Here is a 224,243-nt window from a genome sequence, read left to right as displayed (position 1 = left end):
GCGTTGCGGGCAACGGAATACGATCCGCGTGTTCTTGAACAGACCGAAGAGCGCTTGTTCGCGCTGCGCGCGGCTGGGCGCAAATACAATGTGCCGGTCGATGATCTCGCCAAGTTGCGCGACGGCATGGTGGCAGACCTAGCCGATCTCGATGCCGGCGCCGAACGGCTGACCGCGCTGGAAGAAGAAGCACGCGCTTCGCAGCAGGTTTATGATGCGCATGCGGCCAAGCTCACAAGTTTACGGCAGACTGCTGCGGCCGGTTTGGTGAAGGCCGTGATGGCGGAGCTGCCGGCGCTGAAGCTGGAGCGCGCAGAGTTCATTGTCGAGATGTCGACCGATCAGAGTTTGCGCAGCGCGGACGGCAACGACCTCATAGAATTCTGGGTGCGCACCAATCCCGGCACACGCGCCGGCCCGATCATGAAGGTCGCATCCGGCGGCGAGCTGTCGCGCTTCCTGCTGGCGCTGAAAGTGGCGCTTGCGGATCGCGGCTCGGCACCGACGCTGGTCTTTGACGAAATCGATACCGGCGTGGGCGGCGCGGTAGCGGATGCGATCGGCCAGCGGTTGGCGCGGTTGTCTGAAAGGGTGCAGGTGCTGTCCGTCACCCACGCTCCGCAGGTCGCGGCGCGGGCTTCCGTGCATTACCTCATTACCAAGTCCGGCGCGTCCGATCGGGTGTCGACCGGCATTGCTTCGATCGACCGGAGCGCACGCAAGGAAGAGATTGCGCGCATGTTGTCGGGCGCCACGGTGACGGAAGAAGCGCGCGCGGCCGCCGAACGTCTTCTTGGTGGGACTTCCCCAACCTCCTGACAACGCCATCTTGAGCGAAGAGCGCGGGCGATGCAAAAGTCTGCGCACCTAAGCGTAAGGCGTTTTGTTCATGGCCCATTCCGACAAACCCGTTTCCGAGTTCAGCGAAGCAGAAGCCGCTGAGACGCTGGCCGCGCTTGCCGAGGAGATCGCAGGCCATGATCGCCGCTATCATGCGGAAGATGCTCCGACGATTTCGGATGCGGAGTACGATGCACTGCGTCGCCGCAACCTGGCGATCGAGCGCGCCTTTCCGCAGCTCGTGCGAGACGATTCGCCCTCCCGCAAGGTGGGTGCTGCGCCGTCCGGCCGCTTCGCCAAGGTGCCGCATGCCGTGCCCATGCTGTCGCTCGACAATGCCTTTTATGACGAGGACGTGGAAGACTTCGCCCGCCGCGTTCGGCGCTTCCTGGGTTTGAACGACGGCGCGAAGCTGGCCATCACTGCCGAGCCCAAGATCGACGGATTGTCGCTGTCGCTGCGGTATGAACGCGGTGAGTTGGTGCGCGCGGCAACGCGCGGCGATGGTGCGATCGGTGAAGACGTTACCGCGAATGCGCTTGTGATCGAAGACATCCCGCACCGGCTGCATGGCTGGAAGCCGGACGTGTTCGAAGTGCGCGGCGAGGTTTACATGAGCCATGCCGATTTCGCTGCGTTGAACGAGCGGCTGGCGGCAGGCGCGGAGCCTGTGGCGGAAGCGGGTGAGGACGCGGACGGGGAGGCCCAGAGCGCCCAGCCGACCGCGCGCCAATTCGCAAACCCGCGCAACGCAGCTGCAGGCTCGCTGCGGCAGAAGAACCCTGAGATTACGCGGTCGCGTCCGTTGCGCTTCTTTGCCTATGCCTGGGGCGAGGCGAGCCAGTTGCCGGGCAAGACGCAAGAAGAGGTCGTGGAAGCGCTGGGCCGCGCCGGCTTCGTCACCAATCTGCAGCCGCAGGAAGGTCGTGATGCACCGCTGATGCAGCGGTTCGAGACTGTGGAGGGGCTGATCCGGCACTATCATCTTATCGAGGAACAGCGCGCCAGTCTCGGCTACGACATTGATGGTGTCGTGTATAAGGTCGACGATCTCGAACAGCAGCGCGAGCTTGGGTTCGTGTCGCGCAGTCCGCGCTGGGCGATCGCGCACAAGTTCCCGGCCGAACGCGCGACCACAACGGTTCAGGCGATCGACATCAACGTTGGGCGCACCGGCAAGCTGGCGCCGCTGGCGCGCTTGCAGCCGGTGACGGTGGGCGGCGTGGTGGTGTCGAACGTCACGCTGCACAACGAAGATTATATCGAGGGCAGAGACTCCGACGGCAATCCGATCCGCGAAGGGCGCGACATCCGCATCGGCGACACGGTGGTGATCCAGCGCGCCGGCGACGTGATCCCGCAGGTGGTGGATGTGGTGCTGGAGAAGCGTCCGGCCGATGCGGTGCCATATGACTTTCCCAAGCAGTGCCCGGTTTGCGGCTCGAAGGCCGTGCGCGAGATCAATCCGCGGACTGGACGGCTCGACTCAGTGCGACGCTGCACAGCAGGCCTGACCTGTCCGGCGCAGGGGCGTGAAGGGCTCAAGCATTTCGTGTCACGCCACGCCTTCGACATCGTCGGCTTCGGCGAAACCTATATCGAGGCGCTGTTCGATGCCGGCTTGGTGCATGAGCCGGCCGACATCTTCAAGCTCGAATTCGAGCCGCTGAAGGCCGCATTAGAGCAGCGGCGCCACGCGCTGTCGGACGCACGGCGCGGTGTGGATGCGGAAGTCAAGAAGGCTGCAAAGAAGCCCGAAACGTCCAAGGCGATCGACAATCTGCTGGCTGCGATCGACGATCGGCGCAGCATCGCGCTTGATCGCTTCATCTTCGCGCTGGGTATTCCGGAGATTGGTGAAACCACGGCGAAGGCTCTGGCGCGGCACTTCGATGATGTGCGGGGAGTGATCCAGGGAATCGATGCTGCACGCGACAGTCAGGCGAGCGAGGTGTGGGCGGAGCTGAACGCGCTGGAAGGCATCGGCGCGAAGAGTTTCGAGCGCCTGATGGAGGTGGGAGAGGACAAGCTCGGCGATCCGCTGTGGCTGCCGACAAAGGACGGCGAGCTTGGGCTGTCGGCCAAGCAGCGCGTGGCTTTGCGCGAGCGCTTCGCCGATGAGGCTGGCATCCGCGCTGGTCTTGCTGCGGCACAGGCAGGGCGGCCCGGTGAGGCCTATCTTGCTCTGTCCCGTGACAGCGACATCGGCACGGTCGCGACTTTGTCGCTGATCCACTTCTTCGAGGAGGAGCATAATCGGCGCGCGGTACAGGCGCTGCTCGATGCGGGTGTCTCGACCGTGAACAAGCGCGTGAAAGTTCCGGCGTCCTCACCAGTCGCGGGCAAGACGATCGTCTTCACTGGCTCGCTGGAGCGCATGTCGCGCGACGAAGCCAAGGCAATGGCCGAAGAACTCGGCGCCAAGGCCGCGGGCTCGGTGTCAAAGAAGACGGATCTGGTTGTGGCAGGTCCGGGTGCAGGTTCAAAGCTCACGACGGCAACCGAACTTGGCATCGAGGTCATTACCGAAGATCAGTGGTTTGAGCGCATCGGGCGCTGAAGGCTGGATCAATGGAATTCGTGTGACGCGCGGCGGCATTTCACCTAAGCGCGGAGCCAAGTCTTCCTTGTCAGGGTCCAGCCGATGTCAGCAACATCCGTGTCGAGCGATCGCGTTGACCACCTCTGGAAGGGTGTGCGAGCCGGGGTGCCGATCTTCGTGGCGTCGGCACCTTTTGCGGTTCTGTTCGGTGCGATGGCCGTTGAAAATGGCCTGACCGTTGCTCAGGCCGTCTTGATGAGTGCGGCGGTGTATGGCGGGGCCAGCCAGATGGTTGGCATCGAGCTCTTCGGTCAGCATGTCGCGCCGTGGCTGATCGTGTTTTCGATCTTTGCCGTCAACTTTCGTCATGTGCTCTATTCCGCGGCTATCGGTCAGCATGTGCCGCATTGGTCGCCACTCAGAAAAGCGGTCGCTTTCTTTTTCCTGGTCGATCCGGTTTTTGCCGAGTCCGAGCGTCGCGTCGAGAACGGCAAGCGGATCACGATCATCTGGTATGCCGGTATGGCGCTGCCGATGTATTGTTCCTGGATCTTGATGACCTGGATCGGAGCCGAGTTCGGTAGTCAGGTCATGCCGGATGCTCATGCGATCGGGCTCGACTTCCTGCTGTCGATCTATTTCCTCGGCCTCGTCATGGGCTTTCGAAAACGGCCCCGCTGGCTTCCTGTCGTGTTGGTCAGTGCTGTCGTATCGGTGATCGCCTATCGCACCATCGGTTCGCCCTGGCATGTCAGCATAGGCGCGCTTGCCGGTATCCTGCTCGCCGCAGCTTTGCCGCCAAGGGCTGCGCTTCCGCTTGAAGCGGCCGCAGTCGAGGAGGCGACATCATGAGCGTCAACCTTTGGATCATCCTGCTCGGCGGTTTGGCGACCTATTTGACGCGCATCGGTGGCCACATTGTTCTGTCGCGGTTCGACAGCATCCATCCGCGTGTTCAGGCGGGGCTTGAGGCCGTGCCGGCTGCTGTCTTGACGACGCTGGTTGCGCCTGCTGCCATGAACGGCGGGCCCGCCGAATGGTCGGCTCTGTTGGTGGCCGCCCTTGTTTGCCTGCGTGCGCCGATGTTCATCGGCTTTGTAGCCGGTGCCGCAGTGCTGATCGCCATGCGGCACTGGCTGGCCTGATCAGCCTTCGAGCGGCTGCGTTTTTTCTTCCAGCCATTTGGCCGCGTCGCCGGAAACGAGCGAACCCAATTCGCGTTGAACCCAGGCATGGTAGGTGTCGAGCCAGTTGCGCTCTTCAACAGCCAGCACGCTCGGGTCGATCAGCCGCCGTTCAAACGGGCAGAGCGTCAGCGTCTCGAAGCTGTGCATCGGAATGTCGCCGCCATCCACGTCGGCAGCTGCTTCCACCACGATCAGGTTTTCCAGCCGGATGCCGTAGGAGCCGGGTTTGTAATAGCCGGGCTCGTTGGACAGGATCATGCCGGCCAACAGCTTTTCCGTGCCGGTCTTGGCGATGCGCTGCGGCCCTTCATGCACGGCGAGATAGGAGCCGACGCCGTGGCCGGTGCCATGGGCGAAATCGAGTCCGGCCTTCCAGTGGTTCAGGCGCGCCACCGCATCGATGTCGCAACCGCGCGTGCCTGCTGGGAAGCGCAGCAGCGAAATAGCGATTAGGCCTTTCAGCACGATCGTGTAATACCTGATCATCTCCGCCGTTGGCGTGCCGATGATGGTGGTGCGGGTAATGTCGGTGGTGCCGTCCTGATACTGCGCCCCGGAATCCACAAGATACAACTCGTTCTGTTCGAGCACGCGGTTGGTCTTGCGCGTCACGCGATAATGCATGATGGCGCCATTCGGGCCGGAGCCGGAGATCGTGTCGAAGGAAATGTCGCGAAGGGGCATCTGCGCTTCATCGCCGGCCGTGCGACGAAAACCTTCTAGCTTCTCGACGGTGGTGATTTCATCGACCTTCCCGCCTTGCTGCTGTTCCACCCAATGCAGGAAGTTCACGATGGCCGCGCCATCGCGGCGATGGGCGGCGCGGCTGCCTTCGAGCTCGGCTGCGTTCTTGGTAGCACGGGGCAGGCGCGCCGGATCTGCGAGCGGCACAACCCGACCGCCGTTGTCTTCCACGATCAGGCGCAGCTTCTCGGCGGCAAGACCGAAGTCGAGGCCGATAACGGCATTCTTGGAAAGCTTGGCAAGGGCGCCTTCAAGGTCTGTAGGAGCCCGCAGATCGCAGAGCTGCGTGAGGTAGGCTTTGGTCTCAATGTCGAGCTTGCGCTCATCAATGAACAACTGCGGCAGACCTTCCGCCGGCAGAATGGCAAAGCTGAGAGAGAGCGGCGTATGGAGCACATCGCTGCCACGAATGTTGAAGGCCCATGCCACGGAGGAAGGGTCTGTGAGCACGGTAGCGTCGATGCCGGTGTCGCGGACGCGCGCTGCCAGCCTGGGCAGCTTGTTTTTGGCCAGTTCGCCCGCATAGGCTTCCGGCTGGATCGCAGCGCGGCCAAGTGGCGGTTCCGGCTGATCGTCCCAAATGAGATCAACCAAATTGTCGACGGCAACCAGGGATGCGCCACGTTGTTCGACAGCCTGTCGCAAGGTGCGAACTTCCGCCACCGTATGCAGCCAAGGGTCGAAGCCGAGACGCGTTCCGCGCTCCAGGTTTTGCTCGATCCAGATCGGCGGTGGTGAGTCCACTAGGCTTTCGAAGCCGAAGGTTTGTGGATCAGCTTGGTTGCGTACCTGCAGAGTGTAGCGGCCATCCACGAAGATCAGGGCGATGCTCTTGAGGATCAGTGCGATGCCGGCCGAACCTGTGAAGCCCGTCAGCCACTGAAGGCGTTCTGCGCGAGGCGGAACATATTCGCCCTGATGCTCGTCTGCCCGCGGAACGAGGAAGCCGTCCACGCCGGTTTCTTCCATCAGGCGGCGCAACTTGGCCACGCGCTCGCGGCCTTGGGATGGGTCGGTCAGCGATTCAAAAGACTGAAACATGATGCGCTCTGTTGATGATGCAGCGTGTTCTTAGCACGCCGGCGAGCCGGATGGTGCAAAGATGAGCAGCTCGTTTTTGTGCATTGCAAAACGACATTGCTGCCATGCACAATTCTGCATGGCAAAGTAGGTCAGTGCAGCTTACCTTTCTTCTCAGAACACAAACAGATGGAGATTGAGATGACTGCACAGACCGCTAAGCGTGGCTTCTTCCGCAACGCCCTCAACGCTCTGATGGATGCCCGCTTCCGTGAAGCACAGCGCGTCGTTGATGCTTTCGAAGCCAAGAACGGCCGCACCCGCGCCGACGTGCTTGCTCGCCGGAGCATCTCCGCGGGTTACTGAGCACTGCTCATGGAATGCAAAAGGCGGCCGAAAGGTCGCCTTTTTCGTTTCAGCGCTTCAGATGAAGCGTGACCCAGCCTTCAAGCGGCAGGGTGCGAATGTGCCGAAAGCCTTGAGCGACATAGGCGGCAATGACGGCATTGCGCTGTCGCTGCAGAATGCCCGACAGGATCACCGATCCCCCGGGCACGAGATGATTGCGCATCTCGGGTGCCAGCCGCATCAACGGCTTTGCCAGGATGTTTGCGACGATCAGGTCGAAAGGTGCCGCCGCCATGGTGGCGCGGTGTGCAAAGCCGATCGCGGTTTCGCCGCGCACGAGATCGCCCACCTGATTGAGGCGGGCGTTTTCGACTGCAACCCGCACGGCAACCGGATCGATGTCGGTCGCAAGCACGCGGCGTCGCGTCAGCTTAGCCATGGCGATGGCGAGGACCGCACTGCCGGTTCCCAGGTCCAGCATCCAGCGCGGGTTTTCCCGCCTGACGACCTCGCCGATGACCGTCAAGCAGCCAGCAGTCGTACCATGATGGCCGGTGCCGAAGGCTAGACCCGCTTCGATCTCGATGCCGATGTCACTGGGCTGCAGCCGGTCACGATCATGATGGCCATGAACGAGAAAGCGGCCGGCGCGCACCGGCTTCAGTCCCTGCAGCGAAGCCGTGACCCAATCGATCTCCGGCAATTCCTCGCGGCTGATCGTGAGGTCCGGAGCGGCTGATCGGATGCGCTCTTCCGCCGTCTCGTCTTCGGCGTCGGCATAGATGGAAATCTCGTGCCGATCGGCTGCTTCGTCCAGTTCGACCATCGCGATGGGATAGCCGTCTTCCTCGAACACTGCTTCCAGTTGCCGGTGAAGATCGCGAACGGGTTTGCCTTCGCCGACGAAAAACAACCTGACTTGATCGACCATCAGGCGCCCGCCAGCCGCTTCAGCTTGGCAATCGCTGCCTGCGAATTTTCCTCATAGGCAATCGTGCCGAAGAAGTCGCCGTCGGGCTTGAGCAGCAGAACGGACGCCGTGTGATCCATCGTGTAGTCGTCGCCTTCCAGCGGAACCTTGCGGAAGTAGATGCCGAAGGACTTCGCCATGGCTTCCACTTTGGCTGTTTCACCGGTCAGGCCGACGATACGGTCAGACACATTGCCGACATAGGACTTCATGATCTCCGGCGTATCACGCTCGGGATCAACCGAAACGAAGTAGGCGCGGATGTTCTTGCCCTCGTCGCCAAGCGTTTTCAGCCAGCCATCCATTTCGAACAGGGTGGTGGGGCAGACTTCCGGGCAGTGGGTGAAGCCGAAGAAGACCGCCGAGGGATGGCCGCGGAAGGCGGCTTCCGTCACAGGCTTGCCGTCCTGATCCACCAGCGTGAACGGGTCGCCGAAGGCGCGGGCTTCAGTGCTCGACGCGCCCTGATAGATTACGAAGGACCCGATGCCCACGACAACTGCCGCAAGCAGGGCTGCGGCAATGAGGATGACGCGCATCATCGACGAACTCCTTCGATTCGGATCAAAAGCACCAGGACATGGCCGATTGAACGAGCGCCATGAAGATGGCCGGACCCTTGTCCATCCAAAGCGCGAAGCTCAGCCCGGTCACTGTAGCTGCAACCAGCAAAGCCGCCAAACGGCGGAGCGGGGCGGCAGAGGTGGGCAGGAGCGGGCGCATGCGACTTGATAGCCATTCCCGCGTGTTGCGGAAAGGTGCATCTTGCCGCTGTACCGCTTGCACTTGTGTTTGGATGCACCATTTTCACGCCGGTCCATGTTGAACAAAGGAATCCGGATGTCGTTTCGTGCAACTGCCGCGGCCGCATTGATCGCGATCGTCGGATTCGCGCCTGTTGTTCAGGCTGACGAAGTCGGCAAGGTGGGTGTCGATTGGCTCGGCAATGACATCATTGTCGAGGCGATCACAGACCCGAAAGTATCCGGCGTGACCTGCCATGTTTCCTATTTCGAGCGCGGTTTGTTTGATCGCTTGAAGAAGGGCAATTGGTTCGAGGATCCGTCCGACTCCTCCATCGCCTGCAGGCAGACCGGGCCGATCACGGTTGGCGATATTGATCTGGGCAAGGGCGGCGAGGAAGTATTCGATCAGCGCATTAGTTTGATCTGGAAGCAGCGGATGGTGAAGCGGATTTATGATCGGCAGAACGATACGCTGATCTACCTTTCGCATTCGCGCCAGGTGCAGGATGGGTCGGCCAAGATGGCGATCTCGACTGTTCCGCTCTACGGGCAAAACGTGACGTGGAGCAAGGGCAAGCCCTGATCCTTGCCTGATTGCCATCCAGCTCTGTAAAGCAGGCGGATGGCTGATCCTGAAGACCTCCGCTTTATTCCCGATGAACCGCGCTTTCACCAGAGCGCGGAGTTGAAGGGCTGCAAGCTCGGTCGGCATGTGGTGATTGCGGAACGGGTGATCCTGAGGGACGTGACCGTTGGCGATTACAGCTATTTCGAGCGTCATGCGGAAGGGGCGCATGCGACGATCGGGAAGTTCTGTTCGATTGCTTCGAACACGCGGATCAATGCTCTTGCGCATCCGATCGAGCGGATTACGAGCCACAAGGTGAGTTATCGGCCGAACGAGTTCTTCCGCTTTCTCGGCGTGGACCAGTCGGTGCGAGATAGCCGGGCGCAGGCGCGGGTGGTGATCGGGCACGATGTCTGGATCGGGCACGGGGCGGTGATCTTGCCGGGGGTGACGATCGGCAACGGCGCGGTGATCGGGGCGAATGCGGTGGTGAGCCGGGATGTCGCGCCCTTCACGATCGTGGCTGGCGTGCCGGCGAAGGTTCTGCGGCGGCGATTCGAGCCGGCGATCGCGGAGCGGATCGAGCGGCTCGGCTGGTGGGATTGGCCGAAGGAACAGTTGTTCGAGGCCATCCCTGATATGCAGGCGCTTTCGATCGCGGACTTCCTTGAGAAGTGGGAAGCCCGCCTAGCTTAAGCGATCCTATCACGCGTCCGTAAAGAGGTGGAAGGACGTGCGCTCGGGCAGGGGCATGTGGATGATGACCTGCAGGCCGGCTGGATGGTAGTTCAGCTCGACATCGGCGGCGGCCTGCTGGCGCAGCACGCGTTCGAGGAACTGCGAGCCGAAGCCGCGGCGGCGCGGGACGGGGGTAGGCGGGCCGCCTTCTTCGCGCCATTCGATCCGCAGCATCATGCGATCAGGTGCTGCTTCCACTTCCCATGACACGGCGACGGTGCCGCCGGCTTGAGACAGGGCGCCGTATTTCAGCGCGTTGATCGTCAGCTCATGCACGGCCATGCCGAGCGGGACGGCGAGGTGGGAGGGGATCTTGATGTCCGGCCCGTCGATCCTGGCTTCGCCCTTGAAGTCGGGGCCGGCTTCCGGCTCGAGCTGGGAGGCGAACAGCGCGCGGAGCGGCGCCTCCTGCCACTTGTCTTCGGTCAGGACCTCGTGGACATGGGCCATTGCCGAAATGCGGCCGAGCAGGGCCTGGCGGAATTCTTCCACCGTGAGCGAGGAGCGGGCGGTGGAGCTCATCAGGGCCTGGACGGTGGCCAGCGTGTTCTTCACCCGATGATGCAGTTCGCGCACCAGCAGGCGCTGGCGCTCCAGCCCGGATGCGAGGTCGCGATCGACGCGGGCCATGTTTTCGAACTGGCGGCGCGCGCGATATTGGCGCTGGCGGCTGTTCAGCATGGTCTTAACATTGCCGATGAAGCAGAACGGTAGATAGGGCTGTTCCACGAAGGTGACGTTGCCGAGCTTGGCAAAGCGCTCCAGGCGCTCATCGTCGTCGGCGTCGTCGTTGCGCTCGACCATCATCAGGAACGGGAAATCCGACCAGGGCGGCTGGCCTTCCAGCATGCGCACGAGCGCGCCGGTATCCACCCCAACGAGACTGTCTTCCGACACCATGGCACCGCCCGCCATGGGTGCGAGTGCGGCGAGTTCTGCCACATCCTCGCAACGATAATGCTTCACGCCATTCTGCTGAAGCAGCTGTTCCGACCGCGCCAGGTCCATCTGCGGAGGGGCGAGAACAAGGAGCGTATCCTCAGCAATCGTCACTGCCATTCCCTGTATGCTTTTTGTTGTTGTTTTGAGGACGGGAAACAGAACTGTTGCAGTCCGGTTCCGGGCAAGCCGCGAAAGTTTTAGGACGGTAGGGAAGGGCGAGCATCGGGTTGCTTGCATTCGCCATCCTTTCCGCTGAGCACTTGTGCCGGACCTCCGTAGTGCCGCGCCGACCATTTGGTTTGCGCTTGACCACCGGACACAGGTTTCCGACTTCCCGCGCTGGTTGCTTGGGAAGCGGACGCGAAACCCCGCGCCTTTGATGATAGTTTGTACGGCGCGGGTGGTTTCGCGTCCGTCGGTGGTCTTGCCGCGGCACCGGGGGGCTGTTCGGATGGCTTTCCCCCTGGAAAGGTCCGAAACAGCGCTGAACCGGCTCGTGGCCCCGGCTTACGGAGGACTGATTACCTCCAGATCACGCTACCGTCGCGCAACCAGCCCGGACACCGCCGCCCTCCTCTGATCCCCGGTGCGCACCAGAGTTCCCAACGAGGGCGATGGGTGGAGGATAGGGGGAGTTGGGAGGGGGGTGGATAGATTTTTCTTGGCGTGAAGATCACAGCGCACCAGCATCAAAGGCTTAGCGGCACCCTTACCACTTTCGTCACCCTCGGGCTCGACCCGAGGCTCCACGCCGAAACAGTCAAAGAAAAGGGAGGAAAACCGGCATCGTCGGCGTGAGAGGAGCGTTCTGGCATGGATCCTCGGGTCAAGCCCGAGGATGACGAAAGTGTGGAGGTATGAGTGGGGTTCCTTCCTTTTACGGGAGAAGGGCGGATCGGCGCGTCAGTGGCGAAACCGGTGAGGGAGTCGCCGTGCCAAGCTAGAACACCCGTCATTTAGCTCCTCCTCAGAGCAGTCCCGATAGGTTCTCAGAGCCTGAATAATTGGCGACTTAAACAGCCCTGTCAGTCGTCTCTTACAGTCTCTATGATCCTGCGCATACCTTCGGGCTTATGACCTAAGTCAACCATCTTGCTGACTAGTAGATTTCTAAACACCTCATAGCCAATGCCAAGGTTCTCATCGTCACAGAACCTTTTCAATATCTCGCGACCCGGCAAGGTGTTCTTCCAGGTACCATTCGCAAAACTTTGCTCAATATCCTCTCGAATTCGTTGCTCTTCATCTACAAGCTTGGACTCTGAAAGGGCGGTTGTGAGTATCCCGTTGATGCGCTCGACAGATCGCGAGACTGCACTTCCTAACTCTTTACCGATGGTTAGCGTGTTGGGAGAAAATCCGAGGTTTATAGAATTTATAAGTAATTTGTTGGCGTGCGTACGCATTCTATGAATGAGAACCTCAGACACAACCTTCCTCGCCGCTAGTGACAGCGCATTTGTAATGGTATCCGGCGTATATCTATTCGAAAGCCCTAAGGAGTTGGCCACGTCACACACAATATTCTCTACTAAGAGGAAGTTCTCGATGTGGTATACGTCCCATTGGAACCGGTTAACCGCTGGACTGTCTTCGTTCCCGTCAAGGGTGTCCCGGTCGGTGACAGCATAATATTTAGTTGGAAGATCGCCTTTTTCGTAAGCGCGGCTTAGAACCTGATGTAATAATTTGACCCTCTCTTTGTTCGTTCCCGAGATGAGATTAATACCGCGGAGTTCAGTGGCGAACAGCTGTCCGACAAATGCCTTATCAAAGTCTGAGTCACCTCCGCCTTCAAAGATCAAGCCTTTCCCGCCGGGACGGTATGCTGCCAAGTCGCCGACTAGATCAGCCAGTACTACATCCAGGTCGGCGGTAACCGCGAGTGGTCGAATCTGAGATGTTTCTCTACGATCAGCTCCGCAGGGAAGCATGTGGAAGACATTGAAACCCGGTCGCCCAACTGAACTGCCCCCCATTTCGACCGGACAGTCGGCATAAGCAGAAAGGCTCAAGCACAGGCTTGAGGACAGGCTTATGTCTAACGAGTATCGACACGTTGAATTGCTGACGGGTGATGTTCGCCGCAGGCGGTGGACAACCCAGCAGAAGCTGACAATCATTGAGCAGAGTTTCGAACCAGGCGAGACGGTATCGTCCACCGCTCGCCGCCATGGCGTTGCGCCTAACCTGCTTTATCGGTGGCGCAGGCTCTTGAGCGAGGGAGGTACTGCAGCCGTGGATTCTGACGAGCCGGTGGTCGGCAATTCGGAAGTGAAGAAGCTGGAAGATCGCGTCCGCGAGTTGGAGCGCATGCTCGGCCGTAAGACGATGGAGGTCGAAATCCTCCGCGAAGCCCTTTTCAAAGCGGACTCAAAAAAACGGATATCGCGGCCGATCTTGTTGCCGAAGGACGGTTCCCGATGAAGACCGTCGCAGACACGCTGGGCGTCTCCCGTTCCAACCTCGTCGAGCGGCTGAAAGGCAAATCAAAGCCGCGCGGGCCATACCACAAGGTCGAGGATGCAGAGCTTCTGCCCGCCATTCGCAGGCTCGTGGATCAAAGGCCAACCTATGGCTATCGGCGGGTCGCCGCGCTCCTCAATCGCGAAAGGCGAGCCGCCGATAAGCCTGTCGTCAACGCCAAACGGGTTCATCGCATCATGGGCAACCACGCCATGCTACTGGAGAAGCATACGGCCGTTCGCAAGGGCCGCCTCCACGACGGCAAGGTCATGGTCATGCGCTCCAACCTGCGCTGGTGCTCGGACGGTCTGGAGTTCACCTGCTGGAATGGCGAGGTCATTCGTCACGCCTTCATCATCGACGCCTTCGACCGGGAGATCATCGCCTGGACGGCGGTCGCCAATGCAGGCATTTCCGGCTCAAACGTGCGCGACATGATGTTGGAGGCAGTCGAAAAGCGGTTCGCAGCAACCCGAGCCCCGCACGCTATCGAGCATCTCTCGGACAACGGTTCGGCTTATACAGCACGGGAAACCAGGCTCTTTGCCCAGGCGCTCAATCTGACGCCCTGCTTCACGCCGGTGGCCAGCCCACAGTCGAACGGCATGTCCGAGGCATTCGTCAAAACCCTGAAGCGGGATTACATCCGCACCTCGGCACTACCGGACGCCGAAACGGCGCTCCGGCTCATCGACGGATGGATCGAGGACTACAACGAAATCCATCCCCATTCCGCGCTCAAGATGGCTTCCCCTCGGCAATTCATCAGGGCTAAATCAACCTAGCCGACCTGTCCGGTGAAACGGGGGGCACTCCACCAACAGCCTCTCGGATCAGAGCATCCGAGTGCGTAACCAACCAAATCTGGTTTTGTAACGCTTCGCCTAAATGCTTTTTGTAGAACTCAGGTAGACCGCGAATAAGCCGTGGATTGAGGTGTAGTTCAGGCTCATCAAGCAAGATTATAGAATTCCTCGGTGCAGAACTACGGATACGGAGATATCCATATAATATTTCTTTCTCCCCCGAGCTTAATTCATCAAGATCGTGGGTGCTTCCGTTCTGAGTAGTTACAGGAAATGATAGGCTTCCGTCAGATGTCGGTTGTGGTCCTTCAAATCTCTTATCCGGAAAAAACGAATCAAAGAGCTCCTTCAAAGTATCAACAAGCGATGCCTCTTCATTGTATCGTTGGCTGTTTGCTTTTTCAGCAAGTAGCTCCTTGATGAAATTTCCAGCCATTTCGCTTTTCACATTGTTGTATTTGTTATTATAATTATATAGCGTATGCTGACTGTACGACAGGTTAGTTTGCTCAAGGCTGAGGTTGATGCCTTGAACCGCTTCACGTCCGTAATGACGCTGTGCTCCGTGAAAGTCTATAACGCCAATGTTCCGGGGTCGATAATTGCTAAAGATTACACTGAGGGCCTTTGAGTCAGTAATTATGATCTGACCGGCCGAATCTATTTTTACGCGCGCAGTAAGAAGGGGAAGAGCAAGTTCTTGCTGAAGCTGAGGCAGTTCATTGGCAACGCGCTGCAAAACGACAGGTTGTTGATCTCGGAACTGGGCTGCGAACATAGCCTTCCGGTATCCGCCCCATTGAAAAGCTTCCGGAAGGACAGTTTGCCATATTGTTTGCTCTAGAAGTTCAGCCGCATGAGCGGTTACGTAGGCTCTCTCGTCATCTCGAAGAACAAACTGCGCCTCAATCTCTATATCTTTAGTTGGATCATTGAAAAGGCCGCTTAGGTGTTTTGAGCTGCCGTGAAGTTGAATGGCAAATTCGCCGAAAAAATTTTGCCACTCATTTTGCTGATATCCTCCATATGTTGATTTCAGCAATCTTATCGCATCAAACAGACAAGACTTTCCAGAACCATTTTGGCCGGCGATGATGATCGTGTCGCCCAGGTCAGTAGCCTCGACACGCTGGATACCTCGAAAATTTGAGATTACAAGATTCCGTATCTTCATGAACTATTGTCCTCCCGTCTAAAGCACCTTAATCCTAGATGTGCCATAAAACATCGGAGCGACAAAGTCATCCAACGTGGAATCCGATCGCTGGATACATTGCGATTGACAGTGCGTCGCGGGATTGTTCGTAATAGTAGCCCTGGGACTTCAAGTAGGCTCTTTTCCTGATTGAATTAGCTGCCCCTCAAACCCCCGTCACAAACCCATCCAGCACCCGCTTCTGCCCCGCCTTGTCAAAATCGATCGTCAGCTTGTTGCCCTCGATCGCCGCGACATTCCCGTTGCCGAACTTCTGGTGAAACACCCGGTCGCCCACTGAGAACGCCGACGGGGTGTCCATTGTGGATTTGGCGATGAGTTCGCCTTCGATGGTGCGGGTTTTGACGGAGCCTCGGCCGGCGCCGCGTTGGGAATCGGTTTCGCCGTAGCCGATGCGCTCGACGCCCGCGCCTGAGCGGGTGCCCCAGTTGCGGTCGGTGGCGGCGGTTTTGTTGGCTTGGGCGCGGGCCCAGCCGGGGGTGGCGTAGGTGTTGGAGAAGGAGCCGGAGCCGGCATTGTTGCCGGACCCTACGGAATCAAAGCGGGATGCGCCGTAGGGGTTCTGGCGATTACCCCCGCGCCCCTGCGCGAAGGCCCCGCCATAGCCGCCATAGGACGAGCCGGCTTCCGCCACGTCGACATGGGCTTCGGGCAGTTCGTCGAGGAAGCGCGAGGGGATGGTGGACTGCCAGAGGCCGTGAATGCGGCGGTTCGAGACGAACCAGATATGCAGGTTCTTCTTGGCGCGGGTGACGCCGACATAGGCCAGGCGGCGCTCTTCTTCGAGGCCGGAGCGACCGCCTTCGTCAAGGGAGCGCTGGTGTGGAAACAGGCCTTCTTCCCAGCCGGGCAGGAAGACCGTTTCATATTCCAGACCCTTGGCCGAATGGAGCGTCATGATGGTGACCGCGTCCTGCTCGGCGTTCTGCTCGGTATCCATGACCAGCGCGACATGTTCGAGGAAGGAGCGCAGGCTCTCATACTCCTCCATGGAGCGGATGAGCTCCTTGAGATTTTCGAGCCGGCCCGGCGCTTCGGCCGAACGGTCGTTCTTCCACATGTCGGTGTAGCCGCTTTCCTCGAAGATGATTTCGGCAAGCTCGGTATGCGGAGTGTTGTCGAGCATCTTCTGCCAGCGGCGGAAGTTTTCGACGACATTGCGCAGCGATGCGCGTGGCTTGGCCTTCAGCTCCTCGGTTTCGACGATGTCTTCGGCGGCCGTCAGCATCGGCACGCCGCGAGCACGCGCAATGTCGTGCAGCTGGCGGATCGTGGTTTCGCCGAGGCCGCGCTTAGGGGTGTTGACGATGCGCTCGAAAGCCAAATCGTCGGCCGGCTGGGCAACGACGCGGAAATAGGCCATCGCATCGCGGATTTCCTGGCGCTCGTAAAAGCGCGGGCCGCCAATGACGCGGTAGTTCAAGCCGAGCGTGACGAAGCGGTCTTCGAACTCGCGCATCTGGAACGACGCGCGCACGAGGATCGCCATGTCGTTGAGGTTGTGGCGGCGGCCCTCGCGGTCGGGGCGTTGCAGCTGCTCGATGGTTTCGCCGACCGCGCGCGCTTCCTCCTCCGAGTCCCAGGCGGCATGAACCATGACCTTTGAAGCGTCGGGATCGCTGTGTTCGGTGAACAGCGTCTTGCCGAGCCGGCCTTCATTATGCGCGATGAGATGCGAGGCGGTGGCGAGGATGTGGGCGGTGGAGCGGTAGTTGCGCTCGAGGCGGATGACGGCCGCGCCCGGAAAGTCTTTCTCGAAGCGCAGAATGTTGTCGACCTCCGCGCCGCGCCAGCCGTAGATCGACTGGTCGTCATCGCCGACGCAGCAGAGGTTGACTCTGTTTTCGCTTGCAGCCGCATCTCCCTCCCCCTGGAGGGGAGGGGTAAGGGGTGGGGGACCCTCAGTGCCAAGACTACCCCCACCCGCGCCTTCGGCGCGACCTCCCCTCAAGGGGGAGGTTGGGCGTTCAGCCTTGGGCCGCTGAGCGAGCAGACGCAGCCACATATATTGGGCGGTGTTGGTGTCCTGATACTCGTCGACGAGGATGTATTTGAACTTGCGGTGATATTCGGCGAGCACGTCCGGATGCTCGCGGAACATGCGGATGGGCAGGCACAGGAGATCGCCGAAGTCGCAGGCGTTCAAGGTCTTCAGGCGGTCCTGATAGGCCTGGTAGAGTTCGCGGCCCTTGCCATTGGCGAAGGAGCGGGCGTCGCCTTCCGGAATGTCCTTGGGTCCGTAGCCCTTGTTCTTCCAGCCATCGATCATCATGGCGAACTGGCGCGCGGGCCAGCGCTTGTCGTCCAGACCTTCCGCCTGGATCAGCTGCTTGATGAGGCGGATCACATCGTCGGTGTCGAGGATGGTGAAGTTCGAGCGCAGGCCGGCGAGTTCGGCATGGCGGCGCAGAAGTTTCACGCCGATGGAGTGGAAGGTGCCGAGCCACGGCATGCCTTCGACCGCTTCGCCCACCAGCACGCCGATACGCGTCTTCATCTCGCGCGCGGCCTTGTTGGTGAAGGTCACGGCGAGGATCTGGCTGGGGTAAGCGCGGCCGGTGGCGAGGATGTGGGCGATGCGGGTGGTGAGCACGCGCGTCTTGCCGGTGCCCGCGCCTGCCAGAACCAGTACGGGACCTTCCGTGGTTTCGACGGCAAGGCGCTGTTCGGGGTTCAGGCCCGAGACGTAATCGGGCGTTTGCGCTTGAGGGCCGCGACGCGCCGCCATCGCACGCGCGGCAATACCGCCCCCGGCTTTACGGGCGGGAGGATTAGGTGCCGGTTCGCCGCCGGGTTCGTCGAAGAAGGGCAAATCAAAGGGATCGGACATATCCGGCAATGTAGTGATTCGAGACTAAAGTGCCAGACAATCCGTTCGCGCTTAGTTCTGGCCCGGTTCCTGAGACGCGATGCGGCGGTCGGTCATGTTCAGCCGGCCCGCGGAAATCTCGGCGGTGAGCTTGCGCAGGAAGGGGTCGGACGCCGTGCGCTCTTCCAGCTCCTGCATGCGGTTCATGGCGATCAGCGACAGGAGGTCGGTGCGGGCGTTGCCGTGATCATCGCGCGGCAGGGCGTCGACCTGCTGCACGAGATCGGCCGAAGTGCCGTGGCGGGCAAGATCATGCGGATCGAGCTCGGCGCCGGCTTCCACGAAGGCATAGATGCCGGTGCCCTTGCGCGGAAACGGGTAGGTGGCGAGCGCGACATCGGTGACGCCGGGTAGGGCACTAAGCTGGTCGCGAATGGCCGCGCCCTCATTGTCGATACGGTCGCCGGTGCCCTCGCCATCCGACCAGTTGAAGATGCCGCGCGTGACGAGGTTGTAAACGCGCTTGCCGGTCGCCATCCATATCCGTGAAGGCAGCGAACGGCGGGCGAGTAGGCGTTTGCCCGTAGGCGTCAGGAGATGCGGCGCGAAGGCGCGCTTCTGCTTCAGCAGATGGCGGAAATCTTCGTAAGCCATGGTGTGGAACAGGCTGCCGCGGCGGCGATGAAGGGAGGCCAGCTGAAAGTCGATCACGGCGGCATTGCCATCCGGCGTCATCAGCCAGTTCTGCGGCTTGGCGAGATCGTTATGCGTGATCCCTGCGCGGCGCAGCTTACGCAAAAGCACCGCGGCGTCGCGGTAGAAGCCGGCATGGCTTGGGCGCGCGAGATGCAGCGGCGTGCCTTCGCTCCAGGTGCGGAACAGGCCGTCCTTGTCGGTGGCCAGCAACTGCGGCGTGCCGGGCAGGCCGCGCACGGCCTTGAGCGCGCGAATCTCGCGGCGCGCAAGCGTCCAGGCCAGCGGCTTCGACCACCAGGGTGCGGCCGAAACGATGCGGCGGATCACCGGCGTTTCCACGTCATCTGCCAGATGGCCCTTATGCGTCTCGGAAAAGACGTCGCGCTTGAGCACGGTATCGGTAACGAAGTTCTGCATTTCACCTCAACTGGATGAACCCGTGTTTAGCGAGGGCGGGGCCGGGACACAACGACATCCAGCCTTGCGGAACCGCTTCAACCGATGTTCATTTGGCAGATGGGAGGCTTCATCAGTCCTGTGATCCGGCAAAGATCGGAAACGGACCCGGATGCGGCAGGAGAACAGATTTGAGCGAACAGGCTTTAACCCACACTTTCGCTAGGGATCGCCAGCGCGGTATTCCCAACAGCGACCTGCCTTTTCTCCTGTGGAAGAACAGGCTTCCCGAAGACGCAAGAGCCGGCGAGGCCGCGTGCCGGCTGTTCGAGCGCAATGGCTGGACGGGCACCTGGGTCTATACAGTCTTTCCGTTCTGGCACTTCCACACCAAGGGTCATGAAGTGCTGGCCTGCGTGTCCGGCCATGCCGTGATCGGCTTCGGCGGTGACAGCGGGATTACGGCCAAGATCGAGGTCGGTGATGTCTGCATCGTGCCGGCCGGCGTCGGGCACAAGCGGATCAGCGCCTCGACCGACTTCCGGATGGCAGGCGGCTATCCGCCGGGACAGGACGGCGACATCAATCATCCCGGCGATCTCGCAGATCACGTGATCGAAGACGCGCTGGCGCAGGTGGCCCTGCCGACGACGGATCCTGTGACGGGTGAGGCGTGGACTGCATGGTTACGCTGAAGCGGGTTGACAAGCTGGGTCCGCCGACTTGATGTTTAGTGCCAGAAACGGTACTTAACTTAGTATCTTTCCGGGTTGGAACATGATGATGCAGCGGGTCGAAGCGAATATCGCAGTCAGTGTCTCAGACCTGAAAAAAAGTCCCTCGTCAGTGTTGGAGTCGGCCGATGGCGAGGCCGTTGCGGTCCTAAACCATAACAGGATCATGGCCTACATGGTGCCTGCGGAGGTCTATGAGAGCATGCTCGAACAGCTTGACGATCTCTATCTGACGGAGATCATCAAAGCCCGAGCGCATGAGAAGGGCGAGCCGGTCGATATCGATGCCCTATAGGCTCGAATTCTTGCCGTCCGCGAAGAAGGAGTGGGACAAGCTTGGTTCGACCATTCGCCAACAGTTCGTCAAGAAGCTGCGTGAGCGATTGGATGTGCCTCGCATACAAGCTTCTGCTCTCCATGGCATGCCGGACCATTACAAGATCAAGCTGCGCCAACTTGGATACAGGCTTGTTTACCGCGTGGAAGATGAAACAGTCACCGTGCTGGTCATAGCTGTCGGCAAACGCGAACGCGGTGATGTCTACACTCTTGCGCGTGATCGAAGCCGGTAACACTTCTTTCCAGTCTGCAGCTAAGCATGGTAGGTCGTAATGGTAACAGGTTCGCAGCACCTCAGGACAATCGAAGCCGGCGCGCTGAGCGTCGCTTATCTGGAGACTGGGCCGGCGGATGGGCCGGTGGCGATCCTGCTGCATGGTTTTCCCTATGACGTGCATGCCTTTGACGCGGTGGCGGAGCGGCTGAGCGGGCAGGGGTGGCGCTGCATCGTGCCTTACCTCCGGGGCTATGGCGCGACGCGGTTTCTATCGTCGGAGACGATGCGGTCGGGACAACAGGCAGCGCTAGGCAATGATCTTCTGGCGCTGATGGATGCGCTCAATATAGAGCGCGCCGTGCTCGGTGGTTATGACTGGGGCGGGCGTGCTGCCTGCATCGTTTCGGCTTTGTGGCCCGAGCGGGTGTTAGGACTGGTGAGCTGCGGGACGGGCTACAACATCCAGGACATTGCAGGCGCGAAGCAGCCGGTCGATCCGGACAGCGAATTTCGCTACTGGTATCAGTATTACTTCCACACAGAACGCGGGGTCGAAGGACTATCGCGCAAGCGTTGCGAGCTGACGCAGTTCATCTGGAAGCTGTGGTCGCCTACATGGGGCTTCGATCAGGCAACCTTCGACCAGACAGCCGAAGCCTTCGACAATCCCGATTTCGTGGATGTCGTCATCCACTCCTATCGCCATCGCTACGGGGTGGTTGCCGGCGATCCGGAGCTTAAGGGGCTGGAGCGTCAGCTGGCGGATCAACCGATGATCAGCGTGCCGACGGTCGTGCTGGACGGCGGGGACGATGAAGTCAGCGTGCCTTCGGAAGAGGACAAAAGCGCGCCGCATTTTACCGGACCATACCGACGCGCAATCGTGCCGGGCGTCGGGCACAACTTCCCGCAGGAGGCACCGGAGGTGTTTGCGGATGCGGTGGTGGAGGTTGGGAGCGGGCGTTGAACGATCGGCAAACTAGGAAGTACTCGCAAGTCTTCTAAGAAAGAGCTATATTTCCGCTATGTCTCAGGCATTCCCATCAACGAAACTGACTGTGCGTGACGTAAGAAGCGGCCGGCTTTTGACCGTCAAAGGAGCCGGCGCGCTGAAATCCAGCGCCTTCACCATCCAGAAAGATGTTGATCTCACCAAGCCGATCGCTTCGCAGGCCATTCGATCTTCGACCGCTCGGAAGCCCAAGACTTAATTGGCCGGCGTTCTGCTAGATACGCATGCGCTGTTTTGGCTTGTCAGCGGGCAAGACCAGTTGTCGGACGAAGCTCTCATTGCAATTGCCGAGAGTCAGGAAGCAGGCGCTCTTTACGTTTCACCGATTACCGCTTGGGAGTTGGCGATCGCTGCTCAAAAGCCTCTGCATCGCGATCGTCCCGATCTTCGGGATGCGTCCCCCGCACAGTGGTTTCGTAGTGCGCTTGAAGAAATTACAGCCAAGCTGATCCCCATTGATGAACAGGTTGCTGCAGAAGCTGCCGAAGTCGTCGTTGAAACCGGCCATAAAGATCCCGGTGACTGCTATTTGATTGCTACCGCTCGCATAGCCCGGATGCCACTCGTCACGCGCGACATGGTTATGCAGAGGCTAGCCTCATCTTCGTATCTGCAAATTATCCTCTGCTGACGGATCAAGCCCTTAGGAGCTTCCATGATCACCGTTCACCACCTCAACAATTCCCGCTCGCAGCGTGTAATCTGGATGCTTGAGGAACTTGAACTGCCTTATGAGATCAAGCGCTACGAGCGTTTGCCGACGCTGATGGCGCCGCCGGAGTTGAGGCAGGTTCATCCGCTGGGTAAATCGCCAGTGATCGAGGATGAGGGGCGGGTGATTGCCGAGAGTGGGGCGATCGTGGAGTATCTGGTGGAGAAGGCCGGCGGGCGGTTGGGTGCTCCCGATGATGTCGAAGGCGCGCTGCGCTATCGGCACTTCCTGCATTATGCCGAAGGTTCGCTGATGCCGCCATTGCTCTTGAAGCTGGTGTTGAGCAAGGTGCCGATCATGGGCCGGTTTGCGATGAAGCGCATCCAGCCGATGATCGATGTGCATCTGGATTATGTGGAAAGCGCGCTGAAGCAGCGGCAGTGGTTTGCCGGCGACGACATGACTGCCGCCGACATCATGATGAGCTTTCCGCTTGAAGCCGCGCGGGCGCGGGCGGGATTGGACCGTGATCGTCCGAAGACGATTTCCTGGCTGACAAAGATCCAGTCGCGACCGGCCTATAAGCGCGCTCTGCAGAAGGGCGGTCCTTACGCTTACGGCTGAGGGTCCTTTCAGACCTTACGCTTGATGCTGATGGTGCGACCGGCTCGCTCGGGGCGGGGCAATTCGGCATGGGCGGCGAGCATCGCATCGATGTTGGCCTTGATGTCGGCGGGGAAGGGCGTGACCTTCGGGCCTGCCATGTCGACATGCAGCGTCAGGCTTTCAGATGTGGCGGCGAGCCAGCCGTCGACATGGTTGATTTCCTGAAAGACATGGAGCCGCTTTTCATCGGCATCGAGCACCTGCGTCGAAACGGTGACCTGCGCGCCAAGATGCAGTTCACGGATATAGCAGATGTGGATTTCGGCCGTGTAGGTGGTGAGCTTGCGGGTGGCCGCATAGGTCGCACCGATGCCCAGAAGATCCCAGGCCTGATCCAAGCCGCGATCGAACAAGACGTTGTAATAGGCCATGTTGAGGTGGCCGTTATAGTCGATCCAGTCCTTCTGTAGGTCCAGCGGTGTGGATGTGAAGGGAACGGGCAGGGGCGAGGTCAAGTTCACGGGCAATCTCCTCATATCACCTCAGGAAAAATCGGTGCGCCGTTCTCGGATAAACGATAGAAGGCGCATCATGATAGAGCCCGTCGTTACGGCGCGGGTTTGAAGACGACCGGGGAGAGTGTCATGGCGTTGAAGGATGCGGTTGCGGCGGCGCGCAACGAAGAGGGTATTGCTGTTGTCGTGGCTGCGGTGAAGGCGCGCTTTGGCGATCGCGCCCAGACCGGCCAGACTTTTCGCGAACAGCATGGCCACACCACGACCTATCTTCCCACGCAGGCGCCGGATGCGGTGGTTTGGCCTGAAACCACGGAAGAAGTCAGCGAGATCGTGAAGCTGTGCGCGGCGAACCGTGTGCCAGTTGTTCCGTTCGGCGTTGGCTCTTCCCTGGAAGGCCAGGTGAATGCGCCGGCCGGCGGCATCTGCCTGGACATGGCGCGCATGAATAAGGTGATCGTGATCGACGCGGATGATCTCGACGTGACGATCCAGCCGGGTCTGACGCGTGAGGAGCTGAACGTGCACCTGCGCGATACGGGCCTGTTCTTTCCGATCGATCCGGGCGCGAATGCGACCCTGGGCGGCATGGCGGCGACGCGGGCTTCCGGCACCAATGCCGTGCGCTATGGCACGATGCGCGACAATGTTCTGGCGCTGGAAGTCGTAATGCCGGACGGGTCGATCGTGAAGACCGCCAAGCGCGCCAAGAAAAGCAGCACGGGCTACGACCTGACGCGGCTGATGGTGGGCTCGGAAGGCACGCTTGGGGTCATCACGGCGCTCACGCTCAAGCTTTACGGCATTCCGCAGGCGATTTCCGGCGGGATCTGCACCTTCCCGTCGCTGGATGCGGCTTGTCGCGCGGTGATTATGACCGTGCAGATGGGCATTCCCGTCGCGCGCATCGAGATCGTCAATGCGCTGCAGATGCAGGCGATCAACCGCTACAACAAGACGGATTATCCCGAGCAGCCCTGTTTGTTCCTGGAGTTCCACGGCTCGGAAACGGGCGTGGCGGAGCAGGCGGAACTGTTCGGCGAGATCGCGAGCGAGCTTGAAGGCGGGCCGTTCAGCTGGACCAAGGTTGCGGAAGAACGCGCCAAGCTGTGGAAGGCCAGGCACAACGCCTATCATGCGGCCGAAGCGCTGGCGCCGGAAAAGAAGGCGCTGTCGACCGACGCCTGCGTGCCGATCTCGCGGCTGGCCGACTGCATCGCCGAAACCGAACAGGATATCGCGGACACCGGTCTGATCGCGCCGATCGTGGGTCACGCCGGCGACGGCAATTTTCATACGCTGGTGCTGATCGACATGAACGATCCCGACGAGATCGAGCGTGCGGAAGGCTTCATCGAGCGCTTGGCGCGGCGGGCGATCGCGATGGACGGGACGATCACCGGCGAGCATGGAATCGGGCAGGGCAAGATGGCTTATCTGCGCGAAGAGCTTGGCGGAGCCGTAGACGTGATGAAGGCGATCAAGACGGCACTCGATCCGCTCAACATCATGAATCCCGGCAAGATCTTACCGGCATAGCTTGAGAAAGCGATTCAGCGCGGGATAGACCGGGATTGCCTGGCTTGAGTGCTTCAAGCCGGGAGCCTAAGGCTTTAGACTGAATGAAGCAAAGCCGGTTCGTGCCGGTTCAAGCCTGGAGCAGTCATTCTGGCCCGTTTGTTCGTCATTGTTGGAAGCCTGATCGTTCTTGTGCTGACGGCAGCGCTGGTCGGTCCGTATTTCATCGACTGGACGAATTACCGGGCGCAGTTCGAGGCAGAAGCGAGCAAGATCCTCGGTCGCCAGGTGACGGTGGAAGGGGATGCCAGCGCGCGGCTGCTGCCGTTCCCGTCGGTGACCTTTTCCGACGTGCATGTGGCCGGCACGAAGCCGGGCGAAACCGCCATGACGGCGGAAACATTCTCCATGGACGCCGAACTGGCGCCGCTGATGTCGGGCGAATTCCGCATCTTCGACATGCGACTGGTGCGTCCGCATCTGCGGGTGGCGGTTGATCAGGACGGGGCGATCGACTGGGCGGTGCGTCCGTCGACGCCGTTTGATCCGCATCAGATTTCGGTTGAAGCGCTGACCATCACCGATGGCCAGGTCGATCTCGTGCATGGGCCGAGCGGGCTCACCCACAGCATGACGGGCCTGAATGCAAGCCTTTCGGCACGCACGCTGGCGGGTCCGTGGCGCATGGATGGCACCATGAAGCTCGACGGGCTGCCATCGACGCTCGGTATCAGCACCGGCGCAGTGGATGAGACGGGGGGCATGCGGCTGCGGATTTCCGGCGGGCCGGATGCGTATCCGATCGCCGGGGAACTCGACGGCACGCTGAAGTTTGCCGATCGCAAACCGGATTATGCCGGCACGCTGCGGCTGACAGCGAGCAATGCGCTGCCTCCCAAGCCGCGCCAAGGTGAGCCGACAGTACCACCGCCACCGCCGGATTACCGTGTGTCGGGCGCCTTTGTTATGTCGAGCGAGCGGTTGGCGCTGAACGAAGCGCGGTTCGAGACCGGGCCGACCGAGAACCCTTATACGGCGGATGGTACGGCGGAGATTACCTTCGGACCCGAGCCGCGTTTTGTGATCCGCGCCCATGGTGCGCAGGTGCGGTTCGATGAGACGGTGGCAGGGGCGGACGGGCCAGGCGTGACGCTGGAACAGCGGCTGAACGCGCTGGAGCGCGTTGTCAACGCGCTGCCGCGTCCGACTATTCCTGGCACGGTTGAAGTCAACCTGCCGGCGGTGGTGGCGGGCGATACGACAATCCGCGACGTCCGGCTTTCGGCGCAGCCGGCGCGCCAAGGCTGGCAACTGGATACGTTCGCGGCGAGTTTGCCGGGCCGGACGCGGCTCGAGGGCAGTGGGCTGCTGCGCGCTGGCAATGATTTCGGCTTCAGCGGCAAGCTGCTTCTGGCGGTGTCGCAGCCGTCCGGCTTTGCGGCCTGGCTTTCGCGCGATGTCGACGAGGCGATCCGGGTGCTGCCGGCGGCAGGCTTCGACGCGACGGTGGAGATGAGCCGGGAGCGGCAGGAGCTGCGAGGGCTTGAGCTGCAGCTTGGCGATGCGCGGTTCAAGGGCGAGATCACGCGTGCGCAGCCGGCCGATGCGCGGCCTTCGATGAATGTGAAGCTCGACGGCGACGCGCTGGATGTCGAGGGGCTGGCCGCCTTTGCGTCGATCTTCGTGAGCGATCAGGGTCAGACGCGGTTGGCGGATCATGATCTCGACTTCCAGATCAAGGCCGGACCGGTGCGGGCCTCGGGGCTGGTTGCTGAAACACTCGACACCGCCCTGCGGCTGCGCGGCGAGCGGCTGGAAATCGATCGTCTGGCGATCGGTGGACTGGCGGGCACCAGCATCAGCGCCACCGGCAGCGTGGACAATTTGGGCAGCGTGCCTACGGGCGACATCGACGCTTCGCTGGTTGCGACGGATCTCGCGCCGCTGATCGGTCAGCTGGCGTCGCGTTATCCTGCGATTGCCGCGTTGCAGGCGCTGAACGACCGTGCGGTGGCTTATCCCGGACTGTTTGCCGACACGCAGATCGACGTCATCGCGAGTGCCGCCAGTGCCGGCGGTGCTGAGGCGCAACCGCGTGGCTTGGCGCTGAGCGCGCGCGGGAAGAGCGGCGGCACGAGCCTTCAGTTGACGGCAAGCACGGCGGATCTTTCCAAGCCGCTGCCCGAAATGCCGATGACGATCTCGCTTGATGCTGCCAATGATGATGGCGCCGCACTGCTGGCGCTGAGCGGGATCACCTCGCTGCCGCTGGGGCTGCTCGATCGCTCAGATGCCACGTTGTCGCTTGATGGTTCGCTGCAGAACGGCATGCGCACCTCTTTTGCCTTGCGTGGCGAGGACATTGATGCCGGTTTTGATGGATCCGTTTCGTTCAACGAGAACGAGCCAAAGGCACAGGGCGAGGCGCGGCTTTCGGCTGGCGATATCGAGCCATGGCTGATGACGACTGGGCTCGGTGTGCCCGGCATGGGGCTTGGCACGCCGGTGGGACTGGCAGGGTCGCTGACGCTGGAAGCCGGGAAGCTGTCATCGAGCGTCGAAGGATCGTGGAACCACGACGATGTCGACGGCACGGTAACGGCCGAGTTGCGGGACGCGCGCCCGCATATTGCCGGCAATCTGTCGGTTGGGCGGGTCGATCTTGCGGAAGCCGCGGCGATGCTGCTTGGGGCCGACAGTATCGCTGCCACGGCGGATCGCAGCTGGCCGCAAAAGCCGTTTGCGACGACGAGCACGCTGCCGTTGACGCTCGACATGCGTCTGGCGACCGGCCGGCTGGAAGCGGGTGCGGGCGTGTTGATCAGCGATGCCGCGATGAACCTGAAGCTCGATGATGAAGGCCTGCGAATCAGCGATCTTGCCGCCACCTATGCCGATGGCCGGTTGAGCGGGCTGGCCAGTCTGGAAAACAGCGCCGGCAGCGCGCTGTTTTCGGCGCAGCTTGCCTTGAACGATGCGGATCTTACCGCACTCACCGGCCAGGCCGCACTTGGCGGGCAAGGCGACTTTGGCGTGACAGTCAGCGGCAGCGGCAAGTCGGTTGATGGTGTGGTTGCGGCCTTGTCGGGCTCCGGAACGGCCAAGCTTCGCGATGTGACGATTGACGGGCTGAACCCCGATGCTCTGCCGGCTTTGATTGCGGAAGCCGACAAGATCGGCCGCACGGTGGATGACGAGGCTGTTCGGTCGTTCGCGCCTGTAATCATGAGCCAAGGGCGCACGCAGGCCGGCAATGCCGATGTCGCGTTCAGCTTGGCTAATGGCACACTACGCATGCCTTTGACCCAGTTTGCGGCGGGAGCATCGATGCTGGCGACCGAATTGGCCTTCGATGCCGCGAGTGACGTGCTGAACGGCCGGGCCACCGTGGCCTATCAGGCGGGCGATCATGCGCTTGGCGGTTCCGAGCCAACGGTGACGCTGGGCATCGGGGGGACGCTGGATACGCCCGAGGTCAACTATGACACGACCGCCCTCGCGCAATTCCTGACGCAGCGCGCGCTGGAGATCGAGCAGGCGCGAGTGGAGGCGATGCAGGCGCAGCTCATGGAGCAACAGCGTTTGCGACGCGAAGTCCGGTATTACACGGCGCTGCAAACGGCCCGCGAAGAAGCTGCTGCGGCTGAACGCGCCCGGCAGGAAGAAGAGCGGCGGCAGGCAGCGGAAGCCGCTCGACAGGAAGCCGAGCGGGCAGCGCAAGCGGCGGCCGAAGCGGCCCGGCGCGAAGCCGAGCGCGCGGCTCAAGCAGCACGAGCGCAGGAAGAACGCCGCACGCAGCCGGCGCCCGAACCCCAGACAACGGCTCCCACACCGCGCAACGATCCCCCGGCGCCTTTCCAGATGCCAGCCGAGATCCCAGAAACTCAGGGCCTTCAGCCTCTGCAACCACCATCAGCCCCAGGCGCTGGTGGAACGTTGCCGGGCGTGTTCGAGAACCTGCCGAATTAACGCGACACGCTGATATGTGCAGTCCGGTGGGCTGTGCGTTGCCTGCTTGATTTCGGCACTGCAATCCATATCATTGTCCTGTCTGAAACAGGTTAGGTCGGTGCGGTTGGCCCGGCCCCCGCGTGAGCGGGTCCTTCTGCCTTACGAGGCGGCCCAAGACCTTGAGTGTTCGCAGCAATGGTGCGCGAGCAAGAGAAGGACTTTGGCTATGCAACAACAGATTTCCGTCATCACGTTGGGTGTCCAGTCGATGACACGTTCGCGCGGCTTCTATGTCGGCGGGTTCGGTTGGGCGCCCGTGTTCGAGAATGATGAGATCATCTTCTACCAGATGAACGGCCTTATGCTCGGTACGTGGCAGAACCCGGGGCTGGACGGTGACATGCAGCGCGCTAGCCAGGCAGCGCCCAGCGCGATCGCTCTCGCGCATAATGTTCCTGAGCGGCACGACGTCGATCTTGTGATCGAGCAACTGGTGGCTGCGGGCGGAACCCTGCTTCGTAAAGGCGATGCGCCTCCGCATGGCGGCTTTCGGGGTTATGTCAGCGATCCAGATGGTCACGCTTGGGAGATCGCGTGGAACCCAGCATGGATGATCGATGAGAGCGGGCGGGTGACATTCGGTGTTTGAGGAAGAAGCGCTTTAGGCTTTCAAGCGGCTGAGTGCTGACGCGATCTTGCTTTTACCTTCTCGCGAGTGGGACCGCGTCAGCCGTTTTCCGTCGATGGCCACCTCGTCCACCATTTGCGCGTGAACGATTAGGCCAGAGGCAAATGCGGTTGAAGCGGCGGGCGTTTCGTGGCTTGGCTGCTTGATGATCCAACGACCCGCATCACCCGCCGGTTCTTTTGAAGAAACCGAGATCACGCTGATCGACGCGGAAGCCGACAGTGCGCCCGCGCCGCTTGCTACGCCTGCGCGCTCAACCGCTGCACGCTTTTTGCTGGGCCTGAGCCTGGTTCTGATTGCCGCCAACCTGCGGCCGGTGTTTTCCAGCCTGTCTTCGATCCTGCCCGAAGTGGTGCAAGGGGCCGGGCTATCCACGACCAGCGCCAGCGTTCTGACCACGCTGCCAGTTGTTTGTCTCGGCCTCTTTGCGCCGATAGCGCCGCGACTGGCGCAGCGGCTGGGGGCAGAGCGGGTTCTATTGGCGGTTCTGCTTGTTCTGGCTTTGGGGACAGGCCTGCGGGGCTTGGGCTGGGTGCCGATCCTGTTCTTCGGCACGGTTCTGTCCGGTGCCGCGATCGCCGTTGGCAACGTGCTTTTGCCCGGCCTGGTGAAACGCGACTTTCCCGATCGCGCGGCCATGATGACGGGGCTTTATACGATGGCGCTTTGTGCCGGCGCCGCCGCTGCCGCCGGCATAACTGTTCCGGTGGAAACCGCGTTCGGAAGCTGGCAGCTCGCTTTAGCGGTATGGGCGCTGCCCGCTCTAGCGGTCGCCTGTATATGGGCACCGCAAACCCTCCGTCTCAACGCGGCGCATGCGCATAAACAGCACCGGGTAGAAGGGCTTTGGCGCGACCCACTAGCTTGGCAGGTGACCTTCTTCATGGGCCTGCAATCGGCCTTCGCCTATATCGTGTTCGGCTGGCTTTCGCCGATCCTGCGCGAGCGCGGCTTGGATGCGGCGACGGCCGGGCTGGTGGTCTCGACCGACGTGATGGTGCAGGTTGCGGCTTGTCTGGTCATCCCGTCGATCGCCGTGCGCTGCCGCGATCAGCGCCTTATCAATACCGTTCTGATCAGCTGCGCCATGCTGGCGCTGCTCGGCTTCATCTTCGCGCCCCTGTGGTCGATCTGGATCCTGGCAGTGGTGCAGGGGATCGGGCAGGGCGGACTGATCGCGGTGGCGATGACGATGATCGTGCTGCGCTCGCCCGATGCGCGTGTCGCGGCTTATCTGTCGGGCATGGCGCAGGGCGGGGGATATGTAATCGCCTCGCTCGGGCCGCTGCTTGTTGGTCTGATCCATAGCTGGACCGGCAGCTTCGTTGCCTGCGCATGGCTGCTGCTCTTGATCGGCGGCGGTGCGATTACGGCCGGGCTGGGCGCCGGGCGGGCCAAGCATGTTCAGGTCAATCAGTATGATCTTTGATGGCGTCGTACGGCAATCGGCCGGGATGCGCTAAACCTGCTCGACCTGCGCCTTAAGATCGGCCAGCACGAACAGGCGAATTGCCGAGGACAGGTTGGTGGCGGGATCGCGGGCGGCGTCGATTTCGGCAATCAAGGCGCTCATGCTGGTAGCGCGCTTGGCTGCGATGCGCTCCAGTTCGGTGTGGAAGGCGGTTTCGAGCGAAAAGCTGGTGCGATGGCCGCCGATCGTGACCGAGCGCTTGAGGACGCCGCTCATCGAAGCCGTCAGGGCTCGCGGCGGTGATTGTCGAGCTGCGTTTCAGCGCGTTCGGCAGCCTTGGCTTCCGCCTGCTTTTCGGCCTTGGTGCGGCCGAAGCGGGCGCGGTTCTCGTCAGCCTTGCGGGCATCCTCCGCACGATCGCGCTGTTTGCGGACGGTGCGGAGATTGACGATGTCGCCCATGACGGCGCTTACTTCTTGCGGAAGGCGTCGAGGGATACGACATCTGCGCCGGCCTTTGGCGCTTCGTCTTCCGACTTGTCTTCGGTCGGTTCGCTTGGCGCGGGCTCCTGGGCCTTCTTGGTCTTTTCGGCCTTGGGTGCCTTTGCCGGAAGAGGCTTCGGCTCCGCGGGCGCATTGTTGTCGACGGCCTTCAGCATCGGCGTGGGCTCAACGGGAGCGGCGGCCGGTTCAACCGGCTTGACGTCGAACTCCAGCTCGAAATTGACCGACGGATCATAGAAGCCGCGCACGGCTGCGAATGGGATTTCAAGCTTTTCTGGTACGTCGGAAAAGGACAAGCCGACCTCGAAGCCGGTATCGGTAACCTTGAGGTCCCAATATTGGAACTGCACCACGATGGTCATCTGCTCAGGGTAACGTTCCTTCAGGCGCGACGAAATCCGCACGCCGGGCGCGCCCGTCAGAAAGGTGATGAAGAAGTGGTGGTTGCCCGGCAAACCGGTGCGCGCGACCTCGATCAGCACTTTGCGCATGACGCCGCGCAGTGCTTCCTGGGCCAGGATATCGTAGCGAATGTGGTCTTCGGCCATGGAGCCAGGCAGGTCCGGTTGAATCGTTGGCGTAGCTTTAGAGAAGCTTGGCTTCCTCGTAAACTCACAACGATATGGCGCGGCCTTGAAGCTGGGGAAGGTGCGGCTTCACGAAAGATGGATAGAGACAAAAAGGGGAAGTGGAGGTTTCTGTTGCCAGGTACCTCCGAACCCCGCCTAGAAGTGCGAACCCCTAGGGCTTGATTTGAAGCTATCGCACCGCATTAAGCGGCGAGACGTGCTTCCGCATAGTTGTCGTTTGCAACTACAGTTGTAGCCCGATAACGGTGGTACAATGCCGGGAAAAAGTCCGCTCTTTACACCCTCGTCGATCCTATTTCGCCCCCAGCACCAGCCGCTCAAAGGAGCGGTTCGTGGTGGAGGCGCCGGGTACCGCCCCCGGGTCCGAATGGCTTATTTCAACGGCCGTTTATTTCCATAGTCAGTCAAGCTGACAGGGTCTGATATAGGTTAGTTATCCGGCGCTGCAAAGGTGCTTAGCGGGACGATTTTGGAAACTTGATCCGAGTGGCCAGGAGCAGGATAACGACGGCGAGCCAGATCCACCCTTCGGTGCGGATCACCTTCATCTGCCAGAGATAATGCACCACGCCGAGCAGTACGGCGGGATAGACCAGCCAGTGCAGACGTCGCCAGTTGGCGCCGAGCTTGCGGATCGACGCCTTGTTCGAAGTGACCGCGAGCGGGATCAGCAGGATGAAGGCGCTGATGCCGAAGATCAGATAGGGGCGGCGGAACAGGTCGTTGGCGGCCTGGCTCAGAAGAAGCCCCATGTCGAACACCGCCCAGGCCATGAGATGCAGCACGACATAGATGAAGGCGAGCAGGCCGATCGCGCGGCGATAGCGCAGGAAGTTGAGGCCGACGAACTTTCGCAGCGGCGTGATGACGAGGCCGCCAATAAGGAACCACAGCGCGATCTTGCCCAGACGATGCTCGATCTCCTTGACGGGGTCGACGCCGAGATCATTGCTGACGACGAGCCAGACTAGCCAGGCAAGCGGGAGAAAGCCCGCCAGCCAGACGGCCCAGTTCGGGACGCGCTTCAGCCAGGTATCGAGGCGGGCGATCAATAGTTTTTCGCCAGATCGAGACCGCTGTAAAGGCTGGCCACTTCGTCGCCATAGCCGTTGAACTTCAGCGTTTCCTTGCGGCTGGCAAAGAAGCCGCCGCCGATCGTGCGTTCGGTCGCCTGGCTCCAGCGCGGGTGGTTCACTTCGGGGTTCACATTGGCAAAGAAGCCATATTCGCTGGGCTGCAGCTGCTGCCACGTCGTTGGCGGCTGTTCGGCGACGAGGCTGATCTTGACGATGCTCTTGATCGACTTGAAGCCGTATTTCCATGGCACGACGAGGCGCAAGGGCGCGCCGTTCTGCTTGGGCAGGTTCTCGCCGTAAAGGCCGGTCGCCATGATGGTGAGCGGGTTCATCGCTTCATCCAGGCGCAGGCCTTCCACATAGGGCCAATTGATGCCGCCTGCGCGCTGGCCGGGCATTTCTTCGGGGCGATGAAGGGTCTGGAACGCGACGTATTTGGCCGAGGGCTGCACGCCGAAACGGTTGAGCAGGCCGGCGAGCTCGAAGCCGATCCAGGGGATCACCATCGACCAGGCTTCCACGCAGCGGAAGCGGTAGATGCGCTCCTCGAGTGGGCGGTCCTTCATGATGTCGGCGAGATCATAGGTGCCGGGACGATCCACCAGGCCGTCTACCTGAACGGACCAAGGATCGATCTTCAGCTGGCCGGCGTTGGCGGCGGGATCGGTCTTGTCCCAGCCGAACTCATAGAAGTTGTTGTAGTTGGTGATCTCTTCCAGCGTGTTCGGCTTGGCGTCGGTGGAAAAACGGCTCGGCTGCGCGGCGATTTTTGCGAGTGCGGGCGAGGCCAAAGCGGTTGCGCCCATGCCGGCAATCAGGGCGCGACGGTTCAGCCAAAGCGGCCTCGGCGTCACATCCGACCAGTTCATCTTGGTACGGTTCGCCATCGCAGTTCTCCTGTTGATCCGAATGGGGCTCAGCGCAATCCTGCATGCAGATGGTGCGGAACCGACGCTTTAGAAACGGTTCGCTAATGAACAAAGTTTCCCAACCCTCTTCACATAGTGCTGACGAGGCGACTTCGTTGCTGGAGTCCCTCCCGAAAGGGTTGAGAATCGTGTAAGGGCATAGGCCATGCTCAACAGATTGCCTGCGGCCTTCACCGCGCCGGAACAGCAGTATCTCGACCTGATGGCCCGTGTTTTCGAACGCGGCGACGAGCGGCTGGACCGCACTGGCGTCGGTACGCGCTCGCTGTTTGGCGAAACCTTGCGCTTCGACCTGTCGAACGGGCAGGTGCCGATCCTGACCACCAAGAAGGTGTTCTGGAAAACGGCGGTCAAGGAAATGCTGTGGTTCCTGACCGGCCGCACCGATCTGCGCTCGCTGTTGCAGGAGAATGTGCGGATCTGGAGCGATTGGCCGCTGGCGAAGTATCGTGAAGCTAGCGGCGAGGCGATCAGCCAGAAGGATTTCGAAGACCGCATCCTTTCCGACGATGACTTCTCGGCGCGCTGGGGCGAGCTTGGGCCGATCTATGGCAAGCAATGGCGGCGCTGGCAGGGGCCGGACGGCCGCGTGCATGACCAGATCGCGACGCTGGTGGAGACGCTGAAAACCAATCCGGCAAGCCGCCGCATGCTGTTTCATGCCTGGAACGTGGCGGAACTCGGTGAGATGGCGCTGCCGCCCTGCCACATGGTGTATCAGTTCTTCGTTTCGAAGGGCCGGCTGTCCTGCATGATGATGCAGCGTTCGGTCGATCTTCTGCTTGGCGCGCCGTTCAATTGGGTGGGCACGGTGGCACTGATGCTGATGCTGGCGGATCAGGCCGATCTCGAACTTGGCGACTTCGTGTGGGTCGGCGGTGACGTGCATCTCTACCTCAACCATTTCGAGGCCGCGCAGGAACAGATGTCGCGCGAGCCACGGCCGATGCCGACCATGCGGCTGGCCCGTAAGGCTGCCAGCATCGACGATTACCGCATCGAGGATTTCGTCGTGGATGGCTACGATCCGCATCCGGCGATCGCGGCCGAGGTAGCCGTTTGAAAACAAGCTGCTAAGGTGCTCGTCAAGCAGGGGGAGACGGGCATGGATGTGACGCTTGTGGTGGCAGTCGCTGAGAATGGCGTGGTGGGCCGCGACGGGCAACTGCCCTGGCGCTTGTCGAGCGATCTGAAGCGCTTCAAGGCCGACACGATGGGCAAGCCTGTCGTGATGGGCCGGCTGACGTATGAGAGCATCGGCAAGCCCTTGCCCGGACGGCTCAACATCGTCGTCACGCACAATCGCGATTATCATCCCGAAGGCGTCGAAATCGCGCACTCGCTGGCGGATGCGCTGTCTCTGGCGCGCACACGGTCCAAAGCCCTGCCGGAAGCCGATGAAATCTGCGTGATTGGCGGTGGGCAGCTTTTCGAGCAGGCCATGGGGATCGCGGACCGATTGCGGGTCACGCATGTACTGGCCGATGTGGATGGCGATGTGACCTTCCCGCCCATTGATCCGCAACGCTTTGTTGAAACCACCAGCCTCGAAGTGCCGGCTGGAGAAAAGGACCAGTATCCCACCCGTTGTGTGGTTTACGAGCGCCGCCGCGCATCGCCCTAAGGGCGGTCCAGCGCCTTCACGCGCTTAACCTTCTTCCAAGTGGTTGTTCGGTCGCGTTGAAAGCGTGGCTGTGGGTGCCTATAGAGATGGCAAGGGTGTGGTGGAGCGATAATTCCCCGCAAGCACGGCGTGTTTCGAAAGGACTTGAATGCCCTGGAATAATCAGAGCAACGGCGGCGGCGGGCCGTGGGGTGGCGGCAGCAACAATGGCGGTAGCGGCGGCGGTGACGGCGGCAACGGGCCTTGGGGGCAAAAGCCCAACCGTCCAAGCGGACCCCAGGGTACGCCGCCCGACCTCGAAGACATCATCCGGCGCGGCCAGGATCGTCTGCGTCGCGCGCTGCCGGGTGGCGGTGGCGGCAATAATGGCGGCGGGGTAGGCACCGGTCTCGGCGGCAGCCCGGCGCTTTACGGCTTGATCGCCATCGTTCTTCTTGGTTTCTGGGCCATCCAGTCCATCTACACGGTGCAGCCTGACGAGGTTGCGGTCGAGCTGCGCTTCGGCAAACCCAAGGCCGAGCTTTCCGAGCCGGGCCTGCATTTCCATTGGTGGCCGGTGGAAACGGTCGAGATCGCCAACATCGCGGAAAAGCTGGTCAATATCGGCGAAGCGCGCGGCGGGCAGAACACGTCGGGTCTGATGCTTTCGGGCGACCAGAACATCGTCGATGTCCGGTTCTCCGTGGCTTATCAGGTGTCCGATCCGATCGCTTACCTGTTCAAGGTGGCCGATCCCGAGGAAATGGTACGCCAGGTTGCCGAAAGCGCGATGCGCGAGGCCGTTGGCCGCCGTCCGGCACAAGACATTTTCCGCGACGATCGCCAAGGCATCGCCGAGGCTGTTCGTGGCATCATCCAGGGTACGCTCGACCAGTATCAGGCGGGCATCAATGTGAATGCGATTTCGATCGAGGACGCAGCACCGCCGCGCGAAGTGGCCGATGCGTTCGACGAAGTGCAGCGCGCTGAACAGGACGAAGACCGCTTCGTGGAAGAATCCAACCAGTATTCCAACCAGAAGCTCGGCCAGGCGCGTGGCCAGGCAGCGCAGCTTCGCGAAGAAGCCGCGGCCTACAAGAACCGCGTCGTGCAGGAGGCTCAGGGTGAGGCACAGCGCTTCGTGTCGGTTTACGACCAGTATGCGCTGGCGCCGGAAGTGACCCGTCAGCGCCTGTTCCTGGAAACCATGGAGCGTGTGCTGCGCAACTCCAATAAGGTGATCGTGGAGCCGAGCGCGAGCGGCAACGGATCGGGCGTTGTGCCTTATCTGCCGCTGCCTCAGCTGCAAAACCGCCCGGCCGCGGAGGATACGTCGCAACCGGTCTACAATCATAGCCAGGCAACCGGCCAGACCACGGGAGGGTCGAACTGATGACGAATCGTCTTCCCGCAGTCCTCATCATCGTCGCGGTTCTCGCCCTGCTGCTTTATTCCTCGATCTTCGTGGTGAATGAGCGTCAGCAGGCCATCGTTCTGCGCTTCGGCGAAATAGTGGACGTGAAAACCGAGCCCGGTATCTACTTCAAAGCGCCTTTCGGCTTTCTGGATGCCGACAATGTGCAGCTCGTGGACGACCGCGTCATGCGCTTCGACCTCGACAATATTCGCGTGCAGGTTTCGGGCGGCAAGTTCTACGAGGTCGATGCCTTCGTTGCCTATCGCATCGAAAATGCTCGGACCTTCCGCTCCGCCGTTTCGGGTAGCGTACAGCTGGCCGAACAGCGTCTGCGCACCCGTTTCGACGCTGCCTTGCGTCGGGTCTATGGTTTGCGTGGCTTTGAAGCCGCACTGTCCGAAGAGCGCGGTGACATGATGAAGGAAGTGGCCGATCAGCTGCGTCCCGACGCAACCTCACTCGGCCTGCAGATCACGGATGTCCGCATCCGCCGTACGGATCTGACGCAGGAAGTGTCGCAGCAGACCTATGAGCGCATGAAGGCCGAACGTCTGGCCGAGGCTGAGCGCCTGCGTGCGCGCGGTCGTGAAGCGGCTCAGCGGATCCGGGCTCGTGCCGATCGTGAGGTCGTCGAGATCACGGCCGAAGCGCAGAAGGAATCCGAGATCCTGCGCGGTGAAGGCGAGGGCGAACGCTCCAAGATCTTTGCCGACGCCTTCAGCCGCGATCCGCAGTTCTTCGAGTTCTATCGCTCGATGTCGGCTTACGACCAGGCGCTGAACGGCCAGGGCACGACCATGCTCCTGTCTCCGGATTCGGACTTCTTCCGCTTCTTCCAGAACCCGATGGGGGCCGGTTCGGCATCGCCTGCTCCTGCTCGTCCGACGGCATCCGGTCCGGCTGCGCAGGCAACTCCAGCCCCTTTGGCGCCGGCGGCTCCTGCTCCGGCAGCGCCTGCGCCCGCCGCCCAGTAATCGTTCTCGCAAGTGAACGATTTTCTGGACGCGATCGGCCTCGTTCTGGTGATCGAAGGCCTGATCTATTGCGGCTTTCCGTTTTTCGCGCGCCGCCTCGCCGAGGAGGTGCGCGGAACATCCGATGGTGTGTTGCGGATCGGCGGGTTGGTCGCCATGATCGCCGGCGTGGTGCTGATCTGGGTCATCCGGGGCTAGCGCCTTTCACACAGGATTTATGTGGTGAGCGAGAATTGAGGGTCGCAAACGCGCCTCATTTCTCGCAATCATGCACCCATTGCTTCGCTCGGGATTCTCACGATCCCTAGCGCTGGATCCAGGACCATCGGTGATCGGAGAAGTGTCATGACGTCAACCGGGGTACGGACCAGCCTCCGCCTTCTGACAGCCGTGGCGCTCGTCGCCACGAGTGGCTTGTCTCCAGCCTTTGCTCAGCTTAGCGCACCATCCGTGCCGCCCGCTTCACAGCCCGCACCGGCGCCTGCTCCCGGGACACCTCAGGGGCAGCCGGCGCAGCCGACGCCGATCCAGGGACCGGCTTCCGTCGCCGATCTCGCCGACGATCTGCTTGGCGCGGTGGTGAACATTTCGACCTCCCAGCATGTGACGGGTACGGAGGGCCAGGGGCCTGTACCGATGCCGGAACTGCCGGAGGGATCTCCGTTTCAGGACTTCTTCGACGAGTTCTTTAAGAACCGCGAAGGCCAAAATCAGGGTCCGCGCGACGTGCAGTCGCTGGGCTCAGGCTTCGTGATCGATGCGCAGGAAGGCATCGTCGTCACCAACAACCACGTGATCGCCGATGCGGACGCGATCGAAGTGATCTTTGCCGATGGCGGCAAGCTCAAGGCTGAGCTCGTTGGACGCGACACCAAGACCGATCTTGCCGTGTTGAAGGTCGACGCCAAGGCGCGCAAGCTGACATCCGTGCAGTTCGGCAATTCCGATGAAATGCGGATCGGTGACTGGGTGATGGCGGTCGGCAACCCGTTCGGGCTGGGCGGCACGGTGACGGTAGGCATTATCTCGGCGCGCAACCGCGACATCAATTCAGGTCCCTATGACGACTTCATCCAGACCGATGCCGCGATCAATCGCGGCAATTCCGGTGGGCCGCTGTTCAACATGCGCGGCGAGGTCATCGGCATCAACACGGCGATCATCTCGCCGTCGGGTGGTTCGATCGGCATCGGCTTCTCCATTCCGGCGAAGATGGCGTCGGGTGTGGTGTCGCAGATCCGCGAATTTGGCGAAACGCGGCGCGGCTGGCTCGGCGTGCGCATCCAGCCGGTCACAGACGACATCGCCGAGAGCCTGAATATGGACCGCGCTCATGGCGCGCTGGTTGCCGGCGTCATCAAGGGTGGGCCGGTCGACAATGGCAGCATTCAGCCGGGCGACGTGGTGCTGAAGTTCGACGGCAAGGATGTGCGCGAAATGCGCGACCTGCCGCGCGTTGTGGCCGACAGCCCGGTCGGCAAGGCGGTGGACGTCGTGATCGTGCGCAAGGGCGTCGAGCAGACGGTTCAGGTGACGCTTGGCCGCCTCGAAGACAGCGAGGAGGCCGAGGTTGCAGAAGGCACGGATGCGCCGGAAGCAGCTGAGCCGGATGTGGTGGAAAATGCCACGACGCTCGGCATGACCATCGGCGAGCTGACCGACGAACAGCGTGAAACCTTTTCCATCGCCAAGGAAGTTTCGGGCGTTCTGATCTCGGAAGTGGCCGAGGGATCGGCCGCTGCGGAGAAGGGCATCGAGCCTGGCGAAGTGATCACCGAGATCGCACAGGAATCGGTGGCGTCGCCGAAGGACGTGCTCGACCGCGTGCAGGCGCTGAAGGAGCAGGGCCGCAAGAACGCGTTGCTGATGCTCGCTTCCAAAACGGGCGAGCTGCGATTCGTAACGCTGCGGATCGATTAGCGGATCCTTATGGAACCTGTGGTGCTGGTGATGGTTCTTTGTACGTTCACCAGCGAGGTTCCGATATGAGCAAGCGTGAGTTGATCGATACGGGCACGGACAAGCGTTATGTCCGTCGCGATGAAAAAGGCCAGTTCAAGGAATCGGTCGATGTCGGCCGGTCCTTGTCGCAGGACGTTCGCAAACACGCGAAAACGGAAGCCAAATCCGGCGAGGGCGACAAGGGCGACCACAAGCGCAAGTAGCTCCTGCCCGGCCTGTTTGCTGCGGACCATCAAGGCTTCGCAGGCTTCTCACCTTGCTCAGGCAATGGTGCCAGCTTGACGATTTCTCGACCTTGTTTGTCGATCACGCCCCATAGGCCGCCTGCCATATAGGAGTATTCTCCATTGCCGACCGGCTTGGAGACGCAGCCGGTGCAGACATCGGCGCGGCCGTTCTCGAACGGGAAGCCGAATGTGTAGGGCGCGCTGATTTTCACGTCGAGGTCGTGGTCGATATAGACGAGATCATCGCCGATGCGCCCACGTGCCAGTCCTTCCGCAAAGGCGTCAGGGCCGTTGTCGTAGGTCAGAACCTCAACCAGGCGGCCGTTGCGATGGCGATAGAACCATTGGTGGCCGGGGAAGGTGATGGTGGCGAGGTCGTCGGTGTAGGAAAGGTCGGCGAGGATGGCAGGGGCGATGCTGTACCCGTCGGCTGTCTGAGCTGCACAGTGCTCGACCGTTTCCAGATCGCGCTCGGACCAGTAGGTGCAGGGAAGCGGGTAGGTATCGGCTAAGGGTGCCACGTTGGTGTCTCCGGCTTGCGCCAGGAGGAGGGACATCAACAAGGCGGTGAGCATCATCGCTTCCTTGTAGAGGGCTATCGCCCCATTTCAGCGGCTTGAGAAAGTGAGTCCGGAAGAGCGTCTAAGCCCCTGCTTCCCTTTTCTTCTTCCAGTCAGCGCGGCTTAGCCGGTAGAGCGCATGGCGCTTCAGATGCGGGTGGGTGTCGGGCACGTCCTCATGGTCGAAGTCGCCCTTCTGGTCGTGCCACATGCCGATGCGCTCCATGACAGCGAGCGACCATGTATTGTTGGCAACGGCGAAGGAGACGATTTCTTCCAGGCTCAAATCCTGGAAGCCGAAGCGCAGCCACTCGCGCGCGGCTTCCGTGGCATAACCCTTGCCCCAAAGGTTGCGCTTCAAGCGCCAGCCGATCTCTGTTGCGTCAGGTGATACCCTGAGAATGCGCGGGTCCTTGCGAATGCCGACGAAGCCGATGCACTCGCCGGTCTGCGCCAGTTCCACGGCCGCGAAACCGTAGCCGTCGCGTTCGATCTCGCTTTGAAGCCGATCCATCACCGCATCGGCGGCAGAGCGGTCGCGGCGCATGGGGAAGAAGCGCATGACTTCGGGGTCGGAGTTGATTTCGTGGAAGAGTTCGCGGTCGCGCTCTTCCCAGTTGCGGAGGATCAGCCGTTTGGTGCGCAGCGGTTTCAATGGACGAAATCCGATTGGCTATAACCTTGGAGATAGAGCAGGGCGGTGAGGTCGCCATGGTCGATGCGAATGGCCGCCTGTTCTGCAACCACCGGCTTGGCATGAAGGGCGACGCCACTGCCAGCCAGTTGGATCATGCCGAGATCGTTGGCGCCGTCGCCGACAGCCAGCGCATCGGCGAGCGTCACGCCGCGTTCGGCGGCAATCTCGCGAAGCGCCTGCGCCTTGGCTTCGCGGCCAAGGATCGGCTCCGCGACAAGGCCGGAAAAGCGCCCGTTCTCGGCGATCAGGGTGTTGGCGCGGTTTTCATCGAAGCCGAGTTCGGCGGCGATAGGGTTGGTAAAGTTGAGGAAGCCGCCGGAAATCAGCGCGGTGTAGGCGCCGTTAGCGCGCATCGTCGCGACGAGCGTGCGGCCGCCGGAGGCCAGGTGAATGCGGGTGTCGATCACCTTGGCGATGACGCTGGTTTCCAGGTCCTTGAGCAAGGCAACGCGCTCGCGCAAAGCGGGCTCGAAGGCAATCTCGCCATTCATGGCGCGCGCTGTGATGGCGGCGACATGCTTCTTCAAGCCGATTTCGGCCGCCAGTTCGTCGATGCATTCCTGATCGATCATCGTCGAATCCATGTCGGCGATCAGGATTTTTTTCCTGCGATTTTCCGTGGGCTGCACTATGATGTCGATGGGCTGATCGGCTAGAGCTTCACGGCCGAGGCGTTCTACGGCGGTCTTATCGAGGTCGGGACTTGGCGTGAGATCGCAGGCGATGGTTTCGGCAAGCCAAGTGGCCGTTCCGGCGCCGATCGCTTGCGCAACACGGTTGGCGATTTCAGCGGTGAGGATGGGCTGCGCGGGATGACAGACGAGTGTGACGACGAGGGACATGAGCGTTTCGGCTGACAGTTCGAGGACGGCGGCAGGCTTGATCCGCAATGCAACCCTGATAGCGGGGCCGACTGCCAGCGGCAAGTCGGCGCTGGCCGTGCGGCTGGCTCGGGCAAGTGGTGCCCTCATCGTCAACGCCGATTCCATGCAGGTCTATGATGTGCTGCGCGTCGTGACGGCGCGGCCAGGTGAGGCTGATCTCGAACAAGCGCCGCACGTCCTTTACGGCCATGTTGCGCCGACAATCGCGTTCTCGACCGGCTCCTGGCTGCGCGACGTGGCAGCGCTTGCTGCGCGGCAGGGCGACCGGCCCCTGATCTTCGTTGGCGGCACCGGGCTCTATTTTCGGGGGCTGGTGGAAGGGTTTGCCGAAATGCCGGCGATCCCGCCGCATATCCGCGACCGCTGGCGCTACAAGCTGCATGAGGAGGGGCCGGACAAGCTCCATCGCATCCTGCGCGCTGAAGATCCCAAGATGGCGGCTGTCCTGCGCCCCGGCGACGGGCAGCGGATCGTGCGGGCGTTGGAGGTGCTGGAAACGTCGGGCCGTTCAATCTCGGAATGGCAGGCCGATAGCCGCCCGGCGCTGATCGACCGTGCGAGCGCTTCGTTTCGGGTGATCGAGCCGGATCGCGCCGTGTTGGTCGAGCGGATCAATCGCCGCTTCGACCGCATGGTGGAAGACGGCGCGCTGGATGAAGTGGCGGCGCTGTTGGCGCTCGAGCCCGATCCGGCCGTGCCCGCGATGAAGGCGATCGGCGTGCGCGAGCTTGGTGAGGTGTTGGCCGACCGCATGCCGCTGGCGGACGCGATCGAACGCGCCAAGATCGCGACACGGCAATATGCGCGCCGGCAATCGACTTGGTTCCGCAACCAGTTCGGGCAGGAATGGCAGCGGATTTCTGGGTTCGAGTAGGCGCTGAGCAGGTTGCGCGCTTACAGCTTGCCGAAGGGTCCATCCGTAGAGCGTCGGAGATAGCGCGAGGGTTCGGGTTCGCGCAGCACAGGAGCCGCCATCCGCTCTGCGGCTGATGGGAAGGGTGATTGGTTTGCCGGCTGCGGCTGCGAAGTGTTGTCGGCTGGATCGGTCTGCTCCGCGCGTGGTGTTGCGCGCAAACGATCGATGATGCGGGCGAGATCGATCTCGTCGCTTTCACCAGTGCCCGTGTCTTCATCGTCCTGCCGTCCCGGCAGAAGCGTTGCCGGCTGCTGTTCGAAGGTCAGACGCATCGTGGTTGCCACGCCTTCGCCGAAGGCGATCGCTTCGCGCTGGCCCATCGAAGACAGGAAGGACAGGGTGGATGCGGATGAGTCCGAGATGGCTGAGCGGATGATCGCCTTGTCGTGCTCGTTGGCAAGCCGCATGGCAAACACTGTGGAGCATTGCGACAGGATCGTCGGGTCGAGCTCGCCCGGGCGCTGCGTGACGACGCCAAGGTAACAGCCGTATTTGCGGCCTTCCTTGGCGATGCGCGACAGCGCGTGCCGCACGGGCGCGAAGCCGAGTGCGGGGTCTGACGGCATGTAGCGATGCGCTTCCTCGCACAAAACGAGGATCTTCAGCTTGCCGTCGCTGCCTTCAGCCAGATCAAAGGCGAGGCGGGCGAGAACCGAGCAGACCGCGTTGACCACTTCCGACGGCATACCGGCCATGGAGAAACAGGTGATAGGTTTGCCTTCGTGCGGCACGCGGAACATGCTGCCGATCGAGCGATGCAGCGTGTCTTCGATCAGGCGCGAGGCGAACATGAAGCGGTAGCGGGGATCGGCCACCGCCGCATCGATGCGGGAGCGCAGCGAGCGCAGAACCGGGCGCATTTCCTTGCTGTCCAGCATGCCCAGCCGCTCGTCGAGCTGGCGCGTGATGTCGGCGAGACGATAAGGGATCGGCGTGTCGGCGGTGATGCTGCCGCTGTCGCTTGACCGGCGCATAAGGCCGACCTGGGCGTTTGCGCGATAGGCTTGCTTGGCTTGCGGGATCAATTCGCGCAGGAGGTCGACTTCGTCCGTGTCCGGAACGCGGCCGCGAAACAGGACTTCCACAAACTCTTCCAGTTGGAACATCCAGAAAGGCAGGTCGAGGCTGGCGAGATCGATGCGGTGCGCCTTGTCGGGAAAGGCAGTGGTGAACTCGTTGTGCGGATCAAACATCAGCACGCGCAGGTCCGGCCGGGCAGCAACGGCCTTACGCACGAGCAGCGATACGGCCGTCGACTTACCGACGCCGGTCGTGCCGACCACGGCGAAGTGTCGGCTCAGCGCCGCATCAATCGCGACGCTCGCGCTGATGGATGCATCCTGGCTCAGCGTGCCGACCGTTATGGCGCGGCGGCCGCCAAGATCATATACGGCCTGAAGATCGCGGCCGCGAATGCGATGAGCTATGGCGCCGAGATGTGGATAGGCCGTGATGCCGCGATCGAAGACCGGACCGGCGGCGGTATCTCGCACCTCGCCCACCAGTTCGATCTTCACCTCGATTGGGTTTTCGACGCCCGAGTCCCAATGCGGCGTGGACGTCGCGATGCCATAAACGAAGCCGACGGTACGGGTCTTGCCAAGATTGACGGAGATCATCCGCCCCACCGTCCACTGCATGGAGCCATCGGCATCATCGGCGCCGGCTGCGATGGTCGCATGGGCGCCGTCACAGGCAATGATGCGGCCAATAATCCGCGTGTCGGGCTGCTGCTCGGCGCGTCGCTCCTGCGAGATCTCTTCGCCTCGCGCCAGGGATTTGTCGGCATACATCATGAGCTTCGCGTCCGTTCGGTTGAATGGACTTAAGGGAGCAGGGTTAAAGCGGAGTTCGGCGGATTTCTCGTATGCCGATTAATAGCGCGATTTCCGCCTGAAACGGGGATTGACGCTTCGGAAAGATGACTCTACGGTCCACCACCATGAAGACAGCACTCATTCTCGTAGTAGGACGGCGCGTGGGCAAGGCGGTGTAACCGCCAGGCGAAAGCACCCCATGCGCATCACGAAGGCTCCCTAGGGGGCCTTTTTTATTGCCTCAATTTCACACGACACTCGGTAAAAAGCGGGACGACAATGACCAGCGACAATAGCGGCAAGCGCGAAATGACCGGCGCGGAGATGGTGGTTCAGGCGCTGAAGGATAACGGCGTCAAGCACCTCTTCGGCTATCCGGGTGGCGCCGTCCTGCCGATTTACGACGAGCTGTTCCAGCAGGACGAGATTCAGCACATCCTGGTGCGCCATGAGCAGGGCGCGGGGCATGCGGCGGAAGGCTATGCGCGCTCCACCGGCAGGGCCGGCGTGATGCTGGTAACCTCAGGCCCTGGCGCAACCAATGCCGTGACGCCCCTGCAGGATGCGCTTCTCGATTCGATCCCGCTGGTGTGCATTTCCGGCCAGGTTCCCACCGGGCTTATCGGTTCAGACGCGTTCCAGGAAGCCGATACGGTCGGCATCACGCGCCCCTGCACCAAGCACAACTGGCTGGTGCGCGATGTGAACGATCTGGCCGCGATCCTGCACGAAGCCTTCCAGGTTGCGACAACAGGACGTCCGGGTCCGGTTCTCGTTGACGTGCCGAAGGACGTGCAGTTTGCCACCGGCACCTATACGCCGCCGCAGACCGTGACGCGCACGTCTTATCGCCCGAAGGTTCAGGGAGATCTGGAAGCGGTGAAGCAGGCTGTTGCGCTCATGGCGACGGCCAAAAAGCCGGTGATCTATTCCGGGGGCGGCGTCATCAATTCCGGCCCGGAAGCGAGCCAGCTGCTGCGCCAGCTCGTGGAGCTGACCGGCTTCCCCATCACCTCGACGCTGATGGGCCTAGGCGCCTATCCCGCTTCAGGCGACAACTGGCTCGGCATGCTCGGCATGCACGGGTCCTATGAAGCCAATATGGTGATGCATGATTGCGATGTCATGCTGTGCATTGGCGCACGCTTTGACGACCGCATCACCGGTCGTCTCGATGCGTTTGCGCCGAATTCGCGCAAAATCCACATCGACATCGATCCGTCGTCCATCAACAAGAATGTGCATGTCGAGGTGCCGATTATTGGCGACGTCGGCCGTGTGTTGGAAGACATGGTGCGCTTGTGGCGTGCGTCAGGCCAGACCGACCGCAAGGCGCTCGCGCCATGGTGGGAGCAGATCCAGCGCTGGCGCGCGCGCGACAGTTTTGCGTATCGCGAGAACCGCGACGTGATTATGCCGCAGCATGCTGTTCGACGTTTGTATGACCTGACCAAGGGCCCAAACACCTACATCACCACGGAAGTCGGCCAGCACCAGATGTGGGCAGCACAGCATTACGGCTTCGATGAGCCGAACCGCTGGATGACCTCCGGTGGTCTGGGCACGATGGGTTATGGTCTGCCGGCGGCTCTCGGCGTGCAGATCGCGCATCCTGACGCGCTGGTGATCGACATTGCGGGCGACGCCTCCGTGCAGATGACGATGCAGGAAATGTCGACGGCCGTTCAGTATGAAGCGCCGATCAAGATCTTCATCCTGAACAACCAGTATATGGGCATGGTGCGTCAGTGGCAGCAGCTGCTCCACGGCAATCGCTTGTCGCATTCCTATACCGAAGCCATGCCGGACTTCGTGAAGCTGGCGGAAGCTTATGGCGGTCACGGCATTCGCTGCGACAAGCCGGACGAGCTCGACGATGCGATCAACGAAATGGTGTCGGTGAAGAAGCCGGTTCTGTTCGATTGCCGCGTCGCCAACCTCACCAACTGCTTCCCGATGATCCCGTCAGGCAAGGCGCATAACGAGATGCTGCTGCCGGACGAGGCGACGGATGAAGCGGTAGCGAACGCGATCGACGCCAAGGGCAAAATGCTGGTTTGAGCCGGCCTAGATCTAGGAAGAGACTGTTACCATGAATGCCCAGCTTCAGCCGACCGGATCGGCTTATTTCATCCAGAAGTCGCTCGAAAAGCCGGTGAGCCACACGCTTTCCGTGCTGGTCGACAACGAACCCGGCGTGCTTGCGCGCGTGATCGGCCTGTTTTCCGGACGCGGCTACAACATCGAGAGCCTGACCGTTTCGGAAACCGAGCATCAGAGCCACCTGTCGCGCATCACGATCGTGACGCGCGGCACGCCGCACGTCATCGATCAGATCCGCCACCAGCTCGAGCGCATCGTGCCTGTGCATCGGGTGGTGGACCTGTCGAACCGCGCTGCCGAACTTGGCCAGGAAAAGCCGCTCGAGCGCGAACTGGCGCTGGTCAAGGTTTGCGGCACGGGTGAAGAGCGCATGGAAGCGCTGCGCTTGGCAGAGGCATTTCGCGCCAGCGTGATCGACGCGAACACCGAGCATTTCATTTTCGAGATTACCGGCCGTGTCTCGAAGATCGAGCAGTTCATCGCGATCATGCAGCCACTGGGGTTGGTGGAAGTCTGCCGCACCGGTGTGGCGGCGATGAACCGCGGCCCGCAGGGGATGTAAGTCCATCCACTCCGTTTTCTTCAAGGATGTGCCGGCCGAGCGCCGGCCGTCTTCGCTTGCCTTAAATCGAGGCCGCCCATGTCGCACGACACGCTTGTTGCGCTCTTCATCTATGCTTTCGTGAGTTCGATCACGCCGGGTCCCAACAACTTCATGTTGCTGGCCTCGGGCGTAAACTTCGGCTTCATGCGAACCATCCCGCATATGCTGGGCATCGGTATCGGCTTCGTGTCGCTGCTGCTGGGTGTCGGCTTCGGCCTTGGCGCCGTGCTCAGCGCCTTTCCAGCACTGCACTTGGCGCTGAAGATCGCCGGCGGCGCATATCTGCTTTACCTCGCCTGGAAGATCGCGATGTCGCGCACACTTGGAAGCGCCAAGGATGATCGCGCCAAGCCCATGTCCTTCCTCCAGGCCGCGGCCTTTCAGTGGGTGAACCCGAAGGCTTGGGTCATGGCCGTGACCGCGATGGCGATCTATACGAGCCCGGCCGCGCCGTTCGTGTCGGTTGTGCTGATTTCGATGATATTCGGCTTGGTGAACCTGCCGTCGGTGTCATGCTGGGCAGGTTTCGGCGTGGCGCTTCGGGGCTTTCTGTCTGATCCGCAGCGGCTGAAGTGGTTCAACATCGTGATGGGACTGATGCTCGCGGCGACGTTGTGGCCGATGTTGCGTTAGCGTTCTTGTTGTGTTCACGCTGTTCGGCTGCTAGAGGAACTTGCTCCGACGGCACGAATCCGATCTGACCATCCTATGAAATTTTCTCCGCAACAGGACGAGGCGCTGCAGGCGGTTGCGCGCTGGATGAAGTCGGGCAAGCCGCAGATCTTTCGGTTGTTCGGCTATGCCGGGACCGGCAAGACGACGCTGGCGCGGCACTTTGCCGAGAATGTCGATGGCAGCGTGCAGTTTGCAGCCTTTACAGGGAAGGCCGCGCAGGTGTTGCGCTCCAAAGGTGCCAGCAATGCGCGCACGATCCATTCGCTGATTTACCGCCCTCGCGGCGAGGAGGCGGTGGAGAACGAGGATACCGGCAAGACATCGATGTCGCCGACCTTTGCGCTGAACCGGCAATCACCGGTTGCGAAGGCGAAGCTGATCATTGTCGACGAATGTTCGATGGTGGATGAGGCGCTGGGGCGCGATCTCCTGAGCTTCGGCACGCCGATCCTGGTGCTGGGTGATCCGGGTCAGTTACCGCCGATTTCGGGAGGCGGCTTCTTTACCGAGCATGAACCCGACCATCTGCTGACGGAAATCCACCGGCAGGCGCGTGACAATCCGATCATCCAGCTTGCTCTCGATGTCCGCGAGGGCAAGGAGTTCATGTATGGCGACTTCGGCGCCGCGCAGGTGATCAGCAAGGATGAGGTCACGCAGGATCTCGTGCTTGGCGCCGATCAGGTGCTGGTGGGCACGAACCGCACGCGGCGTCGCTACAATGCGCGGTTGCGCGAGCTTAAGGGATTTACGGCCGAGTTTCCGCAGGCCGGCGACAAGCTCGTTTGCTTGCGCAATGACCCTTCCAAGGGGCTGTTGAACGGTTCGCTGTGGAAGGTGATGACGTCTTCGAAGGAAACGGTGAAGCCCGGCATCAATTTGCTGGTGACCCCGGAAGAAGACGATCCCGATCGGGGCGTGGCCAAGATCAAGCTGCTGAAGGCCGCCTTCGAAACGCCGGACGAGGAAATTTCCTGGCAGCTGAAGAAGCGGTTCGACGATTTCGACTACGGCTACGCACTGACCGTGCACAAGTCGCAGGGTTCGCAGTGGAACAACGTCGTTCTGTTCGATGAAAGCTGGGCGTTCAAAGATACGCGCCAGCGCTGGCTTTATACGGCGGTGACGCGTGCGGCCGAGCGGCTGACGGTGGTGCGCTGATCACCACGCCGTGGCCTTGGCTCAGATGTCGAGAGGCTTGGGGGTGGCGCCGACCCAGGCCCAGGCTTGTTCGGCCTCGTCTTCTTCGAAGCGCTTCAATTCGACGTCGATCGAGGGCGCAAAGAAGCCGCTGAAGTGAGAGACCCAGTCCGGACCGCCGATCGAGGCGCATTTGCGGATATGGGCGTTGGCGTGCTCCTGGCCTTCCTTCTTCGTGTCGTCTGATAATTCCGACCAGTCGACGCCTTCATAGTTGGTGAAATGCACGAGCACGTCGATGCGCGGATGCAAGGCATAGGCGCCTTCCAGCAGGCCATACAGGTTCTCGAGATCGGCTGCCGAAACGTGGCCGGTAATTTCGCAGGCAAAAAGATCGGTGCGATCCGTCTCGATCCGCCTGACTGCCGGCACTGCATTTAAAGAAGAAGGCATTGTGTCTCCTGTGTTTCCCAATCTGGGACGGAATGCGGAAAACTGCAGCGCGTTCCCCTAATCACCGCCTAGAGCTTGAACCTAAATAGGTCATCTTCGTTGATGAGCCAGCGCTGAATTATCGGCAATGCTTTGTTGAGCCTGTTTCTGTTTGTGGGCACATCCAATCATCTCGATTGATCTTGCGTGAAAGCAGGCGTAAGAGCCCGCCCGCCCGAAAGGAGGGCATCATGAGCATTGACGAGACTGCAGGCTCTACTTCCAACCCCGTCGCGGGCGTGCCGCACAAGGTGGAGGGACATGGAGAGCAGAGACTGCCTATCCTGATGCTCGGTGCGCTGGGTGTCGTTTACGGTGATATCGGCACGAGCCCGATCTACGCTTTTCGCGAGGCGCTGCGCGCTTCTGCCGGGGCGGAGATCGCCACGCGCGAGGACATTCTGGGCGTGCTGTCCCTGATTGTCTGGGCGCTGACGATCATCGTCACCATCAAATATATCCTGTTCGTGCTGCGCGCCGACAACCGCGGCGAGGGCGGTACACTGTCGCTGATGGCGCTGGTGCGCTCGACCTTCTCCAACCGGCCAGCCCTCTTGTTGTTCATCGGCATGATCGGCGCCTCGCTGTTTTATGGCGACGCGGTGATTACGCCGGCGATTTCGGTTCTGTCGGCCGTGGAGGGTATGAATACCGTCACGGCCAACTTCCAGCCTTATGTCGTGCCAATCACGCTAGTGATCCTGGCAATCGTCTTTTACGTGCAACGCTTCGGCACGGCCAAGGTCGCAACCATCTTCGGGCCGGTGACGGCTGTGTGGTTCCTGGCGATCGGCGTGTCAGGCCTCGTCCATATCGCAGACGACGTGGAAATCCTTTATGCGATCAATCCCTATTACATCGTCATCTTCCTGATCGACTCACCGGCCGTGGCGTTCGTGACGATCGGTGCGGTGTTTCTTGCGGTGACCGGCGCGGAAGCGCTTTATGCCGATCTTGGCCATTTTGGGCGAAAGCCGATCGTGATGGCCTGGCTGGTGATGGTGTTTCCCTGCCTGCTGCTGAACTACTTCGGGCAGGGCGCCTTTGTGCTTTCCCACGGCGGCGCGATCGGCCATCCGTTCTTTGAGATGAACGAAGGCTGGGCGCTTGTGCCCATGGTGCTGCTGGCGACGGCTGCAACCGTGATCGCCAGCCAGGCGGTAATTTCCGGCGCGTTCTCGCTGACGCGTCAGGCGGTGCAGCTCAACATGCTGCCGCGTTTGGAAGTGCAGCATACGTCGGCGGAGCAATCCGGCCAGATCTACATGCCGCGGGTCAACACGCTGCTCGGCATCGTCGTGTTCATGCTGGTTGTGGGCTTTCAGGAATCGAGCGAACTGGCTTCCGCTTACGGCATCTCGGTCACCGGCAACATGCTGATCACCACGCTACTGCTGTTCGTGGTGATGCTGCGGATCTGGAAGTGGCCGCTGGCCGCCGCGGTGGGTGCAACGGCCGTGTTCCTCATCATCGACATCGGATTCTTCGTATCGAACATCGTCAAAGTGTTCGATGGCGGCTGGGCATCGATCCTGGTAGCTGTGTCGATCGTGACCCTAATGGCGACCTGGGTGTTCGGCAGCCGCGCCTTGTTCGACAAGACACGCAAGAACGAGGTGCCGCTCGACTTCTTTATCGAGCAGTTGGCCAAGAAGCCGCCGACGCTGGTGCCGGGTACCGCAGTGTTTCTGACGGCCGATCCGCAGCGAACGCCAACCGCGCTGCTGCACAGCCTGAAACACTACAAAGTGCTGCACGAGAAGAACGTGATCCTGTCCGTTAAAACGGCCACGACACCGCGCGTGCCGGAAAGCGAACGGGCGCAGATCGAATCGCTGAACCCGCTGTTCATGCGGGTGTCGCTGACCTTCGGCTATATGGAGAGGCCCAATATCCCGCGCGCGTTGGCGATCTGCCGCAAGCTCGGTTGGAAGTTCGATATCATGACGACCTCGTTCTTCCTATCGCGGCGCTCGCTGAAGGTTTCGGCCAATTCTGTGCTGCCGCATTGGCAGGACCGGCTGTTCATTTCGATGGCGCGCTCGGCAGCCGATGCGACCGAATACTTCCAGATCCCCACAGGCCGGGTGGTGGAAATCGGCACACAGGTGGCGGTTTAGGCTGCCACAGGCTAAGCACTCCTTCGCAGAATGCGCGAGGGAGTATTCATGAAGCAGAGTTTGAGCATCGCCATTGTGGGGGCCGGGCCGGGTGGTCTGGCGACTGCCTTGCTGCTCAAGCGACGCGGCCATGATGTCAGGGTGTTCGAGCGCTTTGAACAGGCGGCGCCTGTCGGCTCCGGGCTGATCCTGCAGCCGACGGGGCTGAGCGTGCTCGCCTATCTCGGTCTGTTGCCGGCCATGCTGGCACGTGGAGCACGGATCGACAGGCTGACAGGCGCGGATGCGCGTAGCGGCCGCACCGTGCTGGATGTGCGCTATGATGCGCTGGCCGGCGGGCGTTTCGGTTTGGGCACCCATCGAGCGGCCTTGTTCGACGTGCTGCACGATGCGGTAGTGGCCGCACGCATCCCCATCATGACCGGCACGGACGCGCAGTCCTTGCATGCGATGGGCGACGGGATTGGCTTTGATGCCAGCGGCTTGCGGCATGGACCGTTCGATTTGATTGTAGACGCAAGCGGTGCACGATCGACATTGCGCCGCCATGCGGTGCGACCGGTTGAACCACGACCGCTGACCTATGGCGCGATCTGGGCGACGCTGGATTGGGTCGGCGAGGGCTTCGATCCCAACGCGCTGCAACAGCGCTACGAGCGTGCGCATACTATGGTGGGCGTTTTGCCGGTGGGGCGGGTCGATCCGGCCGGTGGTGAGAAGGCGGCGTTCTTCTGGAGCCTTAAGCCGGCTGAGATCGACGCGGTAAAGGCTGGCGGGTTGGACGTCTGGAAGTCGCGGGTATTTGCGGTCTGGCCGGCTTGTGCGCCCTATCTCGACCAGATCACCGACTTCGATAGTTTGACCCTGGCGCGCTACGGGCATCACACCTTGCTGCCGCAGCGCGGTGAGCGGATCGTGTTCCTGGGCGATGCGGCGCATGCCACCAGCCCACAGTTGGGGCAGGGGGCGAATATGGCACTGCTCGATGCGGCAGCGCTGGACGAGGCTCTGCGGCGCAGCGATCATCTCGACCAGGCGCTGGATGTTTATGGGGCGCTGCGGCGCAACCACATCAAGCTGTTTCAGGCTTTGTCCTTGATGCTGACGCCGTTCTACCAGTCCGACGGGCGCGTATTGCCGTGGATGCGCGACACGTTGGTGGCGGTGGCCGCGCGCGTGCCGCCAGTGCCGCAGATACTTGGGGCGATGGTGGCTGGAACGCTGCTTGATCCGCTTGGGCGCATCGGTTTGGCCGAACCGGATTGGACAGCCGCAGCTGGCACGATGGGTTCAGCGGAAGCGCCCACGCAAGAAAAAGCATGAACCGCAACTCGCCTCTTGTGAGCTTAGTCTGGATGCGCTACTCAACCGAACCGTAACGTACGGTACAGTCGAAAGAGCGTGTTGCAGTCCACCGTCATCTCCAGCGAAGAAGCCCCGTCCGAGCGCCAGCAAGCCGTGCTCGACGCCGTGTTGTCGCTGCTGGTGGAGCAGGGCCATGCTCTGACAATGACTGCGGTCGCGCGGCGGGCAAGTTGTTCCAAGGAAACGCTCTACAAGTGGTATGGCGACCGCGATGGGCTGCTGACCGCAACCGTGCGGTGGCAGGCCTCGAAGGTTCGCGCAGGCAATTACGATGCGCAGCATCTCGACAGCAGCACGCTGCGTGAAAGCCTGCAAGGCTTTGCGGTGAATTGGCTGACGGTAATTTCGAGCCGCACATCGGTAGCGCTGAACCGGGTGGCGGTGGGCGGAGCAGGGTCCGGTCGGGATGCGCTCGGCGCTATCGTTCTGGCCAACGGACGCTTCGCGATCGGTGAGCGGCTGAAGCCTGTGCTGGAAGCCGGTCGTACTGCCGGGCTTCTCGCCTTTGACGATGCCGAGGAAGCGTTCCGCACCTTCTTCGGTCTAGTCGGTCGCGACGTGCAGATCCGGCTGCTGCTTGGCGACGACATGGCGCTGGATGCTGCCGAGATCGAAGCCGATGCCCGGCGCGCCACAAACCAATTCTTCGCGCTCTACGGCCGCGGGTCCTTCGAGGCTCCGCTGCGCTCCGCACCTCAGGATGAGGAGCGTGGTGGCTCCGGTGCTCAAGAGCAGAACTCGACCGATCTCGAAAGCGCGACCTCAGTCAGGGAGCGCCGACCGTCCTCATCCTGAGGTGCTTGGCCAAGGCCAAGCCTCGAAGGACGCACTTCATCAACCGCACACACGCAAATAGGGAAGGAAACACCATGCGCGTTTATTACGATCGTGATGCCGATCTCAATCTCCTCAAGGGCAAGAAGGTTGCCGTGATCGGCTATGGCAGCCAGGGCCGTGCTCATGCGCTGAACCTCAAGGATTCCGGCATCACGGACATCGCAATCGGCCTCAAGGAAGGTTCCGCGACCGCAAAGAAGGTCGAAGCCGACGGGCTGAAGGTCATGACCGTCGCTGAAGTCGCCAAGTGGGCCGACGTGATGATGATGGCGACGCCTGACGAGTTGCAGGCCGACATCTACAAGAACGATATCGCGCCGAACATTCGCGATGGTGCCGCTATTGCCTTCGCGCATGGTCTCAATGTGCATTTCGGCCTGATCGAGCCGAAGAAGACCATCGACGTCATCATGATCGCGCCGAAGGGCCCGGGTCACACCGTGCGCGGCGAATACCAGAAGGGCGGCGGCGTGCCTTGCCTGGTGGCTGTCGATCAGGACGCGTCGGGCAATGCACTGGATGTCGCGCTGGCTTATGCGTCGGGCGTCGGCGGTGGCCGTTCGGGCATCATCGAGACAAACTTCCGCGAGGAATGCGAGACCGATCTGTTCGGCGAGCAGGTCGTGCTGTGCGGCGGTCTGGTCGAGCTCATCCGCGCCGGTTTCGAAACGCTGGTTGAAGCCGGTTACGCACCGGAAATGGCTTATTTCGAGTGCCTGCATGAAGTGAAGCTGATCGTCGACCTGATCTACGAAGGCGGTATCGCCAACATGAACTACTCGATCTCGAACACCGCCGAGTGGGGCGAGTATGTTTCGGGTCCGCGCATCATCACGGAAGACACCAAGGCCGAGATGAAGCGCGTCCTCAAGGACATCCAGAGCGGCCGCTTCACCTCCGAATGGATGCAGGAATACAAGTCGGGCGGCGCGCGCTTCAAGGGCATCCGCCGCACCAACGACAAGCATCAGATCGAAGAAGTCGGCGAAAAGCTGCGCGGCATGATGCCGTGGATCGGGAAAAACAAGTTGGTGGATAAGTCCGTCAACTAATTTGGATCGCTGCGTCTGACAGCCGATCCACGATTCCTTGTTTGCGCGTCCTCGGGGGCAAGCCCCTGCGGGCGCGCGGAAGATCGGCAAGAACAAGCTTGCGCCTGGTTCTGCAATAGACCGGGCGCTAGTTGTTTGGGCGTTAGCCTACGTCGTTGATGCTAGGCTTGGCTGAAGTGTCTGCGCCTGCGACGCGGTCGAGGTTTGCGATCAAGCGGGTCAGCATGTCGACGAGCTGTGCCACTTCATCGTCGCTGAAGCCCTGCAGCACCTCGCCGTTGCCTTTCAGCAAGGCGGTGATCGCGTCGGGAAGCTGTTTCTCCGCCTGAGCCGTCAGCGTGATGCGGCTGCTTCGCCCGTCCGCGGGATCGGGTCTGCGCTCGATCAGCCCATCCCTCTCCATCCGCGCCAGCATCTGCGCCATCGGCGGCTGCTCGATTTTGGCGAAGCGGGCGAGGTCACGCTGCGTGCTGGCTTGCCCGTCCCTCAGCGCAACCAGCACCGGCAGATGACCGACGCCGAAGCCGAGCGGCTTCAACCGCGCTTCGCTCAGCCGTGTGAAGCCGCGCGCCGCAAGGCTGATGAGGTGCCCGGGGGTCGAAAGCACATCCAGATCCATCGGCCTTAACTCCTTCGCTCTTGCTGGCAAGACTATATACGTGCATATATAAATGATCTACCAGGTGGTGTAGTATCGAACCGAGGCAAGGACGAAATTGATGGATCAAGAGATCGAGCTTCTGTGCGGTATCTACCGCGCCTTTAACGCGCGGGACATCGATGGTGTGCTGGTGGCGCTGCATGACGATGTTAAATGGGCGAACGCGATGGAGGGCGGGCATGTTCGCGGCCATGACGCCGTGCGCGATTACTGGACGAGGCAGTGGTCCATCGTTAGCCCCCATGTCGAACCGGTCGGCTTCCGACAGGCCGAAGATGGCGCGATGATTGCGGAGGTTCGGCAGACCATTCGCGACCTCGAAGGCAACCCGCTGGAAGGGCAAACACATGGGTTGAAGGACAAGACCGTCGGCCATGTCTTCCACTTCAGGGATGGCAAGGTGACGCGCTTCGACGTTCAGGATGCTGTGTAAGGCAGCTTGGCGTGTCCGCCGTTCAGCCGTAATGCCAGTGCGGCTTTGGAGCGGTGCCGGTGATCTCGACGCCGGCGCGGTCACCCGTCCGCCAGCGCAACTCGCACTGATAGGCTATGTTATCGACCGACACGTAAAGCAAAAAGCTTTTCGGAACTGCGATGTCTGCCGGAACCCGCAACTCGGCGCCGTTGCTGTGCATGTTGCGGATGGTGCAGCGGATTTCGGATTGCGTGCCGTGAAGGATCGCGCCGCCCTTCAGCACGCGCTGCCGGTGCAATGCCCGTTCTTTCTGCTCGCTGGGGTCGGACATGAGTTCAGCCGAAGGTTGTTTCGCTAGCCTTAGAAGATAGGCCCTTGCTTCCTTGTGCAAGACCATTGCGTCTTGCGCCAAGAAAAAGGCCGGGCGGTTTTCACCGGCCCGGCCTTTTATCGTCAAGGATGATGGCTCACCGGAAGGGCGAGTGGCACGACCGGCGCGGGCCGTAGTTCGGCTGGAACGTGTTGTCCGACGCACGATAGGAGCGATACTGGTTGTAGCACCAGTTCACGTGGTTCGAGGCGTAGCCACGGCCGCGTGGAGCGACATAGCGCGGTGCTGCATAGCGAGGCTCGACATAGCGGTAGGTCGGTGCGACGCCGAAGTAAACGGACGGGCCGCGGCGGTGACCGTAGTAGTCGCGATGACGACGGTAGTCGCGGTAATCACGGCGATCGTGGTGGCGGTGCCAACGGCGGTCGCGATCCCATCGGCGGTCATAATGGTCACGGTGCTGGACCTGCTCGGCGCGGACGGGCTCAGCCGGACGATCGACAGTGGCGATGGGGCGAAGACCGGCGGGCGCGATCTGCGCGGATGCAGTCGACACGGTGCCGGCAACGGCGGAGATCATGAGAAGACCGGCCACAGCCAGCTTCGACAACATGCTCTTCATGGCATTCCTCCAGTTTGGGGATGTGGACTAAAACCTGTCCTTGCCGTGACAACTCGCATAGGCGCGATGAACCCGCGCTGAATGTGATGTGTGCCGGAATGTTCATGCTTGCATTCGTAGGGCCGCGCGCCACTTCTGCCCCATGACCCGCTTTGATCTTCCCGAAAACCAGATGTTTGCCGTTGACGATGTCATCTTGCGCCTCGATCCCTCGAACCTGCCCTTCGAGGATGCGCATCGCGAAGCGATTGCCGCACATTGGCTGCTCGAGAAGGCCGCGCAGCCGGCCTTGTTCAATGGCCGCTTGCTGATGTTTTCGGAACTGCGGCTGGAGGGCCGGGTCCTCGAAGGGCGCTGCCATCTGGCCGATTACGCGACGCTGCTTTACTGGCGCTCGATCCGCCCGCATCCGGATGTCGTGCACTGCTTTGCGCATCCCGCGCTCGTTTCGACCGATGGCGCATTGGTTGCGGCTCGGATGGGCGCGCATACGGCCAATGCCGGTGCTGTCTACTTCGCAGCCGGGTCGTTCGAGCAAGACGATTTGCGCGATGGCCGCATCGACCATGTCGCGAATATGGAGCGCGAGGTGATGGAAGAGACTGGCCTCGATCTCACGCGCCTCACACATGAATTAGACTACCAAGTGCTGGCGATGGTCACCGGAACGGTGATTTTTCGGCGCTACCGACTGGCTATGACTGCGGATGAGGCGGCACGGGTTATCGAAGCGCATGTCGCCGCTGATCCCGAGCCTGAAATTGAAGGGCCAGTGATCCTCGGGGATGCCAAGGCGGCACCAGACGGCCTGCTGCCGCACATGCAGGCGTTTCGGTACTGGCACTTCGCCAATCCCATGCGGCTTTGAGCCTATTCGTGGCGCAGGGCGTCGATCGGGTTCAGTCGCGCGCCGCGTAGGGCGGGGAAGAAGCCGAACACCATCCCGATGAGGGCCGAGAACACCACCGCGATCAGGATGATTGTCGCGCTTGGTGCGAAGGGGATGGCGAGGAAGCTGGCAGCGCCGCCGGCAAGGCCCAGCCCCAGCGCGATGCCGAGCAGACCGCCGAGCAGCGACAGAACCGTGGCTTCCACCAGGAACTGGATCAGGATGTCCTTTTCATGCGCCCCGATCGCCAGCCGGATGCCGATCTCGCGGGTGCGCTCGGTCACCGATACCAGCATGATGTTCATGATGCCGATACCGCCGACGAGCAAGCTGACCCCGGCGACGGCACCCAGCATGCCGGTCATGGCGGTTGTCGCGCTGGTCATGGCGTCGGCGATCTGGGTCATGTCGCGGACTTCGAAATTGTCGTCGCGCGTCGGCTGTATGCCGCGTGCTTCGCGCATTATGGCGCTGACATCAGCGACCGCCTGCGTGGTCGAGGCGCCATCGTTGACGGACACGTAGATCGTGTCGATGTAGCGATTGCCGGCGATACGACGCTGGAAGGTGGTAAGCGGCATCAGGACGAGGTTGTCCTGATCCTGGCCGAAGCCGGTATAGCCCTTGGAACCAAGCGTGCCGATGATGCGGCAGCTGGTCTTGCCAACGCGGATGATCTCGTCGAGCGGATCGCCCGAGCCGAAGAACTGGGTGCGGATCGTTTGCCCGATCAGGCACACGCCGGTGCCGCCGCGCACTTCCTGTTCGGTGAAGGCGCGGCCGAGCGAGACGGTCCAGTCGCGTGCGGTGAAATATTCGGTATCGGTGCCGGTGACCTGTGCGGCCGTGTTCTGCGCGCCATAAACGATGCGCACCTGGCTCTGCGACTCGCCAGACACGGCGCGTACGTCATCCAGATGCTTGTTGAGGACATCAAGGTCCTTTTGCTCCAGGCGGCGCACGGTGAAGTTCGAGTTGCCGGAGCGATCGGGTCTCGCTGCGCGCACCACAAGCAGGTTGCTGCCGAGCTTGGAAATGTCCTCGCGAACCTTGGCCGTCGTGCCGGATCCGATCGTTACCATGGCGATGACGGCGGCGACGCCGATCACGATGCCGAGCAGGGTGAGCACCGAGCGCATGGCATTGCGGCGCACGGAGCGAAGGGCGAGGCGGATGGTTTCCCACAGCATCAGGCGCTCTCCATCTCATAACCCTGCGAGGCGATCTTTCCGTCGAGGAAGGAGATCGTGCGGTCGGCATAAGAGGCGATGTCGCCTTCATGCGTGACCATCGCGATGGTCAACCCTTCGTCGCGGTTGAGGCCGGTGAGAAGCTCCATGATTTCGTGAGAGCGCTGCGTATCGAGATTGCCGGTCGGCTCGTCCGCGACGAGCAGCGTAGGCCGCGTGACGATGGCACGGGCGATTGCCACGCGCTGCTGCTGGCCGCCGGATAGTTCGGCCGGCGTATGATGTTCGCGACCACCCAAGCCGACCTGCGCCAAAGCCTGCATGGCCGCATTCCGGCGCTCGCCGGCCGGCATGCCGCGATAGATCAGCGGCAGTTCGACGTTCTCGGCGGCTGTGGTGCGGGGCAGGAGATTATAGCCCTGAAAAACGAAGCCGATATAGAGATTGCGCAGCACCGCGCGCTGCGTGCGATCAAGCCGCCCTGCATCGACGCTGAGAAAGCCGTGTCGGCCGGAGGTCGGCGTATCGAGGCAGCCGATGATGTTCATCGATGTGGACTTGCCTGAACCGGACGGACCCATGATCGCCACGAACTCGCCCTTGCGGATCGCAAGATCCACGCCGGCAAGCGCGTGAACCTGCGCTTCGCCTTGGCCATAGGACTTCCAGACATCGGTGAAGGTGACGAGCGCGTCGGTCATGGTCCGCCGGGTCCGCCCGGGCCGGGACCTCCGCCGCCGGGACCGCCATCCGCGCCGCCTGCCGATTCGTTCTGACTGCTGCCGCGCGATCCGCCTTCGCCGCCTTGGCGCGCCAGACCAAGGATGACCTGGTCGCCGGCTTGCAGGCCGGACTTGATCTCGGTGCGCTCGCCATCTGTGGCGCCGGTTACGAAGCGGACTTCTTGGGCTGCACCGTCACGCAGCACATAAAGCGGGCGGCCTTCCTCGCTGTTGCCGCCACTGCGTCGCGAACGGCCGCCGCGCATGCCGGGAGGCGGGCCGGGTGAGAACAGGTTGCGGAAGCTGAAGCCGGAGCGGCTGTTGGTGGCCGGCGGCGCAAAGCGGAAGGCGGCGTTCGGCACGGTCAGGACATCGGTCGCTTCGCGCGTGATGATGGACGCCGTTGCCGTCATGCCCGGGCGAAGCTGCATGTCGGCATTGTCGACATCGAGCCGCGCTTCATAGGTGACCACGCCCTCGGTCGTTGCGGAGGCATAAGCGATGTCGCGGATCGCCGCCGTGAAGCTGCGATCGGGGAAGGCATCGACGGTGAAGTTGGCCTTCTGGTTCTTGGCGATTGAGCCGATGTCGGCTTCATCGATCGTGGCCTTCAGCTCCATGCGCTTGAGATCCTCGGCCACCACGAACAGAACCGGCGCCTGCATGGAAGCGGCGACCGTCTGGCCGGGATCGACCGAGCGCGTCAGCACGATGCCGTCGATCGGCGCATAGATCTTGGTTTTTGCGAGATCGGCCTGTTGCAGCTTGAGATCGGCCTGCGAGACCGCAAGGTTGGCTTCCGCGATCTGCACCGAGCTTTGTGCGCGGTCACGCGTCGCCGTAGCGGTTTCGAGCGCCGAGGGTGTCACCTGGCCGCGTTGAGCGAGGCTCTCGGCGCGGGTGAGCGTTGCCGAAGACTCGCGTAGCGTGGTTTGCGCGTCGCTGACCTGCGCCTGCGCCGCCTTGACCGAAGCCTGCGCGCGTTCGACCTGCGCGGACAAGCGGGTCGTGTCGAGCTCGGCCAGAACCTGATCCTTGCGGACCTCCTCGTTTTCGCGAACCGTGACATTGCGGATAACGCCCGACAGTTCGGATGAAATGTCGACCTGCGTGAGCGGCTGCAGCGTTCCGGTCGCGGAGACTTTGACCGTCAAGGAGCCTTGTTCGGCAGGCACGGTGCGGTAGGCGACGGTCGGCGTTTCAGCGCCATAGACCGTGTAGCCGTACCAGCCGCCACCCAGCAGGCCGAACAGCGCAAGGCCGCCAAGCCAGCGCCCGCGCTTGGTCTTGCGACGGCTGGCACCGAGACCCAGCGCCAGTTCTGGATTGGGCGGCGTTTGTGTCGGCCGCTCGATCCGTTGGTCCATTGACGCAGCCTTTCCGATAGCTTCCAGAGTTTCTTCAACCGACAGATCATGGTTCAAGGTCGGCAAAGCAAATTAAATCTTGGCCATGTTGAGGGCATCCGGAGAGGCACAATGACCCACCCGTATCTGATCTATGACGTGTTCACGCAGACCGCTCTTGCCGGCAATCCATTGGCAATCGTGTTCGACGCCGATGATCTGGACGACCAGGCGATGCAGGCGATCGCGCGCGAGTTCAACCTGTCTGAAACGGTGTTCCTCACGAAGCCAAACAACCCAGTCGCGACAACCGGTGTACGCATCTTCACGCCCGACTATGAGATGCCGTTTGCCGGCCATCCAACCGTCGGCACAGCTGTTGCGCTGGCTGAGCAGCGGGGACTTGCGACCAGTCCGGCCCTGATGGTTCTGGAAGAGAAGATTGGGCCGGTACGCTGCGCGGTGTCCAACCAGGATGGGCACTGGTTTGCGGAGTTCGATCTGCCGCAACTGCCGGACCAGCTGCCGCTGTCGGCTGATCGTGGGATCATCGCCGCTGCACTCGGCATCGATCCACATGAGATCGGGTTCGAAAATCACGAGCCGACTTATTGGACGGCGGGCAATCCCTTCCTGTTCGTTCCCGTAGCAGGCCTCGATGTTGCCGCGCGCATTCAGCTGAACCCCGTGATCTGGAACGACATGGGCTTGAGGAAGACCAATGGCGCCGTGGTTTGTCCTTATGTGTATTGCCGCGAAACCGTGCGCCACGACCATGACTTCCATGCCCGCATGATGGAGCCGACGGCAGGGGTCTATGAGGATCCCGCAACGGGCTCGGCCGTGGCTGCCTTTGCCGGCGCGATCAATCTGTTCGACAAACCCGTCGATGGTCCAAGCGCGCTTCGCATCGAGCAGGGCGTCGAGATGAACCGGCCGTCCTCGATCCGGCTGGAGATGGATATTGCTGCCGGGGCCATCACGGCGGCTCGTATCGGTGGTCATGCAGTGAAGGTTGCGGAGGGCGTACTCGCGGTATGACGTTGGGGCAGCAGGGCGTTGTTCGCCACCTGTGCATGAAGTGTCATTTTCTTGGTTGAGGTGGGTTGTCAGGCCGGATCAGTGAAGCTATAGACGCGCCACTCGCGGTGTTGATCCCAGCGCCGCGCCGGTCGGGTGCGTAGCTCAGTTGGTAGAGCAGCTGACTCTTAATCAGCGGGTCACAGGTTCGATCCCTGTCGCACCCACCAAAGACCTCAAAGACTTACCACACATTCTGAAACTCGATGGCGAAGACAATCGCCAACGAGTTGCGCTGCGTTTGCCGTGGTTGCACCAGACGCCGGTTTGGCCGCGCTTCTTTGCTGACCAACCTTTATCACCTTCCAAAACGACTTGCGGCGGTGGCTCAGGATTGAGCACCGCCGCAATGATTGATCGTCAGGAAGGTCGGCGATAGGCGGGCTCATGCGCCCGCCGCGCCAAGATCCTTAGAAGCGGTAAGTGACGCCCGCGCCGATCAGCCACGGGTTGAGGTCGGCCTTGCCCGAAAGCTTGGTGTCGCCGAGGTTGGCGGTCCAATCGGGCTCGAGGAAGATCTTCTTCACGTCGACGTTGAAGCCCCAATGTTCGTCGACCATGTAGTCGAAGCCGACCTGCAGCGCTGCGCCGAAGGTGTTGTCGATGTCCATGTCGGTGAACGGGCCGGAATCCTTCTGGTTGTAGAAGACCGTGTAGTTCACGCCGGCACCGACATAAGGCTTGAAAGCGCCGAAGTTGGTGAAGTGGTACTGCAGGGTCAGCGTGGGAGGAAGAACCCAGGTGCTGCCGACCTTGCCGAGCGTATCGATCGAACCGCCGGTGAAGACGCTGGCCTTGGTGGTGCCGAGGATCAGCTCAGCGGCGATGTTGTTGGTGAAGTAGTAGGTGATGTCGAGCTCGGGCACGACCGTGTCGGAGTAATGCAGGTCGGAACCCGGGATGCCGTCCACGCCGCCTTCATCTTCGGTGATCACACCCAGTGCGCGCAGGCGGACCTGCCAGGCACCAGGAGCCTCGACGAGCGCGCCTGGCTGCTCGAGGGCGACGACGTCCGCAGCCATTGCAGGCGCGGCGAGGAGCAGGAGGGCGGCGGTCAGTGCCCCAGCGGATGTCTTGATCATTCGAGTTCCTTCAGAGTCGATCGGTTGTAAGCCGAGCGGGACCATGAAGGAGTGAGCAGAGGAGGCATTGAGCTAGATCAAAGTTCAGCCATATCTCATTAGCAAATGGTAACATTCGTGGGAACTGTGACATGCGTGCTACAGTATCTAGAGGCGGCTAAATGCGTGTTGGAAGGGGGTGCCCTTTCTACAAATTCCGAATGTGAGAGATCGAATCTCCCCGGCGTTCATCCAGAAGAAACATTTTTGCCTAAACGCTGTATGTTGAGCGGTTCCAACCTGCCGCTTGTGACCTAGATGCGCGATTGTCCGCTGATCCAACCGGAGCCATCCATGTTCTCGAAATCCCTCAAAGCTCTCAGCCTCGGCCTTGCCTTGGTCTCCTCGGCCGTCGCCGCACAGGCCGAGCCGGTCAAGATCGGCAGCAAGAATTTTACCGAACAATTCATTGTCGCCGAAATCTATGCCAAGGCGCTGGAAGATGCCGGCATCGAAGTCGAGCGTCGCCTGAATCTCGGCGCAACGCAGATCGCGCATACGGCACTGACCTCTGGCGAAATCGATCTTTACCCGGAATATACCGGCACGGCGCTGGCCGCAGTGGTGAAGGGCGAACTCACCAGCGACGCTGACCAGATCTACAACACGGTGAAGGACTTCTATGAGAAGAACCTTCAGTTGACGCTGCTCAAGCCGACAGCGATCAACAATGGCTATGCCATCGTCATGCTTCCGGACCGCGCAGCCGAGTTCAAGGTAAAGACCTTGAGCGATGTTGGTCCAGTCTCCAACCAGATCACTTTCGGCGCCGAAGGCACGTTTGCCGAGCGCAAGGACGGTTTGCCGGGGCTCAAGGATGTTTATGGCATCCAGTTCAAGGAATTCGTGCAGTTCGCCAAGCTCGGCATTCGCTACAGCGCGTTGACGAGCAAGCAGATCGACATGACCTTCGGCTTCAGCACGGACTGGCAGATCGATGACCAGAAGCTGACGGTGCTTCCAGACGACAAGAACCTGTTCCCGCCTTATTACCTCGTGCCGGTTGTTCGCCAGGACGCCTTGAAGGCCAATCCGAAGATTGCGGAAGTGCTGGACAAGATTGCGCCGCTGCTCACCAATGAGAAGATGCGCGCGATGAACGCGGCGGTTGAGCGCGACCGCGAGGAACCGGCCGATGTCGCGGAAAAGTTCCTGGAAGAAAACAAGATCTGAGTTAGGGTCTATGGCTAGACGGGACCTGCCATGTGCGGGTCCCGTTTTGCTTGTTTGCATGGAAGAAACAGCATCGGCATGAGCACGTGACCTGGACGCCCAAGAACATCGACAAGATCCTCGAAGCGGCAGGGCAGCACCTGATGCTTTCGCTTTTGTCGGTGGCGATCGGCTGCGCTATTGCGCTGGTGCTGGGCATCTGGAGCGCACGTCGACCGCGTCTTTACACGGCCTTGCTGACGATCACCGGCATCATCTTCGTCATTCCAAGCCTTGCGCTGTTCGCCTTTCTGATCCCGGTGATGGGCTTGGGCATGAAGCCGGCTTTGACCGGCCTATCGTCGTACTGCCTGCTGATCCTGCTGCGGAACGTCGTGACCGGCTTGCGCAGTGTGCCGGATGAGGTGCTCGATGCGGCCGATGGTATGGGCTTCAGCCGCTGGCAGCGCTTAATACGAATCGAACTGCCGCTCGCTCTGCCGCTGATCGTGTCGGGCGTGCGTATCGCTCTGGTGACGGTGATCGGCATTGCAACGGTGGCCGCATTCATCGATGCCGGCGGCTTGGGATCGATCATCCTTGCCGGCATCGACCAGAGCTATCCCGAGAAGATCATTGTCGGCGGCGTTGCGACGGCGCTGATGGCGATCATCTGCGATCTGCTGCTCACTTGGGCCGAACGCGCCTTGTCGCGGGGGAGGCAGGCATGACCCTGCTGCATCAGGCGATGACGTGGATCATCGAGAACCCGGCGCAGTTCAACCGTGCGCTCGGCCAGCATCTATTGATGTCGTTTGTATCGATCCTGTTCGCGCTGGCGATTGGCTTGCCGCTGGCCGTGGCGATCCTGAACCGCAAGGGCGCGGCCTTCGTCGCCGTGAACTCGGTCAACGGTCTGCGCACGCTGCCCAGCCTGGCGATCCTGGCGATCATGATGCCGATCCTCGGCATCGGCCTGTGGCCGTCTATCGTGGCATTGACGATCCTGGCGCTGCCGCCCATCCTGATCAACGCTTACATTGGCCTGCGCGATGTCGATGCGGATGCGATCGAAGCGGCGACCGGCATGGGCATGAGCCGCTCGCAGATCCTGTGGAAGATCCGCGTGCCACTGGCAGCGCCTGCAATGTTCGCCGGCCTGCGCACCGCTTCCGTCCAGGTTCTGGCCGGTGCGACGCTGGCACCTTTCATCGGCGGCGGCGGGTTGGGTGACTTTATCGCGGTGGGCATTGCCGGCATGGACATGTCGCGGCTGCTGATAGGCGCAATTCCGATCGCCATACTGGCGCTACTTGCCGAGTTCCTGCTCGCCACGATCGAGCGGCTTCTGTTTTCTGAAAGGACATCTGCGGCATGATCGAGATGGAGCATGTCACAAAGCGCTTTGCCAAAGACGCAGCGCCTGCGGTCGATGATCTCAGCCTGGAGATCCCGGAGGGCGTGACGGTCGCGCTGGTTGGTCCTTCCGGCTGCGGCAAGACCACGACGATGCGGATGATCAACCGGCTGATCGAGCCGACCGAAGGGCGCATCACCGTCAACGGCGACGATGTGCGCGCCGTCGATCCCGTCATCTTCCGCCGACACATCGGCTACGTCATCCAGCAGGTCGGCCTGTTCTCGCATATGACGATCGCGCAGAATATCGGCGCGGTGCCGAAGCTGCTGGGCTGGTCGGCAGACAAGATCAGGGCGCGCAACGAGGAACTGATTGCGCTAGTCGGGCTCGATCAGGCCATGCTGACGCGCTACCCGCGCCAGTTGTCGGGCGGGCAGCGCCAACGGGTTGGCGTGGCCCGTGCACTGGCTGCCGATCCGCCTGTCTTGCTGATGGACGAGCCGTTCGGCGCGATTGACCCGATTGCTCGCACGCGGTTGCAGAACGAGTTTCGTCAGATCCTGCAGCGGGTGAAGAAGACTGTGGTGATGGTCACGCACGACATCGATGAAGCCGTGCGCATGGGTGACCGCATTGCCATCATGCGCAGCGGCAAAATCGTGCAGTACGATACGCCGGACGAGATCCTGTCGCGGCCGGTTGATGCTTTCGTGGAGGACTTCGTCGGTGCTGACCGCGCGCTGAAGCGCCTCAGCCTCTATGAGGTTAGCCAGGTGATGCAGCCGGCAGTGGACGCCACGGCAACAGCGAAGATCGCGCTGGATGCTGATCTGCGCAACGCGCTCAGCGCGATGATTGCCGCCAACACCGATCGTCTCGCCGTGGTCAATGCGGCTGGAACGCCGGTCGGCTCGGTCACTCGCGACGCGATCACCGCGCTTTGAACAAGGCTGCGGACAACCTAGCTCGGCGGATCACGACCGATATCCGCGAGCGGAAGCCTTTCCAGCTTTCTGGACTTGCCGATCTGGATCTCCAGCAGGCTTATGCTGTTCAGGATGCCGTCGTGGATCAGCTTGCGAGCGGTCCTGCGCGCCGCGCGATCGGCGGCTACAAGCTTGCTTTCAACAAGCAGGCTTCCTTCGAATACTATGGGATCACCGAACCTTGCAGCGCGCCGGTGTTTGCTGACCGGATCGTGCCATCGGGTTCGTCGGTGCGGCTCGACGCCTATGGTGAACTGGTAATCGAACCGGAAATTGCGGCTGTGCTTGGCGAAGATCTGCCGGGGTCCGGCGTGACGCTGGAACAGGCGCAGCGCGCGATCAGCCACTACACGACAGCTTTCGAGTTGCTGGATGTGCGCGGCGCGTTTGCTCTCGATCCGAGTGCCGCTGAAGCGGTGGCGCAGGGCGTCTATAATGTTGGCGCCGTGCTGGGTGAGACCAGGATCGAGCCAGGCGAAGTGGATGTCGCCACGCTGCCGGTGTTGCTTGTGCTAGACAGTGCTGAGCGGATGGAAGCGCGGGGTGTCGCGCCTCAGCATCCCGCTGAAGCCGTTTGCTGGTTGGCCAATCATCTTGGAGCGCGTGGTTACCGGCTGAAAGCTGGGATGATCGTGCTTTGCGGAACACATCTGCCTGCACAGACAATCCGGCAAGCCGGCTTGATCCAGCTGGCTATGGGGTCGCTTGGAAGCGTCGGGCTTACTGCGACCTGACGCGAGTAATGTCAGGGCGTCCAGAACAAGCAGAAGGCGCAGGCTGCCACGAAGATGGCGAAGAACAGACTGCGCAGCAGGACGTTCTTGCGTAAGTGATCCAGAGCGAAGTGGGCGCCGACCAAGGCCGCTGCATACAGGAAACGCCAATCGACCAGCGAGGACAGCGCACCGCTCTGACCCCAGGCGAACCGCGCGACGACTACGCCGATGATCGAAGCGATCAATGCAATAGCGGCCCAGAATACGACTTCGGTCGCATGAGACAGGACGAAAGATGCTGCTCGCAAAGGCAAGATGACCAGCAGGGCGGCTGTCAGAAAATACAGGCCGGCAACCGGAATGAAGGTTGGTGCCGAGGCAATACTGTCCAGCCGACGCAGACCGACCGCACCAAAAGGATAGCCCTTCTGAGCCAAGAACAGGCAGGCTATAACAAGAAGCGCGGTAAGAACCGCGAGGAGAGCGAAGGAGAGGGCAGCTCTCTGCATGGCACCGGGAATCGCTAAAAGGAAATCGATACCCTGCAGTGCCAGCCCATGCCGCTAAGTTCAAGCAGCATGTCGTAGAAGGTCAACCGGATCGTTTTAGAAGAGCGAGTCGCCTGCGCGGCATCAGCATGCTTCCAAGCAAAGGCCAACCGATCGGCCCTCTTCACGCAAGGTGCTAACGATGTCGTCAGGCGACACATTGGCTGAGGGATGCTGACGCATCAATTCATTGGCGACTTCAGCGGGATCGAAGCGAGAATCTTCGCGGGAAGCATTCAGGATCGCGTCGGCGATACCGACTGCCAGGGGTAAAATCGTCATGCTGTCTCTCCTCGGGTCCCGCCGCGTCAATTCCAAGCATGTCTTATGTTAAGGCGGAACAAAGGCGTTGGTTGCGAAGATGCGAAAATTATTCCGCATGTTGCGTTTCATTCCGCATGTTCAGTTTCATTAGCGCGCGCTAACTTGGGTGGGACAAGGTTCAGTTCTGCACGGAAGTCACTGCATCACTTGAGACACCACGGTGATGTCGGACTTCGGAGCTGACCTGCTTCTTTTTCCTTTTATCTCTTACCTGGACTTAAGCATCCTTCCGTTAAGACTTGCCGCGGTTGATGAAGTGGAGCCGGTACGTGCCGACAAAGCAGGCCCTCGAGCGGCTGATCACGCTTCAAACGACTGTTCTCAAGATGATCGCCTATGGCGAGCCGATCCAAGCGATCTCGGGAACGATCTGCCGCGAAGCCGAAGATATTTCGGGCGAGGCATCCTGCGTGATCTTCAGCGTGGATCAAGACGGGCGGATGCATCCACTGGCTGCGCCAAGCCTGCCGTTGCCCTTTTTGCGCCGCTTTGCGGAGACGAACGCGCCGGCGTCCGACGTGACGCCGATGGCGTTCAACCAGCCGGTCACGGTCCTTGACGTCGAAAAAGATGCTCGCTTCGCGCCTTATCTCGACGTGATGATCCCCTTTGGCTTGCTTAGCTACTGGTCGAGCCCGATCCGATCCCGCGACGGACGGCTGCTGGGTAAGGTCGGATTCTATTACACCAGGAAGCGCGGCCCGAACGCCACCGAAGAGGCCATCGTGGCCAGTCTGACGCATCTCTGTGCCGTGATGCTGGAGAACCAGGAAATCCAGCGGAAGGTCAAGGATCTCGCTTTTATCGACACCCTGTCGAGGCTGCCGAACCGTGCCAGCTACAATGACCGCTTGTCCATGCTGATGGAAGATGCGACTTCGCCTTTCGCCCTTCTGCTCCTCGACATCGACTACCTGAAGTCCGTCAACGACACGATGGGGCACGCTGTGGGCGATGCGCTTATCCGCACGATGGGTGCAAGGCTGAAAAGCATCGGCGGAACGGTTGAGCCGTTTCGTTTGAGCGGCGACGAATTCAGCCTGATCGTGCATGGCTGCGATACCGAAGACGCCATGGAACAGGTGGCGCGCAGCATCATTTCGGAAGCCGGCATCCCGTTTGAAGCCAACGGCTACAGCGTGGTGCCCTCCGTGACGATCGGTGGCGCGATCTATGATCCGACCCAGCAGGGAGCCGATCGGCTGCAGGAAAATGCAGATCTGGCGCTGTACCATGGAAAGGAATTAGGCCGCGGTTCGTTTGTCGCCTACAAACCCGGCCTGCAGACCTCCATTGCCGAACGCGTGAAGCTAATGAGCGATCTCGGCGCGGCTTTGCGGGAAGGGCGGATCGAGGCGTTCTTCCAGCCCATCGTGCGGATCGATACGGGTGCGATCGTGGGCATGGAAGCGCTGGCGCGTATGCTGTCCTATGAAGGCACGATCGTTCCCGCTGCCGACTTCTACAAGGCGACGAGCGACCCGCGTCTTGCCTATGATCTCAGCGGCGTCATGCTGAAGCAGATCGCCAGTGCGGTACGGGGATGGCTCGACCTTGGCATTCCGTTCCAGCACATCGGCTTCAACGTCACGCAGGCCGACTTCAAGCAAGGCGATATCGAGCGCCGCATTACCGAAGCCTTTGCCGATGCGGGCGTGCCGCTCAAGCACATCATCCTCGAGGTCAATGAAGCCGTTTACCTCGGGCCGGGCGATGATTTTGTGGCCCGCGCGGTGGAGCGGCTTCGCGCCAAGGGCATTCTGGTGGCGCTTGACGACTTCGGCACCGGCTTTGCGTCACTCACGCACCTACTGAGTTTCCCCGTCGACATCATCAAGATCGACCGATCCTTCGTGACCGACATCGTGACGGACAAGAACAGCTGTGTAATTGTCGAGGCACTGCTGGGCATTGCCGGCAAGCTCGGCATGCGGATTGTCGCGGAAGGCATCGAAACGGTCGATCAGGCTGAAAAGCTGATGTCGATGGGTTGTCGCCTCGGGCAGGGCTATCGCTTCGCGCCGCCGGTGCCGCGCAGCCTTGCGACCGAGTTGTTGCAGCGATTGGGCGAGGGTGTGCATCGCGCGGCGGAAACACCAAACGCCGAGGTCGATCACATCGCGCGAAGGTAAAGCCGCCTCCAGGCAGAAGCGGCTTCATCTCGTTTGACGATTATGACGTTACCGGCCGCGCGCGATTACTGAGCCATAATAATCGTCGATGGTACGCGTATATCCGCGTTCCATCCAACCCGGCTCATCGGCTGCTGCGTAGGAGGGCGCACCGTTGAATCGATCGCGATCGACCGCCACGACATAGCCGCCTTCGCGCACGTCATAGGTCAGCGTGTTCCACGGGATCGGATAATAATCGCTGCCCAGCCCAAGGAAGCCGCCGAGCGACAGCACGGCGTAAGCAACCTTGCCGGACCGCTTGTCGATCATGACGTCATAAATCGAGCCGAGTTTCTCGCCCTGACGATCATAAACCGCCGTGCCCTCCACCTTGCTGGCCGCAATCAAGCTGGGCGTTTCATCCGTCGAAAGGTCAGGGTCCACGGTGCCAATGGGGGTGGCTGGCGGTGTGAAATCGGACATGCTTTTCTCCTGTTAGCCAAGCCCTTGTAATTCTCGTTCCGCCCGGGGGTTCCAAGCTGAAGAAGCGGCTCTTAACGACAGGGCCGGAAGGTGGAGATCATCGCATTCCGCGGTAGACGAATGCTGCGCATGCGCGACCTTGCCGAGGATGTTCCCGCGGCAGGATCAGCTGAGATCTGGCTAGTTTCAGGAGTGGCGGAGAGGAAGGGATTCGAACCCTCGAGAAGCTTCCACCTCTACGCCCTTAGCAGGGGCGCGCCTTCGACCACTCGGCCACCTCTCCGTCGAATGCCCGCATAAAGAAAAGACCGCGCACAATCAACTGAGATGCGCGTGTTTTCTCCAGGCAATTTGATGAGCAAGCGCAGAAAGGGCTGAAGCGCTTATTGCGCTGCGTTGTTGATTTTCCGCGATCTTGCTACACCGATCTTCATCCCCGCCGTGGCAGGGCGGTTCAACGTGGTTCGTTATGCATTAGCAGACGGACTGCAGGGATGAGCGAAAATCAACGGACCAGTCGAAACATCGTGTCAAAAGTTCTCGTCGCAAGATCACTTGGAACGGAGCCTTCTCGGCTTTCGATTGTCGTGCCCTGCTATAATGAGGATGATGCGCTCGATCATTTCTGGGCCACCATCACCCCGCATCTCGATGCGCTTGGTGTTCAATGGGACATCGTCTTCGTCAACGACGGGTCGTCCGACGCGACGCTCCTGAAGCTGGTTCAGCTGCACCGGGCGGATCATCGCGCCAAGGTCGTGGACCTTACCCGCAACTTCGGCAAGGAAGCCGCGATGACCGCCGGTCTCGATCATGCCAGTGGCGACATGGTCGTGGTTATGGATGTCGACCTGCAGGATCCGCCGGAACTGCTCGTCAAAATGGTCGAGCTTTGGCGGCAGGGCTATGACGTTGTGGTGGCGCGCCGAGTGTCGCGTCTCGATGATACGCAGCTGAAGCGGGTATCAGCCGGCAATTTCTACCGGGTGTTTAACCGCATAAGCCCGTCGAAGATTCCGGCGGATGTCGGTGATTTCAGGCTGATGGACAAGCGCGTCGTGGCCGCTCTGCGAGCACTGCCGGAGCGTGTGCGCTTTATGAAAGGCCTGTTTGCGTGGGTGGGCTATCCCACAGCGGTGGTGGATTACGAGCGGCCGGTTCGGCAGCGCGGTATGACCAAGTTCAACTACTGGCGTCTCTGGAACTTTGCACTGGACGGCATCACGTCGTTTTCGACGCTGCCACTGCGGATCTGGAGCTATCTCGGCCTGTTCGTGGCATTCATTGCGTTCATCTATGGCGTCATCATCATCGGCCGAACGTTGATACTCGGCATTGACGTTCCGGGTTATGCGTCCTTGCTCGCCGCGATCCTCTTTCTTGGCGGCATGCAGTTGGTGGGACTTGGCATCATCGGCGAGTATCTTGGACGCATCTATTCCGAGACCAAGCACCGGCCGATCTACCTGACAGGCGGCCTGTATGGCTTCGCGCCCGATGAGGGCGAGCAGAAATGATCTCGGGGCTTCGTTCCAATACGCTGTCGCGCGAAGTGCTGGCCTTCGCGTCGGTCGGTGGGGCGGCGACAATCGTCCATTACATGGCGGCGCTGATTGCCGCGCAGTGGCTGCCGGTGACGTTTGCCAACCCGATCGGCTTCGTCACGGCGGTGCTGGTGTCCTATTTCGGGCATGTGCAATTCACCTTTCAGCTGAAGGGGGAAGAACGCCGCCATCGTCATCGTCTGCCGCGCTTCCTGGTGACAGCAGTCTGCGGCTTTGTGGCCGGACAGACGGTTCTCCTCACGCTGACCTCTTTCACCAATGCGCCGGATTGGTTGGCGCTGGGCATCGCCGTGGTGAGCGTGCCGGTTATTACTTTTGCCTTGTCCAAGCTGTGGGTGTTCCGCAAGGTTGCGTGATCGGCCGGATCACTTCGATCATCTCGACGTTTGGTGATGAATTGATCGGGAGCATGATCATGCGATTGTCCACACTCACTTCGAAAATGATTGTTGCCGCCGGGATGCTGGGCGTCACCGCAGCCTCGGCGGTTGCCGCGCCGCGCACGGATGTGAGCCAGTTGTCCTGCGATCAGGCGCAATCGCTGATCGTTCAGCGGGGTGCCGCCGTGGTGACGACAGGGCCGCGAACCTACAAGCGCTTTGTGTCCGATGCGCGCTTCTGCGATGCCGGCGACCATTATCTGCATCCGGCCTTTACGCCGACGGCGGACAAGCGCTCCTGCTACATCGGCTACACCTGCGAAAACTGGAATTACTACTTCAACGAACGTGATTGAGGCGTTGCGGAGGTTCCACCCGTGGCTGATTGCGGCTATGCAGCCCCTGTTTTTAGAACGCAAGGAGCTGATCCATGACCATTCGCCGTATCAACGCTGGCGCTCGCATGAGCGAGGCCGTGATCTACAACAACACCATCTACCTCGCCGGCCAGGTTGGCGAAGGAAAGACCGTGACGGAGCAGACCAAGTCCGCCTTGGCCGAAGTCGAGAGCATCTTGAAGGAAGCCGGTTCCGACAAGTCGAAGATCCTCTCGGCGCAGATATGGCTTGCCGACATGGCTGATTTTGCCGAGATGAACGCTGTGTGGGACGCTTGGGTTGGTGGCAAGGACGCGCCTGCGCGCGCCACCGGTGAGGCGAAGCTGGCCACGCCGGACTACAAGGTCGAGGTTATCGTGGTGGCTGCGGCGTAAGCATCTTCGGTCGGTCGGCACGCCTCGAGTGTGCCGGCCTGACCTCTACCGCTAGTGCTTAGATTTCTAACCGTTACCAAAAGTGCGAGCAACTTCCGGGTGGTAGCTATCACCCACGATTGCCAGTTTCGGGAAACCGTGCCAATCGACCATCATTAACCGCCATGCGGATCGATCGGTCGATTCCCGAAGGACGAAGGCGATGCTTGCTCCCAATTTGCAGAGCGATGAACGTTCTGAAACTGAAATTATCGATGAGGCAATCCTAACGCGCCGTTCCGTGCGCGCGTTTTTGCCGAAGCCTGTCGACGACTACCTGATCCGGGAGATCCTGGATCTGGGTTCTCGCGCGCCCTCCGGCACGAACATGCAGCCGTGGAAGGCTTATGTCGTACAGGGCGCGGTTAAGGCGAAGATCGCCGATTCGATCCTTAATTCCGGCGTTCGCGCCGAGAAGATCGAGTGGGAAGAATATCGCTATTATCCCGACAAGTTCTTCGAGCCCTATCTGACGCGCCGGCGAACGGTCGGATATGCGCTTTACAACGCTCTTGGCATTCAGCGTCGGGAAGTGGAGCGGATGCGCGCACAGCACGACCGCAATTTCGTGTTCTTCGATGCGCCTGTCGGCATCATCTTCACCATTGACCGTCGCCTGAACCAGGGCTCCTGGCTTGATCACGGCATGATGCTGCAGACGGTGATGATTGCGGCACGGGCGAGGGGCTTGCATACCTGCCCGCAGGCGGCATTTGCGCCCTATCACAAGGAAATCCGTCCGATCCTCGGCATCTCCGAAGATGAAATCGTGGTGTGCGGCATGGCGCTCGGCTACGAAGATACGTCCAAACCGGAGAACAATTTCCGGACCGAGCGCGAGCCGCTCGAGAACTGGGTGACCTTCGTCAAATAGGCCGTGCGGTCAGCATCGAGACGAAACGAGAAGGGGACCCGAAGGTCCCCTTTGCCGTCTTAGAAAAACGCCAGAAGATCGGCGTTGAGCTTGTCCTTGTCGGTATAGAACAGGCCATGCGGTGCGCCGCTGTAACGCTTGAAGGTGGCTGATGGGATCAACTTCGCGGCGTGTTCGCCGGCCGTCTTGATCGGCACGGTCGCGTCGTCTTCACCATGGATGATCAGGGTCGGCAGGTTGAACTTAGTGAGATCGGCGCGGAAGTCCGTTTCCGAAAAGGCGCGCACGCAATCGATGGTGGCCTTGGGCGAGCCCAGCATTGCGACGTTGGAACACCATTGCATGATCTCTGAACTGACGGCGAAGTTCAGCATGCCAGCGCCGAAGAACTGCTTGCCGAAGCTTGCCAGAAAGGCCGGACGATCCTTGCGCAGCTTCTCCACCATGTCGTCAAATACGGATTTGTCGACGCCATCAGGATTGTCGGCGGTCTTCAGGAGGTAAGGCGTAACAGCTGAAACCAGTACGGCCTTGGACAGGCGCTCCGTGCCGTATCTGCCGATATAGCGGGCCACTTCGCCACCGCCCATGGAGAAGCCGACGAGCGAGACGTCGTGAAGGTCGAGCGTTTCGATAATCGCTTGCAGGTCACTTGCGAACGTATCGTAGTCATAGCCGCTGAAAGGCTGGCTCGACCGGCCGAAGCCGCGGCGGTCATAGGTGATGACACGGTGGCCTTTCGCGGCCAATACCGGCCATTGATATTCCCACATATCGCCATCGAGCGGCCAACCGTGAATGAGGATGACGGGCTTGCCTGTTCCCCAGTCGTTGTAGAACAGCTCTGTTTCATCGGCGGTCTGGATGAAGGGCATGGTGATCTCCTTTTGTGATGTCATCTAAATCCCATGCCCGGCGAGGCGTTCCTTTACATAAGTGCGGCCTCATCTGGCGATCCGCTTCGATCAAGATGTGGCCGAGTTGAACTGCCCGCACAGGTGGCAATCATTTGACGCTACCGCTTCGGTCTTGTTGAGAAAACATTAGCTGTATCTACAGCAAACCTGACGGAGATCTTGCTGCAACCTGGGCTTTAATCTTCCCAAACTTTTTTGCTGCAATAGCCGAGGCCAGGGAGATCATGGCGTGCAGTCACCAGGCCAAGCGATAGAGGATGTGCGATCTGAGTCCGTCTTTCCACTGGCGGTTGATCTCGATGGAACTCTGATCGCGACCGACCTTCTGTGGGAAGGGTTGTTTCTGCTGCTGCGCCGCAATCCGCTGCTCATGTTTCTTGTGCCTTTTTGGGCGCTGAACGGGCCAGCGCGGCTCAAGCATGAGATCGCCCGTCGCATCGAACTCGACCCAGCCACCTTGCCTTACCGCGAAGAAGTTTTGGAACGCCTGCAGCTTGAACAAGCCGCCGGGCGCCGGATCGTTCTGGCCACGGGTACGCCGAAGAAGTTCGCCGACGCCATTGCCGAGCATCTCGGCCTGTTCGATGCGGTGCTTGCGACGGAAGGCCTGCACAACCTGACGTCGAAGAATAAGGTCGATGCGCTGGAAGGGATCTACGGCAAGGGTGGCTTCGATTATCTCGGCAACAGCCGGCACGACCTCGCAATCTTCGATGCCGCGCGCACCGCGATCGTCGTTGCGCCGGATCGGCATGCAGCGCGCTGGCAGGTCGCACAGGGTTGCGAGCTGATCGTTACGCCCAAGGCGACCTGGATAACCCTGGTTCGGATGCTGCGTGTGCATCAATGGTTGAAGAACGGGCTGATCTTCGTGCCGCTGTTTCTGGCGCATGAATACTTCAACCTGCCGGCGATTGGCCGCTGTGTGCTGGCCTTCATCTCCTTCAGCGCGGCTGCATCGGCGATCTACATCATCAACGACTTTTTCGACCTGGCGCTTGATCGCCAGCACAAGACCAAGCGCAATCGGCCCTTCGCCAGCGGCATGCTTACGATACCCTTCGGCTTAGCGTGTTCCGGCCTGCTGCTGCTCTTGAGTGTGCTGACGGCGACGGCTCTTCCGCCCTTGTTCTGGCTCGTGCTGAGCACTTATCTCGTGACCACCACGGCTTATTCGGTGTCGATCAAGCGCATGCTTTTGATCGATGTGCTGACACTGGCCGGGCTTTACACGATCCGCGTTCTGGCGGGGCAGGCGGCAACGGATTTCGATCCATCGTTCTGGTTGCTGGCTTTCTCGATCTTTTTCTTCCTCTCGCTGGCGCTGGTGAAACGCTATGTCGAGCTGCGTTCCACGGTTGCGGATGCCAAGCAGCGGATTGCCGGTCGCGGTTATCGGCCGGAAGATCAGGAGGTCATCGCCCAGGCTGGCATGGGTGCCGGCTTTGCGGCCGTTGTCGTGCTGGCGCTTTATATCGACAGCAGCGCTGTCTTCGAACAGTACAATCATCCCTATATGGTCTGGCCGCTGGCGCCGCTTATCCTCTACATGATTATGCGGATCTGGATCCTCGCGCGCCGCGACGAGATGCACGACGACCCGGTGGTCTTCATCCTCACGGATTGGCGCAGCCAGTTGATGGTGGGCATCGGTCTGGCATTGCTAGTGATCGCGGTGATGCTGCCATGAACGCGCCGTTGCGCAGCTTCGGCAAGCCCGCGCGACCCGGCCGATCAGGCATATCGCCTGCTGACGGTATTGAGCGCTTGAGCGCAGGCGCCGTTGCCAATGGCAGCCTGCTCGGCTTCGGAAACGGCCGCTCCTATGGTGACAGCTGCTTAAACGATCTCGGCACGCTGATCGACATGCGCGCCACCAACCGCATCATCCGCCTCGATGCTCCCAACGGCCTGATCGAGGTTGAGGCCGGCGTGCTGCTATCTGACATCATCGCCTACGCAGCCGGGCAGGGCTGGTTTCCACCGGTTGTTCCCGGCACGCAGTTCGTGACGGTTGGCGGGGCAATCGCCAACGACATTCACGGCAAGAACCATCACCGCGCCGGCACCTTCGGCTGCCATGTCGAGAGCCTTGTTTTACTGCGCTCCGATGGTGAAGTCCGGCATTGCAGCCCGACGACGAATGCCGACCTCTTCGCGGCCACGATCGGCGGCATGGGGTTAACCGGCCTGATCCTGTCGGCGACGATCCGGCTGACGCGGGTGCCGTCACTCGCCATCGACCAGACCGCGACGCCTTTCCGCAATCTCGATGAGTTCTTCGACCTCGCGCCGGAAGCCGACCACACGAGCACCTATGCCGTCGCCTGGATCGACCAGATGGCATCAGGCAAACAGGCTGGGCGCGGCGTGCTGCTGGCCGGCAACCAAGCCGAGGACGGTGCCTTCGCCACAGCCAAGCCGGGCCGTTTGCTGCGCGTGCCCTTCCAGCCGCCGATCAGCGTGCTCAATCGTCCGTTCATCCGTGCTTTCAATTCTGCCTACGGCTGGAAGCAGGGGCGGGTCAGGCAGTCGCGTGTCGGCTACCAGAGTTATTTCTTTCCGCTGGACGGCGTGCGCGATTGGAACCGGCTGTATGGCCCGCGTGGCCTGTTGCAGCACCAAAGCGTCATGCCGGAAGAAGCCGCGCGCGACACGATCCCGGCCTTGCTGGCTGCCGGACGGGATGCTGGTCACGCCTCGTTTCTCACCGTGCTGAAGCGCTTTGGCGATCGGCCATCGCCTGGCCTGCTGTCGTTTCCGCGCCCCGGATACACGCTCACGCTCGACTTTGCGGACGGCGGACTTGCGACGCGAAAACTGTTCGAGCGGCTGGATGCGATCACGGTGGATGCCGGTGGCGCAGTCAACCCGTACAAGGATGCGCGTATGGGCCCGGCCGTGTTCGAGCGCTCCTTTCCGAACTGGCGCGACCTGGAAGCGCTGCGCGATCCAGCCTTTCTGTCGGATTTCTGGCGCCGCACGGCGCTGGCTCTGGAGCCCGCCATCGTCACAAGTGCGGCTTGAGAAAAAGAGTCAGGGCATCAAAGTAACGAACGACATTCGTTCAATTTTTCCGGATCGCTTCACCAAAGATTCCGCTCTTTGCGTGTAGGACTAAAACCGGTGAGGGCAGGTCGATGAAGTATATTGGGTTCATTCTGTTCACGGTGCTGACCAATGCGGCAGCGCAGCTGATGCTGAAACACGGCATGATGATGCTCGGGCCGCTGAGCTTTGCCGGCGTGAACCCGCTCGTGAAGATCCTGCAAATCGTGTTCAGCCCGTGGATTTTTCTCGGCCTCTGCACTTTCGTGGTCTCCATGGCCTCGCATTTGTTCGTGCTGTCGAAGGTCGAGATATCCTTCGCCTATCCTTTCCTCAGCCTGGCTTATGTGGCGGTGGCGATCTTTGCCTATTTCGTGTTTCGCGAGGACCTGAATGCCTGGCGTATCGCCGGGATCGCCGCAATCTGTGTTGGCACGATCCTGATCGCGCAAGGCGGCAGCGGCCATGAAGCGGTGGCTGCGGATGCTGACCACGCCGCGCTCAACCAGACAAACCAGATCAATACAGGCGAGCTTGCCCGATGAGACACATCATCTTCGGTGGCGACGGTTTCGTCGGTCGTCACCTTGCACCCAAACTGGCAGCGGAAGGCGAAGATGTCGTCGTTGCCGACATTGCGAAGAGCCCGCTGCCGCATTACGCATCGGCCGTGCGCCACATCCACTGCGACGTCACGGACAAGGCGTCGGTCGCGGCGGTCGGCATCACGGGCGATGACATGGTCTACAACCTGTCGGCCAAAATGCTGTCACCGATCCAGGTCCGCGCCAAGCGGCACGACTTCTTCTTTCCCGTGAACTATCACGGTACGGAAAACATCATCGAGGCGATGGACAAGGCCGGCGCGTCCGAGCTGGTTCATTTCACCACCGACATGATCTACGGCCACACGGTCACAACGCCGATGACGGAGGATCATCCGGTCGCGCCGCTCGGCGAATACGGACTGTCCAAGTGGAAGACCGAAGAGCTCGCCGCCGATTGGCGCAAGCGCGGCATGGACATCACGCTATTCCGTCCGCGCCTGATCATCGGTCCGGGCCGTCTCGGCATCCTGGAAAAGCTGTTCAAGCTGATTGATGCCAATTTGCCGGTGCCGATGATCGGCTCGGGCAAGAACCCCTATCAGTTCATCTCCGTGTTCGATTGCGCCGAAGCCGCGCGTCTGGCTTGGAAGGCCGGCGTTCCAAACGAGGCCTATAATCTCGGCTCGCTTAACCCGCCGCCCGTGCGCAAGCTGCTCGGCGACCTCATCAAACATGCCGGTTCAGAGTCGATCCTAGTGCCGACGCCCGCCTGGGCTGTGAAGCGCACGCTCGACCTGCTTGATCGCATGAACAGACCGATCATGGACCCGGAGCAGTACCTCATTGCCGACGAGGAATGCGTGCTCGACGTGTCCAAGGGCGAGCGCGACCTCGGCTGGGTGCCGCAGTTCCGCGACGAGGACATGCTGATTGCCGCTTACAGCGAGTACCGCGCCAAGAAGGACGGCCGCGCCGTGCCCAGTGCCGAACACGTTGCGGCCGAATAGGAGACGAGCATGAGTGTCATGACCAGTCCAGCCACGAGCGCGCACCTGTCCGGCGATGCGTCGTCACCTGCTCCGCAGGCGCTGCCGAAGCCTAACCTGATCAGTGTCGAGGAAGCGAAGGCGATGGATGTCGCCCGCATGACCGACCTGTTCAAGGCGCATATGAACCCCGGTCAGCTCCACTTCATGAAGCTGCTCGGCTTCCACAAGATCAAGGTCGAGCGTGCCGAGGGCATGTTCTATATTGACCAGACCGGCCGCAAGATCCTCGATTTCTTCGGCGGCTTCGGGTCGCTCGCCTTCGGCCACAACCATCCACGCCTGTTGGCTGCGCGCCAGAAGTTCCAGGAAGAGAACCGGCACGAAATCGCCATCGCCTTCATGTCGCAATATCAGGCGGCGCTGACGCACAACCTCGCGGCCTGCTCGCCGGGTGATCTCGACATGGTGTTCCTGGGCTCGTCCGGCTCGGAGGCGATGGAAGCGGCGGTGAAGGTCGCCGAACGCGCCGCCGGCCCGAAAAAGCCCAAGATCGTTTATGCCGAGAACTCCTTCCACGGCAAAACCAAGGGCGTGCTTTCGATCACCGATGGCTCGCTTTATCGCGGTGACTTTCGTTTGGTCAATAACACCGTGCGTGTGCCCTTTGGTGACATCGACGCCATCGAGCGCGCCTTCCGCAGCGATCCGGCGATTGGCACGATCGTGCTGGAAACCGTGCAGGGCGGCGGCGGCATCATCACCGCGCCGACCGCCTTCTGGCAGAAGCTGCGCGCGCTGTGCGATCGCTACGGCGTGCTTTGGGTTGCCGACGAAGTGCAATGCGGCTACGGCCGCACCGGCCGCTTTTATGCCTTCGAGCATCACGGCGTCGTGCCGGATGTGACGGCCCTGGCCAAATCGCTCGGCGGCGGCAAGACGGCTATGGGCGCCATGATCGCGCGCCGCGAGGTCTTCATGAAGGCCTATGGCACGCCGAAGTCGGCCATGATCCACGCGCCGGCCACTTTCGGCGGCATGGGCGAAGCTTGCATCACCTCGATCGAAGCGCTGAACGTGCTTTACGATGAGAAGCTCATTGAAAACGCGGCTTCAACCGGCGCCTATCTGCTGGAGCGGCTCGAAGCGCTGCACGCGAAATATCCCAAGATCATCAAGGAAATCCGCGGGCAGGGGCTGATGGTCGGCCTCGAGTTCCAAGATTTCAGCCAGACCTTGCCGATGGTGTTGCGGCCCATGGTGGCGATGCTCGACGACAAGCTGAAAGGTTCGCTGTCCGGCTTCGTCGGCGCGCTGCTTCTGCGCGATTATGACGTGCTGGTGGCCTTCACCGAATATAACCGCAACGTCATTCGCCTCGAACCGCCGCTGATCTGCAGCCGCGAGAACGTGGACACCTTCATCGCAGCGCTCGACGCGCTGCTCGGTCGCGGCATTGTCGCGATCGTGAAGGACTTCGTAAAGAGCCAGATGGGCTGAGGACGCATAATGGCCGTTTCTGAACTTCAATCCGGTGGTCTTGCAAGCCGCTTTGCGGGCAGCATCGTCCGCCTAGGCGATGGCCTTCTATGTGCCGTCCTGACGCAGCGGGTCACCACCCTTGCAGCGGCCGTGACCTTCGTGCTCTTCACGATCGCGCTGGCGATCGTGCCGTTCTGGCATCCGGAGTATAACTGGGACATGGCGCCCTATCTGGCGGTCGCGCTGGAAAGCACGATCCCCGATCCGGCGGAACTGCATCGCACCGTCTGGAGCATGATGCAGGCCGGCGCGACGGAGGATCAGTTCCGGCAGCTGACGACCGCCAACGCCTACAACATGGCCCAATATGCCAATCCCGACACCTTTCATTCGCAGCTGGTCTTCTACCGTGTGAAGATCGCCTACACGATGTTGATCCGAGAGCTTGGCCCGTTCCTCGGCTATGTGCAGGTGACGCAATGGATCAATACGCTTTCGGTGCTGCTGATCGGTGCGGCCATGTTCGCGTGGATGCGCTTTGCCGGCATCATGCAGGCTGCGTTCATCGTCATTCCACTGATGCTGCTTGGCTCGTTCCTCACCATGGCGCAGCTTGCGATGCCGGACCTGATGGGATCGGCGGTGATGATCCTTGGCGTCTATTTCCTTCGCTCGGGCCGCGATTGGTGGGCGGTGCCCTTGTTGTTCCTCGGCTTCCTCGCACGCACGGACATGATTATCTATTTGTTCGCGCTGGTTCTCGCCTCGGCCGCGTTCGGTGGACGGCTGGCGCCGGTTCTGACGGCCTTCATTCTTGCCGTTCTTGCCTATGTGCCGGTTTCGCAGGCGGGCGATCATCCCGGCTGGTGGACGCATTACTACTTCACCAATGTCGAGATCCAGAACGACATGCGCGGCTTCCATCCGGCGTTCTCAGTGACCGCCTATCTCGAAGGTCTGGTGCGCGGCGTCACAAGCTCCTTCCGGTTCCACAACTGGCTGGCCCTATTCATGCTACTTATCTTCGGCTGGCTCGCGCTGCTGCGGGTGGGGCGCATTCCGCGAGAGGGCGTGACGGTCGTGCTGCTTGCAGCTTCGATCCTAGGCATCCTCGGTAAGTTCGTCGTGTTTCCCCTTCCTGAAAGCCGCGTCTATTTTCCCTACATGATGATCCTCGTCCTGACGCTGCTCGAATTCTGGCGACCGCGCTTCGACATGGAAACGCGACCCGTTCGTTAGGACGGTCATCATCCTGACAAGCCTTGGCAGCTCAGGTCGCGGCGCGTTTTCGCCATGTCGCAAACAGGCTGCATTCGCCTCGAAACGCTCTATAGTCTGCGGCGCAAATCAAGGTTGGAGTGGTTGGATATGGCAGCGTTTCCGGCGGAGGCGAAGGTCGTCATCATCGGGCTGGGCGGCATCGTGGGCGCGTCGGTCGCGCATCATCTGATCGAGCGCGGCTGGGACGATATTGTCGGCATCGACACATCCGGCATTCCAACCGATGTCGGCTCCACCGCCCATGCTTCGGACTTCTGCTACACGACCAGCCACGATTTCCTGTCGGTCTGGACGACGCAGTATTCGATCGATTTCTTCGAGAAGATGGGCCACTACGCCCGCGTCGGTGGCCTTGAAGTCGCGCGCGTCGGCGACGATGCGCGCATGGACGAGATCAAGCGCAAGATCGCATCGGCCAAAGCGTTCGGCACGCGCGCTCGGCTGATCGAGCCTGCCGAGATCAAGGAGAAATTCCCGCTCATCGAGGAAAGCCTGGTGCAGGGCGGGTTGTGGGATCCGGATGCCGGCCTCGTCATTCCGCGCTCGCAGACCGTTGCCGGCAAGCTGGTCGACCAGGGTGTCGCTGCCGGCAAGCTGCAGGCTTTCGCCAACACCGAAGCCACCGACCTCGTGATCGAGGACGGTCGCATCAAGGGCGTGGTGACCGGCCGCGGCACGATCATGGCCGATTACGTCGTGGTCTGCACCGGAATCTGGGGTCGCCTGACCGCTGCGATGGCCGGCGAAGACCTGCCGGTCATGCCGATCGATCATCCGCTGACCTTCTTCGGCCCCTACAATGAGTTTGCCGGTACGGGCAAGGAGATCGGATGGCCGTTGCTGCGCGACCAAGGCAACTCCGCCTATATGCGCGACACCGGCGATCCCCGAACGGCCGAAGGCGGTCAGATCGAGTGGGGCTATTACGAGGAAACCAATCCGCGCCTCGTTCACCCGCGCGAACTCCTTACCAAGCATGAGTCGCGCCAGTCGCCGTCACAGCGCGATCTCGACATGGAACAGATCATGGAGCCGCTGGAGCGCGCCATGGAGCTGACGCCGATCCTGGGCGAACTCGGCTACAATGAAGGTCATTCCTTCAACGGTCTGCTGCAGGTTTCCAGCGACGGCGGGCCCTCCATGGGCGAAAGCCAGAAGGTGCGCGGGCTGTGGTACGCCGTCGGCATCTGGGTGAAGGACGGTCCTGGTATGGGCAAGCTCATTGCCGACTGGATGACGGATGGCCGCACGGTGATCGATCATCACGCCATCGATTATTCGCGCTTTTACCCGCACCAGACGGAAGAGCAGTTCATCTTCGACCGTTGCTCTGAAACGGCGATGAAGGTTTACAACCCCGCCGTTCATCCCCGCGAGCCGTTCTCGAAGGGACGCGGTGTTCGCCGTTCGCCCTTCTATGAGCGTGAGGTGGAGCTTGGCGGCTACTTCATGGAGCTAGGCGGTTGGGAGCGCGCGCATGGCTATGCCGCCAACGAGCCGTTGCTGGAGAAGTACGGCAACCGCGTGCCGGTGCGTGAGAACGAGTGGGACAACCGCTTCTTCCACCGCGTGTCCAATGCCGAACATCTCGCCATGAGCGAGGACGTCGGCATCGTGAACCTGTCGCATTTCTCGATGTATGACATTGAGGGGCCTGATCATGTCGCGCTGCTGGAATATCTCTGCGCAGCAAAGATTGGCGGCGACAGCAATATCGGCAAGGGCATTTACACGCACTTCCTGGATGAGGAAGGCATGGTGCGCGCGGATTTCACGGTGGTCCGCATGGCCGACCGTTGCCGCTTGATCGACGGCGCCGATGCAGGTCCGCGTGATTACAACTACATGCGCCGGGTTGCTCAAGACAACGGCTTCGACGTCACCATCACGGATGTGACGGAAAAGTTCGTCACGATCGGCATCTGGGGGCCGAACGCGCGCACGACCTTGGCAAAGGTGGTGGAAGATCCGGCCGGCCTGGAGCCTGATGCGTTCCCCTTCGCCGCCATCAAGCCGATCACGATCGGCGGCGTTCAGGTCACGGCGTTTCGCATTTCCTATGTCGGCGAGCAGGGTTGGGAGCTGCATATGCGTTATGAAGACGGCCTTGCCGTCTGGGATGCGCTGCGCTCCACCGGCGTGATGCCGTTCGGCGTAGAGACTTATGCCAATACGCGCCGCATGGAGAAAAGCCTGCGCCTGCAGAACGCCGATCTCCTGACCGAATACAACCTTCTGGAAGCCGATCTCGCGCGTCCGAAGGTCAAGGAAGCGGACTTCGTCGGCAAGGCCAGGCACCTGGAATACAAGGCGCGGGCGCATCAACCTGCGACGCTCTGCACGTTGGTGATGACCGACAATACGGATGCGAACGGCGTAGCGCGTTATCCGGTCGGCATCATGCCGGTAATGGATCCGGACACTGGCGAAACGCTGGTGGACGAGCTCGGCCGGCGCTCCTTCACCTCCTCGGTCGCTTACGGTCCGACGCTCGGCAAGAACATCGCGCTCGCCTATCTCCCGCATGCCTATGCGAGGCAAGGCCGCAAGCTTCAGGTCGAGTATTTCGGCGAGGCCTACCCAGTGGAAGTTGCGGCTGTCGGTTACAAGCCGTTGTACGATCCGGAGAACCTCAAGCCCCGCAGCTAACGCTAGCAGCAGCCGCTCGCGGTATCGTGAGCGGCCATGCTCGAGTTCCGGCTATCGCCTCGTCACAAGCCGCGTATCATCCGGGTCATGCAGTGCGTGCCCGGTTATCCGTCAGGGCTGAGCAGACTGGCCGTGGCGAGCTTCGCCGCGCTTCTCCTTCCTGTACCCGCCCAAGCCGCTGAACCGGTCGATGTCGAGCTTGTGCTTGCCGTCGACGTTTCGCTGTCCATGTCGCCGATGGAGCTCGATATCCAGCGTCGCGGCTATATGGCCGCGCTGACCGACGCCAAGGTCGTGCAGGCGATCCAGGATGGTGTGCACGGCAAGATCGCGCTGACCTATTTCGAATGGGCGGGCGATGGCATGCAGCGCGTCGTTGTGCCCTGGACGGTGGTCGCCAATCAGGCCGATGCCGAGGCCGTGGCCGCCAAGCTGCAGGCTGGCGTTCCGAACAGCGCGCGCCGCACTTCCATCTCAGCCGCGCTAAGCTTTGCCGGCGATCTGCTGGCCGAAAGCGGCTATTCCGGCATGAAGCGGGTGATCGACATTTCCGGCGACGGCCCGAACAATCAGGGTCTGCCGGTCGACGGCGTGCGCGACCTGATCGTTAGCCAAGGCATCACCATCAACGGCTTGCCGTTGATGACCGCGGGCGGAGCGATGTCGAGCTATGACTTTGCCGATCTCGATACCTATTATACCCGCTGTGTGATCGGTGGCCCCGGCTCTTTCGTGGTGCCGGTCCACGACTGGAGCCAGTTCCCCGAAGCGATCCGCCGCAAGCTCGTGCTCGAACTGGCCGGACCGCTCACGCCGATCCCGGCCCGTTACGACGGTGCGGAACCCTCCGTGCTTCTGGCACAGGCGGGGAACGCCTATGACTGTCAGGTCGGCGAAAAGATGTGGGGCAATCGCAGCTGGATGTGGGACAGCCGGTAAGGCGAACCCTCAGGCCGCCAGCAACTGCTTGCGGTCAGCGCGCTCCTGCTGCGGCGAGCGGGCATAAAGCTCGCGATAGCACTTTGAGAAATGCGAGGCCGAGACGAAACCGCAGGCCACAGCCACTTCCACCACCGGCAGCGAGGACTGGATCAGCAGATGCCGGGCGCGGTCGAGGCGTATTTCGAGGTAGTAGCGGGCAGGAGAACGACCCATTTCCTGCCGGAACAGCCGCTCAATCTGGCGGCGTGACAGGTCGACATCGTCGGCGATCTCGATCAGCGACAACGGCTCCGAGAGGTTCGCTTCCATCAGTTCGATGATCGACAGGACCTTGGAATTCTGTACGCCAAGGCGCGCGCGCAGCGGCAGGCGCTGGCGGTCGGTCGGGCTGCGGACGCGGTCGGTCAGCACCTGTTCGCAGATGCGGTTGACGAGTGATTCGTCGAAATCTTCGCCGATCAGCTTCAGCATCATGTCGAGCGCGGCCGTGCCGCCGGCGCAGGTATAGATGTTCTGGTCGATCTCATAGAGGTCGGCGAACACGTTGGCCTTCGGGAAGGCTTCGGCGAAGCCGGGCAGATTTTCCCAGTGGATGGCGCAGCGCTTGTTGGCGAGCAGCCCGGCGGAGGCCAGGATGTAAGCGCCGGTGCAAAGCCCGCCGATCGACACGCCGCGATTATATTCCTCGCGCAGCCAGGCGAAGGCGGACTTGTTCTGGTAGGCCTCGACATTGGTGCCGCCACACACGATCACCATCGACGGGCGATCCGGGCCGGCCATCTTCTTGCGCTCGTCTTCGAGCGACGTGTCGGCCTTGATCTCGATGTTGTTTGAGCCTTGCACCGGCTTGCCGTCGAGGCTCGCCAGGCGCCATTTGTAGGCTTCATAGCCCAACATGCGATTGGCCGAACGCAGCGGTTCGATCGCTGTCGCAAAAGCGATCATTGTGAATTCGGGCACGAGAAAGAAAACGATCGAGCGCTTGAGCGTCTGCTTTGCCGACACTTGTGTTACCCCTTTAAAGATCCGTCATCATTGATCGCGACGGTTCGGTTACAAAACCAACATGGATTAAGTGACCGAATAGAGGCGGCGTCAACTCGAAAAGCGGAGACGCAGGACTTATCGGTCAAGAAATAACTGGCGCCTGTTCAACAAGGCGCAACAAAAAACCGCGCCGATCGCAGGATCGACGCGGTTCAAGACAGTTAAATAAGGCAAAGCTAATCAGACGAGCACGCCGAGACGGGCGCCGGCCATTGCAGCGCTCTGGCCAGGCATCGTGCGGCTCAGCCGCTGACGCTCGAGGGTGGTCACCATATTGCGCGAGTGGCGCTTGCCGAAGAGGCGCTTCAGAAACTTCATGACACGTTTTCCATGCAGGTTAGGTTACACGGTGTGCCGTCGGGTTTGGCTCGGTGGGGCAGGCCGTTGATGACGCGGATATAGGCTTGCGCTGCACCATTTGCAGCAGCGAATGCGAAGTGCTTAGCATTAAATGCGACATCGCCTGTGACTGTTATGCTTGCGCAAACTCTGTTGCAGCCAAGCAAATCAAGCCTTTACCAGTCTAGATCACCTGACCTGCGTCTGGCTCATGTGCGTCATGCGATTTTGGCGAGGGTGATGGTCTTGTTGCTTAGATGAGCGGCAATCAACGGTCAGTTGGAAAGAGCAACGCGGCAGCGCCTTCCAGGTCTGATACTTCGGCATAAGGCAGCCAGTCTGGATTGCCGATCTCGCCCCGCCGGTTCACCCAGATGCCGCGGAGCCCAAGCTCATGCCGCGCCTTCATGTCCCAGTACATGCCCATGGCGACATGCACGGTCTCGTCCGGCGTCACGCCCATTTGGCCATAAGCGTAATCAAAGAGCTGCCGTGACGGCTTGTAGGCTTGAGCCTGTTCGGCGGTAATTACGAAGTCGAAGGGCACCCCGATCTTCGCAACGGTCGGTGCGATCAGGTCGTCATCCGAGTTGGTGAAAATTGCAATCTTGTAGCGTTCGCGCAGCCGCCGCAGGACATCAGGAACTTCCGCGTGCGGTCCCATCGTCGTTGGCGAGACGGCAATACGCTCGATCTCGTCTGCACTCGGGGCCACACCATGTTCACGGAAGGCCGCCGCAAAGCCGATGCGCAGGATCTCCTTGTAAAGCCGATGCGGCTTTTCTGCCGTCAGCTTTCGGCTTTGCGCGGAAAAGCTGTCGAGAATTGCGGTAGCGGGCACGTCTTTCCGGTCGTGCGCTGCCAGCGTTTCGCCGATCTCGCGCAGAAGCACCTCGTACCATTGCACCAGCGTGCCATAGCAATCGAAGGTGATGATCTTCGGCGCGGGATCGAGCTTGAACGGCAAGGCGGAAGGTTCGGTCATCAAGTGGGCCTGTGTCTCAGGGGCTTGTTGCAGCAACGCGTCGGGCAGCGCTTGGTTCGGCGACCCATCAGCAACAGCCGCCTAGTTCTGCACAGGCGGCTGGAAGCTGATCCGCTCATGAACACTGTCTGGCCAACCAATATCCTTGCGGATGTCGGTTGGCAGGGCACCCAGCATCCTTTCCGTGCGCAGACGGGCGCGGTGGGCCAAATACATCGCTGCGAAGCGGGTGACATCGTTGAACATGCGCATCGATCTTCTCCCTAAGTGTAGTGAAAGCGGATGATCCCGCTTCCGTCCACTTGACTATGGGTCAGCTACAATGTTCAATCGAACGAAATCAGATGAAGCTTTGGATCAGGAAAAATGAACGCTCCTCTCAATCATCCTTTGCCTCTGCTTGAACTGGATGTGCTGAGGACCTTCGTGGCGATCGCCGACACCGGCAGCTTCACGCTGGCGGCGAATGCTGTTTTCCGGACGCCCTCGGCCGTTTCCATGCAGATTAAGAAGCTGGAAGAAAATCTCGGACGGCAGGTTTTCGTTCGCGATGCGCGTTCGGTGTCGCTGACCAAAGACGGCGAGATGCTGCTTGGTTATGCGCGCAGGCTGCTCGCGCTTAACCGGGAAGCCATGTCCAAGTTCGTCATGCCGGATATTGCGGGCGTGGTGCGGTTGGGCTCACCTGACGATTACGGCGAACACATCCTGCCCACCGTGTTGAAGCGCTTCGCCCAATCTCATCCGTCCATTGCGGTGGATGTGACAATTGATCAAAGCTCGAACCTCAAGCGGCGGCTGGCCGACCGCCAGCTTGATCTGACGCTGGTCACCACATGCAGGGATATCGAGGGCGCCGAGATCCTGCTGACCGAGCCCCTGGTTTGGGCCGGTGCCAAAGGCGGGTCGGCGCATCTGCGGGAGCCTTTGCCGGTTTCGCTTTGGGAAGAAGGCTGTGTTTGGCGCGCCAACGCGCTTGAGGCGTTGGGTTTGGAGGGCCGCGAGTATCGCGTTGCTTATATGAGCGCGCACACCGCTGGCCAGCGCGCTGCCATCATCGCCGATCTCGCGGTAGCACCCATGGCCAAGAGCTTCATCGGAGACGAAATCGTCGCGCTCGGCACCAAGGATGGCTTGCCGGAATTGTCGACCTACAACCTCGCTCTGCTTATGGCGCCGAACGCTTCGCCGCCTGTTCGGGCAGCGGCCGATCATATTCGTGCGACCTTTGAAGGGTTTCGCGAGACCGGCAAGTTCTAGGCGATCACTTCGCGAGGTGTTCGACCGAAAAGCGCGTGGTCGGGGAAACGAACTCGTCCTGCGCGCCCACCGTCAGGATTTCGCGCGAGCCCGCTTCGGCGGTGCGCTTGAGCAGGCCGTGGGTGGCGCTGGCGGCATGGGCGAGGGCAGCTTCCGCCGATTGTTCCTGCAGGAACTTGCCGAAGAACAAGGCGGCAATCGCGTCGCCCGCACCATTCACGCCGATCGGCAGCAGTGGCGTGCGCACGCGCATGAGGCCTGAACCAGCTGACACAACGATGTCGACCGCGTCATCCGGCGTATCATCCAGCCGCACGCTGGTGACCATGACGATCTTGGGGCCGATCGCATGCACGGCCGCGATGGCTGCTTCGAGATCAGCCGTATGCGCCACCGTAGTGCCGGAGAGATATTCCAGCTCGAACTGGTTGGGCGTGACGATATCGGCTGCGGCGACGGCGCGGTCGCGCATGAATTCCGGAATGCCCGGCCGCACGAAAACACCGCGCCCGACATCGCCGATGACCGGATCGCAGCAGTACAGCGCGTTCGGATTGGCTTCGCGTACGCGCGCCACGGCGTGAAGGATCGATTCGCCGATACCGGCATCGCCCATATAGCCGGACAACACGCCGTTGCAGCGCTCAAGCGCGCCGCGCTCGGCGATGCCGTCGATCAGTTCGCGAACATTCTCGCCGGTGTAGACCTGCCCGGTCCACTTGCCGTAGCCGGTATGGTTGGAAAACTGGACGGTGTTGATCGCCCAAACATCGATGCCCATGCGCTGAAGAGGAAACACCGCCGAGGCATTGCCGACATGGCCGTAGGAAACCCAGGACTGGATCGACAGGATGTTCATGACCGGCCTCGCGCTGTGAGCATTGCACGCCAGCTATTCAACGATCGATGCGATAGCAAGCGGCTGATTGAGGAACCGACTGTTCCAGAGCCTATTCGCGCCCGCGCCGCCCTTCACGTCCGCGCCGACGACCACCGCCGCCTTCCGCTGCCGCATCGGCCAGCACCTTGCGCGGCGGCAGGGTGACTTGTTCGGCGAGCTTGGGGAAGGGGTCGACCTTGTTCGGCAGCGCCATGGCGTGGACGAAATGCTCCTGAAATTTCGGCTCGAGCGCGGTTTCGATCTTCTCGATCTTCTGCACCGTCGACTCGATTTCGCGCCGGTGATCGCGACTCAGCAGGGCCATCAAGGCACCCGTACCCGCCGCGTTACCCACGGCCTTTACGTCGCTCAGGTCGCAATCGGGGATGAGGCCGAGCACCATTGCGTATTTCGGATCGATGAAGGAGCCGAAGGCGCCGGCGAAGCTGATCGTGTCGACATGATCGACGCCCTGCTTTTCCATCAGCAGCTTCACACCGGCATAAAGCGCAGACTTGGCGAGCTGGATGGCGCGGATGTCGTTTTGCGTCACTGTAATGCGCGGCGTACCGTCATGCAGGAGATAGGAGAAGGTGCGGCCGTTCGGCAGGATGCGCGCACTGCGCTCGGCCATCGCGCCGTCCACGACACCATCTTCGGATATGATGCCGGAAAGATACATTTCCGCGACCACCTCGATGATCGCTGAGCCGCAGATGCCGGTGACGCCGATGTCGGCAACGGACTCCGCAAAGCCGTCTTCATCCGACCACAACTCAGAGCCGATAACGCGGAACTTCGGCTCCAATGTCGCAGGGTCGATGCGCACACGTTCGATCGCGCCGGGCGCGGCGCGTTGACCCGACGAGATTTCGGCGCCTTCGAAGGCTGGACCGGTCGGCGACGACGCGGCAACAACACGGTTTCGATTGCCCAGCACGATCTCGGCATTGGTGCCGACATCCACCAGCAGCATCATCTTGTCCTGCCGATAAGGGCCTTCCGACAAGGTCGCGCCCGCGGCATCCGCGCCGACATGGCCGGCAATGCAGGGCAGGAGGTAGGTGCGCGCGCCCTGGTTGAAGTCGAGCGCAAGGTCGCTCGCCGCGCAATGCACAGCGCCTGATACGGCCAGCGCAAATGGCGCCTGGCCCAGTTCCGTCGGATCGATGCCGAGGAAGAGGTGGTGCATGATCGGGTTGGCGACGAAGACGGAATCCAGGATGTCGTGACGATCCACACCCGCTTCTGTGCAGACCTTGTCGGTCAGTTCGTTGATCGCCTGCCGCACCGCGACCGTCATGGCCTCGCGGCCATCCGGGTTCATCATGACATAGGACACGCGGCTCATCAGATCCTCGCCGAAGCGGATCTGCGGGTTGGACGTGCCGGATGATGCGACGATGCGGCCAGACAGGAGCGAAACCAGATGGATCGCGATCGTGGTGGAGCCGATATCGCAGGCGATGCCATAGGCCTCGTTCTTGAGGCCGGGCCACAGAGCGATGATCGTCGGCTGTTCGGCTTCGGGGTCGCGGTGGATCGACGCCGTCACACCCCACTCGCCTTTGCGCAGGATCTTCTGCACATCGGCCAGAAGATGGTGCGCCACCTGCAGGTTCTTGAAGCCCCAGTCGTGCTCCAGCACCACCTTCAGCCGGTCGAGATCCCCCAGCGGCTTGTGCATGTCTGGCTCGTCCACCTCGACGAAACAGAGCTGGATCGCAGGATTGCGCTCGATATGGCGATCAACCGCTGCTTTCCGGATGGTCTGCGCGTTGATGATGGTGTCTTGCGGTACGTCAACAACCAGATCGCCCTGGATCGTTGCGGAACAGGACAGACGCCGACCGTCCGGCAGGCCCTTTACGCGTTCGTAGCGCTCTTCCTTCGGGCCCTTCGGCGAGATGTGGTCGTTCGACGAGACGATCTTGTGCTTGGCGAAATTGCCTTCCTGCACCTCGATCTGGCACCGCCCGCACGTCGCTCGCCCGCCGCACACGCTTTCCACATAAACGCCAAGCTGGCGCGCGGCATCCAGCACCGGCGTGCCAAGCGGAAAATTCCCGCGTTTGCCCGAAGGCATGAACAGAACGAGGGGGTCTTTGATATTAAGCGGGGCGTTCAAGTCGAACTCGTCAATTATCTGCTTGCAACGGTACGTTCGAGCGCTTCGCGGATAAGGCGGGTATAGGGGATGCCCCGCTCCTTTGCCCGGTCTTTGACCGCCTGAAGCAATTGATTCGGCAAACGCATGTTCAATTGCGCCGACTTCGGAGCAAGTTCGAAACGCATGGGTTTGAAATCGGAAAAGTCATATTCAGAAAGATCAGCGTTCGCCACGAACTCTTCGGCTTCCTGATCGGTCGCGAATTCTGGAAACTTCTTAGAGCTTACTGTGCTCATAGCGTTTGATCTCCTTTTCATGCATGAAGCGCGCGCTGATTGGTCGGATCAGCAGAAGCTTTTCATGCCGGCGTAACGTGTAGACAACGAAGATGGGACGACCCGTCTTGAGTTGCCCGATGGCTCGAAATCGCCTCTCGAGTTGAGAAGGATCGGCGTTGGTTTGCAGCTCTCCAAAAAAGATGGACTCGATCTCGGCTTTGCTAACCCCGTGATCTGAACATTTTGGCCAATTGCCAGCGTCCCAATCGAACCCATCAAACCGCATGCTGCACTACACGTTTGTATATACGTTCAGGTGCGCCTTCCGCAAGCTTGCTTTTAGCCCCGGTTCATCCGCGCCTCGCGCCCGCCGCGGCGGCGACCGCCGGCGGCACCGGCGTCACCCGGCGCGCTGACCGCCACCGGAGCGGGGGCTGCGTGTTCGCCTGGCTTGTAGTCCTTGTAGGTCTTGATCCAGGTCGTGCAGTTCTCGTCGGTTCCGGCAAGCACGTTGGCGCCGCGAACGGCTTCCATTTCCTGCGGGCGGCAGGGGTTCATGATGGCCGAGGTCATGCCGGCGCCGATCACCATGGGGATGAAAGCGGCGTTGATGCCGTGGCGGTGGGGCAGGCCGAAGGAAATGTTCGACAGCCCGCAAGTCGTGTTGACCTTGAGCTCCTCGCGCAAACGGCGCAACAGCGCGAAGACCTGGCGGCCTGCATCGCCCAGAGCACCGATCGGCATTACCAGCGGATCGACCACGACGTCATGCGCGGGAATGCCGAAATCCGCGCAGCGCTCGACGATCTTCCTGGCGACGGCAAAGCGGACATCCGGGTCCATCGAGATGCCGGTCTCGTCGTTGGAGATCGCCACCACCGGCACATTGTATTTCTTGACCAGCGGCAGGATGGCCTCGAGCTTTTCTTCCTCGCCCGTGACCGAATTGACTAGCGGACGGCCCTTGGCGACCTTGAGAGCTGCCTCGATTGCAGCCGTGACCGAACTGTCGATCGACAGCGGCAGATCGACCAGGCCCTGCACGATCTCCATCGTCTGCACCAGCAGGGCCGGTTCGGTGGCGTTCGGGTCGACGGCCGTGACGCCGGCATTGACGTCGAGCATGGTTGCGCCGGCCGCAGCCTGTTCCAGCGCATCCTTGATCACCGTCTCGAAATTGCCGGCAACCATCTCGGCGGCCAGCTTCTTGCGACCGGTCGGATTGATGCGCTCACCGATGACGCAGAAGGGCTGGTCGAAGCCGATGACGATTTCGCGGGTCGCGGAGGCAACGATCGTGCGGGTCATGTGTCTGGTGGCCTTAGGGTGTGTCGGTTAAAAATCAGGCGAAGAGGGCAGAAGGATATGCAGATGTCTTTATATCCCATGAGCCGCGCTTGACAAGCCATTCAGCCGACTTCTTCAAGCCGCCAAATGGAAAGACGTGGATCTGGGTAATGGGCGAGCTTGGGCGCCGTGAGCTCGCTTCGATCGGCCCGACGACTTCTTCCGGGTTGTGGCCCACAGCAAGAGCAGTCAGCGACAGCGCGTTCTTTTTCAGGAAATCGATGGAATTGCCCACGCCGCACATGGCGGCATATTTGATGAGGGTGGGGAACTTGGCGGGACCAGCGACGCCGAGGTGAACGGGCAGGTTGATGCCCTCCGCGCGCAAACTGTCGGCCCAGCCGATGAACTTGGTTGGATCGAAGCCGAACTGGGTGACGATACGGACATCAATGCCCGTGCGGTCGGCGAAAGCCTGCTTTTCCCGCAGCGCCTGCATGGCAGACTCCAGGGAAAAGTCCGGACTGCCTTCGGGATGGCCTGCCACGCCCATGGCCTTGATGCCGTTTCGCTCGAACACACCGGTGTTCAACACCTCCATGGCCGAGGCGAACTCGCCGGCCGGCTTGTCCAGCCCGCCGCCGATCACCAGCACATCGGTGACGCCGGCTTCGGTGGCTGCGCGCTTGACCCGGTCTTCCAGGGCAGCCCGCGTCGTCAGTCGGCGGCACGCGAAGTGCGGCACGGGCGTGTAACCGAGGTCACGCACGCGCTTGGCGGCCGCGGTCAGGTCTTCAACTGTGTCGGTGCCAATGTCGGTGACGTAAACGCGCGTACCGGCCGGAAAAAGGCCGGGAAGCTCGGCTGATTCGAGTGCCTGCTTGGGCACGATCTCAATGGATGCAGGTATGTGAATCATTGCCGAGCCTCCTCCGGCTAGCCGTCGCTGCGCCCGCCCGCCTTGACCAGCGCGACGAGCTTTTCCCGTGGATAGTCCTCTTCCAAACGCGTCATCGCCTTGTCGGCCTCGGCTTCCAGATCGTCGGAAACCGGCTCCGGCGCGGCGCGTCGCCAGTCCGCCAGGTAAGCGTCCGTATCGCCCGCTCCCGTCCGCATGGCGCACATGTCGATGGCTTCCGTGAAGCGCAGCGACAGTTCGCGTTTGGCGGTTTGCCGGCCTTTCTTGACGATCACCTGGGCGGGAATGTCCCGCCAATAAACAACGACCAAATCGGCCATGTTTGCGTCCTTTGCGTCTTGGGTTGAGGTTGCAGGATGTGCTTGCCCGCCGCTTGTTATGCGACGACGCTGGCGCATTCAAAAGCGACGCGCCTGTCTTGGCGTCGTCACCAGAACCAGGCTGCAACAGCATGCAGCGCATAGTTGACCGTGCCGGCCAGCGCCACGATCAAAACGACCGAGAAAGCGCCGGCCGCAGCAGCCACGCCAAGCAGGATGCCGTCGCGTTCCGACAAAGCGAGACCGGACAGCGCGATAGTCAAAGCAGGAAACCAATTGCCGAGCGGGATCGGCAGTGTCACCAGCGTTCCCATCACGAGCGCAAGCAGGCCGATGACGCGCTCGTCATAACGGTCCGGCATTGGCCAGAAGCGCGGCTTGATCCAGCGTTCGAGCCAGATCAGGCGGGGAATGAAGCGTTCGGCCAGTGCGCGAAACTGTTCGGCCTGGACGGAGCGCACGAGAATGAACTGCGGCAGCCAGGCTATCTTGCGGCCCCACACCATCTGCGCCGACACGATCATCAGCGGCAGACCGAGAACGAGCGTCGTACCTGGCGGCAGCGGCAAAAGGTTGATGGCGGCGAAAAAGACGAGAAGGGCGGCGAAGCTGCGGTCACCCAGTGCGTCACGAATTTGGCGTACCGTCACCGGGCCATTGGCGTTGTCGGCAAGCGACTTGAAAACCTGCGACAAACGCGGTGGCAGCGGCTCGCCGTCGATCAGATCGCGGGCAGCTTCCGGAGTGCCTGGCCCGAAGGCGGGGTCTTCAATCATGGGGAGTGTCGGTTCCTGGGCTGCAACTGGCCATGCTCATTTAGAGGATCATGGCAGAGGTTCACGACAATCCGTCATGCATCATCGACGCAGTTCCAGAATATCGAGCTTCGACTCGAAAACAGGCGCCGGAAATTCGATGCGAAAACCCTTGGCCGTGCGGAAGGCGTAGCCCACCTGATCGGCGTCGGCATATGTGCCATAACGCTTCGGCTGCTCACCTTGCACGAACTGCGTGCCAAGATAGGTCAGCCGCAGATCGTTGTCGTCATAGAAGCGGCCTTGCGTGCGTTGCGAGCCGTTGATCTTGCTCAGGAACCAGCCGGCACCATCATCCGTCACGCGACACTTGAACCAGCCGTAAACAACGGCAGCAGGATCGCCACCGAGCTTGATCGTGCGGCATTGCCAATCGCCTGTCATGTCGAAACCCGCAAAGCGCAGCGGTCGCTCGGTCATGACGGTGTTGACGACATCGACGTCCTTTGCATCACCGTTTTCGCGCGCGTCGTTCAAGGCTTCCGTGCGGGTCGCCTCGTATTTCTCCAAACGCGCCGCGTCGCTCTTGGTGATGATCCGGCTGATCGCGCCGTCGGCGTGAGCCGAGGCCGTTGAACCAAGAAGAACAGCCGCCAGAAGCAGTCGACGCATCATGAAATCCTTTGGAGCCTTGAGGCGAGCCCGATCATCACAGGTTCATTGATGAGGAAGCGCAGCACGTTGCAAAGCCGGCTCCAGATCGCCATAGCCGGTGAAGCGGTATTCGTAATCGAGCTTGAGATAGTCGGCCGCCCATCGGGCTTTTTCCTGAAGCGCGGGATCATCTGTCTGCGCAAGATAAACGATCTTGGTGTAGTTGCCGAACACCATGTCGCGAAGTTCGGGATGCTTGTCCAGCTTCAGTGGTTCGATCACGAAGGCTTCGAACTGTCGCGTGATCAGGTCGGTCAGGTAGAAGGCCGTAAACTCGGTGTCGATCCCAGCCATGAAGCGCTCGTTGCCGGTGAAAAAGGCGTAGCAATGCGGCCCTTCGATGCGTTCGACGCCTTCTTCCGCGCAGATCTTGTCGAGCTGCCCCTGCGTGCCGCACTCGGCATAGCCTATGAAGATGCGGCGATAGCCTTTTTCCCGCGCCGCCTTGATCTGCTCACGCATAGCAGGCGCGATCTTTGCGGGATACACATGCCAGATCGCCGGAAGGCAGGTGAGGTCGACATGGTCGAGGCGGTTCAGCTTGGTGACCGCCAAAACCTCGCGCGCGATGGCGCCGCACGCGATCACCAGAAGGCGGTCTTCAACAGGCACAGCGCTGCCGCTCGTCTCGATGAAAGCAGCTTTTTCTTTATTTTCACGGCGACGCTGACTCATGGGAACTATTTTAGCATCTTCTCGTTTTTGAAGCGAAACAAACCGAGGGACGACAAATGACCAATTCGCGCATTGCTACCATCGCCGTTCTGGCCGCCGCGCTTCTTTCCGCAGCCTGCGCCAACACGATCCGCGGCGTCGGTGCCGATACCGCAAACACTGTGAACGCCACCCAGTCGGCTGGCCGCAACGTTTCGAACGCTGCACAGTAAGGAAAGCCCGAACTGGACGCCGCGAGATCCGCCGCCGCCAGTTCATCTAAAACAAAGGCCGCGATATCCATCGCGGCCTTTGTTGCATCTGGGCCTTAGGGCCGCCGATCAGCTTCAAGCGTGCTGATTGTGCTTGCGCTTCATGAACTGCTTGGCCGTTTCCACGGCAACAGCCGCATCGCGGCAATAGGCGTCGGCGCCAACGGCCTTGCCGAACTCTTCGTTCAACGGTGCACCGCCGACCAGCACGACGTAATCATCGCGGATGCCCTTTTCCTTCATCGTGTCGATCACGACCTTCATGTAGGGCATGGTGGTCGTGAGCAGAGCCGACATGCCGATCAGGTCCGGCTGATGCTCTTCAATCGCGTTGAGGTAGTTCTCGACCGGATTGTTGATACCGAGATCGACCACGTCGAAGCCTGCACCTTCCATCATCATGCCGACGAGGTTCTTGCCGATATCGTGGATGTCGCCCTTGACGGTGCCGATCACCAGCTTGCCCTGCTTCGGCGCGTTGGTGGCGGCGAGGAGCGGGCGCAGGATGAACATGCCGGCCTTCATGGCGTTGGCCGAAAGCAGCACTTCCGGCACGAACAGGATGCCATCGCGGAAATCCTCACCCACGATGCGCATGCCTTCCACCAGTGCTTCGGTCAGGACCTGATAAGGCTCCCAGCCGCGTTCCAGCAGGATGTTTGTGCCTTCCTCAATCTCCTCCTTGAGGCCGTCGTAAAGGTCGTCATGCATCTGCTGAACGAGTTCTTCGTCGGAAAGCTCGGACAGGATGATTTCGTCGTCGGACATTCTGTGCTCCCAGGCATGCCGCGCTCTGTGGGCGAGCGAAGCAGTCACGTGTAGCTTATTCCGTAAACTACGCGTTCCGCATAGTCATTTTGCGACGCGCGTCGAGAAGAAAGCGACTGGATTCTTGCGCCGGCCCCTTGTCGATTTTGCGACACATGCTGGCGCAGCCAAACCGTTTCGCGGGGGGTGCTCGACTACCATCGCCGGAAAGGTCTATGTGCCGGTTCATTGGGTGCGGGCTTGCTGGTTCAGGCCGGTTTGTTGGTTCAGGGAAGAGAAAAATGAGCGATACAGTTGCGGCTGATCAGGACGGTGCCTCCGCGGGTGGCCGCCGTGGACGCGGTGCCAGCGGCGGAGCGGCAGCACGCCGTGCAGCCCGTACAGGTGGTGGACCGGGCACGCAGCTCACTTACATCAAGCGCCAGATCAACAGCTTCGAGGTCCTCAACGAAGAAGGCCTTGCGCTGATTGAGCGCAATGCCGACACCGTACTCGAGGAAATCGGCATCGAGTTCCGCGACGATGCCGAAGCGCTGGCCATGTGGAAAGAGGCCGGCGCCGACGTAAAAGGCGAACGCGTCCATTTTCCGCGCGGCCTTTGCCGTTCGCTGTTGAAGACTGCACCCTCGCAATTCACCCAGCATGCCCGCAATCCCGAGCGGTCCGTGCAGATCGGCGGCAAGGCCACCGTCTTCGCCCCGGTTTACGGCCCGCCTTTCGTGCGTGATCTGGAAGGCAATCGCCGTTACGCGACGATCGAAGACTTCCGCAACTTCGTGAAGCTCGCCTACCTTGCGCCCTCGATCCACCATTCCGGCGGCACGGTCTGCGAACCGGTTGATGTGCCGGTGAACAAGCGCCATCTCGACATGGTGCATGCCCATATGACGCTGTCCGACAAGCCCTTCATGGGCTCGGTCACCGCACCGGAACGCGCCGAAGATACCGTGGCGATGGCCAAGATCCTGTTCGGCGAGAAGTTCGTCGACGAGAACACCGTCATCATCAACCTCATCAACGCCAATTCGCCGATGGTGTTTGACGAGACCATGCTGGGCGCGGCCAAGGTCTATGCACGCAACAACCAGGCCTGCATCATCACGCCCTTCATCCTCGCTGGCGCCATGAGCCCGGTGACGGTCGCCGGCACGCTGACGCAGGTCCTGGCCGAGGTTCTGGCCGGCGCATCCTTTACGCAGCTGGTGCGTCCCGGCGCCCCGGTGCTGTTCGGCACCTTTGCCTCGTCGATCTCCATGCAATCGGGCGCACCCACCTTCGGCACGCCGGAGCCTTCGCTCGTGTCTTATGGCGCAGCACAGCTCGCCCGCCGTCTCGGCCTGCCGTTCCGCACCGGCGGCTCGCTCTGCGCCTCCAAGATCCCGGATGCGCAAGCGGCTTACGAGAGCGCCAACACGCTGAACTCGACGCTGCTGGCCGGCACCAACTTCGTGCTGCACGCTGCCGGCTGGCTCGAAGGCGGTCTGGCATCCTGCTACGAGAAGTTCATGATGGATGTCGACCAGCTCGGCATGGCGCAGAAGCTCGCCGAAGGCGTCGACCTCTCCGAAAATGGTCAGGCCATGGATGCCATTCGCCAGGTCGGCCCCGGCAGCCATTACCTCGGCTGCGATCACACGCAGGCCAATTTCCAGACTGCGTTCTATCGCTCCTCGATCGCCGACAACAATTCCTATGAACAGTGGCTGGCCGAAGGCGAGAAGACCGCGCCGCAGCGGGCCAACGAGCTCGCCCGCCGCTGGCTGGAAAGCTACGAAGCGCCAGCGCTGGATCAGGGCATTGCCGACGGGCTGAACGATTTTATCGCAGTCAAGAAGGAGTCCATGCCCGACGCCTTCACTTGAAAGGAGCCCGAAGACAGCCGGGCTAAAGTGGCTGGACTGATTCACAAGGAAGTCTGGAGAAGCGCCTTCTCCGGCTCGAAGTGAGCATACGCGCGCGGCGAAGCGACATCGCCGCGCGTCTTTTTTCCCCGTGGCGGAGGCTCTGTCAGGAGCTTCATCAAGATTTCGCCACAAAGCGGGAACCGCATTGCGTCCGGATGATTGTAGGAGCGGCTTCATTGCTCACACTTCATCATTCAAGGGACCAAATTATGAAGAAGCTTCTTTCCAGCGCCGCCATCGCCACCATGATCCTCGCCACCGCTGCTTGCACGACCGGCAGCGGCAGCCGTAGCCAGACAGACACGCAGTCGGGCGGTTCTACCGCCACGGCGGAGCGCGCAGAGAAGGGCGTACCGACCCAGGCCGCCGAGTAAACACTCCGCGTTTAGACATTAAGGGCCGCATCGCGCTGGGCGTGGTGCGGCTTTTTGCTATCTAAATGGATCTGAGACCGAGGAGACGCCGATGCCGTTCAGCGAAATGAAGATCAAGACCGCCGATGGGGAGGCTGATGCCTGGCTGTTCACCCCCGATTCACGCCCGGAACCGGTGGAAGCCGGCGTGATCGTTTACATGGACGCCTTCGGTCTGCGACCCGCCATGAGCGAGATCGGCGAAATCCTGGCCAATGCCGGCTATGTCACGCTGATCCCCGACCTGTTCTACCGCAACGCGCCCTATGGCCCATTCGATGCCAAGACCGCCTTCAAGAACAAGGACACGGCCAAGGAATTGCGTGGCATCATGAGCAGCACGACGCAGGCCATGACCATCAGCGACACCGCCGCTTTTCTCGATACGCTGGAAGGCGAGGGCGCCAAGTCGATCGGTACGGTGGGCTACTGCATGGGTGGTCCGCGCGCCCTTAACGCCGCCGCGCGTTACCCGGATCGCATCGCAGCAGCCGCCAGCTTCCATGGCGGCAATCTCGCCAGCGACGCCGAAGACAGCCCGCACAAGGCAGCGAACAAGATCAAGGGCCGCGTTTATGTCGGCTCAGCCGGCGTCGACAAAAGCTTCCCGCCGGAACAATCCGCCAAGCTGGCGCAGGCTCTGCGCGAAGCGGAAGTGGATCATATCATCGAAAACTATGTCGGCATGCAGCACGGCTGGGCCGTATCTGACCATGATATCTATGATGCCGAAGGTGCCAAGCGCGCCTGGAAGCGCCTCTTCACGTTGTTCGAAGAAGCGCTCCACTAGACATCGGTGTTAGCCCCGGCGGCGCCGGCGTCCGCCGCCTTCACCTGAGGGTGCTGCACCGCTCTCGTCGGCCTGCTTGTTGCGAAGCGGGCCGATACGGCTGGTGATGGTCTCGACGGTCGGACGCTCGGCCTTGGTATGCCCGTCAATCGCCTCGCGCATAGCCTTCAGATGGCCGAACGACGTCCCGCAGCAGCCGCCGATGATCTTTGCGCCGCCATCCATTGCAAGGCGGGCATAATCGGCCATCAGTTCCGGCGTGCCGGAATAATGGATTTCCGTGCCGTGGAATTCCGGAATGCCGCAATTGCCCTTCACGATGATAGTCGCGTCCGGCTTGGCACTTGTCATGTCGAGCAGCGAAGACAGAATGTCGGATGCCCCAACGCCGCAATTCGCCCCAACCGCGCGCGGTTCTTCAGACAATCCGTCCGACACGCCGTGAATGTCACGCGGATGCAGGCCCATCATGGAGCGGCCGGCCGTGTCGAAGGACACGGTGTAGGTATAGGGCAGGCCCACCTTGATCGCCGCGTCGGCGGCCGCACGAGCTTCCGCTGGGGCTGACATGGTTTCGATCCACGCCACATCGACGCCGCCCGCCTTCAAGCCTTCCATCTGCTCGACAAAGGCATCCACCGCCTCGTCATAGGTCAGCGCACCAAGCGGCTCCAACAGCTCGCCCGTCGGTCCGACCGAGCCGGCCACGATCACCTTGCGACCAGCCTTCTCGGCCACTGCGCGCGCGATCTCGGCGGCTTGCTTGTTCAGCTGATGGACCCGGTCTTGCGCATGATGCAGCTTCAGCCGGTGGCGCGTGCCGCCAAAGGAGTTGGTGAGGATGATATCGGCGCCGGCATCCACGAAACCCTGATGCAGGTCGGTGATCTTTTCCGGCTGCGTTTCGTTCCACAATTCCGGCGCTTCGCCGGATTCCAGACCCATGTTGAACAGGTTCGTGCCGGTTGCGCCGTCTGCAAGCAGAACGCCCTTTTCCGCGAGCAGTGCATCGAGCGGATTGGCCATGGTGGTCTCCGGTGTCATGAGGTGGAAGAAGACATAAGGAAATCTTTATGTCCGGTCAAGCGAGCTGGTCGTGCAACCGGCGTGCAAAGCCGGCCGCTTCATGAGCATGAACCTGTGCGGACCTGATCAGCGTATCGAAATGCCGCGTCAGCGTCCGCACCGGCTCCGTCGCATTCAGCACCAGATAGATGTCACCGACATAGATCGCCGCGCGCATCGAACCGAACACGGTGTAGGGGATCGAATAGCGCTCGCGCCCGTCATACAGGAACAGGCGGAAGCTCGGATAAAGATCGTCCAGCAGTTGCGCCATATGCGCCAGCTGCTCTCTGCGGTCCGGTTCAGTAAAGTCCGCCCAGATACCCATGCCCCGAGCAAATATCTCCAGCGTGTGGCGCGGCATGCAGACTTCCATATCCGTTTCCGGCCGCCGGCTGTAATCGATGCGCGACTGTGTTTCGTCGATCTGGATCTCGCTGTTGCGGTGGGAGCGGGCAGATTCGTAGGCGATCAACGCTTCGGTGCGCAAAAGGTCGGGAATGCCGGCCGGCACATAGCGGATCTTGGTGCCCGCTGCTTCCGCATGCCAGCGCGCCAGCAGTGCGCGATCGTTGCCGCCGAGCCCTTCTTCCATCTCCATGTTGACGCGCAGCTCGCCCGTCAGCCCTTCGTCCTGGCTGAGACCCAGCAGCCAATCCAGCGAGATCTTGTGCTCGGCCGCAATGTTCAGCAGCGTTTCGGCGCGGGGCAGACGCGTCGTTGCGCCTGACAAGAGCTGCGACAATGCCGATCGGTCCAGGCCAACATTGGCGGCGAAAGCCGACTGGTTGAGCCGCGAACGCTGAAGCAGGATTTTCAGCCGTTCGCGAAACAGGGAGGATAGGTCGCGCTTGTCCATGACGGGCAGACTACAGGAATTTTGTTCACTTCCCACAACAAACGAAAAGTTTGGTGCGCAGAATAAACCTTTGTGCGCAAATTCTTCGTTGCGGCTCAGCTGTCCGGTTGGCAGCATTGTGTCAGGGAGTCGGGGAACTCCTCAGCTGATTTGAGGGACAGTCATGGCGAGCAGCCCTGTTGCCGCACGAAAACGTGCGCCCAAAATCGAATGGCCGACTTTGGCGCTGATCATTGCCTGCTACGGCGTATGGATGGTCGCCGGCCTCCTGCTCTGGCCATCGTACCCTGTTGCCGCGCTGCTGGTTTTGGCGATTGCCGTCGCCATGCAGTCGTCGCTGATGCACGAAGCCAGCCACGGCCATCCGACGCGCAAGGCGATCCTCAACGAGACCCTCGTCGGTCTGCCGATCGGCCTCATCTATCCCTACCGACGTTTCAAGACGCTGCATCTGCAGCATCATGCCGACGAGAACCTGACCGATCCGTTCGACGACCCGGAAAGCTATTACCGCGCACTGTGGCAGCACCGGAACCTACCGCGCGCGCTGCAGCTCCTGCTAGCCGTCAACAACACGATGGTGGGCCGCTTCATCCTCGGCCCAGTGCTCGCCAACGTTGCCTTCATCGCGACCGACCTGAAGCTGATCGCGGCCGGCAACAAGGCGGTGCAGAAGGCGTGGCGGCATCATCTGATCGGCCTGGCCTTCGTGCTGCCGCTCGTGCAGTTCGGCTTTGGCCCGCCGCTCTGGCTTTACGTTCTGGTGCCGGTCTGGCTCGGCCAATCCTTCATCGCCATCCGTACCTTTGCCGAACATCAATGGTCGGAGCGGCCGGACGGGCGCACCGTGATCATCGAGCGCTCGCCGCTGTCGCTGCTTTTCCTCAACAACAACCTGCACCTCGTGCACCACAAGAACCCGACCGCTGCCTGGTACAAGCTGCCGTCGCTTTACAAGGCGCGGCGTGAGGAATGGCAGCGCATGAACAATGGCTATGTCTTCCCGAACTATTTCGCTCTGCTGAAAGCCTATGCCTTCACCGCCAAGGAGCCGGTCATCCACCCCTTCCTGCGCCGCGCTCCCGAACTCGGCCGCGCCTTCCGCCCGCGCATCCGCGCCCGTTCGGTGCATGGCGCGGGCACGGCGCCAGTGCCGGCACAGCCGCCGAAAGAATAGTGGCCGTACCATTGCATCGTCCAGATGAAAGGCGGACAAGGCCTCCATGTCCCTGATGGCCGCCCTTCCGATGTATGATTGGTTCGAAGTCCACCATGAGGTGGATGCGCAATGGAAGGTGGTCCGCGACCGCCTCCGCCGCGAAGGCATCGACGCGCCGGATGCGCTGACGCGCGATGTCGATCTCGCCACTCTTTGGCGCGACCCCAACCTGATCTTTGCCCAGACCTGCTGGGGGCCATTGGAGCTAGGGCTGAGCGAGGCGGTGATCGTGCTTGGTCAATCCGATTATTCACCCTTTGAGGGCGGCTCCGGCCCGCTCTACTCCAGCGCTTATCTGATGCGAAAGGGCGAGGGATCGCCGGTTCAAGCGCCTTCGGGCAATGAAGCTATCGTCCCGCTCGATCTCCTTCGTGGCCGCCGCTTCATCTACAATTCGGAAGACTCGCTGTCGGGCTTCATCAGCCCCATGCGCGATCTCCAAGCCTTGGGTCAAAGCATCGAAATCTTCTCGGAAGCGCGCGCTAGCGGGGCCCATCGCGAGTCCGGCCTGGCGATTGCGCGAGGCGATGCGGATGTCTGCGCCTGCGATTGCCGAAGCTGGTCGCTGTTCCAACGCTTCGAGCCGGAAGCGGCTGCCAAGCTCCATCCCGTCGGCTGGACGGCCAAGCGCACAGGCCAGCCCTTCATCATGTCTCCGGCTTTGCAGCGCTACGAAGCCACGGTGCGCGCTGCCATTGCGGAAGCCGGCATGTTCGCTGCGGAACTTCCCGGAGCTCCGCGGGTTGCCTAGGCAAGAACCCGCATGGAGATCGTCATGGACTTTTCATCCGTTTGGAGCCTGGCAACCGTGCTTGGCCCGCTCATTCTCATCATCGTCATTGCCTACGCCCTGATCCGTCGCCGCCGCTTGACGCCGACCGAACGCGTTGCGCAAAAAGACGCAACAGAGCGCGGCTATAACGAACCCGAGCAGATGCACTGACACGAACGCAAAAGGCGAGACCACAGGGATCTCGCCTTTTCTTTGTGGGACGGAAGTGCTGCCTCAGCCGCGCATCTTTTTACCGGTTGGATCAAACAGCGGCTCGACATTGATCCGCGCCTTGCAGCGCTTGCCCAAGATCTCGATCTCGAACAGGCCTTCGCTTTCGTCTTCCGCCAGGGCTGCGGGCACATAGCCCTGCGCCAGCGACTTACCGACGTAATGGGCATAGCCGCCCGACGTCACCCAGCCCACCACGCGCCAGTCACCATCCCGCAGACCCAGCACCGCCGACGCATCGCCATCCGTTTCGGGCGAGGGCGACTTGGTGGTGGCAGCAATCGCCGCCCCCGTGCTGTCGAAACGCGGCGCACCATAGCCATGCGGCTTGTCGACGGTGCCGTAGTCGGTGTCGCCGATCTTCGCCCAGATCGGCTCGTCGCCCATCACGTCGGCATCCACAGCATCCACGATCATCGACACCCTGCGCAGCTTCGGGCCGTCCGCGAACTCCTTGGCCGCGGCTTCCCGCCCGATGAAGTCGTTCTTTTCCAGCTTGATGAAGCGATCCATCCCGCCCTCGAAGGGACCGTAGATCGGCCGCAGCTCGCGATACCAGGTCGGGAAGTTCTTCTCCAAGCGCATGGACAACAGCGCCCGCATGCCGAAGTCGACGATGCCGAACTCTTCACCCGCGTCCTTGATCGCCGCATAGACCAGCCGCTCGTAAGCCGGCTGCATCCAGATTTCGTAGCCGAGATCGCCGGTATAGGAGATGCGGTTGACCATGCAGGGCGCGCCTCCCACCGCCATCTCGCGGAAGTCCATAAAGCGGAATGCGCTGGATGAAACATCGATATCCGTAAGTTTTGCCAGCAGTGCCTGGCTCTTCGGTCCGGCAATGGCCAGACCCACCAGCGTCTGGTCAAAGCGATGGATGCTGACCGATCCGTCCTTAGGCAGCCGAGCCTCGAACCAGCGCATGTGATACTTCTGCGCGGCCGACGAGCCCCAGATCATGAAGCGCTCGCTGCCCGCCTTGGCGCCCATATTGGCAATCGTGAAGTCGCCGATCAGCTTGCCGAACTCGTTCAGCATCGGCGTCAAGACGATGCGGCCGGGCTTCGGCATGCGGTTGGTCATGAGGTGATCGAGAAAGGCCCGTGCGCCTGGACCCGACACTTCATACTTCGCGAAGTTGGCAATCTCGGTCACGCCAACCCGTTCACGCGTCGCCCGAACCTCGTTGCCGACATGCTCGAAGTCATTGGAGCGGCGGTAAGAAACGATGTCCTTGGGCTCGGTGCCTTCAGGCGCGAACCAGAGCGGTGTTTCGAGCCCCCAGCTGTCTCCCATAACGGCATTCTGCGCGACCATTCGGTCGAATAGCGGTGTGGTTTGCGCGGGTCGCGCGGCGGGAAGTTCCTCGTTCGGGAAGCGGATCGAGAAGCGGCGCGAGTAGTTTTCGCGCACCTTGGCATTCGTGTAGCGCAGCGTCGCCCATTCGCCGAAGCGCGCGACATCCATGCCCCAGACATCGAAACCGGGATCGCCGTTCACCATCCAGTTCGACAGCGCCAGCCCCACGCCGCCGCCTTGGCTGAAGCCCGCCATCACCGCGCAAGCGCACCAGAAATTGGTCAGGCCCTGCACCGGCCCGACCAGCGGATTGCCGTCCGGCGCAAAGGTGAAGGGGCCGTTGATGATCTGCTTGATGCCAGCCTTTTCGATGCCCGGAAAATGGCGGAAGCCGACTTCCAGCGAGGGCGCGATACGATCCAGATCAGGCGCCAGCAACTCATGGCCGAAGTCCCATGGCGTATTGACCGGCGACCAGGGTCTGCAGGCCTTTTCATAGGTGCCGAGCAGAACGCCGTTGCGTTCCTGACGGGTATAGATCTCGCCCTTGAAGTCCATCACGCCGATCATTTCGCGGCCGGTGGACTTGTTGAACTCCATGACCTCCGGAATGTCTTCGGTCAGGAGATACATGTGCTCCATGGCCAGCAGCGGCAGTTCGACGCCGACCATGCGGCCGACTTCGCGCGCCCACAACCCGCCGCAGTTCACGACATGCTCGCAGCGTACCGTGCCGTTGACGGTCACCACGTTCCAGGTGCCGTCGGCATCCTGCGTCAGTTCCGTCACGGGATTGCGCAGCACGATCTCCGCGCCGAGCTTCTGCGCCGCCCTGGCATAGGCATGCGTCGTGCCGGAGGGGTCGAGATGGCCTTCAACAGGGTCCCACATCGCGCCAACGAAGTTCTTCTCGTCCATCAGCGGGAACATGGCCTTCACTTCCGAGGGCGTGATCAGCTCGGTGTCCATGCCCAGATAACGGCCCTTGGCGTGAGCGAGGCGCAGGAAGTCCATGCGTTCGGGGCTATCCGCCACCATTGCGCCGCCGGTGAGATGCAAGCCGCAGGACTGGCCGGAAAGCTCTTCCAGTTCCTTGTAGAGCTGCACGGTGTAGGCTTGGAGCTTGGCGACGTTCGGATCGCCGTTCAGCGTATGGAAGCCGCCCGCCGCATGCCAGGATGAGCCGGAGGTCAGCTCCGAGCGCTCGATCAGCATTACATCGGTCCAGCCGGCACGGGCTAGGTGGTAGAGCACCGAACAGCCAACGACGCCGCCGCCGATAACAACCGCTTTGACATGAGATTTCATGGATTTACGTCCGTGCGATCAGAGTTTGAGTCAGGTGAATGATGTTTCGAGTCAGAAGTCGGTCGGCGCGCCGCCCTCGGCGCGACGCTTGTCCACGAAGGCGTCGAGCTCCTCGCGGATGGCCGGGTCCATGACAGGCTGTTCGTAGGTCGCGAGGCGCTCCTTGAATACGCGGTTCGCCTTCTCAAGCGCCGTCGGACTGCCGGCCTCGGACCAGCTTTCAAAGTTGCGCCAGTCCGAGAGAACCGGCGAATAGAACGCGTTCTTGTAGCGCGATTGCGTGTGCGGCGTTCCGAAGAAGTGCCCGCCGGGACCGACATCGCGGATCGCATCCACTGCCAAGGCATCCTCCGATAGGTCGAGCGGCGCGAGGTACTCGGCCACCATCTGCAGCAAATCGACATCGAGGATCACCTTCTCGAAGGAGGCGCGTAAGCCGCCTTCGAGCCAGCCCGCCGCATGCATCATGAAATTGCCGCCACCCTGGATCGCGCCCCACAGCGAGAACACGCTTTCATAGGCCGATTGCGCATCCACCGCGTTTGCCGCGCAGGTGTTGGAGGTGCGGTAAGGGATGTTATAGCGCCGCGCCAGCTGCCCGCCGACGATCTGCGCCTTCATATATTCGGGCGTGCCGAAAGCCGGCGCGCCCGACTTCATGTCAACATTGGAGGTAAAGCCGCCATAAGCCACCGGCGCGCCTTTTTTCACCATCTGCGCGAAGGCAAGACCTGCCAGCGCTTCCGCATTCTGCTGCACCAGCGCGCCGGCAATCGTCACCGGCGCCATGGCACCAGACAGCGTGAAGGGCGTGACCACCACGACCTGTCCGGCCGACGACATCTGGATGATGCCTTCCATCATCGGAATGTCGAGTTTCAGCGGCGAGTTGGTGTTGATGATGGTGAAGACCGAAGGCTCGCGCTCCAGCTGCTCGCGGCTGATCCCGCGTGCGATGCGCGTCAGCTCGATGCCGTCGACATTGCGCTCCTTGCCGAGCGAATAGATGTGGAACACCTTGTCGGTCAGCGTCGCCAGATCGCGGATGCATTCGAGGTGACGCACAGACGGGTGAATGTCGATCGGCTCCACCGGATAGCCGCCGGTCAGGTGGATGATGTTGTGCATCTGCGCCAATCGAAGGAAGTTTCGGTAATCCTCCTGGTTGCCAGGACGCCGCCCGCGATCGTTGTCTGAGCAGTTCGGGGCCGAAGCCACCATCGCAAATACGATGTTGTTGCCGCCGAAGGTCACGTTGTGCGCGGGGTTGCGCGCATGCAGCGTGAACTCGGACGGTGCATGGCTGATCAGTTCCAGGATTATGTCGGCATCGAACCGCACGCGATCCGAGCCCGGCTGCACATCGGCGCCGTGCTCCTTCATGATCTGCTTGGCGCCTTCATGCAGCACATCGACGCCGATCTCCTTCAGCACGCGAAGGGAGGCGAGGTGGATCGATTCGAGCTCGTCGTCGGACACAATTGTTGTCGGCGTAAACGGGATCCGCAGCTGGCGGAAAGCGGGCTGTTCGAAGGCACTCGCTCCACCGATGCGCTTGCCGGCGCGCCCTCCACGCCGCGCACGATCGGAGGAGGGCACGGTTTCGCCGGTTGCGGAGAGATCAGTCATGGGACGGCCTCGGTCGTCAGGATTCGCGGGAGCATCATGGCGATCCCGCCAGCCTGCGTGTGACAGGGCGACGACCAAAAGCGCGAGCAAAGCGACATGGGACGCTGCTCGCGCGGGAGGCATAGTGACCGACTGCGCGAGTTGGCCTGACTTTACGGCTGCCCGGTACCGCCATGCGCGCCGACTGCCGTGCCGGTGCTGAAGGTCGCTTCGCTGGAAGCAAGCGCAACATAGAGCGAGGCCAGTTCAGCCGGCTGACCGGCGCGACCCAACGACGTGTCCTGCCCGAACTCGCCCATCTTGCCTTCCAGCTGCCCGCCGGCCACCTGAAGCGGCGTCCAGATCGGACCGGGAGACACCGCATTGACGCGGATGCCCTTCTTCGCAAGCTGCTTGGCCATACCGCGCGTCAGGTTCTGGATCGCGGCCTTGGTGGAGGCATAATCGATCAGGTCTTCGCCCGGATCATACGAGTTCTGCGAAATCGTGTTGATGATCACCGAGCCGGCCGGCATTGAGGGAATGGCCGCCTTGCAGAAACGGAAAACGTGGAAGACGTTGGTTTCATAGGTCCGCACGAACTGTTCGTCGGAAATCTCCATGATGTCCGCTTTGGACTGTTGATAGGCGGCATTGTTGACGAGGAGATCGAGCCCGCCTAGCTGCTCGATGGCGTCCCGCACAACCTTTTCGCAAGCTTCGCGCGTACGGATGTCGGCGGGCAGGGCGACGGCCTTGCGTCCGGCATCGCGGATCAGCGCCACAACCTCCTGCGCATCGGCTTCTTCGTCGGGATGGTAGTTGATGGCTACATCGGCACCTTCGCGCGCAAAGGCGATCACGGCCGCTCGGCCGATGCCGCTATCGCCGCCGGTCACCAGGGCACGACGGCCCTCGAGCTTGCCCGATCCGCGATAGGTCTTTTCACCGTGATCGGGGCGCGGGTTCATGTCGCGTGCAAGACCCGGCCATGGCTGCTTCTGTTCCTTGAAGCGCTCGCGTGTGTAAGCGTCCCGCGGGTCGCGCAAAGCGGGGATCGCGCGTTCGGCCGCCTGCGCGCTGCTGGTTTGTGCCGCAGCAGACCCGCCAGTTGCCGCAGTCGCAGCCAGACCCATGGCCGTAGTGCCGAGAACGCTCCGGCGTGTGATCTTGTCGTTGGTGTCGGTCATGGCTGGTCTCCGCTGGGGTGAACAGCAGGAAGCATGGAGTTATGCCGGAAGTTCCAATCCATGCTGACGTTCGTCGGCGCCTGCTGTCAAAGCGCATTCGTGTCGCTGGGCCGATAGCGGCGCATAGCGAGCCGTGATAGCTGCCAGCACTTCGGTACGTCTTGCTGCTGCGCGAGTCGCGTTCGCGGGCCTGCTCGTTTGCTTTTCAGTGTTTATCGTGGCCGAAGAAGGGGAGCTTGTATCTGATGTTGCGACCCGATGCGGCGCCTGGGCCTGCCTTGAAGACACCGGTTCCCTGGCTGGCGATCGCGGCCGTTACGGCCACCGTGTCGGTGTTCGCAATTGCGCAGGGGCTGTCTTACCCGCTGCTCAGCTTCATTCTCGGGCGGCAGGGTGTGTCGCCGACGATGATCGGCTTGTCGGCGGCGATGTCGCCCCTCGGCATGATGATCGCCGCCACGCAGATCCCTGCGATCGTCAAGCGACTGGGCGGCATCATGACCGTCACCGTGTGTTCGCTTCTCTGCGCAACGTTGTTTGCCTTAATCGGGCTGACGCAGAATGTGTGGCTGTGGTTTCCGCTGCGATTCCTCTTGGGGATGAGCGTCATCCCGCTTTATGTCTTGAGCGAAGTCTGGATGATGTCCCTGGCACCGCCGCAACAGCGCGGGCGGTTCATGGGCGCTTATACCTCGATCATCTCGCTCGGCTTTGCGAGCGGTCCTGCGACGCTGGCGGTAATCGGCACGTCGGGCATTCTGCCCTTCTCGCTGGGCTTTTCGGCCTTCTTGATCTGCGGATTGTTCGTGCGGCTGGCTTCGACAAGGTTGCCGCCGTTCCACGAAGACGAGCAGCAGGGCACTGTCAGGCGGTTTCTGCCGGCTGCGCCGACCTTGCTGGCGGCGGTATGGGTGGCTGCCGCAACCGAAACCTCCATGCTCGCTCTGTTTCCGACCTATGGCCGATCCATGGGCCTGGAAGAACAACAGCTGGCCACACTGCTGACGGTCTTCTTCTTCGGCAATGTCGCCTTACAGATCCCGCTTGGGCTGTTGGCGGAGCGCCTGAGCGCGCGCGCGGTGATGGTGCTTTGCGCCTTATTCGCGACAGGCGGTTGCGCGCTCCTGCCCATGGTTCTCGGAACGCCTTTCCAGTGGCCGGCCATCTTCTTCTGGGGAGCCTTTTCCTACGGCATGTATACGATGTCCGTGATCGAACTCGGTCAGCGCTTTTCCGGCACGATGCTGGTGGCCGGTAACGCGGCGTTTGCGATGATGTGGGGCTTTGGCGGCATTGCGGGACCGCCGACGTCGGGCGGTTCGATGCAGGTCCTCGGTGCGCATGCCCTGCCTTTCATGCTGGGCATCTTCAGCACCGGCCTGCTGCTGCTTGGTGTCGTGCGCGCGCGGATGCGCTCGGCTTGAACTGAGGGTGTCTGCTGTTTTAGACCTTCATGGAAGCTGTGAGCAAGATCAGCTGGGACCATGTCCAAGGGATAGCCAGAGATGACCGAGCCGAAAGTCTATTTCGACGAGCCGTTGAACAATCCGCCAGAGATCCCGCCGGAACTCGACCGCTGGAACTGGGGCGCGTTCCTGCTTAACTGGATCTGGGGCATCGGCAACAGCGTGTGGATCGCGCTTCTGATGTTTGTGCCGCTGGTCAACATCGTGATGGTCTTTATTCTCGGCGCACGCGGTAGCCGCTTGGCCTGGAAGAACCGGGCCTGGCGCGACGCCGAGCATTTTCGCAAGGTACAGCGTCGCTGGGCGATCGCCGGCTTCCTTGTCGTCCTCCTGTCGATCGCCGCCGGCGTCGGGTTGGTATTCGGCACCATGGCGATCATGCGCAGCAGTGACGCGTACCAGATGACGCTGGATGCTGCGCGTAGCGATCCGCGCGTCGCGCAGGCACTGGGCGATGACTTCAGCGCATCGAGTTTCTTCACCGGCGGTGTCAGCACCAATGGCGACGGCACGGGTGGCGCTGGCTTCAACATTCCGGTGAGCGGCAGCAAGGGATCGGGGACGATCTTCTCGCAGCTTCATCGCGATGCTGATGTTTGGAAGATCGACAGGCTCGCGGTGACAATCGATGGCCAGGAGCCGATCGTTATCGTCGAGGATGGCCAGGAAGCGCTGCCTGGAACTTCGACCTGAAACCTGCAAAACGCAAAAACCGCGCTCGCATTCCTGCGATCGCGGCTTTGCCAGTGAAACGCTTGGCACTTCGCGAACAACACACAGCGAAGTTTACTGCTCCGGTACGCAGTACCTGATCCGGAGCGGGTGGCGGTGGTTTCAACCGCCATGCACATCCTTCTACAGGGACATCGTTACTGGCTGGTTACGGAGTCCTAAAGCAAAGCTTAAAATGCGTGTTAAGTTGACGGTATCGCCTGTCAGGCCGTTGTTTTTTCAGTGTCGCTGCGTAGGAAGTTGATGATGCCGGAGAAGTCCTCGCCGCCATGGCCCAGCGCTTCGAACCGGCTGTAAAGTTCAGCCGCCTGAGCGCCAAGCGGCGTTTCCGCACCGGCCGATCCTGCCGCTTCCTGGGCGAGTTTCAGATCCTTTAGCATCAAAGCTGCGGCGAAGCCCGGCTTGTATTCGCGATTGGCCGGCGAGGTCGGCACAGGGCCGGGAACCGGGCAGTTGGTGGTGATCGCCCAGCATTGGCCGGATGAAGTCGAAGCCACGTCGAACAGCGCCTGATGCGACAGGCCAAGCTTTTCGCCGAGCACAAAGGCTTCCGCTGCTGCGATCATCGACACGCCTAGGATCATGTTGTTGCAGATCTTGGCAGCCTGTCCGGCACCCGCATCGCCGCAATGAACCGAGCGCTTGCCCATGCGCTCCAGGATCGGCTCGGCCTTTTCGAACGCGTCCTTGGCGCCGCCCGCCATGAAGGTCAGCGTTCCCGCCTGCGCGCCTACCGTGCCGCCGGAAACCGGCGCGTCAACTGACAGCATGCCGTTCTCGGCTGCGATCGCATGCGCCTGACGGGCGGAGTCCACGTCGATCGTCGAGGAGTCGATGAACAGCGTGCCCGGCTTCGCCTTGGCGACAACGTCGTTGTATACGGAAACCACATGCTTGCCGGCCGGCAGCATGGTCACCACCACATCAGCCGTCGCCACCGCCGAGGCCGCATCGCCGACGACCTTCACGCCATTTGCCCCGGCCGTCTTCAGATTGTCCTCGACGAGATCAAAGCCGAGCACATCGTAGCCGGACTTCACGAGGTTCGCGGCCATGGGGTTGCCCATATTGCCGAGGCCGATGAATGCGATGGTGGTCATGGTGAGGGTCCTCCGGAAGTAAGCGAATAGGTGAGTAGGTGAATATGGGATTAGGGAAAGGCGAGGGCGGCGAGCTTCTTCAGCCCTATTCGTTTACTCGCTTATTGCCCTAATTCCTCCCCTTCACCTCCCAATCAAACTCCGCGCGATAATCACGCGCATGATCTCGTTGGTGCCTTCGAGAATCTGGTGAACGCGCAGATCGCGCACCAGCTTTTCGATGCCGTAATCATGCAGATAGCCGTAGCCGCCATGCACCTGCAGGGCGTCGTTGACGACCTCAAAGCCGGTGTCGGTCACGAAGCGTTTGGCCATCGCCGACCATTTACCGGCGTCATGCGCCTTGGCGTCGAGCTTGGCGGCGGCGGTGTAAAGGAAGATGCGGGCGGCTTGCAGCGAAGTTTCCATGTCGGCCAGCTTGAACTGCAGCGACTGGAAGCGGTCGATGGTTTGGCCGAAGGCCTTGCGTTCGCCGGCATAGGTCAGCGCCTTGTCGAGCGCGGACTGAGCACCGCCCAGCGAACAGGCCGCGATGTTGAGGCGGCCGCCATCAAGACCCGCCATGGCGATGTGGAAGCCGGCACCTTCACCGCTAAGCACGTTTTCGGCCGGCACTTCGCAGTCGGTGAAGATGACTTGCCGTGTGGGCTGCATCTTCCAGCCCATCTTCTGTTCTTCCGGTCCAAACGACAGGCCGGGCGTGCCTTTCTCGATCACGAAGGTCGAAACGCCTTTCGGGCCATCCTCGCCGGTGCGCGCCATCACGACGTAAAGCTCGTTCTCGCCGGCGCCTGAGATGAACTGCTTGGTGCCGTTCAGCACGTAAGAGTCGCCATTGCCGCCTGAACGAACGGCTTTGGTGCGCAGCGCTGCGGCGTCAGAGCCTGCGCCCGGCTCGGTCAGCGCATAGCTCGCCAGCCACTCCATGGAGGTCAGCTTCGGCAGAAAGCGCTGGCGCTGCGCTTCGTCGCCGAAGCGGTCGATCATCCATGCGCCCATATTGTGGATCGAGATGAAGGACGAGAAGGCAGGGCAGGCCGCCGCGAGCGCTTCGAAGATCAGGACGGCATCCAGACGCGTCAGCGCGGAACCGCCGACATCGTCATTGACATAAATGCCGCCGAGGCCGAGCGCCGCCGTTTCGCGCACCACATCGCTTGGAAAGTAGCCCTTGCGATCCCAGTCGAGCGCATGCGGCGCCACCCAGTCGGCCGCGAACGCCTGCACCATTTCCTGGATCGCACGCTGGTCCGAGTTCAGTTCGAACTGGCCCGATGCCGTATCAACCGCCGCGTCCATGGTATCCTCCCAATCTGCGCGTGTCTTGCCGATCCTAGTCAATTCGCCCGATGCTTCCAATCCGCATCGGCGCACAAAGGCTGTGCGCGACCGAACAAGCAAACAAACGTTTGACCAGCAAGTGTCGCGGCTGTCGATAAAGCAGTTTGTCCTTCGGGATCAAGGCATGATTGCCCAATCGCATGCCTATCCGGACATGCGCTTAGGATCGCAGGCACTCAGTACTCAGCCGAAGAGGAAGGCGTGAAACGGGTTCTTTTCGTCGAGGAGCAGCTTAATCGCCAGCGCCACGCAAGTGACAACCAGCAGCGGCCGGATGAGCCGCGAGCCGACCCGCATGGCTAGCATCGCGCCAAGTCGAGCGCCGATAAACTGGGCGACGCCCATTACCAGCCCGGCCTTCCATGAGATCACACCGACCAGCGCGAATGCGCCGAAGCTGCCGACATTGGAGGCAAAATTCAGCAGCTTTGTATGTGCCGTCGCCTTCAACAGGCCGTAACCGGCAAGGGTCACGAAGGCCAGCATGAAGAAAGAGCCGGTGCCTGGCCCGAACAGCCCATCATAAAAGCCGATCAGCGGAACAACCGTCAGGCCAAAGAGGAACGGCGTCATGCGCTGGGCGCGATCGACATCATCCATCGAGGGTTTCAAAGCGAAGTAGAGGGCAATCGCAACAAGGAGAACGGGAAGCACCAGTTGCAGCCATTCGCCCGGTAGAACGGCAGCCAGCAAGGCACCGAAGATGCCGCCGACGCCGGATGCAATGGCCGATGGAAGCTGGCCGCGCAGGTCGACATGCCCTTTTTGCGCATAGGCGATGGTGGAGGATGCCGAGCCGAACAAGCCCTGCAGCTTGTTGGTGCCAAGCGCTTCGACCGGCGGGAAGCCGGCCAGCAACAGAACCGGCACGGTCACCATGCCACCACCGCCGGCAATGGAATCGATGAAGCCGGCAAGAAAGGCCGCCAAGGCAAGAATGGCCAGGAGGTGGAAAGTTAGTTCAGGCATGAGGATGTAACTCGCAGCGGATTGAGGCATAAAGCATCGAACAGTTCGGCGATAGCCGCCGCCGCAGCGATGCGCGTGCCGTCATATGCCTGGCCGAACCGAATAATGGGGATTGGAGCAAACCATGCCGCAGGGGCTTATCAATAAACTGATGTCCGTCTTCAACGGTCAAACAGCCGTCGAGCGCGTTGCGGAAGATCCCGTCCTGACGGCTGAACTGCTGCTGCTTTTCCGCATGATCCTGGCCGATGGCGAGATCTCCGAAGCCGAACTCGATACACTTCGCCGGATCTGCAAGGAGTCCTTCGGCATCGACGAAGCCGATCTGGACGATGTCGTCGATTATCTGCGGACCTATGGCTACGAGACCACGATTGCCCAATCCCTGGCAGTGTTCCGCCGCCTCGATCATGACCGGAAGCAACTTCTGGCGCGCAACATGGTGGCTATCGCCAAAGCCGACCGGGCGCTTGGAAAACAGGAAGTTCAGCTGCTGGCACGCGCACTGAAATTACTCGAGATCGAGCCGTCCGAGATCCTCAGCACGCCGCGTTGATACGGGCAGCTCTGGCAGCGAGCGCCCTATCCAAATCTGGCGCGGCCGCCACCAAAGCTTTGGCCGCGTCGGATTGCGGATGGTCGAGGATCGCATGAGTTTCCCCGCGCTCGACGATCCGGCCGTCATGCATGACCATAACTTCGTCGGTGATGGCCCGCGCCACCGTCAGATCATGTGTGATGAAGAGGTATGCGACGCCGAGCCGTTCATTCAGCTCAGCGAAAAGATCCAGCACCTGCGCGCGGATCGACACGTCGAGCGCTGAAACCGGCTCGTCGGCCACGATCAGCTTGGGGCGGGTGATGACGGCGCGTGCGATCGAGAGGCGCTGGCGTTGGCCGCCTGAGAATTCATGCGGATATTTGTTCATGTCGGCGGGTTTGAGGCCGACATCATCCAGAGCCTTTGACACCAGCGCCCGGCGTTCTTCCCGCGACGGTTTGGTTTGCAGAAGGTGCAGCGGCTCGGCCACCAGTCGCTCTACGCGGTGGCGCGGATTGAAGGAGCCGTAGGGGTCTTGGAAAACGACCTGCATGTTGCGGCGAGCGTCACGAAGGTCACGGTCTTTGCTTGTTTCCAGCCGGTGGCCATCGAAGGTGATCGAGCCGGAAGAGGGGCGATCGAGCGCCAGGATCATCCGCGCCAACGTTGACTTGCCACAACCGGACCGCCCGACAAGGGCAACGGACTGACCGGGATGCACGGTGAAGGACACATCATCAACGGCGCGAAACGGTTTCTCGCGCGAGAACAGACCAGTTCGCCGCCCGGCATAGTCGCGGGTGACGGACTGGACGGTGAGGAGAGGCGGCAAGGTGACACCCCCCTCTGCCCTGCCGGGCATCTCCCCCTCATGGAGGGAGAAAGGCGACTGTACCGCTGCTGTTCTTACAGGGGACGTCTGTTTGATGTGCTCCTGATGGCTCTGTGCTCCAAGGGGGCGCTGGACGTTCGATGAAGGTCCTATGTCCCCCCTTGAGGGGGAGATGCCCGGCAGGGCAGAGGGGGGTATGCTGCGCCGGTTGCTGGGCACATGCGCAGACGCCTCCGCAAGCTGCGCCGTATAAGGATGCGCCTTCGCCGTCAGCACCGCCGACGTTTCACCGCTCTCAATCACCTCGCCGTGGCGCATGATCGTGATGTGGTCGGCCATCTCGGCGACGACAGCCAGATCATGGCTGATCAGCAGCAGCCCCATGTCTCGTTCGTCGACCAGATCGCGAAGAAGGTCGAGGATCTGCTTCTGCAGCACGACGTCGAGCGCCGTGGTTGGCTCATCCGCCACCAGCAGCTTCGGTTTCAGCGCGCAGGCAATTGCGATCACCACACGCTGGCGCTGGCCGCCGGATAGCTGGTGCGGATAGCGCGTCAGCGGGAACTTGGACTGCGGCAGGCCGACGCGGTCGAGCATCGCGGCTGCGCGGCTTTCGGCATCAGCGCGGCTCGCTTTGGTGTGCCAGCGGATGCCTTCCGCCACCTGTTCGCCGATCGTCTTCACCGGGTTCAGCGCCGTCATCGGCTCTTGGAACACCATGCCGATATCATCGCCGCGCAGCGCCAGCATCTCGGCTTCGGTGGCATGAAGGATGTCCTTGCCATCGAAGGTGATGCGCCCACCGGTCTGAGCACCATGCGGCAGAAGCTGCATCAGGGTCAGCGCGGTCATGGACTTGCCGGAACCGGACTCGCCCACGACCCCCATCACCTCGCCCTTCTCAAGCTGGAGGTCGATACCCCTCAGGATCGGGAAGTTGCCGATCGACAGGGTCAGCTTTTCGATTTCCAGCAGGCTCAACGGACACGCCTCAGCCGGGGATCGAGGATGTCGCGCGCGCCATCGCCGAGCAGGTTGAGGCCGAGAACGGTGACCACGATGGCGAGGCCGGGGAAGATCGCCAAATGCGGTGCTGCCATCATGCGGGTTTGCGCATCGAACAGCATTCGGCCCCAGGACGGCATCGGCGGCTGCGTGCCGAGCCCGAGATAGGACAGGCCGGCTTCGGCCAGTATCCCGAGCGCGAACTGGATCGTGCCCTGAACCAAAAGCAGGCTGACGATGTTGGGCAGAATATGCTCGATCGTAATCAGCACCTTGCCTTTGCCTGACGCGCGCGCGGCCAGAATGAACTCGCGCGGCCAGATCGACAGCGCCCCTGCACGCGCCACCCGGGCAAAAACCGGAATGTTGAAGATGCCGATCGCGATGATCGCGTTGGTGGCACCCGGACCGAAAATCGCGGTGATCATGATAGCCGACAGCAACGCCGGAAAGGCGAAAACAAGGTCGTTGACGCGCATCAGAACTTCGTCCACCCAACCGCCGGTCGCTGCCGCATAACAGCCAAGTGGCACGCCAATCACGATGCCGATGCCGACTGCAAGGATCGCGACAGCAATGGAAGCGCGCGCGCCAACCATGATCATCGACAGGATATCGCGGCCGAAATGATCCGTGCCGAACCAGTGCTCCGCCGAAACGCCCTTCATCTTGTTCAGCACGGACAATTCGGTCGCCGAGTACGGCGTCCAGACATAAGACAGCAGCGCCATGCCGGCGATGATCAATGTAATGACGGCGCCGATTACGAAGGAGCGGTTGCCGAGCGCCAGGCGAAGGAAGCTCTGGCTCGGCGGCACTGTTTCGGCCGGAAGGGCGCTCATGCCGCCTCCCGCAACCGTGGATCGACCACGGCATAAGCAAGGTCGACCATGATGTTCACGACGATCACGGACGCCACCAGCAGCATGACCACGCCTTCCACCACGATCAAATCGCGCTGGGTGATCGCCTGGAAGATCAGCCGACCGAGGCCGGGCAGATAGAACACGTTCTCGATGATGATCGTGCCGGCCAGCAGAAACGCGAATTGAAGGCCGAGGATGGTCAACACCGGGATCATCGCATTGCGCAGCGCATGACGGCGCAACACGCGTCCGCGCGGCAGACCCTTGGCGCGCGCAGTGCGGATGTAATCTTCGCCGAGCACATCAAGCAACGCCGAACGTGTGACGCGGGCAAGAATCGCGGCTTGCGGCAGAGCCAGCGCGATCGACGGCAGGATCAGCGACTTGATGCCGTTCCAGATGCCGCCATTCCAGCCTGGAAAGCCGCCGGCAGGCAGCCATTTCAGCCAAACGGCGAAGGCATAGATCAGAAGCAGCGCGAACCAGAAGTTCGGTACGGCGACGCCGAGCTGCGCCGTGCCCATCGACAACGTGTCCGGCAAACGACCGCGTCGCGCAGCGGCAAAGATACCGACGGGAAGGGCGATGAAGGTCGAAAGCAGGAGAGACATCAGGGCAAGCGGCAGGGACACAGCCAGCCGCTCGCGGATAAGGTCGGCCACCGGCGAGGAATAGGTGTAGGAGCGTCCGAAGTCGCCGGTCAACAATCCGCCGATCCAGTGCAGATAGCGCCAGACAATCGGCTCATCGAGACCCATCTGCGCCCGCAAATTGGCGAGGGCTTCAGGGCTGCCGCTCATGCCCAACATCAACTGCGCAGGATCGCCCGGAAGAACTTCCATGACGCCGAACACCACGATCGACGCGAGCAGCAGCGTCGCCAGACCGATCAGAACGCGGTTCAGGATGTAAGCGGTCATGCGTGCAGGACCGCCGGTTGGCCGGATTGCTTGCCCTGCTGCTCCAGCTCGCTCACTCCGTCCACTTTACCTTGGTCAGGTCGTTGGCAGGGATCGGCGTGTTTTCCCACAGGCCTTCCAGCTTGGCATCCCATACGCCGACCTTTGGCAGCTGGAACAGGAAGCCGACCGGCGCATCATCGGCCAGGATCTTCTGCGCCTGGCCGTAAAGGTCCTTGCGCTTGGCCTCGTCCGCCGTTGCGTCGAGCTCCTGAATGACCTTGTTGAACGCGGGATTTTGGTAGCCGATGTAATAGTCCGGCCGCGAATAAATATCGATATCGTTCGGTTCGACATGGCTGATAACTGTCAGGTCGAAATCCTTGCCAGTAAACACCTGCTCCAGCCACTGCGCCCATTCCAGCGGGATGATCTCGAGATTGATGCCGATCTGCGCAAGCTCGGCTGCGATCACCTCGCCGCCCTGACGCGCATAAGGCGGCGGCGGCAGCTTGATCGTGGCGGAAAAGCCGTTGGCAAGCCCAGCTTCCGCCAGCAGCGCCTTGGCCTTTTCCAGATCATGCGGATAGGTGCCGATGAGATCGACATAAGCCGGATTATGCGGCGCGAAATGCGAGCCGATCGGCGTGCCGAGCCCGTTGATCGCACCGGCATTGATCTCCTCGCGGTTCAGCGCATAGGAAATCGCCTGCCGCACCAGTTTGTTGTCGAACGGCGCCTTCTTGTTGTTCATCGACAGGATCGTCTCGCCCTCGGTCGAGCCGATGACGACCTTCAACCGCGCATCCGCCTTGATCTGGTCGAGCGCCTCAGCCACCGGCGCGCTCGGGAACGCCTGGACATCGCCTGAGAGCAAGGCAGGAATAGCGGCTGCCGCATCCGGAATGATGCGAAACTCGGCCTTGTCCAGCGAAACCGGTTCGCCCCAATAATCAGGGTTCTTGACCAGCGTAATCGACGAGCCACGCGCCCAGTTCTGGAAGCGGAACGGGCCGGTCCCAACAGGCTTTTCCTTGTTGGTCGCGACACTTTCGGAACCCACGATCACCGCATCGCCCCAGCCGAGATTATACAGGAAACCGCCCTGCGGCTGCTTCAGCGTGATCTTCACCGTGGCGGGATCGACGACCTCGATCGTGTCGATCTTGGCAAACAGCGCCTTCTGCGCGTTCACCGTATCCGGCGCGATCGCCCGCTCCAGCGAGAACTTCACGTCGTCGGCGTTGAACTCCGTGCCGTCGTGGAATTTTACGCCCGTATGGAGCTTGAACGTATAGGTCTTTCCGTCCTGGGAGATCTCCCAGCTTTCCGCCAGACCGGGCAGAACCTCGCCAGTCGGCCCGATCTTGGTCAGCCCCTCGAACACGTTGGTGTAAACCACCTCGTCGATCGCAGCCGCTGCACCCGCCGTCGGATCGAGATGCGGTGGCTCCAGCACCATGCCAAGCACGAGATCGGTGCGGGCGGCAAAGGCGCAAGTGCCGGATGCCAGCACGAGCATTGTTGCAGCCAGAACGGACGTCCACTTGGTCATCGAAAAAACTCCGCAGGGTCAGGCTGGTGATTGAAGCGTGAAAGCGCGCCTGAGTAAATCGGCATTCTCGCCATACAGGCCGGTGCTGTCAGATTTCCCCACCCGCCAAGAGCCGCCGCAGCGCCAGCGCCATGACCTTGGCCGATTGCACCATGTCTTCTATGCCGACCCACTCGTCGGGCTGATGCGCCAAGTCTAGGATGCCCGGCCCGTACGCGATACAGTCATAGATGTGGCCGATGCGCGCGATGTGCTTCTGGTCGTAGGTGCCGGGTGAGATGACGTAGTCCGGCGCGCGGTCGAAGATCGCGTGAATGCCTTCCGCCACCGCCCGCACCACCGGCGCGTCGCGCTCGGTCATGGTGGGCTTCACCTCCATGAGGTCGCGGATCGTGTAATCGAATTTCGGCCGGTCCGACTTCAGCCGGTCGAGGATCGTGGTGACCTCGCTCTTCACGGCGTCCAAGTCTTCTTCCAGCAGGAAGCGGCGGTCGATCACGAGACGACAAGTGTCCGGCACAGTGGGCGAGGGCAGGCCGGGGCGGAAATCCTCGGTCTGGCCGCCATGGATGGAGTTGATGTTCATCGTGGAGCGCCGCGCGCCTTCCGGCACCACCGGCATCTCCGTCTGCTTCTTGTCGAGCGCGGGAAACAGCTCGTCTTCAAACGCCTGGAGCAGCGCGCCCATATGGCGCACGGCCGAGTCGCCCAGGAACGGCATTGAGCCATGCGCGATATGCCCCTTGGTCTCGATCTCCGCCCACCAAACGCCGCGATGGCCTAAGCAGATGCGGTCCTTGTTCAGGGGCTCCGGGATGATGACATGGTCGACGCGCGGCGCCGAGAAGTAGCCCTTGCCCGCAAGGTAGGCGACGCCGCCATAGCCGCCTGATTCTTCATCCACGGTGCCGGAAATCTCGATGGCGCCCGCAAAGTCTGGGTTCTCGGCGATGAAGACTTCGGCCGCGATGATGGAAGCCGCCAACCCGCCCTTCATGTCGCAGGTGCCACGACCATAGACGCGACCGTCCTTCACCACGCCCGCGAACGGATCGACCGTCCAGCCTTCGCCGGCTTCCACCACGTCTATATGCGAATTGAAATGAACAACCTTGCCCGGCCGCTTGCCCTCAAAGCGCGCAACGACATTGGTGCGGGGATAACGATCATTGTCGCCCGGCGTGCCTTCACCGCGCACATATTCAACCTGGAAGCCGCCGGCCTTTAGCCGCTCGCCGATATATTCGGCACAAGGCGTGTAGGCCTCGCCGGGCGGATTGATCGTCGGAAAGCGGACGAGGTCCTGGGTGAGGGCAGTGAGCTCATCGACGCGGTCGTCGATGGCGCGGAGAAGCTTGTCAGTCATATCCGCGATATCATCAGCGTCCGGATGATCTGGCAAGCCAGTCCGCAGTCGATCAACAGGCTGGGTATACCCTGATGATTCACCCGGGATTCAGTTCCTGCATCTACCATCGTCATCAACGGGAATTTGGAGGGCGAGATGGCGAAGATCTGGGCAGGGCTGGCGGTTCTTGGCATGCTGGTGGCAGCGCCAAGCCTGGCCCATGCGGCGACGGTGGTGGCGCATGTCGATGTCGCCAAGCAGGTGATGACGGTGAGCCGGCAAGGCAAGGTGCTCTATACCTGGAAGGTGTCGACGGCCCGCAAAGGCTACGACACGCCGCTCGGCACCTGGCGTCCTTACCGGATTCACCAGCTGTGGAAGTCGCGCAAGTATGATGATGCGCCGATGCCTTATGCCGTGTTCTATGATCGCGGCTGGGCGGTGCATGGCACCACGGCGGTAAGCCGGCTTGGACGCCCGGCATCGCATGGCTGCGTGCGGCTGGCGACCAGCAATGCCAAGGCGTTCTATGATCTGGTTCGCGAGGTCGGACCCGGCAACACGCGCATCATCGTCGCGAACTGAGCTTCAAGCGGGCGTGACCGGCGCGCCCGTTTTCTTCTTCTTGCGCTTGCTGATCTTCCAGCGCTTGTGGAACCACATCCACTGGCCGGGATCTTCGCGCACCCAACCCTCGACGATATCGTTGAGGAGCTGCGTGGTGCCGTTCACATCGACCCGGCCCTTGGCATCACGCGGCAGCGTCAGTGCTTCCTGGATCTCCAGACGGTAGCGATTACCGGGCAGTCGGATGCAGCGCGCGGGGTGCACGTCGCACTCATAGTTGCGCGTCAGCTTGGCCACCAGTGGGCTGCTTTCGCAGGCGCGGCCAAAGAAGGTGGTCGGCACACCCTGCATGAAGTGCTGGTCGACGAGAACGCCGACATTGCCGCTATTTTCCAAAATGCGCGCGACGCTGAACGCGACGCCGCGGCGCGATGCCAGCAGCGAACCCATCGCGCCGGAGCGGCGGCGCAGAACATAATTTGCGAAATAGGGATTGTTGGGCGGCCGAAACATCGACGTCATCTGCAGGTCGAAGGTCGCCGCCACGATCGGGAGGAACTCGAAGTTGCCGAGATGGCCGGTGAAGAACAGGCGCGGCTTTTGCTCGTCGCGCAGCCGATGGAAGATCGGCTCGCCGGCCTTGTTGATCTCGACGCGGTTTTCGCCGTTCGTGGCTGGGTTGAAGTCGAACAGCCTGTCGAGAAACACGTATTCGGCCGCCAGCCGACCCATATTGCCCCACATATCCCGGGCGATCGCGTCATGCTCTTCAGCCGATTTCTCGGGGTAGGCCTGGCTGAGATTGTCGACGGCGACCTTGTGGCGACCGGTCAGCGGCCCGAACGTGCGCGCAACCTTGTCAGCGAAATTGAGCGCCGCATCCGGTGGCGCAAGCCGCAAAAGCGCCATGACGCCGAAGACGATCTGCGCGACGATCCAGTATTGGAAAAGCTCGAAGCGATTCCTGAGGGCGGCGATGAAGACCCGCATCACACCCGCAGGATGATCTTGCCGAATACGTCGCGGCCTTCCATGCGCTTCAGCGCCGTGTCGATGTCGTCGAAGGTGACTTCGGTGTCGATCACCGGATGAACGAGACCCTGCGCCATCTTCTGCATGGCGTTGGCCATGTTTTCCATACGGCAACCGAAGGAGCCGAGCAGCTTCAGCTGCTGCTGGAACAACTGCATCAGGTTAATCTGCGTCGAGACGCCGGACGTGGAGCCGCAAGTCACGAGGCGGCCGCCCTTCTTCATAGAAAGCATGGAGCCGGCAAACGTGTCTGCGCCGACATGCTCGAACACGACATCCACGCCGCGCTTCTTGGTGAGCTTGCGCACCACGCCTTCGAAGCGGTCTTCGCGATAGTTGATGACATGATCGGCACCCAGCGCCTTGGCCGGTTCGATCTTAGCGTCCGAGCCAACGGTGGTGATGACCGTGCAGCCCATCTTCTTGGCAAGCTGGATCGCGGCCGTGCCGATGCCGGAGCCGCCGGCATGAACGAGGATCGTTTCACCGGGCTGAAGCTTGGCATTGTCGAACAGCATGTGCTCGACCGTACCGAAGGTCACCGGTGCCAGCGCTGCCGCCACATCCGACACGCCGGGAGGGGCGGGGACGAGGAGGCGGGCCGGCAGATTGATGCGCTCTTGCGCAAAGCCGTCGAGGTGGAAGCCATGCACGCCCTGTACATGCTCGCAGAGATTGTCGCGCTTCTCGACGCAGTTCTTGCAGCGGCCGCAAATGCGCGCGCCATAGATCGAGACCAACTCACCCGGTCGCAGGTTCGACACGCCGGGACCAACCGTCTCCACAACGCCTGACGCTTCCGCGCCAATCACCAGCGGCATCTTGCGCTTGGCAAAAGCCATGCCGCGCCAGCCCCATACGTCGATATGGTTGAGCGCGACGGCCTTGATCGCCACCGTGACTTCGCCAAGCTCAGGCGCGCCGGGTTCCGGAAGATCGACGGTTTCAAGCCGGCGATCTTCGATCAGTTGTAAGGCGCGCATCAGTTTGGCTCCCGTGCCAGTGCGAGGCAGGCGTTCTGGCCGCCGAAGCCGAAGGAGTTCGACAGGATCGCGCCCACATCCGCATTGCGCTTGACGTTCGGCACGACATCGAGGTCGATCGCCGGGTCCGGCTGGTCGTAATTGATGGTGGGCGGCAGCACGCCTTCCTGCATGGTGAGGAAGGAGAACACCGCCTCGACCGCACCGGCCGCCGACAGCGTATGGCCGATCATCGACTTGTTGGAGGAAACCGGAATCGACTTGATGCGCTCGCCGAACACGGTGGACAACGACAGATGCTCCATCTTGTCGTTTTCCGGCGTCGAAGTGCCGTGAGCGTTCACATAATCAATGCCGTCGATGCCGAGGCCAGCGTCTTCAAGCGCAGCCTTCACCGCTGCAATAGCCGGCGAAGCGTCAGGCTTAGAGCGGGTGCGGTGGAAATCATCGGCGCGCTCACCGCAACCTTGCAGGATGCCGAGCACCTTGGCGCCGCGCGCCCTTGCGCTTTCCAGCGATTCGAGAACAAGTGCCGCACCGCCTTCGGCCAGCACGAAGCCGTCGCGATCTCTAGAGAAAGGCCGGGATGCCTTTTCCGGCGCATCATTGTGGGTGGACAAGGCCGACAGAAGCGAGAAGCGGATCAGCGCTTCGGCAGACGCCGAACCATCGGCGCCGATTGCCAACGCACGGTCGCTCTCGCCCCGGCGAATGGCTTCGACGCCAAGCTGAATTGCCGTGGCGCCGGAAGCGCAGGCAGTCGACAGCGTGATAGGCAGACCGCGCGTGCCGAAGCGGGCTGACAGGGCGTCGGCGATGTGGCCGAACTGCGAGCTTTCAAACAGCGAGCGATCGTTGCGGGCGCGTGCGACGGACAAGAGCCGGGCGTAGCCTTCTTCCGTTTCGTCGCCCTTGTAGAGCGCGAAACGATCCGGCCACTCCATCTCGATTGGCGGGGAGGCGAGAAACAGCGGGCCGCCGAAATCCTTGCCGAGGCCTGCCTGTGCGATGGCCTCTTCGGCTGCGGTCGCCGCGAGTTCCTCGGTCAGCGCCGAGTTGCCCTTGCCGCTCGACGGCAGGAAGTCGACCATGCCGGAAATGGTGGTGCGCAGGTGATCGGTCGGGAAGCGGGTGATCGGATGGATGCCGGACTTGCCGGCGGTCAGCGCCGCCCAGTTGTCGGCCTTGCCGACGCCGAGCGAGGTCACGACGCCCAGGCCGGTGACGGCCACGATGGGCCTGCCAAGATGATCCACGGTGCTCGTCATGGTGGTTCCTTGCCGTCAGGTAGGGGCCTCGCCGTGAGGTCGAGGCTCAGGCGCGGCCGAGAGCCGCAACGCCGCCATAGCGACGATAACCGAAGCTGGTGGCAACCGCCATGTCCAGCGTGCCCGAGAAAGGCGCTTCGCTGGGCTCGGTCGGGGAAGGTGCTGCGCCATGCGATACGGCCAGCGCTGCCAGCGCCACCGCAAACGGAAATTGCGCTTCCTTGAGGTGGCCGGTCAGGTTGGTGAAACCGCGTGCGATCAGGCCGGCCTTGTCCAGCGCCGAACGTTCGGCACGGGTGATGGCCTCGACGCCCGTTGCGCCGGAAATCGCCAGATGTGGGCCGGACAGGTCGAGTTCGGCCAGCATATGAGCAATCTGCGCCTCGTCCGGTGCTGCACCAGCTGCCGCGACGCGTCCGAGTGTTGCATAGATCTTGCGGCCGCGTGCTTGGGCATGCTCGCGCGATTCCAGAACAAGGAAGGCCCCACCCGAACCGCTGACGATGCCGCCACCTTGCGCGCCGGAGCGATCCCAAACGGAAGCCCAGTCGCCGCGGTTTAAGTAGCCGCCGAGCTCGTAGCCAAGCAGCATGTCGGGATGTTCGGTCTGAAAGGCAGCACCCACGAGAGCGTGAGTTGATTGACCGGCGCGAATGCGTGCTGCCGCGGTCTCGATCGCCGAAACGCCTGCGCCTTCTTCTCCCATGAAGGTGCGGGAAGAGCCGGTAACCTTATGAACGATCGAGATATTTCCGGCCAGCAGGTTGGACAGCTGCGCCAGGAAAAGGGTCGGGCGAAGGTCGGTCGTCAGGCGCTCGTTGAGGAGCACGCCGGTATCCGACGAGGTCTGCGACTGCTCGAGGATCGAGGTGTCGACCTCGACATCGCGCTCGCCACCGCCGGCTGCGACGATCAGGTCCATCGTCGCGCAGAGCGCTTCATCGCCCTTGATGCCGGCATCGTCGAGGGCGAGGCCGGCGGCATAGGTGCCGAGGCGCTGCCAAGTTTCCATCTGCCGCTGGTCGGAGCGCTTGGGGATCTGAAGACCCCAGTCGAGCTGCGGCAGAGGATGGATCGTGTATGGCGCGAAGCGGTCGCGATCGAGGATGGGCTTGGGCTGATCAAGCGTCAGCTGCTGCCAATGCTGCTCCGTGCCTTCGCCCAGCGAAGACACGAGCCCGATCCCGGTGATAACGACGTCGCGTGCGCTCATTCGAGGTAAGTGCCTGTTATCAGGCAGCTTTTGCGGCGACGAGGGCGTCGATCTTGGCGCACAGGTTCTTCATGACGAAGTACTCGTCGGTCGAAGCGCGGCCCTCGTTGACGTCCTGCGTCCACTTCTCGAGCGGCACCTTGATGCCGAATTCCTTGTCGACGGCGAAGACGATATCAAGGAAATCAAGGCTGTCGATGCCGAGATCGTCGATCGTGTGGCTTTCCGGGGTGATGGTTTCGCGATCGATCTCGCTGGTTTCAGCGATGATGTCGGCGACCTTGTCGAAGGTGGTGGAGGACACGGGCAATTCCCTTGATGGCGTCATTAAATGAGATTTTGGCCGCGGTTCCTAAATCGTTTTGCCGGGAAGGGGAAGGGCCTTTGCCCTGTCGAGGCCCGGTAGAAGCCGGGAAATGACGGAGCAAAACCGGAAAAATGCACCAGAAAACCGGAATATCACGCCGTAAAATCAAGAAAAAGGCGGGCAAAAGCCCGCCTTTTTCGGTCATTTACGGAGTGTCAGAACGTGATCTTGCCGCTCTCGCCAACATTCGGCTTGCCGCCGGTCACCTTCGTCCGGACGACCTCAAAAGCATGCAGGATCGAGCTGCCGGTTGCATCCCAATACTGGCCCTCGCTCGGGCGGAACGTGATGACGACCACATCGGCCGTTTCCGCATCGCCATCGAACCAAGCGTCGGCATAGGCATTCCAGAGTTCCTTGATCATCGCGCGATCCTGGCTCTGAGTAGCGGTGCCGGAAAGCGACGCAAAGTCGTTGGTGCTTTCGTTGGCGAAGGTCAGGTTGATGTGACGCTCTTCGTCAATCTCGTCGGTCTTCGGGGCATCGGCGTTCGACAGGAAGCGGACGACGTGCTCGTTCTCGTCGAAATGAGGCGCCATCGGACGCGAGCGGATGTCCTGACCGTCGTGGGTCGTCAGCATCGCGACCTTGAAGCTGGACAGCATCTTCCAGAATTCTTGCTTGTCTTTCACGGTATCGTCTCCGGTTTCGGGGTCGGGCGGTGAATGCTTAGCAGGCCGGGAAGGTTCCGAGCTTCTTTGAAGCGGCTTAGTTGAAGATGATACGTCCGGCGATGTGGAGGCCTTCGGGGTTGCGCTTGACGATGACCGCTTCGCCTTCTCGCGCGCCGGCTCCCGTCAGGGAGCGTATGACGTCATCATGGGTGACGAGCACCAGATTGCCGGAACCGGTGAAGCCTTCCACCAGCGCGAAGATCTCGCTCCTGGCGGTTTCCGCTGCAGCCGGATCGGAAGCAGGATCAAGAGCGGGTAGGTCTTTGACGAGGCTCGAGCCGAAAGCGAGATCGGCGGTTTCGCGGGTGCGGCAGAAGCGGCTCGTATAAACTTGCTCCACCGGTTCGGCACGGGCCGCGAACAGAGAGCCGATGCGGCGCGCCTGCTGCTTGCCGCGATCCGACAGGCCGCGCTGGGTGCGGCAGTCATCGAGGTCAATCTTGGGTGAGTCGGTTGTGCCTGCGGCATAACCGTGGCGCAGGAGAACGACGTGCCCACCTTCGCGCAGCAGAGCCCAGCCGGCTTCCGTGGCACTGGCTGGAGCAACAACAAGAACGAGCGGGCTGAGAAGAAGGGAAAGCAGCAGGGTGGCGATGCGGATCATGGATGTGAAATAGCGATCCGCGACCCGAAAGCCAAATCAACCGGCAAGGTGGTGTCAGGTGAACGCTGCGTTGTCGCTTTCGGTGACAGGTTGGATGCATCTTTCCTGAGCGAACTGCGTTCCTAACCCGCAAAACCAATCCGTAGATCGAAAGGGATGCTGATATGTCTATTGCCAGCAACATCAAGGAACATGCCGAAGTTATCGGCGCAGACGGCGTTCACGTCGGCACGGTGGACAAGGTCGAAGGCGACCGCATCAAGCTGACCAAGAAGGACAGCGGCGAAGGCCGTCACGAAGGCCATCACCACTACATCTCGCTCGGCCTCGTTGCCGATGTGGAAGGCGATAAGGTTCGCTTGTCGGCCAATGCCGATGTCGCAGTGACCTTCGAGGAAGAAGAAAGCGGCAAGTCGGCCTGACCGACTTTCTCGCACTACCTGCGAAAGACCGAACAGCCGGGCCATGGTGCCCGGCTTTTTCTTTCTGAGACGAAAGCCGTGTTGCTCGCGGCTGCCGGCGGGCCTATCGAGCCCACATGCATGCGTTGATCGAAACCATCCTGTTCGTGTTCGGCCTGGTGGCGCTTGGCTATCTGGCTGCGCTGACAGGCTTCCTGAAACTCGATGTGGGTGAAGCGCTGACGCATTTTGCGGTTGGCGTGGGTCTGCCCATGCTGCTGTTCAGGACGGTTGCCACAGCGACCTTCGGCGGCGATACGCCTTGGGCCTTGTGGATCACGTACTTCTCGTCGGTATTCATCGCCTGGGGCGTCGCCTTCTTCACGCTTAAGCGCGCCTTTGGAAGGGATGATCGCACGGCGATGACCGGTGGTTTGGCTTCCGGCTTTTCCAACCTGCTGATGCTCGGCATTCCGCTCAGCCTCGGAGTCTATGGTCAGCAAGGCTTCACGACGCTGTCGCTGATCATCTCGATTCACCTGCCGATCATGATGGGCCTGTCTATCCTGCTGTTCGAATTGATGCGGCCGAAGGATCTGCATCGGCCGGGGATGGCAACGGTTCTCCTCGATTTTGGCCGCAAGCTGCTGTCGAACGCCATCGTGATCGGCATTCTGGCGGGCCTGATCTGGCGCTTTTCCGGCGTGCCGATCCCGTCTTTCGTAATGCGCTTCGTGGATGCTTTTGCCAATGCGGCCGTGCCGGTGGCGCTGTTCGCGATGGGCCTGTCGCTGCGGCGCTTCGGTATCGGCAGTCATCTCGGTCCAGTGCTTTGCCTTGTCGGCTTCAAGCTTTTCCTGATGCCGGCCGCCGCGCTGGTGATCGCACTCCTGCTCGGCATGCCGCCGCTTTCTGCCAAGGTGGCGGTGCTTGCCGCGGCCATCCCCAGCGGCATCAACCCCTATCTGATCGCAACGCGCTTTGGCACTGGACAGGCGCTGACATCCAACACGATGACCATGTCGACCGCCTTTGCCGTAGTGACCACCGTGTTCTGGCTCTTTGTGGCGGAGCACGTTTTCACCTAAACTGATTTCGAGCAGAGATAACCGAGATCCCCGTCCTTTCAGGACCCAGCAGGAGACAGAGCGATGCTGCAGAAATACAGCCAGTTCATGAAAGAAGCGAACCTGATCGGCGGCGAGTGGGTGCAGGCCGACTCGGGCGCGACGATCGACGTGATCAATCCGGCGACGGGCCTCAAGATCGGCATCGTGCCGAAATCCGGTCGTGCCGAGACGAAGCGCGCGATCGAGGCCGCGAACCAGACCTTCCTGTCCTACCGCAAGACCTCCGCACTGGAGCGCTCCAAGCTTCTGCGCAAGCTGCATGACGCGATCATGGACAATCAGGATTCGCTGGCCGAACTTCTGACGCTCGAGCAGGGCAAGTCGCTGGCGGAAGCCAAGGGCGAGGTGGGTGCGTCCGCTGCCTACGTGCTGTGGTTTGCCGAAGAAGCACGCCGCACCTACGGCGATGTCGTGCCGTCGCCCTGGGCAGACCGTCGCATTCTGGTGACCAAAGAACCGACCGGCGTGATTGCCGCGATCACGCCCTGGAATTTTCCGTCTTCCATGCTGGCGCGCAAGATCGGCCCGGCGCTGGCAGCCGGCTGTACGGCGGTGGTGAAGCCGGCTTCGCAGACGCCTTATTCGGGTCTGGCCTGGGGCGCGCTGTGCGAGGAAGTCGGCTTCCCGAAGGGCGCGGTCAATGTGGTGACCGGTGCTGCAAGCGAGATCGGCGACGAGTTGTGCGAGCATCCGCTGGTCAAGAAGATCACCTTCACCGGCTCCACCGAAGTCGGCAAGATCCTGATCGCCAAGGCGGCCTCGACCGTGAAGAAGGTTTCGATGGAGCTTGGCGGCAATGCGCCGTTCCTGGTTTTCGACGACGCCAATCTGGAACGCGCCGTGGAAGGCGCGATTGCCGCGAAGTATCGCAATTCCGGCCAGACCTGCATCTGCACAAACCGCTTTTTCGTGCAGGCCGGCATCTATGATGCGTTTGTCGAGAAGTTTTCGGCGGCTGCCGCCAAGCTGAAGATCGGCGACGGCTCGGAAGCCGGCGTGCAGCAGGGGCCGCTGATCGACGAAAAAGCCGTCGAGAAGGTCGAGGAACTGGTGGCCGACGCCAAAGAGAAGGGCGGCACGATCGTGACCGGCGGCAAGCGCCACGCGCTGGGCGGCTCCTTCTACGAGCCGACCGTGATCTCGAACGCCTCGCCGGTGATGCGCTTCATGAAGGAAGAAATTTTCGGACCGGTGGCGCCCGTGTTCAAGTTCGAAAGCGAGGAAGAAGCGGTCGACCTCGCCAACGACACGGAATATGGCCTTGCCGCCTATTTCTACACCGGCGATCTCGGCCGCGCCTTCCGGGTCATGGAAGGGCTGAAATACGGCATGGTCGGCGTCAACGAAGGCATCATCACCACGCCGGAAGCGCCGTTCGGCGGCATGAAGGAGTCCGGTCTCGGCCGCGAAGGCGGGCATCAGGGCATCGAGGACTATCTCGACACGAAATATGTCAGCATCGGCGGGCTTGGGCTTTAGTGGCGGCACTGGCTGCTACCGGATGAGCCGGATCGAGATTTGGAAAGTTTTCGGTGCCGCGGTTCTTGTGACCGTGGCGATCACCGTTCCTTCGCTGGCTGGGGATGACAAGGAGCAGGCCAAGCAGGACGGAAAGCAGTTCGAGGCGCTACAGCACGATCTCGATCGGCGTGCAGACCTGTGGATGCGCAGGCAGGCTTGTCCCGCTGATCTGTTCCAGCAGGATCAGACCCTGTTTTCCCGGTGGGACCTGACACGCGACTATACTGTCGGGGAATGCGAAGCCGACCCCGCAGCATGCCTGAAGGGCTGCTTCGACGACGGCAATGAAGATGCGTGTTTCCAGCTGGCCTATATTCACCAGCAAAACGCGCCGAAAGCGCTGAGCCGCTATTCCCAGGCACTGTTCGCGCAGGCTTGCGCGGCCGGCAGCGATGGCGGCTGCACCAACCGCGCGGCGGGCATCCTGAGGGGAACGACTGACGACGAACCGTTCCTTGCCAAGGTGGATCAAGCGCCGTCCTGCGTGTTTCGCTCATTCGAGGTGACGTGCGATGCAGGCGATGCCTGGGGCTGCACGATGCTTGGCTGGCAATATACGTCCGGTGAAGCGGTTGCTGTCGACACAGCCAAGGCGAGAGCTGCCTTCGAAAAGTCCTGCGCCATCAGCCCGGATTTCGTGGCCTGCGATTACGCGCGCATGGAACTGGAAAGGCTGAATACGCCGGATGGTGCCGACTAGGCGCTCAGCGGTCCTTGACCGACTCCATGACCACGAAGGTCGAGGTCTGCGCGACATAGGGCAGGGCGGCGATCTTTTCGCCGAGCGCGCGGCGATAGGCGGCGATGTCGGTGGTGCGGACTTTCAGGAGGTAATCGAAGCTCGCCGCCATCATGTGGCATTGCTCGATCTCGCGGACCTCCAGCACGGCCTTGTTGAAGGCGTCGAGCGCCTTCGAGGTGGTGTCGGCGAGTTTGACCTGAACGAAGGCGATGTGGCCTTCGCCCATCTTTTCGCGGTCGACCACGGCCTGGTAGCCCTTGATGTAGCCGTCGCGCTCCAGGCGGCGCACGCGGGCCTGCACCGGGGTCTTGGACAGACCGACCTTTTCGGCGAGATCGGCCATGGAAAGACGGCCATCGCGGCTGAGCGCCGTGATGATGTTGCGGTCGAGGCGATCCAGTTCGTCCGTCATGAGCCTTTCCGCAGGTCGATCGATCTGTTTAGGGCTTCGATATAGAGCCAAACGCAATGCCTTGCCATGCTCTTTGGTCTCACTCGCCGCTCACGCGACGTGGTATGTGGCGGTTCCCCTTTTCGAGGCCCGCACGATGTCTGAACCGCTTGCCGTGATCCGTGAAAATATGCGCCGTCACATCCTGCCCGACGAGGCGGAGGTTGTGGCTTCGCTGGTGCAGAGCGCCAATCTCGACTCGGGCGCTCGCGCCGAGATTTCCGCCCATGCGGCGCGGCTGGTTCGCTCGGTGCGCGAGTCCAGCGAGACCGGCCGGATGGAAGCGTTTTTGGCGGAATACGGCCTTTCCACCAAGGAAGGCGTGGCGCTGATGTGTCTGGCCGAGGCGCTGCTGCGCGTGCCGGATTCGGAAACCATGGACGATTTGATCCGCGACAAGATCGCGCCGCATGACTGGTCGGCGCATTCGGGCGAATCGGCGTCGATCTTCGTGAACGCCTCGACCTGGGCGCTGATGCTGACCGGCAAGGTGCTGGATGAAGGCGAAGCGGGCGTGGAGCGCACGCTGCGCGGCATGGTGCGACGCCTGGGCGAGCCGGTGATCCGCCGCGCGGTTTCGGCCGCGATGCGCGAGATGGGCGAGCAGTTCGTGCTCGGCCGCACGATCGACGAAGCGGTCAAGCGCGGCAAGGGGATGACCGCCAAGGGCTATTTGTATTCCTTCGACATGCTGGGCGAAGCGGCGCGCACGGAAGCCGATGCGCAACGTTACGCCAAGGCCTATGCCGATGCGATCTCGTCGCTGGACAGCGGCACTACCGGCACGGATGTTCGCCGCAACCAGGGTATTTCGGTGAAGCTCTCGGCGCTTTATCCGCGCTATGAGTTTGCGCAGCGCGAGGTCGCTGTGCCGGCGATGGCAGAGCGCCTGCTGTCGCTTTGCCTTGCCGCGCGGCATGCTCGCATGGGGCTCAACATCGACGCGGAAGAAGCGGACCGGCTGGATCTTTCGCTGGATATCATCGAGCGCGTGTTGGCCGAGCCGGAACTGGCTGGCTGGAACGGCTTCGGCATCGTGGTGCAGGCCTATGGGCCGCGCGCGGGGTTTGCCATCGACTGGCTGTATGCCCTAGCGGAGAAATATGACCGCTCGATCATGATCCGGCTGGTGAAGGGCGCTTATTGGGATACCGAGGTCAAGCGCGCGCAGATGCTGGGTCTGCCAGGCTATCCGGTGTTCACGCGCAAGGTGCACACCGACGTTTCCTATATCGCAAATGCCCGCAAGCTGCTCGGCATGACGGACCGCGTTTATCCGCAGTTCGCGACGCATAATGCGCATACGGTGGCGGCGATCCTGGCCATGGCGGGGGACCGCACTTCGTTCGAGTTCCAGCGCCTGCATGGCATGGGCGAGGTGCTGCACGAGGCCGTGCGCAAACAGGAAGGCACGCGCTGCCGCATCTATGCGCCAGTCGGTGCGCATCAGGATCTCTTGGCCTATCTGGTAAGGCGTTTGCTGGAAAACGGCGCGAACTCGTCCTTCGTGCACCAGATCGTCAACGAAGAGGTGTCGCCGGAGACCATCGCGCGCGATCCGTTCGACGTGGTGGCGCAGGAAGGCATGGGGCCGAACCCGGCGATCCCGGCGCCGGACAGCATCTTCACGGGTTTGCGGGCCAACTCGAAGGGCATCGACCTGACCGATCCGCTTGTGATCGCGGAGTTGGAAAGGCAGCGTGCGCCGTTTGCGGCCAAGCAGTGGGAAGCTCGGCCGCTGACGCCGGCGAGCGGCGAAACCAAGCGGCGGCCGCTGATCAATCCGGCGCGGCCGGATGATGTCGTCGGCTTCGTTGAAGAAGCGGCCGCGGAGCTGGTTGGCAACGCGATGGCGATCGCGGTGGAAGCGCAACCGGCTTGGGCACAGCGTCCTGTGGCGGATCGGGCCGCCGTTTTGACGCGCGCGGCTGAGCTTTATGAAGCCAATGCCGCCGAGTTCTTCGCGCTGGCCAGTCGCGAAGCCGGCAAGACGCTGGCGGACGGGCTGGCGGAAGTGCGCGAGGCCGTGGACTTCCTGCATTATTATGCGGCGGAAGCGGCGCATGCCGAAAGCGGCAGCGAAGCGCGGGGCGTGATCGCCTGTATCTCGCCGTGGAACTTCCCGCTGGCGATCTTCACGGGACAGATTGCGGCAGCACTCGTGACGGGCAACGCGGTTGTTGCCAAGCCGGCCGAGCAGACGCCTTTGATCGCGATGCGAGCCGTGGAAATGCTGCATGAAGCGGGTGTGCCGACGGAGGTGCTGCATCTTCTGCCGGGCGATGGCGGGAGCGTCGGCGCGCCGCTGACGGCGCATCCGGATCTGGCGGGCGTCTGCTTCACGGGATCGACGGAAGTGGCGCGGATCATCGAGAAGCAGTTGGCGCAGACGGCGGCGCCTGACGCGATGCTGATCGCGGAGACTGGCGGGCTCAACGCGATGATCGTGGATTCCACCGCGCTGCCGGAACAGGCCGTGCGCGATGCGCTAGCGTCAGCCTTCCAGAGCGCGGGGCAGCGCTGCTCGGCGCTGCGCATCCTTTACGTTCAGAAGGATGTGGAAGCGAAAGTGGTGGAGATGCTGAGCGGCGCGATGGCATCGCTGAACATGGGCGATCCCTGGCAGTTGTCGACCGATGTGGGCCCGGTGATCGATGCGGAGGCGCAGTCTGGTATTCGCGCCTATGCAGCCGACATGGACCGGCAGGGCAGGCTGATCGCCAAGCTCGATGCTCCGGCGCAAGGGACGTTCGTTGCGCCGCATATCATCCGGGTGAAGGGGATCGCCGATCTCGAGCGTGAGATTTTCGGGCCGATCCTGCATATCGCGACGTTTGAAGCCGAGCAGCTGGACAAGGTTGTCGCCGACATCAATGCGCGCGGCTATGGCCTGACCTTCGGCCTGCATACGCGCATCGACGGTCGCGTGCAGGAGATGATCGACACGGTTCATGTCGGCAACATCTATGTGAACCGCAACCAGATCGGTGCCGTGGTCGGCTCGCAACCGTTTGGCGGCGAGGGGCTGTCGGGCACCGGGCCGAAGGCCGGCGGGCCGAACTATCTGCACCGTTTCCGTAAGCGCGCTTTGACGGTTGTCGGTGCGCCGGCCGGGACGAGCGTGCGGGTGCGCAACGATCAGTTCGCGGATGCCGTGAAGTCCGGCTGGGCTGCGCGTCATGATCGCATCGCGGCGCTGCGCAAGGTTCTGCGCGGCAAGGCGCGGGCGGCGATGAGCGTTGCGGCTTCGACCGAATATGGTCCGGTCGATCTGCTGGGGCCGACGGGTGAGGGCAACACGCTGCAGCTTTATCCGCGTGGTCGGGTGCTTTGCCTTGGACCGGATGCGGACACGCTGATGGCGCAGGTGGTTCAGGCGCTGGCTGCCGGCAACAGCGTGCTAGCGGTTGCCAATGGCGCACCGCGTCTGCTGTCAGGGCTGATCGGCAAGGAGCTGCCGCTGCAGGCGGTGGATGGTCAGGTCAATGCGGACGATCTGGCTGCGCTCAACGTGGATGCCGTGGCCTTTGCGGGTGCCGGGGAGGCGTTGCGGGCGCTTCGGCAGGGTCTTGCCCGCCGATCAGGTGCGATCATCCCGGTGATCTCGGAAGTGTTCAACCCGACGGCCTATGCGCATGAACGCGCTGTGTGCGTGGACACGACGGCGGCCGGCGGCAATGCCAGCCTGCTTGCCGGGTCGTCGGAAGGCGGGACGGGTTTCAGCGGGGCTTCCAGCGGGCTTTAAGATGCCTTGGCCCGGTTGAAACATCGGGCGCTATAGCCTGCATACAAGAACGCCCGCAGCGATGCGGGCGTTCTTCGTTTGCGTCGATGAGCGCTCCCTGCGCCGACGGCGCTCAGGCGCCTTCGACGGGCGTAAAACCCTCGAACTGAGGATGACCGATATAGGCCGGCTTCGAGTCGCCGGTGTTGCGGTGGGAGGCGCGGAAGTGTTCCGAGCGCGTCCAGGCGCGGAAGGCTTCTTCGTTTTCCCAGATCGTATGGGAAGCGTAGAGCGTGTAGCCTTCCTGCTCGTTCACGGGCCCACGCAGGAGGTGAAAGGTCTTGAAGCCTTCCATCTCGTTCAGCCTGGAGTCGCGGTTCTTCCACACGGCCTCGAAGTCGGCTTCCGAACCCGACACCACCTTGAAGCGGTTCATCGCTACATACATCGTGATCTTCTCCTGCGGGTCTTAAAGGCCGAACTGAACTGAGCCAGCGCGCGAATTGGTCTTCAAGGCTGCGCGGCAGCTCGCCGTGTCGACGCCTTCGCCGGTGCAGTCGGTGACTTCGTTGACCAGGATGCGGCCGATCTTTGCGCAATCCGCACCGGCCAGGTTGAAGCGGGTGACCTTGGTCTTGCCCGCTGGCAGTTCCTTGAACTCCAGCACGGTCAAGCGGTCGACCGCGCCTTCCGTGTTGAACATCGCGATCTCGAAAGCCGCGCGGTTCAGCGTATTCGGGAAGCCGTTATTGACCACGAAGGTCAGGCGGCAGCCATTGTCAGACTTTTCCAGCCCATTGAATTCCAGCGACAAGGACGGCGCGGACTGCGCCAAGACATTGCCACTCGACCCCAGCATCATCAGCGTGCTCGCCGTTGCAGCCGCGATGATTGTCCCCAGTCTCATTCCGATCATCCTCACATGTTTCGATCTCACAATACCCATACAGGTCTTGCGTGTCGTTTAAAACATGATAATCGTAGTCAGGTAATCGCGGCGGGAGGTCCTGCCGCCTCGACACGAAGGAGAGAGCGATGTCGATTACCGCAACCCGCATGGAATTCCGGCCCCAGTCTCGTGCGATCTCCATGATCCCAATCGAGCATCGGCAACCGGTTCTGCGGTCCGTGCGCACGCTGGCAAGCGACAGCCTTTTCCACGGCGAAACGGAAATCGGGATCGAGCATCGCGGTTCGCTTTACCGGTTGAAGATCACCCGCCAGGGCAAGCTTATTCTCAACAAATAAGCTTCACGCATCTGCACAAACGAAAAAACCGCGCTGTGTGCGCGGTTTTTTCGTTTTCGAGCAGGGACCAGCGATGTCTCAGCTGGCCTTCTTGAGTTCGGCAACGGCAGCGGGCTTGTCGCTGAGTTCCGGCAAACCGAGTCGACGGTGAATGTCGCTTTCGGGTGTGGCGAGACTTGCGATCGAAACGCCCGCCAGAACCTCGAAGAAGGCGCCGAGTGCGCGGCGCAGCGAGGCGTTCAAGCCGCAGCTGTCGATCAGCGGGCAGTCCGAGTCGGCATCGAAGCACTCCGCCATTGAGAAGCCTTCTTCCGTCACACGCACCACATCGAACAAAGTGATGTCGGTAGCCGGCTTGGCGAGCTTTACGCCGCCATTGCGCCCGCGAACTGTGGTGATGAAGCCATGTTCCACGAGCGGTTGCAGAATTTTGAACAGAAACAGCTCGGAAACATTGTAAGAAGCAGCGATCTCGGGAATCCGGCTGAGGCGACCATCATTGGCCGCGCAGTACATCAGGATCCGGATCGCGTAATTGGTTTGTCGTGTCAGACGCATCGGACGTTCCCGCTTCGTGTGTTCTTACTATGCGACCTAGTTTAGAATTATTCCAGAGAAAAAACTGCGACGTGCTGTCTGCTTGAAAATTATGTTGCAATGCACAATATGAGGGGTGTCGGGCCAATCGCTCGGGGAGGACCCCTGTGGAGCTGACATGACTTCTGCCTCATCCGCACCTTTAACCTTTCCGGGCGTGATACGCCAGTTGCGGCCTTCGGATCGTTGCCGGTTCAAGGAGCATCTGCTGCGTCTGGATGGCGAAAGCCGGCATGACCGGTTCAATGGTGGAACGTCGGAAGGCTTTGTCGCCGCCTATGCGGATCGCTGCTTTGGTGAAGGTGCAACGGTCGTTGCCTATGTGGAAGACGATCATGTTCTCGGTGCCGCCGAACTGCATGAGCGGCCGGAGTTCGAGATCCCCACTGGCGAAATCGCGTTCAGCGTCGAGCGCGACCTTCAACATCATGGTCTAGGTCGACGGCTGTTTCGCCGCATCATCGGCCATGCGCAGGCGCTCGGCTATATTCAGCTCAAGGTCACGACTCATCCCGGCAATGTCGCCATGCGCCGGCTTGCGCGCTCGTTTGGTGCGCATCTGCGCTTCATGGACGGCGAAACGACCGGCACGGTGGTGCTGTCGCCAGTGGAAGAAAGTGCGCTGCCCATCATTCTGACCAGCCAGTCGGGCGAACAGCCGGTACGCGAATTTGCCTGAGTGACAGACGAACGCTGGTTCTGAGCCTCCATGTGCCTACATGGCAGGACATGACAGGCATGATCGACCAGCAGCGAGCGGCTTGATGGTATCGGACGCTCCCCTTTTCCAATCTGCAACAGATGTTGAAAAAGCGCGTGCCTTGCGGCGCGTGAAGACGGTGGCGACGGCAGCGCTTGCGCTTTGTGTCCTCGTTTTCGTGCTGTGTCGCATCTATGCCGATGTCTCACCCGTGCTGGGCTTTATCGGCGCCTTTGCGGAAGCCGCCGCGATTGGCGGGCTGGCGGACTGGTATGCGGTGGTGGCGCTGTTTCGGCATCCGCTGGGATTGCCGATCCCGCATACGGCGATCATTCCATCGAATCAGACCCGGATCGCCGACAATCTCGGCCGCTTCATCGAAACGAACTTCCTTGCTCCCGGCCCGGTGCGCAAGAAGCTGCAGGAGGTCGACTTCGCGGCGCTTGTCGCGGACTGGCTGTCTGATTCGAAGCGCTCAGAAGGCTTGTCCGAGTTCGTCGCACGATTGATGCCGAAGATGCTGGCTGCGGTCGAGAACACTGGTCTGCGCGGTTTCCTGCTGAAGCGCGTGACCGACCAACTCGAGAAGATCGATGTGGCGCCGCTTGCGGCGGATCTGCTTTCGACCTTCACCGAACAGCGCCGGCACCAGCGTTTGTTCGACGAGTTGATCGGCATGCTGGGCGGCTTTCTGACAGATGATGATGCACAGGATGCGTTGCGCGACCGCATCCGCAAGGAATTGCCGACGCTGGCCAATTTCTTCCGCGCCGATGCCTATCTCCTGAAGAAGATCGTGCATTCGGGTGCGAGCCTGATCGACGACATCAAGGCCGATGACGACCATCCGATGCGGCATGAGTTCGACCGCTTCGTTGCGGGCTTTATCGACAATCTCCGCAACTCGCCCGATTACCGCGAGCGCGCCGAGGAGCTGAAGCGCAACCTTCTGGCGCGGCCTGAGCTGGCGACCCTGGCCGACGGGCTGTGGAAGGAAGTGCGGGGCTTCATCGACCGGGATGTGGGGGCGACCGAATCGATGCTGCGGACGCATTTGACGGGCATCTTCGTGGAAGTCGGCCGCAGCCTTGCCGACGACGCCAATATTCGCCGTGACATGAACGAGGGCTTCGTGGTGGCGCTTGCTTCCTTCGTGGAAAGCCAGAAGAGCGGCGTGTCGACCTTCATTTCCGAGCAGGTTCGCAGCTGGGATCTCGGTCAGCTGACGCAGGTGATCGAGCTGAATATCGGTCGCGACCTGCAATATATCCGCTTCAACGGCATGGCGATCGGCGGGCTGGCCGGCATCGCGCTGCACACGATCGACGTGCTTTTTCTCAGCTGACCGGCCTTTGCCTTCGTGCCCGCGCGACTTAGGTTAACGAGAGGTAAGCTGTTTAAAGGGAGGAGATCATGGTGCAGCAACCGACTTCGGACTCGATCATCGACATGTTCACGCGGCTGGGACAAACGCTTCCCATTCCCAACTTCGATGTGGATCGGATTATCGCCCATCACCGCCGCAACCTCGAAGCGCTGGAGCAATCTGCCCGCGCGACGGCAGAAGGCACTTCGGCGCTGATGAACCGCCAGCGCGAGATGCTGCAAAGCATGATCAGCCAGGCGACCGAGAATGCGCGCGGCATCAAGATGCCGAGCTCGCCGCAGGAAATGATGACCAGCCAGGTCGATCTGGCGCGCAAGGCTTTTGAAGCGGCGGTGGAGAATGCCGGCGAGCTCGGCACGATCATGCAGCGTTCCGGCTCGGCCTCCGTCGACATCCTGCGCGAGCGGATCAAGACGGCGATGAACGAGCTGCAGGACGGCTTCAACAAGCCGCAGGGTTCCACCCCGCCACCAACGCAGCAGGTTTAGCGGCCGTTATTCCGCGTCGGGCTGCCGGCTTGGATGCGCGTCGATGAAGGCGCGCAGCTTGAGGCACTCGTCGACGATGCGGGTGATGACGGGATAAGGAGCCATATCAACCTGGTAGCGCTGGTTGTTCACGACCTGGGCGACCAGGCAGATGTCGGCCAGGCCCGGCGTGTCGCCATGGCAGAAGCTGCCGGTTTCCGGGCTGGTGGACAGCAGCGTTTCCAGAGGCTCGAAGGTTGCGCGCACCCAGGTCGCGAACCAGTCGGCGATCTCGGCGTCATCGACGTGATAGCGCTCGCGCAGTGTGTCGAGGATGCGGAAGTTGTTCACCGGATGCAGGTCGCTGGCGATCATCTGCGCCAGCATGCGCACGCGCGCGCGGCCGAAAGGATCCGACGGCAGCAGCGGCGGGGTGGGGCGGATTTCGTCCAGAAATTCGATGATGGCCAACGACTGGCCGAGCACCGTGCCGTCCGGCCACACCATCGTTGGCACGAGACCTTGCGGGTTCATCGCGAGATAATCCGGCATACGCGCGCCGCCGGCGCGGATGGCGCGCGCGACATAGGTGAAGCTCATGCTCTTCATCGCCAGCGCGATGCGCACGCGGTAGGACGTCGAGGAGCGGTAATAGTTATGCAGGACGATCGGCAGCATGGCGACACCGTTGATATCGGCTCCGTCTAGGCCGCGCTCCGGGGCGTGTCGAGCCTGACGCATGCGCGCATGCCCATTTTGACGCAAAGCTGTTCCACTTCGGACACCGCACCGAAATTCGTGCTTCTGTGCGCGAGCATTGCGGTTTAAGTCCAACAGCAGCACGACATCAGGGAATGGGGAGGCATCCATGCCGAAGACGATGAAGGGTCCGGGCATCTTTCTTGCGCAATTCGTGGGGGATGCCGCGCCGTTCGATACGCTGCCGAACATCACGAAATGGGCGGGCGGGCTCGGCTACAAGGGCGTGCAGATCCCTTCGGGTGAAAGCAAGCTGTTCGATCTGCGCAAGGCGGCCGAGTCGGCTGATTATTGCCAGGAGGTGAAGGGCATCTGCGCCGGGGGCGGCGTCGAGATTACAGAGCTTTCCGTGCACACGCAGGGGCAGTTGGTGGCGGTGCACCCGGCCTATGACGCGCAGTTCGATGCGTTTGCGCCGCAGGAGGTGCGTGGCAACCCATCCGCGCGGCAGGCCTGGGCGGTGGAGCAGATGAAGCTCGCGGCCAAGGCGTCGCGCAATCTTGGGCTCGATACGGTGGTGGGGTTCACCGGCGCGCTGGCCTTTCCTTACCTTTATCCCTGGCCGCAGCGCCCGGAAGGGCTGATCGAGGAAGCGTTCGGGGAGCTTGGGCGACGCTGGAAGCCGATCTTGGACATCTATGAAGAGCACGGCGTCGATGTCGCCTTCGAACTGCATCCGGGCGAAGACGTGTTCGACGGGGCGACCTTCGAGATGTTTCTGGATGCGGTCGGCGGACATAAGCGTTGCGCGATCAACTACGATCCCTCGCATTTTCTGCTGCAGCAGCTCGATTATCTTGCCTTCATCGACCTTTATCATGAGCGCATCCGCGCCTTCCACGTGAAGGATGCCGAGTTTAATCCGGATGGGCGGCAGGGCGTTTATTCCGGCTACCAGCCCTGGATCAATCGCGCCGGACGCTTCCGCTCGCTGGGCGACGGGCAGGTGGATTTCACCGGCATCTTCTCCAAGCTGGCGCAGTACGACTACGGCTCTTGGGCGGTGCTGGAATGGGAATGCTGTTTGAAGCACCCGGAAGATGGGGCGGCGGAAGGGGCGCATTTCATCGAAAACCACATCATCCGCGTGACCGAAAAGGCATTCGATGATTTTGCCGGCGGCAACACGGATCTCGCGGCGTTGCGCAAGATGATGGGGATCGCCTGAGCCATGGTGGAGCCTGACAACAAGCCGATCCGCCTGGGCATGGTTGGTGGCGGGCAGGGCGCCTTTATCGGCGGTGTGCACCGGATCGCGGCGCGGATTGACGGGCAATTCACGCTGGTGGCGGGTGCGCTGTCGTCCGATCCAGAGCGGGCACGGACTTCCGCAGAAGAGCTCGGCATTGCCGAAGATCGCTCCTACGCTTCCTTCGCCGAGATGGCCGAGGTCGAGGGGGCGCTGGCTGATGGCATCGAGGCGGTGTCGATCGTGACGCCGAACCATCTGCATTTCCCGGCTGCCAAGGCGTTTCTGGAAGCCGGCATCCATGTGATCTGCGACAAGCCGGTGACGTCGAACTTGGCTGATGCGAAGACGCTGGCGGAGATCGCTGAACGCTCGGGCAAGCTGTTTGTGCTGACCCACAACTACACCGGCTATCCGCAAATCAGGCAGGCGCGGCAGATGGTGGCCGATGGCTTGCTGGGCGACATTCGCGTCGTGCAGGCGGAGTATCCGCAGGACTGGCTGACGGAAAAGGTCGAGGATTCCGGCGCCAAGGGTGCGGTGTGGCGCACCGATCCGGCACAGTCTGGCGTTGGCGGTTCCACCGGTGACATCGGCACGCATGCGTTCAATCTCGCGCGCTTCGTGACCGGGCTTGAACTCGATGCACTGGCGGCCGATCTCGACGCCTTCGTTGACGGCCGCGCGGTGGACGATAATGCGAATGTCATGCTGCGCTTCAAGGCGCAGAACGGCGTTGCGGCCAAGGGGATGCTGTGGGCGAGCCAGGTCGCGCCGGGTAACGAGAACGGGCTGCGGCTGAGGGTTTATGGCACGAAGGGCGGGATCGAGTGGTTCCAGGCCGATCCGAATTACCTCTGGTACACGCCTTTCGGCGAGCCGAAGCGCTTGCTGACGCGTAACGGTGCTGGGGCTTTGCCGGCTTCAACGCGGGTGAGCCGTATCCCGGCAGGGCATCCCGAGGGCTATCTGGAAGGGTTCGCCACGATCTATGCGGAGGCTGCGCGGGCGATCAAGGCTGCGCGTGGAGGACGCCAAGGTCCCGCCGAGGTCGTGTTCCCGACAATCGCGGATGGCGTAGAAGGTGTCGCCTTCGTGGAAGCCTGCGTGCGCTCGTCGCAGAATGATGGCGCGTGGACGAAGCTGGATCTCTGATCTCGCGAAGGCCGACTCGAACCGGCCTCCTATCGGATCATTGCTTCGCAGTGATCACGCGTCGAGCTTGATGATGAGCGGCAGGTCATCATTGGCCGAGTCGCGCATGGAAGCGAGGCTGCGATTGTCGAGGAGGTCAGACATGGCCTGGCGCACTTCCAGCATCATGTGACGGACCTGGCACGTCACCTCATCGCAATCGTCGCAGCGCTTATACTGCGTGCGGCTGGCGCAGGCGATCGGCGCCAGCGGACCGTCGAGCACGCGGATGACATGGCCGATCTTGATCTCGGTCGCCGGCTTCGCCAGCCGGTAGCCGCCATCCTTGCCCTTGCGGCTCAGAAGGAAGCCGGCATTGCGCAGCTCACCCAGGATTGCTTCCAGGAACTTCTTCGGAATGTTGTTGGCCACCGCGATGTCATTGACGAAAGCGAGTCGGCCGACGGGCATCTGCGCCAGATAGATCAGCGCCTTCAGCCCGTACTTGCCTTTTTTGGTCAGCATGGAATAACTACAAGTTGAGACCGGAGCCGGTCTGCAGAGAATGTCCCGCTTCGTTCCTAGGCAGGGATTGTGTCAGGAACAATTCCTAAGCGATTGGACCAGCATCAATTTTTATCGCCGGGGTAAACAGGTCACACACATTCCGTGATCTCCCATTCCGGGAATGCTCAGGATTGCTGCACGCAAGACGATGACGCGACGCCGCGACATCCGGTATGATGGGTCATGAACGAAGCCAAGCCTGCCCAAAACTATGCGCCGCGCTTTGCGGTGGCGCCGATGATCGACTGGACTGATCGGCACTGTCGCTTTTTCCATCGGCAGCTGAGCACGCATGCGCTGCTTTATACCGAGATGGTGGTGGCGGATGCGGCGATTCATGGGGATCGGCAGCGTTTGCTGCGATTCGATCAGGTCGAGCATCCGCTTAGCCTCCAGCTTGGCGGATCGGACCCGCTGAAGCTCGCGGAAGCCGCAAGGATCGGGGCGGGGTTCGGCTATGACGAGATCAATCTCAATGTCGGCTGTCCGTCCGACCGCGTGCAATCCGGCACCTTCGGCGCCTGCCTGATGAAGACACCGGATGTCGTTGCCGCCTGCGTGGAAGCGATGCGCGAGGCCGTGGACATTCCGGTGACGGTAAAGTGCCGGATCGGAGTGGATGATCAGGATCCCGAGCCGGCTCTGGATGCGATTGCCGATCGCGTGTTTGGCGTGGGCGCGGATGGGCTCTGGGTGCATGCGCGCAAGGCGTGGCTTCAGGGGCTTTCGCCTAAGGAGAACCGGGAAATTCCGCCGCTGGATTATGACCGCGTACGGCGCTTGAAGGCGCGACTGCCTGAACGCTTCATCGGTATCAATGGCGGCATTCACTCGCTTGATGAGGCCGAGCTGCTGCTTGCGAGCACCGATGGCGTGATGCTTGGACGTGCGGCGTACCAGACACCCGGCCTGCTGGCTCAGGTCGACAGCCGCTTTTATGGCGCGCAGGCTGAAGTTGCCGATTACGATGCCATCTTCGCGGCCATGGCGGACTATGCCGACCGGCATATCGACTCGGGCGGACGGTTGTCTCACGTCGCGCGGCACATGGTTGGGCTGTTCCATGGTTTGCCCGGTGCCCGGCGCTATCGGCAGATCCTGTCGAGCGATGCGACCAAGCCGGACGCGCGGTCGGAGGTTCTTTGGCGCGCGCTCGGTGAGGTCGACCGGTCTGCGGCGCTGGCTTCCGTCGCTGCCTAGGGCCGGCGCGGTTTACATCGCTGACGTTCGGCTCTAGCGCTTCGCAGGGGCGGAGCTGGCGGATCATGGTTTCCATCGAACAATTGGTGGTTTTCGCAGGTGCCATCGCGCTTGGCGGCGTCGTGTCCGGCTTGCTGGCCGGCGTGTTCGGCATCGGCGGCGGGGCGGTTCTGGTGCCGGTGTTCTACCAGGTGCTGGCCATGCTCGATGTCGATGAAAATGTGCGCATGCATGTGGCGGTCGGCACGTCGCTTGCGATCATCATCCCCACGTCGCTACGATCCTATCAGGGGCATTTGAAACGTCGCGCGGTGGACAAGGCGCTGTTGAGGAGCTTCCTGATACCAGTGCCGGTCGGCGTGTTGCTGGCCTCGCTGACGGCGGCGTATATTTCGTCTGAAGGCCTGCGCGTGATCTTCACGTTGATCATGGTGGCTGTCGGCTTCAAGCTTTTGTTCAATCGCGACAGCTGGCGCCTCGGCCGCAAGATCCCGACGGGGCCTGTTCGCGCGCTGGTCGGGGTCGTGATCGGCTTTTTATCGACGCTGATGGGGATTGGCGGCGGCATCATGAACAACACCTTCATGACGCTCTATGGCCGCTCCATGCATCAGGCGGTTGCGACGTCGTCAGGCGTCGGCGTGTTGATCGCGATACCCGGCACGATCGGTTATATCTGGGCGGGCTGGGGTGATCCGAACCTGCCGCTGGGATCGACCGGCTTCGTCAACTGGATCGCCTGTGCGCTGATCATTCCGATTGCGCTGGTCGTGACGCCCTATGGCGTGCGGATCGCGCATGCGCTAAAAAAAGCGGCATCTGGAGATCGCCTTCGGCTTGTTCGCGCTGGCCGTCTCGGTTCGCTTCTTCGTCAGCCTAATTTAGTCGCGCAGCACCATGCGGTCGCCACGCACATCATAGCCCGACAGGGTGCCCATGAAGTTCATGCCGAGCAGGCTTTGGCTCAAGGCGCCGGGTTGAGCGACGAGGATCGGCAGAGGCCCGCGTTCGATGTTGCCGATGGCGATGGTCTGGGCGCGAGCGCGGGCAGCAACCGTGACGCCGTTGGCGGTGGATACCGGGACGGTGAAGTTTAGCGCCTCCACATCGAGGCCGATCGAGCGGGCATCTTCCACCGTGAGCACGGTCATGCTGGCGCCGGTGTCGACCATGACCTGGACGGGCTTGCCGTTGATCGCCGCGCGGGCCTCAAAGTGGCCGCTGCCGGTTTTCTCCACGGTCACGGTGACATTGCCTTCGCTGTCGGTGACGGACAGCGGACTGCCCGGAACCAAGCCGGCAGTGACGCGGCTTGCGATATCCTGCAGCTCGTAGCGGTAGGTGTAGCCTGTCGTCAGCGCGAGCAGGATGAAGAGCCAGGCCGCGATGTTGCGGGTGACTTCGCCAAAGGAAGGGCGCGAGGCGACGATGCCGGCGGAGATGACGGTGACGAGAAGGCCGGCGGTCAGGATGTTGGCGAACTGATCGTTTTCGAGGCCGAAGGTTCTGCCCGCATCGTGGTTGAACACGAGCAGGAGCAAGCCGGCGGCCAGAACGGCAAGGACAATCCAGAGAAGCTGCGGTGGGCGGCGCATGCTCAGCTCAAGCCCCGTTCGCGCGCCATACGGGTACGGCGGGTTTCGCGGCGCGGTTTGCGCTCGACGGTTTCGAGGCGTGCCGGCAATGTGGCCATGACGGCGCGGCGCTGCTCGGGCGTCATGGTGAGCCAGTCGGAAATCTCGTCGCGCGTGCGGCCGCAGCCGAAACAATAGCCGGTCTTCATGTCGATCGAGCAGACGAGAATGCAGGGCGATTCGATAGGGGTCATGCGCGGGCCGAGTTTGCCTGACCCACATGGGACGAACACCTTGCCAATGCAAGCCGGGAAGGTTTATCGCGGCCTCACGACCGTGCGATCGCGGTCAGGAGACGCCATATCATGACCAGTGCCCTTCCTTTCGACGACTTCCGTGCTTTGCTGCGCGACATGCCCGAAGCCAATGCCTTCGCGGCCAACCGGGTGCGCGAGCGGATCACGCAGCTGGGCGCGGCGGGTGCGGGGCTTGGGCGGCTCGGCGAGATCGCGGAATGGCTGACGACCTGGACCAGCCGGCCGCCGGTGGTGAACCGACCGTTGATCGCGCTGTTTGCGGGTAATCACGGGATTGCGGCGCAGGGACTTGGTGCCGAGGCGATCGCAGATACGGCAGCCATGGTGGAACATTGCGCTGCCGGCGGTGCTGCCGTCAGCCAGGTTTGCGGTGCGAACGATCTGGGCTTGAAGGTGTTCGACCTCGCGCTGGACGTGCCGACAGAGGATTTTACCGCCAGTGCTGCGTTCGACGAGCGCGGCTGTGCGGCGACGATGGCCTTCGGCATGGAAGCCGTGGCGGGCGGCTTCGATCTGGTAGCGCTGAGCAGCTTCGGCGTGGGTGGTGAGTTGGCGGCGGCTGCCGTGGTGACCGCTCTGCAAGGCGGCAAGGCTGACGACTGGATCGTGGCCGAAGGTGAGATTGCTGCGCGTCAGGCGCAGGTCATCGACGCGGCGCTGGCGTTTCATGGAGCGGGCAACCTTCGCGACCCGTTCGAGGTGCTGCGGCGGGTTGGCGGGCGCGAGATCGCGGCGATGGCGGGGGGCATCATCGCTGCGCGCACCGAGCGCATTCCGGTTCTGCTCGATGGCTATCCTGCACTGGCTGCCGCAGCCTTGCTGCAGGCGGTAAATGCGGATGCCGTCGCGCATTGCCGCGTCGCGTCCAGCATCGGCCAACCGGCAGCGGATCGCTTGGCCGGTCTGTTGAGCGGCGCGCCGCTGCTCGACCTTGGCGCCAGCCAGCCGGGTGTCGCGGCGTCGCTCGCCGCCATCCTGGTGCAATCGGCCGCACAGGTGTTTGGCGGTGTGCGGGCTTTACCTACCGCGTAAGAAGAAGCCGTAGCGACGGTTCGACCATCGAGCCGTGGCTCTCGTTTGGCATGGGGTGAAGGTCGACGCTCAGGCCCTCGATCTTGGCCATGCGTTCGGCGACATCCTTGCCGTTCGGGCCGCCGCGCAAAGCGCGCATGCGGGCGTTGGCTTGCGTCGATACGTCCTTGCGCTCAGGGCGCACGCCCGAAGTGATGATCGTCAGGCGCTCGGCTTCCGTTCGTGGCGCGGCCTCGAAGGCGTCGAGTTCGCTGAGGATGGCGCTGTTCTTCCACCAGATTGACGGATCGGCCGCGACATAGGTGGCGAAGGGCCAAGTGTGGTCGAACAGCATGCGCAGAGCCGCCATGCCGCTCAGTGAGTGGCCGAACAGCGTCGTGTCCGCCTTGTCGATGCGATGCCGCTCCAGCACGCCGGGCAGAATTGTGCCCTTCAGCATGGCGGTGAAATCATCCTGACCGCCGGCTTGCACCAGTCCGCCGGATCGCGACTCTGGCAGCAGTTCTGACGGTGTTAGCGGCGTGAGGTCGAAATAGCGGCGCTTCACGATCGTTTCGCGGTCATCTTCGGGATAGCCGATGGCGACAAGCAGGCGCGGGCGGCCGTCTTCCGCCGCGATCCTGGCTGCGATCGGCAGCATCTGGTTGCCATCGAGAAGTACCACTAGGGGATATCCATCAACCGGCTCTTCACCGATAGCCAATTCCCAGATGCGGTAGGTGCGATCGTGGCTGGTGATGTCGATCGCGACCGGTTCGGAGGCGATCGAGGGGGAAACAAGCAGGATGCTCATTGCGGCGGCTGCCAGCGACAGGAGGGGGCGGAAGAGGGGCATGAGGGCACCGTGACGTCTCGCGCGTGCCATTCCGCATGGCAGTGCAACCCACGAGAGTGCGGCTAGGCGGAATGGCAGGTTGTGGGATGGCTGGGCTGGTGGCCGCGAGAAAGCGGCGCAGGTTGGCTGTTTGTGCTTCTACTGCCGGCGTCCGCCGACGGCAACCGTGGCAAGTGCGGGCATGGGCTCGATCACACGCGAAGCGGGGAAAGTCGCGACGACCTCCGTGCCTTCGCGCAGCTTGGATTGCAGATCGAAGGTGCCGCCGTGGATTTGCACCAGGCCCTGGACGATCGGCAAACCGAGGCCGGTGCCTTGCTCGGCGCTCTTGATGGCGATCGCGCCTTGGCCGAAGGCGGACATGACGACGGGCAGCTCGTCGGGTGGGATGCCCGGGCCATTGTCCCTGATGGAGAGATACTGACCGCCGCCTGCCGTCCAGCCGACACGGACGCGGATCTCGCCGCCGCTTGGCGTGAATTTCACGGCGTTGGACAGAAGGTTCAAGGCGATCTGTCGGATAGCGCGCTCGTCCGCGTAAAGTCGGGGCATGTCGCGCTCGAACTCCTTGGTGATGCGGATGTCCTTGTTGCTGGTGCGCAACTCCATGAGGTGGCAGCACTCGTCCACGATGTTGGCGAGCGTGACGGCTTCCTCGTTGAGCTGGTAGCGGCCGGCCTCGATGCGGGAAAGGTCGAGGATTTCGTTGATCAACTCAAGCAGATGCGTGCCGGAATCATGGATGTCCTGCGCATAGCCGCGATAGGTCGGGTTCGGTAGGGGGCCAAGCACCTGCGTGGCCATGACTTCGGAAAAGCCGAGAATGGCGTTGAGCGGCGTGCGCAGCTCGTGGCTCATGGAGGCAAGGAAGCGACTTTTGGCGAGATTGGCTTCTTCGGCGCGGCGGCGGGCTTCGTCGGACATCGACTTGGCCGTTTCCAGTTCCGCGATGAGGGCGTCCTTCTCGCTGCGGAAGGCCAGCAGCATCACGGCGGAGCGGTTAAAGTTGCCGGCGACATAGGTGAAGAAGGGCAGGGAGATGGCGAGCAGGATCACCATCAGCACGTCCACTGGTGACCAAGACGGCGCGCCGGCGGCGGCGAAGACAGCGACTGGCAGGGCGAAGGTCGCGACCAGAGCACCGCGAAGCGCCGAAGCGATGATGGCGGTGACGGCGATGGCGAGCAGCAGGATCACGGCCTTGACGACCGGGAACGGCTCAAAGCCGCAGGCATCGCATTGGACGTAAACGAAATAGACCCAGCCGATGCCGCTGACGGCGTGGCCGAGCAGGAAAATCTTCGACCATTTGCCCAAGCTGAGCTCGTTGACGGGCGTGCGCTCGACGCGCCGCGCGACCAGCGCCAGCACGGCGTAGCCCAGCATGGTCAGGGGCGCCCATAGCAGCAGGTCGATGTTCATGCCGGCAAACAGACCGGCGGCGGCGATCAGCACCACCAGCAGCGGCATGGCCACCACCGTGTTGATCATCGCATGGGCGTGAAGCTTCAGGAGTTCGCGCTCAAAAGCGGGCGAGCCGACTTGCTCTGCCAAGCGATCTCGCGTGCGGCGGATCGCCCGCGCAACTTCGCTGTTGCGGCTGGGCTTGGTGCGATCCACAATGATCTTGTCAGCCGAAGCCGAGCGCTGCACCGCCATTGAACCCGCAACCAAACACTAACAACTATCCTTAATGGCAGACTAAGCGCGAATGATTAAGAACCCCTTCCGGCGGGAGGACTTGCTCGCGCACCGAGAGAGCGCCGGGTGTGATGCAGGAGGAAAAGCATGAAACTGTTTGATGGCGGCCGTGCGCCCAATCCCCGACGCGTGCGTATCTTTCTGGCGGAAAAAGGGGTCGAGGTTCCGCTGGAAGAGGTGGACATGAGCGCGATGGGACACAAGTCGCCTGAGGTGACGGCGCGCAACCCGCTGCAGCGTTTGCCCGTGCTGGAGCTCGACGATGGGACCGTCATCACCGAGTCTGTGGCTATCTGCCGGTATTTCGAGGAGCTTTACCCGGAGCCTGCTTTGTTCGGCACTGGCGCGGTGGGCCGTGCGGTTGTGGAGATGTGGCAGCGCCGTATCGAGCTGAACTTGCTGAGCGCTGTGCAGGCTGTCTTCCGCCACACCCATCCTGCGATGAAAGACTGGGAAGTGCCGCAACTGCCCGAATGGGGTGAGATCAACAAGCCCAAGGCGCTCGAGTTCTGTCGCTTCCTGGATGCCGAGCTGGCGCAACGCGACTTCATTGCCGGCGACAGCTATTCGATTGCGGACATTACGGCGCTGGTGGCGGTGGACTTCATGAAGCCGGCCAAGATCGCGGTGCCGCCGGACTGCGCCAACCTGCTGCGTTGGCATGAAGCGGTTTCAGCAAGGCCCAGCGCGCAAGCTTGATCGAAACACCTTCCGAACTGGGACAACTGATTGCTACCATGAAGGTGTGCCGCGTGTGCCGCGACGCGCCTCTCGGCAAGCCCCTGCCGCATGAGCCGCGACCCATTTTCGTGGCGTCGGCTGAAGCGAAAATCCTGATCGCCAGTCAGGCGCCGGGAATCCGTGCGCATCTGTCCGGCGTGCCGTTTATGGACCCGTCGGGCGTGAGACTGCGGCAATGGCTCGGGGTCGATGAAGCCACGTTCTATGATCCCCGCAACTTCGCGATCCTGCCGATGGGCTTCTGCTTTCCCGGTCATGATGCGCAGAAGGGTGACCTACCGCCGCGACGGGAATGTGCGCCGATCTGGCGCAAGCCTGCGCTTGACCTCATGCCTGCTATCCAGCTGATCCTGGTGATCGGCATTCATGCGCATCAGTATCATCTCGGACGGGGGACTTCGATGACCGAGATGGTGCGGAACTGGCGCGCCATCCTGCATGCGAGCAGTGGTCCACGCGTGCTTCCGCTGCCGCATCCCTCCTGGCGCAACAGCAGTTGGCTGAAGAAAAATCCTTGGTTCGAGATCGAGCTTCTGCCGGAGCTTCAAGCCGAAGTGGAAAACTTGATTGCCTACTAAGCTAGTAGGAATTTAGTTGTTGCGAGCGTGAGATATTTCGGCATATTGGGGTAAATAATTCTACGGAGACCCCTCATGGACCGGCTCGACCGCAAAATTCTTCGTCTGTTGCAGGAAGACTCGACGCTTGCTGTTGCCGATGTCGCCAAGAAAGTCGGGTTGTCGACGACGCCCTGCTGGCGTCGAATCCAGAAGCTGGAGGAAGAGGGTGTCATCCAGCGCCGCGTCGCGATCCTCGATCCGGTGAAGATCAATGCCCGCGTCACGGTGTTCGTTTCGATCCGCACAGGCTCGCACAGCCACGAATGGCTGAAGCGCTTTTCCGAGGTCGTGCAGGACTTTCCGGAGGTCATCGAGTTCTACCGGATGAGCGGCGACGTCGATTATCTCATCCGTGTCGTGGTGCCTGACATCGCGGCCTATGATGCCTTCTACAAGCGGCTGATCGCGAAGATCGAGATCCGGGACGTGTCGTCGTCTTTCGCGATGGAGCAGATCAAGTACACGACCGAGCTGCCGCTGGATTACATGGTGCTGGACAAGGAGCCCGCCTCCAGCGGCGCTTGAGCTGGTTCGCGGTCACCTTTGGTCACGGCGTGGTGAGGTTGCCTTCCTATCTGCTTGTGTCTGCCTAACTGCGTTCCCGTTCAACAACACGGAGTTCGCATGAAGACGCTTGTTATCGCCGCCGCAGGGCTTGGGCTGACCCTCACGGCTGCGTCGGCGCAGGATGCCCGCTACGGCGCTCGTCTGGAAGGGTTCGAGTACCCCTTCAAGACGGAGAGCTATGACTTTTCGGCCCAGAAACAGCCGCTTTCCATGACGTTCATGGATGTTGCGGCCGGCGAGCCGAACGGGCAAACCGTCGTGCTCCTGCATGGCAAGAACTTCTGCGCGGCGACCTGGGAAGAGACGATCACCAAGCTGACCGGTGCGGGCTATCGCGTCATTGCGCCGGATCAGGTCGGCTTCTGCAAATCCACGAAGCCAGAGCATTATCAATATTCCTTCCATGCTCTGGCTGCGAACACCAAGGCGCTGCTTGACGCGCGTGGGATCAAAAAGGCCACCGTCATCGGGCACTCCATGGGTGGAATGCTCGCGACGCGCTTTTCGTTGATGTATCCGGAAGCCGTCGACCGTCTCGTGCTGGTGAATCCGATCGGACTGGAAGACTGGAAGGCCGAGGGCGTGCCGTATCAGCCGATCGACGAGGCACTCGCGGGCGAGAAGAAGACGAGCTTCGACAGCATCAAGGCCTATCAGGAGAAATTCTACTACACGGCCGGCTGGAAGCCGCAGTATGATCGCTGGGTCGAGATGAGCGCGGGGATGTATGCCGGCGAGGGCGGCGAGCTGGTGGCCTGGAACCAGGCGCTGACCTCGGACATGGTGTTCACGCAGCCGGTGGTGCACGAGTTCAACAAGCTGAAAGTGCCCACGTTGCTGATGATCGGCACGCAGGACAAGACGGCACCGGGCGCCAACCGCGCGCCGGACGACATTGCCGCCAAGCTCGGCGATTACACCAAGCTCGGCAAGGCTACTGCCGAGGCAATCCCCGATGCCGAGCTGGTGGAGTTCGATGATCTCGGACACTCGCCGCAGATCGAGGATCCGCAGCGTTTCCATACGACACTATTGGAAAAGCTCGGCGCTGCCGGTCAATAGCGCTTAGCGGTTTATAACGGTTGGTGCGGCTTACTTTTCGAGCCGCGCCAGAAGCGACGACGTGTCCCAGCGTTGGCCGCCGAGCGCCTGCACGTCCTTGTAGAACTGATCGACCAGGGCTGTAAGCGGCAGCTTGGCGCCGTTGCGGTCGGATTCTTCGAGTACGATGCCGAGATCCTTGCGCATCCAGTCGACCGCAAAGCCGAAGTCGTATTTGCCGTCATTCATGGTCTTGTGGCGGTTTTCCATCTGCCAGGAGCCGGCGGCACCCTTGGAGATGACTTCGACCACCTTGTGAATGTCGAGCCCGGCCTTCTTGCCGAAGTGGATGCCTTCGGCGAGGCCCTGAACAACGCCGGCAATGCAGATCTGGTTGATCATCTTGGTGAGCTGGCCGCTGCCGGCCGGTCCCATCAGGCCGACCATCTTGGCGTATGCGTCGATGACGGGCTTGGCGCGCTCGAACGCCGCTTCATCGCCGCCGACCATCACCGTCAGCTGGCCGTTTTCCGCGCCGGCCTGGCCGCCTGAGACGGGTGCGTCGAGGAAGTGGAAGCCGGCCTCTTTTGCGGCTGCGTCGAGTTCGCGCGCGACTTCGGCGGAAGCCGTGGTGTTGTCGATGAAGATCGCGTCCTTCTTCATGGTCGCGAAGGCGCCGTCCGATCCAGTGGTGACGGAGCGCAGGTCGTCGTCATTGCCGACGCAGCAGAACACGAAATCCTGATCTCTAGCGGCTTCGGCCGGCGTGGCAGCGTGCTTGCCGCCGAACTCCTCGGCCCATTTTTCAGCCTTTGCGGCGGTGCGGTTGTAAACGGTGACGTCGTGGCCGCCCTTGGTCTTGAGGTGGCCGGCCATGGGGTAGCCCATCACGCCGAGCCCGATGAATGCGACGTTCGCCATGAGAGGTTCCTTCCAGCTGTTCGTTGTTTAGCGCTTGAGGTGGCGCGTCAGGCGCCGCTCGATCCATTCGATGACGTTACGCAGCGTTTCCACGATCGCGAGGTAGATCAGGGCTGCGTAAAGATAGGTTTGGAAATCGAATGAGCGGGAATAAGCGCGCCGCGTTTCGCCCATCAGGTCATAAACGGTGATGATGGCGACGATGGCAGAGCCTTTGATCATCAGGATGATCTCGTTGCCGTACGGGCGCAGGGCGACGATCAGGGCCTGCGGGACGATGATCAGCCGCAGCGTATGCAGGCGCGACAGGCCGAGCGAGGCGGCACCTTCCCACTGGCCGCGGCCAACACTTTCCAACGCGCCGCGCAGGATCTCGGCCTGGTAGGCTGCGGTGTTCAGGGTGAAGGCGAAAAGGGCGCAATTCCAGGCATCGCGGAAGAAGCTCCAAAGGCCGACGGCTTCCAGCTGCGGCCGGAACGAGCCGAGGCCGTAATAGATCAGGAAGGTCTGGGCGATCAGCGGCGTGCCGCGGAAGAAATAAACGTAGGCGTAAGCGAGGGCACTCGGAATGCGCCGCTTGGTCATGCGGCCCCAGGCAATTGGGATCGACAGGACGGCACCGAGGATGATCGACAGGAACACGAGCTGCAGCGTGACGATCAGGCCCGACCAGTAACGGCCGGCATAGCGATCGAACAGTTCCGGGTTCCAGGACTGGACGAGGTACAAAGCGAGGCCTGCGATCGCAAGCGCCCACAAGGCTACCAGAATAGTGCCGGCAATGCGGGTGCCGGTCCAGCGGCGGCTTGGCGTTGGCGGACGTTCCACCAAATCGGCTGCAACGGCGTTCATCGTGTGCCTCCGCTTTTTGCCGCCCAGCGCTCAATGGCGCTGAAGACGAAAGAGGAAAGCACAGCGAGCACGAGATAAAGCAGGCAGGCCAGGCCGAAGAACAGGAAGGGTTCCTTGGTCACGCGCGCGGCGACGCCGGTTTGGCGCAGAATGTCGGACAGGCCGATGACGGAAACTAGCGCTGTGTCCTTGAGCAGGATGAGCCAGAGGTTGCCGAGGCCGGGCAGGGCGACACGGATCAACTGCGGCAAGATCACGAGGCGCATCGTGCGCGTATGGCTCAGGCCGACGGCGTAAGCGCCTTCATATTGCCCTCGCGGAATGACGCGGAAGGCAGCGAGAAACACCTCGCTGGCATAGGACGAGAACATGATGCCGAGCGCGACCATACCGGCCGCAAAGGCGTTGATCTCGATCGTGGTCTCCTCACCAAACAGCGCCGTGATCTGCTGCAAGCCGAGTTGCGCGCCATAGAAGATCAGGAACAACGTCAGGAGTTCGGGCAGGCCGCGAAAGATGGTGGTGTAGATATTGCCGGCAAGCCGCATCGACGGCTCTTCGGACTGCTTCATCAGCGCCACGAAGAAGCCGAGGACGAGGCCAAAAGGCAGAGTCGCCAGTGCCAGGCCGACGGTGACCAGGACGCCGGTCGCGATATCGTCGCCCCAGCCGTCGGGACCGAAACTCAGCAGGGTCAGGGCAGCGTCCATGAAGCGATCTGTTTATCCGCCACCATCATGAATGAGCCGGAACGGTGCCGGCGGGTTTGTCCGCCAAGTCCGTTCCGGCTGCAATCGGCTTCAAGTTTTCGACGGATCAGCCGCCGAAAACGTCGAACGGGAAGTACTTGTCGTTGACTTCCTTGTACTTGCCGTTAGCGCGGATGGCTTCGAGCGCCTTGTTGAACTTGTCGGCCAGCGCGGTGTCGCCCTTGCGGATGGCAATGCCGATCTTGTCGTCGGAGCTGACAGCATCGCCCTTGAAGTCGCAGCAGGAGCCGTCTTCACCCTTCACGAATCCATACTGAACGCCGAAGTCGCCCAGCACGGCATCAACGCGGCCGCTTTCGAGATCGGCCCAGGCTTCGACCTGCGTTGGGTAGGCCTTCACGTCGGCATCCGGATAGGTCTTTTCGGCGAACTCGGCGGCAATCGTTCCCTGCTGCACGCCGATGGTCTTGCCGCTGGTCTCAGTGGCCGCGAACTTGGAGTCCTTCGGCGCGACGAAGACGAGCGAGTTGCTGTAATAAGGGTTGGTGAAGTCGACCTGCTGCTTGCGCTCGTCGGTGATCGACATGGAGGCTACGATCGCATCGAAGCGCTTGGCCTGCAGCGCGGGGATGATGCCGTCCCAATCCTGCGTGACGAACTCGCACTTGGCCTTCATCTCTTCGCAAAGCGCCTTGGTGATGTCGATGTCGAAGCCTTCCAGCTCGCCGGACGCGGTCAGGTTGTTGAAGGGCGGGTAGGCGCCTTCGGTGCCGATCTTGATCGTCGTTTCCTGCGCGGACGCGATCGAGGCCATGGACAAAGTGAGCAAAGCTGCGGAGGCCGCTAGGCAGAGCTTGGAAATGCGCATTCGTGTTCCTCTCGGTTCTTGTGCTTGCAGCCCTTGGCTCTTGGGTGCGCTTGGCTGCTGCAAGCTAAGATAATCCCACTGTTTTCGCTGCGATTGCAACGGCTAAACCGCGTCAGACCCGCGCTAAGGAAAGCGTTTCCACGATGAAGTCAGCGATGGTGGAGATGTCATCGAGATCGAACACGGGAAGGGTGGAGCCATCCACCGGATGATCGGCGGCCAGGGCGACGATCTTGGGGTCGTTTTCGGACAATGGCGCGCGGGTTGCGGTGTCCTTGCGGCGGGCCTCGATCTTGAGATGATCTTCGCGCTTGTAGCCTTCCACGAGAACCATATCGCAGGGGGAAAGCCGCGCCAGGATTTCCGGCAAGCTCGGTTCGGCATCGCCGCGCGCTTCATGCATCAGCGCCCAGCGATGGGACGAGACGATCGCAACTTCCGAAGCGCCAGCCGCGCGGTGGCGGAAGGAATCGGTGCCGGGCACATCGATGTCGAAGTCATGATGGGCGTGCTTGATGGTCGACACCGTATAGCCGCGGCCGGTGAGTTCGGTGACGAGACGCTCGGTCAGCGTCGTCTTGCCGGAGTTCTTCCAGCCGGTAATGCCGAAAACGCGGTGCGTCATGACGCGCTTCCGGCAAGGTGCTGCGCTTCGGCGAGGTCGTCTGGTGTGTTGATGTTGAAAAACGGGTCGAACGGCGCGGTGTCGAAAGCGACCCGCACATGCGGATGATCGGAAATGAAGTGGTTCACGCGACGGCTTGGCTGTGTGTGGAGGAAGGTTTCTAGATCCTGCCGCAAGGCGACCGGCAAAAGGGCGAAGGTTGGGTGAACGCGGCCGTTGGAGGCGGCGACGGCGATCGTTGAGGGTGCTGACGCTGCTTGCAGGCGTGTGACGAGATCGGTCGGCAGGAAGGGTGTGTCACCGGCGACGGTGATGAGGGCACTCGCGCCAATCGTTTCGGCCCAGATCAGGCCGGTCAGGATGCCGGCGAGGGGACCGTCGAAGGTGCCGAAGGCATCGGGGAGAATTCGCAGGTTCAGGGATGCGAAGCGTTGAGGATCGCCATTGGCGTTGATGGCGATGGTGTCGACTTGAGGGCTCAGCCTGCGGGCGACTTCGTCGAGGACCGTACCGCTTCTTAACGGAAGCAGCGTCTTATCGCCGCCGCCCATGCGGCTCGATCGGCCACCGGCCAGGATGATGGCGGCGATTGTCATGGGTGATCTGCGCTGCGCATCGATCAAACACCGTCCGGCGCCATGGTCGGGCCGGTGCTTGCAGTAGCCGGCTTTTCACGGCTGACGCGGCGCTCGCGCAGCAGGGTGTAGATGCCGGACAGGACGATGATGATCGAGCCGACGATCATCGGTAGGTCAGGCAGATCGCCGAAGATCAGGAAGCCCAACGTGATGGACCAGAGCAGGCTGGTGTAGCGGAAGGGTGCAACGGCCGACACATTGCCTGACCGCATGGCCATGATGACGAACTGGTAGCCGATCAGCACCATGCAGGCTGCAAAGCTCAAGGCGCCTACGATCTCCAGCCGCGGCGTTTGCCATCCGCCCATCGGCACCATGAGAACACCGCCAGCGAGCATCACGAAAGCGGAGGTGACGAAGGAAATAAGCGAAGAGGGGATCTGGCTTGGCGCTCGGCTCGTAGAAAGATCGCGCACTGTGCAGAGCAAAACGGAGGCCAGCGTGAACAGGGCAAAGAAGTTGAAGCCCTCGAAGCCCGGTCGCACGATGAGCAGAACGCCTGCGAAACCGATTGCGATGGCTAGCAGCCGCCGCCAGCCGATGGGCTCTCCCAGGAATATGGCGGCCCCGAGAGTCACCGACAAAGGCAAGGTTTGGAGAATGGCAGAGCTGTTGGCGAGCGGCAGATGGGCTAGACCGACAAGGAAGCTCGCTGTCGCCAGGATCTCGCTGGCAACGCGCGTCATAACCAGGGGATGAAAGGCAAGCTTGGGAACGCGCAGAGCACCTTGCTGCCAAGCCAGAAGGCCGATCAGGATCGTGGCGAAAACGCCGCGGATCAGCATGACCTGTCCGGCATTCATTTCCGCGCTGGCAAGCTTTGTCATCGAGTCGTTGATTGAGAAGCCTGCCATGGAAATGACCATGAACAGGCTGCCGCGCATGTCGGACGGAAGGGCCACAGGAAGTCCCGGAGATTGCGATCAGCGACCGGTCTAGCAGGGGTGGCGTGAAACACAACCGTTGGGGATTGGGCCACGCAGTGGCTTCGAATGCGGCTTATCCGCCGGTGACGCTCATATGGCGCGAGACGGCCGGGCGGCGCGTGGTGCGATCGATGATGAAGTCGTGGCCCTTGGGCTTGCGGGTGATGGCTTCGTCGACGGCCTGCGACAGCAATTCGTTGCCTTCCGACGCGCGCATCGGGGAGCGCAGATCGGCCGCGTCTTCCTGGCCAAGACACATGTAAAGCGTACCGGTGCAGGTCAGGCGAACGCGGTTGCAGCTTTCGCAGAAATTGTGGGTCATCGGCGTGATGAAGCCCAGGCGACCGCCGGTTTCCGCTACCTCGACATAGCGGGCGGGTCCGCCGGTCTTGAACGGAATGTCGGTCAGCGTGAACTGCCGCTCCAGGTCGGAACGAAGCTGGCTCAGCGGCAGATATTGGTCGGTGCGCTCCGCGTCGATCTCGCCCATCGGCATGGTTTCGATGACGGTTAGGTCCATGCCGCGACCATGCGCCCAGCGCATAAGCTCGGGAAGCTCGTGCTCGTTGAAGCCCTTGAGCGCCACGGCGTTGAGCTTGACCTTCAGACCGGCGGCTTGCGCGGCGTCCAACCCGGCCATGACCTGGTCCAGATTACCCCAGCGCGTGATCGTACGGAACTTGGCGGGATCGAGCGTATCGATCGAAACATTGATGCGCTTCACACCGCAATCAACCAGTTCGGCCGCGTGTTTGGCCAATTGCGAGCCATTGGTGGTGATGGTCAGCTCGTCCAGTGCGCCGGAAACGAGATGGCGCGAGATCTGGCGCACCAGATGCATGATGTTCTTGCGCACCAGCGGCTCGCCGCCGGTCAGGCGCAGCTTGCGCACGCCTTTTTCCACGAAGACGGTGGTGAGACGATCGAGTTCTTCCAGGGACAGCAGGTCGCGCTTGGACAGGAAAGTCATGTCTTCCGCCATGCAATAGGTGCAGCGGAAGTCGCAGCGGTCCGTCACCGAAACACGGAGATAGGTGATCCGGCGTCCAAACGGGTCGATCATTGCAGTCTAGGCCTTGGGCTTGCGGTCTGTGCTAGCTGAGACCTGATATAGGAGCGTCGAGGCCAAACAACCAGCGCGCTTTGCGCCGCAGGCAGGTTTGTGGCAAGAAGGCGCCATGGCCGCACCTTCAGAATTGCGCGTGTCGAAAGACCGCAAGCTCCTTACCGTCACCTTTCCCAACCATGCGCCACTCGAGCTTCCTGCCGAGTTGCTGCGTGTGACATCGCCGTCGGCTGAGGTGCAGGGCCATTCGCCCGACCAGCGCGTGACAGTGCCCGGAAAGCGCGAGGTTGCGATCGCGCGCATGGAGCCAATCGGCAACTATGCCGTGCGCATCGTGTTCGATGACGGGCATGAGTCGGGCATCTTTACCTGGAACTATCTGCACGAGCTTGGTCATGAAAAAGACCAGCGCTGGCAGACCTATCTCGACGAGCTTTCAGCAAAGGGTCTGTCGCGCGACCGGCGCTGACCAGCCTCAAGCTTTCGTGAAGATGCCGCCGAAACTCCGCGGCCTTCACTTCGTGTCTCCTCACGTCCCTGAATATTCCAGCGAGCCAGCAGGGCTTGCTCCTTCATGGGCGTGGGTGCGAACATGATTGCTGAGCCCGTTTGTACCTTTGCCCGGGGCCGTTCAGTGGATCTGGACGGCCCTTCTTCTTGGAGGGCAGCCGCGCCGCATCCCTAACAAATGTTGCATTCCTGCCGCACGCGCGAACAAACGGTTTACGGTCGCTTAACCCATTTGGCGTCAATCGATATAGTCACAGCGCATCCTGAATCGTCCGTCCGAACCATGATCGGGATGCCTGCTGCCGTTCGATCCAGCACCAGACGAGGGGATGCGCTTTGCTGCCAGTTTCACGAGTTAAAACCGGCCTGATTCTGGCCCTCGTTGCCGCAACTTCGCTGTCGAGCATCAACGCGGCTTCTGCGGAAAACCTGTTCCAGCGCCTGTTTGGTAACAATCGCGGCGGGACAGTGGTCAATCAGGGGCCGCACGCCACGCCACGCCGCGCGCAGCCGATGCAGCAGCAGGGTATTCCGCAGCAGGCACAGCCTGTTCAGCCCGTTTCCGTGGTGAAGCCGACCAAGCCCGCGCCGATCATCAAGGTGTCGTCGCCGAGCTATTACACCTACAAGACTGCAGCCCTCGTGCCGGTTGACTTCTCCAAGCTGCAGCCGACCGGCTCGGTGGAGATCACCGGTTCGATCGAGCCTTCCGAACCGGGTACGCCGTTCGACCGCTCGCTGTCCGGGCTGATCGATTATCAGCTGACCGCCGAGAAGGAGATCGCCGCGGCCATCGAGAAGCATTACGCTTCGCAGCCGGGCTTTATCTGGGTTCTGGGAAGCGCGCCGCGTGTTCGCGCCGAGGCTGCCATGGCCATGTTGCAGGACGCCGGCAGCTACGGGCTCGATCCGCAGGACTACCAGGTTGCACGCCCGCAGGTCACCGCATCTGGCCAGCAGGCGCTGAGCGATCCGGCTCTGATCCGCTACGAGATGACGATGTCGGCGCGCGTGCTGCGTTACATCCGCGACGCTCATGCAGGGCGCATCAACCCGAACCTCCTGTCGGGCTACCATGATTTTGCTGCCAAGCCGGTGGATTACGAGGCGGCGCTGAATGCGATGGCAAGCGGCGTCGACATCAAGACCTATCTGGAAGGTCAGCATCCGCAGAACGCAGAGTATGCAGCACTGCGCACCGAGCTGAAGTCGCTCGAGGCCGAGCGCGAGCACACGATCATCGTTGATCCGAAGCTGCTCCTGAAGCCGGGCGAGACCAGCGCGGAGCTGCCGAAGCTGCTGACGCTGATCGACCAGAAAGGTGATGCAGCGTTCAAGGCGGCGCATGGTGCCACGATCAGTGCCAATGCCGGTGGCGAGCTTTATACGCCTGAATTGGTCGCCGTGGTGAAGGCCGCGCAGCAGGCCCATGGCTTGAAGCCGGACGGCGTCGTCGGCGGCCGCACGGTGGCTGCCATCGCCGGCGTGTCGAAGGCCGACCGCATCGAAAAACTCGAAGTGGCGCTGGAACAGCTGCGCTGGCACCCGTCCGATCTGGGTTCGACGCATGTGTTCCTGAACGCTGCCGCCTTCACCGCGACCTATCGCGAGAATGGCACGGACAAGCTCTCGATGCGCACGGTGGTCGGCAGCCCGACGCACCAGACGAGCTTCTTTTATGACGAGTTGGAGCAGGTCGACTACAACCCGTATTGGGGCGTGCCACGCTCGATCATCGTCAACGAGATGCTGCCGCGCCTGATCAACGATCCCGGCTATCTCGACCGTGCCGGCTATGAAGTCTCTGATGCCAGCGGCAAGCGCATTCCGTCGTCGACGATCAACTGGGCGGCTAATGGCAGCAACATTCCCTACAATGTTCGCCAGACGCCGAGCGAAGCGAATGCCTTAGGCGAGCTGAAGATCCTGTTCCCCAACAAGCATGCGATCTACATGCATGACACGCCGCAAAAGGCCTTCTTCAGCCGCGACGCGCGCGCCTTGAGCCATGGCTGCGTCCGCTTGTCGGATCCGCGTGCGATGGCAGCCGCCGTGCTTGGCACGGATGTCGCGCATGTCGCAGCCAAGCTGAAGCAGGGTCATTCCACGGAAAAGGTGACGCGCAAGATCCCGGTTTATGTCGCCTACTTCACGGCGTGGCCTAACCAGGCCGGCGAGGTGCATTATTCGCCGGACGTTTATGACCGCGACGCCAAGGTTCTGGCCGCTTTGCGCAAGACCAGTGATTCGCGCGCACCTTCGATCTGAGGGCGATCTAAGGGCGATCTGACGTCTGACTGACTGATGAAGGCGGCAAGGCGTTCGGCACGATGCGAGATCGTGTGGAACACCCTGCCGCCTTCTTCGTTCGTGCTGCATAACAATCGCAGATCGGAGAACGACCCATGCTTAAAGGCCTCGGCATAACAGCCCTAATCATCTTCCTGATTGGCCTGGCAGTGGTCATCGGCTTGCTGAAGCTGATCTTCTGACGCTTCACGCAAGGCGACAAACACAAGCCGTCGTTCTGCCTTCGGGCAGCGGCGGCTTTTTTGTTTGGATTATTTGCGTGGAGAATGGTGGGCGATACAGGGATTGAACCTGTGACCCCACCCGTGTGAAGGGTGTGCTCTCCCGCTGAGCTAATCGCCCGCCGAGGCGACCATGCGCCTGAACGTGGCGCGGTGTTTACGAGCGGCACTGGCGCAAGTCAAGGTGCTTCGGCTTGCGTCGTCGTTCCTTCATTCGCTGCCGCGATCAGCCTTGTCGCGACCGCTACCGTCAGCTCGTCGTAATGCGAAATGACCATGCTCGGCTCATAGGTGGCGACGGGCTGGTCGGTGTAACCAAAATCGACCGCTACCACCGGAATACCGGCTGCCTTGGCCGTGTCGATATCCGTCTTCGAATCGCCGACCATGACCGCCTGATCCGGGTCTCCACCGGCCTGTTCGATGGTGGAAATCAGATGGCGGGGGTCGGGCTTGCGCCACGCAAAAGTGTCGGCACCGCAATTGGCGGCGAAGTGCGCGTGGATGCCGAGGCCTTCGATCAGCGCGTGGCTGAGCTTCTCGAACTTGTTGGTGCAGATTGCGAGGGTCCAGCCGGCATCGGCGAAGCGCTGCATGGCATCGCGGGCACCGGGGAAGAGCTGGGAGGTACCCGGAATGTTGTCGGTATAATGCTGCAGGAAGGTGGCGATCAGCTTTTCATGCTGTTCGTCGTCGAGCGTGCGATTGGCCTGACGGAAGGCGCGCTCGATCATCGCGCGACCGCCCATGCCGAGATAAGCCTGGAAGAGGTTGGGGTCGATCGGCGGCAGGCCGCTGTCCTTGAGGCTGTGGGACAGCGCCGCCAGCAGGTCCGGTCCGGTGTCGACCAGCGTTCCATCGAGATCGAAGACGATAATGGGTTGGGTCATGCCACCCGCGATAGCCTTGGCAGGGGAAGACGGCAAGTGCGGCTTTGCCCGCGTGGCCAAAGATGGTAGGAGCGCGGCCACGATCAACCAGAACCTGCTCATGGACGCGACGAACCGCAAGATCGAAGCTGCACGCGCCGCCTTGGCTTATGTTGAAAACGGGATGCGGCTCGGCATCGGCACCGGCTCCACAGCCGAGGAATTCGTGAAGCTGCTGGCCGAGAAGGTCGCGGATGGATTGAAGGTCACGGGCGTGCCGACCTCAGAGCGCACGGCGCGGCTTTGCATGGAACTCGGCATCAAGCTTTCCTCTCTTGAGGAAACGCCGGTTCTCGACCTGGCTATCGATGGAGCCGACGAAATCGATCCCGCACTCGACCTCATCAAGGGCGGCGGCGGGGCGTTGTTGCGCGAAAAGATCGTCGCAACGGCTGCCAAGCGGCTGATCATCATCGCGGATGGCAGCAAGAAGGTCGATTGTCTCGGCGCTTTTCCCCTGCCGATCGAAGTCAACCGCTACGGGCTCGAAGTCACCCGCCTCGCCATCCGCCGCGCGGCCGAGACACTTGGCCTGCAAGGCGAACTGACGCTGCGTAGCGGTCGCGACGAGCCGTTTGTAACGGATGGGGGACATCTCATTCTCGACGCATCTTTTGGCCGCATTCCCGATTCAAGAGCGCTGTCTGCTGCCCTCGTTGCCATTCCCGGCGTCGTGGAGCATGGATTGTTTCTGGGGCTAACCACCATCGCCATCATAGCGGGCGAAGACGGCATCGACGTGATGCAGTCTGCTGGCTGACAAGGAGTTCATCATCTCATGGTTCAGACGTTTCGTGCTCGCCGGCTGATTGCCGGAGTTACCGGTGCAGTCCTGCTGCTTGGCGCAGGCGCGGCCTACGCGCAGGAAGTGACGCCTTCGCATCTGGCGGCCGCCCGTGCAGCCCTTTCGGCAGTCAAGATCACCGACCAGTTCGATTCGATCCTGCCGACCGGCGCACAGGCCTTGAAGCAGGAAATGATCCAGAAGGATCCGAACCTGGAAGAGCTGATCGTCAAGACCGTTGACGAGAAGACCCTCGAGTTGGCCAAGCGTCGTGCTGACCTCGAAAACGAGGCTGCTCAGGTTTATGCGCGCGCCTTCACCGAGCAGGAACTCAACGAAATCGCTACCTTCTACAAGTCGCCGGCGGGTGCAAAATTGCTCGACCAGGGTGGCCGTGTGACTCGCGATGTGATGCAGGCAGCAGAAATCTGGCAGCGCGGCATTTCGCGTGATCTGGCGCAGTCGGTTGCTGACGCGTTCGAACCGGCTCGGCAGCAGGCGACGCCTGCAGCACAGCCGGCCGCCGGAACGCCGGCTCCCGCAGCAACGCCTGCGCCTGCTCCGGCGCCAGCCCAGTAATTAGAGCTCTTTCTCGACGATCAGCGAAGCCCGGCACTGTCCGGGCTTTTCTTTTTCCGCGCTGCTCATACCTCTAGCCAGCAACCCACCACGCAGGATTTCAGCTCCATGGCCTATGACTTCGACCTCTTCGTTATCGGTGGTGGCTCCGGTGGTGTGCGGGCAGCGCGTGTTTCGGCGCAATTGGGCAAGAAGGTCGCCATTGCAGAAGAATACCGCTTCGGCGGGACCTGCGTGATCCGCGGCTGCGTGCCGAAGAAGCTGATGGTTTACGCCTCGCAGTTCTCCGAAAAGTTCGCGGACGCACCAGCCTATGGCTGGACCCTCGGCGAAACCAGCTTCGACTGGCCGACGCTGATCGCCAACAAGGATCGCGAGATCGAGCGGCTGGAGCATGTTTATCGCGGTGGGCTCGATAGAACCGACGTCACGATCTTCGATGAGCGCGCGACGCTTAAGGACAAGCACACGGTGCAGCTGGCGTCGGGCAAGACCGTCACGGCCGACACGATCCTGATCGCCACCGGTGCTCGCCCCAATCCACACGAGTCGCTGCCGGGATCCGAGCTGGCGATCTATTCCGACGACGTGTTCGACCTCAAGGAACTGCCGAAATCGATCGTGATCGTCGGCGGCGGCTATATCGCCGTGGAATTTGCCAATATCTTCCACGGCCTGGGCGTTGATACGACCGTGGTTTATCGCGGTCAGAGGATCCTTGGCGGGTTCGACATGGAGTTGCGCGAGCACCTGCAGAACGAGATGCAAAGCAAAGGCATTCGAATCCTTTGCCACACGATGTTCAAGTCGATTGCGAGGCGCGAGGACGGTCGGCTGGATGCCGAAATGTCCGACGGCAACATCATCTGCGCTGACCAAGTTCTGATGGCAATTGGACGTTTGCCGAATACCGAAGGACTTGGGTTGGAAGCGCTTGGGCTTGAACTCGGCCACAACGGCGCAATCCCGGTGGACGACTATTCCCGCACGGCGATCGACAACATCTGGGCGATCGGTGATGTGACGAACCGGGTGCAACTCACCCCGGTCGCCATCCATGAAGCCATGTGTTTTGTGGAAACGCATTGGCACGACAATCCGACACGTCCCGATCACGAGATCATCCCGACCGCCGTGTTCTCGCAGCCGGAGATAGGCACCGTCGGCATGACGGAAGAAGAGGCGGCAAAGACCTATCCCGATCTGGAGGTCTATCGCGCTGCCTTCCGGCCTATGAAGACCTCGTTTGCTGGTCGCGATGAGCGCATGATCATGAAGCTGCTCGTCGACGCCGCAACCAAGGTGGTTGTCGCAGCACACATCATCGGCCCTGATGCGGGTGAGATGGCGCAGCTCCTCGGTATTCCGATCAAGGCCAAGCTGACCAAGGATGCGTTTGACCGCACCATGGCGGTTCATCCCACAACGGCCGAAGAACTCGTCACGATGTACTCGCCAAGCTATCGGCTGAAGAACGGGGAGCGCGTTTCTTGATCGTCATCCGGTCTTGATCCTTAGCCGGGCTGGCATGGTTCTTAACCTTCCTGTATAGGACCGGCACTTCCCAACAACGGAGAAGATGCGGGCAATCAGAGAGCGCCGCAAAGCCAAATAGGTGCAGTGATGACGAAGTGGTCGCCGAATTCGTGGAGAGCCAAGCCGATCCAACAGGTCCCGTCCTATCCGGACATGGCCGTGCTGGAAGAGACCGAGGCTCGTCTTGCTACGTTTCCGCCGCTCGTCTTTGCAGGTGAAGCGCGCAAGCTGAAGAAGCAGCTCGCTTCCGTCGCCAATGGTGAGGCCTTCCTCCTTCAGGGCGGCGATTGCGCCGAAAGCTTTGCCGAGCATGGCGCGGACAATATCCGCGACTTCTTCCGCGTGTTTCTGCAGATGTCTGTCGTGCTGACCTATGCCGGCGCGCAGCCGGTGGTGAAGGTCGGCCGCATCGCCGGCCAGTTCGCCAAGCCGCGTTCGTCCGACATCGAAGCCAAGGGCGACGTTTCTCTGCCGTCTTATCGCGGCGACATCATCAACGGCATCGAGTTCGACGAGAAGTCCCGCATTCCCGATCCGGCCCGACAGGAAATGGCTTACCGCCAGTCCGCGGCGACCTTGAACCTGCTGCGCGCCTTCGCGCAGGGCGGCTATGCCAGCCTCGAGAATGTTCACAAGTGGATGCTGGGCTTTGTGGCCGACAGCCCGCAGGCAGCGAAATATGAGGCGCTCGCCAACCGCATCACCGAGACCATGGACTTCATGCGGGCGGTAGGGATCACCTCGGAAAGCAACTACGCTCTGCGCGAGACCGATTTCTACACCAGCCATGAAGCGCTGCTGCTTGGCTACGAACAGGCGCTGACCCGCGTCGATTCGACGTCCGGCGACTGGTACGCGACGTCGGGCCACATGATCTGGATCGGCGACCGTACGCGCCAGCCGGATCACGCCCATATCGAATATTGCCGCGGCATCAAGAACCCGCTTGGTCTGAAGTGCGGTCCTTCGCTCACCCCGGATGGACTGATCGAGCTTTGCGATTTGCTCAATCCGGAGAACGAGGCGGGTCGTTTGACGCTGATCGCGCGCTTCGGTGCCGACAAGGTGGGCGATCATCTGCCGAAGCTGGTTCGGGCCGTGGAAAAGGAAGGCCGCAAGGTCGTCTGGTCCTGCGATCCGATGCACGGCAACACCGTGACCGCTGCCGGCTACAAGACGCGGCCGTTCGACCGTATCCTCAAGGAAGTGCAGAGCTTCTTTGAGGTGCATCGCGCCGAGGGCACTTATCCCGGCGGCATCCATGTCGAGATGACCGGCAAGAACGTCACCGAATGCACGGGCGGTGCGCGTGCGATCCGCGACGACGAGCTGCAGGATCGCTACCACACCCATTGCGATCCGCGCCTCAATGCCGAGCAGGCCGTGGAACTGGCTTTCCTGGTCAGCGAGCTGCTGAAGAAGGCTGAAACGCCGCAGCAGAAGAAGGCGGTTAACGGCTAAGATCATGACGCAAAGCGGTGACACCCATCTCGCTCACACAGGTTCATGCCTGTGCGGTCGGGTGCGTGTCACCGCCCGCGGCGCTTTGCGCGGTGTCGTGTTTTGCCATTGCTCGCAATGCCGCAAGCAGACCGGTCTGTATTACGCAGCCACTGAGGTGGAGGACGACCAGCTTTCGGTCGAGGGCGCGGAGAACGTCTCGTGGTACGAAGCCAGCGCCTTCGCCAAGCGCGGCTTCTGCCGGTTGTGCGGCTCGGCGCTGTTCTGGAAGGCAGTCGGTTCCGATGTGACATCGGTGATGGCAGGTCTGTTCGATCAACCGTCCGGGCTCGAACCCGCCATGCATATTTTTACGTCCGACAAAGGCGACTTCTACGAAATCGCTGATGACCTTCCGCAGCATGAAAGGTCATCGGACGACGTTCCGGTTGCGCCGAACTGACGCTCAAGCGTCGTTCTGCTTTTCGCGCGCCATGACCTTGCGCACGACGACCACTACCAGCAGCGTGACGGCCAGGATGATGGCGACGGCGATGATGACGCGCTGGTGTTCGTGCAATGCGTCTCCGATCAGCGCTTCCGCGCCGAGGCCGAAGAAGTAACCGATCCCCACGAACAGCGTCGCCCAGACGATCGACGAAAGCACGTTGTAGATCAGGAACGTGCCCCAATCGATTTTCGCCAGTCCGCAGCAGACGCCGCCGAGCAGTCGCAAGCCATAGGCATACCGGTTGAAGAACACGAAGGCGCGCGGCCGCGTTTGCGCCAGGCGCATGGCATGTTTGAAGCCGGGCTTACCACGCATCTTTGTGACCCAGCGGTGATCGGCGAACCACTTGCCGAACAGGTAATAGGCGGTGTCGCCGATGAAGGTGCCGATTAAGGCTGCGACATAGGTCTGCCACAGCGGCAGAAGCATCTGGTGGGCGAAGAAGCCGCCAACGATCGCAACGCTTTCGCCTTCCGCCGCGCTTCCGGCGAACACAGCAAGGATGCCGTATTCACGGACAAAGGAGTCAACGGCATCAATCATCGGAAGTGTTCAGTATCCATGCGTCAGCGACTTCATGTTGCGTCAAACGGGTCGCAAGCATGGGCCATGATTGCCGGTAAAAGCGACATGGCGATGTCCTGACCAGATGAATTCGCGTGTTGCCTACTCTTTTCTCTGGAAGACGGCAATTGCAGGCTCATAAGTCGCGCGCTAGATCATTGATATGGCTCAGACACATTCAGACTCTTCTCCGCTCAATGCTCTTCGTGTCGCGATTGCGCAGCTGAATCCGACGGTCGGCGACATATCCGGAAACCTCGAACTGGCGCGCAAGGCGCGCAAGGAGGCAGCCGGGCAGGGCGCGGACATCGTTCTCTACACCGAGCTGTTCATCGCCGGTTATCCGCCGGAAGACCTCGTTCTTAAGCCCGCCTTCGTGGATGCCTGTGAGCGTGCGGCGCGCGAGCTTGTGAAGGATACGGCGGATGGTGGACCCGGCGTCATCATCGGCACCCCGCTGAAGCGCACAAGCGGTGTCCATAACTCGGTGATCGTGGCTGATAACGGCGAGATCCTGGGCGAGCGGTTCAAGCTCGACCTGCCGAACTATGGCGAGTTCGACGAGAAGCGCGTGTTCCAGCCAGGCCCCCATATGCCTGGACCGGTGAACTTCCGCGGCGTGCGGATCGGCATTCCGATCTGCGAGGATATCTGGGGACAGCTCGGGGTCTGCGAGACGCTGGCCGAGAGTGGCGCCGAAATCCTGCTCGTGCCGAACGGCTCGCCTTATTATCGCGGCAAGATGGATGTGCGGCAGCAGACGGTGATCCGGCAGGTGATCGAGAGCGGTCTGCCGATGGTCTGGGCCAACCAGCTCGGCGGTCAGGACGAGCTGGTGTTCGACGGCGCTTCCTTCGGCATCGAGGCCGACAAGTCTCTGGCTTTCCAGCTGTCCGAGTTCGAGGAAACGGTTGCCGTCGTGACCTGGAAGCGCCGCGATGGCATTTGGGTCTGCGACAGCGGCCCGATGGCGAAGCTGCCGCAGGGCGAGGAAGCCGATTACCTCGCGTGCATGCTAGGCCTGCGCGATTATGTGAACAAGAACGGCTTCAAGAACGTCGTGCTCGGCCTGTCCGGCGGTATCGATTCGGCGGTGTGCGCAGCCTTGGTTGCGGATGCGCTTGGCGAAGAGCGGCTTCATGCAATCATGCTGCCCTATCGCTACACATCGGAAGAATCGTTGAAGGATGCGAAAGCTTGCGCCGAAGCGCTCGGCTGCCGCTATGACATCGTTCCGATTGCCGAGCCGGTCGAGGGCTTCCTGTCCTCCCTGGCCGAGACCTTTGCGGGCACGAAGGAAGGCATCACGGAAGAAAATCTGCAGTCGCGCACGCGCGGCGTGATCCTGATGGCCGTGTCCAACAAGTTCGGCTCGATGGTGGTCACCACCGGCAACAAGAGCGAGATGTCGGTGGGCTACGCCACGCTCTACGGCGACATGAATGGCGGCTTCAATCCGATCAAGGACCTCTACAAGATGCAGGTCTATTCGATCGCGCGCTGGCGCAATGCGCATGTTCCGGCCGGTGCGATGGGACCGTCGGGCGAGGTGATCCCGGTGAACATCATCGACAAGGCGCCCTCTGCCGAGCTGCGTGAAAACCAGACCGATCAGGATTCGCTGCCGCCCTATCCCGTGCTCGACGACATTCTGGAATGTCTGGTCGAAAACGAGATGAGCGTGCAGCAGATCGTGGCGAAGGGCCATTCGGCGGAAACCGTTCAGCGCATCGAGCACCTGCTTTACCTCGCCGAATACAAGCGTCGGCAGGCGGCACCGGGCGTGAAGATCACGCGCAAGAATTTCGGCCGCGACCGTCGCTATCCCATCACCAACCGCTTCCGCGATCGGGGATGAGCCAGGTCGAGATCAGCTTCGACCTTGCAAAGCTCGATTTCGCCCGCACCTCGCAACTGCTTCGTGAGAGTTATTGGGGTGCGGAACGAACAGATGCGTTGCACGAAGTCGCCTTCGCGAACTCGATCTGTGCGATCGCCCTGATTGATGGCGAGCAGGTCGGGTTTGCACGTGCATACGGTGACAAGGCGCTGTTTGCGCGGATATCCGACGTGATTGTCTGGCCAGAGCATCGAGGCAAGGGGATCGGCAAGGCTCTGGTTGCATCGTTGCTGGAGCACCCGGAACTGCGCACCGTCATATCCTGGGCGCTGGCAACATCCGACGCGCATGGCCTTTACGAGCAGTTCGGCTTTGAGCTGATTGAGGCCGGCAAGGAGATGCGGCTAAACCGGAGCGGCATGTAGCCCCTTGCGGGGTGGCCAAGGCTCGCGCATAAACTTCATCGTCAGGTGCCGGTGCCATGCCGGAGAATCGGGAATCCGGTGCGAAACCGGAGCGTGCCCAACGCTGTGAGGCTGACGCAGGCTGTATCATGCCACTGGGATCAAAACCCGGGAAGGCGGCAGTCGAAGCGGTTGAAGCCGAGCCAGAAGACCGGCCTGGCAGGATAGACTGATCCGCGCGGACGGCGGCAGGTTGTTCTGGCTGTCTCTTGTTGGGGATGGCGTCTGCATTGTTGGGGACAAACGATGCCAAACCAGCCTTGCCGCGGCGGCCTTGCGCCCGCTGCTCCCTTCTCGCCCGATGAGCGCGACGCCGTTTATAAGGCCATCGAAACGCGCCGCGACGTGCGCGATCAGTTCCTGCCGCAACCCCTGCCGATTGATGTGGTCGCGCGCTTGCTACGCGCAGCGCATGCCGCGCCGTCCGTCGGTTTCATGCAGCCTTGGAGCTTTATTCTGGTCAGCGACGATCAGGTGAAGGAGCGTGCGTGGCAGGCTTTTTCGCGCGCCAATGACGAGGCTGCCGCGATGTTTCCCGATGCGCAGCGCGATCGCTATCGCAGCCTGAAGCTAGAAGGCATCCGCAAGGCCCCGCTTAGCATCTGCGTGACCTGTGATCCCGATCGTGCCGGGCCGGTCGTGCTCGGGCGCACGCACAATCCCCGCATGGATGCGTTTTCGACTGTGTGCGCAATTCAGAACCTTTGGCTAGCAGCGCGGGCGGAAGGGGTTGGTGTCGGTTGGGTCAGCATTTTCCGGGATGAGGATGTGCGCGAACTGCTCGGCATTCCCGAGCGGATCGAGATCATCGCCTGGCTTTGCCTTGGCTATGTCGATGCGCTCTATGAGGAGCCGGAGCTCGCGGTGAAAGGCTGGCGACAGCGTCTGCCGCTCGATGAGCTGGTGTTTCACGATCGCTGGGGTACGCGTTAGGGCCTAGACGCGATCAAGTGCTTGCGGTCGAACCGGCTTGGAGCTACGCCGCACCTCATGACAACAATCGTTCGCTTCGCGCCGTCTCCGACGGGCATGATCCACATCGGCAATGCGCGCACCGCGCTGTTCAACTGGCTGTTCGCCATGAAGACGGGCGGGCAACTGATCCAGCGTTTCGATGACACGGATGTTGCGCGCTCGAAACAGGAATATGCCGACGCGATCCTCACTGATCTTGAATGGCTGGGCATCAAGCCCTCGGCAATTGATTACCAGTCCAAGCGCTTTGCGATCTATGATGCAGCGGTTGCCAAGCTGAAGTCGGCTGGGCTGCTTTACCCGTGCTATGAGACGGCAGACGAGCTAGAGCGTCGCCGCAAGATCCGGCTGTCGCGGCGCCTGCCGCCGGTTTACGGCCGAGAGGCGCTAAAGCTGACGGCTGACGAAATCAGCGCGTTGGAAGCCGAGGGGAGGAAGCCTCATTGGCGCTTCCTCCTGCCCAACTTTGCGGATGATCCGTTCGCGCCGAGCCGCACGGAAGTGCATTGGGACGATGTCGTGCGCGGACCGCAGACGGTGGATCTCGCCTCCATGTCTGATCCGGTTCTGGTGCGCGAAGACGGCACCTATCTCTACACGCTGCCGTCGGTGGCCGACGATATCGAGATGGGCATCACGCACATCATTCGCGGCGACGACCATGTGACGAATACCGGCGCGCAGATTGCCTTGTTCCGCGCGCTGGGTGCTGAACCGCCGGCTTTCGGACACCACAACCTGCTGACCACGGCCAGCGGCGAAGGCCTCTCCAAGCGCACCGGCGCTCTTTCGATTACCGGTTTGCGTGAGTCCGGCATCGAGCCAATGGCCGTGGCGTCGCTGGCAGTTCTGATTGGAACGTCGGAAAGTGTTCAGCCGGTTGCCACGATGGAAGAGCTTGCCGCGCGCTTCGATCCTGCCGCAACCTCCAAGTCCGCTGCGAAGTTCGACCCGGCTGAGGTCGGAACGCTCAATCGCGCTCTGATCCATCAGATGTCGTTTGCCGAGGTTCAGGCACGTTTGGCTGAACTGGGCATCGAAGGTCCGCAGGCCGAGGAATTTTGGCTGGCGGTGCGGGGCAATCTCGAGACGGTTGCCGACGCCGCAACCTGGTGGCGGATCGTCCGGGAGGGTCCGGATACCGCTGAGAGCCTGTCTGAAGAGGATCGCGGCTTTGTGGCGGAGGCGTTCGACCTGCTTCCGCCGGAGCCGTGGGATCGCGGCACCTGGAGAATCTGGACCGATGCCGTGAAGGCGCAAAGCGGCCGTAAGGGCAAGACGCTGTTCATGCCGCTCAGGCTTGCGCTTACTGGGCGCCCGTCCGGCCCGGAGCTCGCAGATTTATTGCCCCTTCTTGGGCGGGCAGGAACGTTGGGCCGACGACCCTGACGCGCTTGTCCGCGTCGGACATCGACCGCGCCGGCGCCGGTTCCGGCGGGCGTATGGTCGGGATGGCCGGCGCCTTTTCCGCATTTTCCTGAGCCGGCGAAGCCAACACCTTCGGCGCTTCGCTCTTCGGTTGAGCCGCCGTCACGGACGGCGCTTGCTTAGGCTCGGCGCTTTGATCCGGCAGCACCTGAATAGATGGGCTAGCCGTAACCGGCGGTTCAAAGGGTGCGGATGAAGGTGGCGTGGCCGGCCTGTTCTGCGCCGGTGCGCTGACGGCGGGTTGCTCAGGAACGCTGGCGATCGTTGGCTCTGGCGCAGCGGGCGCGCAGGCGGATGCACCGCTTTGAGGATGGTTGCGGTAGAGATTGGCCGTCGGCAGGGCGGAATAGGGCTCGTTCTTGTCCGCAGATACCATCTCGGCCGCATCCTGATCCGGCACCTTGTGATAGTAGAGGCGCATCTCCGTGGATGGACAGGTCGCCTGGCATGCCTTGGCATCGCGCGCAAAGTCGTCTCGTGTCACACCATAGGACATTGGGAAGAAGTAGCCGTCGGACGTTCGGACGCAGATCGTGCGCAGGCGATCCTGCGAAGGCTTGGGCTGAGACGGGCGCGGAACGGCGACTTCCTGCGGCTTGGGCGCAGGCTCATGACAACCGGCATCGTCGATGGCGCGCTGGATGCGCTGGCGCTCGACCGGGCTGCTGCGGCTCGAACCCAGCCGTGCACGCTCGCGCTGCAACTCCGCGTAGTTCCGCTCCATGCGCGCCAGCGTGTCTTCGATCCGACGGCAGACGCGATCGGCTCCGCCATCGAATCCGTAGCCGCAGTCCGCACGCTGCCACTCGCCTTCGGTCAGGGAAAGCTGCCGTTCCTGCTCGGTGATGGCGCGGTCATATTCGCGAGCCTTGGCCGAGCTTTGACTGCCCTTACCCGTAGCCGCGAGTTCGGCTTCCAGCTGGCGGCAAAGCTGAGGCGAGGCGGCGACGGCCTGACTTGGCGCGAGCGAAGCCGTCAGCAGCAGACCCGCCAGTGCGCCTGTCAAACTCCGCCATTGTCTCCACGCCATCGACGTCCGTGCCTCCATTCCGAAACACGCTCGACGACGATTGCGGCAAGCCTATGCCGAAGCTCACATCCGCCTGTGAATTCTTCGTCAGATGGCTGCGGGATGATGCAGACGCTGCGATGCTTCCACCACGGCTAGCGCCGTCATGTTCACGATGCCGCGCGAGGTCACCGAAGGGGTGAGAATATGCGCGGGCTTGGCAGTGCCGAGCAAAATCGGTCCGACATGCAGCGCATCCGTCATCATCTTCACGGTGTTCATGGTGATGTTGGCGGCATCGAGGTTCGGGAACACCAGGAGGTTGGCTTCGCCCTTCAGCGTCGAATGCGGATAGATGCGGTTGCGCAGCGTTTCCGACAGCGCGGAGTCCGCATGCATTTCGCCGTCGCATTCCAGGTCCGGTGCGCGGCTCTTCAGAATGCGCGCGGCTTCTCGCATCTTCAGCGTCGAGTCGGTATCGCGGGAGCCGAAGTTGGAGAAGGACAGCATGGCAGCCTTCGGCTCGATGCCGAAGCGCCGGATCTCTTCGGCGGCAAGCATCGTCATCTCGGCAATTTCTTCTGCCGACGGATCCACGGTGACATAGGTGTCGGTGTAGAAGGTCACGCCCTTCGGCGAGATCAGCATCGACAAGGCCGAGAGATCGCGATCGCGCGTTTCCTCGCTGGCGCCGATGATCAGGCGGACATAGCGGATGTGGCGTTCGAAACGGCCCGACAGGCCGCAGATCATGGAATCGGCATCGCCACGAATGAGCGCGATGGCTGCAATCACGGTCGTGTCCGTCCGAACCAGGCTTCGGGCGCCTTCCAGTGTGACGCCGCGACGCCCGGCTCTAGCGATCAGTGTTTCCACATAATCGCGATACCGCGGATCGTCTTCCGGATTGATGATCTCGAAGTCGACGCCCGGCCGGATCTTCAAGCCGTAGCGGGCGAGGCGGGTTTCGATGACGGCTGGACGGCCGACGAGGATGGGCTTAGCGAGGCCTTCTTCCAGAACGACCTGGGCCGCACGCAGAACGCGCTCGTCTTCACCATCGGCATAGATGACGCGCTTGGCGCCAGCGCTTTTTGCGGCCGAGAAGATCGGCTTCATGACCAGACCGGAGCGGAACACGAAGCGGTTCAGCCGGTCGAGATAGGCCGGCATGTCGGTGATCGGCCGACGCGCCACGCCGCTCTGCGCCGCCGCTTCCGCCACCGCCGGCGCGATGCGCAGGATCAGACGGGGATCAAAGGGCGACGGGATCAGGAAATCGGGTCCGAACATTGGCGTGTCCCCGGAATAAGCGCGGGCGGCAACGTCGGACGGTTCTTCACGGGCGAGTGCTGCGATGGCGCGTACTGCCGCCATCTTCATGTCTTCGTTGATCGCGGTGGCGCCGACATCCAGCGCGCCGCGGAAGATGTAGGGGAAGCAAAGGACGTTGTTGACCTGGTTTGGGAAATCCGAGCGTCCTGTGCAGATCATGGCATCGGGGCGTGCTGCGCGTGCCAGTTCCGGCATGATCTCGGGCGTCGGATTGGCCAGAGCCAGGATTAGCGGCTTCTCCGCCATTTCAGCCAGAAGCTCAGGCTTCAGAACGCCGGCGGCAGACAGGCCGAGGAACACATCGGCACCGCCTATGACGTCGGCCAACGTGCGCAGATCGGTCTCCTTGAGATAGGGCGCCTTCCAGCGATCCATCTCTTCCACGCGGCCGACATAGGCGACACCGTAGCGATCCGTGATCCAGATATTGTCCGGCTTGGCACCAAGCGACACCAGCAGGTTGAGGCAGGCAAGCGCGGCAGCGCCCGCGCCGGAGGTAACGATCTTCACCTCTTCGATACGCTTGCCTGCAATTTCCAGCGCGTTCAGAACGGCGGCGGCTACGATGATCGCGGTGCCATGCTGATCGTCATGGAACACGGGAATGCGCATGCGCGCCTTCAACTGTTCCTCGATCTCGAAACATTCTGGCGACTTGACGTCTTCCAGATTTATGCCGCCGAAGGTCGGCTCAAGAGCCGCAACCGTTTCAACCATGCGGCTGATCTCGGGCGCATCGACTTCGATGTCGAAGACGTCAATTCCGGCGAACTTCTTGAACAGAACCGCCTTGCCTTCCATCACCGGCTTGGAAGCGAGCGGTCCGATATTGCCGAGGCCGAGCACGGCCGTGCCGTTGGACACGACGGCCACGAGATTGGCGCGCGTCGTGTAGTCATCGGCTGCATCCGGATTGTCCTGGATGGCGAGGCATGGGGCTGCAACGCCCGGGGAATAAGCAAGCGCCAGATCGCGCTGGTTGCCGAGCGGCTTTGTCGCCTGGATCTCGAGCTTGCCGGGCGTCGGATAGCGATGAAAGAAGAGAGCGCTCTGATCGAGGTCGCCTGAAGCGGGTTTTTTATCCTGCATCTCGACCATCGTGTTCTCCAATCAAACTCAAGCAATAAAAAAGCGGCGGCACCGGTCCACCTTATGATCCTGCCGCATAGCAATGACAGGCGAACGAAGCTAGGCCGTGCGGAAATAACCGTTCCACAAACGCAGCGAATGCGCCTTGATGCGGTAAAGCAGGGTGGGCCAGCGACGGCTCCAATGGAACTTCTTCTGCTTTGAAATGGTGCTGGCGACGCCGCGCTGACGCGCCAGCCGGGGCATGATCGAGCGCACGGCAACGCCGGTTTCCCAAGGGGATTCCATGTAGTGATCCACCGGCACATAGATCGGGAACGCGCTGTCCAGCAGGCCTTGCGCCGCAGCCTTGTCGACGAGGTAGGCCGCGCAGCACGCTTGATGAGTGAGAGGCTGCACCAGCCGGTACGTGTCGTCGATCGCACCGGCATCGCGGGTCAGACCCGGCCGTTGCCAAGACAGCTTCATCAGCATGCCGGGGCGGTACGCGCGAAGCACGTCCTGGAGCGTGTCCGCCCAATCGGGTTGGAAAACGGCATCGTCTTCCACGATCAGCAGCATGCGATAAGGCTGGCTGGCGAGAAAACTCCAGGCCGCCGTATGGCTGAGATAGCAACCGATGTCGCCAGGCGTGATCTTGCGGCCATTGGACTGCTCGAAACGCTCGTGGCTGACCTTGGCTTCCAGTGACCGATCGAGCGCGCGACCATCGACGGCACGGAGCCGGACAAAGGGCATGCCGCTGGCTTCGAGCTGTTCACGGATCGCTTCCCAGCGCTCGATCGAGCGATCGAGATTGATCGCGCAAATGAGCACGTCCCCGCCGCTGCCTGGGCGCGAGCGCTCCCAGTCAATCGTAGCCTCGATGGGGGCGTTGGGGTCGTGCTTCATCTGCTTAGCGGGTCCTCAAGCCTGATCGCGCGCAACGATGCGCGAGCGCTGTTCGCCGAGCTTCTCGATGCCGAGGTGCAGGCGGTCGCCGACCTCTAAGAAAACTGGCGGCTTCTTGCCGGCGCCCACGCCGGGCGGGGTGCCGGTGGTGATCACGTCGCCAGGCTCCAGGGCCATGAATTCGGAGAGGTAGGAGATGACCTTTGCAACGGAGAAGATCATCGTGTCCGTGTTGCCGGTCTGGCTGCGCTCGTCGTTCAGGTTCAAGAACATTTCGAGCGCTTGCGGATCCGGGATCTCGTCGGCGGTGACGATCCAGGGGCCGAGCGGACCGAAGGTCGGCGCGCTCTTGCCCTTCAGCCACTGGCCGCCGCGTTCCTTCTGGTAATCGCGCTCCGACACATCGTTGCACAGGGCATAGCCAAGAACATGCGACAGCGCGTCGGCTTCCGAAACATAATCGCAGCGCTTGCCGATGACGACGGCGAGCTCGACTTCGTAGTCGAGCTTCACCGATCCGCGTGGCTGGATGATGTCGTCATTCGGTCCGTTAAGGCAGCTTGGCGCCTTGGAGAAGATCAACGGCTCGCTTGGGATGGCCGCGCCGGTTTCGGCAGCATGGTCGGCGAAGTTCAGGCCGACAGCCAGGAAATGACCGATGCGCGAGAGCGGCGAGCCGATGCGCGTATCACCAGGCACTTCTGGCAGCTTGGAAAGATCGGCTTTGCGCAGCGTCTCGATCAGCTCAAACGAAACCGTCTCCGGGCTGAAGTCAGCAACCAGCGATGAGGCATCGCGGATGGTGCCATTGTCATCAACAAGACCGGGACGTTCCTGACCCTTCGGGCCAAAGCGAACAAGTTTCAAAGCTGCCTCCTAGATGTTCTTGCTCTGTGATCTCAAAAAGCGGAGGGATAAAGGCCGCCGTCGAGGATCATGTTTCGTCCGGTGATGTAACCGGCGTGCTCGGAGCACAGAAAGGCACAGGCCTTGCCGAACTCTTCCGGTGTGCCGATGCGCCCGGCCGGGATCTCGCGGCGCTGGCGCTCGGCAAACTCTTCCAGTGGCACACCTGCCTTATCGGCCGCGAACTGCGTCGTGGAGCGAATGCGGTCCGTATCGAACTTGCCCGGCAGGAGACCGTTGATCGTGACGTTGCGGTTGGCCACCGTCTTGGCGACGCCCGCCAGGAAGGCGGTGAGGCCCGCGCGCGCGCCGGATGACAGATCCAGCCCGGGGATCGGCATATAAATGGAAAGCGAAGTGATGTTCACGATGCGCCCGAAGCCGCGCTCGGCCATGCCGTCGATCACTGCCTGAACGAGCTCGAGCGGGGTGACCATGTTCTGCGTCACGCCATCGAGCATGGCCTGCCGATCGAGTTTGCGGAAGTCGCGCGAAGGCGGGCCGCCATTGTTGTTGACGAGGATGTCCGGGTTTGGACAGGCTGCAAGCAGTGCCTGCTGACCTTCGCGGGTCGAAACGTCGGCTGCAACCTCGGTGACCTGGACCCCGAAGCGGTCGCGGATCTCGCGCGCGGTTGCGGCAAGCGGTTCCGGATCGCGACCGTTCAGCACGACATCGACGCCTTCCTCGGCCAGAGCAAGCGCGCAGCCACGGCCAAGGCCTCTGCTTGAAGCGCAGATGATCGCCTTCTTGCCGGTCAGTCCAAGATCCATGTCATGCCTCGCACCATCAAGCCGCCTGGGTGATGCTGGCTATGGGAACCGACGGCCGGGTTGTCCAGCCATTTGTGTACCACAGAGCTTCACTTAGCCCCACAGTGCTGAAACAGGCGGTGAGACGATGGAGCCGGTGTAAGTCAAGCCCGGATCGCGATCTCGTGCCAACAGGAGCGGACCATCGAGATCCACGAAGGCTGCCCCCTGTGCCAGCAGGATCGCCGGCGCCATCGATAAAGACGTGCCGACCATGCAGCCCACCATGATCTGGAAGCCGAGCGCTTCTGCTGCATGGCGCAGATCGAGCGCTGCTGTCAGCCCGCCTGTTTTGTCCAGCTTGATGTTGATGGCGTCATAGCGGCCGCGAAGATCGGCAAGATCATCCAGGCCATGCACGCTTTCGTCGGCGCAAACAGGCACCGGGCGGTCGATGCGGCCAAGCATGTCGTCGGAGCCGGCCGGCAGCGGCTGTTCGATCAGGGCGATGCCCAGCCTTGCCGCCTCGGCAAGGTGCATCTCGATGTTGCTGGACGTCCAACCCTCGTTCGCGTCGAGAATGATGCGGCTGTTCGGTGCAGCTTTCGCAACCGCCTCCATGCGCGGCCGATCGTCTTCTGTTCCGACCTTGACCTTTAGGAGCGGGCGCCAGGCATTGTCGCGGGCGTCCACTGCCATCTTCTCCGGCTCGCCAAGCGAGATGGTGAATGCCGTTTCGAGCGGCTGCGGCGCAGTCAGACCGGCCAGCTCGCTGACGCTGCGTCCGCTTTGTTTGGCTTGAAGATCCCACAAAGCGCAGTCCACGGCATTGCGAGCCGCACCTGGAGCCATTACGTCAATCAATTCTTGACGATCAATTCCGCTTTCGATTGCAGATCTTGCTGTTTCGATTTGCAATCGGACGCTTTCCGTTGTTTCACCATAGCGGCGATATGGCACGCATTCGCCGCGTCCCTGCGCTCTATCTTCGACCAAGGTGCACAGGATCACTTCGGCTTCCGTCTTGGAGCCGCGGGCGATCGTAAAAGCGCCGGCTATCGGAAATCGTTCTTCTTCAAGGTAAAGATGGCGCGGCATCAAACATCTCGCGAGTGTTGCCGTGAGCACAATGACAGTGCACGCGGGTCGGGCTAAGAAGGCAACATGTTGACCAAAGCCGAAGACGGTGCAAGCGCCGACGCGCAGCTCCAAGACAATGCGGATATTGCCGTCACGGAAGACGGTGACGGTGTGACCTGCACCTTCACCGGTCCCTGGACAACCCACAGCGTTGCCCAGGTGGATGCCGGGATGCGCGAGCTTGAGAATCGCGATGGCGTTCGTAGCTTGCGGCTCGATCTCGGACAGGTTTCCTCCTTCGACACCGCCGGTGCGTGGCTGATCAAGCGGTTGGCGCAAAAGCAGGCCAACAAGGGTGCGGACGTTGATTTCGTCAACGCTTCCGACACGATGGCGATCCTGCTCGATGCCGTCGATGAAATGGCCAAGTTCGAGGACGCGCCGGTCACAGCTGGCCGCTTCGATTGGCTGGCGCCGTTCGAGATCGTCGGCCGCAATGTGGCGTCGCTCGGAACGGACTTCCTGGCAGGCATGCACATCCTGGGCTCGACGATCCGCGGCGCCCAGATGAAGCTCGGCCGTGGTCATGCCATCAACCCGGCGGCTATTGCCTCGCAGATCGACAAGATGGGCGTGGGCGCGATTCCCGTGGTCGTGCTGATGGCGGCGATCGTGGGCGCCATCATCGCACAGCAGGGTGCGTTCCAGCTGCGCTACTTCGGCGCCGAAATCTTCGTGGTTGATCTCGTCGGTATTCTGATCATGCGCGAACTGGGCGTGCTGCTCACGGCCATCATGATCGCAGGTCGCTCGGGCAGCGCCATCACGGCCGAAATCGGCTCGATGAAGATGCGCGAAGAAATCGACGCGCTTCAGGTCATCGGCCTCAATCCGGTTGGCGTGCTTGTTTTCCCGCGTCTTGTCGCGCTCGTCATCGCGCTGCCGTGTCTGTCGATCATCGCCAACTTCGCCGCATTGGGCGGAGCGATGTTCGTAGCGTGGAGCTATTCCGGCATTCCGCCGCAGGCCTTCATCGACCGGCTGCGCGAATCGATTGACCTGTCCTCCATTCTCGCCGGCCTGATCAAGGCGCCATTCATGGCCATCATCATCGGCATCATCGGTTCGGTTGAAGGTATGAAGGTGGGCGGCAGCGCCGAATCGCTCGGTCGCCAGGTCACCACCTCGGTCGTGAAATCGATCTTCATCGTCATTGTCGTGGACGGGCTCTTCGCCATGTTCTACGCGGCCATCAATTTCTGAGGCACAGGTTGGACGCGTCCACACAACAACCGGAACAGAACAACATGACGGCGCCCAATGGAGGCGGCGAGCGCGAGGTCATTCTCGAAGCGCGCGACGTCACCGTGTCGTTCGGCGACAAGACCATCCTCGAAAACCTGTCGCTCGATGTGTATCGCGGCGAGATCCTTGGTTTCGTCGGCGGTTCGGGCACCGGCAAATCGGTTCTGCTGCGCACGGTGCTGGGCTTGAACAAGAAGCAGAGCGGCACGATCAAGCTGCTTGGCGTTGATCTCGATGGCGCCAACGAGCGCACGCGCATGGCCGTTGATATGCGCACCGGTGTGCTGTTTCAGCATGGCGCATTGTTCTCGGCACTGACCGTGCTGGAGAACATCCAGGTGCCGATGCGCGAATATCTCGATCTGCCGCCCAAGCTGATGAACGAGTTGGCGCGGTTGAAGATCGACCTCGTCGGTCTGCCGCAGGATGCTGGTCCGAAATATCCGTCCGAACTGTCCGGCGGCATGATCAAGCGCGCTGCCCTGGCGCGCGCACTGGCGCTCGACCCAGCCATCGTGTTCCTGGACGAGCCGACATCCGGCCTTGATCCGATCGGCGCGGCAGACTTCGACGATCTGGTGAAGACCTTGCGGGACACGCTCGGCCTCACGGTTTACATGGTGACCCACGATCTCGACAGCCTGTTCTCGGCCTGCGACCGCATTGCGGTGCTCGGCAAGAAGCGGGTGCTGGTCGACGGCACCATCGAGGACATGCTGAAAAGCGATGAGCCTTGGGTAAAATCCTACTTCCGCGGCAAGCGCGCGCGGCAAATCGACCTCGAAGCGCGGGAAACGGCGTAGATGGAAACCAGAGCCAACTATGTGGTCGTGGGTATCTTCACGATCGCTGCGATCCTTGCAGCCTTTGCCTTCGTGTACTGGACGGCGGTGGTGGACAGCCAGGGCGAAACCGCGACGCTGCGCGTGCGCATTCCGGGCTCCGCGTCCGGCCTCGGCCGCGGCAGCGCCGTGCTGTTCAACGGCGTCAAGGTCGGTGACATCACCCGCGTTTTTATCGACCGTAACAACCCGACCGACGCAATTGCCGATGCGGAGATCAATACCTCCACGCCAATCACCCAATCCACACAGGCCGATATTGGTCTGGCCGGTTTGACGGGCCAAGCCAACATCGAGCTCAAGGGCGGCAATCTAGCCGAGCCAAACCTGTTGCAAGAAGCCGAGCGCACCGGTGAGGTTGCACAAATCACCGCAAATCCCTCGGCTGTGACCAACCTTCTGCAGACCGCGCAGCAGATTTTCCGCCGCGCAGATTCCGTGCTGGTGGAACTCGAAGGCTTCACCAAGGATGCGCGCGGCCCGCTGACCGACACCGTTCAGAACGTAAAGGTCTTCTCAGATTCGCTCGCCCGCAATGCGGAAGGCATCGACACATTCCTGGCAAGCGTGAGCCGCCTGTCTGAAACGCTGGATGGCGCATCCCAGAAGCTCGACGGCGCTTTGACGGCGGCAGAAGGCCTGCTCAACTCGGTGAACCGCGAGCAGGTTTCGGAGATCGTCAACAACGTCACGACCTTCACCGAGACCTTGCGGGACTCGTCTGGCCGCGTCGATGCCATCATGTCGTCCCTGAACGCCGCCGCCGACTCCGTCGAGTCCGTTGTCACCGGCGCCAATACGACAATCGCTCGCGTCAACGACGTCGTCCAGGCGGTCGATCCGGCAACGGTGCGCAACACGCTGACCAATATCGAGCAGGCCGGCGTTTCGGCCAACCGCGCCATGAACGACTTCGCGGCCGTGACCGACAAGATCGGCCAGCGCGCCGGCGACATCGACCAGACGGTTGCCGATGCGCAGCAGTTCATGCAGCGCCTGAACCAGGCATCGGTGCGCGTCGATGGCATCCTGCTGAAGGTCGACAATCTGCTGGGTTCGGGCGAGGCCAATGGCTTGATGGCAGATGCCAGCAACACGCTGCGTTCGTTCAAGCAGGTCGCCGACCAATTGAATGCGCGCATTGGCGTCATCACGGACAACCTGACCCGCTTCAGCGATCAGGGTCTGCGTAACATCGACGGGCTGGTTTCCGACGGTCGCCGCGCGATCAATCGTATCGAACAGTCGGTCAACGATCTCAGCCGCAACCCGCAGCGGATCATTTCCGGTGGTGAAGGTGGCGTTCGTGAATACGATGGGCGGGCACGGCGTTGACAAGCCGCAGTGCTGCGACAACACATATCAACGGTTGCATTGCCCGTGCAGGCAGTGATTCAGGGTTAAGGCGGGGATTTCCAGTGCGTTCAAGAAGTCGGCTACTTGGTGTCTTGGCTTTGTCCCTGGCACTGTCGGGATGCGCGCTGCTCGGCTCCGGCCCGGCACCGCTGGATACCTATTCACTCTCCGCACCCCGCGCGAGCGAGGGTGCGCGTCGTGGGCGGTTGCAGGTGCTGATTGCCGAGCCGACTGCGCTCAAGGCGCTGGACAGCGAGCGCATCGTCATCACGCCGGCTGTCGGCGAAATCGAATATCTCGGCGGTGCACAGTGGGCCGATCGTCTGCCTCGCGTCGTTCAGGCCCGGCTGGCAGAGAGCTTCCAGGCTTCCGGTCGCTTCGGCGGCGTGGGCAAGCCCGGTGAAGGCTTGGCGATCGACTATCAGGTCGTGACCGAGGTCCGCCGCTTCCAGATCGATGCAGCCGGCAATTCGGCTGTGGTCGAGCTGTTCATCCGCGTTCTCAATGATCGCACGGGCGTGGTACGCGCCTCGCGCACCTTCACCGCGCGGGCACCGCTTGGTGGCGGCGCCAAGGGCAACGCTGCTTATGTGGAAGCGCTCGACAGCGCCTTCAATCAGGCCGGTGCCGAGATCGTCGCCTGGACGGCGTCTTCGATCTGAGGTCACCAAGACGATCCGACGGACCGTCTTAAACAAATCGAATACGAAGCGCGTCGCCCTTGGCGGTGCGCTTTTTGTTTAGGGCGTACGGCGCAGCGTCGTGACGTCGTGCTCCTTGTAGGTCGCGCTGCCAAACGCTTCATAACCCAGCTTGCCCGCCAGCCGCAGCGATGCCGCGTTGTCTGGATTGATGATCGCGACAGCTTCACGCTTGCCCGTCTTGGTCTCGAACCAGTCATGCGCAGCCGAGGCAGCCTCGAACGCCATGCCCTTGCCATGCACGGAGGCGCTGAAAATCCAGGCTGTTTCCGGATAGGGATCGAAATCCGGCCCAAGCTCGCGGCAGAAATGGGCAAGGCCCGTATCGCCGATCAGCTTTCCCGTCGAGCGATCGACCACGGCAAAGAGGCCATAGTCGAAGCTGCTCCAGTGCCCGACGAAGCGAAGCAACCGCAGCCAGGTTTCTTCCTGTGTCGAGGGCCGTCCTGCCAGAAAGCGGTATACTTCCGGCTCTGCGGACAGCGCGTAGTGCGCGTCCATGTCCTCGATCGTATGAGGCCGAAGCAGCAGTCGATCGGTCGTAATCAAGACCCTTCCTCCTTGCACAAAAAAGGCGGACCAAAGCCCGCCTTTTGCTTGTTTGTGATGCCTGCTGCTTACTTCAGGCGGCCGCTGGCGTGGGCGAGCATCGTGTAGACCTTGCCCGTATCGGACGAAAGATAGGTCTGCGCCATCATGTTATCGCGATCGTTGCGGGTCACATCGGCCAGAAGCTTGTCGAAGTCGTTGCAGTAGCGGTCAACCGCAGTGCGGAACTCCGTATCGCCCTCGTACTTGCGGCGGATTTCGTCAAAGGTCTGCTGACCCTTCAGCGTGTAAAGGCGACGCGTGAAGACGTTGCGCTCGCCCTTACGATAGCGATCCCACAGCTCGATCGAGGCATCATGATCAATCGCCCGGGCGATATCGACCGAAAGCGAATTGAGCGATTCCACCACATGCAGCGGTGAACGGGCCGGGGTCGTCGGTTGCGCAGCCGGTGCCGCCACAGCCGTTTCTTCGCGCGAGGCGCCACGCAGCAGATCGCGAACCCAACCGCCCTGAGGCGCCGCTTCGCGGGCCGGTGCCGGCTGTGATGGCTGCAAACGCGTTGCCGGGGCCGGTGCGGTCATCACCGCCGTTGCTGCCGGGGCTGCAACGGGGCGCGCTGCCGGAGCCGGAGCGGGACGCGGTGCTGCCACCTGTGCCGCTGGCGCCGGAGAAGGTGACGCAACAGGGGCTGGAGCGGGCTGACGGGGAGCCGAGCGTTCCGTCGCATCGAAGGCACGGCCGGACTTGGCGACGATATCCGACAGTTCCTTCAGCGCGTTGATCTGCTCGGTCACAGCGCGGCGCATGGCCGAGGTCGACTGCTTGGTTTCTTCCGGCAGGTCGAGAACGCCCTTCTTGAGCTGCGAGCGCGTGTCTTCCAAGTCAGTGCGGATCGCGTCGGCGGTCTTCTTCATCTCCGTCGTCGCATCGGCAAAGCGCTGCGTTGCGGATTCAACCACTTCCGAGATGGCGCTGCGGATCTGGTCCGTCGAACTGCGGGTGCGGCCTTCGGCGCGTTCCAGCGCCTTGCCCACCAGATCCTCGAAGGAACGCATGGTCCGCTCGATGTCTTCGGACTTCTTGACGAGGCCGACGGCCAGTTCCTCAAGCGCGCCCTGACGATCGTCCAGCGTCGAAGCGAGGTTGCTCTGCGCCGAGCCGAGCAGGTCGGAGGCGTTGGACAGGACCTTGCCATGCTCGTCGAAGCGGCGGGCGATAGCGGCAATGTCCTTCAGCGTGCTGGACGACAGTTCCGTCAAACGGCCGGCATTGGCATCAATAAGGCGAGCCGAGCTTGCGAAGGTCTGCGCCGCACGTTCGGTCGTGGTAGCGAAGTTCTGCGTCGTGCCGAGCAGCTTCTCGTCGATGCTGGTGAGGTTGCTCGCAGCCGACTCGACCAGCTCGCCGAGGCGGGCATTGGAGTTGGTCAGCCGCTCGATCAGCTCGCCGACGCCAGCGCTGAGCGAGGAGCGTGCACCCTCCACAGCCGACAGAGTCTCTGCCGTGCGCGATGCCAGCGCGTTGACCAACGCTTCGTTTTCCTGGCGCAGCTTTTCGGCTGCGCGCTCGGCGGCTTCTTCCAGATTGGACTGGAGTTCGCTGCCGCTTGCTGCGAAGCGCTCGACCAACGGGCGTGCCGTTTCGTCCAGCAGCTTGGCGATCTCGGTGGAACGATGAGCCAGCATGGCGCTGAGATCGCGGGCATGGCGCTCGATCGTCTGCGCGGCTTCGCCCGTGCGCTGGCCGATATGCGAGTTCACCGCGTTGAAGGTGTCGGCCAGTTCGGCAGCACTTGCGGCAAGCTTGGCTTCCGCAGCCTCGACCTGCTCGTTGAGCTTCTCGCCCACCGTGCTGGCGCTGGCTTCCAGACGTTGGTTCATGTCGCCAAGCTGCTCGCTGACGCGCGCTGCCAGTGCGCCCATGCTGGTCGTCAAACGGCGATCGGCCTGGGTGAGTGCGGTTTCGAGAGCCTGCGTGCGGCCATCGAGCAGTTCCGCGGTTTGCGTCGAGCGATCGGCGATGCGCTGGTCGGCTTCGGCAAAGATTCCGGCCAGTTCGGCTGCGCGGCTGGACAGCATTGCTGCCGTTTCTTCCGCACGGCCGGTGAGGCGACCGTCATTGGCATCGAAGGCCTGAGCGATCTCGTCGATCTTGGCAAGCAGCGCCTGAGCGGCGTTGTCCGCGCGGGCCGACAGCTGCCGATCGGTGTCGGACAGCGTGTTGACGATCTCTTCGGCACGCGAAGCCAGCAAACCGGTGCTTTGTGCAACGCGATCGGCAATGCGCTGGTCGGCTTCAGTAAAGGCGTTGGTGATCGCCTCAGCACGATCGCGCAGAGTGGCATCACTGCCGGCCACACGATCTGCCAGGCGCTGATCGGCCTCATCGAGAAGGCGGGCAAGCTCTTCCGTCCGCGAACCGAGTTGCGACCCGCTGTTGGCAAAGCGTGCGCCAATTGCCCGATCGGCTTCGGTAAGAAGCTTGGCGAGTTCTTCGGTGCGCGAGCCGAGCAGGGCGCCGCTGTTGTCGAGACGCGATGCGATGGCCTGATCCGCTTCGCCGAGAATCCGGGCGATGTCCTGCGCACGCTCCTGCAGGGTCTGATCGCTGGCTGCGATGCGCTCTGCGATGCGGCGATCGGTTTCCGCCAGCACAGTTTCGATGCCATTGCTGCGCTCGCGCAGCAGGGCGTTGCTGTCGGTAAAGCGGGCAGCGAGACGCTGATCGGCATCCACGATAGCGCGTGCCAGTTCCTCGGCATGAGCCGAAAGCTGGTTGCCACCTTCGGCGAAGCGCGTGGACAGCTGATGGTCGATCTTGTCGAAGCTGCCGGCAATTTCGCCGACCTTTGCGTAAAGCAGTTCGCCGCTTTGTTCAGCACGTGCGCGCAAGCGGCGGTCGGCTTCTTCCAGCGCCTTGGTAACAGCGGCAGCGCGCTCGGCAAGCTTCGCACCGCTCTGCTCGGCACGTTCTTGGATCGTGCGATCGGCATCGGCAAAGGCGTGCGCCACATCCACGGCGCGTGCGCCGAGCTGGGATGCAACGCCTTCCACCATGGCCGCCAAACGTGCGCCGCTTTCTTCCGCGCTCTGACGCAGCCGCTGATCGGCCTCGCCAAGGGCGTCGGTGATCGCCGCCGCCCGTTCGGACAGCTGCGTACCGGTCTGCTCGGCGCGAACCTGGATCTCACGATCGGCCTGAGCAAAGGCGCGGGCAACGTCTTCGGCGCGGGCGCCGAGCTGGGATGCAACGGCTTCCACCATCGCAGCCAGACGCTCGCCGCTTTCCTCAGCGCTACGGCGCAACCGCAGATCGGCTTCCTCAAGGGCGCCGGAAATGGCGGCGGCCCGTTCGGACAGTTGGGTGCCGGTTTGCTCGGCGCGTGCCTGGATTTCACGATCGGCATCGGCAAAGGCGCGGGCCACATCATCGGCACGCAGTCCGAGCTGTGCTGCCGTAGCGTCGACGCGCTCGGCGATGCGGCGGTCGACATCCACAAACGCCTTGTCGGCTTCTTCGTGCAGGGAGCCGGTGACTTCGATCAGGCGATCGCGCAGTGCTCCGGCAACCACGCCGGCGCTGCGCTCCAGCGTACCGCGGACATTGTCGATGCCAGTTGCTAGGGCCGTTTCCATGGTGCGCGTGCGCTCTTCAATCACGCCGGTGTGACGACGGAAGGCCTCATCGAGGCGCTCAGCATCGGCAGTAAGCGCGACGGAAACACTGGCTGCGCTGTTCGTGAGCGCGTCGCTGAGTTCGGCACGGCCGGCTGCCAGCAGGTCGGCGATCGCGCGGCGGCTGTCGGCGAAGGACTGGGCAACGCCTGCGCCACCTTCGGAAAGGGCACGCACATGCGCCAGCACGGTCTCGTCGAGCGCGCTGCGGGTCTCGTCCAGCTTCTGCAGATCGTCTTCCATGACCCGCGACAGGTAGCTGCGGCCTTCCGCGAGCTTGCCGACGTGGTTGGACACAGCCGAGTCGATTTCGGACCTTACTTCGGTCAGGCGGGCAAGATCGTCTTCGATGGCGCGGCTGAGCGCGGCGCGGCCTTCCGCCAGCTTCTCGACATGACCACCAAGCGCGGAATCTGCCTGCAAGCGGGCTTCCGCGAAACGCAGGAGATCGTCTTCCAGCGCTCGGGTCAGCTGTTCGCGACCTTCGTCGAAACCGCGGATCTGTTCGCTGATCATCCGGTCAACCGCATAGCGGGACTCGGCGATTCGCTGCAAATCTGCGTCGAGCACGGCGCTCAGGCGCTCGCGGTTCTCGGCGAAGCGGCGCTCCTGTTCGTCAACGGCCGAGGCAATCGCGCGGGAATGTTCGTGCACCGACAGATTGATGCCTTCGCGGGCCGCGCCAAGGGTGGTCTCGAGCGCCGTACGGGCGTCGCCGACGCGGATGTCAAAGGTGGAGGTGGCGTCGCTGAGCGACTTGTCGAGCGTAGCCCGGCCTTCGCGCAAAGCCTGCTCCAGCGTTATCGAGGCATCGCCCAGCGTGTTGCCAAGGGCTGCTTCGCCGCCGCGGAAGGTTTCCTGCAAACGGGTCACTGCGCCGCCGATCGCCGCGCCGACGCGCTCATCCGCGCCGCCCAGGCTGTTGGTGAGGTTGGCCTCACCGTCGCGGAACGTGTCCTGAAGCTTGGACACCGCACCACTGATCGCAGCTTCAACACGGTCGCCGGTACCCGACAGGGTCGCGTCAATCGAGGTTTCGCCAGCACGGAAGCGAGCTTCCACGGCGTCGGCTGCGTTGCGGATCAGGTCGTCCAGACGCGTTGTGGCATCGCCGATGGCGGCTTCCACACGGTCGGTTGCGCCGCCCAGCGAAGAGCCGAGCGCGACTTCGCCGGAGCGGAACTGCGTTTCCACGGTGGTGGCTGCTTCCCGCACCAGATCGGACAGGCGGGTGGAGGCGTCACCAAGGGTGGTCTGCAGGTGGCCGGTCGCGTCGGCCAGAGCGTCTTCGATCGCCGAGCGCGTGCTGTCGGTTGCGGAAGACAGGGCTGCGCGGGCGTCGCCCAGCGACAGATCGATGCGGGTGCGCGCTTCTTCCAGCTTGCGCAGATCTTCGTCGAGGTTGGCGGAGAGATCGTCGCGCGTTGCAGCCAGACGGCCGCTGAAGTCTGCGGCGCGCGTTTCCAGCATGGACGAGGTGGACAGAACGAGGTCGGCCATTTCGGAGCCGATACGCGCCTTGCCTTCGTCGATAACGGTGATGAGGTCCTGCTTGCCGGTCGCAAACGTGCCGGCGATGTCGCGGGTGCGCGCCATCAGCGTCTCGTTGATGCTACGAGCGCGGGCTTCCAGCGCGGTGTTGAGCCGTTCTGCATTGCCATCCAGCGCTTCGGCGCGGCTTTCAAACGCGCCGATCAGCGACTGGCCGCGTTCGGCTAGCGTCTTTTCGATGCCGCCGAGCTTGAGTTCGAATTCCTCGCTCAGCGCACGCGTCGCGCCGCCCAACAGCGAAACGATCCCGCCGGTGCGCTCGTCGAGCATCTCGGCCAAAGCGCGGTTGGCGCCGTCGGTCTTCTCGCCCAAGGTCGCGATGCGGGTGTCGAGCAGGCCGGCAAAGGCTTCGCCGGACGTCGTGATGCGTTCGGAGATCGTGTCCAGACGGCTGTCGATCGCCGACTTCACCTGTTCGCCGCGGTCGTTGAAGTTCGCAAGGAGCGCGTCGCCGGACTCGTTCAGCGTGGCGGCCAAACGGGTCGAGGCGTCCTGGATGTTGCCGCTGATCACAGCGCCGGCCTGGCCGAGCTCTTCCTTCAGCTGCTCATGCGCGCCGGAAATCGAGGCACGCACGCGCTCGGCATGGCTGACCACGGCCTCGCGCTCGGCGCCTAGACCATCCACCAGCGAGCGGATGCGCATTTCGTTTTCGGAATAAGCGCGCTCGAGTTCGTTGACCTCGGTATGAACCAGCGTTTCCAGCTCGACCGCGCGGGCAAGCGTGCGCTCGATGCCTTCGCCCATGGCGGACACTTCGCGACGGATCGCCTGACCCACCATCATCACGCGGTCCTGCGCGATGGTTTCCGGCTCAGCCAAACGGCGGGCCACTTCGGAGATCGACTGTGCGGCAATCCGCATTTCCTGAGCGCGACGGGTCATCACCGCAAAGGCCCAGAACAGCATCACCGGCAGGACCGTGCCTGCGGCGAGGCCGATAACAGACGGATTTGCCAAGATTTCCGGATAGCTCGCCGGCTGCCAGATTTGCGGGCCGTAAAGGGCGTTGGCGAGAAGCGCGCCGCCGCCGACCCAGGCGGTGGACAGGATGGTTGCCCCCCAATAGCCGGCGCGTGAAGGGCGGCGCTCGGCTACGCGCTCAACGGCGGTGCTGGCGGATTTGAAGCGGTCGTTGGCCGGAGCAAAGACCGGTGCCGGGGCGGGTGCGGGATCAGCGGTGCGCGACAGCGGGGCTGCGGCCGGCTCGACATTCGCGGCTTCGATCTTCGCTGCAGGCTTAGGCTGCGGTGCCGGACGTGGCTCAACGATTGGTGCTGCTGCAACTGGCGCTGCTGCTGCGGCTGACTGGGTAGCGACAGGTTCTGCAGCGGCGTGCGCGCCGGAGTAAAGCAGGGCGTCGTCGAGATCGAGGGTGTCGTCTTCCGTTGCGCCGGCGATCGGGTCGAACTGCATGGAAGCGTCGGAGCGGGGCTGCTCGGATGCGACGGGCTCTTCAACAACCGGAGCTTCGGCAACAGGCTGATGATCGCCGCGGCCTTCGCGCGCCAGCTCTTCAGCAGCCTGGGAGATCTGGAGCTCGAGATCTTCCATGGAGGAGTCCATGTCGAGATCGCCGGTCAGGTCCAGCGCCAGTGCTTCTTCCAATTCCCGGCTGACATCCTGGTCATCGATGGCAGGATCAGGCTTGCGGCTGGAATTCACTTTAAGAGCCATGTGACGCTACCCCGTACGCTGTTCGAAGTGGCCTGCGCCATTAAACGGCCACAGGAGTCCTTCGTATCCAAGCTCGTATCGTACTGGCACAGTCGGCCATTGAAAACCGACAACGCGCGGAATGTGTAAAAGTTTAAATACAAGGTTAACGACGGCCAAGCCAATCGTGCAGTTTTCAGTATTTCCGGGCAAGTTGTCGTTAACGCGCAGACCGGCGGCCATCTGACGGCCTGTGGATGAACGGGGTGGAGAGATTAAAGCATCATGAAAATGGTGGAAGGCGCAGCAGCCATTGCTGCCGAACACGTGCCCTTGGCGGCGAATGATTCCAGCGCGATGTCCAGTGAGCGCCCGATCGACCTGCATTATCTCGCTGGCCAGACGATGGGCGATCGCGAGCTACAGGGTGAGGTCCTGGCCCTGTTTCGGCAGCAGGTAAGAACGGTTGCGGAGGCGATAGAACAGGCTTCCGAGGATGACCGAAAGCAGCTGGCGCACGGCCTGCGGGGCTCGGCCGCGGGGATCGGCGCTGCGGCGATCGCGCGCTGCTCGGCCGAAGTCGAACACGATCCAACCTCACGCGAAAAGATCGCGCACCTGCTGCGCCTGATCGACGAGGCGCTCGCCTTTATTGATGAACTCGCTTCCTGAACGCCATCAAGGGCACGGGTGCGGCCATAAATACGTTGACTTGGATTAGGCAGGACTTATCTCCGCCTTGGCCTCATTCCCCGGGATATCTACCATGACTGCACTCACGATGGTCGCCTTTGACGGCACACGTTTCGATCTCCAGGTCGCTGATGGCACGACGGTCATGGAAGCCGCATTGCGCAACAACGTGCCGGGCATCGAGGCGGAATGCGGCGGCGCCTGCGCTTGCGCGACGTGCCACGTTTATGTCGACGAGGCGTTCACCGCGCTTGTTGGCGAGCCCGAGGCGATGGAAGAGGATATGCTCGACTTCGCCTATGATGTCAGGCCGAATTCTCGCCTGTCGTGCCAGATCAAGGTCAGGGCCGAACTCGAAGGCCTGATCATCCACGTCCCTGAACGGCAGGGCTGAGCGCAGCGCGCAGCCTGTTCGGTCCTCGTAGCGCTGAAAAGATCGGCGCTACATGCGCTCCATGCGATATTGCAGCAGGCGCAAGATTCGGCTTTCGAAGTTGATGCCTTCGATCTTGTCGAAGCGGGTTTGCTCGCGGTCGTGTTTGGCCAGAATTCTGTCCGTCACCTGCTTCACCCTGCTTTGCGCGGCTTGGCAGGTCGGGAAGCGGCCAAGTCCACGCAGAGCGTCTTCCAACTCACGCGCATGGTTCTTGGCAATGCCGACATGGCTTTCCTCATGACGCTTGATGTCGGCCGAAAGCGTGTTCCAGATCAGCCGCGTATCCTGATCGGCACGGCGCGGTGCGCGCCACCGCGGCAGGATGACCTTGGCTTTGACGGTAACAGTCGCCTTCGCAACCGCGCATTTGCCGCCTTGTTCGGCGTAGCCAACCCTTGAGGTAAACTCCATCTGTGTCGCGCCAGGGTGGCGGCGTCCGGTGTTCTTCATCTGCGGTCCGCGCTTGTTGAGCTCGCCTTCCAGCTCTTCCAGGGTCCGACCACCGATGTTGAAATAGCTATATGTTTTCACGACGGAGGCCGCATGGGCCGGCAACCCGATGGTCGCGGCGATCAATGCCGTCAGAACGAGACGTTGGGACAGCCGTTTCATGGCAAAGCTCCGTTGGGCCTCAACCATGCCCATGCTCACCTTAACAGTGAATGAGGATGAAAGGTGGCGCGCCGCACCATTTCCCGACATTGCAAACAATCGGCAGCCGCCGCATAGCGAATGAATGAACGTGACAATTGACCAGACGCGCCTTTGGCGCCTTGCCCATGGCCGCAGCCTCGAACTCGTGCGGCAAGCGCAGCTCATGGGCGTGTTGAATGTCACCCCGGACAGTTTCTCCGACGGCGGCCAGTATACCAGCCTGGATGCGGTTCTTCGCCAAGCCGAGCGGCTGGTGGAAGAGGGCGCTTCGATCATCGATGTGGGCGGCGAGTCGACGCGGCCTGGATCAGCACCGGTGTCACCGGAAGAAGAGCGCAACCGCGTTGTTCCCGCCATCAAGGCCATCGCTGAGCGGTTCAATGTTCTTCTTTCGATCGACACCTATCGCGCGGAGACGGCGCAAGCTGCGGTGGATGCCGGCGCGCATATCGTCAATGATGTGTGGGGCTTGCAGCGGGAGCCTGACCTAGCGGGGGTGGCGGCGCGGAACGGCGCCGGCTTGGTCATCATGCATACCAATCGCGGCGGCCGTCCGATCTTGCCTGACGTGATCGAAGATCAGGTCGGCTTCCTGCAGCGCTCGCTGAAAATCGCCCATGAAGCCGGCGTGACGAACGAGCAGATCGTGCTCGATCCCGGATTCGGCTTCGGCAAGGAAACGCTGGCCATGAACTTATCGCTGATGCGCCGCGTGGCCGAGTTGAAGGCGCTCGGCTTTCCGCTACTTGTCGGCACCTCGCGCAAGCGCTTTCTCGGCACGATCACCGGTCGCGAGCCCGCAGAGCGCGACGCGGCAACGGCTGCCACAAGCGTTATCCTGCGCATGGCAGGCGCCGTCCTTTTTCGCGTGCATGATGTCGCAATGAACAGGGATGCCCTTGCCGTTGTGGATGCTATGCTTCAAGCCGAACCCCGACTTTAAGAGCGACGTTCCATGTACGTGATCCGAATGAAGAACTGCGCCTTCTTTGCCCGCCATGGGGTGATGGAGGAAGAAGAGCGGCTGGGTCAGCGCTTTTATGTCGATGCTGTCATGACCGTCGATGCGGCGGATGCCGTTGCGGCTGATGAAATCCAGGGCACTGTCGACTACGGTGTCGCCTTCACGGTGATCGAGGAGATCATCACCGGCGCGCGTCGCTTCCTGATCGAAGCGCTTGCGCTGGAAGTGGCGCAAAAGCTTTGCGCGCGCTTTCCGCAGATCGCCAAGGTCGAGATCACCGTTCGCAAACCTAACGCGCCGGTTCCCGGCGTGCTGGATTATGTCGAGGCAACGATCGCCTGGCCGCAGGGCTGATCGCCGTGCATCGTGCCTTTATCGGGCTGGGTGGCAATCTCGGCGACCCGCAGGCTGCCATGCGTGACGCTCTGCATCGGCTGGATGAAAGCGCCGAGGTCAGCGTCGTTGCCGTGTCGTCGCTTTATCGCACGCCGCCTTGGGGAAAGCTCGACCAGCCGGACTTCTTGAATGCCGTGGCAGAGCTTTCCACAACGCTCGAACCGCGCGCTCTTCTGGACCTGTGCCTGGCGACCGAAAGCCAACTCAAGCGCGTACGCACGGAGCGTTGGGGTCCGCGTGTGATCGACATGGATGTTCTGTGGTTCGACAACCGCAGCGTGGAGGAGGCCGGCTTGCAGGTGCCGCATCCGCGCATGGCCGAGCGGGCTTTCGTAATGGTGCCGCTGGCCGAGATCGCGCCAAACCTGCCGACAGCACAGGGATCGGCGGCAGACGTTGCCGCTGGCCTGGACAAAAGCGGCATCACGGTCGCCGCTTCAGGCGAGAACTGGTTGCGATAGCCAGCCCGCCAGTCGCTGCCGCCTAGTTCTTGGCGATGGCACCGACTGCGGTCATGTCGACGCGCTTGAGGCTCATGCCGATCACCGGCACCATTTCTTCGTTCACGCGAACGGAAATGGTGACGTTCATCGTTTCGGGATCAGCCAGGCGTGCGAGCATCGCGCCGCGAAGCTGCGCTCGGTGCAGGCCGAAAACCGCCTTGTCGCCGGTGACATTGCCGGACGTCACGTTGAGGCCCTTGCCCTCAGCGCCGTCGAGGAAGGTGCCGGAATAGGTCTTGCCGTTTTTTTCGAAACGGGCCGACATCACCTGCGTGAACATGCCGACGCGGCAGCTGCCATCGAGCGCCATACCGACCTTCTGGGCGTGGCTGGAGCCTGTGAAGTTACAGTTGAACTTCGTGCCCTTGTATTTGCCGGCCACGACTTCGCCTGCGCCGGACCATTCGCCCTGTACGCCTTCGAAGAATTGCTTGTCCTGATCGGCTGCGAAAACAGGCGAAGCGAACGTGGAAGCGAGCACGGCAACAGCAGCCGCAGCAGAAAGAACAGTGCGTTTCATCAAAGGGCTACCAGACGGGACACGAGGGCTGGAAAACTGAGTTTGACCATGCCTTCGAATGGTTAATGCTTCGTAGCGACCGAGTCGAGTTGGTGCTCCGATCGAGTCACGCAGGGGCACCGTCGTCTTCACTTCGACGCGCGCGGGCAAAGGCGGAGAGCGCAGCCAGAAAGTCGCCGATACCGGGCCGGCGCACCGCGTTGAACGGCAGCGGACGCGCCGTCTCCATGGCCGCAAGCCCGATGCGAGCCGTCATCATGCCGTTGACCACGCCTTCGCCGAGCCTGGCTGACAAGCGCGCTGCCAATCCCTGACCAACCAGCTGATGCACCAGACTGTCACCAAACGCGACCGTACCGGTGACCGCCAGATGCGCCAGCACGTCGCGCGCAATGCGGATAAAACCAAGCGTGCCCGGCCTGCCGCCATAAAGGTCGGCAATCCGGCGGATCAGCCTTCCTGCTTCGAAGATCACGTAGGCCAGATCCACCAGTGCGCGGGGGCTGACTGCCGTGACCAGCGATACGCGCTTGGCGGCATCGAGGATCATGAGTTGCGCACGCTGGTCGAGCGGCGTGAGAAGTTCGGTTTCGGCCAGACGCATGAGGTCGGCGCCATCGATCACATCATCACGCAGATCGTTCAGCATACGCCGTCCGGCTGCGGTTTCGGGCTTCGCCGACAGAAATGAACTGAGATCCTGCACCAGTGCCCGTGCGCCCTTGGTGTCATTGTTGGCGATTACGGCGATGCCGCGGCTGCGGAACACTTCCATCGATTTAAGCCGTCGTAGGGCAATGACTTCGCGCAGGAGGATCGCCAGCAACGCCAGAGCGGCAGTGCCCGCAAGAGCAGCGGCGAGCCAGCCCAGCCATTGGGTGCGGGCAAACAGATCGCGGATGATGCTCTCGGCCCAAAGCCCGACAGCCAGCGACACGAACGCGCCGAACGCGGACAGGAAGATCGCCGCCAAAGGCGAGCGTCGCCGTTTTGCGGTAGCCGGCGGCGGCGGTGCGGTTACCACGTCTGGTTCGTCGAAGATGTCGTGTTCCGCAGCGCGCACGGCGGACGTGTCAACGATCGCACGCGGACGGCGCGGAGCAGCCTCCACATGCAAGGGTGCTTCAGGCTCGGCAGTGATCGGAAACGAGGCTGGTCGGCGCGGCATCTCGGTCATGCGAGTTGATCCCCCAGCAGGAACTGCAAGGCGCGGTCGAGGCGGATATGGGGCAGGGACAGCGTCATGCCGGCCGTGTTGCGTTCCAGCCTTGGCGGGCGGAAGCGCACGAAGCGGATTGGATGAGAGTTTGAGTCAACGTCTTGAAAGATAGAATCCGGTTTCGCCGGCAAGTCACCGGGAAATATCGCTGTTTCCGTTTTCCCATCGAACCGCTCGCCGTCGATCGTCTCACCCGCAAGCGGCGTTCCCATGATCACCGGCAATGCGTCCGAACCGTCGCCGACCGTGCCTTCACGGGTCGCGCGCACGGCGGCCATGGCAACGACATCGACCGCTGCGCCGGAGAAATCAGCGCGCGCAATAGCCCGGTCAGCAATGCGCCGCACGATCGCCTGAAGCCGGTCATGGCTTTCGTGATGAATGTGATCGGCCTTCGTCGCAGCGATCAAAATGCGGTCGATGCGGCGTGAAAACAGGTCGGTCAGCAGATGACCGCGTCCCTGGCGAAAGCAGTTCAGAATCTCGGTCAGCGCCCGTTCAAGGTCGGCAACGGCCTCGCTACCGGCGTTCATGGCCTGCATGGCATCCACCAGCACAATCTGACGATCCAATCGCGTGACATGCTCGCGGAAGAACGGCTTTACCACGTGCGATTTGTAAGCCTCATAGCGCCGCGCCATCATCGCATGCAGCGAGCCGGATCTTGGCCTTACATCCCCGAGATTGGGCAGGGGTGCGAAGGTCAGAGCCGGCGAGCCTTCTAGATCGCCCGGCATGAGAAAGCGCCCCGGTGGCAGCGTGGATAAAGCGCGGCTGTCATCCTTGCCCGCTTTCAAATAGGCGGTGAAGCTTTCGGCAAGCGAGCGTGCCGTCATCTCGTCCGCGTCGGCATTCGGATCGACAGTCGCCGCCCGTGCGCGCCACTCCTCGGATAGCCCGGCACGGACGGGAAAAGCGGCAAGTTCGAACACATCTCGGGAGAATTCGGCGTAGGTTTTGCCCAAAAGCGGCAAATCGAGCAGCCATTCTCCCGGATAATCCACGATATCGATCGAAAGCCGACCGCGCGAGAACATGCGGTTCCAGCCTGATGCCGACTCGTATTCGACGGTCAGACGAAGCTCAGAAATTGCCCGCGTGGAGTCCGGCCAGACCCGATCGCCGATCAGCGCGCGGATATGGTCCTCATACTGGAAGCGCGGAACCGCGTCATCGGGCTGTTCTTCAAGAAAGGCGCGGGCAATGCGGCCGGACTTCTGCGCTTCGAACAACGGCAGCCGGCCGCCATGCAAGAGGTTGTGCACCAGCGCGGAAATGAACACCGTTTTGCCCGCTCGCGACAGGCCAGTCACACCGATCCGCAGCGTTGGATTGAAGAGATTGCTGGCGCGGCCAGTCAGTGTGTCGAGCGCAATCCGCGCTTCATCGGTCAGACTGGTAATGGAAGATGCCACGCCCGGCTCCGTGAAAGTCAGAGCCGCATATAGAGAGTCCGGCTTCCTTTTAAATGCTAGCGGCCCTCGGGCTTCAGGATTTCCACCAGGCGGCCTGTTCCAGGCTGGATGTTCGCGATGTCATCCTCGAAGTCGATCACGGCAAGGCCAGCCGTGGGAAAGCCTGAACGGCGCAGTTGCTCGGCATGGGGATCGTCTTGCGACACAAGCGCCAGCGTCACATCCTCAATCATAGGATTATGCCCGACCAGCATCAGCGATTGTGTCGCACCCGATGCCTGGATGATCTGAACGTAGCCGGAGGCGTCGGCGCTATACAGATCCTCAATCAGCCTTGTCGTCGGTACCGATGAAAGCTCTGCACTGCAGCCGTCCCATGTCTGCTGGGCACGCGTTGCCGTTGAGCAAAGCACGAGGTCAGGCATCCAGTTCCGCTCGGCCATGTCGCGACCAACCGCGGACGCATCGTCCTGTCCGATCGGTTCAAGCGGACGATCAAAGTCGCGCATGCCGGGAGAGGCAAAACGGGCCTTGGCGTGACGCAGAAGATAAAGCCGGCTAGCGATGATCTACTCCTTTAGTCGTAGGACTTGCTTGAGAAAGCCTGCATATACTGGCCGCTATACAGCTTCTTTGTGTCCATCATTTCTTGTCCTGATGACAGGCAGTTTGCTGTTGAAAGAGGCACAGCTTCCTTTCAGACGCAAGGAACGCTCAGTTAAGTCATTGATCCTCTTGCGCTTATAGCAAAGATTAACTTTTGCGTGTCGCTGCCACAAGCCGCTTGTGTGGGGTATTCTCCCGAAATATATAGGCGCCGGGTTCAATGTTGTGGGGTGAGTCTTATGAACGCGCTCGTGATTGACGAATATGTACCCTCCGAAGACGAGCCGTTTATGAATGATCGGCAGCGCTCGTACTTCCGCGCCAAGCTCGTGGCTTGGAAGAACGACATTCTTCGTGAAGCGCGCGAGACGCTGGAAATTCTTCAGCGCGAGAATGCCAACCACCCCGATTTTGCCGATCGTGCTTCCTCGGAAACCGATCGTTCGATCGAGCTTCGCGCGCGTGACCGTCAGCGCAAGCTGATCTCCAAGATCGACGCGGCGCTGTTTCGCTTGGACGAAGGCACCTATGGCTTCTGCGAGGAAACGGGTGAGCCGATTTCGTTGAAGCGCCTCGATGCGCGGCCGATCGCGACTTTGTCGATCGAAGCGCAGGAACGCCATGAGCGCCGTGAAAAGGTTTATCGCGACGACTAAGACAACTCTTGTCGACCAACATCAAAAAGGCGCCTCCACTGGAAGCGCCTTTTTTGTTTCACCGCTTGGGTTCGGTGTCGAAGCCGCTTAGCAGTCGGTTCATCTCGTCTTCCAGGGCGCTGTCATCGTCGTCGCGCCGCTGGGTAGCAACGGGTGCAGGTGTGCGGGGTGCAACGTCCAATGTCGGCTCAGACCGGACGGACACTGGTGGTGCCGCAAAATCGCGCTGAACCGGCGGCGCGATCGGAGGTGCCACCGCTCGCTCAACGGCCGGCAGGACAGGCGGCGTGTAAGGCGCTTCCGGTGCAGGCTGCGCTACAGCAGGTGCAGGCTCCGGATAGGCTTGCTGCGGCACTTGCTGACGCGGCGCGGGTTGCGGCTGCACCGCAGGAGCTGCCGCACGTTGTTGAGGAGCGGGTGCAGGCCGTTCAACCGCACGCGGGGCAGGGGCTGGGGGTGGAGCAACGGGCAGATCGTGAACGTCGCGCGTGGGCCGCGCAACCGGTGCAGCTTGATGGGCTACCGGTGCAAAAGCGTCCGGCTCGCCATGGGGGCGTGTTGGTGCGTAGGGCCGGATATTCTGCTCGACGACCACATCTGTCGGACCGCCGATCAGGATGAGGTGCTCTACTTCGTCGCGACGCACCAGAACCAGACGACGGTTGGCGTCCACGGCGGTGGCGTCCATCACGGCTAGCCGAGCCTTGCGGTTGCGGCCGCCCATCACGAAGGTGCCGGAAGACAGGCCACGCAACAGGCGCAGCACGATCAACAAGACGATCAGCGCGACAATGGCGATGATCGTCCACATGGCGGCAGGCGCATATTCCGGGCCGACGATCGACTCAAACCAGGCGAGCAAAGTCAGCCTCCTTGCATTCTCGTTCTGTGACCTGTGGCACAGTAACCACGCACAATCCTTTCCAGCAAGCTAGGCGGAGCCCCTGCCTTTACAAGATGGGGCGGACCTTTCCGCTGCGCCTGGAATGTGATTCAAACGGCCAAGCAGGGAATCGGGCGAAAACGCATGGCCAAAGATCAGAAGGAAACGGTTTCGACCGCGCCGATCGTGGATCAAAACACGCGGCCGGGAACCGTAACGCGGCTGCTGATCTTCATCGGCGTTCTGGTGGTCGCCGCCTTCATCTTCACGATCTTCCGCGATCGTCTCGGCGATCCGTTCATGTTGGGCATGCTCGGCATGCTGGCGATGATCGGCGTCGGCTATCTTTTTGCCACCGCGATCGGCTTCGTTCAGATCGCGCCGCGTTCCAGCACCGATGATCTGTCCAAGGCTTTCGTCGACACGATGGGGCAGGGCCTGCTGGTTACAGACGCCAAGAACCGCGTCCTCTACGCCAACCGCTCCTATGCTGATATGACCGGCACAACCTCGGCTGCCGACATAAAGACGGTCGAGGGCATGCTGTCGGACCTGCCTGAAGCGTCGGAAACGATCTACCGCCTTGCCTCCGGTTTGCGGAACGGGCGCGGTAGCGACGGTGAATTCCGGCTTCCTCAGGCGATTCAGCCGGGTGCGGAAGCCGGCGCGCATTGGTATCGCGTGGTTGCACGGCCCTTCCGCATGCCCGGTGAACGCCAGCCCGTCAATGCCTGGCAGATCGCCGACATTTCGGAAGAACGCGCCGAGCAGGAGCGCTTCTTCCTCGATCTGCAAAAAGCCATCGACCACCTCGACCATGCGCCAGCCGGCTTCTTTGCCGCCGACCCGGATGGCCGCGTCACCTACATCAACGCGACCTTGGCGGAGTGGCTGGGCGTCGACCTCGCCAACTTCACGCCGGGCTCCGTCACGCTGCGCGAGATCGTGGCCGGCGACGGCATGGCGCTGATCCGCTCGGTGAAAGCCGACCCCGGCACGACGCGCAATGCGGTGATCGACCTCGATCTTGCCACCACATCCGGCGAAGCGCTGCCGGTTCGCTTCATGCACCGCGTGTCGGCGACCCGCGACGGTGTGCCGGCCGCCTCGCGCACCATCGTCCTCAACCGCACGGAAGGCGAAGACTCGTCTGCCGATCTGCGTGCTTCCGAAGTCCGCTTCACGCGCTTCTTCAATTCGACGCCGATGGCCATTGCCGGCGTAGACGCGCAGGGCCGCATCCTGCGCACCAATGCACCCTTCCTGTCGCTGTTCTCGACGGTGGTGGACCGCGACGCGATCGACCGCCGCGTGCGGCTCGATTCGGTGATCCACGATCGCGACCGCCCTGCCTTCCATGCGGCATTGGAAAAGGCCCGCCAGCGGCAGGCCGATATTGCACCGATCGACACCGTGCTGCCCAACAATGAAGAGCGGCACATGCGCGTTTACGTCAACGCGGTTGCCGACCTCAGCGACAGCGAGGGCGCTGAAGAAGCCGCCATTGTTTATGTCGTGGAAACGACCGAGCAGAAGGCGCTCGAAAACCAGATGGCGCAGAGCCAGAAGATGCAGGCCGTGGGTCAGCTTGCAGGCGGCATCGCGCACGATTTCAATAACGTTCTGACCGCCATCATCATGGCGTCCGATCTGCTTCTGACCAACCACCGTCCGTCCGACCCATCCTTCCCGGACATCATGAACATCAAGCAGAATGCCAATCGCGCGGCCTCGCTCGTGCGCCAGCTTCTGGCTTTCTCGCGCAAGCAGACGCTGCGGCCGCAGGTGCTGAACCTCACCGATGTGCTGGCCGATCTGCGCATGCTTTTGGCGCGGCTCGTCGGCAACAAGATCAAGCTCCAGATCGATCACGGTCGCGATCTGTGGCCGGTACGGGCGGATATCGGCCAGTTCGAGCAGGTCATCGTCAACCTCGTGGTCAACGCGCGCGATGCCATGCCCGGCGGCGGCGGTTTGACGGTGCGCACGCTCAACGTCGGCACCGAGGAAAGCAGCCGCTACGGCTATCGCGAGCTTCCCGAAGCCGACTACGTCGTGGTCGAGGTGCAAGACAGCGGCAGCGGCATTGCGCCGGAGGTCATGAAGAAGATCTTCGAGCCGTTCTTCACGACTAAAGGCGTGGGCGAGGGCACCGGGCTCGGCTTGTCGATGGTGTATGGCATCATCAAGCAGACCGGCGGCTATATCTTCTGCGATTCGGAAGTCGGAAGTGGCGCCACGTTCCGGATCTTTCTGCCGCGCCACATCGTGGAAGTCTCTGCTGCAAGCGAGGCCCGTCCGGCTGAGGCAGTGGAAACGCCGGCTGTTACCACGCCTGCCGCGTCGGCTTCACAGGATTTATCGGGGTCGGCAACCGTGCTTCTGGTGGAAGACGAAGATGCCGTGCGCATGGGCGGCGTGCGCGTTCTCACCTCCCGCGGCTATACCGTTCATGAGGCCTCGTCGGGCGTCGAGGCGCTGGAAATCTTCGAAGAACTGGAAGGCAAGATCGACATTGTCGTGTCGGATGTGGTGATGCCTGAAATGGACGGACCGACCTTGCTCGGCGAGTTGCGCCAGCGCCAGCCTGACATCAAGTTCATTTTCGTATCCGGTTATGCAGAAGATGCTTTCGCAAAAAATCTGCCGGCCGACGCTCAGTTCGGCTTCCTGCCAAAGCCTTTTTCGCTGAAACAGCTCGCGTCAACGGTCAAAGACGTTCTGGAAGGCGGTAACGGCAAGGTTTGATGGCGGGGACGTCCAGCTGCATGGATGATACCGGTTTGATTCAATTCCGGTACGTATCTGAAACGAAAAAGTAAGCTGCCAAGCTTTACAGCATTCTGCAATTTCAGGTTGTATGGAGTGCGTGGTGAGGAACTCTCGAAAGAACACCGGCTTGGCAGAACGCGATGCGTCGTCTCAGGCTCATCATGTAACGCCAAAGCCGCGAGACGAATCGCTGAACGTCAGCCTTTTGGCCAAGCTTCTTTTACAAAAAGCGCGAGCGCTTGTTTCATCAAGGCGCAAACTTTCGCCAACTCAGACCCGCGAGTTTAGCCCACCGGCGGCTTCTACTGAGTACAAGACAGCGTTCATGGCATTCCACGAGGAGGATGAACGTCCAACGCGAGGATGAACAATCATCCCGGAACAAGCCTCGGTCTCCCGCGTTTTGCAGACGATCAAAGCTGGAGGTTTAGCCATGGTCGCCGAAGACACCAACAAGAGCCCTGCCGCCGAATCACCGGCGGTGAAATCGCTCGAGAAAGAGCAGGCGGATAAAGCGCGAGACAAGAAGGACGGCAAGCTAGAGGACAGCCTCGAAGACACGTTCCCGGCTAGCGATCCTGTTTCGATGACAAATCCGACCAAGCCAGGCGCGCCGGAAGAATAGGCCGGCAGGCTCGATCCACCTTTTGCCTTATTTTGTGCTATGAGCGACCGGCCAGCCAAAGCCGGTCGCTTTGGTGTTTGTGAGGGAAAGGGGATTGCCTTGCGCTTGATCGTAGCCACCACCGTCGCCGGAGCTTTGCTTCTCGGCGCATGCACCACGGATCCTTACACGGGTGAGCAAAAGATTTCGAACACCGCCGGCGGTGCGGCACTCGGTGCTGGCATCGGCGCACTGGGCGGCATGTTGGCCGGCGGCAATGATCGCCGCAACGCGCTGATCGGCGCGGGCGTTGGTGCCTTGGCTGGCGGTGCCGTTGGCGTCTACATGGATCGACAGGAAGCCGAGCTGCGTGCTCAGTTGCAGGGTTCGGGCGTATCGGTCAGCCGTCAGGGCGACCGCATCGTGCTGAACATGCCATCCAACATCACCTTCGCCACCGATCAGGATTCGGTCATGCCGGGCTTCTACGGCACGCTCAACGCGGTCGGACTGGTGTTGAAGAAGTACAACCAGACCATCGTTGATGTGAATGGTCATACGGACTCCACTGGCAGCGACAGCCACAACTATGCCTTGTCTCAGCGTCGCGCGAGCTCGGTTGCGGATTATCTGGGCGCACAGGGCGTTGATCCCCGTCGCTTCGCAGTCAACGGCTATGGTGAGACGCAGCCTATCGCGTCCAATGCCAACGAGTCCGGCCGTGCGCAGAACCGGCGCGTGGAAATCTACCTGACGCCGATTACCTAAGGCATCCTTGTTCTTGTGAGCCGAAAGGCTCCTCGCGATTAGCACGAAGCCGTGCAGAGTGATCTGCGCGGCTTTTTCATTGAAGGCTGCTACAGAATCGCTCCTTCTGCGTAAATCCGCTTGGGCATCCCATGGGTTGGATCACTATGGGACGGGCACCGCCAACCATCTTTTATACACAAGCATTTGGCGAGTTGGAACAAACGAGATACATAGGGACAAATTCCATTTGCAAGCAAAGAGTTGAAGGCTCTTGCAATATGAGAACAAAAGAAGTACGTACGAGTTAGTCCAAAAAAGCCGGTCGAACCTCATTTTCGACCAAGATTCACGACCAAGGGGTGTTGTATCATGGCGCAGAACTCGTTGCGGCTAGTTGAGGAAAGCTCGGTGGACAAAACAAAAGCTCTGGATGCGGCGCTCTCGCAAATCGAGCGCGCATTCGGCAAAGGCTCGATCATGCGGCTCGGCAAGAACGAGCAGGTGGTGGAGATCGAAACGGTATCAACCGGCTCGCTCAGCCTCGATATTGCGCTAGGCGTCGGTGGCTTGCCGAAGGGCCGTATCGTCGAAATTTATGGCCCGGAAAGCTCGGGCAAGACCACGATGGCGCTGCATACGGTTGCAGAAGCCCAGAAGAAGGGTGGCGTCTGCGCCTTCGTGGATGCCGAGCATGCTTTGGATCCGGTTTATGCCCGCAAGCTCGGCGTCGATCTTGAGAACCTTCTGATCTCGCAGCCCGATACGGGTGAGCAGGCCCTGGAGATCTGTGACACGTTGGTGCGGTCGGGCGCCATCGACGTGCTGGTGGTCGACTCGGTTGCGGCACTGACGCCGCGCGCCGAAATCGAGGGCGAGATGGGCGATTCATTGCCCGGCTTGCAGGCGCGCCTGATGAGCCAGGCTCTGCGCAAGCTGACCGCCTCGATTTCGCGCTCCAACACGATGGTTATCTTCATCAACCAGATCCGCATGAAGATCGGTGTGATGTTCGGGTCGCCGGAAACCACCACCGGCGGCAATGCACTCAAGTTCTATGCGTCGGTGCGTCTGGATATTCGCCGCATCGGTTCGGTCAAGGACCGCGATGAAGTCGTGGGCAACCAGACCCGCGTCAAGGTTGTGAAGAACAAGCTTGCTCCGCCCTTCAAGCAGGTCGAATTCGACATCATGTATGGCGAAGGCGTTTCCAAGACCGGCGAGTTGGTTGATCTCGGTGTGAAGGCTGGTGTTGTCGAGAAGTCGGGTGCCTGGTTCTCCTACAATTCGCAGCGGCTGGGACAGGGGCGTGAAAATGCCAAGCTCTTCTTGCGCGATCATCCCGATGTTATGAACGAGATCGAATTGACGCTGCGCCAGAACGCAGGCTTGATCGCCGAGAAGTTCCTGGAGAATGGCGGCCCGGGCGGGCTCGACGGCGATGATGATGGTGATCGGGCTGCAGAAGCCTGATTTAAAGGCGCCGGAGCGATCCGGCGCCTTTTCTTTGGCCGGTCGGCGGCGCTGCATCAAGGCCGGTTGCGATGTGCAAAGCCTGCCTGGGTATGGTGCGGCGTCGTTCTGGACACCTGCCGTCGCTTGACGCTAAAAGGCCGGTTCCTTGGCCGCCCTGCGGCACCTCTTCACGAAGGCCTGAGCATGAGTGGCGTCAACGAGATCCGATCGGCTTTTCTCGATTATTTCCAGGCAAATGGGCATCAGCCTGTTGCGTCGAGCCCGCTAGTGCCACGCAACGATCCGACATTGATGTTCACCAATGCCGGCATGGTTCAGTTCAAGAACGTTTTCACAGGCTTGGAACAGCGTCCATATAGCCGCGCCGCAACCTCGCAAAAGTGCGTGCGCGCTGGCGGCAAGCACAACGATCTCGACAATGTCGGTTATACCGCACGGCATCACACCTTCTTCGAGATGCTCGGCAACTTCTCGTTCGGCGACTATTTCAAGGAACAGGCGATCGAACTTGCCTGGAACCTGATCACCAAGGAATTCGGCCTCGCCAAGGACAAGCTGGTCGTCACGGTTTATCACACCGACGACGAAGCGGCGACGTTCTGGCGCAAGATTGCCGGTCTGCCGGAAGACCGCATCATCCGCATCGCGACGTCGGATAATTTCTGGGCGATGGGTGATACAGGCCCGTGCGGCCCATGCTCCGAGATCTTCTATGATCACGGTCCGGAAATCGCCGGTGGCCCTCCCGGCAGCCCTGATGAGGATGGCGACCGGTTCATCGAGATCTGGAATCTCGTTTTCATGCAGTTCGAGCAGCTGACGAAGGAAGAGCGCGTGCCTTTGCCGCGCCCCTCCATCGACACCGGCATGGGGCTTGAGCGCATCGCAGCCGTGCTCCAGGGCAAGCACGACAATTACGACATTGACCTGTTTCAGGCACTGATCCGTGCTTCGGAAGAAGCGACGGGCGTTAAGGCTGAAGGCAAAAACCGGGCGAGCCACCGCGTCATTGCGGACCATCTGCGCGCATCGAGCTTCCTGATTGCCGATGGCGTTCTGCCCTCTAACGAGGGACGCGGTTATGTGCTGCGGCGCATCATGCGTCGCGCCATGCGCCACGCGCAGCTGCTCGGCGCGCGCGATCCGTTGCTGTGGCGGTTGGTCCCGGCGCTGGTGCGCGAGATGGGCCAAGCCTATCCCGAGCTCGTACGCGGCCAGCCGCTGATTACGGAAACGCTGAAGCTCGAAGAAACCCGCTTCCGCACCACGTTGGCGCGCGGCCTCACCTTGCTGTCGGATGCAACGTCATCCTTGCAGGAAGGCGACAGCCTCAATGGCGAGACGGCGTTCAAGCTCTACGACACCTATGGCTTCCCCCTCGACTTGACGCAGGATGCCCTACGCCAGCGCGGCATTTCTGTTGATTTGGCCAGCTTCAATACGGCCATGGAACGTCAGAAGGCCGAGGCTCGTGCCAACTGGGCAGGTTCCGGCGAAGCGGCAACCGAAACCGTCTGGTTCGCCGTACGTGATCGCGTGGGCGGCACCGAGTTCCTGGGCTATGACACCGAACAGGCCGAGGGTGTTATAACGGCGCTGGTCAAGGACGGCGCCGAGGTTGAGCAGGCTGCGGTTGGAGACACGGTTTCTGTCGTCACAAATCAGACGCCCTTCTATGGTGAGTCCGGCGGCCAGATGGGTGATACGGGTACGCTATCCGGCGAAGGTTTCCAGCTGGAGATCAGCGACACCCAGAAGAAGGCCGATGGGGTTTTCGTTCATCAAGCGAAAGTCGTGTCGGGCAACCTGAAGGTCGGTGCTCCTGTCGAGATGAAAGTGGATCATGCCCGCCGCGCCAAGTTGCGGGCCAACCATTCCGCGACTCATCTCGTCCACGAAGCGTTGCGTGAAGTGCTTGGCACGCATGTCGCTCAAAAGGGTTCGCTGGTTGCGCCCGAACGGCTGCGGTTCGACTTCTCGCATCCGAAGGGCATCTCGGATGCCGAGCTCGAAGAAGTGGAGCGTATGGCCAATGCCATCGTGGTCCAGAACAGCCCGGTCACGACACGCTTGATGGCGGTTGATGATGCCATTGCCGAGGGCGCGATGGCTCTGTTCGGCGAGAAGTACGGCGATGAAGTTCGTGTCGTGTCGATGGGCACGGCGATCGAGGGCGACAAGGCCGGCAAGTCCTATTCGACCGAGCTTTGCGGTGGCACCCACGTTTCGGCGACTGGCGATATTGGCCTGGTCCGGCTCGTGAATGAAGGCGCGGTCGCTTCCGGTGTGCGCCGTATCGAGGCCGTGACAGGCGAGGCGGCTCGGCGTCATCTTGATGAGCAGGATCGTCGCTTGAAGGCCGTCGCCGCGAGCCTGAAGGTCGCACCGGCTGATGCGGTTGCGCGCGTCGAAGCCTTGGTCGAGGAGCGCCGCAAGCTGGAGCGCGAACTCAACGATGCCCGCCGCAAGCTGGCACTCGGTGGCGGAAGCTCAGGTGGCGGCAGTGAAACCGAGCAGGTTGCCGGCCTGTCCTTTGTTGGTCGGACAGTCACAGGCGTGTCGCCGAAGGATCTGAAGCCGCTTGCCGACGAAGCAAAGCAGCAAGTCGGTTCAGGCGTTGTCGTCTTCATCGGCGTGGCCGACGACGGCAAGGCCAGCGCGGTTGTCGGCGTGACGCAGGATCTGACGAGCCGCATCAGCGCGGTTGATCTCGTACGGGTGGCTTCGGCGGCTTTGGGCGGCCAGGGCGGTGGCGGACGGCCGGACATGGCGCAAGCTGGCGGACCGGATGGAAGCCAGGCCGATGCAGCAATAGCGGCGGTCAAGTCAGCCCTCGCAGCTTAACAAAAAGGCCGGCTATCCAAGCCGGCCCTTTTCATTCCGCCACGTGCGGGTTTTCGTCAGTCCTTGTAGACCTCGTAAGCTGCAACCGTGGCAGCGTCGTCCTTTAGAACGAGCTTCACTCCGTCGAGAGAGAAGCGCTCGATAGGCACGATGATGTCGTCGCGGTCGCCAAAGCCGGCCTGATCATCGAAGTCGACAACCAAGGCTGTGGCCGCCGCACGATCGGTGCCGATGACGTCCTCGATCTCGCCAATCTTCTGGCCAGCCGCGTTATGAACGTCCATGTCTTCAAGGCGATCAGCATCGACATTGAAGGGTGCCACCATGGTCTTGTCGTCGACCTCGACCCAGGTGCTGGTTTGAGCCGAAGCCACGTTGGACAGGCTTGCAAGCGCGGCTGCGGCAAGAACGAGGGACATAGATTTCATGATGCGATCTCCTTTCGAGTGGAGCCTCCCATATGGGTCGACTTCGACCGCTTTCAGCCCCTGGCCCGCTCACAGCCACGTTATGACGCGGCAAGCCGTTCGACCGATGCAATCTGCTGGACGAATGGCCTCGCACTGTGCGAGCCAGATATCTGCTTAGTGGTTCTGGGGTCCCAATGGCGCCTGCAAATGTTGACGCTGCTGCTTTTGTTGTAGCTGGCACCCCCGTTTTGTCCCTGCGTGACCAGATGCGGCTCATGCTTCGTGCCTTCTGGCACTCGGCAGCGCGTACGCGCATCCTCCTGCTGACGGGTGCCTTGCTGAGCGTCATCCTGCTGACCGTCTTCGCGCAGCTTGAACTCAACCGCTGGAACGTTCCCTTCTACAATGCGCTGGAACGGCGCAGCCTGCCGGATTTCGTAAAGCAGTTGCAGGTCTTCTTCGCCATTGTCGCGGTTCTTCTGGTGCTCAATGTCGGTCAATCCTGGCTCAACCAGATGATGGCGCTCAGTCTGCGCGAAGGGCTGACGAATGATCTTGTCGATCAATGGTTGCGGCGCAAACGAGCCATCCGTCTGGCCTCCTCAAGCCCATTCGGCGTCAATCCTGATCAACGCCTGCATGAGGATGCGCGCAATCTTTCCGACATGAGCACGTCGCTTTCGATTGGCATGGTTCAGGCGACGATCCTCTTGGTCAGCTTCGTCGGCGTCTTGTGGAACACATCCGGTGATCTTGTTCTTCCCATTGGCGGGTACCGGATCGCCATTCCCGGCTATATGGTCTGGGCTGCCGTCCTTTATGCCGGCACGGCGTCCGTCCTCACCAGCGTGGTGGGGCGCCGGCTCGTTGGACTGAATGAGTCGCGGTCTGCGCGGGAAGCCGATCTTCGAGCGATCTTGATGCGAACAAGCGAAAGCCTTGCCGTCATCTCGATTGCTGACGGACAGGAGCGCGAGCGGCGCCGGATCGGCGAACGTATCGTTTCGCTGCTGCGTGTGTTTCGCGAACTTGCATGGGCACAGACGCGGTTGACCTGGGTTTCCTCAGGTTTCGGTTGGCTCGCGCAGATCGTACCGCTGGTCGTCGCCGCGCCGGCCTACTTTTCGGGCGCCTTGTCCTTTGGCGGCTTGATGATGGCCGCCGGCGCGTTCAGCCAGGTCAATGCCGCGTTGCAGTGGTATGTCACGAACTTCGGCATGATTTCGAACTGGCGGGCGACGCTGATGCGCGTGAGTACCTTTCGTCAGGCGCTGAATGAAATGGACATTTCCGCATCGTCAAAGGCGTGCATCGCCTACCGCGTTGGCGAGAAATCAACGTTTTCCATCAACGGCTTCAGGGCCACCGTCGATCCTCAGGCCGCCTACTCAGCATCCTTGCGGTTGGAGACAGACAGACTGGATATCGCGTTGGGTGAGCGCGTGATGATCGCGTCATCCTCCGTACAAGAACAGCGCATTTTCTTTCATGCCTTGTCCGGTGACTGGCCTTGGGGACGCGGCGAGGTCGTTTATCCTGAAAGCCGCGATTTGCGGTTCGTTGCGCGGGCGGGGCAACTTCCGGCGGGCACGCTAGCTGAACTGCTCTGCTATCCACATGCACCAGCGGATTTCGGGCGAGACGGTCTGCTTGATGCCTTGCAGGAGGTGGGGCTTGGTCGATTGCAGAAGGCGCTGGATACCTCTTCGGCCTGGAGCCAAGTGCTGGATCGCGAGGATCAGACCCGGCTCGCATTTGCGAGCCTCTTGATCCTGCGTCCGCGTTTTATCATCTTTGACGATGTCTTTGAGGATCTGGATGACGATGCGTGCGATGCGCTGACGGCCTTCCTGGAAAGAATGGCCGATCGCACGCTGATCTATGTCGGCCAGTCCGAGCTGTTTCGGAAGGTGTTTGATCCGCAGGTCGTCAAACTTGAGCGGACTGAAGAAACGGTCGCCGTGTAATCAGCAACAAAGTCAGATGCTTAGCTGTTCATTGCTTTGATCAGCGCATCGTCAAGTTCGGCAGCCTTCTTGTAGGCGGGGCGGTTTTTCAGGCCTTCAACGTAGCTGACGAAGGCAGGGCGCGGTTCTATGGAGTTGAAGCCGAGGCCGAAGGCGATGTGGGAGCCGACATAGACGTCCGCGGCGGTGAAGTGGTTTCCGGCTACGTACTGCTTGCCTGAGACGGCTGTTTCGAGCGTGGTCATGACGTCTTCGAAAGAACCGTAGCCGACCATTCCTCGTTTATCTTCAGGCACTTGCACGCCGAGTGCGCGGTTCACGACGGCGGCTTCGAGGGGGCCGGCGGCGAAGAAGAGCCAGCGGTAATAGTCGGCGCGCTGGGTGATTTCGGGCGCCAGATCGGCTTGGGGGAAGGCGTCGGCGAGATAGGCGCAGATGGCGGCGCATTCGGTGACGATCTGGCCGTTATGGACGATCGTCGGCACCTTGCCCATCGGGTTCACGCTGCGATATTCGCCTTTCATATCAACGCCATAGCCGAGGATCTCGGTGTCGTAGGGTTGCCCGACTTCTTCCAGCATCCAGCGGATGATGCGGCCGCGGGACATGGGATTGGTGTAGAATTTGATGGCTGCGGTCATCCGGTTTCCCCCTCCAAAAGCGCCAAATTTCCGGAAGATCGAGCCTGTTTCTTCCGGAAATGGCAACAAAAATTCCGGAAATGCAGCCCAAAATGCCGAAAAGGCGCGGTGGGAACCGCGCCTTTTCAAGAAGTGAGGATGGAGGGGCTTAAGCGCCCATCGCCTTCTGAAGGTTCTCGTCGATCTTGTCGAGGAAGCCGGTGGTCGACAGCCAGGGCTGGTCCGGACCGATCAGCAGCGACAGGTCCTTCGTCATGTGACCGCTCTCGACGGTCTGCACGCAGACCTTCTCCAGCGTGTCGGCAAACTTGGCGAGTTCGGCATTGTCGTCGAGCTTGGCGCGGTGGGCGAGGCCACGGGTCCAGGCGAAGATCGAGGCGATGGAGTTGGTGGAGGTCTCCTGGCCCTTCTGGTGCTGACGGTAGTGACGGGTCACCGTGCCGTGGGCGGCTTCGGCTTCCACCGTCTTGCCATCCGGCGTCATCAGAACGGAGGTCATCAGGCCGAGCGAGCCGAAGCCTTGAGCAACCGTGTCGGACTGAACGTCGCCGTCGTAGTTCTTACAGGCCCAGACATAACCGCCCGACCACTTGAGCGCCGAAGCGACCATGTCGTCGATCAGGCGGTGCTCGTAGGTGATCTTCTTTTCCTTGAACTGGTCGAGGAACTCGGTCTCGTAGACTTCCTGGAAGATGTCCTTGAAGCGGCCGTCATAGGCCTTGAGGATCGTGTTCTTGGTGGACAGATAGACGGGGTAGCCGCGCAGCAGGCCGTAGTTCAGCGAAGCGCGGGCGAATTCGCGGATCGAGTCGTCGAGGTTGTACATCGCCATGGCGACGCCCGAACCCGGTGCCTGGAACACTTCGTGCTCGATGGTCTCGCCATCTTCGCCGACGAACTTGATCGTCAGCTTGCCCTTGCCGGGGAACTTGAAGTCGGTGGCGCGATACTGGTCGCCGAAGGCATGACGGCCGACGATGATCGGCTGCGTCCAGCCTGGAACCAGGCGCGGGACGTTCTTCATGATGATCGGCTCGCGGAAGATCACGCCGCCGAGGATGTTGCGGATCGTGCCGTTGGGCGACTTCCACATCTTCTTGAGCTTGAATTCTTCGACGCGCTGCTCGTCCGGCGTGATGGTGGCGCATTTCACGCCGACGCCGTGCTTGGCGATCGCGTTGGCAGAATCGATCGTGACCTGATCGTTGGTGGCGTCGCGGTTCTCGACGCTGAGGTCGTAGTAATCGAGCGGAATGTCGAGATAGGGGTGGATCAGCTTGTCCTTGATAAGCTGCCAGATGATCCGGGTCATCTCGTCGCCGTCGAGCTCGACAACCGGATTCGCCACCTTGATCTTCGTCATTGAATGCCTCGTGTACTGCACGGGCACTTGGCCCGTGTGCGTTGCAGAAAGGAATGCCGGTCCTATACCATCGGGTTCGCGGAAGGCAAAGAACCGCCACCTTCAAACGTGACTTTCACTCTTCGCGCGATTCATGCGAGGGGACGGAGCGTTTTCAAACGAGACATCCAGTTTTTCCATGAGCAAGCAGCTGAACAGCGGACCGGCGATCATTCTGGTTGAGCCGCAAATGGGCGAGAATATCGGCATGGTGGCGCGGGCGATGGCCAATTTCGGCCTGTCCGAACTGCGGCTGGTCAATCCGCGCGATGGCTGGCCGAATGAGGCAGCTAGAGCAACTGCCGCCAAGGCCGATCATCTGGTCGATAGCGCTGTTGTTTTCGACACGCTGGAAGAGGCGGTTGCCGACCTTTCTTTCGTGCTGGCCACCACGGCGCGGCAGCGCGACGGGTTCAAGCCGGTGTTCGGGCCGGTGGAAGCCACGCGCGAGCTGCGCGGCCGGGTGGAAGCCGATCAGGCCACCGGCATTCTGTTCGGGCGCGAGCGCTTCGGCCTGTCCAATGAGGAAGTCGGCCGCGCGGACGCAATCGTGACCTTTCCGGTCGATCCGAACTTCGCTTCGCTCAACATTGCGCAGGCCGTGTTGCTGATGTCCTATGAATGGATGAAGGCGGGCATGGCGGACGAGAACGCCACGCGCTTCACAGGCCCGGAAACGGTGCCTGCGCCGAAGGAAGAACTCAACGGCTATCTCGATCATCTGGAAACCGCGCTGAATGCGCGCGGCTATTTCCGGCCGGTGGCGAAAAAGGAAAAGATGGTCGACAAGCTGCGCGCCGTTCTTACCCGGCCGGGCTTCACATCAGGCGAGGTCAAGGTGCTGCGCGGCATCCTGTCATCGCTGGATTATTTCTCGCCCAACGAGCCGCGCGGCATGGGATACCCCGAGCGCAAGCAGGCCGCGGATGCGCCGCGCATGCAGCGGCGGCCTGCAACTGCCGGCGGGCAGGTCGCTGGCGAGCGGAATGCCGGCGGGCAGGTTGCTGGCGAGCGGAATGCCGGCGCGCAGACTGCTGGCGACCAGACCTCGGGTCAGCACGACGATGAGTGAGCGGCCGGTTCTCGTTTTCGACTCAGGCATCGGCGGGCTGACGGTTCTGCGCGAAGCGCGCGTGCTGATGCCGGACCGTCGCTTCATCTATGTCGCGGATGATGCGGGTTTTCCTTATGGCGACTGGGAAGAGGACGCGCTGAAGGGCCATATCGTGGCTTTGTTCGGCAAGCTCCTCCAGCGCTTCCGGCCCGAAATCTCGGTAATCGCCTGCAACACGGCGTCGACGCTGGTGATTTCCGCACTTCGTGAGGCCTATCCCGATCAGCCCTTCGTCGGCACGGTGCCGGCGATCAAGCCGGCGGCCGAACGGACCCGTTCGGGCCTTGTGTCGGTGCTGGCGACCCCCGGCACGGTGAAGCGGCAATATACGCGCGATTTGATCACGCGCTGGGCGCAGCAATGCCATGTCAGGCTGGTTGGCTCGACGCAGCTGGCGCGCTTGTCCGAAATCTATATGCGCGACGGCTTTGTGGACGAGGCTGCGGTGCGGGCGGAAATCGAGCCGTGCTTTATCGAGCGCGATGGTCAGCGCACGGATATCGTGGTGCTGGCCTGCACGCATTACCCCTTCCTGGTGAACCGCATGCGCAAGCTGGCGCCGTGGCCGGTGGATTGGCTCGACCCCGCCGAAGCGATCGCCCGCCGCGCTCTGGCCCTGCTGCCGTCATCCAAGGGCGCGCGCATGGCTGGACATCAGCCTGATCAGGCGGTGTTCACCTCAGGCGCAACGAGCTTTGCATCGGAACGGCTGATGCACGGCTTCGGCCTGACCATGGCGCCGGGAACAAGCGTGGCCGACTGACTGTTTTCCTTTGTGAGACAACAAAGGAATGGCCCTTTGTTGGACAACAAAGGAGTGCCGGATCATGCCTGCCAAATCCAAAGCGCAGCAGAAAGCTGCGGGTGCCGCCCTTTCCGCCAAGCGTGGTGAGACCGCGAAGAAGGACCTGAAGGGCGCTTCGAAGTCGATGGTGGAGTCGATGAGTGAGAAGCAGCTGGAGGAGCTGGCGGAGACGAAGCAGGAGGGCTTGCCGGAGAAGAAGGGGTGAAGCGAAGGAGCTTGTGAAGATTACCGGCGCAGCATGCTTTCATCTACCTTGCTATGGAAGATAGCGACATGCCTTCGAGAGGCCCATCCGAAGGCGGCTCGATTTTGCTACCGAGCTGTCTCTCAATCTTTTTAATTGCACATTCAGATACGGAAGCCGCCGGCGACCTCGATGCGCTGGGCGTTGACCCAGCCGAAATCGCCCGTCAGTAGTGCGGCTATGACTGGCCCGACATCTTCCGGACCGCCGACACGCTGAAGTGCGGTTTGCGATGCGATAGCCTTAGTCACTTCCGGATTGTCACGCGTGACGCCTCCGCTGAAATCGGTGGCGATCGCGCCGGGCGCCACAACGTTCACGGAAATGCCGCGAGGGCCAAGCTCAAGCGCCATGTATCGCGTGAGTGCCTCCACAGCTGCCTTCATCGGTCCATAGATGGTCCGACCTGGAAAGCTGAAGCGGGTGAGGCCGGAAGATATGTTCACGATACGGCCACCATCGTTGATGAACGGCAGCAGCTTCTGCGTCAGGAGGAAGGGAGCCTTGAAGTGGACGGCAAACTGCGTGTCCAGTTCGGCTTCAGTGCCGTTCGCCAAGGTCGCCGTAGAGGAAGTTCCGGCGTTGTTGACGAGATAGTCAAAGCGCTCTGCGCCCATCGCGGTCAGGGCATCGCGCATTCTGTCGATGAAACCATCGAACGTTGCGGGCTGACTAACATCTAGCTGCACGGCAACGGCGTTCGCACCTTCTTCGCGGACGGCAGTAACGACCTTTTCAGCCTCGTCCACCCTGGAATGATAGGTGACGATCGATGACACGCCATGCTGTGCAAGGCGAATAACAGTGTCTCTGCCAATTCCACGGCTGCTGCCGGTAACGATGGCTATGTGGGATTTATCAGTCATCAAATTTCTCCAATTGTTTTCTGTCTCCGATATAAATTTCCTGCTATCGTTTGATTAGCCAGTCTCCTCTGACATCACTCTTCCGGTATCTAAAACAATGGCTATGGACAGGCTCACCGCTCTCGAGCTCTTCGTCCGAGTCGTCGAGCGCCGCAGCTTTGGTGGAGCGGCGGCCGACCTTCAGATTTCGCGACCTGCCGCGACTGCGGTCATCAAGAAGCTGGAGCAACGCCTTGGCGTTCGACTGCTCCATCGTACGACCCGACATGTTCAGCCAACAGTTGAAGGCGAGGCATATTACCGACGGTGTGCGGCCATATTGGCTGACCTCGAGGAGGCAGATCGGGATGCGGCGGGATCCGTCACGGGCTTGATCCGGGTCGATGTGGCTGGGTCTCTTGCCCGAACGATGCTGTTACCAGCATTGCCGGCCTTCTTGGCCAGACATCTTGGCCTCCGTGTCCATCTCGGTGAAGGGGAGCGCTTTGTGGATTTGATCCGGGAAGGTGTGGATTGTGTCATACGTGCTGGCGAACTGCCCGACAGCGGCATGATCGCTCGACGGCTCGGCGTGATCGAAGAGATTACATGTGCCAGCCCGGACTATCTCGCCAGTCATGGCGTTCCATCCTCGCCGCATGACATGGAAGGGCACGAGATGATCGCCTTTATGTCATCCCGTACCGGGCAGGCTCTTCCGCTGGAGTTCACGACCGATGGGAGTATCGTGGAGGTCATGCTGCCCGCGCCTTTGCTTGTCAGCGCCGCCGATACAAGCGCAGCGGCCGCGCGGCTTGGGCTGGGAATCGTCCAAGCCCCGCGCTACCGCTTTGCAGAGGATCTCGCTTCGGGAGCGCTTGTCGAGATCATGGCCGATTTCGCGCCAACAGGAACGCCGATCTCCATTCTCCATCCCAGTGCGCGACAGCCGCCTCCTCGCGTGCGGCTGTTTATCGACTGGGCCGTGGAAACTCTGGCGCCGCAGATGTCTGACGGCTGAGATAAAGATCACGGCGCCTCTTAATTCCCTTTTGCGAGAACCGAAAGGCCGATGACCGTGAATGGCAGTTATCGCTTCGCCAGCTTCAATACCCAACCGTGAACCGCCGTCCGCGATGCTTCGGCATCTCCGCTTCGTCGAGGATGGCGACGGCTAGGTCGGGGGCGGAGATGGTGGAGGCGCCGGCGTCGTCCGTGACGGGTGAGTCGAGGTTGGTGCGGTAGATGCCGCGGCGTGTCCCCGGTTCGATGTGGAAGGGGGGCGACACGAAGGTCCAGTTACCCCAGGAACCGGCTTTCAGCTCGCTCAAGGAATCGCGCGCGGCCGTGGCGCCGGCTTTATAGTCGGCCGGGAAATCAGGGCCGTCCACGAACTGGCTGCCGTCCGGGGCATAAAGGCTGCCGGCGCCGCCGACCGTAATCAAGGGAATGCCGGCCTGTTCGCTGCCGGCGGCGATCGCGCGCGAGCCGTTCAGGTGCTTGTTGTAGATGTCGGGATCGCCCCAGCCGCCGTTGAAGGCGGAAATCACGAGATCATGGCCGGCCAGCGCCTGGGCGAGGGCTGCGGCGTCGCTGGCATCGACCTTCGCTGCCGTGACGCCTTCGATGGCTTCGACCTTTTCGGGGTTGCGCACGAGCGCGGTGACGGTGTGGCCGCGCGACACGGCTTCGGTCAGAACTTCCTTGCCGACAAAGCCGGTGGCGCCGATCAGGGCGATTTTCATGAGAATGCTCCTTTAGTGATGCGATGTTGGAGTGGGTGGTTATTTATGGTAACTCCATAGCGCTTCGGCAAAGGCGCCGAAAGAAGGCATGTTCGCGTGCACAGGGCACATGAAGGGAACCGCATGACCGCCATGACGCCGTTGCAGCCGTCCGTGCCGCTTCTCCAAACCAATGACGGCTTTGTTCGCGACGCCGATGGCGGGTGCCCGATTCGCGAGGTGCTGGACCGGGTGGGCGATACGTGGAGCCTGCTCGTGATCTTCAACCTGCAAGGACGGCCGGTGCGGTTCAACGCGCTGCGCCGGATGATCGAGGGGATTTCGCAGCGCATGTTGACTGTGACGCTGCGCTCGCTGGAGCGCGATGGGTTGGTTCAGCGCACGGTGAAGCCGACCACGCCGCCGGAAGTGGAATATGCGCTGACGGAGTTGGGGCAATCGATTGCCGTGCCGGTGGCCGCACTCGGCAACTGGGCGGCGCAGAACCGGGGCGAGTTGCGCGCGTCACGATCATCGTTCGATGCGCAACCGCCAAGTTGACTTCTCAGGCTGAGCCGTCTAATGCCACCACCAGCACCGGGCCGAACACGCCCGGTGTTTCATTTAACGTGTCCCGTGGACATCGCCATCGCACTGCGTGGCTTGTCCTGTCAGATGGCCGCAAGGCAATCAGAGGAGGGCGCGTTTCCTTGAACCTTTGCATCAGCATGGGTTCGTAACATTATGAGGAAATGCGATGAGCAAGCGCGAATCCGCCAAGTATAAGATCGACCGTCGCCTTGGCGAAAACATCTGGGGCCGCCCGAAGTCCCCGTTCAACAAGCGTGAATACGGCCCAGGCCAGCACGGCCAGCGCCGCAAGGGCAAGATTTCCGACTTCGGCCTGCAGCTGCGCGCCAAGCAGAAGCTGAAGGGTCACTATGGTGACATCAGCGAAAAGCAGTTCCGCAAGACCTACGAGGAAGCCAACCGCCGCAAGGGCGATACCTCGGAGAACCTGATCGGCCTGCTCGAGTCCCGTCTGGATGCGATCGTGTACCGCGCCAAGTTCGTTCCGACGATCTTCGCTGCGCGTCAGTTCGTCAATCACGGCCACGTCAACGTCAACGGCATCCGCGTCAACATTTCGTCCTACCGCTGCAAGGCCGGCGACGTGATCGAAGTGCGCGAGAAGTCCAAGCAGATGGTGACGGTTCTGGAAGCCGTTCAGCTCGCTGAGCGCGACGTGCCGGATTACATCGTCGTCGACCACAACAAGATGGTTGCAACC

Annotated in this window: 224 protein-coding genes, 3 tRNA genes, 1 other RNA gene, 1 pseudogene and 1 riboswitch (2 of these 230 running past the window's edge); of the genes and pseudogenes, 121 read left to right on the top strand and 108 right to left on the bottom strand. The window is 61.5% G+C overall.

The genetic code is table 11. The features are described from left to right. The 4 genes from recN to IE166_RS06710 all read left to right on the top strand — a co-directional run. A protein-coding gene (gene recN, locus IE166_RS06725; protein WP_189502690.1) for a DNA repair protein RecN crosses the window boundary here: on the top strand, positions 1-819 show its 3' end. Its footprint begins 858 nt before the window's first position; the window shows 819 of its 1,677 coding nt (coding positions 859-1,677); the start codon falls outside the window, past its left edge; the stop codon is at positions 817-819. Positions 820-889: 70 nt separating this feature from the next. Further along, entirely contained in the window at positions 890-3,400 is a 2,511-nt protein-coding gene (gene ligA / locus IE166_RS06720; protein WP_189502689.1) for an NAD-dependent DNA ligase LigA, read from the top strand. 84 nt (positions 3,401-3,484) lie between these two features. Beyond that, the gene (locus tag IE166_RS06715; protein ID WP_189502688.1) at positions 3,485-4,234 is read left to right on the top strand and encodes an AzlC family ABC transporter permease; all 750 of its coding nucleotides are present in this window, start codon (positions 3,485-3,487) and stop codon (positions 4,232-4,234) included. Further along, positions 4,231-4,527 carry an AzlD family protein gene (locus IE166_RS06710; protein WP_189502687.1) on the top strand — a complete coding sequence of 99 codons (297 nt, stop codon included), beginning with the start codon at positions 4,231-4,233 and terminating at the stop codon, positions 4,525-4,527. The genes IE166_RS06715 and IE166_RS06710 overlap by 4 nt, the downstream gene beginning before the upstream one ends. Here the strand turns inward: IE166_RS06710 and IE166_RS06705 are convergent, their stop codons facing one another. Then, positions 4,528-6,354, bottom strand: a complete 1,827-nt coding sequence (locus IE166_RS06705) for an aminopeptidase P family protein (RefSeq protein WP_189502686.1) — start codon at positions 6,352-6,354, stop codon at positions 4,528-4,530. Between the two features lie 180 nt (positions 6,355-6,534). Between IE166_RS06705 and IE166_RS06700 the strand changes: the two genes are divergently transcribed. Further along, entirely contained in the window at positions 6,535-6,699 is a 165-nt protein-coding gene (locus IE166_RS06700) for a hypothetical protein (protein WP_189502685.1), read from the top strand. Between the two features lie 49 nt (positions 6,700-6,748). Here IE166_RS06700 and IE166_RS06695 read toward each other — a convergent pair whose 3' ends face one another. From IE166_RS06695 to IE166_RS06685, 3 genes are read right to left on the bottom strand one after another with little or no spacing between them, the layout of a single operon-like run. Next, complete coding sequence (locus IE166_RS06695; RefSeq protein ID WP_189502684.1) at positions 6,749-7,612, bottom strand: 50S ribosomal protein L11 methyltransferase; 864 nt, start codon at positions 7,610-7,612, stop codon at positions 6,749-6,751. Next, positions 7,612-8,193: an SCO family protein gene (locus tag IE166_RS06690; RefSeq protein ID WP_189502683.1), complete on the bottom strand. Its 582-nt coding sequence runs from the start codon at positions 8,191-8,193 to the stop codon at positions 7,612-7,614. The genes IE166_RS06695 and IE166_RS06690 overlap by 1 nt, the downstream gene beginning before the upstream one ends. Positions 8,194-8,215: 22 nt before the next feature. Further along, a complete protein-coding gene (locus IE166_RS06685) occupies positions 8,216-8,374 on the bottom strand; it encodes a hypothetical protein (protein WP_189503330.1) in 159 nt (52 codons plus the stop codon). Positions 8,375-8,491: 117 nt separating this feature from the next. On the opposite strand from IE166_RS06685, the gene IE166_RS06680 reads away from it, so the two are divergent. Both IE166_RS06680 and IE166_RS06675 read left to right on the top strand, forming a co-directional pair. Next, on the top strand, positions 8,492-8,980 hold the full coding sequence (locus IE166_RS06680; protein WP_189502682.1) for a CreA family protein: 489 nt from the start codon (positions 8,492-8,494) through the stop codon (positions 8,978-8,980). Positions 8,981-9,019: 39 nt separating this feature from the next. After that, the gene (locus IE166_RS06675; RefSeq protein ID WP_189502681.1) at positions 9,020-9,661 is read left to right on the top strand and encodes a DapH/DapD/GlmU-related protein; all 642 of its coding nucleotides are present in this window, start codon (positions 9,020-9,022) and stop codon (positions 9,659-9,661) included. A gap of 9 nt (positions 9,662-9,670) precedes the next feature. Here IE166_RS06675 and IE166_RS06670 read toward each other — a convergent pair whose 3' ends face one another. Both IE166_RS06670 and IE166_RS06665 read right to left on the bottom strand, forming a co-directional pair. After that, positions 9,671-10,762, bottom strand: coding sequence for a sensor histidine kinase (locus IE166_RS06670; protein WP_189502680.1), 1,092 nt, complete (start codon positions 10,760-10,762; stop codon positions 9,671-9,673). Positions 10,763-11,670: 908 nt separating this feature from the next. Further along, positions 11,671-12,660, bottom strand: a complete 990-nt coding sequence (locus IE166_RS06665; RefSeq protein WP_189502679.1) for a DUF4435 domain-containing protein — start codon at positions 12,658-12,660, stop codon at positions 11,671-11,673. A 22-nt stretch (positions 12,661-12,682) separates the two neighbouring features. Between IE166_RS06665 and IE166_RS06660 the strand changes: the two genes are divergently transcribed. Next, positions 12,683-13,896 (top strand): IS3 family transposase gene (locus tag IE166_RS06660; protein ID WP_189502678.1). Its coding sequence is split into 2 segments (ribosomal slippage): positions 12,683-13,019 and positions 13,019-13,896, totalling 1,215 coding nucleotides; the frame shifts between segments, so codons are not numbered across the junction. On the opposite strand, the gene IE166_RS06655 is transcribed toward IE166_RS06660, so the two are convergent. The 3 genes from IE166_RS06655 to IE166_RS06645 form a co-directional block, all read right to left on the bottom strand. Continuing rightward, on the bottom strand, positions 13,883-15,091 hold the full coding sequence (locus tag IE166_RS06655) for an AAA family ATPase (protein WP_189502677.1): 1,209 nt from the start codon (positions 15,089-15,091) through the stop codon (positions 13,883-13,885). The genes IE166_RS06660 and IE166_RS06655 overlap by 14 nt on opposite strands. 187 nt (positions 15,092-15,278) lie before the next feature. Further along, positions 15,279-17,963: an ATP-dependent helicase gene (locus tag IE166_RS06650; protein WP_189502676.1), complete on the bottom strand. Its 2,685-nt coding sequence runs from the start codon at positions 17,961-17,963 to the stop codon at positions 15,279-15,281. Between the two features lie 51 nt (positions 17,964-18,014). Beyond that, positions 18,015-19,055: a serine/threonine protein kinase gene (locus tag IE166_RS06645; protein WP_189502675.1), complete on the bottom strand. Its 1,041-nt coding sequence runs from the start codon at positions 19,053-19,055 to the stop codon at positions 18,015-18,017. Between the two features lie 170 nt (positions 19,056-19,225). Between IE166_RS06645 and IE166_RS06640 the strand changes: the two genes are divergently transcribed. The 6 genes from IE166_RS06640 to IE166_RS06615 all read left to right on the top strand — a co-directional run bounded on the left by IE166_RS06640 (position 19,226) and on the right by IE166_RS06615 (position 22,612). Next, positions 19,226-19,729, top strand: coding sequence for a cupin domain-containing protein (locus IE166_RS06640; protein WP_189502674.1), 504 nt, complete (start codon positions 19,226-19,228; stop codon positions 19,727-19,729). A gap of 82 nt (positions 19,730-19,811) precedes the next feature. Beyond that, complete coding sequence (locus tag IE166_RS06635; protein WP_244641343.1) at positions 19,812-20,063, top strand: type II toxin-antitoxin system Phd/YefM family antitoxin; 252 nt, start codon at positions 19,812-19,814, stop codon at positions 20,061-20,063. Continuing rightward, positions 20,053-20,340: a type II toxin-antitoxin system RelE family toxin gene (locus tag IE166_RS06630; RefSeq protein ID WP_189502673.1), complete on the top strand. Its 288-nt coding sequence runs from the start codon at positions 20,053-20,055 to the stop codon at positions 20,338-20,340. The genes IE166_RS06635 and IE166_RS06630 overlap by 11 nt, the downstream gene beginning before the upstream one ends. A gap of 39 nt (positions 20,341-20,379) precedes the next feature. Next, entirely contained in the window at positions 20,380-21,291 is a 912-nt protein-coding gene (locus IE166_RS06625; RefSeq protein WP_189502672.1) for an alpha/beta fold hydrolase, read from the top strand. A gap of 244 nt (positions 21,292-21,535) precedes the next feature. Continuing rightward, a complete protein-coding gene (locus IE166_RS06620; RefSeq protein WP_189502671.1) occupies positions 21,536-21,967 on the top strand; it encodes a type II toxin-antitoxin system VapC family toxin in 432 nt (143 codons plus the stop codon). A gap of 24 nt (positions 21,968-21,991) precedes the next feature. Further along, positions 21,992-22,612 (top strand): glutathione S-transferase family protein, encoded by a 621-nt coding sequence (locus tag IE166_RS06615; protein WP_189502670.1) that lies wholly within the window; start codon positions 21,992-21,994, stop codon positions 22,610-22,612. A gap of 8 nt (positions 22,613-22,620) precedes the next feature. On the opposite strand, the gene IE166_RS06610 is transcribed toward IE166_RS06615, so the two are convergent. Then, the gene (locus tag IE166_RS06610) at positions 22,621-23,130 is read right to left on the bottom strand and encodes a thioesterase family protein (protein ID WP_189502669.1); all 510 of its coding nucleotides are present in this window, start codon (positions 23,128-23,130) and stop codon (positions 22,621-22,623) included. Positions 23,131-23,238: 108 nt separating this feature from the next. Here IE166_RS06610 and IE166_RS06605 point away from each other — a divergent pair, with 108 nt between their 5' ends. The 4 genes from IE166_RS06605 to IE166_RS06590 all read left to right on the top strand — a co-directional run bounded on the left by IE166_RS06605 (position 23,239) and on the right by IE166_RS06590 (position 30,695). Further along, positions 23,239-24,648, top strand: coding sequence for an FAD-binding oxidoreductase (locus IE166_RS06605; RefSeq protein ID WP_189502668.1), 1,410 nt, complete (start codon positions 23,239-23,241; stop codon positions 24,646-24,648). A 138-nt stretch (positions 24,649-24,786) separates the two neighbouring features. Further along, on the top strand, positions 24,787-28,596 hold the full coding sequence (locus IE166_RS06600; protein WP_189502667.1) for an AsmA family protein: 3,810 nt from the start codon (positions 24,787-24,789) through the stop codon (positions 28,594-28,596). A 208-nt stretch (positions 28,597-28,804) separates the two neighbouring features. Beyond that, positions 28,805-29,227 (top strand): VOC family protein, encoded by a 423-nt coding sequence (locus tag IE166_RS06595; protein WP_189502666.1) that lies wholly within the window; start codon positions 28,805-28,807, stop codon positions 29,225-29,227. A 184-nt stretch (positions 29,228-29,411) separates the two neighbouring features. Then, on the top strand, positions 29,412-30,695 hold the full coding sequence (locus tag IE166_RS06590) for a CynX/NimT family MFS transporter (RefSeq protein ID WP_189502665.1): 1,284 nt from the start codon (positions 29,412-29,414) through the stop codon (positions 30,693-30,695). 30 nt (positions 30,696-30,725) lie between these two features. On the opposite strand, the gene IE166_RS06585 is transcribed toward IE166_RS06590, so the two are convergent. The 6 genes from IE166_RS06585 to msrP all read right to left on the bottom strand — a co-directional run bounded on the left by IE166_RS06585 (position 30,726) and on the right by msrP (position 33,733). Further along, a complete protein-coding gene (locus IE166_RS06585) occupies positions 30,726-30,953 on the bottom strand; it encodes a ribbon-helix-helix domain-containing protein (protein WP_189502664.1) in 228 nt (75 codons plus the stop codon). 8 nt (positions 30,954-30,961) lie between these two features. Then, complete coding sequence (locus tag IE166_RS06580) at positions 30,962-31,138, bottom strand: DUF4169 family protein (RefSeq protein ID WP_189502663.1); 177 nt, start codon at positions 31,136-31,138, stop codon at positions 30,962-30,964. Positions 31,139-31,146: 8 nt separating this feature from the next. Beyond that, the gene (locus tag IE166_RS06575; RefSeq protein ID WP_189502662.1) at positions 31,147-31,728 is read right to left on the bottom strand and encodes an SspB family protein; all 582 of its coding nucleotides are present in this window, start codon (positions 31,726-31,728) and stop codon (positions 31,147-31,149) included. Between the two features lie 139 nt (positions 31,729-31,867). After that, positions 31,868-32,224, bottom strand: a transfer-messenger RNA (tmRNA) gene (gene ssrA, locus IE166_RS06570). Position 32,225: 1 nt separating this feature from the next. Then, on the bottom strand, positions 32,226-32,822 hold the full coding sequence (gene msrQ / locus IE166_RS06565; protein WP_189502661.1) for a protein-methionine-sulfoxide reductase heme-binding subunit MsrQ: 597 nt from the start codon (positions 32,820-32,822) through the stop codon (positions 32,226-32,228). Beyond that, positions 32,819-33,733: a protein-methionine-sulfoxide reductase catalytic subunit MsrP gene (gene msrP, locus IE166_RS06560; protein WP_189502660.1), complete on the bottom strand. Its 915-nt coding sequence runs from the start codon at positions 33,731-33,733 to the stop codon at positions 32,819-32,821. Before msrP ends, msrQ begins: the two co-directional genes overlap by 4 nt. Before the next feature lie 187 nt (positions 33,734-33,920). On the opposite strand from msrP, the gene IE166_RS06555 reads away from it, so the two are divergent. From IE166_RS06555 to IE166_RS06525, 7 genes are all read left to right on the top strand, one after another. Then, the gene (locus IE166_RS06555; protein ID WP_189502659.1) at positions 33,921-34,838 is read left to right on the top strand and encodes a thymidylate synthase; all 918 of its coding nucleotides are present in this window, start codon (positions 33,921-33,923) and stop codon (positions 34,836-34,838) included. Between the two features lie 42 nt (positions 34,839-34,880). After that, positions 34,881-35,399: a dihydrofolate reductase gene (locus IE166_RS06550; protein ID WP_189502658.1), complete on the top strand. Its 519-nt coding sequence runs from the start codon at positions 34,881-34,883 to the stop codon at positions 35,397-35,399. Between the two features lie 148 nt (positions 35,400-35,547). Continuing rightward, positions 35,548-36,771 (top strand): FtsH protease activity modulator HflK, encoded by a 1,224-nt coding sequence (gene hflK, locus IE166_RS06545; RefSeq protein ID WP_189502657.1) that lies wholly within the window; start codon positions 35,548-35,550, stop codon positions 36,769-36,771. After that, entirely contained in the window at positions 36,771-37,769 is a 999-nt protein-coding gene (hflC, locus tag IE166_RS06540) for a protease modulator HflC (protein ID WP_189502656.1), read from the top strand. Before hflK ends, hflC begins: the two co-directional genes overlap by 1 nt. A gap of 12 nt (positions 37,770-37,781) precedes the next feature. Then, on the top strand, positions 37,782-37,967 hold the full coding sequence (locus tag IE166_RS06535; RefSeq protein WP_189502655.1) for a DUF2065 domain-containing protein: 186 nt from the start codon (positions 37,782-37,784) through the stop codon (positions 37,965-37,967). A 147-nt stretch (positions 37,968-38,114) separates the two neighbouring features. Then, positions 38,115-39,689, top strand: a complete 1,575-nt coding sequence (locus IE166_RS06530; RefSeq protein WP_189502654.1) for a DegQ family serine endoprotease — start codon at positions 38,115-38,117, stop codon at positions 39,687-39,689. A gap of 65 nt (positions 39,690-39,754) precedes the next feature. Next, a complete protein-coding gene (locus IE166_RS06525) occupies positions 39,755-39,934 on the top strand; it encodes a hypothetical protein (protein WP_189502653.1) in 180 nt (59 codons plus the stop codon). Between the two features lie 29 nt (positions 39,935-39,963). Here the strand turns inward: IE166_RS06525 and IE166_RS06520 are convergent, their stop codons facing one another. The 3 genes from IE166_RS06520 to serB form a co-directional block, all read right to left on the bottom strand. Beyond that, positions 39,964-40,515, bottom strand: coding sequence for a hypothetical protein (locus IE166_RS06520; RefSeq protein WP_189502652.1), 552 nt, complete (start codon positions 40,513-40,515; stop codon positions 39,964-39,966). An 85-nt stretch (positions 40,516-40,600) separates the two neighbouring features. Then, positions 40,601-41,173, bottom strand: a complete 573-nt coding sequence (locus IE166_RS06515) for a GNAT family N-acetyltransferase (protein ID WP_189502651.1) — start codon at positions 41,171-41,173, stop codon at positions 40,601-40,603. Further along, positions 41,170-42,057, bottom strand: coding sequence for a phosphoserine phosphatase SerB (gene serB, locus IE166_RS06510; protein WP_189502650.1), 888 nt, complete (start codon positions 42,055-42,057; stop codon positions 41,170-41,172). Before serB ends, IE166_RS06515 begins: the two co-directional genes overlap by 4 nt. Between serB and miaA the strand changes: the two genes are divergently transcribed. Beyond that, complete coding sequence (miaA, locus tag IE166_RS06505) at positions 42,056-42,973, top strand: tRNA (adenosine(37)-N6)-dimethylallyltransferase MiaA (RefSeq protein WP_189502649.1); 918 nt, start codon at positions 42,056-42,058, stop codon at positions 42,971-42,973. The genes serB and miaA overlap by 2 nt on opposite strands. Before the next feature lie 20 nt (positions 42,974-42,993). Here the strand turns inward: miaA and IE166_RS06500 are convergent, their stop codons facing one another. Beyond that, the gene (locus IE166_RS06500) at positions 42,994-44,808 is read right to left on the bottom strand and encodes an ATP-binding protein (RefSeq protein WP_189503268.1); all 1,815 of its coding nucleotides are present in this window, start codon (positions 44,806-44,808) and stop codon (positions 42,994-42,996) included. A gap of 303 nt (positions 44,809-45,111) precedes the next feature. On the opposite strand from IE166_RS06500, the gene IE166_RS06495 reads away from it, so the two are divergent. The 4 genes from IE166_RS06495 to IE166_RS06480 all read left to right on the top strand — a co-directional run bounded on the left by IE166_RS06495 (position 45,112) and on the right by IE166_RS06480 (position 49,375). Next, a complete protein-coding gene (locus tag IE166_RS06495; RefSeq protein ID WP_189502648.1) occupies positions 45,112-46,893 on the top strand; it encodes an acetolactate synthase 3 large subunit in 1,782 nt (593 codons plus the stop codon). A 31-nt stretch (positions 46,894-46,924) separates the two neighbouring features. Next, a complete protein-coding gene (gene ilvN, locus IE166_RS06490; protein ID WP_189502647.1) occupies positions 46,925-47,497 on the top strand; it encodes an acetolactate synthase small subunit in 573 nt (190 codons plus the stop codon). Between the two features lie 78 nt (positions 47,498-47,575). Further along, positions 47,576-48,172 (top strand): LysE family translocator, encoded by a 597-nt coding sequence (locus IE166_RS06485; RefSeq protein ID WP_189502646.1) that lies wholly within the window; start codon positions 47,576-47,578, stop codon positions 48,170-48,172. A gap of 75 nt (positions 48,173-48,247) precedes the next feature. Continuing rightward, positions 48,248-49,375, top strand: coding sequence for an ATP-dependent DNA helicase (locus tag IE166_RS06480; RefSeq protein WP_189502645.1), 1,128 nt, complete (start codon positions 48,248-48,250; stop codon positions 49,373-49,375). Positions 49,376-49,396: 21 nt separating this feature from the next. On the opposite strand, the gene IE166_RS06475 is transcribed toward IE166_RS06480, so the two are convergent. Then, positions 49,397-49,807 (bottom strand): SpoIIAA family protein, encoded by a 411-nt coding sequence (locus IE166_RS06475; RefSeq protein WP_189502644.1) that lies wholly within the window; start codon positions 49,805-49,807, stop codon positions 49,397-49,399. A gap of 230 nt (positions 49,808-50,037) precedes the next feature. On the opposite strand from IE166_RS06475, the gene IE166_RS06470 reads away from it, so the two are divergent. From IE166_RS06470 to ilvC, 4 genes are all read left to right on the top strand, one after another. Next, positions 50,038-51,966, top strand: coding sequence for a potassium transporter Kup (locus tag IE166_RS06470; RefSeq protein ID WP_189502643.1), 1,929 nt, complete (start codon positions 50,038-50,040; stop codon positions 51,964-51,966). Between the two features lie 48 nt (positions 51,967-52,014). Then, positions 52,015-53,289: an FAD-dependent oxidoreductase gene (locus IE166_RS06465; RefSeq protein WP_189502642.1), complete on the top strand. Its 1,275-nt coding sequence runs from the start codon at positions 52,015-52,017 to the stop codon at positions 53,287-53,289. A gap of 81 nt (positions 53,290-53,370) precedes the next feature. Then, entirely contained in the window at positions 53,371-54,126 is a 756-nt protein-coding gene (locus tag IE166_RS06460) for a TetR/AcrR family transcriptional regulator C-terminal domain-containing protein (protein WP_407701818.1), read from the top strand. Between the two features lie 74 nt (positions 54,127-54,200). Then, positions 54,201-55,220 (top strand): ketol-acid reductoisomerase, encoded by a 1,020-nt coding sequence (gene ilvC / locus IE166_RS06455; RefSeq protein ID WP_189502640.1) that lies wholly within the window; start codon positions 54,201-54,203, stop codon positions 55,218-55,220. A 142-nt stretch (positions 55,221-55,362) separates the two neighbouring features. Here ilvC and IE166_RS06450 read toward each other — a convergent pair whose 3' ends face one another. Further along, positions 55,363-55,839: a MarR family winged helix-turn-helix transcriptional regulator gene (locus IE166_RS06450; RefSeq protein WP_189502639.1), complete on the bottom strand. Its 477-nt coding sequence runs from the start codon at positions 55,837-55,839 to the stop codon at positions 55,363-55,365. Between the two features lie 97 nt (positions 55,840-55,936). Here IE166_RS06450 and IE166_RS06445 point away from each other — a divergent pair, with 97 nt between their 5' ends. After that, a complete protein-coding gene (locus IE166_RS06445) occupies positions 55,937-56,314 on the top strand; it encodes a nuclear transport factor 2 family protein (protein ID WP_210312939.1) in 378 nt (125 codons plus the stop codon). 22 nt (positions 56,315-56,336) lie between these two features. On the opposite strand, the gene IE166_RS06440 is transcribed toward IE166_RS06445, so the two are convergent. Both IE166_RS06440 and IE166_RS06435 read right to left on the bottom strand, forming a co-directional pair. After that, positions 56,337-56,627, bottom strand: coding sequence for a PilZ domain-containing protein (locus IE166_RS06440; protein WP_189502636.1), 291 nt, complete (start codon positions 56,625-56,627; stop codon positions 56,337-56,339). A gap of 136 nt (positions 56,628-56,763) precedes the next feature. Further along, entirely contained in the window at positions 56,764-57,249 is a 486-nt protein-coding gene (locus IE166_RS06435; RefSeq protein ID WP_244641342.1) for a BA14K family protein, read from the bottom strand. 142 nt (positions 57,250-57,391) lie between these two features. On the opposite strand from IE166_RS06435, the gene IE166_RS06430 reads away from it, so the two are divergent. Beyond that, positions 57,392-58,117: a hypothetical protein gene (locus tag IE166_RS06430; protein ID WP_189502634.1), complete on the top strand. Its 726-nt coding sequence runs from the start codon at positions 57,392-57,394 to the stop codon at positions 58,115-58,117. 2 nt (positions 58,118-58,119) lie between these two features. Here IE166_RS06430 and IE166_RS06425 read toward each other — a convergent pair whose 3' ends face one another. The 3 genes from IE166_RS06425 to IE166_RS06415 are packed head-to-tail and all read right to left on the bottom strand — an operon-like array spanning position 58,120 to position 61,417. Further along, complete coding sequence (locus IE166_RS06425; RefSeq protein ID WP_189502632.1) at positions 58,120-59,328, bottom strand: ABC transporter permease; 1,209 nt, start codon at positions 59,326-59,328, stop codon at positions 58,120-58,122. Continuing rightward, the gene (locus IE166_RS06420; RefSeq protein ID WP_189502630.1) at positions 59,328-60,029 is read right to left on the bottom strand and encodes an ABC transporter ATP-binding protein; all 702 of its coding nucleotides are present in this window, start codon (positions 60,027-60,029) and stop codon (positions 59,328-59,330) included. Before IE166_RS06420 ends, IE166_RS06425 begins: the two co-directional genes overlap by 1 nt. After that, entirely contained in the window at positions 60,026-61,417 is a 1,392-nt protein-coding gene (locus IE166_RS06415) for an efflux RND transporter periplasmic adaptor subunit (RefSeq protein ID WP_189502628.1), read from the bottom strand. Before IE166_RS06415 ends, IE166_RS06420 begins: the two co-directional genes overlap by 4 nt. 111 nt (positions 61,418-61,528) lie before the next feature. Here IE166_RS06415 and IE166_RS06410 point away from each other — a divergent pair, with 111 nt between their 5' ends. Both IE166_RS06410 and IE166_RS06405 read left to right on the top strand, forming a co-directional pair. Then, complete coding sequence (locus IE166_RS06410) at positions 61,529-62,437, top strand: PhzF family phenazine biosynthesis protein (RefSeq protein WP_189502626.1); 909 nt, start codon at positions 61,529-61,531, stop codon at positions 62,435-62,437. Between the two features lie 133 nt (positions 62,438-62,570). Further along, a tRNA-Lys gene (locus IE166_RS06405) sits at positions 62,571-62,646 on the top strand. Positions 62,647-62,886: 240 nt separating this feature from the next. Here the strand turns inward: IE166_RS06405 and IE166_RS06400 are convergent. Then, entirely contained in the window at positions 62,887-63,558 is a 672-nt protein-coding gene (locus IE166_RS06400) for an OmpW/AlkL family protein (protein ID WP_189502624.1), read from the bottom strand. A 333-nt stretch (positions 63,559-63,891) separates the two neighbouring features. On the opposite strand from IE166_RS06400, the gene IE166_RS06395 reads away from it, so the two are divergent. From IE166_RS06395 to IE166_RS06375, 5 genes are all read left to right on the top strand, one after another. Further along, complete coding sequence (locus tag IE166_RS06395) at positions 63,892-64,770, top strand: glycine betaine ABC transporter substrate-binding protein (RefSeq protein ID WP_189502622.1); 879 nt, start codon at positions 63,892-63,894, stop codon at positions 64,768-64,770. Positions 64,771-64,856: 86 nt separating this feature from the next. Next, positions 64,857-65,480, top strand: a complete 624-nt coding sequence (locus IE166_RS06390; RefSeq protein ID WP_189502620.1) for an ABC transporter permease — start codon at positions 64,857-64,859, stop codon at positions 65,478-65,480. Further along, positions 65,477-66,127 (top strand): ABC transporter permease, encoded by a 651-nt coding sequence (locus IE166_RS06385; RefSeq protein ID WP_189502618.1) that lies wholly within the window; start codon positions 65,477-65,479, stop codon positions 66,125-66,127. Before IE166_RS06390 ends, IE166_RS06385 begins: the two co-directional genes overlap by 4 nt. Next, the gene (locus IE166_RS06380) at positions 66,124-67,053 is read left to right on the top strand and encodes an ABC transporter ATP-binding protein (protein ID WP_189502617.1); all 930 of its coding nucleotides are present in this window, start codon (positions 66,124-66,126) and stop codon (positions 67,051-67,053) included. The genes IE166_RS06385 and IE166_RS06380 overlap by 4 nt, the downstream gene beginning before the upstream one ends. Further along, positions 67,050-67,829, top strand: coding sequence for a 2-keto-4-pentenoate hydratase (locus tag IE166_RS06375; RefSeq protein ID WP_189502615.1), 780 nt, complete (start codon positions 67,050-67,052; stop codon positions 67,827-67,829). Before IE166_RS06380 ends, IE166_RS06375 begins: the two co-directional genes overlap by 4 nt. Positions 67,830-67,840: 11 nt before the next feature. Here IE166_RS06375 and IE166_RS06370 read toward each other — a convergent pair whose 3' ends face one another. Then, the gene (locus IE166_RS06370; RefSeq protein ID WP_189502613.1) at positions 67,841-68,320 is read right to left on the bottom strand and encodes a hypothetical protein; all 480 of its coding nucleotides are present in this window, start codon (positions 68,318-68,320) and stop codon (positions 67,841-67,843) included. A 123-nt stretch (positions 68,321-68,443) separates the two neighbouring features. Continuing rightward, positions 68,444-68,641 (bottom strand): hypothetical protein, encoded by a 198-nt coding sequence (locus IE166_RS06365; RefSeq protein ID WP_189502611.1) that lies wholly within the window; start codon positions 68,639-68,641, stop codon positions 68,444-68,446. A gap of 311 nt (positions 68,642-68,952) precedes the next feature. Between IE166_RS06365 and IE166_RS06360 the strand changes: the two genes are divergently transcribed. Continuing rightward, on the top strand, positions 68,953-70,815 hold the full coding sequence (locus tag IE166_RS06360; protein WP_189502609.1) for a bifunctional diguanylate cyclase/phosphodiesterase: 1,863 nt from the start codon (positions 68,953-68,955) through the stop codon (positions 70,813-70,815). A 48-nt stretch (positions 70,816-70,863) separates the two neighbouring features. Here the strand turns inward: IE166_RS06360 and IE166_RS06355 are convergent, their stop codons facing one another. Both IE166_RS06355 and IE166_RS06350 read right to left on the bottom strand, forming a co-directional pair. Continuing rightward, positions 70,864-71,280 (bottom strand): PRC-barrel domain-containing protein, encoded by a 417-nt coding sequence (locus tag IE166_RS06355; protein WP_189502607.1) that lies wholly within the window; start codon positions 71,278-71,280, stop codon positions 70,864-70,866. Between the two features lie 193 nt (positions 71,281-71,473). Then, positions 71,474-71,563, bottom strand: a tRNA-Ser gene (locus IE166_RS06350). A 244-nt stretch (positions 71,564-71,807) separates the two neighbouring features. Here IE166_RS06350 and IE166_RS06345 point away from each other — a divergent pair. From IE166_RS06345 to IE166_RS06325, 5 genes are all read left to right on the top strand, one after another. Beyond that, positions 71,808-72,797: a glycosyltransferase family 2 protein gene (locus IE166_RS06345; protein ID WP_280514858.1), complete on the top strand. Its 990-nt coding sequence runs from the start codon at positions 71,808-71,810 to the stop codon at positions 72,795-72,797. Next, positions 72,794-73,201, top strand: a complete 408-nt coding sequence (locus IE166_RS06340) for a GtrA family protein (protein ID WP_189502603.1) — start codon at positions 72,794-72,796, stop codon at positions 73,199-73,201. Before IE166_RS06345 ends, IE166_RS06340 begins: the two co-directional genes overlap by 4 nt. A gap of 59 nt (positions 73,202-73,260) precedes the next feature. Beyond that, positions 73,261-73,581 (top strand): hypothetical protein, encoded by a 321-nt coding sequence (locus IE166_RS06335; RefSeq protein WP_210312938.1) that lies wholly within the window; start codon positions 73,261-73,263, stop codon positions 73,579-73,581. 74 nt (positions 73,582-73,655) lie between these two features. After that, a complete protein-coding gene (locus IE166_RS06330; protein WP_189502602.1) occupies positions 73,656-73,997 on the top strand; it encodes a RidA family protein in 342 nt (113 codons plus the stop codon). 202 nt (positions 73,998-74,199) lie between these two features. Further along, positions 74,200-74,910: a nitroreductase gene (locus IE166_RS06325; RefSeq protein WP_189502600.1), complete on the top strand. Its 711-nt coding sequence runs from the start codon at positions 74,200-74,202 to the stop codon at positions 74,908-74,910. Between the two features lie 59 nt (positions 74,911-74,969). Here IE166_RS06325 and IE166_RS06320 read toward each other — a convergent pair whose 3' ends face one another. Next, complete coding sequence (locus IE166_RS06320) at positions 74,970-75,785, bottom strand: alpha/beta fold hydrolase (RefSeq protein WP_189503265.1); 816 nt, start codon at positions 75,783-75,785, stop codon at positions 74,970-74,972. Positions 75,786-76,077: 292 nt separating this feature from the next. On the opposite strand from IE166_RS06320, the gene IE166_RS06315 reads away from it, so the two are divergent. The 8 genes from IE166_RS06315 to IE166_RS06280 all read left to right on the top strand — a co-directional run bounded on the left by IE166_RS06315 (position 76,078) and on the right by IE166_RS06280 (position 86,760). Further along, positions 76,078-77,517 carry a UbiA family prenyltransferase gene (locus tag IE166_RS06315; protein WP_189503264.1) on the top strand — a complete coding sequence of 480 codons (1,440 nt, stop codon included), beginning with the start codon at positions 76,078-76,080 and terminating at the stop codon, positions 77,515-77,517. After that, a complete protein-coding gene (locus tag IE166_RS06310) occupies positions 77,514-78,854 on the top strand; it encodes an FAD-binding oxidoreductase (protein ID WP_189502598.1) in 1,341 nt (446 codons plus the stop codon). Before IE166_RS06315 ends, IE166_RS06310 begins: the two co-directional genes overlap by 4 nt. A 113-nt stretch (positions 78,855-78,967) precedes the next feature. After that, a complete protein-coding gene (locus IE166_RS06305) occupies positions 78,968-79,420 on the top strand; it encodes a DMT family transporter (protein WP_189502596.1) in 453 nt (150 codons plus the stop codon). After that, positions 79,417-80,430, top strand: coding sequence for an NAD-dependent epimerase/dehydratase family protein (locus tag IE166_RS06300; RefSeq protein WP_189502595.1), 1,014 nt, complete (start codon positions 79,417-79,419; stop codon positions 80,428-80,430). The genes IE166_RS06305 and IE166_RS06300 overlap by 4 nt, the downstream gene beginning before the upstream one ends. Positions 80,431-80,553: 123 nt before the next feature. Next, the gene (locus IE166_RS06295; RefSeq protein WP_244641409.1) at positions 80,554-81,909 is read left to right on the top strand and encodes an aspartate aminotransferase family protein; all 1,356 of its coding nucleotides are present in this window, start codon (positions 80,554-80,556) and stop codon (positions 81,907-81,909) included. 9 nt (positions 81,910-81,918) lie between these two features. After that, complete coding sequence (locus IE166_RS06290) at positions 81,919-83,130, top strand: hypothetical protein (protein ID WP_189502591.1); 1,212 nt, start codon at positions 81,919-81,921, stop codon at positions 83,128-83,130. A 129-nt stretch (positions 83,131-83,259) separates the two neighbouring features. Beyond that, positions 83,260-85,821, top strand: coding sequence for a GcvT family protein (locus tag IE166_RS06285; protein WP_189502589.1), 2,562 nt, complete (start codon positions 83,260-83,262; stop codon positions 85,819-85,821). Between the two features lie 87 nt (positions 85,822-85,908). Beyond that, on the top strand, positions 85,909-86,760 hold the full coding sequence (locus IE166_RS06280; RefSeq protein WP_189503263.1) for a DUF1194 domain-containing protein: 852 nt from the start codon (positions 85,909-85,911) through the stop codon (positions 86,758-86,760). Between the two features lie 9 nt (positions 86,761-86,769). On the opposite strand, the gene IE166_RS06275 is transcribed toward IE166_RS06280, so the two are convergent. From IE166_RS06275 to IE166_RS06260, 4 genes are all read right to left on the bottom strand, one after another. Then, positions 86,770-87,708, bottom strand: a complete 939-nt coding sequence (locus tag IE166_RS06275; RefSeq protein WP_244641408.1) for a GlxA family transcriptional regulator — start codon at positions 87,706-87,708, stop codon at positions 86,770-86,772. 282 nt (positions 87,709-87,990) lie between these two features. Then, the gene (locus IE166_RS06270; protein WP_189502585.1) at positions 87,991-88,128 is read right to left on the bottom strand and encodes a hypothetical protein; all 138 of its coding nucleotides are present in this window, start codon (positions 88,126-88,128) and stop codon (positions 87,991-87,993) included. 289 nt (positions 88,129-88,417) lie between these two features. Next, entirely contained in the window at positions 88,418-89,134 is a 717-nt protein-coding gene (locus tag IE166_RS06265; protein ID WP_189502583.1) for a haloacid dehalogenase type II, read from the bottom strand. 81 nt (positions 89,135-89,215) lie between these two features. Continuing rightward, entirely contained in the window at positions 89,216-89,386 is a 171-nt protein-coding gene (locus IE166_RS06260; protein WP_189502581.1) for a hypothetical protein, read from the bottom strand. A gap of 114 nt (positions 89,387-89,500) precedes the next feature. On the opposite strand from IE166_RS06260, the gene IE166_RS06255 reads away from it, so the two are divergent. Beyond that, positions 89,501-90,394 (top strand): LysR substrate-binding domain-containing protein, encoded by an 894-nt coding sequence (locus tag IE166_RS06255; RefSeq protein ID WP_189502579.1) that lies wholly within the window; start codon positions 89,501-89,503, stop codon positions 90,392-90,394. A gap of 4 nt (positions 90,395-90,398) precedes the next feature. On the opposite strand, the gene pdxY is transcribed toward IE166_RS06255, so the two are convergent. From pdxY to IE166_RS06205, 10 genes are all read right to left on the bottom strand, one after another. Next, entirely contained in the window at positions 90,399-91,253 is an 855-nt protein-coding gene (gene pdxY / locus IE166_RS06250) for a pyridoxal kinase PdxY (protein ID WP_189502577.1), read from the bottom strand. 91 nt (positions 91,254-91,344) lie between these two features. Beyond that, positions 91,345-93,360 carry an ASKHA domain-containing protein gene (locus IE166_RS06245; protein ID WP_189503262.1) on the bottom strand — a complete coding sequence of 672 codons (2,016 nt, stop codon included), beginning with the start codon at positions 93,358-93,360 and terminating at the stop codon, positions 91,345-91,347. Positions 93,361-93,416: 56 nt separating this feature from the next. Then, positions 93,417-93,680, bottom strand: coding sequence for a CopG family antitoxin (locus tag IE166_RS06240; RefSeq protein WP_189502575.1), 264 nt, complete (start codon positions 93,678-93,680; stop codon positions 93,417-93,419). Continuing rightward, entirely contained in the window at positions 93,661-93,948 is a 288-nt protein-coding gene (locus tag IE166_RS06235) for a BrnT family toxin (RefSeq protein WP_189502573.1), read from the bottom strand. The genes IE166_RS06240 and IE166_RS06235 overlap by 20 nt, the downstream gene beginning before the upstream one ends. Positions 93,949-94,001: 53 nt before the next feature. Beyond that, positions 94,002-94,970, bottom strand: a complete 969-nt coding sequence (locus IE166_RS06230) for a methyltetrahydrofolate cobalamin methyltransferase (RefSeq protein WP_189502572.1) — start codon at positions 94,968-94,970, stop codon at positions 94,002-94,004. Between the two features lie 34 nt (positions 94,971-95,004). Continuing rightward, positions 95,005-95,868: a methylenetetrahydrofolate reductase gene (locus tag IE166_RS06225; RefSeq protein WP_189502570.1), complete on the bottom strand. Its 864-nt coding sequence runs from the start codon at positions 95,866-95,868 to the stop codon at positions 95,005-95,007. 17 nt (positions 95,869-95,885) lie between these two features. Next, positions 95,886-96,188, bottom strand: a complete 303-nt coding sequence (locus tag IE166_RS06220) for a virulence factor (protein ID WP_189502568.1) — start codon at positions 96,186-96,188, stop codon at positions 95,886-95,888. Between the two features lie 107 nt (positions 96,189-96,295). Then, the gene (locus IE166_RS06215) at positions 96,296-96,964 is read right to left on the bottom strand and encodes an exopolysaccharide biosynthesis protein (RefSeq protein ID WP_189502566.1); all 669 of its coding nucleotides are present in this window, start codon (positions 96,962-96,964) and stop codon (positions 96,296-96,298) included. 81 nt (positions 96,965-97,045) lie between these two features. Further along, on the bottom strand, positions 97,046-97,615 hold the full coding sequence (locus IE166_RS06210) for a DUF4893 domain-containing protein (protein ID WP_308430513.1): 570 nt from the start codon (positions 97,613-97,615) through the stop codon (positions 97,046-97,048). 45 nt (positions 97,616-97,660) lie between these two features. Further along, entirely contained in the window at positions 97,661-98,332 is a 672-nt protein-coding gene (locus IE166_RS06205) for a DUF1638 domain-containing protein (RefSeq protein WP_189502563.1), read from the bottom strand. Positions 98,333-98,388: 56 nt separating this feature from the next. On the opposite strand from IE166_RS06205, the gene IE166_RS06200 reads away from it, so the two are divergent. Further along, a complete protein-coding gene (locus tag IE166_RS06200; protein ID WP_189502562.1) occupies positions 98,389-98,544 on the top strand; it encodes an entericidin domain-containing protein in 156 nt (51 codons plus the stop codon). A 114-nt stretch (positions 98,545-98,658) separates the two neighbouring features. Here IE166_RS06200 and IE166_RS06195 read toward each other — a convergent pair whose 3' ends face one another. Further along, positions 98,659-99,351 (bottom strand): corrinoid protein, encoded by a 693-nt coding sequence (locus IE166_RS06195; protein WP_189502560.1) that lies wholly within the window; start codon positions 99,349-99,351, stop codon positions 98,659-98,661. Positions 99,352-99,632: 281 nt separating this feature from the next. On the opposite strand from IE166_RS06195, the gene IE166_RS06190 reads away from it, so the two are divergent. The 3 genes from IE166_RS06190 to IE166_RS06180 all read left to right on the top strand — a co-directional run bounded on the left by IE166_RS06190 (position 99,633) and on the right by IE166_RS06180 (position 102,458). Then, positions 99,633-101,213, top strand: a complete 1,581-nt coding sequence (locus IE166_RS06190) for a trimethylamine methyltransferase family protein (RefSeq protein WP_189502558.1) — start codon at positions 99,633-99,635, stop codon at positions 101,211-101,213. Between the two features lie 251 nt (positions 101,214-101,464). Continuing rightward, the gene (locus tag IE166_RS06185; protein ID WP_189502556.1) at positions 101,465-101,629 is read left to right on the top strand and encodes a hypothetical protein; all 165 of its coding nucleotides are present in this window, start codon (positions 101,465-101,467) and stop codon (positions 101,627-101,629) included. A 91-nt stretch (positions 101,630-101,720) separates the two neighbouring features. Continuing rightward, positions 101,721-102,458: a dienelactone hydrolase family protein gene (locus IE166_RS06180; protein ID WP_189502555.1), complete on the top strand. Its 738-nt coding sequence runs from the start codon at positions 101,721-101,723 to the stop codon at positions 102,456-102,458. 9 nt (positions 102,459-102,467) lie between these two features. On the opposite strand, the gene bmt is transcribed toward IE166_RS06180, so the two are convergent. Both bmt and IE166_RS06170 read right to left on the bottom strand, forming a co-directional pair. Then, on the bottom strand, positions 102,468-103,484 hold the full coding sequence (gene bmt / locus IE166_RS06175) for a betaine--homocysteine S-methyltransferase (RefSeq protein ID WP_189502553.1): 1,017 nt from the start codon (positions 103,482-103,484) through the stop codon (positions 102,468-102,470). Between the two features lie 55 nt (positions 103,485-103,539). After that, complete coding sequence (locus IE166_RS06170; protein WP_189502551.1) at positions 103,540-104,382, bottom strand: helix-turn-helix domain-containing protein; 843 nt, start codon at positions 104,380-104,382, stop codon at positions 103,540-103,542. A gap of 163 nt (positions 104,383-104,545) precedes the next feature. Here IE166_RS06170 and IE166_RS06165 point away from each other — a divergent pair, with 163 nt between their 5' ends. The 3 genes from IE166_RS06165 to IE166_RS06155 are packed head-to-tail and all read left to right on the top strand — an operon-like array spanning position 104,546 to position 106,544. Next, entirely contained in the window at positions 104,546-105,559 is a 1,014-nt protein-coding gene (locus IE166_RS06165; RefSeq protein ID WP_189502549.1) for a fatty acid desaturase, read from the top strand. A 55-nt stretch (positions 105,560-105,614) separates the two neighbouring features. Beyond that, the gene (locus IE166_RS06160; RefSeq protein WP_308430512.1) at positions 105,615-106,352 is read left to right on the top strand and encodes a phosphate/phosphite/phosphonate ABC transporter substrate-binding protein; all 738 of its coding nucleotides are present in this window, start codon (positions 105,615-105,617) and stop codon (positions 106,350-106,352) included. A 24-nt stretch (positions 106,353-106,376) separates the two neighbouring features. Continuing rightward, positions 106,377-106,544 carry a hypothetical protein gene (locus IE166_RS06155; protein WP_189502546.1) on the top strand — a complete coding sequence of 56 codons (168 nt, stop codon included), beginning with the start codon at positions 106,377-106,379 and terminating at the stop codon, positions 106,542-106,544. Between the two features lie 63 nt (positions 106,545-106,607). Here IE166_RS06155 and IE166_RS06150 read toward each other — a convergent pair whose 3' ends face one another. The 3 genes from IE166_RS06150 to IE166_RS06140 all read right to left on the bottom strand — a co-directional run bounded on the left by IE166_RS06150 (position 106,608) and on the right by IE166_RS06140 (position 112,009). After that, positions 106,608-109,211, bottom strand: a complete 2,604-nt coding sequence (locus IE166_RS06150; RefSeq protein WP_189502544.1) for a GcvT family protein — start codon at positions 109,209-109,211, stop codon at positions 106,608-106,610. A 51-nt stretch (positions 109,212-109,262) separates the two neighbouring features. Beyond that, positions 109,263-110,840: a trimethylamine methyltransferase family protein gene (locus IE166_RS06145; protein WP_189502541.1), complete on the bottom strand. Its 1,578-nt coding sequence runs from the start codon at positions 110,838-110,840 to the stop codon at positions 109,263-109,265. 152 nt (positions 110,841-110,992) lie between these two features. Continuing rightward, a complete protein-coding gene (locus tag IE166_RS06140; protein WP_189502539.1) occupies positions 110,993-112,009 on the bottom strand; it encodes an SDR family oxidoreductase in 1,017 nt (338 codons plus the stop codon). 245 nt (positions 112,010-112,254) lie between these two features. Here IE166_RS06140 and IE166_RS06135 point away from each other — a divergent pair, with 245 nt between their 5' ends. Next, entirely contained in the window at positions 112,255-113,433 is a 1,179-nt protein-coding gene (locus tag IE166_RS06135) for an MFS transporter (protein WP_189502537.1), read from the top strand. Between the two features lie 81 nt (positions 113,434-113,514). After that, positions 113,515-114,168: a cytochrome c oxidase assembly factor Coa1 family protein gene (locus IE166_RS06130; protein WP_189502535.1), complete on the top strand. Its 654-nt coding sequence runs from the start codon at positions 113,515-113,517 to the stop codon at positions 114,166-114,168. Between the two features lie 242 nt (positions 114,169-114,410). Here the strand turns inward: IE166_RS06130 and mmsB are convergent, their stop codons facing one another. The 3 genes from mmsB to IE166_RS06115 all read right to left on the bottom strand — a co-directional run bounded on the left by mmsB (position 114,411) and on the right by IE166_RS06115 (position 117,617). After that, positions 114,411-115,358: a 3-hydroxyisobutyrate dehydrogenase gene (mmsB, locus tag IE166_RS06125; RefSeq protein ID WP_280514868.1), complete on the bottom strand. Its 948-nt coding sequence runs from the start codon at positions 115,356-115,358 to the stop codon at positions 114,411-114,413. Positions 115,359-115,430: 72 nt separating this feature from the next. Continuing rightward, complete coding sequence (locus IE166_RS06120; protein WP_189502531.1) at positions 115,431-116,606, bottom strand: acyl-CoA dehydrogenase family protein; 1,176 nt, start codon at positions 116,604-116,606, stop codon at positions 115,431-115,433. A gap of 225 nt (positions 116,607-116,831) precedes the next feature. Continuing rightward, positions 116,832-117,617 carry a TSUP family transporter gene (locus tag IE166_RS06115; RefSeq protein ID WP_189502529.1) on the bottom strand — a complete coding sequence of 262 codons (786 nt, stop codon included), beginning with the start codon at positions 117,615-117,617 and terminating at the stop codon, positions 116,832-116,834. A gap of 124 nt (positions 117,618-117,741) precedes the next feature. Between IE166_RS06115 and IE166_RS06110 the strand changes: the two genes are divergently transcribed. Next, positions 117,742-118,173 carry a tellurite resistance TerB family protein gene (locus IE166_RS06110; RefSeq protein ID WP_189502527.1) on the top strand — a complete coding sequence of 144 codons (432 nt, stop codon included), beginning with the start codon at positions 117,742-117,744 and terminating at the stop codon, positions 118,171-118,173. Here the strand turns inward: IE166_RS06110 and IE166_RS20620 are convergent. The 5 genes from IE166_RS20620 to IE166_RS06085 form a co-directional block, all read right to left on the bottom strand. Next, positions 118,157-119,971 (bottom strand): ABC transporter ATP-binding protein, encoded by a 1,815-nt coding sequence (locus tag IE166_RS20620; protein WP_189502525.1) that lies wholly within the window; start codon positions 119,969-119,971, stop codon positions 118,157-118,159. The genes IE166_RS06110 and IE166_RS20620 overlap by 17 nt on opposite strands. Next, positions 119,968-120,837 carry an ABC transporter permease gene (locus tag IE166_RS06100; RefSeq protein WP_189502523.1) on the bottom strand — a complete coding sequence of 290 codons (870 nt, stop codon included), beginning with the start codon at positions 120,835-120,837 and terminating at the stop codon, positions 119,968-119,970. Before IE166_RS06100 ends, IE166_RS20620 begins: the two co-directional genes overlap by 4 nt. Then, positions 120,834-121,781, bottom strand: coding sequence for an ABC transporter permease (locus IE166_RS06095; protein ID WP_189502520.1), 948 nt, complete (start codon positions 121,779-121,781; stop codon positions 120,834-120,836). The genes IE166_RS06100 and IE166_RS06095 overlap by 4 nt, the downstream gene beginning before the upstream one ends. Before the next feature lie 52 nt (positions 121,782-121,833). Then, positions 121,834-123,315 (bottom strand): ABC transporter substrate-binding protein, encoded by a 1,482-nt coding sequence (locus tag IE166_RS06090; protein WP_189502518.1) that lies wholly within the window; start codon positions 123,313-123,315, stop codon positions 121,834-121,836. Between the two features lie 88 nt (positions 123,316-123,403). Further along, positions 123,404-124,681 carry an acetylornithine deacetylase/succinyl-diaminopimelate desuccinylase family protein gene (locus IE166_RS06085; protein ID WP_189502516.1) on the bottom strand — a complete coding sequence of 426 codons (1,278 nt, stop codon included), beginning with the start codon at positions 124,679-124,681 and terminating at the stop codon, positions 123,404-123,406. A gap of 138 nt (positions 124,682-124,819) precedes the next feature. On the opposite strand from IE166_RS06085, the gene IE166_RS06080 reads away from it, so the two are divergent. Next, entirely contained in the window at positions 124,820-125,248 is a 429-nt protein-coding gene (locus tag IE166_RS06080; protein WP_189502514.1) for a L,D-transpeptidase, read from the top strand. Between the two features lie 3 nt (positions 125,249-125,251). On the opposite strand, the gene IE166_RS06075 is transcribed toward IE166_RS06080, so the two are convergent. The 7 genes from IE166_RS06075 to IE166_RS06045 all read right to left on the bottom strand — a co-directional run bounded on the left by IE166_RS06075 (position 125,252) and on the right by IE166_RS06045 (position 131,371). Continuing rightward, positions 125,252-126,220 (bottom strand): lipid A biosynthesis lauroyl acyltransferase, encoded by a 969-nt coding sequence (locus tag IE166_RS06075; protein ID WP_189502512.1) that lies wholly within the window; start codon positions 126,218-126,220, stop codon positions 125,252-125,254. Beyond that, positions 126,220-127,245, bottom strand: a complete 1,026-nt coding sequence (locus tag IE166_RS06070) for a zinc-binding dehydrogenase (RefSeq protein ID WP_189502510.1) — start codon at positions 127,243-127,245, stop codon at positions 126,220-126,222. Before IE166_RS06070 ends, IE166_RS06075 begins: the two co-directional genes overlap by 1 nt. Further along, complete coding sequence (locus IE166_RS06065; protein ID WP_189502508.1) at positions 127,245-128,513, bottom strand: beta-ketoacyl-ACP synthase; 1,269 nt, start codon at positions 128,511-128,513, stop codon at positions 127,245-127,247. The genes IE166_RS06070 and IE166_RS06065 overlap by 1 nt, the downstream gene beginning before the upstream one ends. A gap of 46 nt (positions 128,514-128,559) precedes the next feature. After that, a complete protein-coding gene (locus IE166_RS06060; protein WP_189502507.1) occupies positions 128,560-129,726 on the bottom strand; it encodes a beta-ketoacyl-ACP synthase in 1,167 nt (388 codons plus the stop codon). A gap of 19 nt (positions 129,727-129,745) precedes the next feature. Continuing rightward, entirely contained in the window at positions 129,746-130,030 is a 285-nt protein-coding gene (locus tag IE166_RS06055; protein ID WP_385964687.1) for an acyl carrier protein, read from the bottom strand. 218 nt (positions 130,031-130,248) lie between these two features. After that, entirely contained in the window at positions 130,249-130,725 is a 477-nt protein-coding gene (locus tag IE166_RS06050) for a pyridoxamine 5'-phosphate oxidase family protein (protein WP_189502505.1), read from the bottom strand. A 76-nt stretch (positions 130,726-130,801) separates the two neighbouring features. Continuing rightward, the gene (locus IE166_RS06045) at positions 130,802-131,371 is read right to left on the bottom strand and encodes a histidine phosphatase family protein (RefSeq protein WP_189502503.1); all 570 of its coding nucleotides are present in this window, start codon (positions 131,369-131,371) and stop codon (positions 130,802-130,804) included. A gap of 164 nt (positions 131,372-131,535) precedes the next feature. Here IE166_RS06045 and IE166_RS06040 point away from each other — a divergent pair, with 164 nt between their 5' ends. From IE166_RS06040 to IE166_RS06025, 4 genes are all read left to right on the top strand, one after another. Next, positions 131,536-131,793, top strand: a complete 258-nt coding sequence (locus tag IE166_RS06040; RefSeq protein ID WP_189502501.1) for a DUF2171 domain-containing protein — start codon at positions 131,536-131,538, stop codon at positions 131,791-131,793. A 116-nt stretch (positions 131,794-131,909) separates the two neighbouring features. After that, positions 131,910-132,860, top strand: a complete 951-nt coding sequence (locus IE166_RS06035; protein ID WP_189502499.1) for an AEC family transporter — start codon at positions 131,910-131,912, stop codon at positions 132,858-132,860. A gap of 63 nt (positions 132,861-132,923) precedes the next feature. Then, positions 132,924-134,381: an NAD-dependent succinate-semialdehyde dehydrogenase gene (locus tag IE166_RS06030; protein WP_189502497.1), complete on the top strand. Its 1,458-nt coding sequence runs from the start codon at positions 132,924-132,926 to the stop codon at positions 134,379-134,381. Beyond that, positions 134,353-135,123: a sel1 repeat family protein gene (locus IE166_RS06025; RefSeq protein WP_189503329.1), complete on the top strand. Its 771-nt coding sequence runs from the start codon at positions 134,353-134,355 to the stop codon at positions 135,121-135,123. The genes IE166_RS06030 and IE166_RS06025 overlap by 29 nt, the downstream gene beginning before the upstream one ends. Positions 135,124-135,127: 4 nt before the next feature. Here IE166_RS06025 and IE166_RS06020 read toward each other — a convergent pair whose 3' ends face one another. Continuing rightward, positions 135,128-135,577, bottom strand: coding sequence for an Lrp/AsnC family transcriptional regulator (locus IE166_RS06020; protein WP_189502495.1), 450 nt, complete (start codon positions 135,575-135,577; stop codon positions 135,128-135,130). Positions 135,578-135,713: 136 nt separating this feature from the next. Here IE166_RS06020 and putA point away from each other — a divergent pair, with 136 nt between their 5' ends. Further along, entirely contained in the window at positions 135,714-139,361 is a 3,648-nt protein-coding gene (gene putA, locus IE166_RS06015; protein ID WP_189502494.1) for a bifunctional proline dehydrogenase/L-glutamate gamma-semialdehyde dehydrogenase PutA, read from the top strand. A gap of 112 nt (positions 139,362-139,473) precedes the next feature. Here putA and IE166_RS06010 read toward each other — a convergent pair whose 3' ends face one another. Continuing rightward, the gene (locus tag IE166_RS06010; protein ID WP_189502492.1) at positions 139,474-139,788 is read right to left on the bottom strand and encodes an antibiotic biosynthesis monooxygenase family protein; all 315 of its coding nucleotides are present in this window, start codon (positions 139,786-139,788) and stop codon (positions 139,474-139,476) included. A 21-nt stretch (positions 139,789-139,809) separates the two neighbouring features. Next, positions 139,810-140,247: a hypothetical protein gene (locus IE166_RS06005; protein ID WP_189502490.1), complete on the bottom strand. Its 438-nt coding sequence runs from the start codon at positions 140,245-140,247 to the stop codon at positions 139,810-139,812. A 182-nt stretch (positions 140,248-140,429) separates the two neighbouring features. Between IE166_RS06005 and hemP the strand changes: the two genes are divergently transcribed. Beyond that, positions 140,430-140,588 carry a hemin uptake protein HemP gene (gene hemP, locus IE166_RS06000; protein ID WP_244641407.1) on the top strand — a complete coding sequence of 53 codons (159 nt, stop codon included), beginning with the start codon at positions 140,430-140,432 and terminating at the stop codon, positions 140,586-140,588. 78 nt (positions 140,589-140,666) lie between these two features. On the opposite strand, the gene rirA is transcribed toward hemP, so the two are convergent. After that, positions 140,667-141,146 (bottom strand): iron-responsive transcriptional regulator RirA, encoded by a 480-nt coding sequence (gene rirA, locus IE166_RS05995; RefSeq protein ID WP_189502488.1) that lies wholly within the window; start codon positions 141,144-141,146, stop codon positions 140,667-140,669. Positions 141,147-141,303: 157 nt separating this feature from the next. On the opposite strand from rirA, the gene IE166_RS05990 reads away from it, so the two are divergent. The 3 genes from IE166_RS05990 to IE166_RS05980 all read left to right on the top strand — a co-directional run bounded on the left by IE166_RS05990 (position 141,304) and on the right by IE166_RS05980 (position 143,760). Then, positions 141,304-141,864 (top strand): GNAT family N-acetyltransferase, encoded by a 561-nt coding sequence (locus IE166_RS05990; protein ID WP_189502486.1) that lies wholly within the window; start codon positions 141,304-141,306, stop codon positions 141,862-141,864. A gap of 85 nt (positions 141,865-141,949) precedes the next feature. Further along, entirely contained in the window at positions 141,950-143,230 is a 1,281-nt protein-coding gene (locus IE166_RS05985; protein ID WP_189502484.1) for a DUF445 domain-containing protein, read from the top strand. 68 nt (positions 143,231-143,298) lie between these two features. Further along, a complete protein-coding gene (locus tag IE166_RS05980; protein WP_189502482.1) occupies positions 143,299-143,760 on the top strand; it encodes a phasin family protein in 462 nt (153 codons plus the stop codon). 6 nt (positions 143,761-143,766) lie between these two features. On the opposite strand, the gene maiA is transcribed toward IE166_RS05980, so the two are convergent. After that, positions 143,767-144,417 (bottom strand): maleylacetoacetate isomerase, encoded by a 651-nt coding sequence (gene maiA / locus IE166_RS05975; RefSeq protein WP_189503259.1) that lies wholly within the window; start codon positions 144,415-144,417, stop codon positions 143,767-143,769. 190 nt (positions 144,418-144,607) lie between these two features. Here maiA and IE166_RS05970 point away from each other — a divergent pair, with 190 nt between their 5' ends. Both IE166_RS05970 and IE166_RS05965 read left to right on the top strand, forming a co-directional pair. Then, complete coding sequence (locus IE166_RS05970; RefSeq protein ID WP_189502480.1) at positions 144,608-145,666, top strand: sugar phosphate isomerase/epimerase family protein; 1,059 nt, start codon at positions 144,608-144,610, stop codon at positions 145,664-145,666. A 3-nt stretch (positions 145,667-145,669) separates the two neighbouring features. Next, positions 145,670-146,842, top strand: coding sequence for a Gfo/Idh/MocA family protein (locus IE166_RS05965; protein ID WP_189502479.1), 1,173 nt, complete (start codon positions 145,670-145,672; stop codon positions 146,840-146,842). Positions 146,843-146,896: 54 nt separating this feature from the next. On the opposite strand, the gene IE166_RS05960 is transcribed toward IE166_RS05965, so the two are convergent. Then, positions 146,897-147,346 carry an RrF2 family transcriptional regulator gene (locus IE166_RS05960; protein ID WP_189502477.1) on the bottom strand — a complete coding sequence of 150 codons (450 nt, stop codon included), beginning with the start codon at positions 147,344-147,346 and terminating at the stop codon, positions 146,897-146,899. A gap of 225 nt (positions 147,347-147,571) precedes the next feature. On the opposite strand from IE166_RS05960, the gene dusA reads away from it, so the two are divergent. Continuing rightward, positions 147,572-148,588 (top strand): tRNA dihydrouridine(20/20a) synthase DusA, encoded by a 1,017-nt coding sequence (gene dusA, locus IE166_RS05955; protein WP_189502475.1) that lies wholly within the window; start codon positions 147,572-147,574, stop codon positions 148,586-148,588. 65 nt (positions 148,589-148,653) lie between these two features. Beyond that, positions 148,654-149,473 (top strand): annotated as a pseudogene (locus IE166_RS05950) (sulfite exporter TauE/SafE family protein). Here the strand turns inward: IE166_RS05950 and IE166_RS05945 are convergent. Both IE166_RS05945 and IE166_RS05940 read right to left on the bottom strand, forming a co-directional pair. After that, positions 149,470-150,183 (bottom strand): TIGR02281 family clan AA aspartic protease, encoded by a 714-nt coding sequence (locus IE166_RS05945; protein WP_189502474.1) that lies wholly within the window; start codon positions 150,181-150,183, stop codon positions 149,470-149,472. The pseudogene IE166_RS05950 and the gene IE166_RS05945 overlap by 4 nt on opposite strands. Before the next feature lie 2 nt (positions 150,184-150,185). Then, on the bottom strand, positions 150,186-150,416 hold the full coding sequence (locus tag IE166_RS05940) for a DUF1289 domain-containing protein (RefSeq protein ID WP_189502473.1): 231 nt from the start codon (positions 150,414-150,416) through the stop codon (positions 150,186-150,188). A 108-nt stretch (positions 150,417-150,524) separates the two neighbouring features. Between IE166_RS05940 and IE166_RS05935 the strand changes: the two genes are divergently transcribed. Next, complete coding sequence (locus IE166_RS05935; RefSeq protein WP_189503258.1) at positions 150,525-151,511, top strand: nicotinate-nucleotide--dimethylbenzimidazole phosphoribosyltransferase; 987 nt, start codon at positions 150,525-150,527, stop codon at positions 151,509-151,511. Here the strand turns inward: IE166_RS05935 and IE166_RS05930 are convergent. Further along, the gene (locus IE166_RS05930; RefSeq protein WP_189502471.1) at positions 151,501-152,346 is read right to left on the bottom strand and encodes an alpha/beta hydrolase; all 846 of its coding nucleotides are present in this window, start codon (positions 152,344-152,346) and stop codon (positions 151,501-151,503) included. The genes IE166_RS05935 and IE166_RS05930 overlap by 11 nt on opposite strands. Positions 152,347-152,484: 138 nt before the next feature. Continuing rightward, a complete protein-coding gene (locus IE166_RS05925) occupies positions 152,485-154,005 on the bottom strand; it encodes a sensor histidine kinase (RefSeq protein WP_189502469.1) in 1,521 nt (506 codons plus the stop codon). A gap of 129 nt (positions 154,006-154,134) precedes the next feature. Between IE166_RS05925 and IE166_RS05920 the strand changes: the two genes are divergently transcribed. The 4 genes from IE166_RS05920 (at position 154,135) to IE166_RS05905 (ending at position 157,037) form a co-directional block, all read left to right on the top strand. Continuing rightward, a complete protein-coding gene (locus tag IE166_RS05920) occupies positions 154,135-154,746 on the top strand; it encodes a glutathione S-transferase family protein (protein WP_189502467.1) in 612 nt (203 codons plus the stop codon). Between the two features lie 38 nt (positions 154,747-154,784). Beyond that, the gene (locus IE166_RS05915; protein ID WP_189502466.1) at positions 154,785-155,366 is read left to right on the top strand and encodes a uracil-DNA glycosylase family protein; all 582 of its coding nucleotides are present in this window, start codon (positions 154,785-154,787) and stop codon (positions 155,364-155,366) included. Positions 155,367-155,441: 75 nt separating this feature from the next. After that, positions 155,442-155,933 carry an Lrp/AsnC family transcriptional regulator gene (locus IE166_RS05910; protein ID WP_189502464.1) on the top strand — a complete coding sequence of 164 codons (492 nt, stop codon included), beginning with the start codon at positions 155,442-155,444 and terminating at the stop codon, positions 155,931-155,933. A 99-nt stretch (positions 155,934-156,032) separates the two neighbouring features. Further along, positions 156,033-157,037, top strand: a complete 1,005-nt coding sequence (locus IE166_RS05905) for an alpha/beta fold hydrolase (protein WP_189502462.1) — start codon at positions 156,033-156,035, stop codon at positions 157,035-157,037. 30 nt (positions 157,038-157,067) lie between these two features. Here IE166_RS05905 and IE166_RS05900 read toward each other — a convergent pair whose 3' ends face one another. The 8 genes from IE166_RS05900 to moaA all read right to left on the bottom strand — a co-directional run bounded on the left by IE166_RS05900 (position 157,068) and on the right by moaA (position 163,619). Then, complete coding sequence (locus tag IE166_RS05900; RefSeq protein ID WP_189502460.1) at positions 157,068-157,937, bottom strand: NAD(P)-dependent oxidoreductase; 870 nt, start codon at positions 157,935-157,937, stop codon at positions 157,068-157,070. 27 nt (positions 157,938-157,964) lie between these two features. Further along, positions 157,965-158,789 (bottom strand): ABC transporter permease, encoded by an 825-nt coding sequence (locus IE166_RS05895; RefSeq protein ID WP_189502458.1) that lies wholly within the window; start codon positions 158,787-158,789, stop codon positions 157,965-157,967. Beyond that, positions 158,786-159,499 (bottom strand): ABC transporter permease, encoded by a 714-nt coding sequence (locus IE166_RS05890; protein WP_189502456.1) that lies wholly within the window; start codon positions 159,497-159,499, stop codon positions 158,786-158,788. The genes IE166_RS05895 and IE166_RS05890 overlap by 4 nt, the downstream gene beginning before the upstream one ends. A 106-nt stretch (positions 159,500-159,605) precedes the next feature. Further along, complete coding sequence (locus IE166_RS05885) at positions 159,606-160,367, bottom strand: ABC transporter substrate-binding protein (protein ID WP_189502455.1); 762 nt, start codon at positions 160,365-160,367, stop codon at positions 159,606-159,608. A gap of 112 nt (positions 160,368-160,479) precedes the next feature. Continuing rightward, positions 160,480-160,992, bottom strand: a complete 513-nt coding sequence (gene mobB / locus IE166_RS05880) for a molybdopterin-guanine dinucleotide biosynthesis protein B (RefSeq protein ID WP_189502453.1) — start codon at positions 160,990-160,992, stop codon at positions 160,480-160,482. Next, positions 160,989-161,588, bottom strand: a complete 600-nt coding sequence (mobA, locus tag IE166_RS05875; RefSeq protein ID WP_189502451.1) for a molybdenum cofactor guanylyltransferase MobA — start codon at positions 161,586-161,588, stop codon at positions 160,989-160,991. The genes mobB and mobA overlap by 4 nt, the downstream gene beginning before the upstream one ends. A 23-nt stretch (positions 161,589-161,611) precedes the next feature. Next, the gene (locus IE166_RS05870) at positions 161,612-162,532 is read right to left on the bottom strand and encodes a DMT family transporter (RefSeq protein ID WP_189502449.1); all 921 of its coding nucleotides are present in this window, start codon (positions 162,530-162,532) and stop codon (positions 161,612-161,614) included. Between the two features lie 97 nt (positions 162,533-162,629). Further along, the gene (gene moaA, locus IE166_RS05865; protein WP_189502447.1) at positions 162,630-163,619 is read right to left on the bottom strand and encodes a GTP 3',8-cyclase MoaA; all 990 of its coding nucleotides are present in this window, start codon (positions 163,617-163,619) and stop codon (positions 162,630-162,632) included. Positions 163,620-163,734: 115 nt separating this feature from the next. Between moaA and IE166_RS05860 the strand changes: the two genes are divergently transcribed. The 3 genes from IE166_RS05860 (at position 163,735) to IE166_RS21025 (ending at position 166,624) form a co-directional block, all read left to right on the top strand. Further along, entirely contained in the window at positions 163,735-164,091 is a 357-nt protein-coding gene (locus tag IE166_RS05860; protein ID WP_189502445.1) for a gamma-butyrobetaine hydroxylase-like domain-containing protein, read from the top strand. Between the two features lie 377 nt (positions 164,092-164,468). After that, positions 164,469-166,400 carry a L,D-transpeptidase family protein gene (locus IE166_RS05855; protein WP_244641340.1) on the top strand — a complete coding sequence of 644 codons (1,932 nt, stop codon included), beginning with the start codon at positions 164,469-164,471 and terminating at the stop codon, positions 166,398-166,400. Between the two features lie 137 nt (positions 166,401-166,537). Continuing rightward, positions 166,538-166,624, top strand: a complete 87-nt coding sequence (locus IE166_RS21025; protein WP_453901275.1) for a small membrane protein YohP — start codon at positions 166,538-166,540, stop codon at positions 166,622-166,624. Positions 166,625-166,709: 85 nt separating this feature from the next. On the opposite strand, the gene IE166_RS05850 is transcribed toward IE166_RS21025, so the two are convergent. Further along, positions 166,710-166,784, bottom strand: a tRNA-Val gene (locus tag IE166_RS05850). Between the two features lie 58 nt (positions 166,785-166,842). Further along, entirely contained in the window at positions 166,843-167,553 is a 711-nt protein-coding gene (locus IE166_RS05845; RefSeq protein WP_189502443.1) for an HAD family hydrolase, read from the bottom strand. Between the two features lie 100 nt (positions 167,554-167,653). On the opposite strand from IE166_RS05845, the gene rpiA reads away from it, so the two are divergent. The 5 genes from rpiA to IE166_RS05820 all read left to right on the top strand — a co-directional run bounded on the left by rpiA (position 167,654) and on the right by IE166_RS05820 (position 172,394). Further along, positions 167,654-168,352 carry a ribose-5-phosphate isomerase RpiA gene (gene rpiA, locus IE166_RS05840; protein ID WP_189503256.1) on the top strand — a complete coding sequence of 233 codons (699 nt, stop codon included), beginning with the start codon at positions 167,654-167,656 and terminating at the stop codon, positions 168,350-168,352. Positions 168,353-168,370: 18 nt separating this feature from the next. Beyond that, the gene (locus IE166_RS05835) at positions 168,371-168,955 is read left to right on the top strand and encodes a DUF2059 domain-containing protein (protein WP_189502441.1); all 585 of its coding nucleotides are present in this window, start codon (positions 168,371-168,373) and stop codon (positions 168,953-168,955) included. 108 nt (positions 168,956-169,063) lie between these two features. After that, positions 169,064-170,449, top strand: coding sequence for a glutathione-disulfide reductase (gor, locus tag IE166_RS05830; protein WP_189502439.1), 1,386 nt, complete (start codon positions 169,064-169,066; stop codon positions 170,447-170,449). 129 nt (positions 170,450-170,578) lie between these two features. After that, a complete protein-coding gene (locus tag IE166_RS05825) occupies positions 170,579-171,952 on the top strand; it encodes a class II 3-deoxy-7-phosphoheptulonate synthase (RefSeq protein ID WP_189502437.1) in 1,374 nt (457 codons plus the stop codon). Between the two features lie 4 nt (positions 171,953-171,956). Next, entirely contained in the window at positions 171,957-172,394 is a 438-nt protein-coding gene (locus IE166_RS05820) for a GFA family protein (RefSeq protein WP_189502436.1), read from the top strand. Positions 172,395-172,397: 3 nt separating this feature from the next. On the opposite strand, the gene IE166_RS05815 is transcribed toward IE166_RS05820, so the two are convergent. After that, complete coding sequence (locus IE166_RS05815) at positions 172,398-172,985, bottom strand: DedA family protein (RefSeq protein WP_189502433.1); 588 nt, start codon at positions 172,983-172,985, stop codon at positions 172,398-172,400. A gap of 184 nt (positions 172,986-173,169) precedes the next feature. On the opposite strand from IE166_RS05815, the gene IE166_RS05810 reads away from it, so the two are divergent. The 4 genes from IE166_RS05810 to gltX all read left to right on the top strand — a co-directional run bounded on the left by IE166_RS05810 (position 173,170) and on the right by gltX (position 177,674). Continuing rightward, a complete protein-coding gene (locus tag IE166_RS05810) occupies positions 173,170-174,864 on the top strand; it encodes an NAD+ synthase (RefSeq protein WP_189502431.1) in 1,695 nt (564 codons plus the stop codon). Then, positions 174,861-175,271 carry a GNAT family N-acetyltransferase gene (locus IE166_RS05805; protein ID WP_189502429.1) on the top strand — a complete coding sequence of 137 codons (411 nt, stop codon included), beginning with the start codon at positions 174,861-174,863 and terminating at the stop codon, positions 175,269-175,271. The genes IE166_RS05810 and IE166_RS05805 overlap by 4 nt, the downstream gene beginning before the upstream one ends. A gap of 26 nt (positions 175,272-175,297) precedes the next feature. Then, a riboswitch (cobalamin riboswitch) is annotated at positions 175,298-175,484 on the top strand. 72 nt (positions 175,485-175,556) lie between these two features. Then, a complete protein-coding gene (gene bluB / locus IE166_RS05800) occupies positions 175,557-176,243 on the top strand; it encodes a 5,6-dimethylbenzimidazole synthase (RefSeq protein ID WP_189502427.1) in 687 nt (228 codons plus the stop codon). 57 nt (positions 176,244-176,300) lie between these two features. Then, a complete protein-coding gene (gene gltX / locus IE166_RS05795) occupies positions 176,301-177,674 on the top strand; it encodes a glutamate--tRNA ligase (protein WP_189502425.1) in 1,374 nt (457 codons plus the stop codon). Here gltX and IE166_RS05790 read toward each other — a convergent pair. The 6 genes from IE166_RS05790 to dgcA all read right to left on the bottom strand — a co-directional run bounded on the left by IE166_RS05790 (position 177,592) and on the right by dgcA (position 184,793). Further along, positions 177,592-178,743: a DUF2865 domain-containing protein gene (locus IE166_RS05790; protein WP_189502423.1), complete on the bottom strand. Its 1,152-nt coding sequence runs from the start codon at positions 178,741-178,743 to the stop codon at positions 177,592-177,594. The two genes, gltX and IE166_RS05790, sit on opposite strands and share 83 nt — an antisense overlap. A gap of 87 nt (positions 178,744-178,830) precedes the next feature. Beyond that, complete coding sequence (locus IE166_RS05785; protein WP_189502421.1) at positions 178,831-181,155, bottom strand: NADP-dependent malic enzyme; 2,325 nt, start codon at positions 181,153-181,155, stop codon at positions 178,831-178,833. A gap of 90 nt (positions 181,156-181,245) precedes the next feature. After that, the gene (locus IE166_RS05780) at positions 181,246-182,037 is read right to left on the bottom strand and encodes a glycosyltransferase family 25 protein (protein ID WP_189502419.1); all 792 of its coding nucleotides are present in this window, start codon (positions 182,035-182,037) and stop codon (positions 181,246-181,248) included. A 15-nt stretch (positions 182,038-182,052) separates the two neighbouring features. Continuing rightward, positions 182,053-182,904 carry a fumarylacetoacetate hydrolase family protein gene (locus tag IE166_RS05775; protein WP_189502417.1) on the bottom strand — a complete coding sequence of 284 codons (852 nt, stop codon included), beginning with the start codon at positions 182,902-182,904 and terminating at the stop codon, positions 182,053-182,055. 32 nt (positions 182,905-182,936) lie between these two features. Further along, positions 182,937-183,716, bottom strand: coding sequence for an SDR family oxidoreductase (locus tag IE166_RS05770; protein ID WP_189502416.1), 780 nt, complete (start codon positions 183,714-183,716; stop codon positions 182,937-182,939). 93 nt (positions 183,717-183,809) lie between these two features. Continuing rightward, positions 183,810-184,793, bottom strand: coding sequence for an N-acetyl-D-Glu racemase DgcA (gene dgcA / locus IE166_RS05765; RefSeq protein WP_189502413.1), 984 nt, complete (start codon positions 184,791-184,793; stop codon positions 183,810-183,812). A gap of 66 nt (positions 184,794-184,859) precedes the next feature. On the opposite strand from dgcA, the gene IE166_RS05760 reads away from it, so the two are divergent. The 4 genes from IE166_RS05760 to IE166_RS05745 all read left to right on the top strand — a co-directional run bounded on the left by IE166_RS05760 (position 184,860) and on the right by IE166_RS05745 (position 188,940). After that, the gene (locus tag IE166_RS05760) at positions 184,860-186,038 is read left to right on the top strand and encodes an ABC transporter permease (protein ID WP_189502411.1); all 1,179 of its coding nucleotides are present in this window, start codon (positions 184,860-184,862) and stop codon (positions 186,036-186,038) included. Beyond that, positions 186,035-186,883, top strand: a complete 849-nt coding sequence (locus IE166_RS05755) for an ABC transporter ATP-binding protein (RefSeq protein ID WP_189503255.1) — start codon at positions 186,035-186,037, stop codon at positions 186,881-186,883. The genes IE166_RS05760 and IE166_RS05755 overlap by 4 nt, the downstream gene beginning before the upstream one ends. Beyond that, the gene (locus IE166_RS05750) at positions 186,884-188,257 is read left to right on the top strand and encodes an MlaD family protein (protein WP_189502409.1); all 1,374 of its coding nucleotides are present in this window, start codon (positions 186,884-186,886) and stop codon (positions 188,255-188,257) included. 113 nt (positions 188,258-188,370) lie between these two features. Next, positions 188,371-188,940: an ABC-type transport auxiliary lipoprotein family protein gene (locus IE166_RS05745; protein WP_244641339.1), complete on the top strand. Its 570-nt coding sequence runs from the start codon at positions 188,371-188,373 to the stop codon at positions 188,938-188,940. A 78-nt stretch (positions 188,941-189,018) separates the two neighbouring features. On the opposite strand, the gene IE166_RS05740 is transcribed toward IE166_RS05745, so the two are convergent. Together IE166_RS05740 and IE166_RS05735 are read right to left on the bottom strand one after the other, a co-directional pair. Next, positions 189,019-189,528 (bottom strand): GNAT family N-acetyltransferase, encoded by a 510-nt coding sequence (locus IE166_RS05740; RefSeq protein WP_210312937.1) that lies wholly within the window; start codon positions 189,526-189,528, stop codon positions 189,019-189,021. Positions 189,529-189,596: 68 nt separating this feature from the next. Then, entirely contained in the window at positions 189,597-196,433 is a 6,837-nt protein-coding gene (locus tag IE166_RS05735; protein WP_189502405.1) for an apolipoprotein A-IV repeat region-like domain-containing protein, read from the bottom strand. A gap of 264 nt (positions 196,434-196,697) precedes the next feature. On the opposite strand from IE166_RS05735, the gene IE166_RS05730 reads away from it, so the two are divergent. Together IE166_RS05730 and IE166_RS05725 are read left to right on the top strand one after the other, a co-directional pair. Continuing rightward, complete coding sequence (locus IE166_RS05730) at positions 196,698-197,084, top strand: Hpt domain-containing protein (protein ID WP_189502404.1); 387 nt, start codon at positions 196,698-196,700, stop codon at positions 197,082-197,084. Positions 197,085-197,178: 94 nt separating this feature from the next. Next, positions 197,179-197,499 carry a 2Fe-2S iron-sulfur cluster-binding protein gene (locus tag IE166_RS05725; protein ID WP_189502402.1) on the top strand — a complete coding sequence of 107 codons (321 nt, stop codon included), beginning with the start codon at positions 197,179-197,181 and terminating at the stop codon, positions 197,497-197,499. A gap of 48 nt (positions 197,500-197,547) precedes the next feature. Here the strand turns inward: IE166_RS05725 and IE166_RS05720 are convergent, their stop codons facing one another. Further along, positions 197,548-198,153, bottom strand: a complete 606-nt coding sequence (locus IE166_RS05720) for a DUF922 domain-containing Zn-dependent protease (protein ID WP_189502400.1) — start codon at positions 198,151-198,153, stop codon at positions 197,548-197,550. Between the two features lie 124 nt (positions 198,154-198,277). Here IE166_RS05720 and folP point away from each other — a divergent pair, with 124 nt between their 5' ends. The 3 genes from folP to folK are packed head-to-tail and all read left to right on the top strand — an operon-like array spanning position 198,278 to position 200,016. Beyond that, the gene (gene folP, locus IE166_RS05715) at positions 198,278-199,138 is read left to right on the top strand and encodes a dihydropteroate synthase (protein WP_189502398.1); all 861 of its coding nucleotides are present in this window, start codon (positions 198,278-198,280) and stop codon (positions 199,136-199,138) included. 12 nt (positions 199,139-199,150) lie between these two features. Continuing rightward, positions 199,151-199,513: a dihydroneopterin aldolase gene (folB, locus tag IE166_RS05710; protein WP_189502396.1), complete on the top strand. Its 363-nt coding sequence runs from the start codon at positions 199,151-199,153 to the stop codon at positions 199,511-199,513. Next, positions 199,510-200,016, top strand: coding sequence for a 2-amino-4-hydroxy-6-hydroxymethyldihydropteridine diphosphokinase (folK, locus tag IE166_RS05705; protein WP_280514867.1), 507 nt, complete (start codon positions 199,510-199,512; stop codon positions 200,014-200,016). The genes folB and folK overlap by 4 nt, the downstream gene beginning before the upstream one ends. Before the next feature lie 22 nt (positions 200,017-200,038). Here folK and IE166_RS05700 read toward each other — a convergent pair whose 3' ends face one another. From IE166_RS05700 to IE166_RS05685, 4 genes are all read right to left on the bottom strand, one after another. Beyond that, positions 200,039-200,578 carry a hypothetical protein gene (locus IE166_RS05700; protein WP_189502395.1) on the bottom strand — a complete coding sequence of 180 codons (540 nt, stop codon included), beginning with the start codon at positions 200,576-200,578 and terminating at the stop codon, positions 200,039-200,041. Positions 200,579-200,684: 106 nt separating this feature from the next. After that, the gene (locus tag IE166_RS05695) at positions 200,685-201,755 is read right to left on the bottom strand and encodes a YcjF family protein (protein WP_189502393.1); all 1,071 of its coding nucleotides are present in this window, start codon (positions 201,753-201,755) and stop codon (positions 200,685-200,687) included. Beyond that, on the bottom strand, positions 201,752-203,212 hold the full coding sequence (locus tag IE166_RS05690) for a YcjX family GTP-binding protein (RefSeq protein ID WP_189502391.1): 1,461 nt from the start codon (positions 203,210-203,212) through the stop codon (positions 201,752-201,754). Before IE166_RS05690 ends, IE166_RS05695 begins: the two co-directional genes overlap by 4 nt. A 56-nt stretch (positions 203,213-203,268) precedes the next feature. Beyond that, positions 203,269-203,757 carry a SixA phosphatase family protein gene (locus tag IE166_RS05685; protein WP_280514866.1) on the bottom strand — a complete coding sequence of 163 codons (489 nt, stop codon included), beginning with the start codon at positions 203,755-203,757 and terminating at the stop codon, positions 203,269-203,271. 300 nt (positions 203,758-204,057) lie between these two features. Between IE166_RS05685 and dksA the strand changes: the two genes are divergently transcribed. Then, positions 204,058-204,474, top strand: coding sequence for an RNA polymerase-binding protein DksA (gene dksA / locus IE166_RS05680; RefSeq protein ID WP_189502390.1), 417 nt, complete (start codon positions 204,058-204,060; stop codon positions 204,472-204,474). A 58-nt stretch (positions 204,475-204,532) separates the two neighbouring features. Here the strand turns inward: dksA and IE166_RS05675 are convergent, their stop codons facing one another. Continuing rightward, entirely contained in the window at positions 204,533-205,336 is an 804-nt protein-coding gene (locus IE166_RS05675; RefSeq protein WP_189502388.1) for a flagellar biosynthetic protein FliO, read from the bottom strand. A gap of 165 nt (positions 205,337-205,501) precedes the next feature. Between IE166_RS05675 and cckA the strand changes: the two genes are divergently transcribed. From cckA to alaS, 5 genes are all read left to right on the top strand, one after another. Beyond that, on the top strand, positions 205,502-208,105 hold the full coding sequence (cckA, locus tag IE166_RS05670) for a cell cycle histidine kinase CckA (RefSeq protein WP_189502386.1): 2,604 nt from the start codon (positions 205,502-205,504) through the stop codon (positions 208,103-208,105). 457 nt (positions 208,106-208,562) lie between these two features. Next, positions 208,563-208,754, top strand: coding sequence for a hypothetical protein (locus tag IE166_RS05665; protein ID WP_189502385.1), 192 nt, complete (start codon positions 208,563-208,565; stop codon positions 208,752-208,754). A 39-nt stretch (positions 208,755-208,793) separates the two neighbouring features. Then, positions 208,794-209,501, top strand: a complete 708-nt coding sequence (locus IE166_RS05660) for an OmpA family protein (RefSeq protein WP_189502383.1) — start codon at positions 208,794-208,796, stop codon at positions 209,499-209,501. Positions 209,502-209,852: 351 nt separating this feature from the next. Then, a complete protein-coding gene (gene recA / locus IE166_RS05655; RefSeq protein WP_189502381.1) occupies positions 209,853-210,953 on the top strand; it encodes a recombinase RecA in 1,101 nt (366 codons plus the stop codon). Positions 210,954-211,139: 186 nt separating this feature from the next. Next, positions 211,140-213,800, top strand: a complete 2,661-nt coding sequence (gene alaS / locus IE166_RS05650; protein WP_189502379.1) for an alanine--tRNA ligase — start codon at positions 211,140-211,142, stop codon at positions 213,798-213,800. 56 nt (positions 213,801-213,856) lie between these two features. Here the strand turns inward: alaS and IE166_RS05645 are convergent, their stop codons facing one another. After that, positions 213,857-214,228 (bottom strand): PRC-barrel domain-containing protein, encoded by a 372-nt coding sequence (locus IE166_RS05645; RefSeq protein WP_189502377.1) that lies wholly within the window; start codon positions 214,226-214,228, stop codon positions 213,857-213,859. Positions 214,229-214,485: 257 nt separating this feature from the next. On the opposite strand from IE166_RS05645, the gene IE166_RS05640 reads away from it, so the two are divergent. Continuing rightward, positions 214,486-216,177 carry an ABC transporter ATP-binding protein/permease gene (locus IE166_RS05640; protein ID WP_189502375.1) on the top strand — a complete coding sequence of 564 codons (1,692 nt, stop codon included), beginning with the start codon at positions 214,486-214,488 and terminating at the stop codon, positions 216,175-216,177. A 20-nt stretch (positions 216,178-216,197) separates the two neighbouring features. On the opposite strand, the gene IE166_RS05635 is transcribed toward IE166_RS05640, so the two are convergent. Together IE166_RS05635 and IE166_RS05630 are read right to left on the bottom strand one after the other, a co-directional pair. Further along, positions 216,198-216,818 carry a glutathione S-transferase family protein gene (locus tag IE166_RS05635; RefSeq protein WP_189502373.1) on the bottom strand — a complete coding sequence of 207 codons (621 nt, stop codon included), beginning with the start codon at positions 216,816-216,818 and terminating at the stop codon, positions 216,198-216,200. A 148-nt stretch (positions 216,819-216,966) separates the two neighbouring features. Continuing rightward, a complete protein-coding gene (locus IE166_RS05630; RefSeq protein ID WP_189502371.1) occupies positions 216,967-218,181 on the bottom strand; it encodes an NADP-dependent isocitrate dehydrogenase in 1,215 nt (404 codons plus the stop codon). Between the two features lie 178 nt (positions 218,182-218,359). On the opposite strand from IE166_RS05630, the gene IE166_RS05625 reads away from it, so the two are divergent. From IE166_RS05625 to IE166_RS05615, 3 genes are all read left to right on the top strand, one after another. Further along, positions 218,360-219,292 carry an RNA methyltransferase gene (locus tag IE166_RS05625; protein ID WP_189502369.1) on the top strand — a complete coding sequence of 311 codons (933 nt, stop codon included), beginning with the start codon at positions 218,360-218,362 and terminating at the stop codon, positions 219,290-219,292. Further along, the gene (murI, locus tag IE166_RS05620) at positions 219,285-220,097 is read left to right on the top strand and encodes a glutamate racemase (RefSeq protein ID WP_189502367.1); all 813 of its coding nucleotides are present in this window, start codon (positions 219,285-219,287) and stop codon (positions 220,095-220,097) included. The genes IE166_RS05625 and murI overlap by 8 nt, the downstream gene beginning before the upstream one ends. Positions 220,098-220,161: 64 nt before the next feature. Further along, a complete protein-coding gene (locus IE166_RS05615) occupies positions 220,162-220,344 on the top strand; it encodes a DUF3008 family protein (RefSeq protein ID WP_189502365.1) in 183 nt (60 codons plus the stop codon). 143 nt (positions 220,345-220,487) lie between these two features. Here the strand turns inward: IE166_RS05615 and IE166_RS05610 are convergent, their stop codons facing one another. After that, on the bottom strand, positions 220,488-221,249 hold the full coding sequence (locus tag IE166_RS05610) for an SDR family NAD(P)-dependent oxidoreductase (RefSeq protein WP_189502363.1): 762 nt from the start codon (positions 221,247-221,249) through the stop codon (positions 220,488-220,490). Positions 221,250-221,352: 103 nt separating this feature from the next. Between IE166_RS05610 and IE166_RS05605 the strand changes: the two genes are divergently transcribed. After that, a complete protein-coding gene (locus IE166_RS05605) occupies positions 221,353-222,249 on the top strand; it encodes a LysR family transcriptional regulator (RefSeq protein WP_189502362.1) in 897 nt (298 codons plus the stop codon). A gap of 85 nt (positions 222,250-222,334) precedes the next feature. Here the strand turns inward: IE166_RS05605 and IE166_RS05600 are convergent, their stop codons facing one another. After that, positions 222,335-222,973 (bottom strand): NAD(P)-dependent oxidoreductase, encoded by a 639-nt coding sequence (locus IE166_RS05600; protein WP_189502360.1) that lies wholly within the window; start codon positions 222,971-222,973, stop codon positions 222,335-222,337. Positions 222,974-223,096: 123 nt separating this feature from the next. On the opposite strand from IE166_RS05600, the gene IE166_RS05595 reads away from it, so the two are divergent. Further along, positions 223,097-223,513 (top strand): winged helix-turn-helix transcriptional regulator, encoded by a 417-nt coding sequence (locus IE166_RS05595; protein ID WP_189502358.1) that lies wholly within the window; start codon positions 223,097-223,099, stop codon positions 223,511-223,513. Between the two features lie 196 nt (positions 223,514-223,709). Then, on the top strand, positions 223,710-224,243 hold the 5' portion of the coding sequence (gene rpsD / locus IE166_RS05590; RefSeq protein WP_189502356.1) for a 30S ribosomal protein S4. The gene runs 84 nt beyond the window's last position; the window shows 534 of its 618 coding nt (coding positions 1-534); the start codon lies at positions 223,710-223,712; its stop codon lies off the right edge, out of view.

It is taken from the genome of Tianweitania populi, from assembly GCF_014652875.1.
Lineage (GTDB): Bacteria > Pseudomonadota > Alphaproteobacteria > Rhizobiales > Rhizobiaceae > Tianweitania > Tianweitania populi.
The sequence above is the reverse complement of the archived record's forward strand: the minus strand, read 5'-3'. Positions and strand labels throughout refer to the sequence as shown.

Excerpts from the sequence above, each read along its gene's own strand:
- ligA (WP_189502689.1), top strand. The coding sequence starts at position 890 with ATGGCCCATTCCGACAAACCCGTTTCCGAGTTCAGCGAAGCAGAAGCC.
- IE166_RS06715 (WP_189502688.1), top strand. The coding sequence starts at position 3,485 with ATGTCAGCAACATCCGTGTCGAGCGATCGCGTTGACCACCTCTGGAAG.
- IE166_RS06710 (WP_189502687.1), top strand. The coding sequence starts at position 4,231 with ATGAGCGTCAACCTTTGGATCATCCTGCTCGGCGGTTTGGCGACCTAT.
- IE166_RS06705 (WP_189502686.1), bottom strand. The coding sequence starts at position 6,354 with ATGTTTCAGTCTTTTGAATCGCTGACCGACCCATCCCAAGGCCGCGAG.
- IE166_RS06700 (WP_189502685.1), top strand. The coding sequence starts at position 6,535 with ATGACTGCACAGACCGCTAAGCGTGGCTTCTTCCGCAACGCCCTCAAC.
- IE166_RS06695 (WP_189502684.1), bottom strand. The coding sequence starts at position 7,612 with ATGGTCGATCAAGTCAGGTTGTTTTTCGTCGGCGAAGGCAAACCCGTT.
- IE166_RS06690 (WP_189502683.1), bottom strand. The coding sequence starts at position 8,193 with ATGATGCGCGTCATCCTCATTGCCGCAGCCCTGCTTGCGGCAGTTGTC.
- IE166_RS06685 (WP_189503330.1), bottom strand. The coding sequence starts at position 8,374 with ATGCGCCCGCTCCTGCCCACCTCTGCCGCCCCGCTCCGCCGTTTGGCG.
- IE166_RS06680 (WP_189502682.1), top strand. The coding sequence starts at position 8,492 with ATGTCGTTTCGTGCAACTGCCGCGGCCGCATTGATCGCGATCGTCGGA.
- IE166_RS06675 (WP_189502681.1), top strand. The coding sequence starts at position 9,020 with ATGGCTGATCCTGAAGACCTCCGCTTTATTCCCGATGAACCGCGCTTT.
- IE166_RS06670 (WP_189502680.1), bottom strand. The coding sequence starts at position 10,762 with ATGGCAGTGACGATTGCTGAGGATACGCTCCTTGTTCTCGCCCCTCCG.
- IE166_RS06655 (WP_189502677.1), bottom strand. The coding sequence starts at position 15,091 with ATGAAGATACGGAATCTTGTAATCTCAAATTTTCGAGGTATCCAGCGT.
- IE166_RS06650 (WP_189502676.1), bottom strand. The coding sequence starts at position 17,963 with ATGTCCGATCCCTTTGATTTGCCCTTCTTCGACGAACCCGGCGGCGAA.
- IE166_RS06645 (WP_189502675.1), bottom strand. The coding sequence starts at position 19,055 with ATGCAGAACTTCGTTACCGATACCGTGCTCAAGCGCGACGTCTTTTCC.
- IE166_RS06635 (WP_244641343.1), top strand. The coding sequence starts at position 19,812 with ATGATGATGCAGCGGGTCGAAGCGAATATCGCAGTCAGTGTCTCAGAC.
- IE166_RS06630 (WP_189502673.1), top strand. The coding sequence starts at position 20,053 with ATGCCCTATAGGCTCGAATTCTTGCCGTCCGCGAAGAAGGAGTGGGAC.
- IE166_RS06625 (WP_189502672.1), top strand. The coding sequence starts at position 20,380 with ATGGTAACAGGTTCGCAGCACCTCAGGACAATCGAAGCCGGCGCGCTG.
- IE166_RS06615 (WP_189502670.1), top strand. The coding sequence starts at position 21,992 with ATGATCACCGTTCACCACCTCAACAATTCCCGCTCGCAGCGTGTAATC.
- IE166_RS06610 (WP_189502669.1), bottom strand. The coding sequence starts at position 23,130 with ATGAGGAGATTGCCCGTGAACTTGACCTCGCCCCTGCCCGTTCCCTTC.
- IE166_RS06605 (WP_189502668.1), top strand. The coding sequence starts at position 23,239 with ATGGCGTTGAAGGATGCGGTTGCGGCGGCGCGCAACGAAGAGGGTATT.
- IE166_RS06595 (WP_189502666.1), top strand. The coding sequence starts at position 28,805 with ATGCAACAACAGATTTCCGTCATCACGTTGGGTGTCCAGTCGATGACA.
- IE166_RS06590 (WP_189502665.1), top strand. The coding sequence starts at position 29,412 with ATGATCCAACGACCCGCATCACCCGCCGGTTCTTTTGAAGAAACCGAG.
- IE166_RS06585 (WP_189502664.1), bottom strand. The coding sequence starts at position 30,953 with ATGAGCGGCGTCCTCAAGCGCTCGGTCACGATCGGCGGCCATCGCACC.
- IE166_RS06580 (WP_189502663.1), bottom strand. The coding sequence starts at position 31,138 with ATGGGCGACATCGTCAATCTCCGCACCGTCCGCAAACAGCGCGATCGT.
- IE166_RS06575 (WP_189502662.1), bottom strand. The coding sequence starts at position 31,728 with ATGGCCGAAGACCACATTCGCTACGATATCCTGGCCCAGGAAGCACTG.
- msrP (WP_189502660.1), bottom strand. The coding sequence starts at position 33,733 with ATGGCGAACCGTACCAAGATGAACTGGTCGGATGTGACGCCGAGGCCG.
- IE166_RS06555 (WP_189502659.1), top strand. The coding sequence starts at position 33,921 with ATGCTCAACAGATTGCCTGCGGCCTTCACCGCGCCGGAACAGCAGTAT.
- IE166_RS06550 (WP_189502658.1), top strand. The coding sequence starts at position 34,881 with ATGGATGTGACGCTTGTGGTGGCAGTCGCTGAGAATGGCGTGGTGGGC.
- hflK (WP_189502657.1), top strand. The coding sequence starts at position 35,548 with ATGCCCTGGAATAATCAGAGCAACGGCGGCGGCGGGCCGTGGGGTGGC.
- hflC (WP_189502656.1), top strand. The coding sequence starts at position 36,771 with ATGACGAATCGTCTTCCCGCAGTCCTCATCATCGTCGCGGTTCTCGCC.
- IE166_RS06530 (WP_189502654.1), top strand. The coding sequence starts at position 38,115 with ATGACGTCAACCGGGGTACGGACCAGCCTCCGCCTTCTGACAGCCGTG.
- IE166_RS06525 (WP_189502653.1), top strand. The coding sequence starts at position 39,755 with ATGAGCAAGCGTGAGTTGATCGATACGGGCACGGACAAGCGTTATGTC.
- IE166_RS06520 (WP_189502652.1), bottom strand. The coding sequence starts at position 40,515 with ATGTCCCTCCTCCTGGCGCAAGCCGGAGACACCAACGTGGCACCCTTA.
- miaA (WP_189502649.1), top strand. The coding sequence starts at position 42,056 with ATGAGCGTTTCGGCTGACAGTTCGAGGACGGCGGCAGGCTTGATCCGC.
- serB (WP_189502650.1), bottom strand. The coding sequence starts at position 42,057 with ATGTCCCTCGTCGTCACACTCGTCTGTCATCCCGCGCAGCCCATCCTC.
- IE166_RS06500 (WP_189503268.1), bottom strand. The coding sequence starts at position 44,808 with ATGTATGCCGACAAATCCCTGGCGCGAGGCGAAGAGATCTCGCAGGAG.
- IE166_RS06495 (WP_189502648.1), top strand. The coding sequence starts at position 45,112 with ATGACCAGCGACAATAGCGGCAAGCGCGAAATGACCGGCGCGGAGATG.
- ilvN (WP_189502647.1), top strand. The coding sequence starts at position 46,925 with ATGAATGCCCAGCTTCAGCCGACCGGATCGGCTTATTTCATCCAGAAG.
- IE166_RS06485 (WP_189502646.1), top strand. The coding sequence starts at position 47,576 with ATGTCGCACGACACGCTTGTTGCGCTCTTCATCTATGCTTTCGTGAGT.
- IE166_RS06480 (WP_189502645.1), top strand. The coding sequence starts at position 48,248 with ATGAAATTTTCTCCGCAACAGGACGAGGCGCTGCAGGCGGTTGCGCGC.
- IE166_RS06475 (WP_189502644.1), bottom strand. The coding sequence starts at position 49,807 with ATGCCTTCTTCTTTAAATGCAGTGCCGGCAGTCAGGCGGATCGAGACG.
- IE166_RS06470 (WP_189502643.1), top strand. The coding sequence starts at position 50,038 with ATGAGCATTGACGAGACTGCAGGCTCTACTTCCAACCCCGTCGCGGGC.
- IE166_RS06465 (WP_189502642.1), top strand. The coding sequence starts at position 52,015 with ATGAAGCAGAGTTTGAGCATCGCCATTGTGGGGGCCGGGCCGGGTGGT.
- ilvC (WP_189502640.1), top strand. The coding sequence starts at position 54,201 with ATGCGCGTTTATTACGATCGTGATGCCGATCTCAATCTCCTCAAGGGC.
- IE166_RS06450 (WP_189502639.1), bottom strand. The coding sequence starts at position 55,839 with ATGGATCTGGATGTGCTTTCGACCCCCGGGCACCTCATCAGCCTTGCG.
- IE166_RS06440 (WP_189502636.1), bottom strand. The coding sequence starts at position 56,627 with ATGTCCGACCCCAGCGAGCAGAAAGAACGGGCATTGCACCGGCAGCGC.
- IE166_RS06435 (WP_244641342.1), bottom strand. The coding sequence starts at position 57,249 with ATGAAGAGCATGTTGTCGAAGCTGGCTGTGGCCGGTCTTCTCATGATC.
- IE166_RS06430 (WP_189502634.1), top strand. The coding sequence starts at position 57,392 with ATGACCCGCTTTGATCTTCCCGAAAACCAGATGTTTGCCGTTGACGAT.
- IE166_RS06425 (WP_189502632.1), bottom strand. The coding sequence starts at position 59,328 with ATGCTGTGGGAAACCATCCGCCTCGCCCTTCGCTCCGTGCGCCGCAAT.
- IE166_RS06420 (WP_189502630.1), bottom strand. The coding sequence starts at position 60,029 with ATGACCGACGCGCTCGTCACCTTCACCGATGTCTGGAAGTCCTATGGC.
- IE166_RS06415 (WP_189502628.1), bottom strand. The coding sequence starts at position 61,417 with ATGGACCAACGGATCGAGCGGCCGACACAAACGCCGCCCAATCCAGAA.
- IE166_RS06410 (WP_189502626.1), top strand. The coding sequence starts at position 61,529 with ATGACCCACCCGTATCTGATCTATGACGTGTTCACGCAGACCGCTCTT.
- IE166_RS06400 (WP_189502624.1), bottom strand. The coding sequence starts at position 63,558 with ATGATCAAGACATCCGCTGGGGCACTGACCGCCGCCCTCCTGCTCCTC.
- IE166_RS06395 (WP_189502622.1), top strand. The coding sequence starts at position 63,892 with ATGTTCTCGAAATCCCTCAAAGCTCTCAGCCTCGGCCTTGCCTTGGTC.
- IE166_RS06385 (WP_189502618.1), top strand. The coding sequence starts at position 65,477 with ATGACCCTGCTGCATCAGGCGATGACGTGGATCATCGAGAACCCGGCG.
- IE166_RS06380 (WP_189502617.1), top strand. The coding sequence starts at position 66,124 with ATGATCGAGATGGAGCATGTCACAAAGCGCTTTGCCAAAGACGCAGCG.
- IE166_RS06370 (WP_189502613.1), bottom strand. The coding sequence starts at position 68,320 with ATGCAGAGAGCTGCCCTCTCCTTCGCTCTCCTCGCGGTTCTTACCGCG.
- IE166_RS06365 (WP_189502611.1), bottom strand. The coding sequence starts at position 68,641 with ATGACGATTTTACCCCTGGCAGTCGGTATCGCCGACGCGATCCTGAAT.
- IE166_RS06355 (WP_189502607.1), bottom strand. The coding sequence starts at position 71,280 with ATGTCCGATTTCACACCGCCAGCCACCCCCATTGGCACCGTGGACCCT.
- IE166_RS06340 (WP_189502603.1), top strand. The coding sequence starts at position 72,794 with ATGATCTCGGGGCTTCGTTCCAATACGCTGTCGCGCGAAGTGCTGGCC.
- IE166_RS06335 (WP_210312938.1), top strand. The coding sequence starts at position 73,261 with ATGCGATTGTCCACACTCACTTCGAAAATGATTGTTGCCGCCGGGATG.
- IE166_RS06330 (WP_189502602.1), top strand. The coding sequence starts at position 73,656 with ATGACCATTCGCCGTATCAACGCTGGCGCTCGCATGAGCGAGGCCGTG.
- IE166_RS06325 (WP_189502600.1), top strand. The coding sequence starts at position 74,200 with ATGCTTGCTCCCAATTTGCAGAGCGATGAACGTTCTGAAACTGAAATT.
- IE166_RS06320 (WP_189503265.1), bottom strand. The coding sequence starts at position 75,785 with ATGCCCTTCATCCAGACCGCCGATGAAACAGAGCTGTTCTACAACGAC.
- IE166_RS06310 (WP_189502598.1), top strand. The coding sequence starts at position 77,514 with ATGAACGCGCCGTTGCGCAGCTTCGGCAAGCCCGCGCGACCCGGCCGA.
- IE166_RS06305 (WP_189502596.1), top strand. The coding sequence starts at position 78,968 with ATGAAGTATATTGGGTTCATTCTGTTCACGGTGCTGACCAATGCGGCA.
- IE166_RS06300 (WP_189502595.1), top strand. The coding sequence starts at position 79,417 with ATGAGACACATCATCTTCGGTGGCGACGGTTTCGTCGGTCGTCACCTT.
- IE166_RS06295 (WP_244641409.1), top strand. The coding sequence starts at position 80,554 with ATGGATGTCGCCCGCATGACCGACCTGTTCAAGGCGCATATGAACCCC.
- IE166_RS06290 (WP_189502591.1), top strand. The coding sequence starts at position 81,919 with ATGGCCGTTTCTGAACTTCAATCCGGTGGTCTTGCAAGCCGCTTTGCG.
- IE166_RS06285 (WP_189502589.1), top strand. The coding sequence starts at position 83,260 with ATGGCAGCGTTTCCGGCGGAGGCGAAGGTCGTCATCATCGGGCTGGGC.
- IE166_RS06280 (WP_189503263.1), top strand. The coding sequence starts at position 85,909 with ATGCAGTGCGTGCCCGGTTATCCGTCAGGGCTGAGCAGACTGGCCGTG.
- IE166_RS06275 (WP_244641408.1), bottom strand. The coding sequence starts at position 87,708 with ATGATCGCTTTTGCGACAGCGATCGAACCGCTGCGTTCGGCCAATCGC.
- IE166_RS06270 (WP_189502585.1), bottom strand. The coding sequence starts at position 88,128 with ATGAAGTTTCTGAAGCGCCTCTTCGGCAAGCGCCACTCGCGCAATATG.
- IE166_RS06265 (WP_189502583.1), bottom strand. The coding sequence starts at position 89,134 with ATGACCGAACCTTCCGCCTTGCCGTTCAAGCTCGATCCCGCGCCGAAG.
- IE166_RS06260 (WP_189502581.1), bottom strand. The coding sequence starts at position 89,386 with ATGCGCATGTTCAACGATGTCACCCGCTTCGCAGCGATGTATTTGGCC.
- IE166_RS06255 (WP_189502579.1), top strand. The coding sequence starts at position 89,501 with ATGAACGCTCCTCTCAATCATCCTTTGCCTCTGCTTGAACTGGATGTG.
- pdxY (WP_189502577.1), bottom strand. The coding sequence starts at position 91,253 with ATGAACATCCTGTCGATCCAGTCCTGGGTTTCCTACGGCCATGTCGGC.
- IE166_RS06245 (WP_189503262.1), bottom strand. The coding sequence starts at position 93,360 with ATGCCTTCGGGCAAACGCGGGAATTTTCCGCTTGGCACGCCGGTGCTG.
- IE166_RS06240 (WP_189502575.1), bottom strand. The coding sequence starts at position 93,680 with ATGAGCACAGTAAGCTCTAAGAAGTTTCCAGAATTCGCGACCGATCAG.
- IE166_RS06235 (WP_189502573.1), bottom strand. The coding sequence starts at position 93,948 with ATGCGGTTTGATGGGTTCGATTGGGACGCTGGCAATTGGCCAAAATGT.
- IE166_RS06230 (WP_189502572.1), bottom strand. The coding sequence starts at position 94,970 with ATGACCCGCACGATCGTTGCCTCCGCGACCCGCGAAATCGTCATCGGC.
- IE166_RS06225 (WP_189502570.1), bottom strand. The coding sequence starts at position 95,868 with ATGATTCACATACCTGCATCCATTGAGATCGTGCCCAAGCAGGCACTC.
- IE166_RS06220 (WP_189502568.1), bottom strand. The coding sequence starts at position 96,188 with ATGGCCGATTTGGTCGTTGTTTATTGGCGGGACATTCCCGCCCAGGTG.
- IE166_RS06215 (WP_189502566.1), bottom strand. The coding sequence starts at position 96,964 with ATGATTGAAGACCCCGCCTTCGGGCCAGGCACTCCGGAAGCTGCCCGC.
- IE166_RS06210 (WP_308430513.1), bottom strand. The coding sequence starts at position 97,615 with ATGCGTCGACTGCTTCTGGCGGCTGTTCTTCTTGGTTCAACGGCCTCG.
- IE166_RS06205 (WP_189502563.1), bottom strand. The coding sequence starts at position 98,332 with ATGAGTCAGCGTCGCCGTGAAAATAAAGAAAAAGCTGCTTTCATCGAG.
- IE166_RS06200 (WP_189502562.1), top strand. The coding sequence starts at position 98,389 with ATGACCAATTCGCGCATTGCTACCATCGCCGTTCTGGCCGCCGCGCTT.
- IE166_RS06195 (WP_189502560.1), bottom strand. The coding sequence starts at position 99,351 with ATGTCCGACGACGAAATCATCCTGTCCGAGCTTTCCGACGAAGAACTC.
- IE166_RS06190 (WP_189502558.1), top strand. The coding sequence starts at position 99,633 with ATGAGCGATACAGTTGCGGCTGATCAGGACGGTGCCTCCGCGGGTGGC.
- IE166_RS06185 (WP_189502556.1), top strand. The coding sequence starts at position 101,465 with ATGAAGAAGCTTCTTTCCAGCGCCGCCATCGCCACCATGATCCTCGCC.
- IE166_RS06180 (WP_189502555.1), top strand. The coding sequence starts at position 101,721 with ATGCCGTTCAGCGAAATGAAGATCAAGACCGCCGATGGGGAGGCTGAT.
- bmt (WP_189502553.1), bottom strand. The coding sequence starts at position 103,484 with ATGGCCAATCCGCTCGATGCACTGCTCGCGGAAAAGGGCGTTCTGCTT.
- IE166_RS06170 (WP_189502551.1), bottom strand. The coding sequence starts at position 104,382 with ATGGACAAGCGCGACCTATCCTCCCTGTTTCGCGAACGGCTGAAAATC.
- IE166_RS06165 (WP_189502549.1), top strand. The coding sequence starts at position 104,546 with ATGGCGAGCAGCCCTGTTGCCGCACGAAAACGTGCGCCCAAAATCGAA.
- IE166_RS06160 (WP_308430512.1), top strand. The coding sequence starts at position 105,615 with ATGGCCGCCCTTCCGATGTATGATTGGTTCGAAGTCCACCATGAGGTG.
- IE166_RS06155 (WP_189502546.1), top strand. The coding sequence starts at position 106,377 with ATGGACTTTTCATCCGTTTGGAGCCTGGCAACCGTGCTTGGCCCGCTC.
- IE166_RS06150 (WP_189502544.1), bottom strand. The coding sequence starts at position 109,211 with ATGAAATCTCATGTCAAAGCGGTTGTTATCGGCGGCGGCGTCGTTGGC.
- IE166_RS06145 (WP_189502541.1), bottom strand. The coding sequence starts at position 110,840 with ATGACTGATCTCTCCGCAACCGGCGAAACCGTGCCCTCCTCCGATCGT.
- IE166_RS06140 (WP_189502539.1), bottom strand. The coding sequence starts at position 112,009 with ATGACCGACACCAACGACAAGATCACACGCCGGAGCGTTCTCGGCACT.
- IE166_RS06135 (WP_189502537.1), top strand. The coding sequence starts at position 112,255 with ATGTTGCGACCCGATGCGGCGCCTGGGCCTGCCTTGAAGACACCGGTT.
- IE166_RS06130 (WP_189502535.1), top strand. The coding sequence starts at position 113,515 with ATGACCGAGCCGAAAGTCTATTTCGACGAGCCGTTGAACAATCCGCCA.
- IE166_RS06120 (WP_189502531.1), bottom strand. The coding sequence starts at position 116,606 with ATGGACGCGGCGGTTGATACGGCATCGGGCCAGTTCGAACTGAACTCG.
- IE166_RS06115 (WP_189502529.1), bottom strand. The coding sequence starts at position 117,617 with ATGCCTGAACTAACTTTCCACCTCCTGGCCATTCTTGCCTTGGCGGCC.
- IE166_RS06110 (WP_189502527.1), top strand. The coding sequence starts at position 117,742 with ATGCCGCAGGGGCTTATCAATAAACTGATGTCCGTCTTCAACGGTCAA.
- IE166_RS06100 (WP_189502523.1), bottom strand. The coding sequence starts at position 120,837 with ATGAGCGCCCTTCCGGCCGAAACAGTGCCGCCGAGCCAGAGCTTCCTT.
- IE166_RS06095 (WP_189502520.1), bottom strand. The coding sequence starts at position 121,781 with ATGACCGCTTACATCCTGAACCGCGTTCTGATCGGTCTGGCGACGCTG.
- IE166_RS06090 (WP_189502518.1), bottom strand. The coding sequence starts at position 123,315 with ATGACCAAGTGGACGTCCGTTCTGGCTGCAACAATGCTCGTGCTGGCA.
- IE166_RS06085 (WP_189502516.1), bottom strand. The coding sequence starts at position 124,681 with ATGACTGACAAGCTTCTCCGCGCCATCGACGACCGCGTCGATGAGCTC.
- IE166_RS06080 (WP_189502514.1), top strand. The coding sequence starts at position 124,820 with ATGGCGAAGATCTGGGCAGGGCTGGCGGTTCTTGGCATGCTGGTGGCA.
- IE166_RS06075 (WP_189502512.1), bottom strand. The coding sequence starts at position 126,220 with ATGCGGGTCTTCATCGCCGCCCTCAGGAATCGCTTCGAGCTTTTCCAA.
- IE166_RS06070 (WP_189502510.1), bottom strand. The coding sequence starts at position 127,245 with ATGCGCGCCTTACAACTGATCGAAGATCGCCGGCTTGAAACCGTCGAT.
- IE166_RS06065 (WP_189502508.1), bottom strand. The coding sequence starts at position 128,513 with ATGACGAGCACCGTGGATCATCTTGGCAGGCCCATCGTGGCCGTCACC.
- IE166_RS06060 (WP_189502507.1), bottom strand. The coding sequence starts at position 129,726 with ATGAGCGCACGCGACGTCGTTATCACCGGGATCGGGCTCGTGTCTTCG.
- IE166_RS06045 (WP_189502503.1), bottom strand. The coding sequence starts at position 131,371 with ATGATCCGCATCGCCACCCTGCTGCTTTCCCTTCTTCTCAGCCCGCTC.
- IE166_RS06040 (WP_189502501.1), top strand. The coding sequence starts at position 131,536 with ATGTCTATTGCCAGCAACATCAAGGAACATGCCGAAGTTATCGGCGCA.
- IE166_RS06035 (WP_189502499.1), top strand. The coding sequence starts at position 131,910 with ATGCATGCGTTGATCGAAACCATCCTGTTCGTGTTCGGCCTGGTGGCG.
- IE166_RS06030 (WP_189502497.1), top strand. The coding sequence starts at position 132,924 with ATGCTGCAGAAATACAGCCAGTTCATGAAAGAAGCGAACCTGATCGGC.
- IE166_RS06025 (WP_189503329.1), top strand. The coding sequence starts at position 134,353 with ATGTCAGCATCGGCGGGCTTGGGCTTTAGTGGCGGCACTGGCTGCTAC.
- IE166_RS06020 (WP_189502495.1), bottom strand. The coding sequence starts at position 135,577 with ATGACGGACGAACTGGATCGCCTCGACCGCAACATCATCACGGCGCTC.
- putA (WP_189502494.1), top strand. The coding sequence starts at position 135,714 with ATGTCTGAACCGCTTGCCGTGATCCGTGAAAATATGCGCCGTCACATC.
- IE166_RS06010 (WP_189502492.1), bottom strand. The coding sequence starts at position 139,788 with ATGTATGTAGCGATGAACCGCTTCAAGGTGGTGTCGGGTTCGGAAGCC.
- IE166_RS06005 (WP_189502490.1), bottom strand. The coding sequence starts at position 140,247 with ATGAGACTGGGGACAATCATCGCGGCTGCAACGGCGAGCACGCTGATG.
- hemP (WP_244641407.1), top strand. The coding sequence starts at position 140,430 with ATGATCCCAATCGAGCATCGGCAACCGGTTCTGCGGTCCGTGCGCACG.
- rirA (WP_189502488.1), bottom strand. The coding sequence starts at position 141,146 with ATGCGTCTGACACGACAAACCAATTACGCGATCCGGATCCTGATGTAC.
- IE166_RS05990 (WP_189502486.1), top strand. The coding sequence starts at position 141,304 with ATGACTTCTGCCTCATCCGCACCTTTAACCTTTCCGGGCGTGATACGC.
- IE166_RS05985 (WP_189502484.1), top strand. The coding sequence starts at position 141,950 with ATGGTATCGGACGCTCCCCTTTTCCAATCTGCAACAGATGTTGAAAAA.
- IE166_RS05980 (WP_189502482.1), top strand. The coding sequence starts at position 143,299 with ATGGTGCAGCAACCGACTTCGGACTCGATCATCGACATGTTCACGCGG.
- maiA (WP_189503259.1), bottom strand. The coding sequence starts at position 144,417 with ATGCTGCCGATCGTCCTGCATAACTATTACCGCTCCTCGACGTCCTAC.
- IE166_RS05970 (WP_189502480.1), top strand. The coding sequence starts at position 144,608 with ATGCCGAAGACGATGAAGGGTCCGGGCATCTTTCTTGCGCAATTCGTG.
- IE166_RS05965 (WP_189502479.1), top strand. The coding sequence starts at position 145,670 with ATGGTGGAGCCTGACAACAAGCCGATCCGCCTGGGCATGGTTGGTGGC.
- IE166_RS05960 (WP_189502477.1), bottom strand. The coding sequence starts at position 147,346 with ATGCTGACCAAAAAAGGCAAGTACGGGCTGAAGGCGCTGATCTATCTG.
- dusA (WP_189502475.1), top strand. The coding sequence starts at position 147,572 with ATGAACGAAGCCAAGCCTGCCCAAAACTATGCGCCGCGCTTTGCGGTG.
- IE166_RS05945 (WP_189502474.1), bottom strand. The coding sequence starts at position 150,183 with ATGCGCCGCCCACCGCAGCTTCTCTGGATTGTCCTTGCCGTTCTGGCC.
- IE166_RS05940 (WP_189502473.1), bottom strand. The coding sequence starts at position 150,416 with ATGACCCCTATCGAATCGCCCTGCATTCTCGTCTGCTCGATCGACATG.
- IE166_RS05930 (WP_189502471.1), bottom strand. The coding sequence starts at position 152,346 with ATGCCCCTCTTCCGCCCCCTCCTGTCGCTGGCAGCCGCCGCAATGAGC.
- IE166_RS05925 (WP_189502469.1), bottom strand. The coding sequence starts at position 154,005 with ATGGCGGTGCAGCGCTCGGCTTCGGCTGACAAGATCATTGTGGATCGC.
- IE166_RS05920 (WP_189502467.1), top strand. The coding sequence starts at position 154,135 with ATGAAACTGTTTGATGGCGGCCGTGCGCCCAATCCCCGACGCGTGCGT.
- IE166_RS05915 (WP_189502466.1), top strand. The coding sequence starts at position 154,785 with ATGAAGGTGTGCCGCGTGTGCCGCGACGCGCCTCTCGGCAAGCCCCTG.
- IE166_RS05910 (WP_189502464.1), top strand. The coding sequence starts at position 155,442 with ATGGACCGGCTCGACCGCAAAATTCTTCGTCTGTTGCAGGAAGACTCG.
- IE166_RS05905 (WP_189502462.1), top strand. The coding sequence starts at position 156,033 with ATGAAGACGCTTGTTATCGCCGCCGCAGGGCTTGGGCTGACCCTCACG.
- IE166_RS05900 (WP_189502460.1), bottom strand. The coding sequence starts at position 157,937 with ATGGCGAACGTCGCATTCATCGGGCTCGGCGTGATGGGCTACCCCATG.
- IE166_RS05895 (WP_189502458.1), bottom strand. The coding sequence starts at position 158,789 with ATGAACGCCGTTGCAGCCGATTTGGTGGAACGTCCGCCAACGCCAAGC.
- IE166_RS05890 (WP_189502456.1), bottom strand. The coding sequence starts at position 159,499 with ATGGACGCTGCCCTGACCCTGCTGAGTTTCGGTCCCGACGGCTGGGGC.
- IE166_RS05885 (WP_189502455.1), bottom strand. The coding sequence starts at position 160,367 with ATGCGCATTTCCAAGCTCTGCCTAGCGGCCTCCGCAGCTTTGCTCACT.
- mobB (WP_189502453.1), bottom strand. The coding sequence starts at position 160,992 with ATGACGCACCGCGTTTTCGGCATTACCGGCTGGAAGAACTCCGGCAAG.
- mobA (WP_189502451.1), bottom strand. The coding sequence starts at position 161,588 with ATGACAATCGCCGCCATCATCCTGGCCGGTGGCCGATCGAGCCGCATG.
- moaA (WP_189502447.1), bottom strand. The coding sequence starts at position 163,619 with ATGATCGACCCGTTTGGACGCCGGATCACCTATCTCCGTGTTTCGGTG.
- IE166_RS05860 (WP_189502445.1), top strand. The coding sequence starts at position 163,735 with ATGGCCGCACCTTCAGAATTGCGCGTGTCGAAAGACCGCAAGCTCCTT.
- IE166_RS21025 (WP_453901275.1), top strand. The coding sequence starts at position 166,538 with ATGCTTAAAGGCCTCGGCATAACAGCCCTAATCATCTTCCTGATTGGC.
- IE166_RS05845 (WP_189502443.1), bottom strand. The coding sequence starts at position 167,553 with ATGACCCAACCCATTATCGTCTTCGATCTCGATGGAACGCTGGTCGAC.
- rpiA (WP_189503256.1), top strand. The coding sequence starts at position 167,654 with ATGGACGCGACGAACCGCAAGATCGAAGCTGCACGCGCCGCCTTGGCT.
- IE166_RS05835 (WP_189502441.1), top strand. The coding sequence starts at position 168,371 with ATGGTTCAGACGTTTCGTGCTCGCCGGCTGATTGCCGGAGTTACCGGT.
- gor (WP_189502439.1), top strand. The coding sequence starts at position 169,064 with ATGGCCTATGACTTCGACCTCTTCGTTATCGGTGGTGGCTCCGGTGGT.
- IE166_RS05825 (WP_189502437.1), top strand. The coding sequence starts at position 170,579 with ATGACGAAGTGGTCGCCGAATTCGTGGAGAGCCAAGCCGATCCAACAG.
- IE166_RS05820 (WP_189502436.1), top strand. The coding sequence starts at position 171,957 with ATGACGCAAAGCGGTGACACCCATCTCGCTCACACAGGTTCATGCCTG.
- IE166_RS05815 (WP_189502433.1), bottom strand. The coding sequence starts at position 172,985 with ATGATTGATGCCGTTGACTCCTTTGTCCGTGAATACGGCATCCTTGCT.
- IE166_RS05810 (WP_189502431.1), top strand. The coding sequence starts at position 173,170 with ATGGCTCAGACACATTCAGACTCTTCTCCGCTCAATGCTCTTCGTGTC.
- IE166_RS05805 (WP_189502429.1), top strand. The coding sequence starts at position 174,861 with ATGAGCCAGGTCGAGATCAGCTTCGACCTTGCAAAGCTCGATTTCGCC.
- bluB (WP_189502427.1), top strand. The coding sequence starts at position 175,557 with ATGCCAAACCAGCCTTGCCGCGGCGGCCTTGCGCCCGCTGCTCCCTTC.
- gltX (WP_189502425.1), top strand. The coding sequence starts at position 176,301 with ATGACAACAATCGTTCGCTTCGCGCCGTCTCCGACGGGCATGATCCAC.
- IE166_RS05790 (WP_189502423.1), bottom strand. The coding sequence starts at position 178,743 with ATGGCGTGGAGACAATGGCGGAGTTTGACAGGCGCACTGGCGGGTCTG.
- IE166_RS05785 (WP_189502421.1), bottom strand. The coding sequence starts at position 181,155 with ATGGTCGAGATGCAGGATAAAAAACCCGCTTCAGGCGACCTCGATCAG.
- IE166_RS05780 (WP_189502419.1), bottom strand. The coding sequence starts at position 182,037 with ATGAAGCACGACCCCAACGCCCCCATCGAGGCTACGATTGACTGGGAG.
- IE166_RS05770 (WP_189502416.1), bottom strand. The coding sequence starts at position 183,716 with ATGGATCTTGGACTGACCGGCAAGAAGGCGATCATCTGCGCTTCAAGC.
- dgcA (WP_189502413.1), bottom strand. The coding sequence starts at position 184,793 with ATGCCGCGCCATCTTTACCTTGAAGAAGAACGATTTCCGATAGCCGGC.
- IE166_RS05760 (WP_189502411.1), top strand. The coding sequence starts at position 184,860 with ATGTTGACCAAAGCCGAAGACGGTGCAAGCGCCGACGCGCAGCTCCAA.
- IE166_RS05750 (WP_189502409.1), top strand. The coding sequence starts at position 186,884 with ATGGAAACCAGAGCCAACTATGTGGTCGTGGGTATCTTCACGATCGCT.
- IE166_RS05735 (WP_189502405.1), bottom strand. The coding sequence starts at position 196,433 with ATGGCTCTTAAAGTGAATTCCAGCCGCAAGCCTGATCCTGCCATCGAT.
- IE166_RS05730 (WP_189502404.1), top strand. The coding sequence starts at position 196,698 with ATGAAAATGGTGGAAGGCGCAGCAGCCATTGCTGCCGAACACGTGCCC.
- IE166_RS05725 (WP_189502402.1), top strand. The coding sequence starts at position 197,179 with ATGACTGCACTCACGATGGTCGCCTTTGACGGCACACGTTTCGATCTC.
- IE166_RS05720 (WP_189502400.1), bottom strand. The coding sequence starts at position 198,153 with ATGAAACGGCTGTCCCAACGTCTCGTTCTGACGGCATTGATCGCCGCG.
- folP (WP_189502398.1), top strand. The coding sequence starts at position 198,278 with ATGAACGTGACAATTGACCAGACGCGCCTTTGGCGCCTTGCCCATGGC.
- folB (WP_189502396.1), top strand. The coding sequence starts at position 199,151 with ATGTACGTGATCCGAATGAAGAACTGCGCCTTCTTTGCCCGCCATGGG.
- IE166_RS05700 (WP_189502395.1), bottom strand. The coding sequence starts at position 200,578 with ATGAAACGCACTGTTCTTTCTGCTGCGGCTGCTGTTGCCGTGCTCGCT.
- IE166_RS05695 (WP_189502393.1), bottom strand. The coding sequence starts at position 201,755 with ATGACCGAGATGCCGCGCCGACCAGCCTCGTTTCCGATCACTGCCGAG.
- dksA (WP_189502390.1), top strand. The coding sequence starts at position 204,058 with ATGAACGCGCTCGTGATTGACGAATATGTACCCTCCGAAGACGAGCCG.
- cckA (WP_189502386.1), top strand. The coding sequence starts at position 205,502 with ATGGCCAAAGATCAGAAGGAAACGGTTTCGACCGCGCCGATCGTGGAT.
- IE166_RS05665 (WP_189502385.1), top strand. The coding sequence starts at position 208,563 with ATGGTCGCCGAAGACACCAACAAGAGCCCTGCCGCCGAATCACCGGCG.
- IE166_RS05660 (WP_189502383.1), top strand. The coding sequence starts at position 208,794 with ATGAGCGACCGGCCAGCCAAAGCCGGTCGCTTTGGTGTTTGTGAGGGA.
- recA (WP_189502381.1), top strand. The coding sequence starts at position 209,853 with ATGGCGCAGAACTCGTTGCGGCTAGTTGAGGAAAGCTCGGTGGACAAA.
- alaS (WP_189502379.1), top strand. The coding sequence starts at position 211,140 with ATGAGTGGCGTCAACGAGATCCGATCGGCTTTTCTCGATTATTTCCAG.
- IE166_RS05645 (WP_189502377.1), bottom strand. The coding sequence starts at position 214,228 with ATGAAATCTATGTCCCTCGTTCTTGCCGCAGCCGCGCTTGCAAGCCTG.
- IE166_RS05640 (WP_189502375.1), top strand. The coding sequence starts at position 214,486 with ATGCTTCGTGCCTTCTGGCACTCGGCAGCGCGTACGCGCATCCTCCTG.
- IE166_RS05635 (WP_189502373.1), bottom strand. The coding sequence starts at position 216,818 with ATGACCGCAGCCATCAAATTCTACACCAATCCCATGTCCCGCGGCCGC.
- IE166_RS05630 (WP_189502371.1), bottom strand. The coding sequence starts at position 218,181 with ATGACGAAGATCAAGGTGGCGAATCCGGTTGTCGAGCTCGACGGCGAC.
- IE166_RS05625 (WP_189502369.1), top strand. The coding sequence starts at position 218,360 with ATGAGCAAGCAGCTGAACAGCGGACCGGCGATCATTCTGGTTGAGCCG.
- murI (WP_189502367.1), top strand. The coding sequence starts at position 219,285 with ATGAGTGAGCGGCCGGTTCTCGTTTTCGACTCAGGCATCGGCGGGCTG.
- IE166_RS05615 (WP_189502365.1), top strand. The coding sequence starts at position 220,162 with ATGCCTGCCAAATCCAAAGCGCAGCAGAAAGCTGCGGGTGCCGCCCTT.
- IE166_RS05610 (WP_189502363.1), bottom strand. The coding sequence starts at position 221,249 with ATGACTGATAAATCCCACATAGCCATCGTTACCGGCAGCAGCCGTGGA.
- IE166_RS05605 (WP_189502362.1), top strand. The coding sequence starts at position 221,353 with ATGGACAGGCTCACCGCTCTCGAGCTCTTCGTCCGAGTCGTCGAGCGC.
- IE166_RS05600 (WP_189502360.1), bottom strand. The coding sequence starts at position 222,973 with ATGAAAATCGCCCTGATCGGCGCCACCGGCTTTGTCGGCAAGGAAGTT.
- IE166_RS05595 (WP_189502358.1), top strand. The coding sequence starts at position 223,097 with ATGACCGCCATGACGCCGTTGCAGCCGTCCGTGCCGCTTCTCCAAACC.